Below are 224,695 nucleotides of genomic sequence, written 5' to 3'. Positions count from 1 at the left end.
CCAGGAATGCCGAAATAAGCCGTAACAGAACCAAGTCCGACAACAAGCGCGTCATAAGTCAGCTTAGAACCGTCAGAAAGGGCAACTTCTTTCTTATCAACTGAGAAAGAATTGACTTCTGCGATTTTAATGTCGACGTCTTTTCCTTTCAGAAGTTTTTCAAGCGGCATAGCAACAGCCTGTTCAGACACGTTGCCCGCTGCAAGGCGGTGCAGTTCTGTAATGATTTGGTGAGTCGGGTATTTGTTCACAACGGTTACGCGTGCTTCATCTTTACTGTAATGTTTGCGAACGGTTAAAGCAGAAAGAACTCCGCCGTAACCAGCGCCTAAAATGACAATATGTTTTGACATCGTATATCCTCCGTCCTTTATATCAATTTGAATCTGAGATTATTTTTGTTTTTCGTTCATGATTTCAAGATAGCTGTTAGCAAAACGGAACAGCTTTTGAGCTTGAGGATCTTTCAGCATGCGCAGCAGGCCGAAAAGTCCGATCGTTTCATTGCTTGCATCCGCGCGGTCTTTTGCTTCGATCGCAGTAGCCGCAACTTCTTTCGCTGTTTCTTTCACCGGCTCAAGAATTTCTGTAAGCGCACCCACTGTATCGCTCTTCAATACTTCGTCTGTCGCTACAGACTGTGCAAAATCATAAGACTTCGTTAAAATATTTACTAACTCAGTCAGTTTTGGAAGCTGATCCACTAAAACAGTCAGTGATTCTTGAACTTCAGGTTTTAGCAGCTGATCAATAAGATCGCGTTGGCCTTGGCTGACAGATGCATTTGTTTGATCGATTGTTTCTGGCATATCCGATTCTCCTTTACTATAAGCAGTATGCTGATTTTTTTTGGAAAGGGTAGCCTTTCCCCCTTCATGCAGAAAAGCATGAAAAAGCAAGATTGTGAATTCATGCACAATCATTTACAAAAATAAATGTTTACTACCCAGTTTTTCACTTTGCCATATCCAGTATTATTTTTATATCAACAAAAACAATTGAATAAGTCAAAATTTCTTTTTCCTCTCTGAAAATAGCAAACATAAAAAACCCCAATTTGATTTACTCTTATATAATAACACTTTTTGAACAAAATTTGAACGTGAATTGTTTCGTTTATGAAATTATTTATATGGCGGGGGTGTAATAACGTTTCTTTCAGGCTATTTTTTTACAGACCATCCGCTTTTCCCCTGTCATTTTTCCCACAATTTTAAAAGCGGGCCCGATTTTCCCGTAAAGGGGTCGCATTCCGGGAGCGGGACACGGCTGATTTCTTCTGAAGTTCTATCATTTTTCTCCGTTTTTGTATCGTACTGCCGGCCGCCCGGATAAGCCCCGATCACGGTAAAATCAGAACTGCCCGACAGTTTTTTATGTCCGGTGCCGGCCGGAATGACCGCTGCGTCTCCCATTCGAAGAACCGCGTCCGCTCCTTGTTCCCCGCCGAACCTCAAAACCGCGTTTCCTTTTACCGCGACAAGAACTTCGTGCGTGGTGCTGTGAAAATGGTGATACGGAAATACTCCGCCCGTCCAGCTGTTCGACCAATCGTGCCGGCGGAGGACGGACTCTGCTTTCTGTACCGTTTCTTCATTAAATACCGCTTTATAAATAACAAGCGGAAGATTCGGGTTATTCGGAATGCGGCCGTCATCTTCGAAATAAAGCACTTGAATATCCTCTTTCTGCACTGTTTTCACCTCCGTATATGTCTGTTTCCCATTCATCATTTGTTAAAACGCTATTTTTTCATATTCCATTGCGAAGCCTGCCGGTGAATAGTATAGTATAAAAAAATATGTGTCAAAATGAGGGATTTAATGAAAGCCATCGTGATCGGAATATTGGCATCTCTGTTTTTTGCAGTCACCTTTATTTTAAACAGGGCGATGGAGCTTTCCGGCGGAAGCTGGATGTGGAGCTCTTCCCTGCGTTTTCTTTTTATGGTTCCGTTTTTATTTTTGATCGTTTATGCGAAAGGAAAATGGGCGCCGCTCTGGCATGAAATCCGAAAAAAACCGTTTTTTTGGCTGAAGTGGAGTTTTACCGGGTTCGTGCTGTTTTATGCCCCGATTACGTTTGCGGCGGCATATGGGCCGGGCTGGCTGATCGCCGGCACGTGGCAGATTACAATTGTCGCGGGTGTGCTTCTGTCGCCGTTTTTCTACGAAACAAAACATTCACCGGCGGGCTCGGTTTCTGTCAGACAAAAGATCCCGCTGATTTCGCTGGTTACTTCCGTCATCATCCTGATCGGAGCCGGTCTGATTCAGCTTCAGCATGCGGGTTCTCTGTCCGGCCGCACGATACTATTCAGCGTTGTGCCGGTCGTCATCGCCGCTTTTGCCTATCCGCTCGGCAACCGCAAAATGCTGGAACAATACGGCGGAAAACTCGATACGTTTCAGCGGGTGCTCGGCATGACGCTCGCAAGCCTTCCGTTTTGGCTTTTGATCGCCGCTTTCGGCTGGCATAGAGACGGGCTTCCCTCAATGGGACAGACATTCCAATCATTTATCGTCGCACTCAGTTCTGGCGTTATCGCAACAGTATTATTTTTCCGCGCCACCGATATGGTGAGGAATGAGCCGCAGAAGCTCGCTGCTGTTGAGGCGACGCAGTCCGGAGAGGTTCTTTTTGCACTGATCGGCGAAATCGTCTTTTTATCCGCGGTGTTTCCGTCACTTCTTTCATTTGCCGGACTGTTCATTATTATTGCGGGAATGGTCATGCATACATTCGCTTCCCGGCAGACAGACCAGAAAACGACTGAGCAAACGTCAGCCAATCTCACCGGTTCCTGATTTTTTTACGAAAGGTGTCATCCTGTATGAAAGAAGAAACTCCGGCAATATCTTTTCTGTCAGCCGGCAAACGCTTTGAACAAAACCATACGTCCTTTGATGTCCTAAGCCGTGTAACCGGACATATTCAAAAAGGTTCTATCACGGCGTTGATAGGGCCTTCCGGCGCGGGAAAAAGCACATTGCTGTCGCTGTGCAATCTGATGAATACACCTGATGAAGGAGAAGTGCTTGTATTCGGAAAAGAAATAAGACACTGGGACATCAGAGAGCTCAGAAAAACCGCGGGCCTTGCATTTCAATCAGCTCCCGTCATGGACGGCATGGTGCGGGACAACCTTCTGCTCGCAGAAAAACTCCACGGGGCACAGCACTATACGCCTGAAGAGCTCGCAGATTTTACAGATCTTCCGCGCGGGCTTCTGGATCGAAATGCAAAAGAATTATCCGGAGGTCAGCGGCAGAAGCTCTCATTAGCGCGAACTCTCGCCGGACTGCCGTCCATCCTGCTGCTTGATGAAATCACATCGGCGCTGGACCCGTCATCCGTTCTCACCATTGAGAAACTGATTACGAAACTCCATCGGCAAAAACAGCTGACGATCCTGTGGATCACCCATAACCTTGAACAAGCGGAACGATTATCCGATACAGTATGGTTTATGGCTGAGGGACGGCTTTTAGAGACCGCGGAAACGAAAACGTTCTTTAAAGAACCGAAACACGAAAAGGCCCGGGCGCTTTTACAAGGGAGCGGGTGCTGATATGAATGATCTTTCTCTGTTACTAACAAGTATATTTGTCATTATCGCTTTATTCCTGTCTAAATCTTTTAAAGCCGGCGTCGAAAAGGATATGATCGTCGCAACCGTCAGGGCCGTCATTCAGCTTCTCATCATCGGCTATGTGCTGTCGCTGATTTTTCGCGGTGATCACCCGGTGTTTATCATATTAATGGTGCTTCTCATGCTCACGGCCGCTTCGCACAATGTCGCCAAACGGAAAAAAATGCGGATCGGCTCATTTTGGCGCGTTTTTCTGACACTGGCGATCGTGGAAGTTGTGACGCAGGGACTTTTACTGACCCTGCATATCATTCCGTTCACTTCAAGATATGTCATTCCGATAAGCGGTATGGTCATCGGAAACTCCATGGTGCTCTCAAGCCTGTTTTTAAGCCGGCTCAGTTCGGAAGCAGACCTGCGGAAAGAAGAAATCCAGCTGATTCTCTCTCTCGGAGGAACGCCTAAGCAGGCCGTCCGGCAGATATTGACGTCCAGTATGAAGCTCAGTATGATCCCGACGCTTGAAAGCCAGAAAACATTGGGTCTCGTTCAGCTTCCCGGCATGATGACGGGGCAGATTTTAGCGGGGGCTGATCCGATACAGGCGGTGCGCTTTCAGCTGCTGATCGTTTTTACAACGATGGCCTCCGCTCTTCTTACATGTATCATACTCAGCGCCTTGACATATCCTTCCCTTTTCACGGAACACTGGCAATTAAAAAAATTCAGCAGGGAAGCGTAGGCTTTTTTCCCTGCTGAATGATGGTTTATGACAAGGTCAGAGATTCATAGTAACGGGATAATTCAATAATCATCGCTCCCATCCGCTCAATGTCCGGAGCAAGGACCCTCTTTACCCCTTCATCCCGGATCGCTTCAGCCGTCACTTTGCCGACTGCGGCGGCAAGCACATGTTTTTCGAATGCCTGCTGCAATTCTTTTGTGAACCCTTTTTCTTTTGCATAATCAAAGAGAGAGCGCACTTGAATGGCTGTCGTAAAACATACGGCATCGACCTCTCCGTTTAACAGCTCTCCCAGCAGTTTATCGACCGTCTCCCTTTCAGGCGGAATATGCTTATACGGCAGAACAGGGAAAACCTCCGCTCCGTTTTTCTCAAGGAACTCCGTTAAGACCGGCGCTTTTTCGCCATGAAGCTGTATCATGACTTTTTTATCTTTAAAGTCAAATCGTTCCAAGGAGCGGATCAGCCCTCTTGTTGTACCGTCTTCATCTGAGGCATGCGGCGTGATGCCGAGCTTTTTTAAGGCCGCATATGTTTTATAGCCTCTGCAGCCGATTTTCGCTTCATGAACGGCCGCTAAAAATTCTTCTTTCAGACCGATTTTTTCCGATACCGACAATAACGTTTCCGTACCGATGCCTGTGGTGAATATCACCCAGTCGGCTTTTTGCCCGGCAAATGTTCTTACGTCGGGTTCAATTTGATCCTCCGCCAGGTATACGGTTCCTTGGAGGGAACGGACGACTGCCGTTCCGCCCTGCTTTTCTATTAATTTTGTGATCTCTTCTGTTTTCCGCGAACCGCCGATGGCAATCCGTTTCCCGTTCAATCCTTTTCCCATCGCTGTTTTCTTCTTCCCTTCAGATGCCGGGCGCCCTATGGCAGGCCGTCATTTATTTCTATTATTGTTACGCAATCAGCCGGGAAAATCAAGCTATGCTCCCGTTGAATCCCCCGTGCAGTTGCTGTATCATTAACCGGGCAGAACGATTTGATTCGCGGAGGGACTTTCAATCATGGAAACAAAAAAAGAGTTCGAGACAAAAGGATACGATACTTCGGTCATTTATGAGTTCAATGAATATCCTGATGTTCACAGCGGCCGATGTGACAATTGCGACTACACGCTGTTTAAAAGTTCAGTGAAGGGCGGAAAATTTTTGAGGGAATGCCGGAGATGCGGCATGAAGAAAAACATATAACAAAACAGGCAGCCGTCTTCCGGTGCGCTGCCTGTTTCTCAATCAATTTTCGACGGCCGCCGTTTTCAAAAATTCTTCAATGGCGCAAACAGCCTGTTTGGGGCCGCCGGTTTCTTCTATTTTCTGCTGCATGCTTTTCACGCGGCTGAGGATGTTCTTATCGCCGTATACGTTCTGAACGTCTTTTTGCAAACGGGCCGCAGTGACTTCTTTCGGCGGCAGATGCACGCCAAGCCCCAATTCATCCACACGCTTTGCGGTGACCTCTTGTTCGTGCATTTGCGGAACGACAACGAGCGGGACACCCGCATTCATCGCCTCCATTGTACTGTTCATCCCGCCGTGAGATACGAACAGCTTTGCTTTCTCCAGCACATCAAGCTGAGGAACGTGCTGGCGGATGATAAAGTGATCGGGGACATCCGAAAAACTTTCCGGATCAATTGTTGTGCCGACTGACATAATAACCCGCCAGTCCGAGTCCCGAAACGCGTCAATACACATCCGGTAAAATTCAGGCCAGGCGTTAAACGCCGTTCCCAGTGAGATGAGCATAAGCGGACGGTCATCGGCTGCATCAATTTCCAGACTTCCCGTATTTGTGCGTTCTCCAAGAGACGGACCCACAAAACAGAATCGTTCATCAAAGGTTTCCTGTTTCGGCTGAAAGGCCCTTGGCATAAAGACAATATTCAGTTTTTCAGGCATAAAAAATTCTTCCATTGTCATCCGTTTCAATTGTTCATTTTCAATCTGCTCCTGATATTCTTCTATCGCCTGTTTGGCCGCTTCCAGTGTTTCTTCGTCTCTTCCTAATTGAAAATACTCATTCATTGCATAGCTCGGGCAGAACTTTACGGCCGGGATGCCGCCATTATCCGCAAACAATTTTCCGGCAAGAGCTAAAAAATCAAACAGGACGATGTCAGGAAGGTCGTCTTTGTACAGCTCTTCCAACTGCGGAAGCACTTCAACCGCTTCTTCCAGAAACATCACAAACGCGTCATTTTTATTTACCCGTTCTTTTATCGTCTCCGGGTCCGCCTTTATGCTTGTGCGGTATAAAACGGGAATGGCGCCCGTTTTGGCAACGGAAGCTTCAAATTCCTCAGTCACAGCGAATGTCACTTTATACCCGCGATTGACAAGTTCCTCGGCTACAGGCAGCGTGGGATTGACATGACCGTGAGCGGCTACATTAATAATGGCGATGTGTGTTTTTCTCATCTTTTTTCTTCTCCCTCACTTTCGTTTATCTCCGCTTCTAAAGACTCCAGCCCGTACATGACACTGTTTCGGATCGGCTCAATCCCGACGGGCTCAAGGTGTGAAAAGGTTTTTACAATTCCTTTCAGCGCGGCTTCCGCTTCAAGTCTGGCAAGCGGTGCGCCTAAGCAGAAGTGTACGCCGAATCCGAAGGAAAGGTGCGGATTCGATTGGCGATGAATATCAAATACGCCCGCCTTCTCAAATTTGTTTTCATCACGGTTGGCAGATGCAACGTAGCAGAGAACGATCTCCCCGCTTTTCAAGCGGCGTCCGCGCAGTTCAGTGTCGTGCCGGACCGTCCTTCTGACAAACGGAGCGGGAGCGCGAAAACGCAGCGTTTCTTCCACCGTTTGCGCGATGAGAGAAGGGTCCTGTCTCAGCTCTTCATAAAGGCCGGGCGTTTCTAATATGCTGTAAACCGCATTTGAAATGAGATTAGTCGTTGTTTCATTTCCCGCCACTAAAAGCAGGTTGCAAAACGGGATCAGATCTTCTGCCGTGAGCTTCTCTCCCTCTTCTTCCTCTTTTATCAAAATAGAAATAATGTCTTGGCCGGGCTTTTTTCGTTTGCTTTCTATTATTTCCGCAAAAAACGCCGCCAGCTCCGCCTCACATTGGTCACGTTCCTGCTGATTTTTCTCCGCCGCTTCAGGACTCGCATCTTTCGGCATGCTGACGAGAATGTCCGACCATTTTTTAAACTGATCCATATGTTCGGACGGAACGCCTAATAATTCTGAAATCACCATGACCGGCAAAGGGTAAGAGAGATCTTTAACGATATCAATCCGCCCTTTGTTCTTTGCCTGTTTCAGGAGATGATCGGTAATGTCTTTAATTCGCGGCTCCCATTCCTTCAAGACGCGGGGAGTGAAAGCACGATTGACGGCAGATCTGATTTGGGTATGCTTCGGCGGGTCCATATTCAGCATGGACTTTGCAATCGAGCTTTTCACATCAGTCATGAGGCTTGAGAACGTCTCTTTATCACTGATGACTTTTTTGACATCATCGTATAAAAACACACTCCAAACCTTCGTTTCTTCATCAAAGTGTATAGGGCTTTCCCGTCTCATTTTTTCGTACCAAGGAAAAGGGTTGTATACGTCCAGGCCGTTTTTTCCTTTCATCAGGGTTCTTTGGATGGCTTGTCTCGTGCTCCTCAGCTTACTCATGTTTCATCACTCCTGATTGTTTCATATTTGAATAGTTGACGTACCTTGAATTTTATCCTAGCACATATTTTCAATTTTTTTCTATTCATAACCTGAACTATTAACATAACACAACAAAAGTCATAAATCCGGAGGTGAAATTTCTCCCAAGAAAACAGCAGAAGCGCACAAAAAACCCGAGCCTTCGGCCAGGCTCGGGAGATATGTTCACTCATTCGTCTGCGGTTTCTGGTGCTGCTTTTGGTCTTCAGGAGGCTGCGTATTTCTTTCCATATCGTCCGTATCAGCGCCCATGCCTTTCAGGAAAGAAAACAGCAGAGTGACGGCCTTGTTGATTTCCGGGTCTTTTAAAGCGCGGACGATATCAAAATACCCCGTCTTCCTGCCGCTGTCTTTTTCCTCGACGGCCTTTGTGACGCCCGCATTGATTTTAACGATAAACGGCTCAAGCTGTTTTACATCGAGCATGCCGAGAACGCCGCTTAACAGCAGGAGATTTTTCAGCATATTGGCCGTTTCCGGAGTATTCGCCTTCTTCACCAGGATATCCATCACTTTGTCTCCCTGGCCGAAGAGCCCGCGCAGAAGCGCCAAAACGCCGCGCTCGTTCATGTGCTGAAGAATGTGCAGAGATTCCAAAATCGCGTCTTTATTTCGTAAAAGAGCCGTCTCGATCTCTTCTAAGTCCTTTTTTCGTTTGTCTTCTTCTGTGACGGTCTGTTTTCGGATGCCGCTGATTGCTTTAGCCATTTTGCTGTTTCCCCCTTTTTACGGCGTCTCCCGGAAATACATAATCTTTACGCGCCCATTTCCGCTCAACCCGGACACCGATCTGCGGCTGCGGGTTTCCATAACGGAAATTGATTTTCGGAAGCGGATTAACGCCTTCTTTTTTCAAAATCTCCATCTTCGCTGATGTTTCTTTATAAGCCGGTGTATCGGTATCCTTATCCGCATAGCTGCTTGTCAAAAGGTTAATGGCGGCGTCTTTTGAATCGTTCATCGGAAGATAGACTTGTTTGCCTTTTACCCTGTCTGTGATGACGCATTTGACTTTCACATTTCCGTACGGTGATGTCAGACGGACAAGCGTTCCGTCTTCCAGCCCTCTTTCTTCGGCGAGTTCGGGCGAGACCTCAAGGAACACACTCGGTGTTTTTTCGGATATTCCTTTTGATCGGTAAGTCAGATTTCCTTCGTGAAAATGCTCGAGCAGCCGCCCGTTATTCACATGGATATCATATTCTTCACCAAATTCTTTCGGCTCGGTCCACTGAACGGGATATAAAATCGCTTTGCCGTCTGAAAACGGGAACTTATCCGTAAATAAAAGCGGTGAATCGGTTCCGTCCGCTGCAACCGGCCATTGCAGTGAATTGTAGCCTTCGAGACGTTCGTAAGTGACGCCTGCATAGAGCGGCGAAAGCATTGCCGCTTCTTCCATAATGTCTGCCGGATGTTCATAGTGCCAATCAGCGCCCAGACGGTTGGCGATGTCCGTAATGATCTGCCAATCAGGCTTTGAATCGCCCAGCGGTTCAAACACTTCGTAAAGGCGCTGCACCCTCCGTTCCGTATTCGTAAACGTCCCTTCTTTTTCAAGGCTCGGGCTTGCCGGAAGCACGACATCGGCGAACTCGGCCGTACGCGAAAGAAAGATATCCTGCACAACGAAGAAATCAAGCTTTTCAAATGCGGCATGAACATGGTTAATATTGGAGTCGACAAGCCCCATTTCTTCTCCTTTTAAGTACATGGACTTCAGTTTTCCTGAGTGGATGCCTTCGATCATTTCATGATTTGTCATTCCGATTTCTTTCGGCAGGTCTGTTCCCCAGCCCTGTTCATACTTTTTGCGGGCTTTTTCATCCGTTACTTTTTCATAGCCGGGGAAGCTGTCAGGCATACTGCCGAAATCACTGGCTCCCTGCACGTTATTATGGCCACGAAGCGGATATGAGCCTGCGCCGGGCTTGCCGTAATTTCCGGTCACGAGAAGCATGTTGGAAATGGCCGTGCTCGTATCGCTTCCTCCGATATGCTGGGTGACCCCCATCGCCCACAGTGCGCACACGCTGCCGGCTTCATGAATCATCCGGGCCACTTTGATTAGGGTATCCTTGTCCACACCGGTATGTTTTTCCGCATATTCCATTGTATAAGGTTCAAGACTTTTCACGAATTCATCTAATCCGTTCACTCTCTCATTCAGAAATGCAGTATCCGCCAAATCGTGATCAAGCAGATATTTCGATACGGCATTCAGCCAGACAATATCTGATCCGGCACGCGGCTGGAAAAACACATCGGAGCGCTCGGCCATTTCATGTTTTCGCAAGTCAGCGACGACGAGCTTCTGTCCGTGCAGCTTATGAGAACGTTTAATGCGTGTGGACAGGACGGGGTGAGACTCAGACGTATTTGAACCGATAATCAGCACGAGCTCAGCTTTTTCTATATCTGTAATCGATCCTGAATCACCGCCGTATCCGACCGTTCTGAACAATCCGGCCGTGGCGGGAGACTGGCAGTAGCGTGAGCAGTTGTCGACATTATTTGTGCCAATGACAGCTCTTGCAAGCTTCTGCATCACGTATGATTCTTCATTCGTGCATTTGGAAGATGTGATAAAGGCAAGTGCATCCGGGCCGAAATGTTCTTTTATATCGGTAAATTTATCAGCGATCAGCTGCAGCGCTTCATCCCATTCCGCCTCCCGAAACGAGTCTCCTTCCCGGATAAGCGGTTTGGTAAGGCGCTTTTCACTATTGACGAAATCCCAGCCGAATTTCCCTTTCACACACGTCGAAATGCCATTTGCGGGCGCCTCGGCCTGAGGCTCAACCTTTAAAATGTCTCTTCCTTTCGTCCATATATCAAAACTGCAGCCGACACCGCAGTAAGTGCATACGGTTTTCGTTTTTTTGATTCTTTCATCCCGCATGGCCGATTCCATGTCCGATATGGCCAAAATCGATCCGTACCCGGTTTCGACCCCTTTTGTGATGTCAATCATCGGCCGAAGCGTCTCTTGGTTAATGCCTGTTAAATACCCCGCTTCGCCTTCCATGCCTTTTTCCATCATGGCATTGCACGGACATACCGTCGAGCAATGTCCGCAGGAAACACATGATGATTCATTGATCGGCACATCCTGATCCCAAATGACCCGCGGGCGTTTCCGCTCCCAATCAATGCTTAACGTTTCGGTTACCTGTACGTCCTGACAGGCTTCGACGCAGCGTCCGCACAAAATGCACTGGTCGGGATCATATCGGTAAAACGGATTTGATTCATCTTTAGGATACGGTTTTTGATCGAACGGAATGCTTTGATGATTGATTTTCATTTCCTTTACGGTATTATGTACTTCGCAGCTCCCATTGTTGTAATCACAGACCGTGCAGTACAATTCATGGTTGTGCAAAATGTTGTCCATGCCGATAATCTGCGCTTTTTTCACATCGGACGAAAGCGTATCGATGACATCTCCGTCCTTTATTTGCGCGGAACACGAACGCACCAGTTCCCCGTTAACATTGACGATACAGGTATCGCACGTTTCAATCGGCCCGAGACTCGGGTGATAACACACGTGCGGCACGTCAATTGAACTATTGTTCAAAAGCTGCAAAACGGTTTGGCCGTCCGGCGCTTCCATTTCAACCCCATTGATTGTAACTTTCTTTGTATCAGCCATTTTCTTTTCCCCTTTCTGTCCCCCTCTATACATCCTCTATGATTCCCAGCAGGCCTTTTACTAAAACATCTCGTTTATCTCAGGAAACATACGGGTATGAGCGGTAAAAAGGAGGCGTTCACATATGTTGAAGAAAAAAACACTCGCCACGGGATTATCGGCAGTGATGCTCACGGGATGCGCATTCGGCGCAGAAGCATTTTCAGATACACAGCCCGTCCATGCCGCAGCCGCTTCAAAAACGGAAAACCAACGTGCACAAGAACTGGTGAATAGCCTTTACCAATCGGCGTTTAAAGGGGAAATGCCGCAAAATGTGAAAGGCCTGAAAATCAACCAAAGCACAAGACAGGACGTTTACAATAAAATCGGCGAGCCGGAACAAAAAGCAGACAGCCGCAACCCATTTGATTTATACAGCTGGAACATGGGAAACCCCGGTTATGGATTTTCCTATCATAAAAACGGAAAAATCTCGGAAATACGCTATTTCGGAACAGGGGTCGAGCGGCGCTTAAACCTCGGCAGCGTCACACCTGACGTCTTAAGCAAACAAATCGGCAGCGCTGACAAAATCCTGACAGTGCCAAAAACGGGCGAAACAGATTACGTCTACCATACGGGGCAGTATGAGCTCCGCTTCGTCATCGGCAGTGATCAAAAAGCAGACCACGTCAACCTAAAAGCCAGATAACGCAAAAAAAGCGGCCTCCCGGGCCGTTTTTTTCATAGACAGCTTCTCCGTCGTTCCTTACAATACATGGGAGTACAAAAAAAGGGGAACAGTGTGAAGTGATTAGACATCCATTGACATACGGAATATGTACCGTTTTTATCATCGCCCTCGGTTTGCTGTCCAGAACCGCATACATCACCGCCCTATTGCCCGGCATCATAAACGCTTATTTAGGAGATGCCTTGTGGGCGGCAATGATTTTTACAGGATTCGGGCTTTTCTTTCGGCACATCCGGACGGAAACAGCCGCATTTTTGAGCCTCTCGTTTTGCTGTCTGATTGAATGCAGCCAGCTGTATCACGCGCCTTGGATTGACGCAATCAGAAGCAGCACGCTCGGCGGGCTGATCCTCGGCTGGCAATTTGTCTGGAGTGACATTTTCGCCTATACTCTCGGGGTATGCGCTGCCGCACTTTTAGAATGGGCCGTAAAAAGAAACCGCCAGTCCCCTTCATAATCGGAGCACGCCGCCGATATGAAGGGATAAGGAGGTGGAAGCTATGGATATCCCTGCGTTATCAATCGCTATGCACCAGGCATCTCTGGCGCAGAATGTAAATATCGCTTTAACAAAAACGGCCATGCAGCATGCACAGGCTGCGGCGGAAGAAACTGTGAAAATGCTGCCGTCCCAGCACCCGACTGCCGGACATTCAATTGATGTGAAAGTGTAAAAAAAGATGCCGGATGAGAACCGGCGTCTTTTTTTTTGCCCGTTGTACGTACACCATACCGGGCATACAGGAATAAGGTAAACGGAACCAACATTTGAAAAGGAGGTTTTCCTCTTGTACGATCCTTTCTATCATGAATACACAGCCGAGAGCCACGAACGGGTGCCATATCATTATCCGCGGCCGCCTTATTATTTCCCCAGACCATATCCATACTATCCGCGGCCGCCTTATTATTTCCCCAGACCGTATCCATACTATCCGCGGCCGTATATCCCGTTCTATCCTTGGTATTAATGTTTGAAAAGAAATGACTGCAGACAGGAGGCTTCTCCTGTCTGCTATTCAACTTTGACCGACAGAATATACGGGAGAGCTTGAACTTTTTCCATTACCGCCGCTTTCCCGCTTTTGCTTTTCACCCTTCCTTTCACTTCAAGCACCGCCTTATTCAATTCATAGGACGTAATAAGAATTCCTTTTTCCTCAAGAGAAGTTAAAATATCATGCATGACGGCTTTCTCCTCAATCCTGAAACTGACAGACAAAGAATGCGCCGCCGGTTTAAACAGAAAATTTAACAGTTCAAGCCCGATTAACGCCAAAATCGTGCCGCTGATGCCGATGACATACATACCCGCCCCGATCGTCAGCCCGATCCCCGACGTAGCCCAAATCCCCGCGGCCGTCGTAAGCCCCCGCACGACATGCCGCTGCAAAATAATCGTGCCGGCTCCTAAAAATCCGACGCCGCTGACGACCTGCGCCGCCACCCGGCTCGGATCAAAGGACGTATGGCTGTTGGATAACAAATCAAAAAAGCCGTATTTGGAAACGATCATCATCAAGGCGCTGCCGACGGCCACTAAAAAATGCGTCCTCAAACCGGCTTCCTTCGCCCTGAATTCTCTCTCCAATCCAATAAGAGCCCCAAGCAGACCCGCAACCGCCAGACGAATCACAAAATCAAGTTCCATCCGTCTCTCTCCTTTCCTTATCTTCTTACCCGCTTTTTATCCCCCGTATCTTTTTCAATCAGCACAGGACTGCCCAGCTGAAAAAAAACTGCATTTGAATATATACTTTGGTTCTTTATCATATTGTCAGTGCTCTTATTTATATGCGGAAGGTATCAAGCTGAAGTTTCCGAAATAAGGGAAATAACTTATTGAGAGTATATTCAACAAGTTTATTCGTTGAAGCTGCGGCCGCTTGTCTCTTCCAATCTTCTAAAAACAGAACGAATGCCGCTCCCTCATGCTCAAAAATTGCTTTCAATCCGCAAAAATATATCGTATTATAAGATATAATCTTAATAAACGATGTAAGGTGGATGATGATGTCAAACGAAATCATGCGATTAAATGACCTCTGGACAGATATTTACTACCGGCTCCGTTATCAGCACCATGAAAAAATCACTCACCAAGGTGTACGGATTCTGCAAGTCATTCAAAAAGAGAAGGCAGTCGGAATAAAAGACATTGCCGAAGCGATTCAAGTATCACATAATACCGCTTCGGAACATATAAAGCGGTTACTGCAGAAAAAGTACGTTTATAAAACCAGAAGTGTTGAGGATGAGCGGAAAGTCATTTTAAAACTTACCAGTTTGGGGGCGGATGTCCTTTACCGGCATTCCGGTCTTGATGAAGAAAAGCTTAAACAGCTTCTTTTTGACAGCATGAATCATGAAGAACGAACACTTGTCTTAAAAGCATTCAGTTTGATGAAGGAGCGTGCTGAAGATGTTTACGATCGTTAAAATCATTGTCTCCGCTGCTATTATTGGGATTATCACTGAAATATCAAGAAGAAGCCCGAGTTATGGAGGTATTATAGCGGCATTACCAATTGTCAGTATGCTGAGCATGGTTTGGCTGTACATCCAAGGCGAAACGAAGGAGACATTAAGTCATTTTGCATTCAGCGTGGCTTCCGGCATCCCCTCCACAGTCATTATGCTGGTCATTATCGGCATCGCCCTTCGCCATTCACTGTCTTTCATTGCCGCATCAGGGCTTGGACTTACAGGATGGCTGGTTTTCTTGTATGCTCAGGATTTTATCGTAAAACATATAAACAGTCAGCAATAAGCATCTTAGCGCTTGTTTGTAAATACGAGGAATTTAAAAAAACAGGGATACCCCTGTCTTAAAAGTGACTCCGATTAAAAAGCGAACCCCCTTTCTTCACGAGAAGCAGACACCGCCGAACACAAAAACATCCCGTGTTGCGAACGGAGTCCGCAGCCTGTACAGCCATATCGGCATAAAAAACCGGCTGATCTCTCAAACAGAATGTCCGGCAATCACCTCAAAAAACGAGGTGAAATCTGTCAGTATCCCGTCATCCGCCAGCTGCTTTCCTTCAAATAGCGCGCGGTTTTTTCCGAGCGGGTCAATGGCCATAATCTTGCCTGCACCTGCTTTTTTCGCCGCTGTGAGCCCCGAAAAGGCATCTTCAATGACTAAGCATTCTTCAGGTCTGAGGCCTAACTTTTCCGATGCGATGAGAAAAATATCCGGCGCCGGTTTTCCGGGGAAGCTCCCGTCATCAAACGTGACTTTGTCAAAATCAAACCACCGATCCAACTGAAAGACGTCAAAATAAAACTCGACATTTTCCTTTACCGTAGCCGTGGCAATGGTCATTGGCGTTTCTGATTTTTTCAGATGGTTCAATACGCCGGTCAGTCCCTTCGTCAGCTTTAACTCATCTTTGTTTTCAAGGCATAATTCTCTGTAGTAGGCTTCTTTTTCAAAAGACAGCTTCTCGATTTCTTCATTTGTTAAATCGCCGGAAATAAAATACGTCAGGATTTCACTGTTTGTTCTCCCGTGAATGTTAACGAAAATGTCTTCATCAGAAATGGTTTTCGGCGCGTATTTTTTCACCATGAAAAACCATGCTTTTTCGTGCAGATGCGAATCTTGAAACATCGTGCCGTTGAAATCAAAAATAACCCCTTTCATCGAACCGCCCGCCTTTTTTATTTTTTTGCGATTTTGACATCTACATATTGCTCGTAATGAATTTGAACATCTTTCATCACTTTATCATCGGTAATCAGATAATCCATATCATGCAAGTTATAGAACACGTAAAAATCTTCCCGGTTGAATTTTTTATTATCCGCCAGTAAAAATTTCGTCCGCGAATTATTCAGCGCGATTTGATGGGCTTCCCCTTCTTCAATGCTGTAAGAAGAAATCTCATCATTATGTATGCCGTTGGCGCTGATGAAAGCTTTCGTAAAATTGAATTTCTGCAGATTGCCGTTCACGATGGGTCCGACGAAGGCACCGGTATTTTTTCGGAAATCGCCGCCAATCAGGATGGTATCCGCAGTGTCACCATGTTTTAAAATATCAAATACGGGATAGTTGTTTGTGATAATCCTGATTCGCTTATGCAGCAGGTGTTTGGCTAAAAGTTCAATCGTCGTGCCGGGCCCTAAAAAAACGGTATCGCCGTCATTTACATATGAAGCTGCGAGTTCCGCGATTTTCTCCTTCTCATCCATTTGAACACCCAGTTTTTCATTATGCGATAATTCGTGATCAATGGAATAAGATATGCTCTGTGCGCCTCCGTGAATACGTACGATTTTTCCGGCCTTATCCAGCTCGTCCAGATCTCTTCTCACTGTCATATCAGAAACATCCAGTTCATCGATAATATCACTCACCGTAATAAACCCCCGCGAGTTTACGATATCGACGATTTTTAAAAGACGCTCTTTTTTTAACATGTTCAATCATCCCCTCAACTTTACACACAATCTAACACACTGCGGCAATCCGGTCAACAAAAACAAACACTAACAAACAATATAATCAACATATAAAACAACGAAAAACTTATAAAACCCCTATTAAAACAGATGTTATTTCTTTACGAAGCTATTGACAACAAAAATGTATGCGTTTACTATTAAACAAAAGATAACAATTACGAACATTAACAAACTCCAATTCACACATTGGCGAAGGAGGATTCAGTAATGCTCAAATTACCTCATGACTTTATTTTCGGCGGGGCGACTGCGGCATATCAAGCGGAAGGCGCCACAAAAGAAGGCGGCAAAGGACCTGTGGCCTGGGATGAATTTCTTGAAAAACAGGGAAGATTCAGCCCTGATCCGGCAAGTGATTTTTACCGCCAGTTTCCGGAAGATATTAAACTATGTGAAAAATTCGGAATAAACGGCATCCGCCTTTCTATAGCCTGGACGAGAATTTTCCCTGACGGCACGGGCAAAATCAATCAGGAAGGTGTTGATTACTATCATCGTATTTTCTCAGAGTGCCATAAACGCAACGTCATCCCTTTTGTCACGCTGCATCATTTCGATACACCGAAAGGATTATTTGATCAGGGAGATTTCCTCAACCGCGCTGCAATAGAAGCGTTTGTCAGCTATGCGGAATTTTGCTTTAAAGAATTCAGCGAAATCAGATATTGGAGCACGTTTAACGAAATTTATCCCACAGCCACCAACCAGTATTTACTCGGGGTTTTCCCGCCATCTGTTAAAAGTGATATCACAAAAGTCATTCAATGCCTCCATCACATGATGGTAGCGCATGCGATGACCGTCAATCTTTTTAAAGACGGCGGCTATCCGGGAGAAATCGGTGTCGTTCACTCATTAGAAACAAAATATCCCGCCAGCGACTCAGAAGATGACCGCCACGCCTGTTTTCTGGATGACGCGTTATCAGTGAGATTCCTCCTCGACGCCACCTACCTCGGCTATTATTCTGAGGAAACCATGCGGGCTCTGGATGAAATCTGTGAGGCAAACGGCGCTTCATACGAGTTTTCAGACAGTGACTTTGACGTGATGAAAAAAGCTTCAACGCGCAATGATTATCTCGGCATCAATCATTATCAATGCCATTTCGTCAAAGCGTACGACGGAGAAACCGTTATTCACCATAACGGAACGGGCGATAAGGGCACTTCGGTCTATAAAGTAAAAGGAATCGGCGAAAGAATTTACAAAGAAGGCCTGAAGCGGACCGATTGGGACTGGCTCATTTATCCTGAAGGCATGTATGACATGCTGATGCGCATCAAACGGGACTATCCGCAATATAACAAAATTTACATTACCGAAAACGGCATGGGCTATAAAGATGAGTTTGAAGACGGCATCATTATGGATAAGGCAAGAATCGACTATTTAAAAGTCTATTTAGAAGCCGTCAGTAAAGCGATTACCGACGGGGTCAATGTAAAGGGGTACTTCTTATGGTCCTTAATGGATTTATTTTCATGGACCAACGGCTACAACAAACGTTACGGTCTTTTTTACGTCGACTTCGACACCCAAAAACGGTATCCGAAAGAATCGGCCTACTGGTACAAACTTGTAAGTGAAACAAAAACAATCATTTAACGATCATACATGGTGAAAAGAGTCTCTTTTCATCATGTGTGCCGTCTTTAGGAGGTTTTTTCATGACAAAGGAAGAATTGCAGATGCTCGGTTTTGAAATCGTCGCCTATGCCGGCGACGCCAGAAGCACTTTATTGAAAGTCCTGAAAGAAGTCCGTGCCGGAAACTTCGAAAATACGGAAGCAGCATTGAAAAGCGCCGATGAAAATTTAACCCTCGCCCACAATGCGCAAACGAAAATGTTAGCTGAAGAAGCTGACGGCAAGGACATGGAATTAGGATTTATTTTCGTTCACGGTCAGGACCACTTGATGACAACCCTTTTGCTCCGTGATCTTATTCAGGATTTTATAGAACTCTACCGAAGCCGCCGATAAGGAGTGGAAAAATGAACGGTATCATCAAGCAAATCGAAAAGGGAAAACCGTTTTTTGAAAAAATCTCAAGAAACATTTATTTAGGCGCGATCCGCGACGGCTTCTTAACTGCCATGCCTGTTATTTTATTCGCCAGCATTTTTATCCTCACCGCCGCTGTGCCGGAAGTGTTGGGTTTCACTTGGCCTAAAAGTGTTTCTGAATGGCTTTGGAAAGTTTATAACTATTCAATGGGCGCCCTCGGTCTGATCGTTGCGGCAACAAGTGCGAAATGCCTGAGTGAATCAATGAACCGAAAAATGCCTAAAAACAAAGGGATCAACCCCGTTTCAGCGATGCTTGCTTCAGTCGTCGGGTTTCTCATTTTAAGCGTCACTCAAATCGATGGCGGATTCTCGACGGAATACCTCGGCACAAAAGGTCTTTTAGCCGCTTTTGTATCCGCTTTCATAACAGTGAACGTTTACAGATTCTGCGTGCTGAAAAATATTACGATTAAAATGCCTAAAGAAGTACCGGGTACCATTTCACAAACATTTAAAGATGTTTTTCCGTTCGCTTTTTCCGTTTTGGCCATGGTGATCGTTGATTTATTGATCAGGAATACGCTGAATGTATCGTTTGCAGAGGCTCTCTCCTCTCTCTTATCGCCGTTTTTTACCGCCGCAGACGGTTATCTTGGGATTTGTATCATTTGGGGAATGATGGCGCTGTTCTGGTTTGTCGGCGTTCACGGGCCTTCTATTGTGGAACCTGCCATCGCAGCTATTATTTACGCAAATGTGGAGGCGAATCTTCAGCTTCATAATGCCGGCGAGCAAGCGTCCAACGTGCTGACCGTCGGACTCGGGAACTTCGTCGGCACAATGGGAGGGACCGGCGCAACCCTTGTTGTTCCGTTTATCTTTCTTCTTTTCGCGAAATCCAAGCAATTGAAAGCAGTCGGAAAAGCATCCGCGGTTCCGGTGTCTTTCGCAGTAAACGAACCTCTTCTCTTTGCTGCGCCGATCATTTTAAATCCTTATTTTTTCATTCCGTTTGTTGTAACGCCGATGGTGAATGTCTGTCTGTTTAAATTTTTCGTGGATGTCATCGGAATGAACAGTTTTATGTATGTTCTTCCGTGGGCCACTCCGGCGCCCGCCGGCTTGATTCTCGGAACCGGCATGGGGCTCTCGGCTTTTGTGCTGACGGCTGTATTAATCATTGTCGATTTCCTGATATACCTGCCATTCTGCAAAGCTTATGACAAAGTATTAGCGGCGAAAGAAGCCCAACACACCGAGCCTGAAAGCGCGCCGCAAACATTACAGCCCGCCATGGCCGGCGCCTCCGAAGACGTGTCCTCCGTCATCAGCACAAATCTTCAGGAATCCTCATCCGCCTTGGAACACAGCACCAATGTGTTAGTGCTGTGCGCCGGAGCGGGAACGAGCGCCATGCTTGCGAACGCACTGACAGAAGGAGCCGAAGAATATAACGTGCCGATTACCGCCTCAGCAGGCGCCTACGGTTCCCATTACGACATCATGAAAGACTTCGATATGATCATTTTGGCTCCGCAGGTCGGCTCTTATTATGATGACATTAAAGAAGATGCGGACCGCCTGCATGTGAAACTCATCGCAACGAAAGGAGCGGAATATATCAGCCTCACCAGAAATTCACAAAAAGCCATTCAGTTCATACTGGAGCATACCTCAAAATAGAATCGGGGGTTTATCATGGATGCCAAACTTTTGAAATTAAGATTCGAAGACGTTTTCAAGAGAAGTAACGGAGAACTGTTTTTCGCACCCGGCCGGATCAACCTGATCGGGGAACATACGGATTATATAGGCGGCCACGTTCTTCCATGCGCGATCACGATCGGAACTTATGCCGTATGCACAAAACGCGAAGATCATCAGATCCGGTTATACTCAGAAAACTTTCCGGACAGCGGCATTGTCTGCCTCGATCTTTCCGCCACAGCATACAAAAAAGAAGACGGCTGGGCCAATTATCCGAAGGGGATGATCCATTACCTTCTTAAAGCCGGCGGCCAAATAGACAGCGGAATGGATATTCTTTTTCTCGGTACGATTCCAAACGGAGCCGGTTTAAGCTCCTCTGCTTCTATCGAAATGTTAACCGGCTCCATTTTAAGAAAGTTATTCAGCCTGGATGTTTCCGATACTGAACTGGCGCTTATCGGAAAAAGAGTCGAAAATGAATTTATCGGCGTGAATTCAGGCATTATGGATCAATTCGCAGTGCAAAAAGGCAAAAAGAACATGGCTATTCTGTTAAACTGCGATAAGCTTGAGCACGAAATGATTCCGGCTGCTTTTAACGGATATAAAATCGTCATTATGAATACGAACAAGCGCCGGGAGCTGGCGGCTTCAAAATATAATGAACGCCGCAGCGAATGCGACGAGGCTCTCTCGGAACTGCGGCAATATCGGAATATCGCATCACTTGCGGAATTGACGACAGAAGAATTCAACGAACTCGAATCCCTTCTCTCCTGTGAAACGTTGCGTAAAAGAGCCCGGCACGCGGTCAATGAAAACGAGCGGACCCTCTCAGCCGCGGAAGCTCTCAAATCGAATGATTTGAAAACGTTCGGCGAGCTGATGAATGCGTCCCACCGTTCGTTACGCGATGATTATGAAGTGACCGGTGACGAATTAGACGCGCTCGCTGAAGCAGCCTGGAAAGAAGGAGCACTCGGAGCGCGGATGACGGGCGCGGGGTTCGGCGGCTGCGCCATAGCCATTGTGGAAAGTGAAGAAACCGCCGGCTTTATCCGGGCCGTTTCATCTCACTACCGCAGCAGGACAGGTCTTGAGGCTTCTTTCTACATCGCGGATATAAGCGATGGCGCGGCTGAATGGAGGGAAAACTAAATCATGGCGATTCTCGTTCTCGGCGGAGCCGGCTATATCGGTTCTCATGCGGTTGATCAATTATTAAACAAAGGATTTAAAACGATAGCTGTGGATCATCTGCAGACAGGCCACCGGAAAGCTGTTCATGAAAAAGCAGTTTTTTACTATGGAGATATCCGTGACAAACCGTTTCTTCGCTCTGTGTTCGCGAAGGAGAACGTAACAGGCGTTCTCCATTTTGCCGCTCAATCCCTTGTCGGCGAATCAATGAACGACCCTCTTTCATATTTCAATAATAATGTGTACGGTACACAAATTACGCTGGAGGTCATGCAGGAATTCGGGGTGAAACACATTGTGTTTTCTTCATCCGCCGCTGTATACGGCGAACCTGAAAAAGTGCCCATCACAGAAGACATGCCGGAAAAGCCGGAAAGCGCATACGGCGAATCAAAACTCATGGCAGAAAAAATGCTGAAGTGGTGCGAAACCGCCTGCGGCATAAAATATGTCTCGCTTCGATATTTTAACGTTGCCGGCGCGAAAACGGACGGTTCCATCGGAGAAGATCATCATCCGGAAACCCACCTTATCCCTATCCTTTTACAAACCGCGCTCGGTCAGCGCGAGGAGGTTTTGATATTCGGCACTGACTATGATACAAAAGACGGCACGTGCATCCGCGATTATGTCCATGTTTCCGATTTAATCGATGCCCATATTCTCGCTCTGGAATATTTGCAAAACGGCGGAGACAGCGGCATTTTCAATTTAGGATCAAGCAGCGGGTTTTCCGTATCAGAAATAGCGAAAGCAGCCCGGCTAGTGACCGAAAGAGACATAAAAGTAAGAGCGGCCGCAAGAAGACCCGGTGATCCAAGCACCCTCATCGCTTCCAGCGATAAAGCGCGGAACATTCTGGGCTGGAATCCGAAACAAACGGACATATCGGAAATCATTGCGTCAGCATGGAATTGGCATCGGCATCATCCAAACGGATACAAGGACAAATGAAATGGAGGCGGCGGTCATTGACGTTTTTGAATCAGTGGCAGGGTTTCTGAAAGAAAGCACTGTCTTAGGCGACATTAATGAAACAGATGTGATTTACACAAGAAACAGACTTCTCGATCTGCTCGGACTGACGGATTATGCAGAACCGAAACATATCAAGAAACAAAACAGGCTTCACTATTTGGACGAAATGGTGAAAGACGCGGTAAAACGGTCAATCATAAACGATACGCCGGCTGAAAGAGACATGCTGGGAAGCAGAATCATGGACGTGATCACACCGGCCCCTTCTCTGATCAATGCCGCATTCAGCGAATTATTATCAGATTGCCCGAAAAAAGCAACAGATTATTTTTATAGATTGAGTCAAAACAACGACTATATTAAGACGCGGGCCATCCGAAAAAATATCGTGTACCGCTCACCAACACCTTTTGGAGAATTGGACATCACCATTAATTTATCAAAGCCCGAAAAAGACCCTAAAGACATCGCCGCGGTAAAAAACAGTCCGGAAAACCGGTATCCGACATGCCTGCTCTGTATGGAAAACGAGGGGTATGCCGGAACACCGCATCACCCCGCCCGTTCAAACCACCGCATCATCAGGCTTGACTTAGCGGGAGAACAGTGGGGTTTTCAATACTCTCCTTATGCGTATTACAGCGAGCATGCCATCTTTCTTTCAAGCGTGCACAAGCCGATGAACATCAGCCGTGACAGCTTCAGAAGGCTTCTGGCCATTACGGAAATTTTCCCGCATTATTTCGCGGGATCAAACGCAGACTTGCCGATCGTAGGGGGTTCCATTCTTTCACACGATCATTATCAAGGCGGCGCCCATGAGTTTCCGATGGCAAAAGCGGGTTCCCTCTACCCTTTTCATATGCGTCATTTTCCAGACGTTCAGGCCGAAGCCGTGAAGTGGCCGGTATCAGTGATCCGCCTTCGCGCAAAAGATCCGGATTTGCTGACAGATGCCGCTGCGTATGTTTTTGAAAAGTGGCGGGAATATTCAGACGAAACCGTCAGCATCATCGCAAAGACAAATGAACCCCATAATACCGTCACCCCAATTGCCAGACGCAGGGGAACGGATTTTGAAATCGATCTCGCTCTCAGAAACAACCGCACCTCCGAAGATTATCCGGATGGCATTTTTCACCCGCATCAAGATGTCCATCACATCAAAAAAGAAAATATCGGTCTGATTGAAGTGATGGGGCTCGCCGTTTTACCTCCCCGCCTGAAAGATGAGCTGGCAGAAGTGAAAAAGTATTTACTGAATGAACCTCATGACATCAAAGACATTCATCTTCCGTGGGCTGAAAACATCAAAGCGGATAGAGACGTGATACCGGAAAATGCAGCCGCTGTTTTACAAAAAGAAACAGCGAATGTATTTTTACGCGCGCTGACCGATGCAGGCGTTTTTAAAATGACATCCGAAGGAATTCAGGCGTTTCAGCGTTTCACGACGTTATTGGAGAATGGCAGCTGAAACATTCAGAGTGAAATCAATCAACAATCTTTTTTATCAGGAGGTATTGTGATGTTCAAAAACCGATTGAAACGTGTATTTGTAAACGCAATCTGTCTTTCTCTCATTTTCACTGCTTTTACATTCTTTGAGAAGTCTCCTAAAGCAAAAGCGGATGCCCCGTTTGCCTATGGCGCTGATATAGGATGGCTGAAACAAATGGAGGACGAAGGTGTGCGCTGGCTGGATGACGGCGGAAAACAGAAAGATGCCTTGCAGATTCTTAAAGATCACGGAATAAATGCCGTGAGACTGAGAGTGTTTGTGAATCCGCCAAGCAGCTATTATTGGCTGAAAGACGGCACAACATGGACCATGCTCGGCTATAGTGACAAAGCGGGCGTACTTGCGGCGGCCAAAAGGGCAAAAGCGTTAGGAATGAAGGTAATGGTTGACTTCCATTACAGTGATGTGTTCGCTGATCCCGGCCACCAGATCAAGCCGAACCAATGGGCCGGCTATTCAAGCAGCCAGCTGCAGGCAGCCGTGTATAACCATACGTACGATGTCATGAAAGAACTTAAAAATCACGGCATCTCCCCTGATTGGGTGCAAGTAGGGAATGAAATGAATTCAGGAATTTTACTGCCCGACGGCAGCACGAACGATTTCAGCAAATTGACCGCCTTACTGAACAAAGGCTATGACGCCGTGAAATCCGTCAGCCCGGCCACCAAGGTCATCAGCCATTTGGCACACGGCACGGACAACAGCTTATTCAGATGGTGGTTTGATCAATTCTTTAAAAATGGCGGGAAAACCGACATCATCGGCGTTTCGTTCTATCCCTATTGGGAAGGTAAGCCGTACTGGGAGCTCACCGGCCAATTATCCTCTAATTTAAATGACATCGCCTCACGCTACAACAAGGAAGTCATGGTGGTTGAACTGGGCGGAGATGAAAATAATCCGAAAGATTCCTACTGGACCATAAAAGACACCATAAAACTGGTGAAAGCGGTTCCGAACGGTAAAGGAACCGGCGTATTTTACTGGGAGCCCGAGGCTCACTCCAGCGTTCTGTCAGACGCGTATCCATTAGGCGCAACCGCCAAAGTGTCTAAAAACGTCTTGAAATACACAACCGCAATTGACGCTTTTTATGACGCCGCAACAGGAAAATGATTGATGCGAATCTCAAGCAGGCTCATTGCGCAGCCTGCTTTTTTATAAGGCTGTAGAGTTGGCCTGTTATGAAAAAGAGCAAGTAACGAATACGGAAAGAAAAATACCCGAAAACCCACGTTTCGGTTAAAAAGCCGCTTTTTAAATAGAATACTTCTTCTGTTCCCCCTCCTTCTTATTTCTGCGCACTATCTCTCAGTTCCTAAATAATAACTTTACGATTGTTGAAAAAGAAACAAAAATTTTATAATATTGTGTAAGCACCACCGAGCAGGAGGACGGGACATGGACAAAAAAGAACAGCTCCTCACGGATTTCAGGGACTTTTTTAACAAGATGGTGTGGCTGAATAGGCTGAAGATGGAAGAAAGCCTTAAGGGGCATAAACCTTCTGAAGTGCATTGCATCGAATTCATCGAAAAAATTGAAGACGCCAATGTGACAAAACTTGCGGAGTCTCTCTATATGACAAGAGGCGCCATAAGTAAATTAACGAAGAAGCTTATCAATAAAGGCCTTATCGAAAGCTATCAGAAGCCGCTTAACAAGAAAGAAATCTATTTCAGGCTTACCAAGCAAGGAAAAGTCATTTATAAAATTCACGAGGAATTGCACAAAGAGTTTCAAGAACGCGACAAAATCGTGTTTGAACAAGTAACCGATGAACAATTTGACACAATGCTGAACTTCGTGGAAACATACAGCAGGCATTTGGATTCAGAAATAAAGAAACTTGGTGCAGACATGAAATCGGAATAAATATGAATAAAACCATAGGCAGCCCTGCTCCATGAAAACGGGCTGCCTTTTTATACCCCTCTTATTGTTGACAAAGAAACAAAATCACTCTATTATTTTGTTGACAAGGAAACAAAGACAGCGATTTTGAGAGGAGAATAATATGTCAACACATAAAAGAAAGGAACTTCGGCTGCCAAAAGAAGTTCTCACAGCCGCCTGGGCTATTGCACTGGGAGCAATCGCTCCAATGCTTGACTCTACGATGGTAAACATCGCCATCGACAAACTGACCAAAGACTTCAACACGACATTGGATACCATTCAGTGGTCCGTTACAGGCTATGTCTTAGCACTTGCGATTGCAGTACCCGTATCCGGCTGGCTTATGAACAAATATAACGGTAAGAAAATCTTCATCGGCTCAGTCATCGCCTTTGGTGTCATTTCTGTTTTTGCGGGGATGAGCCGTGACGTTTCCAGCTTCATCTTCTTTCGTTTGCTTCAAGGATTCAGCGCCGGCATTATGACTCCGCTTATGTCAACACTCTTGGTTAAAACGGCAGGTCCGGAAAACCTGGGAAAAGTGATGGCAATCGTCAGCACCCCTATGATCTTCGGCCCGATCTTAGGACCTGTCATCGGAGGCTTCATCGTCCAAGGCGCTTCATGGCATTGGATTTTTTACATCAACGTGTTCATCGTTTTGATTGCTGCACCGCTTATGATGAAAACCATTCCAGACTTTGAACCATTCAACAAAGATCGTAAACTCGATATTTTCGGGATTATCAATTTGTCATTAATGAGCGCGGCATTGATTTACGCTATTACAAAAGCGGCGGATCATGCATCATTTAACAATAGCGACACCATTTTATGGGCAGGCATCGGTCTTGTTTCAGCAGCCATTTATCTTGTATATAATCTGATCAAGAAAAACCAAACCGTGCTGCCTATGAATTTGTTTGCAAACAAGAGCTTCCTAGTATCTTCGATCGGATTGTTCTTAGCGAATGTTGCCATCATGGGGCCGATGTTAATACTTCCGCTGTTTTTTCAAAACATTCGTCATTTCACGGCAGTCGGAGCAGCACTCGCTTTAATCCCTCAAGGAGTCGGAATGCTTGTGACTCGTCCGCTGATCGGAAAAATGATTGATAAGATCGGTGCGAAATACGTGGTTACGGTCAGTCTTGTTCTTTCGCTGATCGGATCTATCCCGCTTATTTTTATCACCGATAACACAAGTATGATTTGGATTTCCGTCGTATTATTTATCCGCGGCACCAGTTTTGGAGGAATGATGCTCCCATTAATGAGTGACGCTTATACAGGCCTTGACAGCAAACAGCTTCCGGAAGCGGGTGTCGGTATTCATATGATTGAAAACCTCGGTTCCAGCTTTGGGTCAGCTGTGATCGCAACCGTTACCGCAACTGTCATACAAGGATTGCAGCCGACGATTCCGAACAGTTTAAAAGGCTACCATGCCGGGTTCTTAGTATCCGTCATCATCCTTGCGGCCATCTTCATTCCAAGTCTGTTCCTTACCCATAAAAAGACTGCGATATAAAGAACTTTTTAAAGTAAAAAACCCTTGCGCAGCAAGGGTTTTAGTGAACGAAACTGATGATTGTTGTTGACAGAGTCGGCCAACAATAGACAAAGCCTTTTACTCATTCACATTGCTTTTCATTAACCATTCTACTTCCGTTAATTCTTGTTTTTGAACGTCTTTTGTATGTTTTTTCGTGAAATGGACTTTAACAGCTTCTTCGTTTTCCCAAATCTCCCAAAGCATGATTTTGCGTTCTGATGGTTCGAGCGGATGAGCATGGAACTGAATACAGCCTTCTTCTTTGTTCGTTTCTTCCTCAAGTTTTTTGAATTCCTTCATTATTTCATTAAGGTCTTTATCACTGATAATATTTAAGCATGCCGTTATGTAATGCATCGAAACTCCCCCTCTTCCCATCTTTTTATGGCTTTACATTATAACATCGAAACCGGCATACCGCATTCTCAACAAATAAAAAGCCGTCCATAAAAAATGAACGGCAATGTTTATTTAAGAGCATTAAGAGCGACTTTTGCAGCCTCAGCGATAAGAGCATTATTATAATTGGCATCTTCCGTAAACCGGTTTGACAGGATTGCCAAAACAATTGGGGCTCTGTCAGGCGGCCAAACGATCGCAATGTCGTTTCGTGTGCCGTAGCTTCCGGCTCCGGATTTATCGCCGACTTCCCATCCTGCAGGAGCGCCTGCCCGAATCAGTTCGTCGCCGGTAGCGTTGCCCCGCATCCAATCCGTTAAGATCGTGCGCTTGTCAGTCGTTAGAGTGTTACCCAAAGCGAAAGTCTTAAGATCAGTTGCCAGTGCTTTTGCGGTGCTTGTGTCACGACGATCCCCGGGAATCGCCGAGTTTAGATCCGTCTCGAATCGATCAGCTTTCGTTACATGATCCCCGATCTGTTTCAATGACTTTTCAAAACCTTTAGGGCCGCCAAGCTGCTGCAGTAATAGGTTCCCGGCGGTATTATCGCTGTAACGGACAGCGGCTTCTGAGATTTCTTTCAGGCTCATGCCTGTATCCAGATGTTTTTCTGTGATTGGAGAATATGTAACTAAATCGTCTTTGCTGTAGCGGATGATGGCATTAAGTTTTTCATTTGAGCTTTTCTTCAGAACAGCAGCTGCGGCCAGAACTTTATAGGTTGATGCGTAAGCAAACCGTTCATTCGGCCGATAGGCGATTGTCTTGTTTGAACCTGTATCAATCGCATAAACCCCAAGCCTGGCATCAAATTTTTTCTCAAACTGAACAAATTTTTGATTCGTTATACAGCTTGTCATTTTTGTGTTTTCTATAGACTTCGCTTCAGCATGCGCTGAGCCGAATAAAGGATTGAAACCGGTAAAGCTTAAACATAAAAGTCCAATGCATAGTCCAACTTGTATTCCCGCTTTATTTTTCACATCCAGACCTCCTCATTATAATGATTTTGTATACATCTTCTAATTAACATTACAAACAGGATGAAAGTCAATATATTTCCTGTGAGATGTTGTCCATGACAGTTAGGAAATCAGCTGAAAATTTAATTGAAAACACCCCTGAATCTCTTCAATGGATAGTGTTTCTTCCGGCAGATATTTCGAGAAAAACCCGTGTGATACAGCGTTTGGTTTCTTGCCGGAGCCCCCTCCGCTGTTTCCTAATGCGTTTTTGCTGCCGGGTTGCCCGCCTATTTTTGTGTGCATCTTTTCCTTTCCCAACCATGCCGCTGTTTTTACGATTTAATGGTGTTCACTGACACCCCATATTTCTCGGCAAGATCCTTGTATTTCATACCTTTGACGTAATCCTTATACGCCTGAATATGCTTTTCAGCCATCTACATTCACCGCCGCCCCCTTTTGAATTGAGTTGTTTTGGAAAAAGATATTCCCTCTAAACCGCCACCGTGCTCAAGCCGTTAACCGCCAATTGTCTATCCTGAGACTAACCAGAAGCAGTTTACAGAGAATATAAAAAGCATCATACGTATTAATTTTGTATGATGCATGAATTAATTATTTTGATTCTAAATGACAGAATTTATATTTAAGTCCACTCCCACATGGACAAAGCTCGTTTCTACCTATTTTCTTTGTTTTAATAGGTTCATTATTGAAATCATCACTTTCGTAAATATGGTTTATCACTTGATTAATTTCAATTTTTGGTGGTGAAGGTTTTTCTTTTTCAAACCATGGCATAACCAATGATGTAATTGCTGCTAATGTTTGAATCCACACATGAAAATCAGCTGATTTTTCTTTTTTGATTTTTGGCATTGATTCTAAAACTGGAACGAATTGCGGTGTTTCTTGGTATACTCGATCTTCTACCTGCTCAAAAGAAACACTTTTATTTTTTGCAGATTGAAGTATCTCGTTGAATCTTTGCAATTCACTGATAGTACGTTCAGGAGCACTAAGAATTTCAATTGTATTTCCGACGAAATTAAATACTCCCTCCGAAACAGACCCTATACCACTACATTTTGGGCAGCGAACTCTATTTTTGTTTAGTGTAGCAGTTGAACCATCTATAACAATGCCAGATCTAAAAATTGCATTACAATTATCACAGACAGCTGGTAATTCAGGCATATGTACATCCCCCCTAAATTTAAAACCAAATTTTAATTGCCTTACTCTATTATCTATGAAAATTAATAACAATAGAACCATCCGCAAAATTTGTCGAACAAAAGTGCCTTTCATAAATAGGTTGCAGTCATAAGACAAAAAAAGCGCCCACTCAGGGCGCCTTAGCATAGCGTTATTATTTATTTGATTGTTTGTTCCTGTAAGGCTTTAAATGCTTCAGATAACAGTTCAGCATGATTACGAATTTCTTTAGATTTATTCTTTGTTGTTGGGAATGTTATTATTGACATAGATATTCTCCCCTTTAAACTTCATTTCCAATCGTATTAACCTTTTTGAGGTTAAGATCAGCTAATTTTTCACTTAATTCCTTTGTTTCCTTTAGGAGCTCATTAGAATGTAACTTTCCTGCCAACACTTTATAGTTCAACAGTATTGCTAAAATTATGTTCTCTATCTTGTCTAGAAAAACAATAAAAATCATGATGACGATCTACAAAGTTACAAAAAACCTGAGAAAGTGGATTAAATGCCAATTCTTCATCTGCCAAACCACTCATCATAGCTGCGCTAAAGAATTCTAATTGATTAGCAAGATCCAAGACTCCTGCATCAAGTTTATTACTAATACTCTCAGCATGTGTTTTAAATGAGAGTTCTGAAGCTACGAATTCTTTTTTGTGATCTCTCATAGACAAGATCACATGCTTGTCTCCCAGTTTTTTTATGTATTCAGCTTGCAAAGGAATAAATGAAGTTGCAAACCAGTTTAGATACTCTATACTTTTTTCAACCGATGCGCGTTTATTTTTAGTTTTAATATCTTTTTTCATTAAATTTAATTGTTTAATCGCAATAAAAACACCAGCTGCTAATCCAATACTTACAATATAATAAAGCATTGTAATTACTTCTTTTACGACTGGATATATATTCATACTATGCTACTTTCCGAAAAATTCAAGTAATTGAATCATTATTTTTTAGTATATTACACTAAATATAGACAGTAAATAACAAATCTTAATAGTCCTTCACAATATAACTTTAAATTAAAAACATCCTTATGACAGGGAGCTCATTTACGCCTATGTTTTTGAAAATCCAAAATATCCTCTTTCAGAAAAAGCCTGTCCCGAAGCATTTCTTTCATCGGCTCGAATTCCCCGTTTTTAACTAACTGGTTTAGGTATTGACGAGTGAAGCACAATATTTCAGCTTCGCTTGTATTAACGACTTCCTCATTTAAGAACCGTTTGATTGCATCACGTTCTTTAAGATTGTACGTTAACATCATCCTCTTTGAATTCCCTAAATTGTAATGGTAAACAACACCATTATACCTATAACAATAGTATTCTTTAAAGATTTTTTGAAAACCTTTCTTATGTTTCAATAAATAAACAACCTATTCATGCTAAACAGAATAGGCTGTGATCTGCTCTATTTTTCATTTTCAGGCGGGAACGTTCAATGTTCTTCTGCACAGTTCCTTTTTTAATCCCCAATAACTGCGATATCTCTTCGAATGACATGTTTTGCACAGCATGCATCATGAATATGTCTTTTTCTCTTTCTGTGAGCACGGAAAGGGCGTCAGCGATTCTTTCTTTATCCCAATCACTTACTTCTCCCTCAGCCTCTTGAACAATTGCGTATTCTTCCGGGAGCGCATCAATTAAGCGCGGTTCAGCAAGAATCGTCCTTTGATATGCGTCTCTTCTGTCAGCACCTCGGCGGGCGCCGGGCTGTCTTCCGTTCTGCAGCCATTCAAGAGTGAATTCAATGTCACTTATCATGCTACTGATAATCTTTTTGTCGTTGATCTGTTCAGCCGTCAGATTGACTTCAGCCGTATCTTTGTAGAGCCGGTACATTTTTCTTGTTTCTCTTAAAGCTCGTTTGTATTCAATGATTAAATCCTGCATTCTGATTCCTCCCCTTATTTGCGTTTAAATGCGCCGCCCTTGCCTCGTTTAAGTGTTTGCATGTTCGTGTTCATCATTTGTGCCAGAAACGATCTGAGCGCTCCTGCGTGTTTTTATTGGGCTTTTTCTTTTTCTGCTTCATGTCATCCCTCCGCTCAAATAAAAAACGGACACCAATCAGAGCACAGTAATTCTGTGCAATGATCAGTGCCCGCAGGCTTTCCGTCTTGGACTTATTTAATTTGGAACTTTTTTTGATGGCGAATGATTTTTCTCTGATATATTTGAAATATTTAATTTCCCAGGATCAATTCCCATCAAATTAAAGGCTAATTGAGCCTGTACTAATGAACGCAATTTTTCATCTTGAATTTTACCAGCTAAGGCTATGGATTTATTACGATTAGAGTTTTCCATTAGATTATCGTGGTATTCTTTAACCCGTATACGTAACTTTTGTGACTCCTTTAAGAACATAAGTGAAATCCCCTCAAAAATTAAACTTCCTATGACGCTAATTGCACTATTGATAGTGTTATCAGAGCCAATAGAAAAAATGATAATACCTATTAAAAGGATAAAACCCACTATTGACATTGTTAGACCAGCATAGAACTGCAAATTCGAATGAGTAGTTGCTTGTTGTTCATATATATCCAGTGTCTTTTCATCAGATTTTACTTCATGTTCTTCTTTCACTACATTTTTTTGTTTTTCCGGCTCTGGATAGCCTAGTTTAGAATCTTTAACGACTGTTGAATTGCTTAGTAAATCTTTTTTGTCGTTCTTAGCTTTTTGAATTTCCTTCAAATACATCAATTGCTGTATATATCTTTCTTCACGTCTGTTCTTTATTGATGTCACATATGTAAGTAAAACTGCAGTAATTGTGATAAATAAAGTCATAACAGAAAGAAGTATTACTGATGAATTTTCACCGAATACAGACAAAACATCCTTCAAACCATTTTCCTCCCGAAACCGATTATTTACAGTAAATCCTATTTTATCATATCGGCTATATTAGGATTTAAATCAAGTGAAGAATGAAGAATTTATATCAGCTTTAATTATGATCGCCTATCTCTTTTTCTCTCTATACTTATCAATATCTTGAAAAAACGCCGCGGCCGTGAATGCGATGATTGCTCCTATTAACGTGATGTTCGCTTTCATGTCCGGTCTGTATTCGTACTGGAAATAAAACCAGAATCCTACCCCCTCAGCCCCAAAACTATTCTCAGCGCCATCGAATCCCCCTTATTTGATTTGACAATTGACTGATTCAAATGTTCCGATATAGTTCCCCTTGCCGGAGTCCAGCCGAATGGCATAGGTCCCCTTTCCGGTCTTATTCCAGATTGTTTTCACGTTGAATAATTTCAGAGGCGTTGCCGTTTTATAACTGCCCCGCTGTGCTTCTAGTATATGTCGGAGAATCCGTGAACACCCGGCCGCTCTACACGGATTCATTTTGCCAGCCGGACCAAGCCGCGGAAGCAGACAGCTCAACGGCCGCCGCTCCCGTTAGTAATACCGCTGATAGAATTTTCCTTGTCATTGCTTCCCCTGTTTTTTGTATTCTGCGATTTCCTTAGGGGTAGCCTTTCGGACTCCGTCTGTGTCTGTCCTGTTTGCCACTTGAACGCCTTCCATGTTTTTTATCTCGCTGACTACTCCCAAATGCTCTAAATACACATGATCACCAATCTTGAAACGATTCAGTTTAGCCCGCTCCTCGGTCATGCTCCTGTATTCAGCCGCGGCTTTCATTTTTAATTCAGCCAGACACATTTGACAAAGGGTTACTGTTACAGAATTGCCGTTAAAATCAGTAAACGAAACCGATCTGACAGATTCCTTTTCCGGGTGCATCGTGCATGTTTTCTTCATAGGCGATGGCCGTGTAAATTCAATCATTCCGCTTCCTCCTCAAAAAAAGTCTTTTCGTCCCTCTCACATAACTCCGGATGAACGGGAAGTTCCATACACAATACATGGAGACTGCGTTTGTCATTTTTCCGCATTGGATACACGGGACTGCTTCGCCCTTTCATCAAAACTGTTGGCGTAATCCACACTTTCAATGAACGATCTCCTTCGCTGTCTGACGGATATTCATACATCCTTCATAGCTGTAAGCCTATATTCCTTTATATTCCCAATGCTTGCCGCACTTCCCTGTTAAGATGAAGTTTCTAAAGCTGTTGACCAGTTGCCCATGTTGGTTCCATGCGGAAAGCCGTTTGGGCATCCATACCCAATTCATATGGGTAAATTTCAGCCCTCTCATATGTGTGTATGCTTTTTAAAGGAGGTGCATCACATAATGTTCTAACAACCGATTCAACATGAACAAAGTGATTTAGTCGACAAAAAGATCGCCGATAGCAAAAAGAACGGTGAATCTAAAAACAATTGATCTTTCTGAATATGAATTGCTGGTCAACGCATATTTCAAATTAATAAGATAAATAGAATAGACCCCCTCAAAGTTAATGGTGAGGGGGGTCTTAAGTATGCGGCCGATATTTCTTTATTGAACTCCAAACGAAGAGATGCAAAAATGGATTGAAGAGGTGATGATTTTGCCGCCATGTTAATGTACAAATATTTAATTAATACTGTATCAGTTTATTCAATATGTTAATTTTACTTTGATCTTTATTACTCTTCTTTGTTCTTCTATATCCATCTAATAAAGACATATTATAAACCTTGAGGTAATCATCAATAGTCAGCAAATGATATTTCGCTCCGTCATCTTCAAAAACCCCTAGGTTATGATAGTCTACATCTGCAAATGGTTTTAAATCCTCAATGTAAGCAATGCCTATTTTAGTATTAGTTTTCCTAAATTCATGCTCATGTAAATCAACCAATTTATATCCTTGCAGTTCCATAATTTTTTTAAGTTTTTCCCACTTTTCCTCTAAAAATATTAAAGGAATAAGGATGTCAATATCTTCTGGTGAAAAGTTCAACCCAGTTACCTTTTCAAGACCTAAAGAGCCATATAATAATGGGGTAATGTCTAACTCTTTATTAAGAGTTTTAGCTATATTTATAAATTCATTATACAATTTCATTTTATATCCTCAATTTTTGGCTATTTACTGCTCCTTGGAGTTTCTTTGGAATTTATTTTCACTTTAAAAGGATTCTTTTATCTCAATGGATCTCCTGAAGCTATATGCCAATGCAGATGCTTTGAATCCTGATAATCTCCTAAGTTTGTAAGCACCCTGCAAGAACCACTTTCTTTTGTCACCTTCGCTGCAACCTTTTTAATCACACCCAGCAACTCGAGTAAAAGTTCATTGTCGTCTTCTTCCAAAGTGATTAAAGAAGAGATATGTTTTTTAGGAATAGCAACAATATGCACCGGCCAAAAAGGTCTTGTATGATGATACGCCAATACATTCTCGGTTTCTAAAACTTTATTTACTTTTGTTTTTCCGCTTAATACTTCATCGCAATAAAAATCTTCTGTCATCATTAATCCCCCCCTTACTTTTTAGCGTTGATCTTCATAGTCAATATACAAATTTAACCCAATGCTCTACTTTATTTTTCACCTTTATCATTAAAATAAGAGAACCACAATAAACTTATGAACCCATCAGCTCCTATAATTGTAGATATAATGTAAGTCCAATTAAGTAAATTCATAAGCTTTCTCCTCTAAGAAATAATGTCTAAATAAAATGTTTACTCTTTATCGTATTGCTTTATAGAATTTTCCATTCCGTGCAATCCAGCCGCTTTTGATACGGTGTTTAAGGATTGCTACCTATTCTAACCAATACAAGACTGCCCTCATCTACTGCTTTTAACTAAACTTATTTTTGTATCTCTTTCAATGTATCTTTAATAATGTCAACAATAATCTGGGGTTGATCAACATGTAGACCGTGTGATGCATTCTTCACAACAATATGTTTGCTATTTGTTGATAAACGCAGAAAGTCTCTTTGAAATAGATTCCACGCAGCGAAGGATTCAGTTGTATGATAAGACTGTAAACCAGCGCTGACAACTATAAGTGGGATATCTCCTAATGATGTGCATTTGTCTATTTGTTCAAAACTATCTTGAATTTCACTTAAAGAACCTTCTACCGAAAATTGATTAAAGTAAAGAGATCTTGTTTCTTCACTGAATAGTGGCGGCATAATTTTGTTTTGATCTTCATGGCAGGAATCTAAGAGAATAACCGCTGCTACTTCTTCTGGATATGTACAAGCATATAACCTTACATTTGCTCCTCCAAATGAATGCCCTACAAGCATAAATGGTGGATTAATATTCGCATTTTGTAAAAGGGTACGAAGATTTTCAACAGACTGCTTGCTGTCTTTTGGTCTATCGTCTTTTTCACTTTTTCCTAAACCTGCTCTATCGTAGATGAAAAATTGCGCAAATTTTGAAATTTCACCTTTTATAGGGTCCCAAGAAGCAGAAGGGCATCCGTACCCTGATTCAAATATGACTGTAATGTTTTCATTTTGCCTTTCAAAAAATTCGTAATAGAGCTTAATACCACCAATATCTTGCATCTTGCCAGTATTGGTAATTTCATTCATACAAAAACCTCCAGTGTTTAATCATTAGATTCATAGGTTAAAACGGGGCATTCTGTCTCTGATTTTTTTAGTTAAATGCCATCCATCTCATTCCAATAAACTCTTCTTCTCTAAAAAATACTTCCTTTAAACCCTTATCATCACTTAGAATACTATATGCTACCCCAGAAATCGGGACTCTCTATGTAATAATGGGTATTCATCTAATCTGTCATTTTTTAAGATATTAGTTAAGATATTTATCATTGTTCACATCTCTCTTTGTCTAGAGTAAAGACGTGTTTAAACTTAAACCATCTGAAACACGGCATACAATGCAACTTCAGCTACAAGCAAATAAATCATATATCTAGCATAATTTAATACATCTTCATCAGTATTTTTCTCTTTTTTAAAAGTCCATGCAAATAAACCTAATACAGTTGCCACTAATGCGATTTCAATTATTGTTAATATTTACATACCTTCCTCCTAAAAAAGAACAGGGTAAATAGACTTATGTTAACTTTCATTCAATTAAGTCTCTTCAGTCAGGATTTATCTTATAAAAACTTTCCACTTCTTCATGTTCATCACCTTCAATGAGTTCAAAGCTGCCCGGTACATTATACATTATTTTCCGTTAATATATCAATTCCGGTTAATAAATCACCTGCATCTTGAATTACGCCATTTTCATCTTTTACACCCTACAATTCATTATCTAAAAATATGTTCCAACCTTTTAACTGGCTTAATATTTCCAATTCATTCAAACGATGCCGAGTAATTCCTGCACTCCGGTTTCCCATCCATAAGCTCTCTTCTCAAATGGTTAATCACATAATTACAAGAACAAAGAAGCGGGTCAAATGATTCATTTTACCATTTTAGATAGTACATTGACCTTATTCCTCATTCCTCCATGGTAAAATCTTGTTGAAGTATTTCGAATGAAAGGATTATGGTCATGAAAGTTTTCGAAGCAACCACCCTCCTCGCCGCCGCCAAACAGCGCGCGGGTGAATACAAAAAACTGCGCGGCCAGATGGTCAATCTGAAAAAAGCGTTTCAAGGTATGGCTGACCTTGGTGACAATGATTTCTCAGGCCGGGGCGCTGACAATATCAAAGCTTTTTTCAAGGACCACGCCGGCGTCACAGACAGCTGGCTTGATCTGATCGACATGAAAATCGCATTTCTCACAAGCCTTCCCGGTAAGGTCGAAGACGCCGGACTTTCCAATTCGCATGTGGAGGAATCATTTCTGGAGCACGAGCTCACCCACGCCCTCAGTAAATCAAAGGCGATTATGGAAGAGCAGAAAAAGGACATGCGCTCCATCCTCGGAGAGATCGAAGACATCATCTCGCTCGAATTGTTTTCAACCGAAAGCACGGATCAGAAGCTTTCTTCAGCTGACAAAAAAAGAAGCGAAACGATACATAAGCTCCGCAAGCTTGATCACGATCTAACGAAAGAATACGCAGAAACCGAAGCAAACGAACAGTTCATCCAAGCCGACTTTCAACAGCTCCAAAACGCAACAGGCAAAGGAAAAGGCGCCACGCCGCTTCACTACAACGCCAAGGCGTACCGTGAAAGCGACATCCATAAGAAGAAAGGCGAGATTGCAAGACATTCGGATGCTTATTTGACGATTAAAAAGGAAGAAGCGAAAAAGCGGGAAATCAAGGATCTGAAGAAAAAGCTGGCTGATGGCGTAACCGACCCGGATGAATACTTAGAAATCGCCAAAAAGGTTGGCTATGAGAATCTCACCCCTGAACAGCTTGAATTTGTTTCATTTCTGGAACAGCGTAAAGCTTTCATGGATAACGGAAAAGAAGCATTGCAAATCATAGGTGATGGCGCCAAAGGTCTGCTTGTTGGTGTATACGATCTTGCCAAGGATACCGGTGAAGGAGCACTTCAACTCGGACGGAATATCGGTTGGACAATTGACAACTTAAACAAAGATCCTCAAAAAGTTCTGGATACTGTTCTGGAATATGACTATCTAGGTGTCTTTCAAAGTATGGTTGACACATTGAAGGATGATTGGGATAAAAAGATGATTCACGGGGATGCATATACACGGATGCACTATGTTACTTACCTGGGCGGAAGTCTTCTGTTATTGAAAGGCGGAAAGTCCTCTGTCTCAACAGGCTCAAAAGATCTTGCTAAAGTTGGCGGCACAATTAAGAAAGGCGGAAAGTCTGTAAAACAGTTTTACAAATCTCCTGTCAATCGGTATACTCCTGCATTAGAAGGAATCCTTCAAGATGCTGAGCATACTATTAACGTAAAAAATACACCACTCCTAAAAGGAATAGCCGATTCCACTAAAGATAGGGTACTCTTTAAATCAATCAATGGTAAGTCATCAAAAAACAAGGCAGTTAAAAAAGGCCTTTCCAAAAAATCAAGAGAAGTTGCGCTTCCAAAGGTAGACACATATGAACAAGCTAGAAATGAGGCGCTAAATCTAATTGGTGATTTAGGAATAGATTCAAAGCCTTTTATAGGTACTTTATCTAAAAGCGCAGGCTTTGGTAAAGTTACTGGCCGAATGTCTGAAGATAATAAAGTCCTTTGGAGATTAGATTATGATCCCGAAAAGGGACCTCATATAAATGTTGAGGATTATAGAAATGGAAAAGGAGATAAGGCAAAGAAATATTATATACCTTTTAACGGAAACGAAGATACTTATAAATCCCTTTTAAAACATTTAAATAAATAGGAAGTGTTAATATGACCTTATACGAAGAATGTCTAGAAGCTCTTGGAGATAACAAAGAAGTCCTCACTATTTCTGAGACACGTAAATATCATGAGCATCTTGGCGAAAGTTTCCCCTTCACATCATGGGGAAGAATTAAATGGGATGAAGTAACTTATCACAGATCTATTGATTACGCTGAAGATATTGATGAATGGTTAGTTGAGAATAAAATAGATAATAAAACTGTTATTCTCCTTTGGGCTTACGGTGATTATCCAGCTGTAAAAACCAGCTTAGACAACGCCTTAAACGTAATTGATGATGTAACTGCTGTAGGTTCAGATACCTTCATGTTCAGCGAATCTGGTTATGTTATTGAATTTTTCCATGATGGAGATGTAACAATAGGAAAAGCAATATGAAAATATTAGCCCTTCTTAGTTAAGAGAATCAATATGAATTTAGAGAAAAAAATGAAAGATATATTAATTAAAAGAAAAAAACTTAATCTAGTCGGGATGAAATAATTGAAGTACTCTCAGAAAACGAAGAAAATACAATCAGCTATCTAGAAAATTGTAATAAAGCAGATTTATATTGGGTCAGTGAGGTATTTGAAGATTTAGCTGAAAGTTTGCAAAGTAAAGAACTTATTGATTGTTTAAGAAAATTAGATGAAAAATACTCTGGCCTAGAAATGACAAATGATATTGATATAGCAGAAAGTTATATAGAATAATATACGTACCATCTCTTATATTTGAAGATAACGATTCTTGGTGGTGGTAAGCAATGATTGAAATTAAAGTTTCTGATCCTGTATTTAGATTTCTCGGTGGACATTTCCACCAAGATATAGAGTCTCCGGAAAATGCACTTGATGAATATTTAAATGAAGCATCACAAAAACTAAAAGAAAGAGATTTAATAGCACTAACTGAGTTTGTAAATAGTGATCATTCAGAAGAAGACAAGAATGAATTTATAGAGGAAGCAGCGGATGGTATATACTTTCCTGAAGACGATATAACTCCATTAGAATGGCTTAAGCAAGTCACTGAACAAATTAAAAAACATCTTAAAACAACATAGTTAGAAAAAGAGCCCTCTTATAGGGACTGACCCCATAAGATGAGACAAACAAAAAACACCTTCAAGTTTGAAAACGGATCGTTGTTATCCGAAATTAGACTTGGAGGTGTTTTTTCTATGAGGGCAAGAGTGAGTTATCCGGTTGAAGTCAAACAGAAGGCTGTAGAAATGAGATTGGCAGGCGTGCCTATGAAAGAGATCATGCAGGAATTGAATATTAAGAATAAGACACAGGTTCAGACATGGGTTAGATGGCATAAGACTGGGGATACACATCGATTCGAACAGCCTGTCGGAAAGCAATACACTTACGGAAAAGGCCCGGAGTATTCTTCCGAATTAGAGAAACTGCAGGCAGAAAATCGTTATCTGAGACAACAGAATGAAGTTTTAAAAAAGTACAACGAATTGGAAAGGAAGCTGATAGCGAAACGCCAGTCGAGCTTGTAGAAGCATTGCGCGGCACAATGACCATACAGGATATCTGTATTCATTTAGGTATCTCACGAGCATCTTATTATCGTTGGAAGAAGAATCTGATGAAAGATAACCCTAAATACCATTTAGAAAAACAAATCGGCACGTTGTGCCGAGAACACAAGTTTCGATATGGCTATCGGAAAATCACAGCCATATTAAAAAAGGGAATGCGTGTGAATCATAAAACGGTTCAGCGCATTATGCAGAAGAATCAGTGGCAATGCCGGGTTAAGGTGAAAAAGCGCAAGAAAGATGGGCAGCCATATGCCGTGGCCGAGAATATATTGGATCGAAACTTTCAGTCTGATCGCCCTCTGGAAAAGCTAGTAACGGATATCACATATTTGCCTTATGGGCAGAAACAATTGTATCTTTCCAGTATATTGGATTTATACAATGGAGAAGTGATTGCTTTTACAATTGGCGATAGACAGGACACAGACTTTGTCTTACACACACTTGATCAGCTGCCCGCACTGCCAGAGAACTGCGTGTTACATAGTGACCAAGGTTCTGTTTATACATCTTATGAGTATCAGAAAGCTGTTAAAACAAAAGGCATTACCATGAGCATGTCCCGCAAAGGGACGCCCGCTGATAATGCCTCCATCGAATCGTTTCATTCCTCACTAAAGTCTGAAACGTTCTATCTTAACAGCATTGATCGAACTACGACGACCATCGTAGAACGCACTGCCATAGAATACATTCATTATTATAACAATATTCGTATTCAAACGAAACTAAACAGCCAATCGCCGATACAATATCGGCAATTGGCTGTATGAAGGTGTTTTGATCCCTGTCTCAAAAACGGGGGTCAGTCCCCAGTTCCTGCCAGATACACGTTAAACCACCCGACAATTGTGCGTGGCGTGGCGTGCGTAACGAACTTGCATTTACGCCGCCTCCTTTCGATATTTACCGGCTAAGAACAGCATAAGCTCGACCGCTGACATGGATGCGATCTCTTCTAAACTCGGAATGCGGCCGTTTTTCGGTATTGAATACATTACATTTTCGCTTATTTCGGAATGCCAGCCGATTTCCGGACCGTAAGAACCTTCATATATCGTATGAATCATGACATAATGATCCGGTTCAGTTGCATCGGTCATTGTAAGCGCATAGCCATTCCCAAGGTCAATTGCCTCGACTGTCTCCTCAATTCGTTTTCCTTCCTCCATAAAATAAAAGTGATTGATATTGATCTTTTCCATTATTCTGCACCCTCTTTCGCTTGAGCTATTTTAATCATGAATTCAAGTACAGTCATATTTGCGATCTCTTCGGATGTAAGTTCAATTTCAATGCCGGTTTCAAATTCAGCAAGCTCCTCGGCTTTTCGCCAAGCTCCGGTTTACCTTCTTCGCTGTTATGCAATCGTGATAAAGATATATAACCTGAGCTAACATCTAGCGTGATGTCGTTTCCGATATGCAAAACCTCGATCGGCTCTCGATAGCCTTCCGAATCCCAGGCGTTCGGATAGTTTACATAGTCGACAGTTATTCGCTGCCATTTGTCTGCAGAAAGAATTTCCTTTTTGATATCAATCGTTTTCATTTAAATGTTCCTCCCTTTAAATTGTTACGCTTTTAAGTACCACCTTACTTCCGGTTGTATGGTACGTTATTGCGTATAGTCAAGAAAAAATACATTTGGAGGTAAATTAATGAAAAAAGTTAAAGTTAATATAGGGGATCTTTTGGAAAAGCAGAATCTTTCGCTCCGAGCTCTCGCTGATAAATGTGGAATTAGACATGCAGCGTTAAGTGAGTTAATAAACGGTAAGAGGCAAAATATTAATTTCGGACATATTGAACGTATAGCAAATGCCTTAGATATCGATGATATAAACGAGATTGTAAGCTTAATCGAGGTAGAAGGAGATAATCATGATATTTGAAGGAGAAAAACAAGAATGGCTGTTATTTAAGAAGAGGAATTAAAATGAGATTATTAAAAAAAACAAGAATGGCTGTTATTTAAGGAGAGGAATTAAAATGAGATTATTAAAAAAACAAGAAGATATATTTATGAATCTCTTAATAGATAAACTCATAAAGGAGTTAAAGGCGTACAATACCAAAAATAAATCTGTGTTCAATCCATGGACGGACTTTGATTCAAATTGTGATTTTAGTTCTTCTGCCCCTAAAATAAGAGAAAACAACCTAAAAGAATATCTCAATTTTCTTAAAAGCCGAAGAAAAGTAAAGCTAATAATTGTAGCTGAAGCAATGGGCTATAAAGGAGGAAAATTCACTGGTATCCCTCTAACCTCAGAAAGACTTTTATTAAATAAACACCGGTATGTAAAAGTTGGAGGTTTTACCAAGAGTAACTTCCACCAAACCAGCATAAAATCAAATGGTTTTTCAGAACCTACATCCACAATACTTTGGGATTTAATTAATTCTAACAATATTAATATCGATGAATTTTTACTATGGAATATTTTCCCCTTCCATCCTTATAAGAGATATAACAAATGTTCCAACCGTACTCCACTATCTTCAGAAATAGAAGAAGGAGGTTATTATCTGAAATTAATACTTAAAATTTGGCCACAGGTTAGCATAGTAGGGATAGGAAAAAAATCACAGAATTACCTTACTAGGCATAGAATTGAACACCATCAAGTAACACATCCAGCTAACGGTAGGAAAGCACAATTCGTCTTAGATTTTCAAAATGCTTTACTTAAAATAGATTAATAAGTACGTTGGATGCTGGATGTTATCTACGAAAGGGTTAAAGGAAAGAAGACATCCACGATATAGACATGAAAAGTTGAAGCTTAGCTTGCACTAAACAACCCTTGAAACTATCGATGGAATAAGACGGTTCGTTCCGTTCACTTTAAAAGTTGTACTGATTTCGTTTTGAGGAGGATTAATTTGAACAATAAGACCAATTTTCACATTGAAGAATATGTAGAGTATATGAACCGAATCCTTGAATCTATACAATCACTCCAAGGAGATGATAAAAATTTATTATCAACCCATAAAAAGACACTTTACATGAGTTTAATTGATTCATTATCAAAAGGGGTCTTACAAAACCAAAAAGATGAGTATATTACTAACAACGGTTTAAGGTTTAGAATATTTATAGAACAGTTTTGCGAATGGAATGAAGCAAAAAAAGTCAGCGTTCCTCAACTGCATTCACTTATAAAAAAGACCGGAACATCTGAATGTCGGGACCTATTCGAATATTTGGAAAATCACATTAATTCTTACGCAACATCTGAACCTATTAAAATTTCTTCTGATTTAAACATTAATTTTATTAAAAGGTTGCTACCTAAGCAAGCTACAATCAGTAATTATTTAAACCGGCTTACACATATAAGTCTTATTTGGTTTAATAGAAATAACCTAGTCCATGAAGCTCACTCTGCGGAATTTGTTATTAATATTCATGATCATTGCAAAACACCCTATTACAGTTATGTTTTAAATTTTGATGCTAACGCATTTGAACAGATTGACTCTCTTAGAATTTACTATCCTGTAGAATTCTTTGAAAGACTAATTAAAAATGCCTTAAAAAATATTAAGCCCTATCTGATAAAGAAAAAAATCGATCCAATAAATAACTATATTTCAGACGACGTATGGGCAATAAAACAAGAAATCGAAAATGAAGCACAAAAGAGGTTAAAAAATAAAGGAAATCGCCCGTAATACGAAAAAGGACGCCTTATACGGGCGTCTTTATTTTTGCGTTTATAGCCACGAATCAAACGAAGGTATCCGCAGCCATCCTTCGCGCATTGGAAAACTCATTTTGATGTTACGTCAAAAAACAATTCCTTTAAAATATGATCTAGTAAAGCTTCAGGAGACGTTTTGTCTAATGGGACCTCCTGTGGGCTAGGATATCCGGGAGAGTGAGAACTTAGTGAGTTTTCATCCTCAACTACGTAGGTAATAGCGGCCTCAACAGATGGTTCTAGCCTCTCACAAGAAATCACATTAGAGGCATCCTTTAATGATATTCTTGCTCTTTTATCGTCTAGGGTTATAAGTAAATTTCTAGGTCCGTCTTCGCTCAATTGGATATAGCTATGAGACACTTTGGAAATCTCGTCAATGTCCTCCCTTAAAGTGCTAAGATGTTCCTCAATGCCCTCAAAAATCTTAACAGCAGCTAATTGTTTTCTGTACTTTTTTCTAAGAACTTCGATTTTGTCCACTATGCCCACTTTAGTAATCCTCCTTAAATGTTCTTTTTCATCCCACACCGCCGACACTCCCGAAGAAACTTCCCGCTCTTCACCGAGCTTTTGAAAAGCGTGTAGTCGCAGTTATCGCATCGTCCTGCAGCTTGTCCGGAAATTCCTTGTATTCGTAAGTGATCGACGTATCAATGCCGTTAGTCTCGTATTTCCCCTCCCATTTTCGCTGTACCTCCGTGTCCTACATCGTTGTATAGAACGATTATACCACGAAATTACAACGAGAGAGCCGCCTCAGACGCGTTCAGGTACGACAGGTATCCGAAAGCTCGAAACGGCTCATTTCGTTCATTATTTAACGTTGAATTTCGCTGACTCAAACGTACCGACGTATTTGCGCTTGCCAGAATCCGGATAGCAGTCGATCTGGATAACGTATGCGCCTTTGCCAGCCTTGCTGCGGATCGGCTATTAATACGTTATCTGTCTCAGATTACGAGGGTCCTTTGCGTTCTAATTGATTTAGATATTGAAAGTAAGCAGACTCGCGGAAATTTATTCGATATCGTATAATGGTCGCAGAGGTGGTCGAAATGAAACTAAACGCAACGCCGCGTCTAAACGCCGTTATGAAGGCGAAAGGGTGGACGCAGGTAAGACTATCGGAAGCATCGGGCGTGCCGCAAGGTTCGATATCGCGATTTGATAAGAATAGCCGCCACGAAGATTGGCATGTTTTTTCAATAGCGAAGGCGCTCGGCGTAGAAGTCGATGAGCTATTCGAAATTGAAGAATCCACGGAAGAGGGCGCTGAATAAATCGGCGTCTTTTTTTCGTATGAAGCAACCCGCCGAGTTTAAAAATTTATGCGCTAATTAAAAACAGCAGTTGTGGGGGCCATGTTTGGGGGCTTTGGGGGGCGGGTGATTGAAAATATTCTTTTCGGATGATTCTGCATATTTCATTCACATAATTGAATAACAAATTTAACAGAATGAACTTGAGTTACATTCACAATCATCGACAACCATTGATACAACAACGTTTACAGACGTTTCGAACGCGCATTGTTCCTTACGTATTTTATGCAATGCTTAAACCGCGCCATATCATTGTCATGCCGGATGCTCTATGCCGCATACAATGTATAAGATACTGCATACTGGTTATGCGTTAGTGTTACATGCAGTCATACACATGGACGCAATATGTCCCGAATATACTGCGGCCTATTGTCCGTCTAATCGTTGATCTGACGCGGTTTGCTGCGTCTTCATTCCTGCGCTACCTGCCACATGCCTGCGCCCCTGTGCCGTATTGCTAGCGTAACATGCCGCCACCCCATGAGTTCGGGGCGGCCGTCCTCGGTAGGCACGGCTGGTTACTGCGGGCCCTACACTTCGATAGCCTCGTAAGCTGCTTCGATCTCTTCCGCAGTAATGCCGATATATCTCAACGTCTGCCCCTCCGAACTATGTCCGAATATCTTCATAATCCGTGTGATATCGATCCCTTTAGCGTGCAGTTGATAGCCGAATGTTTTACGCAACGTATGCGTACCGATCGCAATGTCTAAGCCGGCCCGATCAGCTGCAGCTTTTAAAATGTTATACGCCTGCACACGGCTAATCGGCTTATTTACACCTTTGCGCGAACGAAAGATATACGCATCATCAGGGCCGACCAACTTAGCAGCAACAAGCTGGACCGTTTTCGATAGCTTGATTGGACGTAGCTTCCCCGTTTTCCCTTCCCGTAGCTTTAAATGCGTATGTCCGCGTAGATCGCCGTTCTTCAGCGTTAATAAGTCGGAGATACGTAGCCCCAACGACACACCGAAAACAAACATGTCCTTGTCACGTCCGTTCAGTGCGTTCTTCATACGGTTAATGTCTCGCTTCGTTTTAATTGCGTCCACAGCGTTTGCCATTATGTAACACCTCGTTTTCTTATTGTTTATCGATCATCTCGTCAAACCGCGCATCAAATAGCCGGTCAAGCATCCGATCCAGCACGCCATTATAATAGCCGGCAAGATTGCGTATAGCTTTCCGTTTAGTCGCGATAAATGTTTGTCGTACGGCTTCCAGTCCGATTCTTTGAAGAATATCGGCAGCATACACGCCTTTTAAATACGACGTATGCGCGAGATATATACCGTACAGCTTGCTTGTTAATTTGCGATCGCTGACAAACGTATTGATCGCAGACTTAAACGCAGCATACGTATTCTGCAAGAACTTTAATTTGCTTTGAGAAATAACAGATTCGTTCTCCCGGTTCGGTGCTTCCGGCTTTGCCTCCGTTGGCTCTTCAGCTTCTTGGCAGGGTAACACGGACGGAGTAACATCGGTCGCCGGCAGGATAACGTACATATTGGCGCCGTTGCCGCCGGATATCGGCCGGTATTTAATTTCTTTGCGGATAATACCGAGATCGACTAAACGCTTAACGGCCCGAATCACGGTAACGCGGTGCCGGCCGATTAATTCCGCGATAGATGCGAGCTTCAGGTACGCCACGCCCGGCGTTTTTACGGCATGACGAGACAACACCTTCAGAACCTCGATTGCGGCAGGCGTTAGATCGGACTTATTGTGGTATATGTGCGTACGGATGGCGCCATTTAGCTCGTCCACTGAACGGAACGACGCCATTTTAGAGGCTTCTTTCGTGTACATACGGCTCTCTCCTCGTTAAGAGACACCGTTCCGTCGGAAAATCAGGCGCGCTTAAATAAACGTAGACAAGTACGCTTTTTTTCGATAAGATAGACGTAGGTTAGGGCGTCCTACCTATCGGAATTTATTTCCGTTGGATGGCGTTCTTTTTTTTGTGTGTGTTTTTAGGATCTTTTTATTTTTCGGGGCATAGCTTGAGCTTTGATAATATAGTTCATCACTGTATGTTTGGCATGCGCCTTCGCTACGGATTTATCAGCCACGTGTGTATATCTCTGAATCATTCGTAAATCTAAATGACCGAGTAGCTTCTGAAGCATTCGGCTATCTCCTCCATTCTCCAAAAACATAGTAGCGGCTGTATGCCTAAATAAATGAGGGTGCACCTTCTTTTTCACGTTAGCTTTTGCCGCGAAATCAACTAATCTCTTTCTAAAATGATTTCTGTCAAGACGAGCTCCGTAGTTTGTCAGAAAAACATAATCACTTTTAAAATCCAATTCATTTTCTGCGATTAACTCTTGAACTAACCGACATGTAGTAGGTAGTAAAGGTATATATCTTGTCTTTCGATTTTTCGCAATAGATGATCGAATCGTTAGAATATAGGATTTAAAATCAAAATCTCGCTTTTCAATATGTGTTATTTCACCGATCCGCATCATTCCGTCTAACAATACGTTCATCAATACATAATCACGAAAATCTGCAAAGTTTTTCTTATCAGGCGTTTTTAAAAGTCGTTGTAGCTCATCTGGTTGCAAAATAATAATAGGCTCTTCTATTTCTTGTACGTTCTTAACTCTGTGCATTATATTATTATCAATAAGTCCTTCGCTTTCTAAGGTGTTATACATTACTCGCAGTGTTTTTAAGCGCGTATTTATCGTGCTATCTGATAGACCTCGCTTCTTTTCCTCATTCGATATATAAACGTTCCCCTTAAATTGCACCCAATCATTGCGCATATAGTTTATGTAGTCCCGTATTGTATCTCGATCAATAGCCGTAGGAGAACGAGGTATATCGAATTCCTCAAGAAACGTAGTAAAAGATTTATAATTATCGCGATACTGTTGTAACGTTCCTTTCGCTTTCCCTTCGGCCGTCTTTATCGTGATGAACGTCTGAAATAATCCGTCTAAGTCACCGAGATCACGGAGTTTACGCCTGCGTGTTCGCTTAATCGGTTTCCCTTTTCGAATATCATCCATAAAAAAAGAACGCCTCCTATTCCGGTTTAATAGAATAAGAAACGTTCAAACACGGTAACGGCCCGCCGCTACCCTGCGCCTTAATACGCCTAAGTCATCGACTAAGTCAATGCAATAAAAAACGGCTAGAAACGTTGATATAACGCCTCTAACCGCCGTGGATGATTCCGACTGGGCTCGAACCAGCGACCTCTACCCTGTCAAGGTAGCGCTCTCCCAGCTGAGCTACGGAATCATGATATGTATGTGTTGCTGGGTATGTTGTTTTCTCTCTGACATTTATAATTATATATCCTGATTTCTCATTCGTCAACACTTTTTTTATCTAAAATAAAAAAGGGCGCGTCACAAAATTGACGGCGCCCTTTTCGTTTATGATCTCACTCCGGCAGGGGCTATTTTTTTCAGTGCCTGTTCAAAGTCTCGTTGTAAATCTTCGGCATTTTCGACTCCCACACCAAGACGGAGCAGACCATCCGTGATGCCGCGTTTTTCACGCTCTTCCTTAGACATTGCCGCGTGAGACATCGTTGCCGGATAGGACAAAATCGATTCCACGGCGCCAAGACTCACAGCAAAGACTGGAAGTGATACATTCTCTACTAATTTCTTAACGGCCTTTTTGCTTTCAAGCTCAAAAGAAAGTACAGCACCTGCTCCCGTTGACTGGCCTTTATGGATTTCAGCCCCCGGATGATCAGACAGCCCCGGATAATACACGCGTTTCACCGCCGGATGCTTCTGGAAAAATTCCGCAAGCCGCTGCGCTGTTTGGCTCGCTTTTTCTAAACGGACCTGCAATGTTTTTAAGCCGCGCAGCACGAGCCAGCAATCTTGCACGCCAAGGACAGCGCCAAACGAGTTTTGCAGCTTATACAGCTGATTGCCGAGCTCTTCATCTTTTACGGCGGCAAGGCCTGACAGCACATCACTGTGTCCGCTCAGGAATTTTGTTGCGCTGTGAAGCACAATATCAACACCGAGATCAAGCGGACGCTGCAGTGCAGGTGTCATGAATGTATTATCCAGAAAGGTCAGACAGCCGTTTTCTTTTGCAAGCTGGACAACCGCTTTAATATCAGTAATTCCAAGCGTCGGATTTGACGGTGTCTCCATATAAATGACCTTTGTGTTCGGCTGGATATTCCGCGCCACTTCGTTGATATCCGTCATATCGACAAAGGTGTGTTCGATTCCGAAACGGGACAGAACCTCAGTCACCATGCGGAATGTTCCGCCGTACACATCCTCCGTGACGAGGACATGGTCGCCTTGGGATAAGAGCAGAAATGCCGTCGAAATCGCCGCCATACCGGAGCTGAAAGCAAAACCTCTCGTTCCGCCTTCAAGACCTGCGATCGTTTCTTCAAGCGCTGTTCTTGTCGGTGTGCCTGAGCGGCTGTAGTCATATGTCCCGAATTCTTCAAATGAAGACTGATGGAATGTGGAAGCATGCTGGATCGGCACGCTGACGGCTCCGGTGGCTCCGTCTGTTTTAAATGGATTGTGCACAAGCTGGGTTTCCAGCGTCCAATTGTGATTACTCATATGATACGGCCCCCTCTTTTACTTGCTGTAATGCCTGCTTGACATCCCGCTTCAAATCTTCTGCATGTTCAATGCCCACTGAAAAACGCAGCAGACGGTTGCAGACGCCGTTTGCGATACGGATGTCTTCCGGAATGTCCATGTGCGTCTGCGTCGCGGGGTATGTAATAAAGCTTTCCACCCCGCCGAGACTTTCTGCGAAACAGATCGTTTTCAGCGCCTTTAAAAACGGATTGACCCATTCCTCTTTTTGCAGCCGGAAAGACAGCATCCCGCCTTTTCCGGGATATAACACGTCGGCGATTTCTTCTTCCTGTTCTAAAAATTCTGCAAGTTCACGGGCGTTTTCTTCATGACGGCGCATTCTGAGTGCGAGTGTTTTCATCCCTCTCATTAAAAGCCACGAATCAAACGGCGAAAGAACGGCACCGATCGCATTTTGGTGATTAAACATGATCTCGCCGAGCTCTTCATCCTTAACGACAGCCAGACCGGCAAGAAGATCATTGTGCCCGGCTAAATATTTTGTGGCGCTGTGAATGACGATGTCCGCTCCCAGTTCAAGCGGGCGCTGGAGCACCGGGGTATAAAACGTATTATCCACAATTAAAAGCAGGCCGGCTTCTTTCGTAATTCGGGCAATTTTTTCAATGTCCGCCTCCTGCATTAACGGGTTTGTCGGCGTTTCAACAAATACCGCTTTCGTGTTTTCCGTTATTTTGGAGCGTAAACAGTCTTCATCGCTGAAATCATCGTAAATAAAGCTTAAGCCGTATTTTCTCCATTCGTTTTCAAACAAACGATACGTGCCTCCGTATAAATCGGAGGATACAATCAATTCATCCCCGCTTTTAAATAATGCCATAATGGTTTGAATGGCTGCCATTCCCGAGCTGAAGGCAAATCCTCTCGCACCATTTTCCAACACGGCGATGGCGTCTTCGACGAGCTGGCGTGTCGGGTTTTTCGTGCGCACGTAGTCAAAGCCTGTAGATTCTCCTATTCCTCTATGGCGGTAAGCGGTGGACAGATAAATCGGCGGACTGACCGTTCCCGTTGCTTCTTCGCTTCTATTTCCGATTTGGGCTAATTTTGTATCAACATGCTGCGTCATCAGTAAGCACCATCCTTTTTCAAAAATAAAAAAGCCCCCTCTTCATAAGAAGAAGGAGCTTTTCTCTTCCTCTTATCTTCCAAGCATGTGAATCGCTTGCTGGATTTAGCACCTTGGCACTTTGCCTTCCCGCGGCAAAGCAAACCGGTTGCTGAGGTTTCAAAGGGCCAGTCCCTCCACCTCTCGTGATAAGAATATTGTTTTGTATTTTCCGATTGTTCTATATTAACGCACAATAAAATGGATTTCAACAACTTTTTATTTATCTGAACTCTCGCAAGAAGTGCATCTGAAGAAAGAAATTTCTAATAATTCATGGTACAATAGGAAAAAACCATCAAGACAAGAAGCGGCCTGGAGGAATGCGAAGTGGCATCAAAAAACGGAATCATTCATGAGAAAAAACTTTTCTCCCATGAGCTTGAAGAGGAAATGACCGTTTTGGTCTACCTGCCCGCCACCTTCTCCCCCCTGTATAAATATCATACGGTCATCGCTCAGGACGGCCATGATTATTTCAGATTAGGGAGAATCGGGCGGCAGGCGGAAGAGCTTATGTCAAAAGGGGAAATTGACCGCTGCATCATTATCGGCGTCCCTTATAAAAATGTGCGGGAGCGAAGAAACACATACCATCCAGAAGGCTCTAAGTTCGCCTCATATAAGCGGTTTATCGCAAATGAGCTCGTTCCTTTTATCGACAAAGAATACCCGACTTATCAAGTCGGATACGGCCGCACCATGATCGGGGATTCCCTCGGCGGAACCGTTTCGCTCATGACGGCGATTGACTATCCGAACATGTTTGGAAACGTCATCATGCAGTCTCCGTATGTTGACGGGCACGTTCTGGATGCCGTCCGGCAGTCGGAGGATCTCAAACAGATTTCCGTTTACCATCAAATCGGAGAAAAAGAAACCGGCGTTCACACGACGGACGGCCAGGTTCTTGATTTCACCGCGCCGAACGAAGAGCTCAAACAGCTGCTGGAAAGCAAACAGTCCGAATACACGTATGAAACCTTCGACGGGGATCATAAATGGACCTACTGGCAGCCGCTCATCACGCCGGCGCTGAAAAAAATGCTGTAACCATTCATTTAAGGAGGGAACTTTCATGAAATACGGTATTGTTTTATTTCCATCAAAAAAATTACAGGATCTCGCAAATTCGTACCGGAAACGCTACGACCCGAGCTACGCGCTCATTCCGCCGCATCTGACGGTAAGAGATCCGTTTGAAGCGACAGAACAGGAAATCGAGCAGGTCGTATCACAGCTGAGACAGACGGCGAAAGAGTCGCATCCGCTCGTTCTGAAAATCACAAAATACAGCTCGTTTTCTCCTGTGAATAATGTGATATATATGAAAGCAGAACCGACGGAGGAATTAAAATCTCTGAGTGAGAAATGCTACTCAGGAGCATTATCCGGCGAGCCGGAATACAGCTTCGTTCCGCATGTCACGGTCGGCCAGAAGCTGTCGTCAGATGAACATTCCGACGTACTCGGACAGCTGAAAATGCAGGACATTTCCCACGAAGAAGTCATCGACCGTTTTCACCTGCTCTATCAGCTGGATAACGGCTCATGGACTGTGTACGAAACATTTTTATTAGGCGGAGGAGAATAACTGCTTGGAATCCATCATCGCAAAAACTGAAAAACAGCTGAACGACGCTTTTTTCGTCAGAAAAGAGGTCTTTGTTAAAGAACAGCACGTTCCGGAAGAAGAAGAGATTGATCAATTCGAGGACACGTCAGAACATATAGTCATATATGACGGCGGCCAGCCGGTCGGAGCCGGCAGATGGCGCATGAAAGACGGACATGGAAAATTAGAACGCATCTGCGTGATGAAAAGCCATCGTTCTTTAGGCGTCGGAGCCGTCATTATGCAGGCGCTTGAAAAAGCGGCGGCAGCCAAGGGCGCCGACAGCTTTCTCTTACATGCGCAGACGCAGGCGGTTCCGTTTTACGAAAAACAAGGATACCGCGTCACATCCGGCGAAGAATTTCTCGATGCGGGCATCCCCCATCTGGAAATGATAAAGGAACACAAACGATAAAATCAAAAGCACCCCTGTTTATAGCAGGAGTGCTTTTTTTATGAAAATAATACTATTTCATGAATTTTATTGCATTTTATGGAAGGTTAATGTATGTTTAGTATACGAAGTATTACAATTCATACAAAAAATACAATTCATATTTCGGAGGGATAAACATGACGGCACCAAAAGGAAAACACATATTCGGGACTGTTAAAGTGGGTACAAAAGGACAGATTGTCATTCCTAAAGAAGCAAGAGATGTTTTCGATATAAATCCGGGGGACTCACTGCTTATGCTCGGGGATGACCAGCAAGGTATCGCACTTGTAAAACAAGAACTCTTTTTCGAATTTGCAAAAGATATTTTAAACGCTAAGCAAATCGATGAAGATAGCGAGGATGAGTAAATGCACGCGATTGAGCTGAAGCAATTAACGAAACATTATAAAGAAACCGCCGCCGTTGACCGTCTTGAGTTCTCAGTTGAGAAAGGGGAATTTTTCGCTTTACTCGGTGAGAACGGAGCCGGAAAAACGACATTAATCAGTATGCTTTGCGGACTTCTTTCTCCGGATGAGGGTGATGCATCAGTGCTTGGACACAGTATTTTGACTGATTTGGATAAAATAAAACCGAAATTGAATATGTCCCCGCAGGAAACAGCCATCGCTCCTCATCTAACCGTACGGGAAAACTTAGAGTTTATAGCCGGAGTCTACGGAATTCCGAAAAAAGAAGCAAAAAAAAGAACGGATGAGATGCTCGAATTGTTTCAATTAAAAGAGAAAGAAAGAGCAAAAACAAAAACATTATCAGGAGGAATGCAGCGCCGCCTCAGCATCGCAATGGGAATGATCACCAAGCCGGATATTTATTTCTTAGATGAACCGACATTAGGGCTGGACGTCCGTTCACGCCGCGAGTTGTGGAAAAATCTTGAGGCATTAAAGGGAGACATGACGATTATATTAACGACACACTATTTAGAAGAGGCTGAAGCCCTGGCAGATCGTATTTGCATTTTAGAAAATGGGACTTTAAAAGCACTGGGCACGGCGGAGGCTCTGAAAAAGCAAACTCATTCAGCCACATTTGAAGATGCCTTTTTAGCGATTTGTGACGGGGAGGCGGGTCTTTATGCTTGATTTCGCCATTCGCAACCGCAAAGAAATTTTTCGTGACCCCCTGTCTATTATCCTTGGAATCGCACTGCCTGTTATTCTATTGTTTCTGTTTACGGCGATTGAAAAAAATGCGCCGCTTGATACCTTTAAAATTCAGCACTTAGCACCCGGACTCATTGTTTTCGGTTTCGCTTTCCTTACAATGTTCTCTGCATTGCTGATCGCAAAAGACAAACAGACCGCCCTTTTGACCCGTTTGTTTGCTTCCCCTTTAAAAACAGCCGATTATGTCATCGGTTATGCAATGCCGATGCTGCCGTTAGCCATTTTACAAATCGTCATTTGTTTTATCGCAGCAGCGGCTGCCGGTTTATCCGCCGAGTGGATGAATCTTCTCGCAGGTATCGCTGTCTTGCTGCCGATTGCGATGATGTCCGTTTTCTTCGGTTTATGTTTAGGGGCTGTGTTTACGGACAAACAAATTTCAGGTATCGGAACGATTTATATTACACTCGTGCAATTTCTGGGCGGGGCTTGGATGGAGGTGAGCCTGCTCGGTGACACATTCAAACATATCGCTTATGCCTTACCGTTTATTCACTCGATCGAGCTGGCCCAGGAAGTCATATCCGGAGATTATTCTTCCTTTCATCAGCATATTTGGCCGATAGCGGGATATACCGTTTTGGCGCTTGCACTTGCTTTCCTCAGTTTTATGAAAATCAGGAAGAAATAAAAAAAGCCGGCACTCTGTAATGGGAGCGCCGGTCTTCTTTATTACGTTTCTTTCAGAAGGCTTATCGTATGCGGCAGCAGACGGTCATCCCCCGGACTGCCATGGCCCGGAACGACAATGCTGATGTCCTGATATCTTTTCATGACTTTGCGGACGGCGCGCGGCCACTGATCCGGATAAAAGCCCGGAGTAGGCACGATTTCCTTTGTTTCTAAAGCCTTGATTAAGCATCCGCCGAATAAGAGCTTATCCTCAGGCAGCCAGACGGTCATATTGTCTTCCGTATGCCCTTTTCCCGGATAAAACGTTTCAATTTTCATATCGCCAAACTGCAGCTTTGTCACGTTTTTCAAATCTCCGAGCGGCCGGTCATATCCCTGCTGTCGGGCGAAGTCGGCGGTCAGCTTCGTGCTGTGCACCTTTACACCGTATTTGTACAGGGTGTTCAGCCCGCCGATACGATCGTCATGAGCGTGTGTCACAATGGCATCGGTCATCCTTTTTCCTGGAAACCGCTTTTTTATTTGTGTCATTAATTGCTCTGTGAGACTGTCATTCCACGGAGTATCAATCAGTACGATTCCTTTGGAAGTCTCAAGAAGCAATCCGTTCGCAGGGACGGGACTTCCGTCTGCCGTACCGGTGCTTGTATGCATCCAAACATGCGGCGCCAGCTGTGTGAGAGTGACATCTTTTGCTGCGGAGCCATCCGCCGCGTGTGCCGGTTTCATTCCGGCAGTAAAGAGGCCGAATAGAAATAACCCCGCAATTAATAATGAAAGCTTTCTCAAATTGAATCATTCCTTTCCGCATCTTTCATATATACGACTCAAAAAAACCCGGATATATCCGGGCTTTTTCACACGTATTGATTTATTAACCGGCCTTTTCCCATGATTTGCGGCAGACGGGAAAGAGAGCGCTTACGTTTTTCCTCAAGTACTTTCTTTTCTGCGGCTGCGGTGTTTTCCTGGCGGCGTTCCACCTCTCTGTACACCCTGTCATTGGCGAGGGCGGCTGCTTTCGTAATGCCGGCGTAATCAGGCTTATAACCCGCTGCCCGGTTTGCGTATTGAGAATACTGCTGGTTTTGAATCCGTCCCGCATAAATCATATGTACCCCTCCCCTTCGCTTTTCATTTCCCTTAATCTTACTTTTTGAAACGCGGTTCTTTTGTTATGATATTCTTTGTCTATCAAATGGATGAACACCTTTTAATGGGAGGACCCCTTTTTGAAATGCGCCCGACTGAATAACCGAACGATACATTTACATAAATATTCTAGAGAACATTACCAATTCCTTTTTGAAGAAGCTCAGAAAGGAAATATTTTTTGCGCACATTGTGAGCAGCCCGTCTTGATGCGGCTTTCGATTTTAGAGCAGCCGGCATTTTATCACCGGCAAAAGGGAGACTTCACCGCCTGTGAAAAAGCATGCGCGGCCGAGGAACCGCAAGCGGAGAAAGAAAAAGAAGAGTATAAGGAAGCCGGCATGTTCCGCCTGCCGAAAGGAAAAGCGATTTCAGAGAATCAGAAACCGATCGTCTCAGAATGGAAAAGCCCGAAAAAAGTGCCTGCGGCCGAACCGTTTTCACCAACATCCGAGGCGGCTGATACATCTTTGTTCCCCGGCATCGGCCTGAACCGTGAACAGATGAAGGCAGTTACTGAAACGGACGGGCCTTTGTTAGTGCTTGCCGGAGCGGGAAGCGGAAAAACAAGGGTGCTGACAGCACGCGCCGCCCATATGATTGAACACCTCGGCATTTCACCTGAGAATATGCTGCTTGTGACCTTTACGACAAAAGCCGTCGCCGAAATGAAAGAGCGAATGGCAAATGAGTACGGTCTGGCAGCCGGAAAAGTCTCCCGTCTCGTGACCGGAACATTCCACAGCTTTTTCTATAAAATACTCTATCATTATGATTCTTCAAAATGGAACGGCAGCCAGCTTTTAAAAATGGAGTGGCAAAAAGAGCAATATGTGAAAAAGGCGCTCTATGAAGAAAATTTGGATGAAAAAGAGTTTCCCGTCGACCAGGCGCTTCAGCTTATCGGCTGCTGGAAAAACACGTATCTCCCCCATGAGACCATTCCGCTTGCGGACGACTGGGAGAAAAAAGTGTACAGGCTCTACGAACATTACGAACGGCAAAAGCGGGAAAAACGGCAATTTGATTTTGATGACATGGCCCAAGGCTGTTATGAACTGTTCCAAAGCCGGCCTGATATTCTCGCACAGTACCAAAACAGATTTTCTCATATTTTGATTGATGAGTTTCAAGATATCAATCCTGTCCAGTACAACATTATGCAAATGATCGCAAGCCCTGAGAATAACCTGTGCTGCGTGGGTGATGACGACCAATCCATTTATGCGTTCCGCGGCAGCAGCCCGTCTTTCATTTTAGATTTTCAAAAGGATTATCCGGCAGCAAAGACCATTTATTTAACGGCAAATTACCGATCGCCGCATCCGATCGTCTCAAGCGCTCATGCCGTCGTAAAGAAAAATAAAAAACGGTATGAAAAAACACTTTCTGCCGTCAAAGACGGCGTTCACAATCCCGTGATGTTTTATCCTTACGATGAAGAAGAAGAAGCGACCATGATCGTTTCGGATATGAAAGAGAAAATTCAAAACGGGGCGAGTCCTGACGATTTTGCCGTGCTTTACCGGACAAACAGCGCCGGACGGGCCATTTATGAAAGACTGCATCAATCATCGATTCCTTATCATGCCGACCGGGGCGTGCAGACGTTCTACAGCCGCAGAATCGTACGCCAGATCCTCGCCTACTTATATGCGAGTCAGAATGAAGATGATCCGGATGCGGTGAAAGACCTGCTGCCCGCCTTATTTTTAAAGCAATCCGCCCTGCAAACGTTAAAGGCGCTGTCAATCACGGAAGATTGCACGATGGTTAAGGCACTGACGAAACTGCCTGACCTGAAGCCTTTTCAAATAGGGAAGATCAAGCAGATCGTTCCGTTTTTCGCAAGCATCCGGACAATGAAGCCGGTTGAAGCCATCACCTTTGCAGAAAGCAAAATGGGTTTTTCCGAGTATTTAAAAAAACGGGGCAATGAGGGGAACAAACTGGAAAAAGGCTCTGATGATCTCAGGGATGTCAAAGTGGCCGCCAAAAAATTCAAAACGATTCCCGATTTTCTTGCGCATGTCGATCATATGCGCGCCGCTGAGAATCTGAAAACCGATGAAAACGGCGTCGAACTGCTGACCATTCACCGCTCTAAAGGTCTTGAATTCAATACGGTCTATATTTTAGGCGCGGCTGACGGCTCGATCCCCCATGACTTCGCGCTTGAGACGGCGAGACAGGGCGATCCCGCTCCGCTCGAAGAAGAAAGACGGCTTCTGTATGTCGCAATGACAAGGGCCATGCAGCATTTATATGTATCTTGTCCCGCGTACAGGCGGGGAAAAACAGCGCGCAGCTCAAGATTTCTCGAGCCCCTTCTTCGGACGGACAGACGGAGCGCACTCAGGATATAAAGAACCCGGCAGATCGCTGCCGGGTTCTTCTCACATAAAAAGGCCTTTTTAGCAAGGCCGGCTGATGCCTATTTATTGTTCAGCATTTTAGAAATGGTGCCAAAATCAAGTTTCTCTTTACCGCTTGTAATAGATTGAACGATTTTGTCTTCCAATTCTTTCGGAACACGCTTGTTAGCCAGCTGGGACACCTTCTGAATGACGCCTCTCACCGTGTTTTCATCTTTGAAATTGGCATTTTGCAATGATCCTGCAAGGTTCATGACATCCTTCATGCTGACGCCTGTTTTCTTCTCAATATTTTTGAAAAATTGATTATCCATGGTGTGCCTCCTTTTGTGGAGTAATACGATATTGTATGAATAAAGAGCGGAACATGTGCCCGTAAGACAAGGAAAAAATTCCGAGTGCCCCGTCTCTATACTCCTTCATACATCAGGGAAGCACGGGACTGAACGGTCCCGCGCTTATCCAAGGTCTTGCTAAGGTTTAGCCAAAAAAGGATGCACCGACAATGATCAGAAGGATGAACAATACGACAACAAGAACAAATGTTGAGCCGTATCCGCCTCCGACATAGCCGCCTCCGTATCCGCCGCAGCCGCCATAACCGCCGTAGCCGCCGCCGAATCCGCCATATCCGAATCCCATATCTAAGCACCTCCTTTACTCTCTATACTCTATGTGAGCCGACTTGTTTGGCTTGGATAAATGCATAGGGCCGGTGCGGATTTCATTCATTTTAGTGAGAATGCTCATTTTTCTTCAGTTTTGCTTCTGTTTCGGCGGCAAACACATCTATCCATTCCTCAAAGCGCGATCCCGCTTCATCAAACTCAGACAGCTGCTTTTCAATAGATAAGATATATTTGTCATGCTCCCGCTGGTTTTGATTGTGCCGGCGGTATTTACCGTTTATGAATGATTCAAATATATTCATAACATCCCCTCCTTCTATGATCTATGCCGAACAGAGGCCGGCGTTCGGCAAAAAACAAAAAAACCGGAAGTTCCGGTTTTTTAGAAAACGGCTATTTCGGTTTTTTCTTTTGGCCGCAGCCGCAGCCTTTTTTCTTAATTTTTTTTTCGTAAGGCTGATGCACAGTTGACTTGTATGGAGAATGTTGGGAAGGTTTGCTTGATTGATTCATGGTGATCCTTCCTTTCCTTATGTCATATATGCCAGTTTATGCCGAAAGTGACGGTAAGTTGCTGGTGGAACCGCCTTATTCCTGCAGAAGACGAGAAACCGCAGCTTCAATGATCCCGGCCGCGCCGGCGATGGCTAACAGCAAAATCAGCCATTGCGCAGCCTCGGGTACCACAATCTGGGCCGCAATTAAAAAGGCGGCGCACCACACGCCCGTACACCAGTAGCAGCTGAGAAGTTCACCGATAAATGCCCTGATGCCTTTTCCTTTTATGACAATGTAGGTTTCTGTCGTGCCGTCTGGTGCGGTTTCTGTTTTTTCCTCGTGAAAAAGGCTCCGAAGCGGCGCCATAATGGTGTCAAATACGAAAAGCCTGGCCAGCCGGAAAACGGCAAACGATAACAGAATAAATGAAAGCCAATTGATAACCACCTGTTCACTCCTTTTCAAAACTTGACCTCTTTATACATATGCGAAAACCCTGATCTTCATGAATCGCACCTTGTCCGGTAAAAAAATAGGTGCGGTTTAGTTGTTTTTCTTATTCCGCTCGGCGTTTCATTTGCATTATATAAAGTATGAATGAGAAAGGAGTGAAGGTTATGTCGTTTGAAGAAAAAGTCGAAACACTGCAACCGCAAATATACGAACAATTATCCAACGAATTCGAGCAGACGATCGAAGTGATTGATTGCGAAAATGTCACAATAGATACAACACATATAACGGCCGCTCTTTCTATACAAGCCTCAGTTACTACGGCGATTATCCTCGCGACACAGCTCGCGATCGCAGATGAAGACACAGCCGACCAAATCGCAACCGAACTGCTGATCCTGGATGATTGCCAAATAAAAAAGAGGACCGTCATTCAAGTCCTGAACAGCCGCAATATTAAAATCACACTGACAGCAGACGATATCATGGCCTTTGTACAAATTTTGTTTCAATTATTAAATATACTTTTTGCTGAACTAGACATCCTTTAACCTTTCTTTTCAAATATTTAATCAGAGGTGAGAACAAATGGCAGATAACGAAAAATTAAAAAAAGAACTCGAAAATCTACCAGAAGTGGATCCGCTTTTAAAAGTGCTTGTCAGCAATGTCTTCAAAAAACACGGCGTGACAAAGGATAAAATGCGGGATATCCCTGATGAAGAAAAAGAAATGCTGATCGCATTAGTCAAAGACATGCAGGCAAAAACAGAAGCTTTTCTTGAAAGCCAGAAACAGAAAAAAGAGCAGGAAAAAGCGCAAGAACAGCAGTCAACCCCGAAAACCCGCAGAGAACAATTAATCGAACAGCTCCGGCAAAGACGCCAAAATCCCGGTCAATAACTAAAAAATAGTGATTTTTATCAGGATAAATGCCTGAGTCAAAGTAAGGGGCCGGTTCATTTAATAATAGTAAAAGAAAAGGAGGAATAGATATGGAAAGCAGACCATACTCTTGGGTTGCACTTGATCCTGAATGCGAACATCCGCGAGAAGAAAAAGAAGAAAAAGAAGGCAGAAGATGCAGTGTTTGCTGTAACGGAAACGGATTCGGCGAAGATAATGCCTTCCTTGACCAAGACCTGGCTCAGGCGAATATCAACAAACAAGTTTCTGAAGAAGCGATTATTATCAGAGACTCTTGTGATATTAACGTGACGTCAACAGACGTTCAAGCAGTCGCTTCAGTCATGACAGCGATTAATGCAGCAGTCGTAACGGCCACTCTCACTTCAATCGCTGACGGAGTCATCGCTGAATTGGTCGCACAAGACTTATTGCAGCTAACAGCTAACAAACAAATCAACCGTCAAAAACTGCTCATCGAAAACTCCCGCGGTGTAAACGTGACAACAGTAGATGCCGATATCGCAGTGTTGATCTCAACAGCAACAAATTTACTGATTGCTGTCTTAGTCATCACCCTTGTCCTCTAAAAAGAAAAAGCAGAGCTAAAAATGCTCTGCTTTTTCTTATTTTCTCCGCATATGATGAATATATAGACGTTCACCCACACCAAGTGAGGCTCGCGTACATATGTTGTTAAAGACAAAAGTCAAATACCCTAAAAGAAGGAGCTGAAATCCATGAGCTGCGGAAAACACCATGGCCGAGATGAAAGTTGTGTATGCGATGCAGTCGAGAAGATTTTAGCAGAACAAGAGGCTGTTGAAGAACAATGCCCGACTGGATGCTATACCAATCTGTTAAGCCCGACGGTTACCGGTAAAGATACCATCCCGTTTCTCTTGTTTGATAAAAAGGGCGGTTTGTTCTCCACATTCGGGAACGTCGGAGGATTTGCGGATGACAGCCAGTGCTTCGAGTCTATTTTCTTCCGGGCAGAAAGAGTTTGTGATTGCTGCGCAACGCTTTCAGTATTGCGCCCCGTAGATGTGCACGGCGACACCCTCAGCGTCTGCCATCCTTGTGACCCGGATTTCTTCGGTTTAGAAAAAACAGATTTTTGCATTGAAGTTGATCTGAGCTGCTTCAGCGCCATTCAATGCCTTTCACCGGAGCTTGTTGACCGGCCTGCGCCGCACAAAGAGAAAAAGCATCACGGATAGTCATTGATTCGCATCTTTCCTAAAGAAGAATCCCCTTCCAACCTTCTATTACAGATGCAATCATCAGCCCGCCCGGACTTCCGGGCGGCTGACTCTCCGATATCGTTTGATCCGGTATATAAAACGTGAAGTCAGGAGGGATATTATGAGCAAGCATACAACATACTGTGTGCGTGAAGCGGTAGAAAATATTGAAGACCTGCAAAATGCGGTTGAGGAAGATTGCCCGGCCGGATGCTATTCCAACCTTTTATCGCCGGGTTTTTCATTAGGCGATACAGTGCCGTTTGTGCTTTTCACTTCTAAATCATCACCGTTTACCGCATTCGGAAATGTCGGCGAGCTGGATAACGGTCCGTGTTTTAACACCGTTTTTTTCAGAGTTGAAAGGGTCTGTGACGGCTGTGCCACATTAAGCCTGCTTATTGCTTTTGACGAGCATAAGCACATTCTTGATTTTACAGATAAAGACTCTCTCTGCGATGTATTCCGTTTAGAAAAAACGAACTATTGCGTTGAAGTCGATCTCCATAGCTTCTGCGCCATCAATTGCCTGAACCCGAGACTGATCAACCGCACACATTCTTAAATCAAAAAGCATAAAAATAAGCTGCCGGATTAAAGAATTCAGGCAGCTTTTTGTATGGTTAAAATCCAAGCGGATGCAGCGAGGTAATATCGTCTATCGCGAGTTCTGCCGGCGCTCCGTTGCTTGTCGTCCGCAGGAAGATCGCATTATTTTTTCTGCCGACGATTACGCCTCTGTAGGTTTTCCCGTTGGCTTCTATCAGACAAAGGGTCCGCGGCATATTATGCGGCAGCTTCGTTAAGAAATCAATTTTTTCAAGAATGGACATTCTGCTCATCGGCTTTTTCACGCGCTTTGGCGGAACCTTTTCCTCTGGGGCGGCATTGTGAACCGCTTCAGGCTCTTTTTCAGCGGTATCAGGCTCTTTTTTAGCGGCGTCAGGCTTGGCAGTGTCCTGCTCCGCTTGCGCCGGAACTTCTTGAACGGCTTCTTCTTCTGCGCGGCTGTGCTGTTCAGGCACTTGCTTTTCTGGTTCGACAGCCACTGCTCCTTCAGGCAGAGTTTTACATTCTTCCTCCCGCTTTTCATGCATCGGCTCTTCTTCCGGCGGCTGAGGCGCTTTCCTTTTTTTGATTAATATGTCCTGCATTGATGATTGCGTGTCTGAATAATCCGCCTGAACAATATACATGAGCGGTTTTTTTTCCGCGTTTCTGTTTTGTTTTGACATCTTCATCCCTCCGATTCTGTCATGTTTTATTTATATGACGGAATGATTAAAATCAGAAGAAAGAAAAAAGCAATCCCTGAAAGGGACTGCTTGTTATTTAACGAGCGGTAATATGGAATCCTGAATCAACGTGAAGATTTTCGCCCGTGATGCCTCTTGACAGGTCACTGAACAAGAATGCAGCCGTGTCGCCCACTTCTTCAGGTGTTGTCGTGCGGCGCAGCGGCGCGCGCTCTTCAATTTCTTTCAGGATAGAGTTGAAATCACTGATTCCTTTTGCAGACAGCGTACGGATCGGTCCTGCTGAAATGCTGTTGACGCGGATGTTTTCTTTTCCTAAGTCAGCGGCTAAATATCTGACGCTCGCATCAAGAGACGCTTTTGCCACACCCATTACGTTATAGTTTGAAACGACGCGCTCTCCGCCGAGGTAAGTGAGTGTAACGATGCTTCCGCCTTCAGTCATAATCGGACGCGCCGCTTTTGCGACCGCTGTCAGAGAGTAAGAACTGATGTTATGCGCAAGCAGGAATCCTTCGCGGTTCGTATTTAAATATTCGCCGACAAGCTCTTCTTTGTTTGCGAACGCGATGCAGTGCGCGATGCCGTGAATCACGCCGACCTGCTCTTTAATGCTCGCAAAGCAAGTTTCGATCTCAGCGTCATTTGTCACATCACACGGAAGGATGATGGAATCATTTCTTTCTAATGTAGCCGCAAGGTCATGAACTGATTTTTCCAAGCGCTCTCCCGCGTAAGTGAAAATGAGGCGCGCTCCGGCTTCATGCAGCGAACGGGCGATTCCCCATGCGATACTGCGTTTATTGGCAACGCCCATCACAACGATGTTGCGGCCTTCAAGTGAGAAATTCATATGTATAAAGCCTCCTGTAATCGTCTTAAAGACATAGTTTTAGTACCTGATCTTAATTTTTATCATATCATAACCTTGTCCAGATTGAAAGCATGGGAAAAAGACCGCGGATGTTGAAGCGGTCTCTTTTTTATCTCGTCTGCAGACTGTTCCTTTTAAAGGCAAAATGATTGGTCGGGCCGTGTCCCTCTCCGATGCCGAGCGTATGTTCCACGGCTTCCCGCACAAAATTGACGGCTGTCTCAAACGCGGTCTGAATGCTTTTCCCCTTTGCCGTTTCCGCCGTCAGCGCGGCTGCGAACGTGCAGCCTGTTCCGTGGGTGTGTTTGGTGTCAATATAAGCGTGGCTGATTTGGGTAAAAGACGAACCGTCAAATAATAAATCAACGATTCTCCCCTGTTCAGGCTGGTGTCCGCCTTTTATGATGACATGCTTTGCACCAAGCTTGCAAAGGCATTCGGCCGCTTTTTTCCGGTCCTCAAACGTTCGGATTTCCATTCCCGTCAATACCTCAGCTTCCGGAACATTCGGCGTCACCGCATAGCTGCGCGGAATTAACAGCTCTTTTAACGCGGCCTGAGATTCCTCACGCAGCAGGGAAGCGCCTCCTTTGGCAATCATGACGGGGTCGGTGATGACATGATCAAGCCCGTACTGATCCGTTTTTTCCGCAATTTCCGCAATCATTTCCGCGCTCCACAGCATTCCCGTTTTTACAGCGTCAGGCCGCAAATCTTCCGCCACCGCGTCAATCTGGCTGCCCAGCGCTTCCCGGGTGAGCGGATAAATGCCGTGAACGCCCAAAGTGTTCTGGGCGGTTACCGCTGTAATGGCTGACATCCCGAAAACGCCGAGCTCCTGAAAGGTTTTGAGATCCGCCTGTATACCGGCGCCGCCTCCTGAATCTGATCCGGCAATCGTCAATGCTTTGCATATGCTCATGATGTTTTTCTCTCCTTTCGCATTATCCGATCCATTTATGATAAAAAGATTTCGCTCTGCTGATATCACTTGTGCCGTGTATTAATGCTCTGCCGTCACGAAACAGAACCATCTTGAACTTGTCTGTGCAAAACGAAATTAAATACGGGTTGGCTGAAACATCAAGCCCTGTCCGTCTGAGCTGTCCCGCAAGTTTTTGCAGATCAAACTGTTCGGAGATCCCCGTTCTGATCTGCACCGTGTTCCGCCCGCACAGAACCGCCGCTTTTGTCTGATTTTCATAGGATAAAAACGGAAAATCGTTTGTGCCGCAGCTTGGGCAATCAGCCGACTTAAGACGGGCGACGTTTATTTCTGACCGTTCATTTTTCCATAAATCAAAGGAACGGAGAACATGCTCGATAGATCCGCCCGTTAACAGCTTCAGCGCATCTGCTGCCTGAAAAACGGCCGTCTGCAATACAGCCGGGCTGATGATTCCCGCCGTATCGCATGTCATACCGCCTAAAGGCAATGTCTCAAGCAGACAGTGAAGGCACGGCGTGACACCGGGAATGACGGTAAAAGAGAGCCCGTAGCTGCCGACACAGGCGCCGTACAGAAAGGGAATCCCTTTCTGCACAGCCGCATCATTCACAATCAGCCTCGTTTCAAAGTTGTCGGCGGCATCCACGATGAGAGAGGCGTCACGAATCAATCCGGGTGCGTTTTCCGCAGTGACATCCATGACAAATCCCTCGACCTCTACATCACTATTTATAGATCGAAGCCGTTTTTCAGCCGCCGCGGCTTTCGGCATTTCCTGTCTGACATCGTCTTCGGTATAAAGCTGCTGGCGCTGGAGATTACTCCACTCCACATAATCTCTGTCAGCGATCGTTACCTTCCCGACCCCTGCTCTGACAAGCATCTCCGCACTTGCCGTCCCAAGCGCACCCGCGCCGATAATCACGGCATGAGACGACCGGAGCTTCTCTTGGCCGGAGGGACCGATCGGCTGAAACAGCTCCTGTCTGGAATATCTGTCCGTCATACCGGAAGACCGTCTCGCGGACTGCTTGCAGTTCCGTAATCTTTCACCGGAATTCTCCCGGCTTCATAAGAAAGGCGGCCCGCTTCTACGGCAAGCTTCATCGCCCGGGCCATCTTGACCGGATCATCAGCGCCTGACACAGCGGTATTTAACAGCACGCCGTCAGCCCCGAGCTCCATCGCGTAGGCGGCGTCTTTTGAAGATCCGACGCCGGCATCGACAATGACCGGCACCTTCGCCTGTTCAATGATAAAGGAAAGATTCAGCGGATTTAAAATTCCCTGACCGGAACCGATCGGAGAAGCGCCCGGCATAATGGCATGCACTCCGAGCTCCTCAAGACGTCTTGCGAGCACGACATCGTCTGACGTATACGGAAGCACGATAAATCCCTCTTCGAGCAGCTGTTCTGATGCTTTCAGCGTTTCAACCGGATCAGGCAAAAGTGACCGGCTGCATCCGATGACTTCTACTTTTATCATGTCACAAAGCCCTGAAGCTTTGGCAAGCCTTGCGATTCGGACCGCCTCTTCAGCCGTTGCGGCACCGGCCGTATTCGGCAGAAGCGTGTATTTAGACAAATCAAGCTGTTCGAGAAAGTTAGGCTGAGACTCTTCAAAGATGTTCATCCGCCGCACCGCAAAGGTTAAAATATCTGATTCCGAGATAGCCACCGCCTCTTTCTGAATCTCAAAACTCGGATATTTTCCCGTTCCTAACAGCAATCTTGACTGAAACTGTTTTCCGCCTATTGTTAACATCCTCATCCGCCTCCTACAAAATGGACAATTTCTATGACATCGCGGTCACACAAACTTGTATTTTCATAATTCTTTTTTTCAATGATTTCTTTATTTCTCTCCACAACTACGATTCTTTGATCAAGCTGGTACGATTCAAGCAAATCCTGAACCGTCCCCTCATTTCGATTCCAATCAATTTGTTTTCCGTTCAGCTGAAGGATCATATATGAACAGCCTCCTTGCGATCAATTCGAAACGCTTCTTCCCATTCCTGTTTAATCTGTCTTTCCAGGATCATATCCCGCACCATTTCAGCCGTTGCCGGCGCCAACAGGATGCCGTTCCGAAAATGGCCGGCGGCGAAGATGATGCCGCTGTCTTCAGGATGCCGCCCGATAAACGGCTTTCCGTCTCTTGTTCCCGGCCTGAGACCCGCCCAAAACCGGTCTATTTTCATATGTTCGATGGCGGGAAGCATTGTTTTCGCTTTTGCAATGACGGCCTCAATTCCTCCGATGTCAGGCGTATCGCTCCAGTCGCCCTGTTTCATCGTGGCGCCGATGACAAGCCGGCCGCTTTTTCTCGGGACGACATAACAATGATCATGGTAAAGGGTTTTGGTCAGCGGGGTATCGTCATTCCACACGGAAAGGCATTCTCCCTTCACAGGAAAAAAAGGCTGTCCCAAGCCGAGCTGGCTGAAAAACCGGCCGCTCCATACACCGCTTGCAACTGCGACTTTGTCAGCATAGACATCCCCGCCGGATGTTGTGATGCAATATTCTCCGTTCACCCGTTTTACGGAGGTGACTTGTGTATGCTCATATATGTGAGCGCCATAGCGCCGCGCTCCTTTTGCATACGCTTTGCAGACATAGTACGGTTCGACATGGACATCGTCTTTTATAAAACTTGCGCCGAGAATGTCTTTTGAAGCGTAAGGCTCTTTTTCAAGGGCATCTTTCGCTGAAAGCCAGGTGACGGAAGGCAGATCATCCATCTTCCGTAGACGGGCGATATCTTCTTCGGTATACGCCAGTTTAAGCATTCCGCCGTTATGGCGCCTGATGTCAATGCCGCAAGCTTCCTCAAGCTCTTGCCCCGCCGCTTCATACAGCCTTTGACTGTGCATGGCAAAATCAAAAAACGCATCCCGGTTTTCACATTCCGCATGAGCGCCCAGCATTCCCGCGGCAGCGCTTGTCGTTTTTCGGCCGACTTCTCCGGCTTCAAACAAGACAACGTTCTGCTGCGTCTTCGCCAGCTCATAAGAAATGGCGCACCCGATAATTCCGCCGCCGATCACCGCTGTATCATAGTGCTTCTTCATAATCGGCCTCCCTTACCGCGCGTGCATACCGTTTTGCCGCCTCCTTAGGATTTTCAGCTGAGAATATACCTGACATGACGGCAATTCCGTCCGGTTTCGCCTGCTTTGTGTGTCCGATCGTCTGCATTGTCATTCCGCCGATTGCGATGACGGGGATGGAAAGCGTGCGTTTGATCTCTGAAAGCAGGCTGATGCCTCTTGCTTCAAGTCCTTGTTTACATTCGGTTTCAAATACATGGCCGAACAACACATAATCCGCATCTTCCTTTTCAGCTTGGATGGCTTCTTTCAGCGAATGAACCGAACGTCCGATATGAAGATGGGGAAATCTGCTTCGCACCTGCTTTACGGAAAAGCTGCGGGACGGAAGCTGAACACGGTGTATGTTGGCAAAAAGCGCGATATCCGCCCTGTCATTGATAATCAATTTGTCCTTATCCGCACCGCCCTTTTTCAAAAGGGACAAAAGCTGCATGATCTCTCCCGCTGTTTTATCCCGCTCACGGATATGGATAAAGCTTACTTCGCGCTGAATCGAAAGAATATCCTCGGCCAGCTCGGCAACGGGTTTGCGATTATCAGTTACCGCGTGCAGCTCCAAAGGATTCCACCTCTTTTCCGCCCTTCTCGGACCAGCCTTCTTTTTGATAGGCCATTCCCCAAAATTGATATTCATAATAGCTTGAAATCACAAAATTCTCTTTCATTTTCGCGCGGATGTCCTCTGTGCTGTTTTCAGCAATCTCGTCGAAACGGCTGATTTGTTCTTCGACTTGCTGTCTGAACCAGTCTCCGCCGTATGTACCGATCCATTTTTCATAAATCGGATGCTCCGGTTTGCACTCTTTTAAGTGTTCGCCGACTTCATAATAAAGCCAATAACAGGGCAGAAGCGCAGCTAATATTTCTCCAAAATTGCCGCTCATCACCGATCTGTACATATGAGACGTATAAGAATAGGCGGTCGGTGCCGGTTTAAATGCCGCACGCTCTTCTTCCGTAATCCCTAAAAGCTCCGTAAACTCGCGGTGCAGCGCCATTTCCGCTTCATATGTCCCTTGAGCGTGGCCCGCCATCCTGCCCGTCGTAAACAAGTCTTCGGCATATGCGGCGCCGAACGCCTGAACTTTTGCAAAATGCGTCAAATAGTAGGAATCTTGCAGCACGTAATAGCTGAAACGGTCTATCGGCAGGCTTCCGTCACCGATTCCCGTTACAAACGGATGAACAAAACTTCCGTCCCACCATTCGGCAGCCGCCTGTCTGCATTCTTCAGAAAATGTCATCATGTCTTCCCCCCTGATAAAATAAAAAAACCACTTTCCCGCATCGGAAAAGTGGTTTGGAATTTAAATGGATAAAAGGAACCCCAAAAAAATACCGCTCCACTTCCCTACGCAGGTCTGAACCTGTTCAAGTTATGAGGGTCTAAAAGTCTCACTTTTATCTCAGCCCTTATGAAGGACACCCCTAGTGGTCATACGATTAATGATTTAATTGTTATGCCTTCTATATTATCACGAATTGCAATTTGGTCAAGCTTCAAGGATTTTTCTCAGTTCCGACACGTAGTTGCGCGAGCCCGTGACGATGAGACGGTCTCCTGTTTTCAGCCGCGTGTCTCCGTGCGGAACGATGCTGTCCACACCTCTGAAAATCCGGACGAAAATCACATCGCCCATCAGCGGAAATTCCCGCAGAATGATGCCGTTATACGCCGGGTTTTCCAGATTGATCTGATATAACGAAGACTCCTCATTCGTCAGGAGGCTCATCACGCCCGGTGCCTCAATTAATGCGCGCAAGAGCGTCTTTGTAGACAGAAGGATAGAAAAAATACTGATGCCCTCTTCCTTCAGTTTTGTTTCATGCTCAACCGAGCCGACGCTTGCGATGATACGCTCAGTCCCTTTCTCTTTCGCTATTAAGGAAATTTCGGCGTTCACATCTTCATTTCCCGTCGCCACGACAAGAATATCCGTTTTGAAAATACCGTGCGACTCAAGCGTGCCGGGCTCGTAATCAGAAATCGTGTCAACCGAAAAAACCGATTCCGCAAGCGTTTCCCCGGCATTTTCCTGATACACATGGACGACCCGTACTTCATATTCCTCCACAGGCAATTCCAGCGTAACCGGAAGCGTCATTTGGTTGGCGCCGATAAATGTAATGCGCTTTTTTTCCTGCGGCGCGCTTTGCCGCTTGAATAATTTCTTAAAGCCGATCGGCGAGATGATGCTGGCAATAACCGCAACTAAAGTCAGCGCGCCGGACATATTGGCGCTGATAATGTGGAGCCTTTCTCCGATCGTAGCCGCCGCGATAACAAGCGACAGCGTGGACGTCAGCAAAAAGCCCGAAGCAAACACGGTTCTTTTGTCATACCATTTCTTTAAATAAAACACCGGGAACATTTTGCTGATAAACAGCGCAAGCAGAAGCAGCGGAATCATCGTTAATGTTTTCGGATCTTGGAAAAGCGTCCAAATGTCCAATTTCACCCCGACCATGACGAAAAAGATCGGAATTAAAAACCCGTATCCGAATGAATCCAGCTGTTCCACCATTTCTTTATTCGGAGACAGAAGCGATACCAGAACGCCTGCCAAAAACGCGCCGAGAATATTTTCCGCCCCGAGAGATTCCGATAAAGCGACAAGCACGATAATCAGTGTGAAAATGGCTCTCGTGCCGATCTGCACGGTGCCTTTAGACATCGACTGCACAAATGAACGGTGTTTAAAGATCCTGCCGAAGAAATACAGCACGACCCCCGCGGCAAAAAGGATCAACAGAAGCCACATATTTCCGCTGTCTTCTCCGTAAAGAGAAGAGAAGAAAGCGAGCAGAATCATCGTAGCCAAGTCCGCGATAACGGCGACAAGCAGGATAATCTGGCCGATATTGGAGTTCATGATCCGTTCTTCCTTTAAAGTCGGGACCACCACGCCGAGTGATATCGTCGAAATAATAAGCGTCATTAAAAATGCGTTTTGTATAAAACCGGCTAATACAAAAGCATAGGACAGCAGCAATGATAAAATAAAGATGCCGAAAAAGATAATCAGTGCGGCAGAAAACGTGTTGGGCGCTTCCTTGCCATTCGGAAGGAATTGTTTTTTCTTCCCTTTCTCAAATGAAGAAAAATCAATTTCCAAGCCGCTTAAAAACATTAAAAAGATAAAGCCGAGAACAGACAGCGTCTCCAGCCACGTGTCTCCCTGAACGACAAGATTCAGGCCGCTTTTTCCGATAATAAGCCCCATGATGATCTCCGCGACGACGACGGGGATGCTGAGCTTAAACCGATGTAAAAGGAGCGGCGTCAAAAAAGCGACGATCAGAACGACGACTAAAGATGCGACTGATGTGTGTTCCATTCGTAAATACCTCCTTAAAACAAGGGCTATAAAAGCCCGCTTAAAGCGGGCGAAACCTTACTTTTTTTTAAAAACATAACGCATATTCTAACAAGGCTGAACGCGAAAAAAAAGTGATAAGGCTTTATTTCTTTAATTCTTTTTTAATTTGTACCAAAACAGCGTAATTAGGTATAGGAATTAGCCCCATAATAAATAAAAAACCGTTAATAAGGAGGCTGACACGAATGGCTTATGACATCATCAGCGATATACACGGATGTTATGACGAAATGATCGCGTTAATGCAAAAGCTCGGATATGAAGTGAAAGACGGAACGCCCGTTCATTCTGAAGGCAGGACGCTTGTCTTTGCGGGGGATTTAACGGACAGAGGCCCAAAATCCGTAGAAGTGATGCGTTTTGTGGCAAAAGCATATGAAAAAGGAGCCGTCCGTTATGTCCCGGGAAATCATTGCAACAAACTGTATCGTTACTTAAAAGGAAACCCCGTAAAAGTGATGCACGGACTGGAAACGACGGCAGCCGAACTGAAAGAGCTGTCTCCCGCCGACAGAACGGAAGTCTCCAGACAATTCATCCGATTATATGAGTCAGCGCCGCTTTATGACATTTTACATAATGGCGATCTCGTTGTCGCCCACGCCGGCATAAAAGCTGACGATATCGGTAAATACTCGCGTAAGGTAAAAGAATTTGTTCTGTACGGCGATATCACGGGTGAAACGTATCCCGACGGCAGACCCGTCAGAAGAGACTGGGCCGCCGCTTACGAAGGCAAGGCATGGATTGTTTACGGCCATACCCCGGTAAAACGCCCCCGGATCGTCAACCGTACAATCAACATTGACACAGGCTGCGTCTTCGGCAATCAACTGACAGGCTTTCGTTTTCCCGAGCACGAAACCGTCTCTGTGGAAAGCTCAATGCCGTATGATGCTTCACGATTTCGCGAGGATCACGGCAGGCAGGCATGAAAAAAGCCCGAAACCGGCACACGGTTCGGGCTTTACATGTGTTCAATTAATGTTTTCATATCGTCAGGCACCGGGGCGTGAAAAACGAGCGTTTCTCCGGTCATGGGGTGTACGAATGAAAGCCGCTCACTGTGAAGAGCCTGCCGCGCAATTCCCTCATTTTTTCCGCCGTACAGTGTATCACCGACTAACGGATGGCCGAGGTAGCTCATGTGCACCCGGATTTGATGCGTCCGCCCCGTTTCCAGCCGCAGGGCTGCAAGCGTAAACGCATGTCCCGCTTTTTCCGTTTGAAAATGCGTCACCGCTCGTTGTCCCTCCGGCGTTACCATCCGCTCAATAATACTGTCGTGTTTTCTTCCGATGGGCGCGTCCACCGTTCCTTCCTTCTGCGGCATGATGCCGTGTACGACAGCGAGATACCGCCTGCTGACAAGCCCCTTCTTCTGCGCTGCTGACAAAAGAGAATGGGAAAGCCGATGTTTGGCGATCAGCATCGCCCCCGATGTATCCCTGTCAAGGCGGGTGACAAGATGAACCGTTGATGGCACGCCGCTTTTTCGGTAGTGGCTGATCACTCCGTTAGCGATGCTTCCCGACGGGTGTTCTCTTGATGGAATTGAGGAGACATACGGCTGTTTATTGACCACAAGCACATGGTCATCTTCATAAAGAATATCAAGCGGAACCGGCTCAGGCAAAAGCGTTTCACTCACATGCTCCTTCGGAAATTCAATCTTAAGCACGTCTCCGTCCGCTAACACGGTGCGGACGGTTACATGCTCTCCGTTCACAAGCAGGTCTCCCCCGCCGAATTTAATGTCAGCGAGTAGCCGCTTTGAAATGCCGAGCTGCGCCGTATATTCTTTTACCGTCATGCCGGCTTCCCGGGCAGTCATGTTCTTTTGGATAAAAAAGTTGTCCAATCCGTTTCCTCTTTCTATTCGCCTTTTCCGATAAAGGAGTCCTGCACCCTTTTCCAAAACGGAAAAGGGCGGAATCTTGCAAATCTGACTTTTTCATTTGCCACACGGCATAGAATGGACTTGACATCCTTATGCAGCAAGGTTAAATGATCAATTGTGACTTGAAAGTCGACGTCGTTTCTCGGTTTGATGACACAGTTATGATGATCGGGAAGCAAAAGCGGCGAGCCGACAGTCCTGAACACTCTGTTGTTAATGGATGCCATTTCCGCAAGCTGAATCGCTCTGATGGAAGGGTGGATGATTGCGCCGCCTAACGCCTTATTATAAGCCGTGCTTCCGGAAGGCGTGGACAGACATAAACCGTCTCCCCTGAACGTTTCAAACAGCTGGCCTTTAATTTCCACGTCAGCGACGAGACTGCCTTCTATGCTTTTGATCGTACATTCGTTCAAAGCCAGATACCGCTCCTCACGCTCTTCATCATGATAAGTGACAATCACCTCAAGAAGGGGATACTCCACGGTATGATACGGCGTTTTGGCGATGGCCAGAACGAGCTTTTCTATCTCCTGCGGAACCCAATCGGCATAAAAACCCAAATGCCCCGTGTGAACTCCGACAAACGCCGTTTTATCGAGACGGTCGCTGTACCTGTGAAATGCGTAAAGAAGCGTTCCGTCACCGCCGACGGAAATAACGATTTCCGGCTCTTTTTCATCCAAGGTCATATCAAAATCGAGTAAATACGCCTGTATTTTGCTTTTCAGTGTATCTGAAACCTCGTCTCCTTTTGAAGAAACGGCAAATTTCATGCCATTCCCCTCCTTTCCTACTGGCGGTCTCCCGCTTTTTTCTTTCGCGAGAACGCGGCTTGGGCTTCCTGGATTTCTCCGCGGATTTCTGACATTTCTTCATCGAGCCGGGATGCGGCTTCTGAGGCCCGCTGCAGCCTCAGCTTTACTTTTTCGGGAATGTTCCCGCTGTATTTGTAATTCAGTGAATGCTCAATGGTTGCCCAAAAGTTCATGGCAAGCGTCCGAATCTGTATTTCCACAAGAACGTGCTTTTCACCGGACGTTGTTTGTAAAGGATATAAAACGACAAGGTGGTAAGACCGATATCCGCTTTCCTTATGCTCTGCTATGTAATCCCGCTTATCGACAACGGTAAAATCTTTTCTGGCAAACAGCATATTTTTGACGATCTGGATATCATCGACAAATTGGCACATAATACGCAGCCCCGCGATATCCTGCATCGTTTCAATCTGATGAAGCGGTATGCTTTTTCGTCTCGCTTTTTCAAGTATGCTCGCCACCGGCTTCACGCGGCCTGTCACAAACTCAATCGGTGAGTGGTCATCTTCATACTCATAAAGGGTTCTGACGCCTTTCAGCTTCACCTTTAATTCTTCAACAGCCTGGCGGTATGGCGCTAGAAATTGCTCCCATTGTTTGTCATCCATCGTACATCCCCCAATTCCGAACCTGTTCTAAAGAAATACGTTTTTCACTTTTTCTTCCATATCTCCGTAGTTTGCATTATCTTTAATATTTTCAAGAAGATAATCGAGTTCTTCATGCAGCCCTGAAAGTTCAACCGTTTTTCCGCCGGCCTCAAGGACCGCCGGCTTTCTTTGGTCTAAGGCTTCTTTCAGATCCGGCCAGATATGTTCTTTTATAATGACATATTCAAAAGAGTCAGCTGATTCAAGTATGTATACAAAAGCAAAGTGATCGGAATCAACAAGCATTTGACCTGAGGCTTTGCGTTCCGCTCCGCTTAAGTCCTCTCCGCACTTCAAGCGGAGCGCGTCTTCTGTTAATGATGCATTTTGGATTTCAATTCTCTTTTGCATAATGTTCTCCTTTTTTAACAAAGTACAGCATTTATTTTATCATATCAAGGTCGATATTGATAAACGTAACCTCTAAAGAGATAATGGGAATTATACAAATTTTCGTCCTGAAAGGAAGACTGTCATGACCCAAGAAATAGAAATTGAATTCAAAAACCTGCTGACAAAATCAGAATTTCTGAAGCTGAGTGAAGCACTCTGCATGAAAGAACATGATTTTAAACAGCAGGTCAATCATTATTTCGACACGAAAGATTTTTCCCTGAAACAAAAAAAATCAGCACTCCGCATCCGAGAAAAAGACGGCGCGTTCGTTCTGACGTTAAAAGAGCCTGCCGCGGTCGGTCTGCTGGAAACCCATCAAGAGCTTGCGGCACCTGATCTTGACGTCTTCAAGATTCCGGAAGGCCCCGTCAAACGTCAGCTGGAAGGTCTCGGAATCAACTCAGAACACATTTGCTATTTCGGAACGCTGTCGACCGCACGCGCGGAAAAAGAATCAGAAAAAGGCTTAATCATTTTAGATCACAGCCGATATTTAGAGAAAGAAGACTTTGAATTGGAATTCGAAGCTGCTGACTGGGATGAAGGAAAACGGGGGTTTGAACAATTGCTCAAGCAATTCGGCATCCCAGAGCGGATCACGAAAAATAAAATCCAGCGTTTTTATGAACAGAAACAAAAAAAGGTGGAATGACACAGTGAATATAACGAATTGGGCGGCCCTTCTCCAGCTGCAATCAATGGCGCTGCAATCAATCTCTCATACAAGCACGGCTTCAGGCGGGCAATCTTCAGAAAGCCCGCTTGCCAATTTCAGCGCGCTGCTCAGCCAGTATACGGACACAGCCGTCCGGCAGCAGCCGGAATCAGGAATTTTAAACGGCGTGCGGACCGCTCACGCTTCTTATTCACCGAGAATTCCCGTTTCATCCGGTTCCGCGGCAGCTTCACAGACCGCTTCCCCAAGCATAAAGTCTGCGAATGCGGCTTCTGACATCAGCACCGGAAACTTTTCAATAGACAGCGCCATTCAGAAAGCGGCCGAAAAATACGGAGTGGACGAAAAGCTGATCCGCGCGGTTATTAAACAGGAATCAGGCTTTAATCCGAAAGCGGTCAGCGGTGCGGGGGCAATGGGACTGATGCAGCTCATGCCTTCCACGGCAGAATCACTCGGGGTGTCAAACCCGCTTGATCCCGTCCAGAACGCTGAGGGCGGCACGAAGTACTTAAAGCAGATGCTCACGAAATACGACGGAAATGTATCTCTCGCGTTAGCCGCCTACAACGCAGGCCCCGGCAACGTAGATCGGTACGGAGGCATTCCGCCGTTTAAGGAAACACAGCAATATGTCAAAAACATAACCAAACAGTATTACGCGTAAACCAGAGAGGCTTCCTTCGCCCTCTGGTTTTTTTGCGGAGTGAAATCTTACACATGAATGAAGGCGATGTGATATGATATGAAATACAAGCGCCTGACAGAAAGGCACTTTGTTTGTAGAAATAAAATGTTATTGCTAAAATATACAGTAACTGAAGATAGTAAAACTGAAAGATAAATTCGCAATGGGAATTATGATTCCTATTAGCCATATAAAGGAGTAGTCAACATGGGACAATCGTTTAACGCACCATATGAAGCGATTGGAGAGGAACTTCTATCGCAACTTGTTGATACTTTTTATGAGCGTGTCTCGTCTCATCCCTTGCTGAAGCCGATATTTCCAAGTGATTTGACTGAAACGGCCAGAAAACAAAAGCAATTTTTAACCCAGTATTTGGGCGGACCTCCTCTTTATACTGAAGAGCACGGACATCCCATGCTCAGGGCAAGGCATCTCCCCTTTCCGATTACGGACGAGAGGGCTGATGCGTGGCTAAGCTGTATGAGCAAAGCGATGGATCAGGTCGGGCTGGAGGGCGATATTCGTGAATTTCTGTACGGGCGTCTGGAACTGACGGCCAGGCATATGGTAAACCAGTCAGAAGCGGAGGATCGATCATATTGACGAATTATCAGCATGAGCAATACTTCGCCCATTGCCACGGACATCCAAAAAAACCGCTCGAAATTTACATGTTTGTCGACCCTTTATGTCCTGAATGCTGGTCGCTGGAGCCCGCCATAAAAAAATTAAAAATCAAATACGGACGTTTTTTTACGCTGCGGATCATTGTTTCCGCGAGCATTACATCGTTGAATAAGCAAAAACGGAAAAAACACCTTCTTGCCGAAGCTTGGGAAAAAATTGCGAACCGTTCCGGTATGCCCTGTGACGGAAGCCTTTGGCTTGAGCAGGATCAGCCTCTTTCATCGCCCTACCTTGCCGCACTCGCTTTAAAAGCGGCTGAACTGCAGGGAAGAAAAGCGGGCATTCTGTTTCTCCGCAGCATGCAGGAAAGCCTGTTTGTTTCCAAGCAGAATATTACAGATGAAGACGTTCTTTTAGAAATTGCCGAAAAGACGAAATTGGATGTTGAAGAATTCAAGCGCGATCTCCATTCGCAAAGCGCGGTAAAAGCGCTTCAGTGCGATATGAAAATCGCGGCGGAAATGGACGTCACCGTCAACCCGACATTGACGTTCTTTAACAGCCTGCATGATGATGAAGGGCTGAAGGTTCCCGGCAACTATTCTTATGACGTATACGAAGAGATCTTATTCGAAATGCTCGGGGATGAACCGAAGCCTTCTGAAACGCCGCCTTTGGAATGTTTCATTGAATATTTCCAGTTTGTCGCATCGAAAGAAATCGCACTCGTTTATGATTTGAGTCTAGAAGAAGTTGAAAAAGAAATGAAAAAACTGGCATTCGCCAAAAAGGTCGCCAGAGTGGAAGCAAAGCACGGTCTGTTTTGGAAGTCTCTTTCCGGCACCCAGGAGGATGTCACCTGTTGTGATCATTAAAAAAAGCTGATTCCTTACGGAGCCGGCTTTTTTTGTGCAAATAAAGAAACCGCGCCGGGATAAGCGCGGTTTCATATGTCTTAACGACAACAAAGGGGATGGGAGAAATTTTTCACGGTCAAACAAAGGGGTAATGTTTGTTTGTGATCAATTTCACATCCTTATCATATCAAATCTTGTCGAGTTTTGACAAGCCATAAGATTAATGTTCATATTTTTGTCACAAAACATAACTGACTGCTTGTTTTCATAGAATATATCAATGAAAAACAAGGAGGGAAATCAATGCTCCGCACCGTATTGATCATCGGAATGATTGTGTTTTTCTTCTTTTTAAATCTGCTGGCCATGATGCACATGCTGCCGATTTACATTACATCTCCCCTGCTGTTTCTGTCCATATTGTTTGCCTTGTACCGGCTGAATCACAGAAAAACGTTTAAAGGGTTTTAGAAAAAGCCTGCGCAACTTATGCACAGGCTTTTTTGAATTACGAAGGGTTCACTTTCGAAAGAAGCTCTTCCATTTCGTTCAGCTTCTCTTCAAACATTTTGCAGGCCGCCTCGATCGGTTCAGGCGATGTCATATCGACTCCCGCTTTTTTCAGTATGTCGATCGGATATTCCGAGCTTCCCGCTTTTAAGAATTCGGTATAGCGCTCCACCGCAGGCTTGCCTTCTTTTAAGATCTGGCTGCTCAGCGCTTGGGCCGCACTGTAGCCTGTTGCATATTGATACACATAATAATTGTAATAGAAATGCGGAATTCTTGACCATTCCAGACTGATTTCTTTATCAATCACCATGTTGTCACCGAAATACTTTTTATTCAGATCATAATAAAGTTCGTTCAGCAGTTCAGGCGTCAGCGGCTCGCCTTCCTGCGCTTTCGTATGAATCAGATGCTCAAATTCAGCGAACATCGTCTGTCTGAACACTGTGCCTCTGAATCCTTCAAGCATGTGGTTGAGCAGGTACAGACGCTGTTTTTCATCCTTTAAGCTGTTCAGCATATATTCACCGAGCAGCGCTTCATTGGTCGTTGAAGCGACTTCAGCGACAAAAATGCTGTAGTTACCGTATGGATACGGCTGATATTTTCTCGTATAGTAGCTGTGCACGGAATGGCCGAACTCGTGAACGAGCGTAAACAGATTATTGACATTATCATGCCAGTTCATCAAGATGTACGGATTCGTGCCGTATGTACCGGACGAATAAGCACCGCTGCGTTTTCCTTTGTTTTCGTATACATCGACCCAGCGGTTTTCAAGTCCTTCTTTTAAAATAGACGCGTATTCCTCGCCCAGCGGAGCAAGTCCTTTGAGCATATAATCTTTCGCTTCCTCATATGTGACCTTCATTCCCGAATCTTTTACGAGCGGTGTGTACAGGTCATAAATATGGACTTCATCAAGGCCGAGCACCTTTTTCCGCAGGTCAATGTAACGGTGTAATAACGGAAGATGTTTATTTATCGTTTTAATCAGGTTATCGTAAACTTCTTCAGGGATGCTGTTATTGGATAAAGCCGCTTCCCGTGCTGATTTATATTTTTTCACACGGGCGTAAAAATTATCTTTTTTCACAGTGCCGCTGAGTGTAGTCGCCATCGTGTTTTTATACTGTCCGTATGTTTTATATACGGCTTCAAATGCGTTTTTGCGGACTTCACGATTGCTGCTTTCCAGGAAATTAATAAAGTTGCCGTGTGTGATTTGAGTTTCCTTGCCGTTTTCATCTTTAATCGACGGAAATGTAATATCGGCGTTATTTAAAACGCTGAATGTATTGGAAGGCGACGACAGCGCTTCTGAGGCTTCCGCAAGCAGGGCCTCTTCTTGTTCGCTCAGCACGTGCGGACGCTGTTTTGTAATTTCTTCAATTGCATGGGAGTAAAGCTTAAGCTCTTCTTTTTCGAGAATAAACTGGTGCAGCTTGTCCTCCTGAATCGCCAGAATTTCCGGTTCAATGTAAGCAGTCGCGCTTGCAGCCTGAGAATACAGGCTTGCGGCTTTGTCGTTCAGCCCTTGGTAGAAAGAATTTCCCGTATCCTGGTCTGAGCGCATATGCGCGTATGCATAAAGTTTCCCAAGGCGGTTCGTCACTTCATCCTGTGCCGTAAGCGCCGCGTATAAATTATCAGCCGAATGAGCAAGTGTGCCTTTAAAAGAAGATAAATTCGGGATTAATTCTTTAACTGCTTGAAATTCTTTATTCCAGGCCTCATCACTAGGAAAAATATCCTCTAGTCTCCATGTATGCTCTGCCTTTACTTCACTTCTGTCAGGCAGCTGTGCTGCTTTATTTTCCTTAGTCATGGTGATCCCCCTCGTTTTCTTTACTTCAAGCCAATTGAAAAAACGATTGTTTCTCCAAAAACTTGTGTTGTGATTATCTTCCGGCTTTTCACTGCCTTTTGTCAAATCATATGCGGCATATAAGACCGAGCATACCAATAATACAGTGAAAAAACGAAAACAAAATGCTTGTACGCCCCTCACATTCGCCACCACCTTGACGTTAGGGTGAACGAAATGAAGCATTCTCATTCCCCAAAAAAGAGCAGATCCCGCCGGCGCAGCTCTTCTGCCGTTTGAGGGCGCTTCCATTGAGATGAGGGCATATATACTTCATTCTCAATTTCCCTTAAAAAATCCTGCAAGCATAAGAAATCAGCATATTGTTTTACCGCCATTCCGATAAGGCTGTCTTGTGAACCATACCTCATCCGGATCTCCTTACCCCTGATTTTTTGCCGTAAATCATGAACCATGCCGGATAATCGGATCGGCGCGCCTTTTTTAGAAAGTTCCGCAAGCCGCAAGTATAAATGGCCCTGCCACACAAAAACGGGACTTGCAAACACAAAGCCCGCTGAAACGGGAATAAACACTTCAGAGGGGAGAAATGGAAATGCAACCTGATGTCTTTCGTAAAAAAGACACCGGATAAGACCGGCATCTTCAGATAAAAACCGCCCGCTTTTGTTGCGGAAGCCGGCTACGGCACGTCCCCACGAGGGAAGTCTGACGCTGTGCCGCCCTTCCGGATGACAAATGTCTTTCAGGTTTGCTTTGTGAAGAGGGATTGCGGTTAAGCCGGCATAAGAATAGCCGGTGTAAAACGGAGTGATGGAATGCAGCCTGTAAAAGGAGCGGGCGTCGGGGCAGTAAAACAGTAAGGAGGAAAATGAATGGACTTCAAAGAACTGCCAGTGAAAAGCAGAAAGCCGGAAAAATTGCGCGGCCAGCCGTTTTAACCGTTTTGCCCCGATGATCCAGACCGGCCGGTAACCGGCATTTTTCAGGCCTGCCGTCCGGCTCTTTAAAGAGTCCGCCGAAAGGTTCGCACATTGAAATTCAAAAGCCAGCCTCTCTTCTCCGCTTACTGCCGTCAAGTCAGGCCGCTGTCCAGCGGAAGTCAGATACGGTTCCAGGCTGACACTGCACCCTTGTGTCTTTAGCCAGAGAAAAAGCTGCCTTTTTCCTTCCAGATGGTATTCGCTTTCGGGTTCGGATTCCCCCGGACACAGCCTGCTTTTTTTATGAGCGAAGTGCGGCAGTTTCTCCCGTCCCAGTTTGATATCAAGCTCACTTTTGCAAACAGGGCAGAACCAGCTTTTCTTTCTCAGCTCCGCCGCTTTTTCCTTTGAATAGCTTCCGGCCAGCTGAATGAGCCGTCCGTCGGCAGTCACAGCACTGAACATGTTGCATCTTCTCCTTTCCTGAATCTTGTTGTATTCAGCAGGAAGAAGGCATAATCCTGTTTGCGGATGAGAGCCCGTTATACGGTTTTCAGCCGTTCATCGTGTCATTCAGAACAAAAAAAACCGATTTCTGCTGAGAGAAATCGGTTTGTTATGATGCAAAGTGTTTTTTTATTGTATATAACGCATGATCAGCGATCACCAATTTGCCGTATTCTTCAAGACGGTGAATGCTGACTGATGATTCGTGCGCGTACTCCAACAGGATGCTTAGCTGATTTTCAACCTCTTCATCAGTTTGCTCATAAAAATCTGCATATAAATAATATCGGTCTTCAAACGAATACAGGGTCGTTTTGATTCCGTTAAGATTCAATTTTGATAGCGAGATGAGATCCTCAAAATCATCGAACCGCAAAGTGAACTGAAGCTTTTGCTCCTTATCTTCCCGGCTCTCGGCCTGCTCTTCTTTCTGGAAATCATCAAGTAAAGCATCGAGATTTTCATCTGCCGGCTCTTGTTTTTTATCTTCCGGGATCGGCAGTTCGAGTTTTTGTCCGTCCTTGGAAAGCTGGGCTTTTGTTACGATTATTTCCAGTCCTTTGTCCAATGCCTGAACCTGAATCCAAAGAGGACCCTCGACAGCGAATTCTTCTTCATCATGCACTTCATCCATGACTTCCCAGAACAGTTCTTCACTGCGCTCGCGATTGTACCAGATTTCTTCTCTGTCAAAACCGCGATCTTCAATATCACCATAAGACATATAAAATTTTACAGTATGCTCATTAATTCTTTCTATTTCCATTTTGCCAACCTTCCCTTCTTTATAAGATGTTGAAGGGACATCTAAGCTCCCGATGAATAGTACTTTACTACACTTTACCCATTCCGTCCACATCTTAACCTTATAGAGGACAGCGCAAATTCTTTATATTTCTATTTTATGATAAAACAGTTATAAAAGAAATAAAAAAGCATTTTCACACCGAAAAACAGGCTTTCTCCCGGTTCCCATCATAAATAGCACACTGCTTCATATATTAGCTGTACAAGCAATCGATCTATAAGCGAGGTGTTATCATGCCGCACGATTACCTGCTGTCCCTTCTGCTTATTATCGGGATTGACCTTATTCTCGGCGGTGACAATGCCGTCGTCATCGCGATGGCCAGCCGGAATCTGGCTCATAAACAAAGACAGCAAGCGATCATCTTCGGAACGTTTATCGCGGTCGTCTTGAGAATCGTTCTGACGAGCGCTGCGGTCTATTTATTGAATGTTCCTTTTTTACAATGCGCAGGCGGGGTATTTTTATTGTATCTCGGCTATCAGCTTCTGATTGAGAAGAAAGATGCGCAGCATGTGAAAAGCAGTTCTTCTCTTTGGAAAGCCATCCGCACAATCGTTCTGGCTGATATCTTTATGTCGCTTGACAATGTCATCGCAGTAGCCGGCGCTTCTCACGGTGAGCTGACACTTGTAGTGATCGGCCTCTTCATCTCGGTGCCGATTATCATTTGGGGCAGCAAGCTCGTTCATGCCGCCATGGACAAAATGCCTTTATTGATGTACGCCGGGAGCGGTCTTCTCGCATTTACCGGCGGTGAAATGATTGCCGGAGACAGCAAGCTGTCATTTTTCATGGCAGAACACGGCATTATACAAATGATGCTGCCGATTTTGACCGTCGTTTTTGTTATCCTCGCCAGTATGATTTACCAGCAGACTGAAAAATAACAAAAAGCCCAAACCGCGATGGTTTTGGGCTTTTTCCATGCTTATCGTAAGCTTATATCAGTTGGCAAGACGCTGTGCTTCTCTTAATTGGAAAGAACGCACTTTTCTTGGCAGGAATCGTCTGATTTCATCTTCGTTATAGCCGACTTGCAGACGTTTTTCATCAATGATGATCGGACGGCGGAGCAGTCCCGGATGCTCATTGATCAAAGTATATAAGTCTTGAAGCGGCATAGATTCAACATTTACGTTCAGTTTCTGGAATACTTTAGAACGGGTAGAGATAATTTCATCCGTACCGTCTTCAGTCATACGCAGAATCTGCTTGATCTCATCAATTGATAACGGCTCGGAGAAAATGTTTCTCTCTACAAACGGAATCTCGTGCTCTTCAAGCCAAGCTCTTGCTTTTCTGCATGACGTACAGCTAGGTGATGTGTATAATGTAACCATTAATCTTCACTCCTCTAATTAGTAGGATGAACATGTTTGTATTCTCAAATTGAAATGACTTTAAAAAAGGAATCTTTATAGGTATTATACTATAAAAAAGTAAGTGTGAACAGTCTCCTGAGAAAAAAATGTGTCAATCCGGCAAATTTACGGCTGGCGGATTTTTCCCCATTCTCAATTAGCTCAGCTGATCGAAAATGTTTTTTCGTTTTTTCTCATCAATGACTTTGAGAACTTCATCCGTTTTTTCGTATGATTCTCCGTACCATTTTTCATCTTTATAAGTGTGAATGTTTTCATATGTCTGTTTCATCGCTTCAAACATTTCTTCTTCTGATTCCGTCTTAGGTGACCAGTACAGAATCTCCATTTTGTTCACTTCATTCGTAGCCAATGACCGGCGCCGATACCCGATTGACTGCGCGTGCTTGAAATGCTCTCTTTGATAAAAACGCAAGCGTTTCTGTGTATCCGTGTCATCCTCGTCAACAGGCTCCACCTCAAGCAGAATCGGCTTGTTTTTCTTTTTCAGCCTGCCGATCAGCTTGCTTCCGAGGCCTTGTCCTCTGGATTTCTTTGACACAAACAGGTAATCAATAAAGATGAAAGAGTCAAATTCCGCATACATCAGCACGTGGTACTGCCCCTCTTCTTTATGATAAACATCGCTTTGCTCCTTTAACAGAGCTTCCATATGCGCTTTTGATTTCATTTCTTCAATCGGAAAATATTCACTCAGCTTTTCGTACCAGTTCATTCATTTGCTCCTTATGGGTTCGTTGTCTTCACACTTTTAGATATACCCCATTTCCGATTGTTTAAACAATCTTACATCTATTAAGACGTGTGATCCTTTAACATGGTTTCAATTTTTTTAAAATGGTGTGTAATCGACGTTTTTGGTATAGCGGTTTGCCGCGTCCCACAATAAAAATTCGTCAATTCCTTCATCATGCAGCGCTTTAACCTGGTCTTCCACCTGGCGTTTTCCGTACTTTTGATAATTTCCGCTGCCGAGATATGATGCCGTGAAGTCCTGAAGCCACGGACGCGATACAGGCGGGTGTTTCAGCTTAGACAGTTTTTTATTTTCCACCTTCGCGTATTCTTTGACGACATTGTAAGGCTCAAGATCCGGTTTATCAATGCCGAAATAGCTTGTCCAATGGCTCGGATAAATCATGGATGAAATGACATCGACCTGTTCTGAAATCTTGCTGAAATTCTGGCCGATCCCCGGCGCTTCCGGCAGCGTGGCAGAATAGCCGAAAATATCAACCGACACATCCGCGCCGTACGGCTTGAGTTTTTTCTTCGCATAACCGACAAAATCGGTGACGGCGTGAACGCGTTTTTGCACATTGCTGTCTGCTGTTTTCCCGTAATCGCCGTGTCCGTATGTCAGTTCGTCATCACGTTTTTCAAATCCTTCAGGAAAACGGACATAATCAAACTGAATTTCTTGAAACCCCATCTTTACGGCTTGTTTTGCAATCTTTACATTGTAATCCCATACTTCTTTCATAAACGGATTGACGAACGATTCGCCGCGGCCGTTTTTCCAGACACTTCCGTTTTTTTCTTTAAAGGACCACTCCGGCTTTTTATTCGCGAGTTCGCTGTCTTTAAATACGACAATACGCGCGATCGGATAGATCTTTTTTTCCTCCAGCTTTTTCATCATCTTTTTTGGGTCTTTGATGTATGGCTTAGCGATTTTGGCATACTCAGAATGGCCGTCCGGCTTAAAGGTGAGGTTTCCGTTGTCGTCCTTGACATCAATCACCATTGTATTGAGCTCCGTTTTGTCCACAAAGTCTGTCAGCTCCCCGAATTTGCTTCCTCCCGCTGAATGCCCTGTGACGTAAATGCCCCGCACCTTATCAGGATGTGTAAAATGCAGCCCTGACGGATAAGCGAACCGTGCATTTGATTTCGGCAGTTCTTTTTCAGCCAGCGCTATTTTTACAAGCGGCTGCTCCTCTTTCACAGCGGCGTGGGCCGGATAAGCGGCTGCACTGATAAACAGTCCCGCACAAATGGCGCACAAAATGGTTTTCATACTGATCTCCCCCTTTTTTTCCATTATAGAAAAACGGGAGCAGGCTTAATAAACTTGAATGTGCGCAAAAAAATCCTCCAAGACTGAGTCTTGGAGGATGATACTTTTATAGATAGGTTTTAAATTCAGCTTCTGTGCACATGACAAAATGTCCCGGTTTCACTTCTCTGAATTCCATTTTTTCTCCTTCTTGGAGCTGATGAACTGCCGGATCGTATTTCTTTCGCATGCGATTTCTTTCATAGTCCGGATCAGGGAGCGGGATAGCGGACAGCAATGATTTCGTATATGGATGAAGCGGGTTTTCGTAAAGCTCATCCGCCGGCGCAAGCTCCACCAATTTTCCGAAATACATGACGCCGATGCGGTCGCTGATGTATTTGACCATTGATAAATCATGGGCGATAAACAGGTAAGTGAGCCCTTTTTCTTTCTGCAATTCTTTCATTAAATTGACGACTTGCGCCTGAATGGAGACATCAAGCGCCGAAATCGGTTCGTCCGCGATAATAAACTCCGGATCAACCGCCAGCGCTCTGGCGATTCCGATACGCTGGCGCTGTCCGCCCGAAAATTCATGCGGGTAGCGGTTGGCGTGCTCTTTATTTAAACCGACCGTTTCCAGCAGTTCGTGAACCCGCTGCATCCGCTCTTTTTTCGTTTTTGCCAGGCGGTGAATATCTATTCCCTCGGCAATAATGTCGGCGACTGTCATTCTCGGATTTAAAGATGCGTACGGATCCTGGAAAATCATCTGCATTTTCCGGTTAAACTCCAGCAGCTTCTTGCGGGATTTTTTCCCGTGGACATTTTCCCCGTTAAAGAGAACTTCCCCGCCGGTTGCCTCATACAGCCGGATAATGCTGCGGCCCGTCGTTGATTTACCGCAGCCCGATTCTCCGACAAGGCCGAGCGTTTCGCCTTTATAAATATCAAATGACAAATCATCTACGGCTTTTACCGTTCCTTTCTGCGTGAAAAAATGCTGTTTTAAATGTTTGATTTCGAGAAGTTTCTCAGTCATTTTTTTCACCTTCCTTCATTAAAACAGGATGCTGATACGTATTCGGAAGCTGACGGATTTTAGCCTTCACCGCTTCAGGGGGCTCGACCTTAGGCGCATCAGGATGCAGAAGCCACGATTTCACAAAATGCGTATCAGACACTTTATACATCGGCGGTTCCTGTTCAAAGTCAATTTTCATCGCATATGAGCTGCGGAGCGCAAATGCATCCCCTTTCGGAGGATTCGTCAGATCAGGCGGCGTGCCCGGGATGGCCGTCAGTTTTTCCTGATCGGTGCTGTCCAGGCTGGGCATTGAGGCAAGCAGTCCCCACGTATACGGATGGCGCGGATCATAAAAGATTTCATCCACCGTGCCCGATTCGACGACCTGACCCGCGTACATGACGGCGACCCGGTCGGCGACATTGGCGACAACGCCGAGATCATGCGTGATAAAAATGATAGACGTATCAATTTTCTTTTGCAGATCTTTCATCAGCTCAAGGATCTGTGCCTGAATCGTCACATCAAGCGCTGTTGTCGGTTCATCGGCAATTAACAGTTTCGGATTTGCCGCAAGCGCCATCGCGATGACGACACGCTGTCTCATCCCGCCTGAAAATTCATGAGGGAATTGGCCGATCCGTTTTTCGGGCATCGGAATCCCGACGAGATCAAGCAGCTCTATGGCGCGCTTTTTCGCCGCTTCACTTGAGATTTTTTCATGTTTGAAAAGCACTTCCGTAATTTGTTTGCCGACTCTCATCGTCGGGTTCAGGGAGGTCATCGGGTCTTGGAAAATCATTCCGATGTCCTTTCCTCTGATGGCCTGCATTTCTTTTTCAGACATCGGCACGATATCGCGTCCGTCAAAAAGAATCTGTCCTCTTTTAAAGTAGCCCGGCGGCATCGGGATCAGCTTCATAATCGCTTGGGAGGTCACACTTTTTCCGGAACCCGACTCCCCCACGATCGCAAGCGTCTCTCCTTTATTCAAATGGAAATTCACGCCGCGGATTGCCTGTACCTCTCCGCCGTATGTTTTAAATGAAATGGCTAAGTCTTTTACTTCTAGCAAACGTGTCACTCATATCACTCCTTATTTGCGTAACTTAGGATCCAGCGCGTCTCTTAACCCGTCGCCGACAACGTTAAAGCCGAACATCGCCAGGCAGATAAAGCCGGCAGGGAAGAACAGACGCCAAGGGTAATAGGTTAATGCAGGCAATCCGTCTGAGGCCATCGTTCCCCAGCTCGCAAGCGGCGCAGGTACGCCGAGGCCCAAATAACTTAAAAACGCTTCTGTAAAAATCGCCGTCGGAACCGTCAGTGTCATCGTTACGAGGATAGAGCCCATCGCGTTCGGGACGATATGTTTAAACAAAAGCCGGCCGGTTTTGGCACCGAGTGTCTGTGAAGCAAGCACATACTCCTGATTCTTTAATTGCAGCACCTGTCCGCGGACGATTCTCGCCATATTGATCCAGCCCGTGATTGTCATGGCGACGATAATGGTGAGCAATCCTTTCGGCAGGACAACCATCAGCAAAATAACCATTAATAATGAAGGAACAGCCCACAGAATGTCGGCGATGCGCATCATCACTTCATCTGTGCGTCCGCCGCGGAATCCGGAAATGCTGCCCCAGATTACGCCGATTAATAAATCAAGCACGGCAGCTGCGACACCGATAAAGATGGAAATCCGCGCGCCCACCCATGTCCGGACGAATATATCCCTTCCAAGGTCATCCGTGCCGAACCAATGATCTTTCGACGGCGCTTTATCCGCATTTAATAGATTGGTAGTCGCATAATCATACCTTGAAAAGACAGGCGCAAAAATCGCCATCAGAATAATAAGAACGATCAGTACGAACCCGACCATCGCAAGCTTATTGCTGCGGAAGCGGAGCATGGCGTCTTTCCAGAGGGAAAGGCTTTTTTTATTTATTTTTTCGGCATCGCCGGCATTAGCTGAAGCTGGTTCAAACATATTTTTAGGAATGTTCTGCATGGTCTAGGCTCCTTTCTTTGCTTTGGAAAGCTTGATTCTCGGATCGATTAATCCGTACAGCACGTCTACAATTAATACGCATAAAAGCAGGAGCACGCTGAAGAACACGGTAACTCCCATAATGACCGTATAATCACGGTTTGTAATGCTGTTTACAAAATGCGCGCCTAAACCGGGAATTCCGAAAATGGATTCAATGATGAAACTTCCCGTTAAAATGGATGCCGCCATCGGCCCCATATATGTCACGACCGGCAAAAGCGCGTTTCGAAGCGCATGGCGCACGGTGACTGACGGACGGGAAAGTCCTTTAGCTTTTGCAGTCCGTATGTAATCGCTGTTTAACACTTCAATCATGCTTGAACGGGAGAGTCTGGCAATGAACGCCATCGGCATGGAAGCGAGCGCAATAGAGGGCAGAAAGGTGTATGCCCAGGATTCCCACCCTGCGACCGGGAACAGTTCTAATTTAATTGAGAAAATATATTGCAAAATCGTCGCCAATATAAAGCTCGGAACTGAGATCCCAAAGATCGTTAAAATCGCAATGGTATAATCCTGCCATTTATTATGGTACAGGGCAGCAAGCACCCCGAAAAGCACACCGAACGCTAAAGCGAGGAGAATAGCTTCTGCACCGAGAGTGAATGAGACGGGGAAGCCTGAATTGATTAAATCATTAACACTTTGGCCTTTATATTTAAAAGAAGGTCCGAAGTCCCACATCGCCACAGATTTTAAGTAGCTGGCATATTGAACGAAAAGAGGCTTGTCCAGGCCATAGTGTTCGTTTAAGTTTGCCTCAATTTCAGGCGGCAGCTTTCTTTCGCCGGAAAATGGTCCGCCCGGCGCTGCCTGCATTAAGAAGAATGTGGCGGTCACAATCACAAACAATGTGATGATCATGTAAATGAATCGTTTACCGATATATTTCAGCAAGGTGAACACCTCCATGTTTTTTACAATTTTATACGTAATCAGTAAGAAAGGTATATGGGGACATCCTCCCCATATACCTTGGGTCTTTTGTTTTCAGAACCGTCTTTTATTCAAAAGAAGCGTTTCTGAAGTAAACTTCGCCTGTTCCGGTCAAGATTACATTTTTGAGGTTTTTATCCTGCACCCAAGGATCCGTATAGAAATAAACTGGCGCGACCGGCATTGCGTCAATAAAGATCTTTTCTGCTTTTTTCAGCTCTTCGATACGTTTATCCGGATCCGTTTCAAGCTGAGATTGGTTCAGCAGCTTTTTAAACTCAGGATCTTCCCATCCGGTATCATTGTTTCCGCCTTCTTTATCACGGAACAATTCAAGGAAGTTGATCGGATCGTTGAAATCGCCGAGCCAGCCCATACGCCCGATTTGGTAGTTCTGGCTGTGCAGCTTGTCGATGTAAACATTCCATTCGGAGTTATCAAGCTCAACTTTGACGCCTAAGTTCTTTTTCCACATTTCCTGTACGGCCTGCGCGATTTTCGCATGCGCGTCATCCGTATTGTAGGACAGTTTGATCGCCGGAAGGTCAGAGGCATTCTTGACGCCTAATTCCTTCAGTCCTTTATTTAAGAATTCTTTAGCTGATTTGACGTCATTGTCTTTGAAATAACCTTTTGTGTTATCCTTGAATCCCTTCATTGACGGCGGCACCGCAGCCATGGCCGGGATTTGTTCGCCCTGCGTTACATTTTTCACGATGGACGAGCGGTCGATCGCATAAGCAAGGGCTTTACGGATGTTGACATTGTTCAGCGGTTTCGCTTCTGTGTTGAATTTGTACCAATACACGCCTGCGATCGGTTCAACGTGAAGAGATCCGTCTTTTTTCAATGTCGGCAATGATTCAGTCGGAAGCTGGCCGAGCGGCATCCCTGCCCAGTCAAGCTCACCGGCCTGGAATTTTTTCAGTTCGGTGTTGTTATTGTTAATCATCACCATGTTGATTTTCTTCAATTTCACAGCGTCTTTATCCCAATATTGATCGTTCTTTTCGAGCGTGATGGAACCGCTGTGTTTCCAGGCCGTCATTTTGAACGGGCCGTTTGACACATAATTTTCGCCCGCGTTTGTGTTCCAGTTTTTATGTTTTTCAGCAATTTTCTTGTTGACCGGCATATACGTATAGAATGAAGTTAATTGCGTGAAATAAGGTGTCGGGTTATTCAGTTCAACCTTTAATGTTTTGTCATTTACGGCTTTTACGCCTACATCATCAATCTTGCCTTTTCCTGTATTGGCAGCTTCAGCGCCTTTGATGTAGTAGAGCTGATAAGCGTATTGTGATTCGTTGTTCGGGTCAAGCGCCCATTTCCACGCATATTCAAAATCCTGCGCCGTCACAGGGTCGCCGTTAGACCATTTCGCACCGTCACGAATCGTAAATGTATAGGTCTTTCCGTCTTTGCTTGTTTCAATTTTAGATGCCATTCCTTCTTCAGGCTCACCTTTGGAGTTTACGCGTGTCAATCCTTCAAAAGTCTGTCGGATTACGCCTCCTGACACGGAATCATTCGCTAAACCCGGATGCAGTGAGAACGGCTCGGTTTTAATATTGATATTAAGTGAAGTCTGTCCTTTGGTGTCTTTTTTACCGCCGCCTGATCCGCCGCTGAATCCGCCGCACGCACTTAATACAAGCGAGAAGATAAGCATCAAACCTACAATAGACCAACGCTTTTTCATGCACTAACCCCCTAATCAAATTTTTCAGCCTTTACTACTAAATACTCAGAAATATCAGACAAAATAACTTAATATTTTTCTAAACTTTAATTGTGTTCCGTCTTTTCTGATTATTTTATGTAAAGAAGCTGTAACAATAGAGTGAACAAGTTCATTATAATGAAATGAATAATTTATTACAATACTATTTTCTCAATTTAAAATATTTAAATTTGGTCAGTTTTTCTGTCAAAAAGGTGATACACTTCTATAGTTTAAAGCATGACCTAACTAAATTTTTTTATTGCAATTTCCAGTTCATATTGCTTTTTACATATAATATTCGTTATACGAAATGTTGATATACGTTATCATTTAAGCATTTTCAGTTCTTTTTGAGGATTTCCAGCCCTTTAGCAAACTGGAAATAATCTTGTATTCCTCTGATGACATTTGGCTATAATTGATTTATAATAGATCAATCAAATACATTTGTTGTGATTGCGATGATGAAGAGTAGTACACATTTTCATCCGTTTGAAGAGAGTCTGCGGTGCTGGGAGCAGATAACGGGCGATGTGGAATGGACTTCTGAGCAGCTGACCGAACGTTAGTAGGCCCAGCCGGAGCAGCCTCCGTTACCAACGTCTCGAGCGATTCCATTGTAATGGAATAATCAGGGTGGCACCACGGTTCATTCGTCCCTTTTTTCTACGGGAAGAATGGGCTTTTTTTATTATGTTTTAAGAAATGAGGTAAGAAATATGAAGAAAACGATTTTTTCAGGCATTCAGCCGAGCGGTTCCGTTACCCTCGGCAACTATATCGGCGCAATGAAGCAATTTGTCGATTTGCAGCATGACTACAACGGCTACTTCTGCATTGTCGATCAGCATGCGATTACGGTTCCGCAGGATCGGCTTGAACTGCGGAAGAACATTCGCAATCTCGCGGCCCTTTACGTGGCCGTCGGACTTGATCCTGAGAAAGCGACCCTCTTTATCCAGTCGGAGGTTCCCGCTCATGCCCAGGCGGGGTGGATGCTCCAATGCGTCGCATATATCGGCGAGCTTGAGCGGATGACGCAATTCAAAGATAAGTCAAAGGGCAAAGAAGCCGTCGTGTCAGGACTGTTAACCTATCCGCCGCTGATGGCCGGCGATATTTTACTGTACGGAACGGATCTTGTTCCGGTCGGAGAAGACCAAAAACAGCACCTTGAACTGACCCGCAACCTGGCGGAACGCTTCAATAAAAAATATAATGACATCTTCACGATTCCTGAGGTGAAAATTCCTGAATCAGGCGCGCGCATCATGTCACTGGCTGATCCGCTCAAAAAAATGAGCAAATCAGATCCGAACCAAAAGGCATACATCACGCTGCTTGATGAGCCGAAGCAGCTCGAAAAGAAAATCAAGAGCGCCGTGACTGATTCTGAAGGCATTGTAAAGTATGATAAAGAAAACAAACCGGGCGTTTCTAATCTTTTGACGATCTATTCTATTTTAGGAAACACATCAATTGAAGATTTAGAGGCTAAATATGAAGGCAAAGGGTACGGTGAATTCAAAAGCGATTTAGCCGAAGTCGTTATCGGCGCATTGACACCGATCCAAGAACGCTACCGTGAATTAATTGAGAGCGACGAGCTTGACCGCATTCTCGACGAAGGAGCGGCGCGCGCAAACAAAACGGCCGGCAAAATGGTGAAAAAAATGGAAAATGCCATGGGTCTCGGACGGAAAAGAAGATAAAGAAAAGAGGCGGGAGAATCCCCGCCTCTTTTTTAGTTCACTTTTGATTCCTGCTCCATTTCCCAAAGCTTTTCGAAAAACGGCTGCCCTTTAATCAAATTTTCACAGAACGCAAGATGTTTATCTGACCAGCCTTCAATTGTTTCATTGTAAAGCATGTCCCAGATCTCTTCAAAGCTCATCCGTTTGATCTGCTCATACATATGCGGATTCCATTCCGTGTACCAATACACAATTTCCGCACGGTTTTTCAGCCCTTTCAGCTGGTCGAGCGCCATAAACATCAGCTGCTTGATCTGCCGCTCTTTTCTCGTCAGCCCTCTGACATGCTCCGGCGCCAATGACAAAATGTGATATTCCTTTGAAGACTCCAATTGCGCCGGCTCAAATTGAAACGATTCCGGTTCTACATCCTTTACCATTTCATAAACAAGCTGCTCCTGTCTCGGAATCAGGCGGCTCTTTCTGACCGGAATGGTATACCCGATCGTATCCACGGCAATGATGCCGATCCCGTCTGTCACGACAAAACAGTACTCCAGCTTTGTCCGCTCATGATTTTTTCGCACGTATGACTTTTGGTGGACTTGGTCAAGCAGTTCTTTCGGAAGCTCTGATAAGTCGTTTTCTATGTAATGAAATAATACCGACGGCACTCTGAGCAGCGGTGTCTGATCCAAAAGCTCAACCGTGTCTTCCTTCCGCCATTCGTGAAAATGGCATACATTGTAGCCGTTTTCTTCCCCTTCAAACCAATTGACCCATACATCATGAAGAAATAACATATTCGACCCCTCACTTTATAAAAACTGTTGTCCACAGTATAGGCAAGGGATAGATAAATTATTCCATTTCAATATGAGATTTCCGCAATACGGAGCTGGATTTCCGACTGCATTGCAACAAAAAAATCTCCCGTTCCGTCCGGGAGATCATTTCACATTTTTCGGATCAAGCGCATCACGCAGCCCGTCTCCGACAAAGTTGAAGCACAATACGGTAAGAAGAATGAACAGTCCCGGAAATAACGGGTACCACCAAGCCTGAATCATAATCGTAAAGTTCTGTGCATCCTGAAGCATATTGCCCCAGCTTGCGATCGGCGGCTGAATCCCGAAACCGAGATAACTTAGCGCCGATTCGGCCAGAATAACCGATCCAACTTTTAAAGTGGCTGACACAATAATCGGTCCCAGCGCATTGGGCAGGATATGTGAAAAAATAATTTTATGTGTTTTTGTTCCGATTGTTTTAGCGGCTAACACATATTCTCTTGATCGCAAGGATAAAAATTCCCCCCTGACCAAACGCGCGGTTGTCGTCCAGCCTGTCAGGCAGAAAATTAAAATTAATTTGTCCACGCCTGGCTTAAAGATTGTAACAAGCGTAATCAATAAGAAAATATCAGGAATGGAAAGAACAATATCCACTAACCGCATAATAACAGCATCTGCGAAACCTTTAAAATAGCCCGCTACCGCTCCTAAAATCGTCCCGATAAAAATAGAGCCGACAACAGAGGCAAATCCGACTAGTAAAGAGATTCGCGCGCCGTACAGAATCCGGCTGAAGATGTCACGCCCGAATTTATCCGTCCCCATCAAATGTTCAAGACCCGGCGCTTTAAATTTATCAAGCAGGCTTTGCTGCTCTTGAGAATAAGGAGCAATCACCGGCGCAAAAATCGCTGACATAATAATCACGAACAGAATAACAGCACCTGCAACCGCCAGTTTATTTTTCGAAAACTTTTCCCAAAAGATTTTTGTCATGGTTTCCGGTTTTTCAGCAATATTTTCTTTCAGCCCGATCTCCGGTGACGGAGATGTGTTCAGCTCAGCCATCGATGTCCCCCCTTTTAATATTCAATTCTCGGATCAACCACTGCGTATAAAATATCAGCGACAAGGTTGCCAATGACCACAAGAACAGCTGAAATGACGGTCATCGCCATAATGACGGGATAATCACGCTGAAACGCTGAATCAACAAACAGCTTTCCTAACCCCGGCCATGTGAAAATTTGTTCGACAACGACAGATCCTCCGATAAACGAAGGAATCATCAAACCGAAAATTGTAATGACGGGTAATAATGCATTTCTCAATCCATGTTTAAATAATACACGGTTCTCCTTGAACCCTTTCGCTCTCGCTGTACGGATATAATCCTGATTTAATACATCAAGCATATTGGATCTCGTATATCTCGTCAGTCCGGCCATGTCAGCTGTAGCTAATACGAATGCAGGCAGAATTAAATGATGAATCCGGTCAAATATATTGAAATCGGCATTCAGCGTCTCGACACCGCCGGTCGGAAACCAGCCGAGATTTACTGATAAAATCATAATCAAAATTAATCCAAACCAAAAGTTTGGAATGGCCAGACCTATAAATGAGGTAAACGTAATGCCATAGTCGAGCTTTGAATAAGGCCGCTTTGCCGACAGGACACCGAACGGAATAGAAATCATAAGAGCCAAAATCGTTGAAACGAGCATCAGCAGCAGCGTATTGGGCATTCGGGCCATAATCAATTCTGAAACAGGCGTTCCTTTTCTGACAATTGACGTTCCGAAATCGCCCTGTACCATGTTGCCGAGCCACTTTAAATATTGAACGTACTGAGGATCATTCAAACCGTATTTTTCAATAAACTGCTCTCTGTCAGCCTGGCTGATTTTCGGGTCCATCATTAATGTCATCGGATCGCCGGGCGCGGCTTTCATAATAACAAATGATAAAATTGTAATTCCCAATAAAATCGGGATAGACATTAAGGTTCTTCTGATAATATATGCAGCCATATACTTGTCCCCCTTTACTTTCCTTATTAAAAACAGAAGAGGGAGAAAACGCTCTCCCTCCCCTTTAAGGGAAAATTATTTTGCAAGCCACCATTTTTGGATATTATATAAATCACGTTTCGGATGGTATTTGTATCCTTCAAGATTTTGCGGCATTGCCATATGGTTGTTAGGGTAATACAAGAACGTATACGGCTGATCTTCCGCAATTTTTTGATAAATCTGCTCATATTCTTTGGAATATTGCTTTCTGTCACTGATTGATTTTGCATCTTTCATGAGCTTATCCGCTTCGGCATTTTTATACCAAACGTAGTTTAAGCCCTTTTTAATCTGGCTTGAGTGGAAGATGTCATATTGATCCGGGAATGTGGATAAACTCCATCCCATGACCATTGCATCAAAATCCCAATTCGGAGGGTTCATTTGTTCAACGAGCGCGCTCCATTCAACGATTTGGGTCTTCACTTCAATGCCGATTTTTTTCAGCTGTTCCTGAACGACGACAGCGATGTCTTCACGGACTTTGTTTCCTTGGTTCGTTTTAAGCGTAAACGAGAATTTCTTTCCGTCTTTATCTAAAATGCCGTCACCGTTCGTATCTTTCCAGCCGGCTTCTGCAAGCATCTGTTTCGCTTTTTTCTCGTTGTACGCAAATTTCGGAACATCTATATCTTTAGGATAGTTCCAAGATAAAGGGCTTTCCGGAATGTAAGCTACCTTTCCGTCTCCATCCAATACTTGGCTGACGATTGACTCCCGGTCAAGAGCGGTTGTCAGCGCCTGACGGACCTTTTTATCCTTGAATAATTCATTTTTTTCATTCCACCCGATGTACACATACTGTAAGGCCAAATCAGTAACGACTTTCAGATTATTAAATTTTTCAGCCGTTTTGTAGTCAGTGGCGGGCACATTAAAGAAATTAATATCGCCTGCCTGCAGCTGGGCAACGGCAGCATTTGCGTCGGGAATGACTTTATACGTTACAGTATCTAAATACGGTCTTCCTTCAAAATAATCATTATTCGCTTCGAGTTTAATATATTGGCCCTGCTTCCATTCTTTAAACTTAAATGGTCCTGAACCGATCGGTTTCTTTCTGTTAAACTCATTTTCTTCTAAATCAGCAATCGGAACATTACCGAGAATATGCTTCGGCAGAATGGCTGTGCTGTCTAACGCATTATTGTAAAAATTACCGTCTTTATATTTCAGCTTGAACAATACTTCGTAATCGCCTTTTTTCTCTACGGATTTCAGCATTTCATATGTTGAGCCGCGTTCTCCCTTGTAATCTTTGCTTAAAGGGACACTGTACGTAAATACGACGTCATCTGCAGTCAGTTCTTTTCCGTCATGAAACTTAACGCCTTTTTTGATTTTCACATCATATGCAAGGCCGCCGTCTAATTCTTTAATGCTTTCAGCGAGTGATAATTTCACATTCAGTTTTTCATCCGTTTTCGTTAAAAAGCTGTACAGCATATTTTCAATATCCGTACTTGCGTCATCCGTAGAATACAGAGAGTTAAAAAGTGTGGGTTCCCCGATTGACCCGACAACCAAATCTCCGCCTTTTTGCGGTTTTCCTGCCGGTTTGGATTCGGTGCTTGTGGATTTTGAGCCGGAGCAGGCTGACAGGAAGATGGCGAGCGCCATAAAAACACTTAGCATCATCAGTGCGCTTTTACGTAATTTCATATCAATTCCCCCTTTGTGATATATATGCAGCAAACTGGTTATGTAATCCGGCATACCCCCTCTCGATGCTTGTCATTTCAGGCATATAAATGGCAGGCGACGTAATGGCCGGGAGCGGCTTCTTCAAATGCCGGGATTTGTTCCTTGCAGATCGGTTTGGCCATCGGGCACCGCGTGTGGAACACGCAGCCTTTCGGCGGGTTTGCCGGGCTTGGCAGTTCTCCTTTCAGGATGATTCGTTCCCGCTTGACGGCGTCTTTTTTTCTCGTGACGGGCACTGAAGACAAAAGCGCCTGCGTATAAGGGTGAAGCGGATTGCCGTACAGCTCGTGTTTATCGGTCAGCTCCATCATTTTTCCCAGATACATGACGCCGACTCTGTCGCTGATATGGCGGACAACACTCAAATCATGAGAAATAAACAAATAGGTCAGGTTGAATTCTTCCTGCAGTTCTTCCATCAGATTGATGACTTGGGCCTGAATGGAGACATCGAGTGCGGAAACGGGTTCATCCGCAATAATCAGCTCGGGATTCAATGTCAGAGCCCGCGCAATCCCGATCCGCTGGCGCTGCCCCCCGGAAAATTCGTGCGGATAGCGGTTTGCAAAGCTCGGATGAAGGCCGACTTTCGCCAGCAGCTCCTCCACTCGCTCGTTCCGCTCGCTCATGCTGTACATATGGTGAGTCTGGAACGGCTCTTTAATAATGGAACGCAGCGTTTTCCTCGGGTTAAGGGATGCGAAGGGATCTTGGAAGACCATCTGGATGTTTTTGCGGACGCTTTTTCTCAGCTTTTCTTCAGATAAGCCGGAAATATCCTGCCCCTTAAAAAGAATCCGGCCGTCTGTCGGCTTGTATAAACGGATCATCGTCCTTCCCGCCGTTGATTTGCCGCATCCTGATTCACCGACGATGCCGAGCGTCTCCCCGCGCTTCAGTGAAAAAGAAACGCCGTCAACAGCCTTTATATCACCGACTTTCCTTTGAAAAAAGCCGGAGCGGATCGGGAAATATTTTTTTACGTCTTTCAGCTCTAAAATCGTTTCTTGGCCTGCAGCTGTCATTTTGATTGGGCACCCTCTTCCTCATATAAAAAACATCTTACAGAACGGCCGCTTTCATGCGTTATCAGCTCCGGCTGCCCTGTTTTGCATTTGTCCATCGCTTTTGAACACCTCGGGGCGAATCGGCAGCCTTCCGGAAGATTATCCGGTGTCGGGACACTGCCTTTGATCGCTTTTAATGTATCAATCTCTCCATCTATCACCGGTATGGAGTTTAACAGCCCTTCGGTATACGGATGAAGAGGGTTTAAAAATAAGTCCTCCACACTCGCGCTCTCTACGACTTGTCCGCAGTACATCACGATCACCCTGTCGGCGGCTTCGGAAACCACACCTAAATCGTGAGTGATCAGCAGAATGGAAGTATCGAATTTTTTGCAGAGGTCTTTCATCAGCTCCAATACTTGGGCTTGTATCGTCACATCAAGCGCCGTCGTCGGCTCATCAGCGATCAGAAGCTTCGGATTGCAGCTGAGCGCGATGGCGATCATCACCCTCTGTCTCATCCCTCCGGAAAGGCGGTGCGGATATTCTTTCATCACTTGTTCCGCTCTGGAGAATCCGACGAGTTCCAGAAGCTCAACGGCTTTTTTGGACGCTTCTCTTTTATTCATTTTTTTATGGTATTCAAGCACTTCGGTAATTTGTTCGCCGATGGTCAGCACCGGATTCAGGGAAGTCATGGGCTCCTGAAAGATCATAGAGACGTCATTTCCGCGGATTTTGCAATATTCGTTTTCGGTGAAGGAGGCCAGGTCCCTGCCTTCAAGCTTAATCGAGCCGTCCATAATTTTTCCGCCCGAGCCTTGGACAAGTCCCATAATAGAAAGCGAGGTGATGCTTTTGCCCGAGCCGGATTCTCCTACAAGAGCGACGGTTTCGCCTTTGTTAATGTGAAAATCAACCCCGTCGACTGCGGGGATCGGCTGTTTCTTTCTGAAAAAATAGGTCTTTAAATTATTCACTTCTAATAGTGTGCTCATGATACGCCCCTTTCTCATTCCGCTGAAGCAGAGGGAAACATACGTTTCGCTATCACAAAATATAGAATAGTCGAAAAATTTTATAGTTGTATATTATTACATCATTATTACAAAAGCAAGAATTTTTTAGGATAAATGTAATATCCTTAAATAATTTCCATTCTTTTAATCTATTAAAGCGTTGCCTCCAGAAAGGTTTTTGAAGGAATGGCCAATGCTTCTTTTACTGTTTGTTGGTGGTCGGTTAAATATTTTTTTACTATATTGAATCCGACGGCATAGCCGAGCATTGAGGGGAAGTATCCTTTTCCGTATAACAGCTGGGAAAACATTCTGCTGTCTCTCGTTAAGCGGAGGTTCGGCTTGACTCTTTTTTCAAACAGAAAATCAAGCTGCTCAGGCGTATAGTAGGACGTCCATTCCGCCGTAAGACTTGAGCCGAACCGCTCATATACAGCATATTCTGCCAGCCCCTCCATCATGATTGTATCAAGAAATGTCTCATCTTTTTCGTCCTTTGTCACATGTTCTAACCGGCAGACGTGATTATATTCATGTGTCATAAGGGCGGATACAGCTGAATTGGAACTATCCGACGATAGAAAGAGGAACATTTTGTCCCGAAAGGCCAGACCGGATTTTGATCCGAATTCCTGACGGATTTTCCGGTTTCGTTCATCGACGGGCAAAACTACGATCGGCACGTCCGGCCCGTTCCACTTCTCCTTTAAATAGGCTTCCTCCTTTTGAATATGGCTGTAGCATCCTTTTTCTTTCAGCCGTTTACTGGTCCTAACGCCGTCCTTCAGATGGCGGAACATGCCGTGGTTTTGCAGCATCCCGAGTATCGGCTTCCACTCTTTCTTATCGGCCCCTGAAAAAAGCGGCAAAAGATGCGGGGCCAGATCATTTACGGATGCCGCCTTTTCCATCCATTGATATGTCTGCTTGACGCTCATACCGGTTCGCCTCCTCTTGTTGTTATCATATGCACGCACAAAAAAACCGGCCACCTTTTTCAGGCAGCCGGTCAAAAACTGTATTATTGATATTTTTTAAAGATCAAAGTGGCATTATGTCCGCCGAAGCCGAGCGAGTTGCTGAGAACGACGTTGACATCCTGCTCGCGCGCTTTGTCCGGTACATAATCTAAATCACACTCTTCATCAGGTGTTTCGATGTTAATCGTCGGCGGGATAATGCCGTCTTTAATGGCCATGACGGAGAAGATTGCTTCAATTCCTCCGGCAGCGCCTAACAAATGACCCGTCATTGATTTTGTCGAACTGACGGCAAGCTTGTACGCATGATCACCGAAAACGGTCTTAATGGCTTTTGTCTCGTATTTATCATTGTAGTATGTGCTTGTGCCGTGAGCGTTGATGTAATCAATTTCTTCAGGCTTGATGCCCGCATCTTTGATTGCTTCCTGCATCGCTCTCGCACCGCCTTCCCCATCTTGGGCAGGCGCGGTAATGTGGTAGGCATCACCCGTTGAGCCGTAGCCGACAATTTCCCCGTAGATTTTCGCACCGCGGGCAAGCGCATGCTCAAGCTCTTCAAGCACGACGATCCCCGCGCCTTCTCCCATGACAAAGCCGTCACGGTTTTTATCAAACGGGCGGCTTGCCGTTTTCGGATCAGGATTTGTAGAAAGGGCTTTGTTTGCACTGAAGCCCGCAAATGACATTCTTGTCAGCGGCGCTTCCGTTCCGCCCGTAATCATCGCATCGGCATCGCCGCGCTGAATGACTTTAAACGCGTCACCGATAGAGTTCGTTCCCGTCGCACATGCCGTCACCGTACAAGAGTTGACTCCTTTTGCTCCGAGAGCGATTGAGATTTGGCCTGTCGCCATATCCGGAATCATCATCGGAACAAAGAACGGGCTGACCCTTCTCGGCCCTTTAGTCAGGAAGATTTCGAATTGGGATTCAAGCGTTTCAAGACCGCCGATTCCGGACCCGACCCAAACGCCGACTCTCGGCGCGATCTCGTCTGTGATGTTCAGACCGGCATCTTGAACGGCCATTTTCGCGGCTACGACAGCGTATTGCGTGAAGCGGTCCATTTTTCGCGCTTCTTTTTTATCCATGTAATTTTCAATATTGAAATCTTTCAGTTCAGCAGCTACTTTCGCCGGATACTCGTCCGATTCCACACGTGTGATCGGTCCGATTCCGGATACGCCGCCGATTGCATTTTTCCAGCTTGTTTCGGCGTCGTTGCCAAGCGGAGACAGGGCTCCAAGCCCTGTAACGACTACTCTTTTTTTACTCATCTTGTGTGCACCTCACTTTTTTTTATCGTCCCCAGCGTATTGCTATGGCGCCCCATGTCAATCCTCCGCCGAAACCGACCATGACGATGACGTCGCCGTCTTTAATTTTGCCTGCTTCCAGTTCCTCTACTAATGAAATCGGAATGGATGCTGCGGATGTGTTTCCATATTTATGGACTGTTTTAGACATCTTTTCAACCGGAAGCTCCAAACGTTCCCGTGCCGCTTCCATGATGCGGATGTTTGCCTGATGCGGAATCAAAAAGTCTACGTCCTCTTTGGAGAGGCCGGCTTTTTCAATGACATTTACACTCGATTCACCCATTTGCCGGACGGCGAATTTGAATACTTCTCTTCCATGCATGATTGTATGCCCTTTTTCATCTAAGTACAAGTGCTGACCGCCTGTACCGTCTGCTCCGAGCTCAAATGACAGTATGCCTCTGTCGTCGCTGACCGGTCCGATGACCGCCGCTCCGGCTCCGTCTCCGAACAGCACAGCCGTATTGCGGTCGTCCCAGTCGGTAATGCTTGAGAGCTTTTCCACGCCGACCACGAGGACATGTTTGTATGTTTGCGATTCAATGAATTGTTTGGCGGTTACGATACCGTACATAAAACCCGCACATGCGGCGCTGATATCCATCGCGCACGCTTTTTTGGCCCCGAGCTTCTCTTGTATCATACAGGAAACGGTAGGGAAGGACTGGTCAGGAGTAACCGTCGCCACGAGGATCATATCAAGCTCCTCAGCAGAAATACCGGCCTGATCAAGCGCTTTTTGCGCAGCCTCAGCGGCCATGCCGGATGAATACATATCTTCCGCGGCGATTCTTCTTTCTTCTATACCTGTTCTCGTACGAATCCACTCGTCCGATGTATCTACCATTTGTTCAAGATCATGATTTGTCAGCACTTTTTCCGGGATGTAACGGCCGACGCCAAGAATTCCAGCTTTCATTGGAAAGACTCCTTTTTTATAATGAATTTAAAACTAATTAGTTATGATCAATTATTAGTATCAGGTACTAATTCTACCCTATTTTTTTTCTGTTGGCAATATATTCGTCTAAACTATCGGACGCTTCTCCTCATAGAATAAAAGGAAGACGAAAGGAGGCTTCACTATGGATATTTTCTCCAAAATGATGTTCGGCGATTCCAGAGATCGGGATAAAGAACCGGAAGAAAACCCGGAGCAGCCTCAGGCTGAAAACGAAGAAGAGATCGATTACAACCACGTGATGAATCAGCTGGGGTCCATCATGAACTCTCTGGATCAATTAAAGCCCGTATTTAAAGACTTCGCGCCGATGGTGTCCGCTATAAAGAAAAAAATCATGTGAAAAGCCACTTCATGAAAAGTGGCTCTCTTTATTTATTCAGCTCCCCGGCATCAGATCTGCCAAGCTCATACGCTTCCGCCATGACCGATGTAAACAGGTCCATAAACGGCTGAATCATTTCCATAGACAGATCTATGCCGGATTTCTCAAGCTCCGCCTTTGCTTCCGGCAGGTATTTCATCGCGATCTGCATAAATTCAAGAGACTTTTCATGCTGCATGTGTATCCACCTCTATTCATTTGACGGCAGTTCATTTGTTCGGTTATACGTTTTGACAAGGTCTGAGATTTTGTCTTGAAATGCTTTGTCCACCAGAGGGCTGAACGTCCCCATTTCAACGACTCCTTCCCTGAAATCAAAGTTGTGATCTCCGCTCTTGAGCGTACCTTTATTATATTGCTCGGCAATTAATGTATAGGCTTTATCTACGTTTTGCACCGTGCTTGTCAGCACCGTGTTTTTGCCGAGATTCGATTGCTCGGCGACATAGCCGATGGCGTAAAGCCCGTCTTTTTTGATTTGCTGAATGACAGGAACATTATACCCGTCTCCGGCCGGATATACAACATCCGTGCCTTCCGCTTTTAACTTCTCGTAAAGATGCAGCGCTTCATTGCCGTTATCCCAGTGGTCCGTAAATTCAGTATTGACGGTGATATCGGGCTTTTCATATTTCGCCCCTTTGATAAAGCCGTCTACTTCAGGCTGCCACAAAAAAGAGGCGATGACGCCGACCTCATTGTTTTTTGACATATGGGCGGCCGTCATTCCCCCGAAAAAGCCCATTGCTTCTCCCATAAGATGAACGCTTGTGACATTATCGCTTTTCGCCGTTCCGTTTGCGACGACGAATTCCATGTCGGGATAATCCTTGCTGATCATATTGAAAATTTCCTCGTATTCATTTCCGTGCCCGTATAAAAGATTGACTCCTTTTTTATGAAAATCATCTATCGCTTTTAAAATATCTTCATCGGATCTGATATTTTCTTTATAATAAACGTCAACGTTAAATTCAGATTGTATCGCTAATAAACCTTTGTAACCTTTTGTCCCCCATACCAAGTCACTGATGGTATCGGGAAAAAGCATTCCGACCTTCTCAATTTTTCCTTTAAACGGAGTTTGTGCGCATCCGCTCAATAAAAGGAGGACAGAAAAGGTCATGACAAGCCTGGTGATCAAGCCATGTTCAACCCCTTTTCAAACTCATAACATGTATAAATTGATATACGTTTATTGTAGCGGTAATGCACATAACATGGAAGGTATTTCTTAAAAAATGTCGAATATTGATGAAAATTGTCTTTTCCACTCTTTAATTTTTTCTTCCGCTTCCGTTTTTTGTGTTTTTTCTTTTATTTCCAGGGTAATAATCTGATTTTCGTCTTCTGTACCGTCAGCCTCAAGCTGATTCATCAGCCCGCAGACTGCGTCTTCTAAAAAGACCCTGCTTTCGCCATCTTCTTTTGCTTCCGTCCACGGACCGTAGAGGGGAGGAAGGATAATCGCTTTTGCCGTATCCCGCTGACCGTTTTTTTCCCAGTCTCCGTGATCCTCACTGTAAACAATCCAATATAAAGGCTCAGCCCTTTCTTCAGGCAGACACCCGCTCCCGTATTGAACGCAGATACGATCGTATTCCTTTTCACCGATTTCATCTATTATTTGAAAAAGCCCGTTTCTCGCGAGCCACATTAAACGTTCTTCTAAATACAGCTGCCTCGTTTTGTCCTCCGGTTCTGCCAAAATGACATCAACATGCACACCCTCATCCATCAACCGTTCGCACAATGAAAGGCCGAGAAATTCATCTGCTCCAATGATCAGCGCTGTCTTCATCACATCTGCCGCCTTTCCGGTTTTTCATTCACACACAAGCCAAACAGCCCTCTGAAAAGAGATGGCTGTTGTATTCTATTCATTACAGGTCTTTTTCATGACTGCGGAAAAACCGGCAGATGGCTCTGTACATGCGCGCAGGGTTCTCAAGCAGGTGATACGTGATATCAGTCTTGCTTCCGGTTTTTTCCCGGGCTTCTTTATACGCGTTCGCATGCAGGGTGTACGGGTACGGCGCTCCGGTCGTTCTTTGCCATATATGTACCGGCGCGCGGGTGCGGCAGCCGGTAATGGTCTGATAGCTCAGTGAGCTTGCCTCTTTTTCAGAAACACCGAAGCTTTGTGCCGTTTCCCTCAGAAACTGCTTATAAAAAAACTTATTTTCTTTCTCTGATTCAAAATGTGCTTGAAGATCAAGACAAGGATCTAACATTGCGGCTGAACGGATATGCTCCGGTGAAGACTGCAGCAATTGATCGGCGATGAGGGCGCCCATGCCTTCTGCGAGCAAGTGTATTTTCGGATTGAGGGTTTCTTGTTTCAGCACATAATGAATCAGCTGTCTGGCGTAAAGGACGGCTTTTTCCGAACCCCAATGCCGTCCGTATAAATTGCTGTTGAAAATGGTGTACCCTCTGTCAAGCATCGTATTTAACAGCTGGTTTCTCCCTTCATGTTCGAGCCAAAAGCTTGAGTCCCGGCTGACAAAGTGGGTTCTGTCCCCCAGAATAAAGATACAGAAGCCGTTCGGCCGATACGGCAGATGGATGACGTTCAGCTCAGATCCGAATTGGAAGAATCTTTCCGTTATCCCCATGCCTGCCCGCCTCCTTTTACTCCTAATCTCTCTATTGGCTATCATATGTAAGAAGAATGAAAACGGATCGGATAAACTCCTATTTGCTGCTATGTTTTGGCTATTATCCCGAACACGGGAACCGAATTTTCCTTCAGACGGCCTGACAGGCGGGCAAATGTCAGGTTCAGGCGCGCTTTTTGATGAGAAAATGACCTTCCGCCCGCGCTTTATGTATGGTATGATACAACGTAGAATAAAATGAAGGACGAGGTGGAAACGTGCGGTTTATTATCGGTTTTATTTGGACGTTCCTTTTAACACATATGGCCTGTTATTTGGTCGCCTCCATGAACAGCGCGGCGTACAATTTCAAGCAATCATCCGTTATTGCCGTAGTTATTGCAGTGCTTGTCTTTGTTCTTGCGGAGATCATGCCTGTCAAACAGGATGCAAGCCAGCATTAAATAAAAAAACCTGCTATTCAGCAGGTTTTTTTGTGTTCACGGTTTTCGTTGATACGTCCACAATCTGTTGTGGTTTGAAGTTTCAGGGAACATTTCTCCCACTGTGAGCTTGATTTTTTGCGGATTTTTGACCATGCTTCCCGTTTCGCCGATTTCAACGTACACACCGTTATTCGGCGCTTTTTGTCCCGGGCGGAATTGATGCTGCTGTCCCACGTCATTTCCTCCTTTTTCTTTTTTATGTAGTATGCGCTTGTATGCGGAGAAATATCAAAAACCGCTGAATGAGATTCAGCGGTTTTTTTGTTCATCCTGTTTGTAAAGAAGAGCTTTCAGGAGCGCTTTTTGCGCGTGAAGCCGGTTTTCCGCCTGCTGGAATACCGCAGAGTTCGGGCCGTCGATAATCTCGGACGTGACCTCTTCCTCCCGATGCGCGGGCAGGCAATGCAAAAATGTATAGTCAGGTTTGGCGAGACTGACGAGTGAGGCGTTGACTTGATACGGAGCAAACACGTTCAGCCGCTGCTGCGTCTCTTCCTCCTGCCCCATGCTCGTGAAGACGTCGGAGTAAATCACGTCTGCATCCTGCACCGCTTCCTGCGGATTTTCGGTAAGGGTGATTTTCGCTCCGGAAACAGCCGCCGCTTCTCTCGCGGCATTCACCGCCTCTTCCTCTACTTCATAGCCTTTCGGCGAAGCAATCGCAATGTCACAGCCCATTTTTGCGCAGCCGATCATAAGTGAATGCGCCACATTATTTCCGTCACCGATATAGGCGGCTTTTACTCCTTTTAATTTTCCTTTTATTTCTTGTATCGTTAACAGATCCGCGAGTGCCTGACACGGGTGATACCGGTCGGTCAGCCCGTTTATGACGGGAATGTCTGCATGCTCGGCAAGCTCTTCGACTTTTTCATGTTCAAAGGTGCGGATCATAATGGCATCAACGAAGCCGGACAGCACCTTCGCCGTATCCGCGACCGTCTCCCCCCGCCCAAGCTGCAGGTCGCTGCTTGAAAGAAATAGTCCCGTTCCCCCGAGCTGGGCCATTCCCGCTTCAAAAGACACACGCGTGCGGGTTGAAGATTTTTCAAAAATCATCGCCAATGTTTTCCCTTGGAAAATCGGCTGTATCGGATGTTGTTTTAATAATGAAGCTTCTGTCAGAAGCGCATTGATGTCTGACGGGCTGACATCTTTTAAGGAAAGAAAATCTTTTCCGTACAAATGGGTTAATGTGTGTTCCGCTTTTATTGTGTGCATGATGCCACTTCCTTTTGATAAAGATCTTTGAGCGATACAGGCTGAGGTTTGCCAGAGCCGCTTTCTAAAAATGCCTTTACGGTTTCCGGTTCAGTAAAGACCGTCACACCGTGCGTCATGGCTTCGATCCGTTGTTTACGCGCTTCTTCAGAGTGATTGAAATTGATATGGACCGCTTTATCCTTTCGCTCTGCCCATGCCGGGAACGCATCTTTGCATACCGTAAATCCCGCCTCTTGAGCCTGACGTTCCAATTCCGCATCACAGCCTTCCAGATAGATGCTGCCTTTTTTCTCCCAGACGTGCGCGTAGATTTTTTTCAGGGCGCTTTCTGCGTCAAACGCGACACACATGCCTTCTCCGGTCGACTTCATTTCCGGCCCGGGCTTTACGTCCACATCCTGAATGGCGTGAGAAGAAAAAACCGGGAATTTCACTGCCGTTCCGTGCTGATTTTGAACCTCGGGCTTGATGTCTTTAAGGGAAGCGCCGGCCAGCAATCTGGCGGCAAGCGGGATCATCGGCACCCCCATCACCTTAGACACGACAGGAACCGTGCGGCTTGCCCGCGGATTCACTTCAAGAACGAGAATATCTCCTTTGTCATCAATGACAAACTGAATGTTCATGATGCCTTTAAAAGCCAGTTTTACCGCGATTTTTTCGGCGGCCTCTTTTATATTACGCTGCATATCAGGTGTGACAGACGGACCCGGAAGAATCGCAAAACTGTCGCCCGAATGGACGCCGGCGCGTTCAATGTGCTCTGTATAAGTCGGCACGAATACTTCATGTCCGTCGGAAATCAGATCGATCTCCAATTCTTTTCCTGTAATGTACTGATCGATCAAAATCGGATACGGCATGCCCGCTTCATTTTCCAGCAGTTCTGACATTTGCGCTTCTGAATCAACGATGATCATGCCCATCCCACCGATGACATAAGACGGACGGATCAGCACGGGGTAGCCGATTCGGCTTGCTTTTTCCGTTGCTTCTTCTTTTGAATAAGCGGTTTCGCCTTTGGCATGTTTCAGGTCAAGATCATCAAGCAGCTGATAAAACAGATCCCGATCCTCCAGCGCATCAAGGGTTTCAAAGGATGTTCCGAGCAGCGGAATGCCCGCTTTTTCCAGCGGTTCAGCGGCATTGATCGCGGTCTGTCCCCCAAATTGGACGATGGCAAAATCAATGTTTTCATGTTCCGCCACGTTCAAAATATGTTCTGTCGTCAGCGGTTCAAAATAAAGCCGGTCGGCGATTTCATAATCCGTGCTTACTGTTTCCGGATTGTTATTGATCATAATCGTTTCATACCCCAGCTTTTGCAGGGTCAGAACGCCGTGGACGGCGCTGTAATCAAATTCCACTCCCTGACCGATGCGGATCGGGCCGGAGCCGATGATGAGGGCGCGTTTTTTCTCTTTTCGGCTGATATCTCCGTCGCTTTCCCCGAGGTAGGTGGAGTAGAAATAATTCGTCTTGGCATCAAATTCAGCGGCGCATGTATCTACGATTTTAAACGACGGGACGATGCCTGTTTTCTTTCTGAGAGCACGGATGTCTTCTTCCGTTTTTCCCGTGAGAGATGCGATCATGACATCCGTGAAGCCCTTTACCTTCGCCTGCTTTAAAAGCGGGACAGACAGATGATCCCCTTCTTCCATCAGCTTGTTTTCCAATGTGATGATATTTCGGAATACATGGAGAAAAAACGGGTCAATTTTCGTTTTGGCATGGATGTCTTCTATCGTTTCACCGCGGCTTAACAGTTCCTTGACGACGAAAAATCTCCGGTCATCCGGCGTTACCGCTAATTCCCACAGCTGATTGATCGTACAGCCGCCGAGTTCAGGCAGGCGGGTGCCGATCGTTTTCAGCTCAAGGGAGGCCGCCGCTTTTTGAATGGCCGCTTCCATATTTCTTTCGATCGCCATGACCTCTCCCGTCGCTTTCATCTTCGTTCCGAGCGTGCGGTCGGCATGTTTAAATTTATCAAACGGCCAGCGCGGGAATTTGACGATGACATAATCAAGCGCCGGTTCAAAGCTTGCATAAGTAGAGCCCGTCAGCGGATTTTTCAGTTCGTCGAGCGTATAGCCGACGGCAAGTTTCGCCGCCATTTTGGCAATCGGGTAGCCGGTCGCTTTTGACGCGAGGGCCGATGAACGGCTGACACGCGGGTTCACTTCAATGACATAGTACTGTTTGCTGAACGGATCCAGCGCAAATTGAATGTTGCAGCCGCCGACCACATCCAGCGCCGAAATAATCGCCAGGCTTGCTGAACGCAGCATCTGATATTCTTCATCCGTTAACGTCTGGGACGGTGCGACGACGATGGAGTCTCCTGTATGCACGCCGACGGGATCGATGTTTTCCATATTGCAGACGGTGATGCATGTATGATTGCTGTCGCGCATGACCTCATATTCGATTTCTTTAAAACCGGCGATGCTTTTTTCGACGAGGCATTGGCTGATCGGGCTTGCTAACAGCGCCTGTTTAATAAGCGTCTGAAACGCTTCTTTCGTTTTCGCGATTCCGCCTCCCTTTCCGCCTAACGTGTACGCCGGTCTCAGAATGACCGGAAATCCGATAGACTCAGCGAAACGGAGGGCGTCTTCTTCGTTGTCGACGATTTCGCTTTCCGGAACGGGCTGATCGAGCTCTTTCATCAGGGCGCGGAACTGCTCCCGGTCTTCGCCTTTTTGAATGGTTTCCACCGATGTTCCCAAGAGCTTGACGTGATGCTTCTTCAGCACGCCTGCTTCTTCAAGCTTAACGGCTAAATTCAATGCCGTCTGGCCGCCCAAATTGGCAAGCAGACCGTCCGGTTTTTCTTTTTCAATAATGGCCTCGATGCTGTCGGTTGTGAGCGGTTCAAAATATATTTCATCGGCAAACGCCTCATCCGTCATAATCGTTGCCGGGTTGTTGTTGACTAGAATAACGCGGTATCCTTCTTCTTTCAGAGCCATGCAGCCCTGCGTTCCTGAATAATCAAATTCTGCCGCCTGGCCGATGATGATGGGGCCGGAGCCGATGACTAATATGCTGGAAATGGTTGTATCTTTAGGCATGAGCGATTTCTCTCCTTGCTGGTATCACTTTCTCTAGAAATTCATCAAAAATCCACTCGCTCTCAGCCGGTCCGGGGTGAGCTTCAGGGTGGAACTGGACGCTTAATACGGGAAGGCGCTTGTGAATGAGCCCTTCCACTGATGTATCATTGACATGATGAAATCTGATGGACAGCTTGTTTTCGTCAATTGATGCTTCATCAACGACATAGCTGTGGTTCTGGCTTGTCATAAACACCCGTTTCGTTTTCCGGTCAATGACGGGATGGTTGGCACCCCTGTGGCCGAACGGCAGCTTATACGTATTTCCTCCGAAAGCCAGGGCAATCAGCTGATGCCCGAGGCAAATGCCGAGTGCGGGGAAATCACTGAGTAATGATGTAATCCGGTTCATGTACGGCGCAATCGCTTTCGGGTCGCCCGGGCCGTTTGAAAGCACGATTCCGTCAGGCTGAATGTCATAAACGGCGTTCATCTGCTGATACGGAATGACCGTTACTTTACAGCCGCGCTTTACAAGTGACGAGGCGATTGATTTTTTATAACCGAAATCAATCAGCGCGATATGCCGGTCTCCGTTCCCCATTGACGTGATGTCTTCAGACTGCGCCAGCTCCGCCGGGTTTTCTGTTCCGGATGCTGTGGGAATTTCTCCTGTTGTTGACACGGCAGCGTTCATCGTGCCGCCGGAGCGGATGGTTTTGACGACGGCCCGTGTGTCCACTTCGGTTAAGAGCGGGATGTTCCATTTATTTAAATACTCTCGCAAACTTGAAACTGCTTCATGGTGAGAAAAATGTTCACACGCTTCATAGACGGCAACAGCCTTGACTTGAGGAATCTTACTTTCAAGGTCTTTTTCATTAATTCCGTAGTTTCCGATCAGCGGATACGTAAAGACGACGATCTGACCCTTATATGACGGGTCTGTAAGCACTTCCTGATAGCCCGTCATGCCGGTGAAAAAAACAGCTTCGCCAACACAGCGGGCTTCTTTTTCAAGTTCACCGCCGAATGATGTTCCGTCTTCCAATACTAAATAGCCTTTCATCTAAAGCCCACCTCTTGATGAATAATTAATTAAAAATATGAATTTTTATACTCTTATATCGAAAAAAAATTACCGTTTCACTGCCGAATGCGCTTCGATCGCTGCTTTCAGCATACTGACGGCCGACAGCATTTCTTCTTCAGAAACTGTAAGCGGCGGCAGCAGCCTGATGACATTCAGTCCGGCCGGAAGCACGAGAAGCCCGCGTTCCTGCAGATCTCCGATGATGCCGGACACGTGACCTGCGCATTCAATGCCGATTAATAACCCTTTTCCGCGGATTTCTTTTACAAAAGGCCCTGTCAGTTCACGGTTCAGCTGCGCTTTTAAAAATGATCCTTTGTCTGCCGCCGCCTGGAGAAAGTCCGGCTGAAACACAATGTCCAAGGTTGCTTTCACAGCTGCCATGGCAAGCTTATTGCCGCCGAAAGTCGTACCATGCGTACCCGGCGTAAAGGCGTCTCCAAGCTTCTTTTTGCCGATCACGGCTCCGACGGGAAAACCGTTTCCAAGCCCTTTCGCAGCAGTGATGATGTCCGGAGAGATGCCGAAATGCTCATAGCCGAATGCCTTGCCCGTCCGGCCGATTCCGGTTTGAATCTCGTCTGCGATAAGCAGCGCCTGTTTGTCTTTGCAAAATGTCTGTAAGGCTTCGATGAATTCCGGATCGGCGGGATTGACTCCCCCTTCTCCCTGCACCGTCTCAAGCATGACGGCGGCGATATCATCCTCTTTTGAAAGCGTGCTGAATGCCGACGGATCATTAAACGGAAGATAGTGAAAGCCTTGAAGCATCGGTCCGAAACCGATCTTGATTTTGTCTTGTCCGGTGGCGGCCATCCCCGCATAGGTCCGTCCGTGAAAGGATTGATGAAATGTTACGATTTTTGTCTTTCCCGTTGCTTTACGGGCAAGCTTAATGGCGCCTTCATTCGCTTCGGCCCCGCTGTTGCAGAAGAAAACGAGATCCCCCGCGCTATGTTCGGCAAGCTTTGCCGCGGCTTTTTCCTGAAGATCATTTTCAAACAGATTGGAAACGTGCCATACGCTGTCAAGCTGTTCTTTCACCGCTTCTGTCACCGCATCATGACAATGGCCGAGATTGGAAACGGCGATGCCCTGAATAAAATCAAGATACGTTTTTCCGTTTTCATCCTCTGCGATTGTCCCTTTCGCTTTTTTGATATCGATGGGCCAGCGGCTGTAGGTTTGAAATAGACTGCTCATGACACGCTCTCCTTTTCTTTGACGATTTTTGTTCCTTGGAAGGCTTGATCGGTGAAAAACGCTCCTTTTCCGTTTACGATCATCACTTCCTCGACATCTTCACTCAGTGCCGATAATGCCGAGTTTACCTTCGGAATCATCCCTCCTGAAATCACGCCGCCATCAATGAGGGCCTGAATCTCTTGCGGCGTCAAAGTATCCAGCCTGTTCTCTCCGTCCATAATTCCTTCGACATCCGTGACAAATAAAAGTTTGTCGGCGTGTAAGGCTGAAGCGACGGCCGATGCCGCGGCGTCTGCGTTGACGTTCAGCGTTTCGAAATCACTTGTCATGGAAAGCGGAGCGATAACGGGAATGATGCCTGCTTTCATTAATGCGTGTATGATTGACGGATCGGTTTTTTGTATTTCGCCGACTTCTCCGTATTTGTCTTGATTAAGATAGGATGCTTGAAGGAGACCGCCGTCCTTTCCTGATATTCCCGCGGCTTTCAGCCCGTTTTTCGCGAGTTCGGTTACGAAAAATTTATTGATCGTCCCTGACAAGACCATTTCCGCTGTTTCCAGCACCGGTTTGGTCGTTTTCCGCTGTCCATCGACAAATTCCGTTTCAATCTGCAATGTTTTCAGCATTCTTGAAATGTCCGGGCCGCCTCCATGCACGACGGCAATGTTCCAGCCCGATTGCATAAGCTCTTTTACATTTTGAAAAAAATCGGCGGATAACTCGCGGATTACGCTTCCGCCGCACTTAAAAACGATGGTTTTCTTCATGCCGCTCCCCTTTGTTATGTGCGATAGCTCGCATTGATTTTGATATAATCATAGGTTAAGTCACATCCCCATGCCCGGCCGCTGCCGGAGCCTTCCTGCAGGCGGACTGCAATCGTAATTTCATCACCTGATAAGTACTCCTTGGCATCAGTTTCCGAAAACGGCTGAGGTTCGTTGTGTTTAAACAGACACTGGCCGCCGAGGAAAACTTCCACTTGTTCGGCCGTTACGCTTGCCGCACTGTGCCCGATTGCGCCGATGATGCGCCCCCAATTGGCGTCTGTGCCGTAAACGGCGGTCTTCACAAGGCTTGAGCCGACGATTTTTTTGGCGATAATATTCGCCTCAAGGTTATTTTTCGCGCCTTCGACTCTGGCTTCAATTAATTTCGTCGCTCCTTCACCGTCTCTGGCAATATCTTTGGCAAGGTCTTCGCATACAAGCTTTAATCCCTTTTTAAAAGCCGGCCAGTCAGGGTGCTGCTCCGTCAGGCAATCATTCCCCGCGCAGCCGTTCGCCATCACAAGCACCATGTCATTCGTCGATGTTTCTCCGTCAACGGTGATTTGGTTAAATGAAACATCCGTAATCTCTCTGAGCACGTTTTTGAGCGCCTGTTCTTCCACGGCCGCGTCCGTTGTGACAAAGCCGAGCATTGTCGCCATGTTGGGGTGGATCATGCCGGAGCCTTTCGCCGCTCCGCCGATCGTGATGATGTCTCCGCCGATCACCAGTTCATAACACGTCTGTTTCGTCACTGTATCCGTCGTCAAAATGGCTTCTTCAAATGCTCCGGACACGGACGGCGCTTGACCGAGCTGTTCAATGCCCGCTTGAATTTTTTTCATATCTAAAAGCTCGCCGATCACCCCGGTTGACGAAACCGCAACAAGCTCCGGCTCAATGCCGAGCTGGCTCGCGAATCCGTCCCGCATTTCATAGGCGTCCTTTAATCCTTGGTCTCCCGTACAGGCGTTGGCAATCGCGCTGTTGACGATAACCGCCTGAAGCACACCCTCTTTTTTCAAGCTGGCTTGTGTCACTTTCAGCGGCGCTGCCTGAAAATGGCTCTGCGTATATACCGCTGCACTGACTGCAGGCGCTTCACTGATAATCGCTCCGAGATCTTTTTTTGAATAGCGCAGACCGCAGTGCACGCCCTTTGCCTCAAACCCTTTCGGCGAGGATACGCCGCCTTTTATTTTCGTGATTTCCTCACTCAGCTGAATCATATTTTTGAATCCCTCTTTCGTTCTATGGATAGACTGGCGTCATCGTAAGTCCCGTTTCTTCCTGCCAGCCATTCATGATATTTAAATTTTGAACCGCCTGCCCTGCGGCGCCTTTCATCAGATTATCTATGACAGAAACGATGGTGGCACGGTTTGTTCTTTCATCCACGGTGACACTGATATCACAAAAATTGCTGCCGTATACCTCTTTCGTCGCCGGAAATTCACCTTCCGGCCTGATTCTGACAAAATATGAATCTTTGTAGAATTCGGAATACAATTCTCTTACCTGTGCAGCAGACATACCCGGGGGAGCCTCCGTATACATCGTCGCCATAATGCCCCTTGTCATCGGCGCCAAATGAGCGGAAAACGTGATCGGGCCTGTGCCGGGCTGCCAAGCCGCTAATTGCTGTTCAATTTCCGGAGTATGCTGATGCTCATTAACCTTATAAATTTTGAAATTATCATTCAGCTCAGAATAATGAGTGCCCATGGATGCTTTTCGGCCGGCGCCGGATACGCCTGTTTTCGCATCAACAATCAGAAATGAATCTTGTAAAAGCTTATTCTTCGCCAGCGGGGCGAGCCCGAGCAGCACAGCCGTCGGAAAACATCCCGGATTGGCAATCAGCTTTGCAGTCTGAATCTCTTCTTTTTGCAGTTCAGCTAAACCGTAAACCGCGCTTTGAATCGTTCCTTTCGGAGCGGCCTTCCGCTTATACCACTTTTCATACACGGCCGGGTTTTGAATCCGCAGATCGCCGGATAGATCAATGACCGGGATGCCCGCCTCCGCCAGCTTGGGCGACCACTCTCCGGAGACGCCGGGCGGCGCGGCTATGAACATGACATCAATTTCGTTTCGGATCGTTTCTATATGAAGCGGCTGAAGTGATTGTGACGCTATATTCCTCAAATGCGGATATGAAGCGGCATATTCTTTTCCTTCGTCACTCGATGAATATAATATACAATCCTCTGCATAAGGGTGATGGTTAAGAATCCTGACAAGCTCAGCGCCTCCATAACCAGTAGCGCCTATAATACCTATTTTCAACGGGTTCACCTTCTTGGTTTTTGTGAAATTATTTAACATTATAACATGAATAAAAATTAATTCAATTGTATATTTAATATTTTTTCATTCATTTTCCATCTGTTTTCGCTGACAAAAAAACCCCCTCTCGTTCGAGGGAGTTCCATAAGAAAAACAGGCTGATCGGATCAGCCTGTTTTCTTCAGCATCATCAGCCCGCTTATAAAAAACAGCACGGAGCTGGCGTAAAAAATAATATAAACCGTAAAGAAATCAGCGAGAAACCCGCCGAGAATAATGGCGGCAGCTGAAAATACGGCCGTCCAGAAATGATAGCTGCCGACTTTTTTTCCCCGCTCCCCGCCGTCGGTGTAATCGGCGATCATGATTTTCTCGCCGTGTTTTTGCATCGCGCCGAACAGGCCCAAAAGCACCTGCACAACATAAACCTGGTGCACGCCGGTAATGTGCGGGAGCGTCAGAAGAAGCACCGCCATCCCCCACGAATTTGCCATAAGGAACCAGCGGGGGTCCAGTCTTGCCGACAGCCGGCCGAGCAGCGGATGAATCAATGCGCCGCTCAGGCCGAACAAGCCGTATGAGAGACCGAATTGCGTGTAGCTGGAACCGATGTTTTTAATAAATAAAATATAAAACGGAAAGATCAGGCTGCCGGCAAAAAAGACACTGCTCTGAGACAGGATCAGCCATTTTAAATGGTTGTGTTTCATGATTTGTACCTCTGATAAAAATAATTCATAAACAAGTCATCCGGATCATATTTGTGTTTTTTCTGAAAGAACATATCGCTTTTCGGATATGCCTCGCGCATCTGCTCTTTCGTTTGGTACAGCATATACGGGAGATAATAACTGCCGCGGTGGCGCAATGCCGTATCCGTCATTTTTCTGACAATCCGCGCCGCACTCGCCTGGCCGTCTTTTGAAAACCCTTCATTGATTAAAAGGACGAGTGAAAACATGTCTTCCTTTGCGTATGACAGATCGGCTTTTTCATTTTTTTGCACGTAGCGGATCGTAATATTTACGAGATTGAGATCTTCATGTGACAGCGTCTTGCGTAAATCATGAATGTACGGCGCAAATTCGCCGACGGGCACGAAGTATTCTTGTAGCACGTCGGTGTTGTCCGTGTTTTCATATTCCAAAAATTTCGATTCTGACCGCATGACATTGTTCCTGGAGACTTTCACGCCGTTTTGGCTGAGAAAATAAGACTGCTGGGTTGACCAGAACCAATTTCTCCCCCAGTCATACCGGCGGGAGAGGCCGAGCGCGAATTTCGTCAGCGCCGGATGCTCATCTTCTTTCAGTTCATTGTGCTGCTTTAATTCTTTCTGATTGTCTGAGAGCGTGTAATCAGTCACATACATGTCATGCAAAAAGCCTTTATCCCCTGTTGCGATCCGTGCGAGATGCATGCGCACGGCGGGGTTGCGCTGAACATGCTGCGTAAAATATTCACTGTATGTATCAGCGTTCATGCGTTTCGTTTTCATTTCATAAAGTTCATCATCCGTCAGCTCAATATCCGCGTCAAGGATGACGCCGAACAGGCCGTAGCCGCCGATGACGGCTGAAAACAGGTCATCTTTCGGAGTAACGGTGATGACTTTGCCGTCCGCCTTTAAAAGATGAAACGATTTGACCGTATCAATCAGCGAACCGTACCGGATATCCCGGCCGTGGGCGTTGGCGCTCAGTGAGCCGCCGATCGTAAAAATGTTTTGCGATTGCATGACTTTTACCGCGAGCCCGTACGGATTGACATAGCGCTGAATATCATTCCACGTCGCTCCCGCCTGCACTCTGATGATTTTTTTCTTTCGGTCGAGACCGAGTATTTTGTTGTAGCCCGTCATGTCGAGAACGATACCGTCTTCATAATACGTCTGGCCGCCCATTGAGTGCTGGGCGCCTGCGATTGAGATCTTCAGATGCTTTCTCTTTGCTTCCTTAATGGTTTCGATCAATGTTTCTTTCTCTTTTCCTTTGACCGTCTGCTTAATTTTCACGGGCATGAGACGGCTGACATCCGTCATTGTCCCTGCCTGCTGCTCCGGCTCTTTGTGAAAAGCGGAAACAGCGAACAGCGCCGTATAAACAAGAATGCTAAGGATAATGAGAAGTAATTTTTTCTTCATGGGTTCCTCCCTCGCATGCAGCCGGTCTATTATATCATGCCTTACGTCCGTTTTTTTCCTTTTTAACCCGATACCGGAAAACACACGGCATAAAAAATCCACAGAAATCCTTAAAATGATTTTTTAGTCAGTATATAATCGATATATATGCAGATGTATTACCAAAGGGATTGTTTAAAACAAACATGTTAAATGAGGTGGGGAAAATAAACATAAAAGGAATCAATCATCTTCTTTTTTCTGTTTCAAATTTGGAAAAATCTATAGAATTTTATGAAAAAGTATTTCATGCACAACTCCTGGTTAAAGGGCAAAAGACAGCATATTTTGATCTGAACGGGCTTTGGCTTGCACTTAACTTAGAGGCGGATATACCAAGAAATGAAATACATAAATCTTATACGCATATGGCCTTTACAATTGATCCAAAAGATTTTGATGCAATACATCAAAGATTAAAAAATCTAAATGTAAATATATTAAATGGGCGTCCAAGAGATAAACAAGATCAAAAGTCAATTTATTTTACTGATCCCGATGGGCATAAATTTGAATTCCACACAGGCACACTCCAAGACAGACTGTCCTATTACAAAAAAGATAAACCTCATATGAAATTTTATATATAAAGGTTTGTTTGCGATCCAAAACAAACCCTCACTGTCGCTTATATGCAGACAAAAGAAAAGCACCTCCAAACTTTAGGATGTACCTAAAATCCGAGGTGCATTTTCTTATTACTGAATCCCTAATGCGATTTTTGCGTAGCGTGACATTTTGTCTCTTGTCCACGGCGGATTCCAGACGATGTGGACCTCCGTCTCTTTTACATCCGGAATGTCGGCGAGCGCTTTTTTCACCTCGTCGACGATGATCGGAGCGAGCGGGCACCCCATTGATGTCAGTGTCATCGTAACGTGCGTCAGGCCGTCGTCATCCATATCAACGTCGTATACAAGGCCGAGATTGACGATATCGACGCCGAGCTCAGGGTCAACAACCTGCTCCAAGGCGCCCATGATGTTTTCTTTTAATGCTTCTTCCACGTTCCATCACTCCTTTTTCCTCAGTATAACGTAAAAGCGGGTTTTGTTAACACCTTTGTGCTTTATAAGTGCTTATCGAACCAGGCGACGGTTTCTAAAACGGCGTATCTCGGGACTTTATGGTCAGCCCGTTCGTCTTTCAGAAACTGAAGATGGTCAGGCCGGCTGCTGTAATGAGGTTTAATCGTTTCATAAAAGCCGCGGGTCGGTGCGTACGGAACGACTTTGTCTTGAACGCCGTGCCAGAACAGCAGCGGGCGGCTCCGGAGTTTTTCCGGTTCCAGACTGAGATCAAACGGTTTGAGCCGCGCAAACAGTTCATCGACCTGTTCTTTTGTGACGTCAATGTCGATGTCCTGCTTTTGAATGTGGTCAATCTGCTGCTGAAAAAACGCCGTATAGTTCGGGCTTCCCATCAGACTGACGCCGGCTTTGACCCAATCATACGCGGCCATCGCGCCGAATGTCGTAATTCCGCCCATTGACGTGCCCGCAAGACCGATCCGCCCGTCTTCAATCAGACCGCGCGCTTCAAAATCCTTTTTCAGCACGTCAAGCTCCTCGATTTCATTTAATACAATGTCCCAAAAATGGACGGCGAGCTCTTCCGCTGACAACTGTTCAGCGCGTTCACCGTGGTAAAGAGCTTCCGGCAGCACCGCCCTGAAGCCCTTTTCAGCAAGCAGGTAAGCGAAATGAAGATTATGCTCCTTCGCGCTTGTAAAACCGTGAATAAAGAAAACAAGGGGAGCGGGACGGTCCCGATTTTCTTCTTTTACAATATGTAAAAACGGAATGCCTGATACGGTTTGATGATCAATAAGAATCACGTTGACTCCCTCCTTAGGATAACCATAATCATAAGTGTAACATGTAGACAATAAAGATGGTAAAAAGCTACACTGTACATAAGAGAAAAACAGCAAATTACATGACAAAAGGAGTTATTTATGGAGACAAAACCTTACCTCATCGCTTTAGATCTGGATGGAACCTTATTAAAAGATGATAAAACCATTTCCCCTGAAACGGCGCGGACGATTCAGACGCTGAAAGAAGCGGGTCATCATGTCTGCATCTCAACCGGCCGCCCTTTCCGTTCCAGTTCGATGTATTATGACGAGCTCGGGCTGACAACGCCGATTGTCAATTTTAACGGGGCATTTGTCCACCACCCGAAAGACGAGTCATGGGGACGATACCACACGTCCTTATCTGTCGATGTGGTCAGACAGCTTGCCGAACTTACAGAGACCTATCAAATACATAATGTGCTCGCTGAGATCATTGATGATGTGTACTTCCATTATCATGATGAGCATTTAATTGAGGCGTTTCATATGAATACGGCGAATGTCACATTCGGCGATCTGCGCGAAACAGTCCAAGAAGATGTGACGTCCGTATTGATACATGCAAAGGAAGAGGACGTCGCGGACATACGCGCGCATTTATCCGATGTGCACGCCGAGGTCATTGACCACAGAAGATGGGCGGCTCCTTGGCATGTGATTGAAATTATTAAACACGGCATGAATAAAGCGGTCGGCCTGAAGAAAATCAGCGACTATTACCAAGTGCCGAGAGAACGGATCATCGCGTTCGGCGACGAAGACAACGATCTTGAAATGCTCCGATTTGCCGGGTGCGGCGTAGCGATGGGAAACGGCACGGATGAAGTCAAACAGGCCGCCAACCGCGTCACGGGATCAAATGAAGCGGACGGAATCGCCGAATTTTTAAAATCCTATTTCTCCCTGTGAGGTTTTGCCGCTCATAACACAAAGCCTTCCGCCCATACTAAAACAGACGACTCATCTCGTCTAAATATGGAAGGGGGACATTGCAATGGGTAAACGGAACAAATCAAAACGGTTTATTCAGCAAGGCAAGGACTCTGTCAGTCTTCATGATGCAAGATTTCCATATCGGTCTACATTAGAGGAAGCACAGCATGATGCAGCAAAAGATTCGGCTGAAAGGCAGGTTGACTTTTAATGAGAAACGAACTGTTTTCTCAAGCCAAGTCATTTGTCCAGCAGGCCGTCATGATTGCTAACGGTTTCGAGGACGGCGATCAGGAAAAAGCCGTCTCACGCGCCAAAAACGCCGTGTCTTCCGCGTACGCCAATTCGACGGATGCAGAACGTCAGCAGCTGCACCAATTTCAGGATCAGCTGGAGAAATTGCAATAAAAAAAGGCGCCCCGTTTAGACGAGGGCGCCGCTTTTTTATTTCACTTCAAATGTTTTTACCGTTTTCAGTCTTTTTCCGATCTGATCGGACTTCCCTAAAAACGTCACCGTCACCGTGTATGTTCCCGGACCGGGCACGTTTTTCCACACATCTGAAAAGTCATACGTTTCATTCGGCATTAAGGTCACGGTCTGAAACGCCTGAGTAAACATTCTGTCTTTTGAATAGCGGTACAGTTCTTTGTTATGTTGGTCATGTACGGTCAATTCGAATTTCTGCCCTGAGCTGAATGTGAAATCGATCGGGCTGCCGCTCTTGTTTTTTAAAGACATTTGAAATTCGATCTGCTGATCCGTCTGCACAGGGTTTACGGCTAATTCCGCTTGCTGTTCATTCATCTCTCCGGATACCTCCTCAGCGGGCTCCTTCTGCCCGGATTGACTGCTGCACCCGATCAATAAAATGACCGGTAATAACAGGCCAAACAGCCACTTCATTCTATCCGCTCCTATCAGTCTTTTCTGAAGAAACCAAAGATCCCCGTCGTTTGCACGATATTTGTGAAGGCTTTCGGGTCGACTTCTTTCACGATTTTCTCAAGGTCATACAATTCGTACCGCGTGATGACGATGATCATCATTTCTTTCTGTTCGTTTGTGTAAGCGCCTTTTGCCGGCACCGTCGTAATGCCGCGGACCATTTTCCCGTAAATCGCTTCTTTGATTTCATCGGCTTTTTTCGTAACGATCATGGCGGTCAGTTTCATGTGGCGGGTGTGAATGGCGTCAATCACCCTTGTTGTGACATACAGAGCGACAAGGGTATATAATGCTTTCTCCCATCCTTGCAATAATCCTGCCGTCAAAATGATAATCCCGTTCAAAATGAAGAAATATGTGCCGACCGGTTTATCCTTCCATTTGGCCAACACCATCGACACGATATCAAGACCGCCTGTCGAAGCGCCGAATTTCAGCGTTAAACCGATGCCGATAGCTGAGATGACTCCTCCGAATACGGTATTCAGAAGAATATCGTGCGACAGTCTCATTTCCGGGAGAATTCCCATAAAGACGGACGTCATCGCTACGCTTAATATACTGTATACGGTGAATGATCTGCCGACTTTCAGCCACCCTAACACACCGATGGGAATGTTTAAGAGGAACATGAGAACTCCTGTCGAAATATAAAAGGGGGCGTATTGATCAACGACGCTTGACAGCAGCTGGGCGACACCGGTAAAACCGCTGGCATATACATTCGCCGGTATCAGGAATAAATTCAGTCCCGCCGCATACAGAAACGCGCCGATGACGACGATTGCTAATTTTTTTGCTTGTTCTAGTACCATGGCTTGCTCCTCCGCTCATTTTCATTATTAGCTTTTCCCTTAAAACAAAGTTTTGAACACTATTTTGCCACATTTATATGATATAGTTGGCATCACTCTCACCAATCGGAAAGAAGGGAATTATGATGACAGTTCACCTTATTGCTGACAGCGCCTCTGACCTGCCGAAATCTTATATTGAAGAAAACCGGATCGGGTTCATTCCGCTGCACGTAACACTTGACGGAAACGAATATGAGGACGCGGTCACCATTCAGGCGGATCATATATTTCAAGCGATGCGGGACGGGAAAGTTCCGAAAACATCCCAGGCATCACCGGATACGATAAAAAAAGTATTTTTACAATATGCGGAACTGGGAGAACCGGCGATATACGTCGCCTTTTCCTCAGGTCTTTCCGGCACCTATCAGACGGCCGTAATGATGGCCAATGAAGTAAAAGAGGAATTTCCCGATTTTGATTTACGGATTGTAGATTCCAAATGCGCTTCATTGGGCTGCGGCCTCGCGGTGATGCACGCGCAAACACTCTGTGTTAACGGGAATACAATACAAGAAATCGAAACGTCTGTAAAGAGCTTTTGCGCACGGATGAAACATATATTTACGGTCGATGATGTCGCTTATCTCGCGCGGGGCGGCAGAATTTCAAAAACGTCCGCTTTTGTCGGGGGGCTTTTGAACATCAAACCGATTCTGCATGTGGATGACGGCAGGCTCGTGCCGCTCGAAAAATTGCGCGGACAAAAGAAACTGTTTAAACGGATTATAGAAATGATGAAGGAAGAAGGCGGCGATTGGGCGGATCAAACCGTGGGAATCAGCTATGCAGATAATGAAGAGACGGCGCTTCGGATGAAGGAAATGATTGAAGAAGCGTTCCATCCGAAAGAGATCATTCTTCATTCAATCGGCTCTGCGATCGGCGCCCACTCCGGGCCGGGCACGCTCGCGATTTTTTTCCTGAAGCCATAATTTCAATGCGGGCGGGCATCCTAACGGACAGAAGGGAGGCTTTGCCGCATGAAAGATGATGACAAAAAACCGTTGGACAATAACGCCGTAAATCAGAAAAAGAACCGGCTTGCCGAAAAAAACCGGCAGGCGGGAAAAAACCAGAATTCCAAAAAACCGGACCATCTGTAAAAGCAAAACAGCCCTCTTGTCTTAGAAGAAAGAGGGCTGTTTTTTGTTCTATATGCGTCTAACATCACTTATCGCGAATCCGCTTTCAGGCAATGCCGGCATTCTGGACAGGCTGAAGCTTAAATCTTGGGACGGAACATCGTACTCTATTTCATTGGCAAGAAACGCAAGGGAAGTTTTCATGACTTCCACGGTCATTCCCTCACCCGGACAGCGGTGGCCGTTAGCCGGATCACCTCCGCCCTGGGGAATGAAATCAAATTTATTTTCCTCCCGCCCCTGAAAACGTTCCGGGCGAAATTCATTCGGATTCTCCCAAAGCCGGGAATCATGGTTTGTCCCATATAGGTCAAGCATGACGGAAGCACCCTTTTTAAACTCACAGTTCTTCCATACGAAATCTTTTTTCACAACGGCTCCTAAAAACGGGGCAAACGGGTAATACCGCCGAACTTCATGTGCAAATCTTTCGGCCTCCTGATCATCTCTCGATCTCAGTTTGCCCCGATATTCAGGGTAATCATGCAATGCAAGAGCTGAAAACGTAATGAAGTAAGAAATGGCGGCAATCGGGCGCAGAACATTAATAAGCTCAACAGCAGCCATGTGAGAATCAAGTCTGTTCCCGTCAAGTTCTGTATGAAAAGCCATTTCATACAAGGCTGAGCCCTCCGGCGTTTGCAGCTTGCCGGACCGCACATCCTCAATGACCTCCTCTATCCATTTCTCCGTTTTCAGCCTCGCCCTTCTGCCTTTCCAATGACGCGGTCCGACAGCGCCGAATGCGTCTACCATATCGGTGAAATCCTCTGCCCGCTCTTTCACTTCTGAGTCTTTCAGCGGGACGCCGGCCCACTCACAGGCAGCCCGGCACAGCACTTTCTTCGCTTCATCAAAAAGAACAATTCGGTTTGAACCCTTCCACATTTCCGCAGATGCTTTCCACTGTTTTTCCACCGCTTCCGCAAGCCGTTTTTGCCGGGGCGGCGTCATCAGCGACATAAATAGAAGCTTCCTGTGCTTATGCCGTTCACCGTCCATTGCCTGGATTGCCCCTGTTCCGAATAACGTTTTCTGCACCCGTTTGGGGAGGGCCTGCTGCCGCTGAAATCGTTCTGTGTCATAAAAAAGCTTTGCGGCTTCCGCTCCGCTCATACAAATGAATGTCTTCCCTAATAAACGGGCGCGAAACACATCTGAGCGATAAGTCTCCGCTCGGTTTTTCACAAACACATAACCATCGCGTAATAAAGCCAGACTATTATCAAGACCCTTTTCATGCGGAATTTGTTCATCCATCCCGATTCCTCCCTTCTTTTTTCACCTTTCACGAAAAAGAATAAATATAAACACATGTATATTCAGTATTTGTGTTTCATTCAGAAGTTACTCATGTCAGGCTGCAAAAATCAGGGGCGGGGCAAAAGCCCGTTACAAAGTAAACCGGCGGACCTGATCGTTTAACCGCTCTGTCAGGCTCACCAGATTATTGACGCTTTCCGCCATTTTATGAAAAGAAGACAGCTGCTCAAGTGCGGAGGCAGAAATCTCTTCGCTTCCTGCAGCCGTTTCCTGAACGACGGCGCTGATGCTTTCGGCATGATGCAGCACTTGCTCACCAAGCTGTTTCGATTCGATAATCCGTCCGTCCAATTGAGTAAGCTCCGCTTTAATATGGGCGGCTTTTTGTTCAATATGGGCGAATGATTCTGACGTTTTCTCCATCAGCTCCTGCTGTCTGTCCGCTAAAGCGACGCCGGTCGTGACAGCTCCGGTAATAGACGTGATGCCGTCTTCAATTTGCTTTACCATATCGAAAATCTGCGCTGTCGCTTTGGCTGATCCGTCTGCGAGCTTCCGTATCTCCTCGGCAACGACGGCAAATCCTTTTCCGGACTCGCCTGCTCTGGCCGCCTCGATTGCGGCGTTTAATGACAGCAGATTGGTCTGGCCCGCAATGTCAGAAACGGTCTGCGCCATCATACTGATGCCTGCCGCATGTTCTATGAAGAGATCGGCGGCTTCGGAAATCTCTTTTGATGTCTCATTGCTTTTATCAATGGCTTGCTTGGTCTCGGCTAAAGCACCGCGCCCCGCAGCCACCGCCGCAATCGTCTCTTCGCTGCTTCTCGTCGTTTGTTTTGAACGTTCGGCGTTCGCCTTTGAATGTTCATCCATTTGTTCAATGAATTGCACCGCATGCTGCAGATCTTCTGAAATGGTTTGGGAGCCTTGCGCCATTTCTTCCGTCGACACGGACACCTGCTCGGTCATGTCCTTCAGCGTCTGGTTTTCCTTCGTCAAACCTTCCGCAAACGTCTCGACTTCACGGCCGACCTCTCCGATCGCCTGAATTAAGGTGCGGAGCTGTTCAGCCATCATTCCGAATGAGTCATTCAGCTCTTTCAGTTCGTCTTTCCCTTTATAATCAAGCATTTCAACAGCAAGGTTCCCTCCCGCAATACGACGGGCATTTTCAGCCATGCGGCGTATCGGCCCTGCAATTCTCCTCGTCAGCCTGATGGAAGATATGACGGTGACGGCAAGTATCACGATGGTCAGCACGGCTGCGCTGTAAACGATAAACTGAATCTGGTCAGCCGTCTGCTTCTGCATGTCTTCATAGTGATCCCGGCTTTTCAGATTCAGCATATAAATATCATTCAGAAGACCGTTGATGCGGGCCGCCGTCCTTGTCGCTTCAGCCGGACTTTTCGAATCAAGAGCAGCGTACGCCTCCGCCTGCCACGATTCGTATTTTTTGGCGAGTTTGTCATAAGCGGCTTTGTCCGCATCGTCCGTCATCGTTTTTTTGAGCGCCGCCAGTTTGTCTGAGCTGCTTTTCATATAGCTTCGCACATCTTCTTTCTGAGCGTCTGCGAGCGTATAGGAATAGCCGGTGATGCTTTCTTTTAACGTATTAAGGTCAGCTTTTGCTTCCTGGACGTTTAACAGAGTGTCCACTTCATCTTCATTTGAAGCCTGAATCTTCATCATGTTTACGATGGTAAAGCCGATGACGGCGGCGAAGCAAATCATCGTAACGGCTGCGTTAACGAGCAGCCTTGTCCGTAATGTCACTTCAGATCGCCTCCTTTTTCAATCAGGCTGTTTTTCATATCCGTGATCTTTTTCGTCAGCCCGCCTGCGTTTTTGACAACTCTGATCTTAGCTAAGTCCATGCCGTTTTCCTTCAGTCCGTAAACGATCTCACCGCTTTTGATCTCCTTGTTGTCTTTTAAATCTTTCGCCAATTCATAGATGACATGGTCGACATTTTTCACTAAAGATGAGATAACGGCGTGCTCGGCGGTGTAATATTGATCGCTGTCAACACCGATGGCGTATACTTTTTGCGCCTCCGCTTCTTTCAGTGCGCCGACTCCCGTGAAGCCGGCCGCCGTAAACAGGACATCGGCTTTTTTTCGGATCATGTTTTGGGCGATGCGCTTCCCGAGCTTATCATCATCAAACGTACCGCTGATGTCCGACAGCACGCGGATTTTCGGTTTGACTGATTCCGCGCCTTTCAGATAGCCTTTTTTAAACCGTTTAATGACGTCGGCATCGGAACCGCCGATAAATCCAATCGTGCCGGTTTTGCTCGTCATAGCCGCCAGCGCTCCGGCTAAGAAGCTTCCTTCATCCTCTTTAAACGTGACGGAGGTGACATTATCCAGATCTGATACGGAATCAATCAGCACAAACCGCTGCTTCGGATATTTTTTGGCGACCTTTTCTAAATCCGCCTGCATGCTGTAACCGAGCCCCACCACAAGATCATTGCCTTCCCGGACAAGCTGGGTCAGTCCTTTTTCGTATGTACCGGTATCTTTTATTTCCCGGTAATCAAATGTGATGCCGAGCTCGTCTCTCGCTTTCATCAAACCTTGAAAGCCTGAATCATTAAATGATTGGTCGCCGAGGCCGTTGTCTGTCAGCATGATGCCGATTGTTTTCGTTTTTTCGGCCTCCGTTTCCTCAGATTTGCCGGCACATCCCGCCGTGCTGAGCGCAAGCAGCAGTACAGCCGCAAATATCGCCATTTTTCTCATTGAAACTCTCCTTTTGTTTTTTCTATAGTTATATATCGGTTCGGATGTCAGAATATTTTATTTCAATAAAATATGTATGTTCGGCAGGGTGTTAAACAAATGAGGAATATAGCAGCTTTTGAGAAAATAAAAAACATCGGTTTTGGTTCACCGATGTTTTTGCAGAACATTTATTGTTTTTCGTATGTCCAGCCGTCTTCCTGATAGACCTTGCCGTTTTTCATCAGATGCCCGAGCGCCCGCTTAAAGGCGGCTTTGCTTAAATGAAACCGTTCGCGGATATCGTCAGGATGGCTTTTGTCTCCGTAAGGCATCGCGCCGTTTCTTGATCTCAGATAGGTCAGAATTTCTTCCGCGTCAACCGAAAGCGCATCCTGCTTTCTCGGCAGCAGGGACATGTTGACGGAGCCGTCTTCCTTTACCTCGATGACACGCCCTGTCACGCGGCTGCCGAGTCTCGGCTCTTCTTTTCTTTCTGAAGGGTGAATAAACGCGCGGATGCCTTCATCGGTAATCAGAAAAGAGCCTGATGCGATCAGTCTGTACACCGTGCCTGTCAGGTCTTTATTCATGACGTCTTCCTCTGCATCCGTAAATAATTCACTGATGATATCCTCAGGCGCCGGTTTGGCAAACATGCGCCCGCGGCTTGTCACCTTCAGCATGCAATACAGTCTGTCTCCTTTTTGCGGCCAGACGGATTTGTACGGAGGCAGGTGCTCCGTTGCGACGAGCGCGTCTTTTGACAGACCGACGTCGACGAATACGCCCATATCTTCCACAGCGTCCGTCACTTCCACCCATCCGTAGTCATAAAAGCTGATGAGCGGCTTTTTCATCGTCGCCGCGAGTCTTTCCTGATGATCGACGTAAATAAATACGTCCACTTCATCTCTGTCTTCGATATCCTCTGTGATTTCACTGTTATGTAAAAGAACCGTATCCTCGCCGTCAGTTAAAAAATAACCGAAATCGGTTTGGTGATCTATACTAAGCGTGAGCTGCTGCCCTGGTCTCATGTTATCGTCCTTCCTGATTCGCCCGTATGAGGCTGATGTTTTTCTCATTTTTTCCAATATGCATAAATTCATGCTTTATGCTGTTGGACATTTCTCTTTATTCTACTATAATCAACTCATAAGTGAAATGTTATAGGAGGTTTTCTCATGGCAAAAGAAAGTTCTTTTGATATTGTATCCAAAGTTGAATTTCCCGAAGTGCAGAATGCGATTCAGATGACGCTGAAAGAAATCGGCACGCGCTATGACTTTAAAGGATCGAAAAGCGATGTGAAGTTAGAAAAGGAAGAACTTGTCCTGATTTCTGATGACGAGTTTAAACTGAATCAGCTCAAAGATGTGCTGAGCGGCAAGCTGATCAAACGGGACGTGCCGACGAAAAACATTGAATACGGCAAAATCGAAAATGCAACTGGAGGCACGGTGCGCCAGCGCGCGAAGCTTGTACAGGGCATTGATAAAGACAATGCCAAAAAAATCAACGCGGTGATTAAAAACTCCGGCTTGAAGGTCAAGTCGCAGATTCAGGACGACCAAGTGCGCGTCACCGGAAAAAATAAAGATGATCTGCAGCAGATTATTGCAGCCGTCCGCGGAGCAGACCTGCCGATTGACGTTCAATTTATTAATTTTAGATAAATTATGTGATTCCTATTGATTATTGTCTCTATTTTCGGTAAATTTGGAGAAAGGGATTTTCACAGTTAAGTTTTGGAAACCCATGACAATTACATGAACGTTCTTATCAAGAGAAGCCGAGGGACTGGCCCGACGACGCTTCAGCAACCGGTGTAGTGGTTTACCCAAACCATGACCAAGGTGCTAAATCCAGCAAGCTAAAAACAGCTTGGAAGATAAGAAGAGAGACAAATGATTACAAAGTCTTCTTCTTAAGAAGACTTTTTTTATTTCTCTTTTTTCCTTGCTGAATGTGATGAAGGAGGCAAACAATGGGACTATTACAAGACTTAGAAGAACGGATTTTAATCGGGGACGGCGCGATGGGCACTCTCCTCTATTCCTACGGCATTGACAGATGTTTTGAGGAACTGAACGTATCAAAGCCCGAAGAAATCAAGCGGATACATAAGGCTTACGTGGAAGCCGGGGCAGACATCATCCAGACAAATACGTACGGCGCGAATTTTATTAAGCTCTCAAGATACGGACTTGAGGATGAAACGAAAAAAATCAATCAGGAGGCGGTCAGAATCGCGCGCGCTTCCTCAGACGGCGCTTATGTATTGGGAACGATGGGCGGCATCCGCACCTTTAACAAAAACGCCTACAGCCTGGAGGAGATTAAACGCAGCTTTCGGGAGCAGCTTTATTTATTGCTGCACGAAGAGCCGGACGGTCTGCTTCTGGAAACATACTATGATTTAGAAGAGGCGCGTGAAGTGCTGAAGATCGCGAGAAAAGAAACGGAACTTCCGATTATGCTGAACGTATCCATGCACGAACAGGGCGTTCTGCAGGACGGAACGCCGCTTCGGGAAGCCCTCAGGTCCATTGCCGATCTCGGCGCTGACATAACGGGAATCAATTGCCGGCTCGGCCCGTACCACATGATTGAAGCGCTCACCGAAGTGCCGATTTTCCGTGACGCTTATTTATCGGTCTATCCGAACAGCAGCCTTCCGTCTTTAGAAGAAGGCCGGCTTGTTTATGATACGGACGATGCCTATTTCCGGGAGAGCGCCGTACAGTTCCGCACTCAGGGCGCGCGCATTATCGGCGGCTGCTGCGGTACGACGCCAAACCATATCAGAGCCATGGCTGAAGCGGTCCGCGGACTTTCTCCCGTCACTGATAAAGAAGTGAAAATCAGACGGGAAGAGGAAGTCATCTCAGTCCGTAATGAACGGACCGAGCCTGGTTTAAACGAAATCGCCGCTCAAAAACGGTCAATTATCGTAGAGCTTGATCCGCCGAAGAAATTGAATTTTGACAAATTTCTGCAAGCGGCGGCTGAATTAAAAGAAACCGGCATAGAAGCGCTGACGCTCGCCGACAATTCATTGGCGACACCGCGGATCAGTAATGCCGCGTGCGGTTCATTGCTGAAAGAGCGCCTTGATATCCGTTCTCTCGTTCACATTACATGCAGAGACCGCAACATCATCGGCCTTCAGTCACATTTAATGGGGCTGGATACGCTCGGGCTCACCGACATTTTAGCCATCACGGGTGATCCTTCAAAAATCGGTGACTTTCCGGGGGCTACCTCCGTCTATGATTTAACGTCCTTTGATTTGATCAGGCTGATTAAACAATTCAACGAGGGCATTTCTTTATCAGGGAAACCGCTCGGCAAGAAAACGAACTTTTCCGTAGCCGGAGCATTTAATCCGAATGTCCGCCATCTTGATAAAGCAGTCAAACGGCTGGAGAAAAAAATCGAGTGCGGAGCTGACTACTTTGTGTCCCAGCCTGTCTACTCGGAGCAGCAGCTCATTGACATTCATCATGAAACGAAGCATCTCAAAACACCGGTGTATATCGGAATCATGCCGTTAACGAGCAGCCGCAACGCAGAGTTCATTCATCATGAAATCCCGGGCATTAAGCTGTCAGACAGCATCCGCGAAAAAATGGCGCTCGCCGGCGAAGACAAGCGAAAGCAGAAAGCCGAAGGCCTCGCCATCGCCAAGTCGCTTCTCGACACGGCGTGCGAACTGTTTAACGGAATTTATTTAATCACCCCGTTTCTCCGTTCTGATTTGACGTCAGAGCTTGCAGCTTATATTAAGCAAAAGGATGAAAAGCGGGCTGATGTATATTTGCATTGACGCGGAAGAGGCCGCCTGATATGACAGGCGGCTTTTTCATGGTACGATACAGAAAAAGAATCAAGCAAAGGAGGATTTTTTCATGGTTGAAGTAAAACCCATCACCGCAGAAGACACATACGCGATCAGACACAGCGTGCTGCGCCCCCATCAGACGATTGAGGATTGTAAATATGATCAGGACAGCGTCAAAGGAGCCTTTCATCTCGGAGGTTTTTACGACGGAACATTGATCAGCATCGCTTCTTTCTACCCGCAGAACCAGCAGGCTTTACAGGCAGCGCCCGCCTACCAGCTGCGCGGCATGGCGACGCTTGAGGAATACCGGACGCAAAAAGCGGGAAGCACGTTAATCGCCTATGCGGAACGGAAACTGGCAGATATGGGGGCGGCGCTTGTCTGGTGCAACGCCAGATGTCACGTAAAGGGATATTACGAAAAGCTCGGCTGGAAAAGCACGGGCAGCCCCTTTGACATACCCGGCATCGGCCCGCATGTGATCATGTATAAAGAACTCGCCTGAAACAGACAAAAGCCCTCTTATCAGGGCTTTGTTTTTATCTTTCAGTGGGCGGATGACGTTCAAACGGAATGAAGCTTTTATAAGCGCCGCTATTGACGCGATCCCGCTTTGATATTACCCTTTGTTCAGTAAGCAACACGCCATTCGGCAAGGGTGGCAGGGTCGAAAGCGATATCTGCCAATTGCCGGTTTCAGCTATTATGTTTAGAAAAGGGAGTACGAGATGAATACGATCCAAAAACCGAAAATCCCGAAAGAATTGCCGGTGCTTTCTTTTACTGAAGCGCTTCAGGACGACCTCATAAAAGAAGTCGTCATAGAAAACGCCGTGATAAACGGCAAACTGGACGGCCTGCGCGCCGAAAAAGTCATTTTCAGAAACACCGTTTTTACGGATGTCTCTTTCAGACATATGGAATGTACGGATGTCCTGTTTGACAAATGTGATGTCTCAAACGCTGATTTCAGCGGAAGCATCATCCATAGAACGGCGTTTCAGCATTCAAAACTTCTCGGCTTGAATCTGGCGGATTCCGCCATGCGTCATGTACGGTTTGAAGACTGCCTCGCACATTACAGCTCCTTCAGCTATTCCAATATGAAGCATGTACGGTTTGACACGTGCGGCCTATCAGAAAGTGAGTGGAATGATACCGTTCTTGAATACACAGATCTTGACGTCTGTGATTTGAACGGCGCAAACTTCATCGGCACGTCTCTTTTTAATATGGATATCAGCACGTGCACATTTGATCATCTGCACGTCTCGCTTGATAAGCTGAAAGGATGCCGCATCTCTCCGTCTCATGCCGTGACATTCGCAGAAGCGCTCGGAGCCATTGTGACGTGATCTTTTATTAAACGAAACGGCGGGCGGCATCCTGAATAAATGCTCGGCATTGGTGATGTGGGGTGCTGCTTTTTATTTTGCGGCGCTTTTGTTTCGATAAAAGGAATTCGGCCAGGTCATGTTGAATGTACGGAAGGAAGAGGGGGAATTGGAATGTCAGACATTTTAAAGCTGTATCACTACCACAGATGGGCAAATGAGCAGGTTATTCAGCATCTGAAGACCCTGCCCGCGGCAAGCTTACAGCAGAAACTGGATAGTGTTTTTCCGACTGTGAACGCCGTGCTTGTGCATATATACCGGGCTGATTACATTTGGCTTCACGTGCTTTACGGAGAAACTTACGAACAAATCGTCTCGCAGTTTGATCAATTTGAAAAGCTTGACGGAGATTTTGAGGCGATTGAACATAGAATGACTGAACTGGACAAAGAATACAGCGAATTTTTAAGAGAATTGGAGAACACGGAAGGCCCGATCTCCATTTCTCATCCACGCATGGGAACGCTCCGGACGACATATGCCGATGTGATCCGGCATGTTGTGAATCACGGCACATACCATCGCGGCAATATAAGCACGATGCTTCACCAAATGGGCTATAAAAGCGTGCCGACTGACTACATTTTTTTCTCATACGAATCATAAAAAAGCAAAGGCCTCCCGGGCCTTTGCTTTTTTACTTCGAATCTATCATAGTCCGGCATAGCCGAAGGCGCCCGGGGTAAGCTTTACAGGCCTTCCGGTTTTAAACGATTCCGTCGCGGCGATCCCGATTTCTAAGTTAATCGTGGCATCGACGTCTGTCACAATCGGCGTTTCCCCTTTTTTCACACATTCGGCAAAGTGCTCAAGCTCCAGACGGTAAGCGTCTTTAAAGCGGGCTTGAAAATCCGGAATAATTTCGTAGCTGCTGCCTGACTCCGTTAAAATGGTGACATGGCTTTTCCGCAGCGTTCCGACCAAGATGCTTCCCGCCGTCCCGATAATTTCGGCGCGGATATCATGCCCGTACGGAGAATTTCGGCTTGCCTCCACATCGCCGGCCGCGCCCGAATCAAATTCAAGATACGTTAATGCCTGATCAACGTCGCCGCACTCCTCCATGAACGGGTGCTTTAAAATTCTCCCGTGCCCGCAGACGGACGTAACTTCGGCATTCATGAGATATCTCGCGATGTCGTAATCATGAATCGAACAGTCAATGAAAAGCCCTCCGCTATGTTTGATAAATTCCGCGGGCGGTGCGCCTTGATCTCTTGTAAATCCTTTATAATAAATGGGCCTGCCGATTTCCCCGGCGTCGATTCTTCTTTTCGCGTCGGCGTATGCCGGATCAAACCGCCTCATAAAACCGACCTGGCAGATGACGCCCGTTTCTTCGATTTTTTTCATGACTTCTTTAGATTCCTCAAGACTCAGGGTGAGCGGCTTTTCAACAAAGATGTGCTTGCCGTTTTCAGCAGCCTTCATGATCATTTCCGCATGTGTGCTTGTCGGTGTGACAATGATGACGGCGTCAATCGTGTGATCTTCCAACAGGTCATACGGATTCTCCGTCCATTTGGCGATTCCTAATTCTTTCGCACACGCTTCCGCCTTTCCCTTCATCGGGTCACAGACGGCCGCAAGCTCGGCTCCCCGCACTTCGCTGACTAAATGCTTCGCATGAAAATACCCTAATCGTCCTAATCCCAGCACCGCACATCTGACTTGATCTGTCATCTATCACCGCTCCTTTTTTCTTGAGGCCGCATGCCGCAATGGCGCAAGCGGTTTCCCTTATTAAACAGAAATCATTATTTTGAAAGCGCTTTATTTATAACCCAAGCTGTTTGCTTTCTTTTCTTGCAATCCGCAGTTTGCGCAAGCGCTTTCTCAAAGCTGTTTTAATTTTACAATGCTTTTCGCTCGTTTGACAATGTTTTTCATAGAAAAAAACGCGCCTTATCGCTGAGGGCGCGTTTTTGCCGGTGCCGTAGAATGCCTGATGACGAGTTCCGGAGATAAGATGATTTTGCTTTTTGTTTTTTTCTTCCCTTGAATCTCATCAATGAGAAGTTCAACGACACGCCGCCCCATTTCGCGTATGGGCTGAGAAATCGTCGTGAGCGGCGGTGCCGTCATTTCAGCGAGAATGGTATTGTCAAAGCCGATGACCGACAAGTCTTCCGGCACCCGAATGCCCCGGGAGCGCGCCGCCTGTATCGCCGCGCATGACAAGACGTCATTAAAGGCGAAAACGGCGGTCGGAAGGTCTCTGTCAAACAGCTCGCCCGCTGCCTGTTTTCCGCTTTCCAGCGAATATTCCGTCGGTATGATCAGCGATTCATCTAGTGTCATCCCCGCTTCCCGCATCGCTTTTCGAAAGCCTTTGATTCTGTCTCTTTCACCCGTCGTCGAACCGTTGCCGACGATACAGGCAATTCTTTTATGGCCTAAAGATATGAGATGCTCAGCCGCCGTATAGCCGCCCAGAAAGTCATCGATAATGACGACGTCCATCGGCGCGAGCGGTTTATCCTGCGTAATCATTGCAAGCGGGATGCCCGATTTCACCATATCATCAAGCGCTGTGACGCTGTCATTATGATCAAGTCCCGTCGCGAATATAATGCCGTCCGCCTGCTTCTGCCGCAGCATCGAAAAATACTTCGTTTCTTTTTCAGGCTGATAATCGGTGCTGCAGATAATGATATGAAACCCAAGTACACCGGCGCTGTCTTCAATGCTTTTCGCCAGTTCCCCAAAAAACGGGTTTGAAATATCCGGGGTGATCAGGCCGATCATATTCGTCTTTTTGCCCGTCAAAGCGGATGCGTGAACATTCGGATGATAGTCCATCTCCTCCATGACACGGAGCACCATCCGGCGGGTTTTGTCACTGATCCTCCCCGTATTGTTGATGACCCGCGAGACCGTCGAGATAGAGACGCCCGCTTTTTCGGCCACGTCGTAAATTGTCATTTTCATGCTTACCGATCCCTCTTTTTGTTCTCTGGTATTAGGTCAGTCCGTTTTCCGGCTTACGAATTTGCGGTATTCAAGCGGCGAAATGCCTTCAATCTGTTTAAACAGTTTGGAAAAATAGGTTGGGTCCTCCATGCCGATGGCGTCCGCGATCGCCCCCATTTTGTCATTGGTTGCGGACAAAAGACGTTTCGCCTCCGTCATTCTGACTTTGTTCGTATACTGGCCGGGCGTGACGCCGAGCACCTGCTGCATGCAGCGGGTCACGTAGTCTTGGTTGTAATGAAGAGCCGAAGAGAGCGCTTTGATGGTTGTTTTCTCCTGATAGTGCTCCTGCAGGTACCGGGCGGCCTCCCATGCGACTCTTTCCTTTGCGGACGGGATTTGGAACGCTTCTTTCTGAAGATGGAGCAGCAGCTCTTCAAACAGAATCTGCTTTCTGAGCGGCAGATCGGAGTTCTCTGCGCTGTCATCGGTCAGCACACTGAATTGCCCGGCCATAAACTGCGGGCGTCTCACCTTCCCTTTTTGCGGCAGGGACAGGCGGTAGCGGGACGGCTCTTCAAAGCTCCCTTTTTTTCGCCTCAGCTCCGACCAGTTGTTCCCGGTTGTTTCCGTAACCTCATAATCCGCTCCTTCAAAATGAAGCCACGAATAGGATGTCGTTTCTTCACTGCCTTTTGTCCCGTAATGTTCAAGCCCGGGAGAAAGCAGAATATATTCTCCCGCTTCAACGGAAAAGGCGTTTTCGTCTTCTGTAATGTAGAGGACGCCTTCTTTCACATACAGCAGATCAAACACCGGGAAGACCCGTCTCACATGGGTTTCGCCTTTTTTGAACACTCCTTCTCCCGCAGCGATAAAGACCGGGAACGGAGGAACTGTGAACTCGAGAAAGGACATATTTTCGGCCCTCCTTTTTAAGTCGGATTTTTGCAAGAAGTTTCGTTTCTCTCCCTTTTTATTATAAGAAAATGGAGGTACACTTTTAAACGTTGATTTTGTCAGGAAAGGGGTTAAAAGAAATGAAACAAGCGATTTTAAAACGGGCTGCGTTCAAACAATCCTCTGATCACAAACTCTCATTATACGCGCTGACTTGGCCGATATTTATTGAGGTTTCATTATATATGTTTATGGGAAACGCCGACACTCTTATGCTTAGCCAATACTCTGACAACAGTGTGGCGGCCGTGGGTGTCAGCAATCAGATTTTAAATTTAATTATCGTGATGTTCAGCTTTATCGCTACGGGTACGACAATTGTGATTTCACAGTTTTTAGGATCTAAACAGAAAAAAGAGGCGCAGGAAGTGGCTTATGTATCAATAGGAGCGAACTTTGTCATCAGTCTCGCCATCAGCGCCGCCATATTTTTTGCGGCCGTTCCGCTGCTTCATGTGATGGGTCTTTCCAATGAATTGATGCCGGATGCTAAAGTCTTTTTGCAGGTGGTCGGCGGGCTGTCCTTCATTCAGGCTTTGATTATGACATTCAGCGCCATTTTAAAAAGCTACGGTCATACGAAGGATACGATGTTCGTTACGATCGGGATGAATATTTTAAATATTGCCGGAAACTTTCTTGTCATTTTCGGGCCGCTCGGCCTTCCGGTGTTAGGCGTCGCCGGTGTTGCGATGTCAACATCCATCGCGCGGATCATCGGGCTGATCGCGATGATTGTGATCGTCAAAAAACGCATCGGACTCGGTCTGACATGGCAAAAGATTTTTCACGTCCATAAAGAGCACTTGCGGAAACTCCTGAAAATCGGGATTCCGTCTGCCGGCGAACAGCTGTCTTACAACATTTCACAAATGGTTGTTACTTATTTTATCGCAATTATGGGCGCTCAGGCGCTTACAACAAAGGTTTATACGCAAAACATCACCATGTTTATCCTGCTGTTCGGAACGGCGATCAGCCAGGGCACACAGATTTTGATCGGCAGATATATCGGCGCCAAACGGTTTGACGACGCTTATGACCGCTGCATGAAAAGTCTGTACTGGGCGCTTGGCATTGCCGCTTTGACATCCGTGATCATGACCTTGTTTTCAAAGCAGCTGATCGGAATTTTCACAAGCAGCCCTGACATTATTGCGACGGCGAGCATGCTGATCGCCATGACGATCATTCTTGAGCCCGGCCGCTCATTTAATGTCATTATCATCAACTCACTGCGGGCTGCCGGAGATGCAAAATTCCCCGTTTACATGGCGATGATTTCCATGTGGGGTATCGGACTGCCTCTCGCTTATCTGTTCGGCATCCATTTCGGATTAGGGCTTATGGGCATCTGGATTTCATTTATCGCGGATGAATGGGTCAGAGGCATTCTTATGTACAGAAGATGGCGGTCGCGGATTTGGATTCAAAAAGGGATTGCATAAACGCCCGAAGCTTCGTTATGAAGCCGGGCGTTTTTTTATGCTTGCGAAAGCCGTTGTCTCATGTCACCGAGCTCTGACCGGTAATGTGCCAGCAAACCGGTAACGGCGGGCCTTGAGTATAACGGAAACAGCTCCAGCTCTTCAGACGCCTCCTCGAAATACGCCTCGGCCTCGAATGCGATGTACTCCCATACATTCATAAAAGCTTTGTTGACGGTATGGCTCTCCAGCTCTTCTTCCGTATAGCCGAATTGCTTCATCACCTGGCGCGGGAGACGCTTTTTCGCCCGCTCATCCGTATGGACCCCCAGAAGCACCCGGGTCAGCTGAATGGCTGCTCCTAATGAAACGGCTGCATGGCGGAGTTTCTCTTGGTTCCGGCGCGCGCAAACCGGCAGCAGAAGCAGGCCGAGGGCTCCGCCTGTTTGGCCCGCGTACATCAGCAGGTCATCAAACTCTTGATACGTTACTTTTTCTCTGTCAGAGATTTGGCCGGCGATAAACTCACGTAACGGCTCTTCTTCAAGCGCAAATTGCTGCCGCACATCGGCGAGCGCTTCCCACAAAAAGCCGTCGGCGCGTGCCCCGTTCAGAAAGTCTTGTGCCGCCTGTTCAAATCCCCCAAGTTCCTGCACATCAAGCCGGTCAGCTTCGTGAAACAAAGCAAGCACCGCCCATGCGGCCCGCCTGTTTTTTGGCGGCAGGGATGAGAAAGTCCGTTTATATAAAGGAAAGTGCGCCTCGGCAAGCTGGGCGCATGTTTCGTATTCGGTCATGGTATCACTCCTCTGTTTTTAGTGTACCATATGTTTCACAATAAAAAGACCGATATCCTTCAGCGGAAACCGGTCGCGGCACTGTTATTCTTCTATATCGATACGGTACGCCTCAAACCATGTATGGATCTGGGCAAGATGGGCGATCAGCTGCGGGCCTTTCATCAGCTGGCCGAACCACGGAACCTGAAAAGATGAACCTTCTGTCTCCAGCAGCATTTCCAGCTTCTTTCTGTCAAGCAGGGTGTGAAGCACGGAATCTTTCTGTTGTAAAATCGTTTTCAGCCATTCTGTGACCCCCTGCGTGTATTTCGGGTGATGCGTTTTCGGATAAGGGCTTTTTTTGCGGTACAAAATATCTTCAGGAAGCAGTCCTTCAAGCGCTTTCCGCAAGATGCCTTTTTCCCGGCTGCCATGCATTTTCATTTCCCAAGGAATATTCCAAACGTATTCCACAAGTCTGTGGTCGGCGAACGGCACCCGTACTTCAAGACTTGCGCCCATGCTCATGCGGTCTTTGCGGTCGAGCAGATTTGTCATAAACCAAAGCATATTTAAGTAGAACAGCTGCCGTCTCGCTTTATCTGTTCCCGTCTCACCGTCTAACAGCGGCGTTTCCGCAATGGTTTCTTCATATCTCGCATTCACGTATTCTCTAAGATTCAGCCGTTTTTGCCACTTTTCATCCAAGAGCGTGATTCTCTCCTCAGTCGACCTCATCCAAGGAAATCCGTCTTCTTCTGCTGCGGTGTGAAACCACGGATATCCGCCGAAAATTTCGTCCGCACATTCTCCGGAAAGGCTCACGACAAAATCTTTTTTAATTTCCCTGCAGAACCATAGTAGCGAGGAATCCACATCAGCCATGCCCGGCAGGTCTCTGACGAGAACGGATTCCTCCAGATGTTCAACCAGCTGATCCTGCGTAATCACGCACTTATGATGCTGTGTGCCGTATGCATTTGTCATTTTATCGATCCACGGGCCGTCATCATTCGGCTGAAAGGCGCTCGCTTTAAAAAATTTGCTGTTCTCCTCATAATCAATTGAATAAGTATGAAGGGGATCTCTGCCTTGTTTCTCAAAATGAGCGGCGGCTATCGCGGTTATCGCGCTCGAATCAAGCCCCCCTGATAAAAACGTGCAAACCGGCACGTCAGATACGAGCTGGCGTGTCACTGCATCCTGAAATAAGTACCGAATGTGAGCCGCGGTTTCATCGAAGCTGTCTGTATGCTTTTCGCTCTTTACATTCCAATAACGCCATATGGACAAACCGTCCTTTGAGAAAGTGAACGCATGAGCGGGACGCACCTCGTGAATTCCTTTAAACACCCCGCAGCCCGGAGTTCTGGACGGCCCGAGTCCGAATACTTCCGCAAGTCCGCCGCTGTCTGTGCGGGCTTTCACATCAGGATGAGCAAGGATGGCTTTCAATTCCGACCCAAACAGAAAGGAAGAGCCGTGTTCTTTATAAAAAAACGGTTTGACGCCGAGCCGGTCTCTTGCCCCGAACAGCCGCTCGCGCTTTTCATCCCAGATGGCAAAAGCGAAAATACCGTTCAAGCGGTTCACGCACTCCTCCCGCCACTCAATATAGCTGTGCAGCAGCACTTCTGTATCAGAGGTCCTCTCAAAACGGTGGCCCCTCGCCTGAAGCTCCTTCCGCAGTTCCTCCGTGTTATACAGCTCGCCATTATAAATGATGGTGTACGTCTCCTCTTGATGCGTGCAGGCCATCGGCTGGCGGCCGCCTTCAATGTCAACGACCGAAAGTCTTTTATGTCCGAATAAAACATGGGGCTCTCCCCAGACGTTTGAATCATCAGGCCCTCGTTTTGAAAGAGTGTCTATCATATTGTTCATAATATGTTTCTCTTGGACGAGCTGCTTTTGAAAATCGACCCAACCCGCAATTCCACACATGTGATATCAGCTCCAATCCCGTTTCTGTCGGTATCAAATTCGTTTCTATCAGCACTTTACCCAGTTTATGCAAAGAAACGCAGATAGTTGATTTGTCCCACTAAGAGTTGTATGAGACAAGCCCGATTTGGAAAGAACGGAAGAGAAGAAACAAACAAAGGAGACCGGCACGGTTATGAAACGAAAACAGCTTTTCTCAGAAAAAAACAAATGGGGGCGCGGCACCCTGATGATAGAGGACGGCATCTGCCTCGTCGAAAACGATGAAGGCGATATCCTGCTTGCAGACAGTCTAGGAAACGCAGACGTATTGATGAAACGCGGCGGCAGATGGCAGCCGGCACGGATTTGCGGCGGTGCGGCCGAAATCGGCGCTGACACCATCCCCCTGCTCGGCGGGGAAGAAATCCGTTATGAAAAGGCGGTCAAACGGCCGCTGTTAACCTTGCTCGATTCGCTGGACGATGAAACGTTTCTGCTGTTTCTCAGCCATCTTCACGGGTTCGGCCTGTCTGTATATGATTGCGTATTTTCCTACAATCAGGCGCTGTTTTCCGGTGAAGGCGTTTCGTTTTATCACTTCTCGGCGGATGACGCACAATGCGCCCTGCAGCATCACCGCGGCAGCTCGGGTAAACACGACAGATTTGAATGGACGGCATCTGACGGGCGGCGCTCCATTATGTATTCAGCGGCAAAACAAGACGGCACCGCGTAACAAACAGGCGGCACCTTTTAAATAGGTGCCGCCTGATGGATTTAGCTTTGTTTTCACGCTGATTGACGCCCGGCGTTTGCTTTTACCCTTTACAGCCGTAGCTTTTTCGGTAACAAGAGTGATTGACGCTGGCACAGTTGCGCAAAATGTATGCGCAACTAAAAAAACCCGGATGCATCCGGGTTTTTAAAGCGACTGATTAAAATACGTGAAAGCCGATCGGCAAGTGAAGGCCGAGCAGCACTGTCAGGACGAGCACGATAATAAATCCGATCCACAGTCCGCCGGTTGATTTGCCTTTTTTCTTACGGATGACGAGCATTTCCATCAGTCCGATGGTAATGATGCCGAGCAGCATTTTTCCGGCATACTCTCCGTTCCAATTCGCAAAACGGACGAAAAGCTCAGCTCCGGTCAGAATAATAATAATGTAGAATAAGCGCAGAATCATATGCGTAATTTTTGCGCCCTTCGCTTTTCCGGCACCGTACAGCCCGTAGCTGACAAACACCAGGATAAGCGCAACGACCCATGAAGTAATATGCCAATGTGTCATTATGTTCAATTCCCCCTATCAGATCAATCTGCCTCACTTATGGTACCACAACAAGCCGCTCGGAGCATTATCAATCGTGCGAAAGACACACAATTATCCGATTTGGTTCGACAGCGTGCCGATCGGTTCAATTGTAATGTCAATGCGGTCCCCCGGCTTTAAAAATTTCGGCGGCTTAAACCCTTTTCCGACACCGGACGGCGTCCCCGTCGCTATAATGTCACCGGCTTCAAGCGTCATCCCTTTTGACAGCGTCTCGATTAATTCAGCTATCGGAAAAATCATGTCACCCGTTGATCCTGATTGGCGCAGTTCTCCGTTCACCCGCGTTTCAACTTTCAGGCTTTGCGGATCACTGACGGCCGACTTATGTACAATGACCGGGCCCATCGGGCATGTCGTATCCAGGCTTTTGCCGATAAAAAACTGTTTATGTTTTTTCTGCAGATCGCGCGCTGTTATATCATTTACAATTGTATAGCCGAATATATGATCAAGCGCATGTTCTTTGGAGATGTGCGATCCGCTTTTTGATATGATTACCGCAAGCTCCCCTTCATAATCAAGCTGCTCCGTTACGTCCAAGTGGCTGTTCACTGTTTCTCCGTGTCCTGTAACGGCAGCGGGGGCTTTCGTAAAAACCATGGGATGCTCCGGTATATCAGCCTCACTCCCCATTTCAACGGCATGATCACGATAATTTTTCCCGATGCAGATCACGTTCTTTGAAGGTCTCGGAATAGGCGCGCAAAGCTTTACGTCAGACAGCGCATACATAAATGAACCCGACTCGTCATTCGGTTTTTTCGCCCATTCCGCAAGCTGTCCGGCATGCGCGACAAACTTATCTCCTTTTTGAATGCACTCGATCAGCGAACCCGGAATCGTCTCAAGTTCAAACAATTTTTTTTCAGCCTTTTGCAGATCTAAGATTTTGTCATCATCAATGATCAGACCGACAAATGTTCGGCTGTTCAGTTCCCCTGTCGCAAATTTCATGTTAATCCCCCATCATTTTTAAATCTGGCATTCCTTTATGTATTCTTCCTCCAGGCGGGAAATTCCTCTTTTAAACAGGCTGAAAATAAGTGTAAAAGAGTATCAAAAATTGTCACTTTTTTAGTCATATTGACGAAATAAAACCTTCTTGGACAAAATGGGTTATACTATTATCATCCTATGTTTTCCAAAATAATCGAGAATTGGAGATCACACGATGAACAAAATTGAAGAAAAAAGATTAACTTTATTCGAGACAGCGCAAAAATTCGGAATCAATGCGACGGAGACCATCAGGTGCAGCCAGGAGCTGGACAGCCTTTTAAACGGGTGCCGGGGCGGGCTCATCCAACAAACGAAAGACAGCGGGCTGAACCCGTCCGTACAGATTGAGCACGGCCGCACCGCAGGAAAAAAAGAGGCTTTCTCATAAACGTGATGTGTATATAAATCTGTATCATTTATGTATAAGGCCCGGCATGCGTATAGCGCCGGTGTTTTTACGTCTAAAGTTTTTTCCGCTCACAAAAATGTGCATTTGTCATAAGCTATTTTAGGCAGGCAGCCCAGATAAGCTCCTGGAGTGCAGTCATGAAAATCTTCACGAAAAGGATGTGCTCGTATGCCCGCAATTGTCGGAGCGTTTAAAATTAATGCCGTCGGTACGAGCGGAGTCGTTCATATAGGCGACTGCATCACCATTTCTCCAAAAGCAGAGGTTAAGACATTTGCCGGAGCGGGCAGCTTCAATACCGGAGACAATCTCACACTGACGAATTACAGAAATTCAACGAATGTGTACGATAATGATGTAATCGATCAGCCGATGGCAGGAAACGCATAAAGGAGGCGCCGTATGAATTTTTACGTCAATCAGTCGATCCATATCAATTACATGCGTGTAGAATCTGTCAGCAATTCCTCCATACTGCAAATCGGAAGCGCCGGTTCAATTAAATCTCTTTCCAATCTGTACAATACAGGGAGTTATGTTGAGCCGGCGCCGCCTGTCACCGCGGGGCAGCAGACTGTAACAACAGGGGGAGGTCCCGGCACCTCATCATTTGTACCGCTCCAGCCGCCAAGCCGGTAGTTTTAATGAAGGAAACGAGACGCGAGGTGAATGTCATGTATGATCAATCCGTTTCATCCTATCTGCAGAATTTAAATTCTTTCGTCCAGCAGCAGGCGCAGCAGATTCAGGAGCTCGAACGGCAGCTGAAAGAATTCCAAAATGAAATTTCAACGCTGAAGCAGCAGCCTTCTACAAGAATCGATCGGCTCGAGTATAAATTTGATCAGCTGAAAATTGAACGGCTGGAAGGAACGCTGAATATCGGATTGAATCCGACTGATCCGAATGCCGTGCAAAACTTCGAAGTCGGCCAGACATCTCCGCAGGTCGGAATGATGCAGCAGGAACAGGCGGGCCAGCAAATGCAGCAAATCCGTCAAAACGTCGATATGTACCTGAATGAAGAAATCCCCGCGCTTTTAGAGAAGCTCGAAACTCAGTATGAGAGCAGGCTGGACGAAGCGAACAAATATCATATTATTGAAGATATCAGAAAGCAGATGGACAGCCGGATTCAGTATTATCTGTCCCATGTCCCGAAAGAAGAAAATACGGCGCCCGCGCAATATGCCGAGCAGATTGCCGAACATGTGAAGCGTGATATTGTCAGGGCCGTCGAGCACTTTATTAAGCACATACCTGGTGAAATGAAAGGTGATGATCCGTCATGATTTTTACAGTGATTAACCGGAATATTGAAGTCGGCGACATCCGGTCTACCGGTGTATCCAGTTCTTCCTTATTATTAATCGGCGACACCGATTCCGTCTATCTGTCTTCCATCTTTGACACGCCTCCGGAATCTCTTATTATCGGGCCTTATGTGCCGCTGGCGCCGGAATAATGTTAAAGCGCATTTCACGCCTCCGGAACGCCAAAATCAATTCAGTCGGGATTGCGAGTGTCTTTCAAGCAGGCGATACGAATGAAATCAATATGCGGGTCAAAGTATTGGCCGATCAGCGTACTATTGCCTTATACAGAGACGATGAAGGCTCATTTAACAAAAAAGAATACCAGATCTTTCGGCAGCCGGCCGTCATGCCGTTACCGGAAACGGGAGTCCAAAGCGCATTCTGCCATGAAAACCCTTCAATTCGGGTAAGGAATGTGAAAGTTCAAGGGGTATCGTCAGCGTCCGTGGTTCAAATCGGATCGACGTCGATCGTTCTGGGAGATTCGCGGCTGAAACATATTAGGCAGATCTTCACATCAAGCTCACAATCACAGCAGCCCTGACATATAATGACGGTGAGACTTCTATAAAGGGTGTCGTTTATGCCAGCAATTACCGGACCTATAGCTATCAATTCCATATCGGGCGGAGTCGTAAACTTTGGTGATTCCTTTTACCTTTCTCCAAAAAGCTCTTCTAAATCTGCGCTCGGTTCGGGAGCAGGCAATACCGGAGATTTCCTGTTATTAAACAACGTTGTCAATGCGACAAACTATATAGACCCCGATGTCAGCGATCAAAATGTGGTCGGAAACGCCTAAAAAGCAGCCGCTCTTTCAGAAGAGGGCTGCTTTTGGTTCAGCGTTATGTTCGTTCATTTGCTTTTTTTGTTTTTACAAGCTTTTTTGGCGGCTGTTTTCTGATCCATTTCACAAACCGCGCGAGTTTCGGGTCACGCCGCAGCTCTTCTATTCCCGCGAGCCTTGCCGCAAGCTCCTGATTCGTATAGAGCGCGTGAACCTGTTTATGACAAGGGATGCAGAGCATTGCGGTCGGAAGGAATGTCCCGCCTTCTTCCTTAGGCGTTAAGTGGTGCTCCGTCAGCCGCACATGATGACGGCCGCATAATTCACATGTGCCCTCGGCAGAATCGGCCATAATTCCTTCTCCTTTCTACATGATCTCCAATGTGACCCGGGTGCCTTTCCCGCCCGGTTCGGACGGATGAACGATTAATTTTTTCGGCAGACGCGCTCTCAGCTCCTGCACATGGCTGATCACTCCGACGGATAAGTTGTCCGATTGCAGCTTTTCGAGCGCTGTGACAACGGTGTCTAGGAGCCCTTGGTCAAGAGTCCCGAATCCTTCATCTAAGAAAAAGAATTGCAGCGGGTATTGCCCCCGCAGCTGAATCTGGGCGGACAAGGCAAGCGCAAGCGACAGCGATGTCAGAAACGTCTCCCCGCCGGAAAGGCTTGATACGGGCCGTTTGACGCCTCCGTTCGCGTCATCACGCATGACGAAACCGCCTTCTGAATCGACTAATATGGCGTACCGCTGCCTTGTCAGCGCTCCGAGACGGGCAGAGGCGTCCCGAGCCACGCTTTCCAGCTGTTCTTCCGCTAAAAATTCGACGAATGTATTGCCTTTACATACAGACTGGAGCTTATCAAGCCTGTCAATCTGTGTCTGCCAGCTTTTCAGTTCGGCTTCAATCTCTTTAAAGCGCTTATGCTGTTTTTGCATAACCGCGAAGGCTTTTGCCTGTGCTCCTTTTTCCTCCATGGCGGCGCCTGACTCAGCCTCTGCCTGCTTCAGCAGAGAAACGGATGCTGTCCATTCTTCCTCTGATATCCGGCGCTCGGCTAATTTATCAGTAACACGGCTGATATTTGCCGATAGCTGTTTTGAGGTGTCCAGGAACTCATCAATTTCTTTTTTCATTTCCTCTGCACGCCCTTGCGGAAGCAGACTTTTTTTGACTTGGTCCGGCTCGGTAAATCCGGTGTCTTTTGACCTCAAGCGCCAGTCGTTTTGCGCTTTCTCAAGGGAGGTCTCAGCATCCCTGAGTGACATGAGACTCCCGGATTCCCGGCCTTTTGCGTCATTCAGTGATTGCTGCGCCTGCTTCAGCGCGTCGAATAGGGACTGCTCTTTCGATTTTAACAGCTGTAATTCCTGCCGCACCGCTTCAAGCTTTGCGGAAATTGATGTTTCTTCAGCTGCTGTTCCGAGCTCTTGTTCATATCCGTCAATCACCTGCTGCAGGCGCTCCGACGCATAGTGAAGCTCGAGCCGTTCCCGTTCAAGCCGATGCTTCATCTCCTGCAGGCGTTCTTTCTCCTCTTCATGTTCCTTGAGGAATGCGATGCTTGTTTCAATGCGCTTCTCACATTCTTCTGCCTGCCTGTCCTTCTCATCTATCGAAGCCTGCCAGGAGTCAATCCGGTTTGGCGGAATATCACCGCAGACTTCGTTGTACTGATTCAATCGGCTTTCTGACAGCGATTCAAGCTCTTCTAATGAATGTCTGAGACGGTCGGCTTCTTTTTCCTCGTAGCGGATTCGTTCGGCAAGCTGCTCAGCTTGTTTCACCGTCTGCTGATGCGCGCTGATCAGTCTTGTGACCTTCTCTTTTACCGACAGCATATCCTGTTTCATTTGTTTCCATTCCAAGCGGACGGCGCTGAACGCTTCATCAAGCGGGCGTCCGCTGATGGAAGAAGCGGCTTCCAGCTCCGGAACCCGGGCGCTTTGCAGAAACGGACATTCTTCGGTAAAACGCCCCGACTGTTCTTCTAATGCAACCTTGGCTGTCAGCACTTCCTGAGAAAGAGCCGCCGCCTCAGAAAGCAGCGCTTCAACCTGCTGCAACTGTTCCTGCACAGCCGTATCAGGCGAGAATGTTTCATGAGCGGAACGCGGGCGGTCATGCTGCGTCGAGCCGCATACAGGACAAGGCTTTCCTTCGATTAGTTTTTCCGATAATTCTTTTGTTAATGCAGCCGTTCTCGCTTCCTCTGAGCGCCTGCGGAGATCAGCTTGCGTTTTGTCAGCCCGTTCGGCTGCGGCTTTCAGTGAACGTTCCGTTTCACAGACCATATGGTAAACGGTTTGAAGCGTTTGATAAGCGCGCGTAATGTCTTCCTCTTCCGTTTTCGCTTTCGCTGTGAGCGACTCGCTTTCTCCGTTCAGCTTCTCCACGTTTTTCAGCTGCATTGTCAGATTGGCCCGTTCTTTCGTGATTTGTTCCTGTGTCTGCTGAAAGCCCGCCGCCAGCTGTGCTGCGGTCTGGCATTTTTTCCGTTCATCGGCGGTCACTTGAACTGCTTTCAGCTCTTCTTTCAGCTCATTCTGCCTGTTTTGGCCGCGGGTCAGGCGGTCTTTCACTGCGGCCAGCTGTTTCGAGGCGGCTTCGTATTCTTTCTCTTTTTTGCTGTGTTCCGCATTTGTTTTTTCCGCTTCTTTTTTCGCTTCAAGCAGTTTTTGTTCTATGGCTGAAAGTCTTTGATACAGCTCTTCTTCCTTGACAAGCTTCGGCTCCTGTTCGGCCTTATGGGCCCGCCATGCTTCATAGGCTTCATTTTGCCGGGTAAATGAAACGGTTTCCGCCTCTGATTTCCGTTTGGCCAGTTCGTGCTCCTGTTCGGCGCGCTGCTTCCGGCGGACGGCTTCTGTGTAGCGGTCTGCGTACGGCTCAAGGGCGAGAGCTGTTTCAGCCTCTTTAAGACGCTCAGTCAAATCCGTGATGTACGGGCGTCTTTCCTCAAGCTTTTTCTCCCGGCGCTCATATTCATCTCTTTCTGTCTGCAGGTTCCAAATTTCCTGGTGATTCTCAAAACGCTCTTTTGCCCGGACCCGTTTCTTCTCAGCTGCTTCAAGCCGTTCGTTCGCTTCGTGAAACTGCTGTTCAGCCTGCTTCAGCGCATCTTCTCCTGCGTCTCCGAGGCCGGATTGTTCGGCCAGCATTTCATTTTTTTTCGCTGCCGCTTCCTGCGCCCGCCGCCGCAATTTTTTGACAAGCCTGTCCCCGTACTGTTCCAGATTAAACAGGCGCTGGAGCATATGTCTTCTTTCCGCGCCTTTAAGCGACAGAAACTCGGCAAACTTTCCTTGCGGCAGCACGACGGCTCTTGTAAAGTCGTCAATGGTCAGGCCAAGAAGCTCCTCTACCTTTTTGTTCACTTCATTCGCTTTATCGGCCAGCACCGTTTGTTCGTCTTTGATTTCAATCAGGCGGCAGAGGGCGGTTTTTACTTTCGTTTCATCCGTTCTCTTAAAAACGCGCTCGACCTTGTAGGAAACCCGGTGGCCGGATTGAAGCGCGAATGTAAATGAGACGGCGAGCTGATCTTCGGCATGATTCAGGATTCCGTGTGTATTATTTGCGGCGCGCTCCACTTTTCCGTATAAAGCGAGTGTCATGGCATCAAGGATCGACGATTTTCCGCTTCCCGTCGGCCCGAAAATCCCGAACACCCCGGCTCCTGACAGTCCGGCAAAATCAATGGTCTGTTCCTCCCTGAAGCTGTGGAGCCCTTTTATCGTTAACAGAATCGGCTTCATGTCGCATCCTCCTCATCATCTGCTGACGCAAGCTCTAAAAACAGCTTGACCATCTCCTCATCCGGCACGCCGCCGCCCGTTTGTTTTTCATAAAACTTCTTAAATCGATCCTCAATTGATGTGTGTTTCACTTCAATCCGGTCATTTTCGGTCTCTTTTTCTTCAAAAACCGGCCTGATATGGATAAAGCCGGGATGCGCCTTTCTCAGCCGATGAATTTCCTCGAGAGAAAGCTGATCCGTCAAATGGATATCAAGATCAATCCAGGCATTCCGGTCACGCCCTTCATCAAGCCAGCCGTGAACCTCGCTCAGCCCCTGCGCTTTCCATTTGACGAGCGGTTTACCGGAAGACAGAAAAATCTCTTCCCACTTTGCTTCTCCGCCGGGCTTCGCTTCTACCACCGTCACCGATTTGGCATAACCGGCTTCCGAAAAGCTGTATGCCAGCGGAGAGCCTGAATAACGGGCAGCCGTCTTGGCGCGCTTGATCGTTTGCGGACGGTGGAGATGGCCGAGAGCCACGTAAGCCGCATCAGCCGGCAGGCTGTCAGCGGCAACTGTGTAAGCGCCCCCGACTTCAATCGGACGCTCTGAATCGGTCTGATTTCCCCCCGCGACATAAATGTGGCTCGCCGCAATTTTCACGGCATCGTCCCGGCACAGTCCGCACATGTGAGCAAACGCCTCTCTGATTTTGACATCGTAATGATCGCGAAGAAGCTTTTCCTCAAACGTATCAGAAAGCACTTCGTTTAATCTCGCCTCTGACGGATATGCCAGCGCGGCTACGGCTAACAGCTCGTCCGCCGACGGCACCTCAATATGCACGGGTTCTGTCCGCGGATAGCCGATTAAATGAATGCCGCGCTCATTTGTTAACGGAGAAGCCGCCGCCAGCCTGTCGGGATTGTCATGGTTTCCGGCAATGACGACGACCGGTCGTTTTCCGCCGTCAGAAAGCGCGGAAAGACTTTCATAATACAATTGTTCAGCGAGCGCAGGCGGGTTGACCGTATCAAATACATCCCCCGCCATAATGACCGCATCAATGTTTTCTTCCTTGACAATGGTATTCAGCTCTTCCAATACCTCGGCCTGCTCGCTCAGCCGGCTTCTGCCTTCCAGCGTTTTGCCGAGGTGCCAGTCAGCTGTATGTAAAATGCGCATACCGCATTCACCTCACTTTTTGATAGAAAAAAAGATCCGCTCCAAAAAGGAGCTTCGGATCTTGTTACAGTGTAAGAACGTGACCTCCATCGAAGAAATAGAGCGCACGCCCTTTCACTTTCGTTTTTGTAATTTGTTCAACCGCTTTTGTATACAATTCGATTTGTGTTTCATACCTTTTTTGCAGAATCGGAGCCGCGCCTTCAAATCCGTTCCGGAATTTCCCCTCTATCCGATCTGTTTTATAGTCCAGCAAATAGAGGCCGTCCGCCGTTTCGTAGAGGCAGTCAATAATCCCCTGCACGAGCAGCGGTTCACCGGCCGTTTCGGCATCCTTGTACACCTCGCCGGCCGGAAGCGCCATACTGAACGGCACTTCCCGGTCAATCCGCAGCGCCCCGAGAAGATCTTTCCCGATTTCAGTTCCGAAAAACTGAACAATTTCTTCTATATCAATAGCTTCCTGCTGCTCTTCTGTCAGCAGCTCTTTTTCGTAAAGCATCCGGACCGTCCGCTCCGCTTCTTCGGCAGTCGGCACGTGCGTCAGCGGTATGTGCTGCATCACCGTATGCATCGCCGTTCCTTTTTCGGCGGCTGTCAGCCCTTTTTTCATCATAAAACCGGGACGCCTGTATAAAAGCGTGTCTCCTGACGGTTTGATGAGAGAGCGGCCGCTGTATTCATCCTCGTATTCTTGCTTTCTCTTCAGCTCAGAAACTGACTGCTTCGTTCTGATAGCCGTCAGCTCTCGGTACGGATATTCCCATTCAAGCAGACGGCGCGCCTGATCATCAAATGAAAACGAACCAGGAATCGGCTCGCCCTGCTGTATTGCTTTGAGACGTTTGCTCTTTTCTTCAGCACGTTCTTTTGGATTCTCTTCCAGCAATTCACTTTGCTGCAGCATCCGGATGTGAAAACGCGATGGGTCGCGCGCGATATCCTCAGACGATGAAAGTCCCGGCGTCCTGTGCGCCTCCATGTCACGGTGGCGGATGAGCGCCGGCCCGATAAAGTCCAAATAAGATGACGCCTGATAGCGGTCGAATTCAGAAAGAAGCCAATCAGCCCGGTCTGCTTGCGCCTGCCATTTGGCCAGCTGTTTTTCCCGGTTTTTGCAGGAACCGATGAGAAACAGCTTTTCCTTCGCTCTGGTCAGCGCCACATACAATACGCGCAATTCTTCCGATAAGAGCTCTCTGCGCATCTTTTTCTTCATCGCCACAAGCGGCAGAGTCGGATAGCTGATTCTGAGTTCCGGATGAATATACTTCGTGCCGAAACCGAGCTCTTTATCAAGCAGGTATGATTTGTTGAGATCCATCATATTAAAACTTCTGCCGAGTCCGGCGGTGAAAACGACGGGGAATTCAAGTCCTTTGCTGCTGTGGATCGTCATCAGCCGAATGACATCCTCCTGCTCGCTGAGCGCCCGGGCCGTCCCCAGATCATCACCGCGCTCCTGCATCCGTTCAATGAACCGCAAAAAGCGGAATAACCCGCGGAACGCCGTCGCTTCGTACGAGCGCGCCCGGTCATACAAGACGCGCAGATTGGCCTGACGCTGCTTTCCGCCGGGCATGCCGCCTGCATAGTCAAAATATCCGGTATCGCGGTATACTTCCCAAATCAGCTCAGACACCGAATGATTCGTCGAAAATGACCGCCACTTTTGCAGACTGTCATAAAAGGTTCTCAGTTTTTGATACAGGTCATCATGCCTGTCACCGTTCGCTATATATGCTTTCAGCGCTTCATAAAACGGCGCTTTTTTCTTTTCAAGGCGTATCAGCGCAAGTTCATTTTCGTCACATCCAACGATGGGCGAGCGCAGCACGGAAGCAAGCGGAATATCCTGATACGGATTATCAATCACCTTCAAGACTGAAAGCGCCGCAGCCACCTCCACGGCTTCAAAGTAACCCGACGTCAAATTGGCGTACACCGGAATGCCCTGGTTTTTCAGCTCTTCCATTAATTGCGGCGCCCACGGCATGGAGCGCAGCAAAATCACGATATCCCGGTACTGGATATTCCGGTGTGTTTTTGTTTTGCCGTCATATACCTTAAACGGAGATGAGACAAGCTTTCGGATCTCCCCGGCTATCGCTTTCGCTTCCCAGTGCACGGTTTCAAAGTCTTCGGCATCCTCGGCGCTGTCTGCGTCATCAGCGCTGTCAATCAGCAGCAGTTCCGTTTTTGCCGCGTCATTCGGCGGATACGATGCGCCGAGCTTCAATGCCGCCTGTTCATCGTAGTCCACTTCGCCGATTTTTCCGCCCATCAGCTGCTTAAACAAGAAATTCGTACTGTCCAAAATATCGGAGCGGCTGCGGAAATTTTGGTTCAGATCAATTTTCTGCCCCGCGCCTTCCCCGCTTTCTGTAAACCTTTTATATTTCCCGAGAAACAGCAGCGGCTCAGCAAGTCTGAAACGGTAGATCGATTGTTTGACGTCGCCTACCATAAACAGATTTCCCGCCTCTTCATTCCCGCTTTTAACAAGCTGCAGGATAGACTCCTGCACAAGATTGGTATCTTGATATTCATCAACCAGAACTTCATGAAACTGGTCTTGATAATAAACGGCCGCTTCGCTCGGCACCCGCCGGCCTTCTTCATCAACCGCAGTTAAAATCGCCAGGCAGTAATGTTCCAAATCTGAGAAATCAATAATTGATTTTTCTTGTTTCGCCGCTTCAAATCGTTTTCCGTACGATATCACGAGCTGAACGAGCGTTTCGATGACAGGCTTCATATCTGTTAAACTCTTTAAGTGATCTTGCGGACTTCTTGTAAAGTAATCTGTCTTTACCTTTTCGATCAGTTTCTTCGCGCCGTTTCGCAAATCGGTCGCTTCGTCCAAAAGCGCTTTGTCAAATTCATCACCCTTTACCGCCTTCGCCCGCTTAAATGAGACTGCGGGAACCCGTTCATACAGCGCATCGAAGTCATGCCGGCAGCTGATCAGCTCTTCTATCTGCTGAAGGTCATCCAGAAAATTATCAGCACGCGGCGCCGGCCCGCCGGGCGCTTTTGTCAGTTCAAGCGCCTTCTCAAGCTTTTGTTTTGCCCCGAAGAGCGCCATTTCAACATCTTCTCTCACATACTGGTAAAACGGAAGCTCTTCTATTTTGCTTTCTTCCGTCACGTCATACAGGCGGACAAAGCTTTGCAGCCACGCTTCCGGGTCAGGATGCGACCGGGAATACTCGTACACCCGTTTGACAAGGTCTTGAAGATCCAGATCATGCCTGTCTGTCGTATATCTGTCCGCAAGCTCAAAAAACGCCTGATTCCCTTTTGCGTATTCATCTTCAAACAGCTCATCAAGCACTTCGTCTCCGAGCAATTCGCCTTCCGTCTGGTCAGCCATCCGAAAACCGGGGTCAAGATCAATCATATAATAATATTTTTTAAGCACTTGCAGACAGAAAGAGTGAAGCGTCGAAATGCTCGCCCGATTTAATAGAGAGAGCTGCCGTCTGATATGCAGAGATCCCGGATTTTTGGCGAGCTCTTTTTCTAATGCTTCCGCGATCCGATGCTTCATCTCCGCTGCTGAGGCGTTTGTAAAGGTCACCACAAGGAGCCTGTCAACATCAACCGGATCTTCCTCCGCGGTTATCTTTCTGATCATCCGTTCCACGAGCACGGCCGTTTTACCTGATCCGGCTGCGGCAGCGACCAGAATATCGCGCCCGGAAGAAACGATGGCGCTCCATTGGTCATCCGTCCATATGCTGTCTTTCGGTTTAGGAATTTGCATCATCATCCGCCTCCTTCTTCAGCCAATCCAGTATGGTGCCGTCTTTTTCCGCTTTCAGGCTGCGGTATTCATTTTCCTTAAGCGACTCATCAAACTGGCATACCGATTGAAACGCACAGTACGTACAAGGCGTCTTATCTTTCAGCTTATACGGGGTAATGGACACAAGCCCGTCCGTTATCGCTTCGCCCGCCTGTTCAAATGTCCGCCGCACATGGTCTGTCAGCAGATGAAAGTCCTGTTCGCTGACCGCGGCTGAGTCGGATCTTAAAGAACCGTCCTTTTTCAAACCGGCATTGACGATATTTGAACGCCCTTCCTCCAACGTCGTGTCCATCAGGCTGATCGCCTCCCGGTCACCGAGGAGAAGGCCTTTCATTTTAAATTTCTTGAAAATTTCCTGCTCGATTTCATCAAGCCCCATCGGCAGACTGGCCTGAATCATCGGATCATGAATATGGAAATACAAAACGCCTGCCGGTGTCGCTTTCATGCCGAGCCAATCCGCGGAATGTGTAATCGATAAGTCAAGATATGTGAGCATTTGCAGAGCGAGCCCGTAATACACCTCAGCCAGATCAAGCCCTCTGTCGCTTGATTTATAATCAACGATTCTCAGCAGCAGGCCTTTTGAGCTTTCCGCTTTATCCACGCGGTCGATCCGTCCGACGAGTTCCATCGTACAGCCGTTTTTCAGCGTGAAAGTGAGCGGAGGCAGCGGCCCGCTTCCGCCGAAACCGAGTTCAAGACCGACCGGGACGAAACCGCTCGCCTTCGCATGCTCGCTTAATATGCCTGAAACACGAGTGACGATCTTCTGCAGTTTTTCCTTCACATAAAAGTGTCTGTTTGAGCTGAGCAGAATCTCTTTTTGCAGCTTTGGCGCAAGCCGTTCCACCGCTTCATAGGAGAAATTCCGGCACTGATCTTTCGTCAGATCGCGCCATTCCAGCTTCTGCTCACGAAGCCGGTCTGAAATCAGCTTCAGGCTGGAGTGAAACAGCTGGCCGATATCCGGCGCTTCCAGCTTGAAAAACTGCCGCTCTTTTAATTGAAGCCCGTGAGATGCAAAATGAGAGAACTGGCAGGCATTAAACGCCTCCATCCGGGAGACGCTTCCTTTAATATGCTCGCCGTAAAGCTGGCGCGAAACAGGCCGTTCAAGACGCTTCGCCTCATTGCGGAAAAACAGGCTTGAAAACAGCTTTTTCGCACGCCGGTGATCAGACTCTTTCATCAGCACATTGTATGCGCTCCACCATACGTCACTGATCTCGTACTCTCTTGTCCACAGCCTGAGCTGACTTGCCGTATATGTCTGAGCCACCTGTTTATTGACGAGATACTGAAGCTGCTCTTCTTCGCTTACCTGCTCGGGATCAGCCGCTGACAGCTTTTCCTGATGATCGGGAAACAGCTCGCCAAGCCTGTTTACAACGATTGACGGCAGGAGCGTTTTTCCTTCCGCATCGGCAATCGGGTATGACACATAAAGACGGTCAGACGGACTCGACAGCGCCATATAGATGAGAAAATGCTCATCAAGCAGCCGCTCACGCCCCGCGGAAGACAGCTCCACTCCGACCGCTTTCAGCCACTCCCGGTCATCATCAGACAGCACGCCGTTTTCATCCGGGCGCGCCGGAAGAACGCCGTCATTGGCCCCGACGACGAATGTGCAGGACGTGCCGTACATTCTTGAGAGATCCATATTCCCTACAAATACTTGGTCAAGCGCAGGAGGAATTAAAGAAAAATGAAGCGATTCCGTTCCCGTTTCAAGCATTTGCTGGAACAGCGCCAAAGATATTTCATCTTCACCCATCATGCCGGCAAACTCCTCGAGAAGCTGGATAACGGCATCCCACGCCTGGCCGTGCTGCTGCGCTTCGATCATGTTTCCGGCCTCTTCGGCCCGCTGCCTTTTTCGGTCCAGCTTCAGGGGAACATCGGTATCTTCCAAAAAGAGATAAAGAGCCTCCGCCATGCTTTGAACCGTTTTCGCCTTTTTCATCCGGTTTTGAAGCCGGACAAGGGGCGCGGCCATCCACTCTTTCGTCTCATTCAGCATTTGCTCCATCTCTATTTCCTGATCTGTCTGCGCGAAATCCTCATCGAGCGATACGAAGCGCCTGTATACAAACCGCTCGCCGCTCGTCCAGCGCTCCCCTTTAATGCCGTAGGCGATACAGTAGTTTTCAAGCTGATCAACCTGCTCTCTTATTTTCTGCTCCGGCTGATCAAGCGGGAATAACAGTTCGGTTTTCGCACAGCGGAACACCGCTTCATATCTCCAGTTCCCCTTCACGACATCCAGGCTTGAACGGATGAATTCAATAAGCGGGTGATGCTGCATAGAAGCTTTTCCGTCAATAAAATAAGGAAGCCCGTAATCGGCAAACACTTCCTTCAGCAAATCTTTATAATCTTCCGGCTGACGGATGAGAATCGCCATATCTTTGTACCGGTATCCTCCGTCCCGGACAAGTGATTGAATTTCCCGGGCAATACCTTCAAGCTCAGCTCTTCTGTTTTGCGCCTGCATGACGGTAAAAGCTTCCTGTCCGCCGGTGTACGCCGCGGCGGGACGCACATCGTACTGCGACTCTATACAGGCAAGCTCCGGCACATGCCGATGCCGCTTCGTGCCATGCAGTTCCTTGCAGGAAATATCGGCATTCAATTCCTTTGCCGTCTGATAAAGCTTATAGTATGTGCTTCCCGTCATTCTGAACAGATCGAGCTCATCCGGTGCCTGTTCCGCCGAAGGACTGTCCGCCGTCAGCGAGAATGTGACATGTTCAGCATGCATGATCAGCTGCTCCAGCACCCTTAATTCCTGCGGCGTAAATTGATAGAATCCGTCGACGTAAACACGGGCGCCTTTTACAACGTCCGCCAAAGGAATCTGCTGAGCGAGCAGCGTCAAATAATCCTCTGAATGCAAATAGTGTCCGGCGAGGCTTCTTTCCATCTGCTGATATAAAATGCCTAAATCATGAAGTTTTTCAGACAGCATCCGCTCTCCGCGATATTCTGACGCCGTTCCGCTTTCCGCCATGCGGCGGACGTCTTCAGGCTCAATACAGTACCGCTTAAACTCTGTCAGCATCCGTTCCACCTGCTCAGTGAACCCGGTTTTGTCACTCGCTTTTTGATACACTTTAAACTCGTGCTTATGTTCTTCAATCAGTTTCCTTAAAAGCATCTGCACACCCGTCGTCGTCACAAACGGGCGGTTCATGCCCCCGGTATGCTGAAGCACGCGCCACGCCAAACGCGAAAAACTGAACACTTGAGCGCGTATCATGCCGCCGATATCCGGCGTTTTAGCAAGCTCATATTCCATTAAAAACGTCATTTGATCCGGGACTAGAAAAATGATCGGTTTCCCGAACGGCTCCCGGCGCAGTTCATCTTGAATGCTGTCGATAATCAGCCTCGTTTTCCCACTCCCCGATCTGCCTACTAAAAACTCAACACCCAAATTAGAAGACCCCTCTCTTTTTATCTTTCTACATTTTATCGAAAGTTGACGAAAATGACCAATCTCATCTGCTGGTAAAAACGGGATGACTGTTTTAAAAAGTATCGCTTCTGACCAAAATAAAGAAAAAAGGACTAATGATGATGTCAGAATATCCCGAAGTGATTGTACGGACGGCTCTGTCGTTCAGCATTCTGTTTATCGGCGCCCGGATACTCGGTAAACAAACCATTTCACAGATGACGCTTTTTGATTTCATTGCGGCCATCTCGCTCGGCGCCATCACGGCAAATCTGTCGTTTAATACAAAGCTGCCGATTCATTATAATGTCATTGCCTACATTATTTTCGTGGCAATCATTTACCTTGTCGCATATCTTTCTATGAAAAACAGGGCCCTTAGGGGTTTCTTTGCAGGCAAACCGACCATTATCATTCAAAACGGTAAAATACTTGAGCATAATATGAAAACGATGCGTTATACCATCGACTACTTGAACCAGCAGCTGCGTGTAAATGACGTATTTGACATTTCTCAGGTTCAGACTGCCATCATTGAAACAAACGGCAGCATGTCAGTGGAGGTCAAACCGGAATTTGCGCCCGTTACAAGACAGGATCTCGGCATCTTTGCCGGACATGAAAAGAACTTTGCCGTTGAGCTGATTATGGACGGCCGGCTGGTGATGAAGAATCTGGAAGAAAACCACGTATCGGAAAAATGGCTGAGAGAAGAATTGGACAAGAGAAACCTCAAACCGGAAGACGTCGTATACGCTGTGCGCGGAAGCAACGGCCGGCTTTTTGTCGACACATACGACGACCATATTACATCGCCGCTAGATCAAGAATAAAAATGACATCCGCACATGTCACGGGCTGCCGCCGTATAATACCCTATAAACATCCGGGGGTGAGTCCAATGCACGAGAATTTTTTTCATTATACAGCCATCTGCAGTGACGATTCTGTGCTTATCAAGGATCTGGTAAAATCCATAAACGGTGAATACAGCGCTGTGATTTGCTACTCAATATTAGCCGAAAAAGCGCCGACCGCAGAAATCAGAAGACGAATCGAACATATCAGAGAAGAAGAAGTGCGCCACCTGCACGCTTTCTCTTCACTATATACGTCAATTACCGGAAAACAGTTGACGCCGAAACAGACGGAGCATTGTCCGCACACATACAGAGAAGGACTGAGGGCGGCGTTTTATGATGAGCAGAAAACGAATGATTTTTATTTGCAGGCATCCGATAGAGCGGTGCATCCGGAAGCGAAGCGGTTATTTGCCCGCACGGCATTTGACGAGCAGCGTCATGCCGTCTGGTTTTTATACGATATGGCCCACTCTCCTTTCCACCATACAGGGGGAACGGTATCAAACGCGCCGAACACAAGCTACACCGAGGTAAATACCGGAAAATAACGGTTCAGGCAGACCGCAGACAACCCCCGTTCTTTCAACATGAGAGAATGGGGTTTACTTTTCGAGCCGTTTTTATACTCCCTCTAAACAATGGATAACTTCTTCATTGTATAATCAGCAAAAACCCTTTATAATAAAATAAACCAACTGGTCGGTTTCAAACGAACCGGGCCCCGCTTTGCCGGGACAACGATATGAATGAGGCGGAAAGGATCTGTGTGAAGTGACAAATACAAAAGGCGGTGCCGGAAAGAGCGAAAAGACGAAGAACAGGCTCGTATCCGCTTCGCGTGACTTATTTGCAAAAAAAGGATATTCAGAAACATCGATTCGGGATATTTTAGAGGCGGCCGAAATCAGTAAAGGCAATCTATATCACCATTTTAAAGGAAAAGAGTTTCTGTTTCTTCATATCATGGAAGAGGATCACCGCGTGATGATCGAGACGTGGAGGGAAATGGAAGCTAATCTGAAAGATGCTGCCGAAAAGCTGACGGGCTTTGCGGAGCTGCTCAGCCGGATGAGCATCAATTACCCGCTTATGAGAGCAAGTGAAGAGTTTTATGCGAGTGCGTTTACGTCAGAGGAGGTCGTAAAGCGGCTCAACAAAATTGATATTGAATATGACGATGTGATGAGGGAGATCTTAGAAGAGGGAAATCAAGACGGCAGCTGGTCCATTCATCATGTCGAATCAAAAGTGAAAATCCTGCTATCCGTCTTCTACGGTTTAGATGTGTTATATAAAAACGATACCATTCAGCAAAGAATCGAATTGCAAAAAGAAGCCATCTCCGCGTTTATTCACGGGTCGATCAGCGCTGATAAACAGAATGACAGCTGACAAAGGAGAAACAACATGCAAAAACCGATCAGAGAACAAAAGGCTGTACTCATCATCTTATTAAGCAACATATTTATTGCTTTTTTAGGCATCGGATTGATCATTCCCGTTATGCCGCTGTTTATGAATGTGATGCACTTGACGGGCAGCACAATGGGATACCTTGTCGCTGCCTTCGCCGTCGCGCAATTAATTGCATCCCCCATTGCGGGGAGATGGGTTGACCGCTTCGGCAGAAAAATCATGATTCTCGCCGGACTGTTTTTGTTCGCATTATCCGAACTGACCTTCGGATTGGGCACACATGTCTCCATTTTATATTTCGCAAGGGTGCTGGGGGGCATCAGTGCCGCTTTTATCATGCCCGCTGTTACAGCGTATGTCGCAGATATTACGACGGTGCAGGAAAGATCGAAGGCGATGGGCTATGTATCTGCCGCCATCAGCACAGGGTTTATCATCGGGCCCGGCATAGGAGGATTTATTGCCGATCACGGCGTTCGAATGCCGTTTTTCTTTGCGGCGGGAATTGCATTTATCGCAGTGATTTCCTCTGTCTTTATGCTGAAAGAGCCGTTAACTAAAGAAGAACGCGCAAAGCAGATGGAAAGCGTCAAAGAATCAACCTTCTTAAAAGATTTGAAAAAGTCGATTCATCCAAGCTACTTGATCGCCTTTATCATCGTCTTTGTTTTGGCATTCGGACTGTCGGCGTACGAAACGGTATTCAGCTTATTTACAAACCATAAATTCGGCTTCACGCCAAAGGATATCGCCATTATTATTACGTTCAGCTCCATTGTGGCGGTCCTCATTCAAGTGCTCGCATTCGGCAGACTTGTCAACTTCCTCGGGGAGAAAAAAGTCATTCAGCTTTGTCTGATCATCGGCGCTGTGCTGGCTTTCGTTTCTACGGTGATGTCAGGATTTTTGCCCGTGCTCGCTGTCACCTGCATCATTTTCCTTGCGTTTGATTTACTGCGCCCGGCACTGACTACTTATTTATCGAAAATCGCAGGAAATCAGCAGGGGTTTGTTGCCGGTATGAACTCAACATACACGAGTTTGGGCACCATTTTCGGCCCGGCTCTGGGCGGTATTTTATTTGATATGAATATTCACTTCCCGTTTCTGTTCGCAGGTGTGGTTTTATTTCTCGGTCTGGGATTGACCTTTGTGTGGAAAGGAAAAGCGGGCGAGGTTTCGGAGTAGGGTGCACTCACCCATCTCCGGAGCTTTTTTTATGTTTGTGATAAGAAAAATGAATGGATTATGAGAAATAATTCATTATTTATTTATCTCAAAATCTATACTATAGTAATAGTAAGGTTAACGAGCTTAACAATTTAATATGAATGTTTCAGGAAGAAGGGTTTTCATTGAAGAAAGACAAACATCTCCTTACGGATATCTGGTTTATTCTCATCAGTGCGGCAGGGGGGTTTCTTCTTTCGCTTACAGGGATGTCGATCGCCTGGATGCTCGGAACGCTGGCCGCCGGCTGCATCCTCTCCATGACGAGGCCCCGCTGGCTGTTCATGGCGCCTGACAGAAGAGGGATTCACCGCAGATGGCTTGCGGCGGGACAAATGATCCTCGGCATCGAACTCGGCCAGAAACTGAACCTGTCCGTTCTGTCGGTTTTACGGGAGCATTGGCTTCCGGTAGGCTTCATGCTGATTTTCTCTATCGTGATGGCGCTTGTTTCCGGATATGTGCTCTTTCGGTTCAGCCGGACGGACATGATGACAAGCTTTGTAGGCACGGCGCCGGGCGGTTTATCCGCCATGCCCGGTATCGCCCAGGAAGTCGGCGCAAACACCGCGATTGTAAGCCTTATTCAGCTGACGCGCGTCCTTTTGGTCGTCATGACAATACCGTTTCTCGTCATTTTCTTATTTACCAAACAAAACGGTACGGCTCAGACATCAGCCGGAGCCGTTTCGGCAGGAGCTTCACATCCGGGCCTTATTCCCGTCTTGTTAACGGCCGGATTTATTTTGGCTGCCTGGCTTGCAAGCAAAGGCGCAAAACGGCTGAAATTTCCCGCCCCTTGGCTGCTCGGCAGCATGATCGGCGTTGCTGCTGCGGAAATCGGCGTGTCCGCCTTGGCGGGCAAAGACATGCTGGCCTGGTGGCCGCCGGAAGCGAACCAGCTGTCACAAATTTTTCTCGGCGCCACAATCGGATCAAAAATGTACAAAAGCATGTTCACCGGCGTGACGAGAGTGCTGACCGTCGGATTTATTTCTTCCGTCGGATTAATCGCCGCCATGATTCTGAGCGCGGTTGCGGTTTCTAAATTAACGGGCATCTCCATGATTACATCTGTTCTCGCCTTTTCTCCCGGCGGGATCGCCGAGATGGCGGCGACTTCGATCACCCTGCACGAAGACTCGACTTTCGTCGTCGCGGTTCAGGTCATCCGGATCGTTCTCGTCATCGCCATGCTTCCGCCCTTCTATCGGCTGCTGCACCACCTTTCTCAGCTGAAACGGGCACACGGCGAAAGAGGCCGGGCAGAAAGAGGAACATGATCCGAATAAAAAAACACGCATCCATATGCGTGTTTTTTATTTGAACAGCTCTCCGCCGCCATTTACAGACCGCCAGTTTGCTGAAAGATCACGGAACAGCCGTTCAGCAAATAACAGTTCTTCATCTGTATAGCGGTCTAAAAACGCCAAGAGCCGCTTTTTTATCAATTCATGATATTCATGATGAAGGGAATGCAGCTCTTTCCCGGCAGGAGTCAGCCGGAAATAGACTTCTTTTTTATTGTCGCTCAGCCGGGTTCTGCGCAGAAAGCCGGCTTCCAAAAACTTCGCGCAGCTTCTCGACACGGTCGGCTTTGTCGTCTTCATTTTTTCCGCTATTGACGTGACATTGATCGGTTCATGATCTCCGATACACGACAAAATGTGAATTTCCGTCAAGGTCAGCTGTAATTTTTTCCCGTTTTCTTCACGGAGTTCGTCCATCCGTCCGGCCAACGACGCCCTGATGTCCTCCTGACACCTCTCCTGCTCGTGAAAAATATCTGTCAGCCCTTCAAGAATCATGTGTTTTGCATGGTCTGGCTGTCTTCTGTCCAACTGCTGAGTCACCCTTCCGTATTGATTGTTTCTTTTACTATAACGTTTTGTTACACAAGAAACAATCACATAGGCGCATAAAAGGGTATCAGATGAACCCCCATCTCTCCAAACCGGCCAGAACGGCTTCTTCCGCTTCACGTCCCGAGCCGCCGGCTGCCCATGCCGCGTGGCCGTCCGGCCGGATTAAAACGGTGTGGACGTCATCCCAATCGGCACGTGTTTCAGCAAGATCCGCCCTGACAGCTGCCACGCTGTCCGTATCAATACCGGCGGGAATGCTCCCTCTTAATGACAGAAGCACAAAGGCGCCCTTATGAAGAAAATCATACAGCCGGGCCGGCCGCCCGTCATGAAGGGTCAATTCGATATCCGGCAGGCGTTTTCCGTTCAGGGTATGCGGCGGCAGCTCCGCATCCGGTTCATAATGCAGATCAAGCGCGGATACTTTTCCCGCCAATAAACGGTTGGACTCCTGAAAATCCAGCAAAGCGGTCATCGTTTCTCTTAATGCCATCCCCGACTCGGTAAAATCCATGAGCTTTATCTGGGTTTTTATATTGTGCAACACTTCTTTTCCTGTGCTGTGCCTTTCCTGATGATAGCTGTCCAGAAGATGAGGCGCCGCTTTCCCCTTCATTTGCGCCGCCAGCTTCCAGCCGAGGTTGAAGGCATCCTGAAGCCCCGTGTTCAGGCCTTGGCCGCCTGCGGGAAAATGAATGTGCGCCGCATCACCGGCCACAAAAACCCGGCCGGAGCGGTATTGTTCGGCCTGACGCTCGGCATTGCCGAACCGCGACATCCATACCGGATCACTCAATCCGAAATCAGTGCCGCATATCCGCCGCAGGTCTTCTTTCAGCTCATTTTCAGTGACCGGCTCTTCCTTCCGCTTTTGCGGAGCGTGCGGAGAAACGATGAGGACGCGGAAAAGTCCGTCCGTAAGAGGGACAATCACAACCGATCCCTCCAGGCGGCACGTTGACAAAAAGGAAGATTCGGGCGGATGTTTCAAAGCGGCATCACAAAGGGTTCCTGTTAAGTCGGCATCAGTGCCCGAAAAAGCGATGCCCGCCTGTTTCCTGACAATGCTCCCCGCTCCGTCTGTACCCGCGGCATAAAAGCTGTGAAGAGTGCGGATACCGCTTTTGTCCCGGAACACCGTCTCCACTCCGTCATCCGTCTGAGTGACAGCCACCGCTTCCGCCCCGCGGATGATGTCTGCGCCGAGACTTGATGCATACTCCTCCAAAATCCGCTCCGTTTCTGCCTGAGGCAGCATTAACGAATAATTCTGCTTCGTATCCAGCCGAGAAAAATCCAGCCGTGTATCCAGCATGGAAAAATGGCCGGAAGACACCTTCGTCCCTTTTTCCAAAAAGCGTTCCAATATGCCTCTCATGGCAAAAAGCTCAAGTGTGCGCGGATGCATGATAAGCGCTTTGGAATATGGCACCGTCTTCTTCAATCGTTCAATGACAGTCGTTTTCACTCCGGCCAGCGCCAGTTCTGATGCAAGCATAAGCCCGACCGGACCTCCCCCGATAATGGCAGTCTGTGTTTTCATCTCATCAGTCCTCTTTCATATTTTTTGTTACACACGTAACAATATCACCAAAAATAAAACGCCTCTTTTTTGTTTCGCGCGTAACAATTTTCATTATAGTCTTTCCTCTGCTTTTTGACAATAATTTCCGAAAAAAAAGACGCCGTTCACTTGGCGTCTGATTCACTGATGACTCCGACAATGTCTTTATCCTTAATCGGACCGAAATGACGGCTGTCGAGGCTGTATATGCGGTTGTCGCCAATAACAAAGTATTGTCCCTTCGGTATGCTTTTGCGCCCGGTCGTTTCCTTCAGCGTATAATCACCGGTCACATGGCTCCCGGCGGACAATGATGACTTTAACGGTTTTAAAAACGGTTCCGCCACCCGTTTTCCATTCACATACAGCTGATCCTCCCTGTATGCGATTGACTCGCCGGGGAGCCCGATGACTCGTTTGATCAGCACTTTGCGGTGCGGGCCTTTAAACAGGACAATATCGAAACGGCGGATCGTTTTGTAACGATGGGAAAACTTGTTGACCATCAGCTCATTTCCTTGTTTAAAGGTCGGATTCATGCTGATTCCTTCGACTTTATAATCAATAAAAATGGCATTCTTTAATTGTATGGCCAAAACAACGATAAGCACGCCGGCTATAAACCAAAATCGTTTTTTCAAGATTCCTGTCTCCCTCCGTCTTTCTCATGCTGACTGATTCTCGTCTGTAAACGCCGTTCGATATGCTTTCCGGCATACCACAGCACCGCGATCACCGTTATGGCGCCCGCCATCCTGAAAGGCTGTGTCATGAGTGCGTGAAGATCATACCCGATAAAGCTGATCATAAAGATCATGACCATTTTCCCCATAGCGGCTGCTGATATAAACTGCAGCGCCCCCACCCGTGACAGACCGGCAACGATATGAACCGCAGCGGACGGCGTAAAGGGGAAGCAAAGTAAAATAAACAGCGGACCGAAACCGTGCCGCTCAACCCAGAGCATCATCCGCCTTATGGTCCGATGCCTGCGGATGAAACCGAAAGCTCTTTTCTGTCCGAAACGGCGGACGGCATAAAACATCAGCATCGATCCTGCCGCAGATCCAAGCCACGACAGAAAAAAACCTTCCCACAAACCAAATGCATTCGTATTCGCCACCACAAATACAACGAGCGGCAAAAACGGAAGAAACGCTTCAATAAAAGGCAGTGCAGCCGCAGCCGCCGGGCCGAAAGCTCTATAGCTTTGGAACCATTCCGTCAGCTGTTCCTCAGTCAAATATGATAAAAAATGCTCCAACGTTTATACTCCTTAACGAGTTTGTCTATCCTTATTCTACACATTATCTCCAAAAAACGAAAATGTTTACGAGATTTTCCGACTTGAAATATCGTGTAAGCGAGTATAAAATAAGAACAAACGTTCTCTTTTTTAAGAAAGAAGGAGTATTTATGCCTGACATCCGGAGCGGCACCCGCGATCTCATCGAAAAAGGGCTGTTTCTGCCCATGGCGGCTGCCATCCTGAACCGGGACCTCGAAGCGCTTGATTCGTGCCCGTTCAAATTAAAACAACCCTATAAACAGCTTATCGGCTGCTCTTTAAAATTAGCACAAAAGGATTTGAGTGATGTTCGAAAAGAGTTAAGAAAGCGTAAAATTAAACTATACGAAGCGGAAAGAGACGAAGCATTTACGCTTTATATATGCACCATTAACGGCTATGAAGAAAAACACCGTTATTTCAACCCGAGAATACGGGAACAGGTAACCGCCTTATTGGAATATTACCTGTCTATTGCGACCATTTAAAAAGCAGCCGGGACTGCTTTTCCTTTTCAGCTGATAAATTTCAGACTATTCACACTATACATTCGACATGATTTTCTTTATAATCGGGACACGCTGTTTTCAATGAAAAGGAGGAATGTTATGAAACTGATTCATGTTCTCGCCGCCCTGCCCTTTTTCGGAATTCTCGCCGGCATTCCATTTGCCAACCGGGTGACGCCTTATGTTTTCGGAATGCCTTTCATTCTCGCGTATGTCGTCATCTGGGCGGTGCTGACTTCCGTTCTGATGGCCGCCGTTTACAAATTGGACAAAGAAAACAAGGCGGGTGAGGCGGAATGAACGCAGCATTTCCCGTAATGGCCGCCGTGCTCCTGTTTTGTGTATATCTCGGAATCCGGGCCCGAAAAGGAAAAAATATGGACCTTGAACAATGGACAGTGGGCGGACGCGGCTTCGGCACGATGTTTGTCTTTTTATTAATGGCGGGAGAAATATACACGACCTTTACATTCCTCGGCGGAAGCGGATGGGCTTACGGAAAAGGAGGCCCCGCCTTTTATATTATCGCGTACGGCTGCCTTGCCTACATTTTGTCATATTGGCTTCTGCCAGCCGTGTGGACTTACGCCAAACAACACAAACTGATGTCGCAATCAGATTTTTTTATTTCAAAATACAACAGCCCGCTCCTCGGCATTCTCGTATCGCTCGTCGGCATCGCATCCCTCATCCCCTATCTCGTCCTGCAGCTGAAAGGGCTCGGATTAATTGTTTCAACAACGTCATACGGACAGATTCCGCCCTCAGCCGCTGTCTGGATCGGCGCTGTCTCCATCACGATTTATGTGATGATATCAGGAATCCACGGTTCAGCGTGGATATCCGTCGTTAAAGATATCATGATTTTAGGCATCGTCCTGTATTTAGGCATTTATTTGCCCATTCATTACTATGGCGGGTTTACGGAGATGTTCAAACAAATTGACGCCGCAAAACCCGGTTTTCTCACGCTGCCGGAAACCGGACAGAGCGTTTCCTGGTTCAGCTCAACAGTTTTGCTGACCGCTCTCGGCTTTTATATGTGGCCCCATACATTTGCCGCTTCCTATTCGGCGGAGCATCCGCGGGTGTTTCGGAAAAACGCAATCATCATGCCTCTTTATCAGCTCGTCCTGCTGTTTGTCATCTTTACCGGATTTGCGGCGATTCTGCAGGTGCCCGGTTTAAAAGGGGCGGACACGGATCTCGCCTTATTAAAGCTGTCTGTGAAAACCTTTGATCCCTGGTTTGTCGGACTGATCGGATCGGCGGGCATTCTGACGGCGCTTGTACCCGGTTCAATGATATTAATGGCCTCAAGCACGCTGTTCGCCAAAAATGTGTACAAAGCCATTCTGCCCGGCACGACTGACGAAAAAGTCTCACGGCTCGCAAAATACGCCGTACCCGTCATCGCGCTGATATCCGTATATTTTACGCTGAAAGGCGGAAATACCATCGTCACCTTGCTTTTAATGGGCTACAGCCTTGTCACCCAGCTTTTCCCCGCCCTCTTATTCAGCCTGCCGAAGCGGCGTTTCATCACAAGCCACGGCGCTTTTGCCGGCATAACGGCCGGGGTCGGAACGGTGGCCTTCATTACGCTGACCGAATCAACCATCGGAACCCTCTTTCCGTTTCTTCCGCAGATCGTTAAGGATATGAATACAGGCATCATCGCGCTGGTTCTGAACATTGCCGTCATGTTTGCAGTCAGCGCCGCAGTCAGAAAAAAACAAATCAGCGCAGCCGAAAAGGCGGCTTAAATGGTAAGATAGCGGTAAGATACACGAAAGGGGAAAAACGCATGATCATGACAACGACCGAAACTGTCGCCGGAAAACAGATTACGGAAGTGAAAGGCTTGGTGACAAGCAGTATTGTCCAGTCCAGACACATCGGCAAAGACTTGCTTGCAGGCTTAAAATCTGTCGTCGGCGGCGAATTGAAAAGCTATACTGAAATGCTGGAAGACTCCAAAAAAGCGGTGAAAGAGCGCCTGATCAGAGAGGCGGAGCAGCTCGGAGCGAACGCCATCGTCGGCCTGCGGTTCGAACTGACCGCAGGACAGAACACATCCGAATTAATCGGATACGGAACCGCCGTCACCGCCGAATCCATTTAAAAAAACAAGCCTCTTTAAAGAGGCTTGTTTTTTATTTCTCACATGCGATATAGTCTTTATCTCGGTCAAGTCTTTTATTTGCATTGTAAAGCGCTTTTGATACATACGGCTTGTACTTTGTTCTGCCGCCCTTGTTTTTCACTTTCGACGATTTGGCCACGCCGCCCTTATACACCTTATTCAGCGCCTTGCAGTTTTGATACGTTTTTACCTTTGTTTTCGCTTCTGCCGTCTGCCCCGCTCCGTATGAACAACCGAACACCAGACCGAAAGACAAAAGCACAGCTGCCGTCTTTTTCATTTCTATCCTATCCCCTTTCCTGAATCATGCTGTATTGCTGAACATATCATAGTTCAAATAATCTCCATTTACAAGATAAATAGGAAAATAGTTTTGATTTACGTCCGCCCGTATATCTTTTATGGAATTTTTCCCAAAACCTTTTATAATATGAATTGATAGCGCTATCTGACTATGATGATAGGAGGAGAAATGATGATGAAAAAAGGGCTTCTTGCGGGTGTTCTCACTACAGCCGTTCTATTCGGCGCATGTACGGCGGATATTCCGGGGGTGATCAGTCCCAATACGGCGGAAGCGGCGTCCCAGCTCAGCAAAGGAATCGGCGGAAGGGCCTACCTGAACAGCACGGGCTCAGTTCTCGTCACGAAAATTCAGCTTCCAAGCTCGATTCAGGTGTCAAATGGGACAGCCTATATTTACTCAGGATTTACCGGAGGCACAGAGGCTGATATCGGGCTTCAGTACAGTGACACCTATCATGTATGGAAACCGATCATGAAAGTCGGTTCAAAGGGGCAAGGCCAGGTCCGGTATCTGGAAGGAGAAAGCCAATTCACCTATACGAAAGGCTTCCGGCCCGGCAGCACCGTACAGCTGACCATTTACAAAAATCTGAACGGCAATACCCGCGCCACATATTGGGGCACGAATAATGACGGATACACCGGCCGCATCATCTCAGAACTCGCCCAAACAAATGTAGGCTCTGTCTCAAAATGGAAAGCGCTCGCCACCGTCGCGGTCACATCAGAGGATCAGCGCCCTTACATCAAATCAAACTTCTCAACAGCCTTTACGAACATCTCGATCGACAATAAAGCAGTCACCCCTGTGATTGATACACAGGATTTTGCCAAATTGACAGTGTCAGGCAGCAGCGTCAGCATGTCTGTCGTCAAATAAAGAATGTTGAACGCACGATTTCTGACATCGTGCGTTTCGTGAGGGTCTGCCGGATACGCAAATCCCTTATTTTTTGGATTACGTTTAATAAACAAACTCTGTTACATTCAAAATGTCGATTTCTATATAACAATTAGAGGAACCTCATTTGTTGAGGTTCCCCGTTATTCTCCAACTCACGCACCGGTTAACTTCACATACTGTCAGCCGGCTCAGGGCTGTGCAATTTTAGTTAGAATATAGCTTTAACAGGTCTTGTGCTGGAAAACGATCTGCATCGTTCGCCTCAACAAAATATGCCAACTGCCATTTTTGTGTTTTGATAGCTTGTTTGCTAGTGGGATTTTCCCATTTAGGGTAAACTCTAATTGCCATTTTTCCTTTTGCAGCGGCTGTTTTAAGGATATTTTGCTTTACAAGAACTTCTTTTGGAAAAACAAATTGTCCAAAATGATTATTACCGGCAAAAGTATTGATAACCAATAAATCAGCAGCTTTTTCATATGAAAAGGCTTGGTTTTTACCATCTCCATCTTTTTCCCAAAAAGCAACAAACTGTCCTATCTTGTTAGGCGTTATTTTTGCGACTCTGAATCGAACTGATTTTGAATGCAGTTGAAACATACCGGCCCCATACTCTGAATTTTGAGCTTCTTCTTGAATATCATGTATCGTTAAGTGATTTGGTTCATAAAAAATTTTATTTACATGTGTTAACGCCTTATAAAATTCATTCACTGCTTCGTACTCCTTATTTTTTATAGTACGTCATCCATTGCTTCTTGATTAAAATGGGCTGATCATGTGTTTCCAATAAAAAAACAGCCCTCCTCAGGGTTGTTTTTTTAACATTTCTTTCATTATTTCCGCCAAAATGCTGAGCAGTCCGCCTTATCCTGAATATTGAATTGAATCATGCGTTCAAGCAGATCATAATGCACTGGTTCAGTCCATTGAATTCTGAACAAACGGGAAGTAGCGCTGTAGCCGGCACGGGCAATGTCGTCGGCAAAATGCGCAATTCCCGCTTCTTCGGGGGAAACACTTACATGATGCTTTGCTGCCGCAAAGCCGATAATAAAGGTGCCGTGATCCGTAAACATCGGCGTGTTCCACTTGATCTGCGCTTCTAAGTTCGGAAATCGGTCAGCCGTCCACGACAGGATTTCCTCCATTCGCAGACGATGATCAGGGCTGTCGATACTTGATAAATAGTCTTTGAAAACGTCCATGTCTTCCTCCTTCAACATCACGTCCGCTAGCGCCAAAACCCCGGATTTTCAGCTTTTTCCTTGATGTTAAATTCGATGATCTTCTTAAGCAGATCATAGTGCACCGGATCAGTCCATCGAATTCTGAACAGGCGCGAAGAAGCGCTGTACCCGGCCTGGGCGATGTCATCGGCAAAATGCTCCATCGTCTCTTTTTCAGGTAAAATGCTCAAATGATTTTTTGCCGCGGCAAACATAATGATATAGGTGCCGTGATCGGTAAATGTCGGTTTGTTCCACTTGATCTGCGCTTCTAAGTTCGGAAATTGGCCAGCCGTCCACGACAAAATTTCCTCTGCTTTGAGACGGTGATCCGGGTTATCGATTCCTGATACATATTTTGCAAACACATCCATGCCCATCTCTCCTAAAATGAAAAATCATTACTCTTTACATCATCATAGCCAACAGACGGACACGATACAACTCTATACCGGCATGTAAATCGAAAAAAGCCCTCCCCAAAAGGAGAGGACCCGTCCCTTCACATCACAGCTCTCTCTAATATCTCTCCCCCAGCTCCCGCAAAATAAAGTCGTAGATCATTCTTGTCCGCTCTTCTTTCGGATACAGCATGAATTCCTGCCGCTTCGGGATATGACTGCCCATCCTGTCCTGAAAAGTGGTTCTGAGATAGGCGGTTCTGTAAACCTGATTTTCAAAAGAATGATAGGATACTTCCAGTTCCATCGTTTTGCCGTTTGAGAACGTGACCGCTGTGTCATCAAATGCCGTCGGTTGAAAATCTTTAACGTGCACATGCGATATCCAGCCGCATTGAGGCCTTGCAGAAGAAAGTGTAGGGAATAAAAAGATGTGATTTGAAGGGTCCACCATAATCGGCGGCTTGTGAGAAATTTTAATCGCTTCATATGTTCCCGCTTTTCTCCCGGCATAGCTGGAGCCAAAGTAGCGGCAGCTTCTGTCGATGATGTGAATCGGCTTCATGCTGACATACAGAATGCAGTCTTTTTCAATGACCTTCGACCCCATTTTACCGTCTATTTCCTCAGGCAAAACAGCGATGGTTGAACGATTTACTTCGTAGCTTTCTAAGGGTGCGTGTGTTTTCTGGCACATGATGTGCATCCTCCAATCCTTTTCTTGAAAATTTATACTAATAATCTATCATCTGTCATTGGAAAACGACAGGTTTTTTTCGAATATAGCTAAAAATCACCTTTTAAAGATGTAATTTAGTCTTAAATTACTATTTAAATATTATTTTTCTTTTTCGTTTCACCTCATTTATACAATGATCATTTACGTTTTTTCGTCAATTTGCAGGATATGTCGATATATTTCCAAGTATTAGTTGTCTAAAGATTATAAAAATTAATTGATTTTTCCGGCCGTTATCCATATACTATAAAAAAGGCATTGGGGGGATTCTTTATGAAAGAGAAAAAGTCGTACACTGAGCTCATGAAGTCCCGCAACACGCAAAAAGCAAACGAATTCGATGTGACAATGGCCGATATTTACATTCAAATGGTGCTTGATGAATCCTTGTATAAACGCCGGATCGCCATGCTGACAATGCAGATTAATAAGGCGCTTGATGATAAAAATAAAGAAGCGTTCCTCACGCTTTCAAAAGAATATGCCGCACTCAAACAGAGTGAATAAGCCAATCCATATGGATTGGCTTTTTTCACATTATCCGTTTACGATGGTGCCGCCGTTCACATGAATCGTCTGGCCCGTGACATATGAAGAATCATCGCTTGCTAAGTACAAATAGCTCGGCGCCACTTCAACAGGCTCTCCCGGGCGCTGCATCGGCACATCTGAGCCGAAGACTTCCACTTCCTTCGCCGAGAAGCTCGCCGGGATCAGCGGCGTCCAGATCGGCCCCGGCGCCACTGCGTTTACCCTGATGCCCTGAGTGACAAGAGATTGGGAAAGAGATCTTGTAAACGTGACGATCGCCCCTTTTGTCGCTGAATAGTCAATCAATGTTTTGTGGCCTTTATAGGCGGTAATGGAGGCCGTATTAATGATTGAACTTCCTTTTTTCAGGTGAGGGAGCGCGGCTTTCGTTAAGTAAAACATTGAAAAAATATTCGTCTGAAACGTTCTGATGAGCTGGTGGCTCGTGATTTTCTCAATCCCCGGCTGCACGTGCTGCTCACCCGCGTTGTTGACCAGGATGTCAATGGAAGGAAAGGCTTGGCCCGCCTGGCGGATGACATCGTTGCAGAAGGCTTCGTCGCCGACATCCCCTGCGATCAGCAGACACTTCGCCCCCTCTTTTTCTACATATTGCTTCGTCTCTTCGGCATCCTGATGCTCATCAAAGTAAACGATGACCACATTAGCGCCTTCCTTCGCGAATAAAACGGATACGGCGCGGCCGATCCCGCTGTCTCCGCCCGTGATGATCGCCGTTTTCCCTTCAAGTTTTTTCGCCGCTTTCGGTTTGTCAAAAACGGGGCGCGGGTCCATTACATATTCAAAGCCCGGCTGCCGGTTTTGATGCTGCGGCGGCAAGGTTTTCTTCTTCTGATTAGCCATTTTGATCACTCCTTTACATTAATTACTATATTATGAGTAATTTGAGCAACTTATACGAATTTCATGTATGAACAGAGTCTTATTGGAAAAATTAAGAATATACAACAGAGGAGGTAAATCTGAATTGACTACTTTTTCAAACGAGGAACCGGCTTCCTATTGGAAAGCAACAGCTGACATTCCTTCCTTTCCCGCCCTCACTGAAGATACGGAATGTGACGTTGCGGTTATCGGCGGAGGAATTACGGGCCTGACAACGGCATACGAACTGACGAAAAGAGGTTTCCGTGTCGCTGTCATTGAAGCAGACCGGATTTTAAACGGGACGACCGCGGGCACGACCGCAAAAATCACCGCCCAGCATGATTTCATCTATGCCGATCTTATTCAGCAAATCGGACAGACCAGCGCAAGGCTGTATTTCGAAGCCCATCTCCGCGCCATGGAAGACATGAAGCAGATCATCAAGGACCTTTCGATTGACTGCAGACTGATTGAACAAGACGCATATCTTTACACCAATACAGAATCAGGCGCCAAAAAAATCCGCAGTGAGCAGGAAGCTTATACCAAGCTCGGTATTGAACACGAGCTTGTGAAAGAACTTCCCGTCCCCGTTGATTGCAGGCTCGGCCTCGCCATGAAGAATCAGGCGCAATTCCATCCGCTTTTATATGGCGCGGCGCTCGTCAAAGAGATCGTTAAAAACGGGGCGCGGATTTTTGAACAGACGGCTGCGATCGACATAAAAAAAGAACCGCAGCCGGAAGTGGTCACGAAAAACAGACACGGCATCAAGTGCAGCTACATTGTCTGCTCTTCCCACTTTCCTTTTTATGACGGAGGCGGGCTTTACGCCGCCAGAATGTATGCCAGCAGATCCTACGTACTCGCGGTAAAACCGAAACAAGCGTATCCGGACGGGATGTATCTCAGCATAGACAAGCCGTCCAGATCACTGCGATACACCGATTTGAACGGTGAAAAACTGGTTCTTGTCGGCGGCGAAAGCCACAAAACAGGCCAAGGAAAAGAAATGTCCGAGCATTACGAAGCACTGAAACAATTTGCGGAAGACACAATCGGAGTTGAAAGCATCCCATATCATTGGTCTGCACAAGACCTTGTCACCATTGACAAAATTCCGTTCATCGGTCCCATCTCGGGCGATGAAGAACATATTTTGGCGGCGACCGGTTTTAAAAAATGGGGTATGACAAGCTCAGCGCTCGCCGCGAAGCTTTTGGCTGATCATATTCAAAACAAAAAGAACCCGTTTTCCGGCCTGTTTATTCCGTCACGCTTCCACGCAGATCCGGGACTGAAAAAACTGATTTCTTATAATGCCGACGTGGCCAAACACCTTATCTCGGGCAAACTTGAGAGGCCGGACGCTTCACCTGAGACTCTTCGGCCCGGGGAGGGAAAAATCGTAACGGTAAACGGCAAACGGGCCGGCGCCTATAAAGATGAAAAAGGCTGTCTGCATCTTGTCGATACGACATGCACCCATTTGGGCTGTGAGGTCGAATGGAATGACGGCGAACGGACGTGGGACTGTCCTTGTCACGGGTCCCGGTTCACACCTGACGGCGGGGTTGCCGAAGGTCCCGCCATCAAGCCGCTGAAGCGCCTCAGCCAAGATTGACTAAACCATTCTGTACGAATGGTTTTATTTTTTTCCGCATTAAAATATTTTTATCAGATTCCTTCATTCAAGTTCCTTCCATACCGATAAAAAGAAAAAGAGAATATCTGGGGGAACTTATATTGTTATTTAAAAAAGACCGCAAAAAAGAAACAGCTTATTTTTCAGAAGCCGATGAAAAAAAACGCATCGCGCTTTCAAATCAATATGCAGATGTCCAAAAACAGCTGAAAATGGTTAGGCTCGGAAACGAAGAACTTCATGTGCTTGAAGAGCTGCAGCCATTAATTAAAGAACATATCTCAACAATCGTCGATTCCTTTTACCGAAACCTGGATCACGAAAAGTCATTAATGACGATCATTAACGACCACAGCACGGTGGAGCGCCTGAAAAAAACATTACGGCGTCATATCCATGAGATGTTCGCCGGCACGATTGATGATGAATTCATCGAAAAAAGACAGCGCATCGCTTCCATCCACTTGCGGATCGGCCTTGAACCGAAATGGTATATGGGAGCGTTTCAGGATCTGCTTCTGTCGATGATGAACATATATGAAGCAGCAATTCCGGATTTGCATGAGCTTTTAAAAGCGATCAAAGCGACGACGAAAATATTGAATCTTGAACAGCAGCTCGTCCTTGAAGCATTCCAGACTGAATATAACTGCCAGCGTGACGAACAAGAGGAAAAGAAAGCCCGTCTTCATCAAAAAATCCAGGAAACATCAGGATCACTCGCTGATTTGTTTTCAGAAACGAGCAGAGCCGTGCAGGAGCTGGTCGATAAATCCGAGGGCATTTCCGAGGCGTCAAAAGCCGGCACCGTCACTTCCGTACATGTCGAAGAAAAATCAATCGGCGGGAAAAAAGAGCTTGAAAGCCAGCAGAAGCAGATGAATAAAATCGACGCCAGCCTTCTGCAGATTGAAGAAGAAATGGACAAGCTGAATGACATCGCCCAGCAGATCGAAAAAATCTTCGGCATCGTGACGGGGATCGCCGAGCAAACGAATCTCCTGTCACTCAACGCTTCAATAGAATCCGCGAGAGCCGGGGAGCACGGCAAAGGGTTCGCCGTTGTGGCGACGGAGGTAAGAAAGCTTTCAGAGGATACGAAAAAAACCGTTTCCACCGTATCAGAGCTCGTGAACAATACCAATACACAAATCAACATCGTGTCCAAACATATTAAAGATGTCAACGGACTTGTAAGTGAAACGAAAGAAAAAATGACGCAGATCAACCGTCTGTTTGATGACATCGTCCAAAGCATGAAAACGAGCAAAGACCAGACAGGCAAAATCGACGTTGATTTGCAGGCCTTTCTCGGCGGTCTTCAAGAAGTCAGCCGCGCCGTTTCCCACGTTGCATCATCCGTTGATTCACTTGTTATCCTTACAGAAGAATAAAGATAAACCGACCGGCCTTTTTCATAAAGGGCCGGTCTTTTTAATGTTAACTTAAAATATAATAGAGTTGACATATATAAAGACTCGCTTTATTGTATAAACATATTTTGATAAGCTGGAGGAATACATAATGAAATTGACAGAAATGATGCATATTGCCGTGTTTACCGCCATTATGGGACTTTTGGGGCTGCTCCCGCCGCTTTTCTTATCCTTTACGCCGGTTCCGATTACGCTCCAGACGATCGGTGTGCTCTTATCGGGAAGCATCCTAAAACCGAAAGCGGCGTTTTTAAGCCAATTGCTTTTTTTGCTGATTGTGGCATGCGGAGCGCCTCTCCTTTCAGGCGGCAGAGGCGGGTTCGGGGTTTTTTTCGGGCCGAGCGCCGGATATCTCATCGCATATCCGCTGGCGGCATTACTTCTGAGCCTCAGCATCCAAGGCCTTCGCTCAGCTGCTGTCCCCCATTTGTTTATCAGACAGTTCTTGTTCGGCGTGCTGTTTTTGTATGTCATCGGCATTCCCGTTCAGGCTTTTATAATGCACATTGATATCTTGACTGCCGTAAAGCTCAGCCTCATCTATGTGCCCGGAGATCTGCTTAAAGCGGCCGCAGCCTCATTCGCAGCCGTAAGAATCAGAAAAACTCTTCAAGCAAGCCGGCTTTTGCCGACGAAAGGAAGCTGATTTTAGTCATCATGATTACATCATCATATTCAGATACAGCCGGACAAGCGCCGGAACAGATCGCAATTCAGACAGAAACAGAACAGATCAACTATCAAACTTGGAACAGGCTGGTAAACCAAACCGCAAACTGGCTTGGCAGCCTTATAGATAAGCCCGAAAACATTGCAATATTACTGCCGAACGGCATCCCATTTTTACAACTTTTCGCAGGCGCGGCGCATGCCGGCTGCACGGCGGTTCCGTTAGATCCCCGCTCGGCAGCGGCGGAACTCGCGGACCAGCTGCACATCAGCAAAACCGACCTCGTCATCTGTGACCGCCGGCTGAGCGGCAGACTGGACGGCGTCAAAACGCCTGTCATCCTGTGGGATGAATGCAGGCCTTTGATCGAGGCGGAAAAAACGGAAGGCGCTTTTATCGAAAACGCCGGCCTGCCCTTTTATACCGGATTCACCTCGGGATCGACCGGTAAGCCGAAAGCCTTCACCCGCTCTCACCGTTCGTGGCTGGAGAGCTTTTCTTGTACGAAACGTGAATTCGGCATTTCCCCTGATGACAAAGTGCTGGTACCGGGCACGCTTCGCTCGTCACACTTTTTATACGGCGCCGTCAGCACTTTGTTTATCGGCGGAACCGTCATCCTTCAAAGAAAATTCAATCCGGCCGGAATGAAAGACCGGCTCAGACAAGCTGACGTTCTATATACCGTGCCGACAATGACGGATGCCCTGCTCTCACTAGAGGCGTTTCCGGATACACCGCTCAAGGTGGTTTCTTCCGGTGCAGACTGGCCCGCTTCGTCAAAACAAGCGCTGTCAGAGCGCTATCCCCATTTGCGGTTGTACGATTTTTACGGAACGTCTGAGCTGAGTTTCGTGGCGTTCTTATCGCCTGAAGACAGCGCCCGAAAGCCTGACGCGGCGGGCCGCCCGTTTGAAAATGTTACAATCGAAATCCGCCGCCCCGGAGGAGAACGCTGCATGCCGGGCGAAACGGGGAAGATTTTTGTGAACAGCCCGATGAAATTTTCCGGATACATCAACGGCGCAAAAACTGATGATTCCGGCTGGATGACGGTTGATGACATGGGATATATCGATCGTGAAGGCTATCTTTATATCGAAGGACGTGAAAACGGGATGATCGTATCAGGCGGCCTGAATGTATTCCCTGAAGAGATAGAACGTGTGCTCAACCGCTGTCCGGGCGTCAGAAAAGCGGCAGTCATCGGCATTCCTGATGATTATTGGGGCAGCATCGCCGTTGCGGTGATCGACGGACATGCAAATGTAAAGGAACTGAAGAAACAGTGCCGCGAGCAGCTGGCGGCATATAAAATCCCGAAAAAGTGGCTGTTTTCAGAAATACCGGAAACAGCCGGCGGAAAGATCGCCCGTGCCGCCGTACAAAAGCAGGCAAAGGACATGATGGAATGGAAGCTGTAATTACGGATGCGAAACGGACGATTTTCGCCCAGGAAAACGGCCTGTTAAAAGACTGTCTCCCAGAAGATTTGGCAGCTCCGCTGATTCGCCATTTGAGCCGAAACATGCCCGAAGACATTGATGAAGTCCTGATCGGAAACGCGACGGGCCGCGGCGGGAATCTCGCCCGGCTGTCAGCCTTGGCCGCCGGACTTCCTTTGAGCGTGTCCGGTACGACCATCGACAGACAGTGCGGCTCCGGACTGGACGCCGTGAGGGTCGCGTGCCACTTTGTTAAAGCCGGCGCGGGGAGCATGTACATCGCGGGAGGAGCGGAGAGCAGCAGCCGTTCCCCTTTCTCTTCCCGGGCGCGCTTTTCTCCTGAACACATCGGCGATCCTGATATGGGCATAGCAGCCGAGTATACGGCACAGGCTTACGGCGTAACGAGAAAGATGCAGGACGAATATGCCCTTCTCAGCTATGAACGGAGCGTCAAAGCGAACGAAGACGGCTTATACCGCCGGGAAATTCTTCCCTGTCACGGATTCGCCGCTGACGAAAACATGCTGAAAAAGCGGAACATGGAGCCTCTCATCTCCCGTGCCAAACCCGTCTTTCAGTCCGGAGGCTCTGTCACCGCCGCCAACAGCTGCGGAATTTCTGACGGTGCGGCGGCAGTTTGTGTGATGGAAGAACAAAAAGCGCGGTCTCTCGGTTTAAAGCCAAGATTGCGTTTTATCGGAAGCGCGGTAAGCGGCGTCCATCCGCATTATCCGTCAGCAGCCCCGGTTTATGCCGTCAAAAAGCTTTTGAAGGAACGGAACCTGTCACCGGATGATATTGATATATACGAAATCAACGAGGCGTTTGCCGTCAAAATATGCGTTTTTTCACAGCAGCTTCAAGTGCCGTATTCTAAAATAAATGTCCGGGGCGGCGCTCTGGCCGTCGGGCATCCGTACGGGGCTTCCGGGGCGGCGCTTGTCACCCGTCTTTTTTATGAAGCAAAAAGACGCCCGGCCCGCTACGCAGCAGCAGCGATCGGCAGCGGAGGCGGAGTCGGACTGGCGCTTCTCTTTGAAGTGTTAACGTAACGGCAGTATAATAGATGATATCGATAAAAAATGATCGGAGTGGAGACTTTATGACTGCCGTTTGTTTAGTAAGACATGGAGAGACTGATTGGAATGCCCAAAAGAAGCTTCAAGGCAAATCGGATATTCCGTTAAATGCGACGGGGGAGCGTCAGGCGAAAGAAACAGGAGAGTACTTACAGGGGTCCGAATGGGATGTCATCGTCTCAAGCCCGATGAAACGGGCCAGAAAAACAGCTGACATTATTAACGGGTTTTTGAATCTTCCCATTGTTGTCATGGAAGATTTCAGAGAACGGAGCTACGGTGATGCGGAAGGAATGTCTTTACCGGAACGGTCGAAGCGCTACCCGGATAAAAACTACCCGAATATGGAGACAGCAGAAGAGCTGACAGACAGAATGCTTGCCGGTTTAGTGAAAGTTCAGGAGCGGTTTCCTGAGCAAAAAGTACTGATCGTCGCTCATGGCGCAGCCATTCACGCCCTCTTGTCCGCCATTTCTGACGGTGATACCGACATACAAAACGCAAAGCTTGTCAATGCGTGCCTGAGCAATATCGAACGAATTGAAAATAAGTGGCGCGTCAAAGATTACAATATAAGCAGCCACCTATCAGAATCATAACAAAAAGGCCCGAATTCAGTTTTGGGCCTTTTTGGCGAGCATTTTTTTCTGAAGATCATGTAATATGGCGTCCGCACCGTCAATGCTCCGGCGCTCCGTCCATACCGCCCTGTCCGCGCGGTAAACGTGTCCGTTTTTTACGGCTGTCAGCTGTTTCCAGAGGTGATTTTTTTCGAGTTCTTTCTCACCGTCCAACAGTACGATGTAATCAGGATCGATATGCAAAAGCTGCCCGGGCGTCATTTTGATAGAGTCTGATTTCCCGCCGGAATCCGTCTGGACCGCATATGTAAACCCTGCGAGCGTCAAAAGCCGGGACGTGAAAAACCGGTCATCCTTTACGGAAATGCTGTCATTTGCAGCGTCAATTAATAAAATCGTGCCGCCTTCTGCATCCAGCTTTCTTTTGATGTCATTCAGCTTTTCCTCCTGGGCCGACAATTGTTTCTCTATGATGCCATCTTTACCGACCGCCTTTTCAATAGTAAGGGCAGCGTCAACCGCATCCTGATAATCCGCAGCTTCATTTTGTAAAGCGATTGTCGGAGCGATCTTTGTCAGCTCATGGTATATCCCCCTGTGAAGGCTTGAGTCAGCAATGATGAGATCGGGTTTTAACGAAGTGATCTTTTTCAAATCGGGATGTGACGGGGGTCCGACAGACGGCCTGCCGTCGTTTCGCTCTGCCCGGTCATCCGCCGCAGCCGCCGGCTTTATGCCGAGATCATGGAGGGTATCAATAAAGCCCTCATTCAATACGGCGATGCGATGCGGGTGCGCAGCCACATGCGCCGTCCCTAGATCATGCCTGACGGCGGTTTCATGTTCCTGTTCTGAGCATCCCGTTATGAAGAGAACGGATAAGATCATCAGCATACTGAAAATTGGTTTCATCTGTTCCCCCTCTTTCATTTTTCCGCAATTATATCATTGACAATATAAGTATCAATGATATTCATTATCATTATTTTTATAAAATGGTTTCACAGCTTTTCTCCGTCAAGAAAGCCGAAGACTGATTCATGCCGGCCGCTTTATTTCATTCCGCTTTCGTTTCCATCAGACTTCTGCATTCAACAAAAGGTGACATTTATCCTGTTTTTGCCGCAGCTTCCAAAAATGGAATCAAACCGTTCGACCCAGCAAACAAGAGAGCGATCGCGGCTGTGTACAAATACTCATGTCCTTCCATCGGTTTTTTCCATTAAAATTTAAATATTTCGGGTTCCTATTAAACGAAAGAGAGATGATATACCTAAATAGAAATAAAACAAACTGAAAAAAATTGGGTCTACTAAAATATTATTCCATGCTATACAATTAATCCACAGAATAATCTGTCTATTGGTTGTTCTGCAAATGAAAAAAAGGAGAGGATAAAGAGTGAGAGGCAAAAAGGTATGGATCAGTTTGCTGTTTGCTTTAGCGTTAATCTTTACGATGGCGTTCGGCAGCACGTCTCCTGCCCAGGCGGCAGGGAAATCAAACGGGGAAAAGAAATACATTGTCGGATTTAAACAGACAATGAGCACGATGAGCGCCGCTAAGAAAAAAGATGTCATTTCTGAAAAAGGCGGGAAAGTGCAAAAGCAATTCAAATATGTAGACGCAGCTTCAGCTACATTAAATGAAAAAGCCGTAAAAGAGCTGAAAAAAGACCCTAGCGTCGCTTACGTTGAAGAAGATCACGTTGCACAGGCGTACGCGCAGTCCGTGCCTTACGGCGTATCACAGATTAAAGCCCCTGCTCTGCACTCTCAAGGCTTCACCGGATCAAATGTTAAAGTAGCGGTTATCGACAGCGGTATCGATTCTTCTCATCCTGATTTAAAGGTAGCAGGCGGGGCCAGCATGGTTCCTTCTGAAACAAATCCTTTCCAAGACAACAACTCTCACGGAACTCACGTTGCCGGTACAGTTGCGGCTCTTAATAACTCAGTCGGTGTATTAGGCGTTGCGCCAAGCGCATCTCTTTACGCTGTAAAAGTTCTCGGCGCTGACGGTTCCGGCCAGTACAGCTGGATCATTAACGGAATTGAGTGGGCGATCGCAAACAATATGGACGTTATTAACATGAGCCTCGGCGGACCTTCTGGTTCTGCAGCGTTAAAAGCGGCAGTTGACAAAGCCGTTGCTTCCGGCATCGTAGTCGTAGCGGCAGCCGGTAACGAAGGCACTTCCGGCGGCTCAAGCACAGTGGGCTACCCTGGTAAATACCCTTCTGTCATTGCGGTAGGGGCAGTTAACAGCAGCAACCAAAGAGCATCTTTCTCAAGCGTAGGTTCTGAGCTTGATGTCATGGCACCAGGCGTCTCTATCCAAAGCACGCTTCCTGGAAACAAATACGGCGCGTACAATGGTACGTCAATGGCATCTCCGCACGTTGCCGGAGCGGCTGCTTTGATTCTTTCTAAGCACCCGAACTGGACAAACACTCAAGTCCGCAGCAGTTTAGAAAACACCACTACAAAACTTGGTGATGCTTTCTACTACGGAAAAGGGCTGATCAACGTACAGGCGGCAGCTCAGTAAAACATAAAAAACCGGCGTCGGCCATGGCCCCGCCGGTTTTTTTATTATTTTTCTTCCTCCGCATGTTCAATCCGCTCCATGATCGACGGGTGGCTCCCTCTGAAGATTTTGACGAGAAACGGCGGGTTGACCCGGCTCAGTCCCGTATCGGCCAAGTCCTGAAACGTCTCAATCGCCGCTTCCCGGTTTCCGGTCAGCTCGATGCCGTAACGGTCGGCGGCGTTTTCCTGATACCTGGAGACGGCATTCGTAATCGGATCAGAAGCAAAACTGAGAACGGATATGAGGAGCAATAACAGCGGGAGGGCGGCCAGATCTTCAGGCCCCTTTATATGAAGCATTCGGCCGAAGAATTTGGACAGCCGCTTATAAAGCTTGTCAATGATATAGAACCCGGCTAATGACAGCAGGAGATACCCGGCCAGTCCGATGTACACGTGCTTCATCACATAGTGCCCCATCTCATGCCCCATAATGAACAAAATTTCCCGATCCTTCAGTTTGTTAAGCGTCGTATCCCACAAAACGATTCGCTTATTCGAACCGATTCCCGTCACATACGCATTCAGCGCATTCGTTTTCTCCGACATATTTACTTCATAAACATGGCTGGCCGGAATGTCGGCCTTGTCGGCAAGCGACAAAATTTTGCTTTCCAGCTCCTTGTCTTTCAGCGGATAGAAATCATTGTATAAAGGATCAATCACGACCGGCTGCAGGAAAAACAAAAACAGGGTAAACGGCACAGTAAGACACCAAGCGTAAAACCACCATTTTTTTGTATGCTTTGTGATCAGCCAGTAAAACACAAGCACACACACGGCAAACAGCGGAAAGCTGATCCAGAAATCAATGACATGGTCTCTTATCCAGCTTGCTGCTGTCTGCGTCGAAATATGATACGCAAGCGAAACCCGATATCCGATCCACTCAAGCGGAAGCGAAGCCGCCGTAACGATGAGTGAAATCACAAATACGAAGCTTACGATTTGCAGCACCCGAAAGCGCACCGCTGCTTCCAGCCAATGCTTTATTTTTTTGGCAAGCCCCGTAATGAGCAGCAGAAAAAATAAAAACCAATCTAACGGCGCTCCGATGAAAAATAAAAAATCCTTTACATTTGAAAAGTTTTCAGCGGCTGCCAGGCGGCCCGGGTCCATAAACGAGGACGGATCGGCTTTTGTTCCCTTTACGGCCTCCGGGACGGCGGAGTCTCCTGTCATAAAGAAATACCAATAGAAAAAAAGGCCGTACAGCACATAGGCAAGTCCCGCTGCCGCTATCCATTTGCGCATGGAAGTCTCCCTCCTTAGCCTTATGACTTACTCCTATTGTAAGCATAAATGCAAATAAATAGAACCAAGCCTCCGAAACGGATGTTAATCTTTTCACAACAGAAAAGAATGGAACAACAGGAAGCGGGAAAGACTAAAAGACGGAGTGATGAATATGAAAAAAATAATCGCGTTTATTGTAGTAATCGCCCTTTTGGTTATTGCTTTCTTCTATGTATACAGCCGGACCGGCGATGTGTTTCCATCAAGCAACGCAGATCTGATTATTCTGTCTGAGCACGGAAAAAAAGAAATCAAAATTAAAGACAGGCAGAATGTAAAAGATATGCTCGATATCTTGAACCAAGGAAAACAAGTCAAACTGACCAAAAGCGTGTCTCCCGATTACGACGGAACGGTCAAATACCATGAAGACCGTTTTGATTCATTCAGCATGTGGCTAGAAGGCGGCAATTATATGATGTACAAGTATAAAAACACGTATTACAAACTGACCCGGCATGATACGAAGCTTGTGCAAAGCATCATTAAGGAAGAATCACAGAGCTGACCGGATCAGCATGTAAAAGCGAAGCCCCCCGGCTTCGCTTTTCGTCCGTCATTTCGGAAGCATGTCCCGGACCGCCCGTCTCAGCAGCTTCCCGGTCGCGTTCTTCGGAATTTCATCAAGAAAAACCACTTCCGCCGGCCGTTTATATTTTGCCAAATGTGTTTCACAGTAATCAAAAACCGCCTGCTCTGTCAGCTCACCGTCCCCAGGCACTATATAAGCATGCACCGCTTCCCCCGTTTTGGCGTCAGGAACGCCGATGACCACGGCTTCTTTAATGCCCTCATGGCTGTAGAGCACTTCTTCTACTTCGCGCGGATAGACGTTGTATCCGCCGACGAGAATCATATCTTTTTTTCTGTCGACGATATAAAAATAACCGTCTTCATCGCGTTTCGCCAAATCACCCGTGTACAGCCAGCCGTCTTTCAGCGCGTGCTCCGTCTCCTCGGGCATCTTGTAATAGCCTTTCATCACATTTGGCCCTTTCACGATCAATTCTCCCACTTGATGGTCGGGCAATTCGCGTCCGAGTGTATCGACGACTTTATTTTCGACATGTAAAATATTCGTCCCGATCGAGCCGGGCTTTCTCCCCCGGTCAAACGGATTAAAACAAGTAACCGGCGACGCTTCAGAAAGTCCGTACCCCTCCAGAATGGTGACGTCAAAGGTTTGTTCAAACGTCTGCAACAGAGCGACCGGCATGGAGGCGCCGCCTGAAATGCACAGTCTGACGGACGCAAAATCCTCCGCCTTGCCGTGCTCGTATTGATACAGATAGTTATACATCGTCGGAACGCCGGCAAAAATGGTTGCCTGACGGCTTTTAATCAGTTTAAACACAGAAGCCGGGCTGAATTGCGGCTCGATTAAGACACACGCTCCGCTCATCAGAGGCGCATTCATACAAACGGTTAAACAAAAAACGTGAAACATCGGCAATGCCGCCACAATTTTGTCTTTCTCATTCATTCCTAAGTATCCGGCGACATCATTTGCATTGGAGAAAAGATTCTGATGGGTGAGCATGGCGCCTTTCGGTTTTCCGGTCGTCCCTGAGGTGTATAAAATGACGGCAGTATCATCTTTTGACAATGTCGGATAAGTTCTGCTGCGCTCCGCCGGGCGAAGCATTTTTGTAAACGTTGTCATTTTTAAGCGCAATTGAGGGTCTTCTGTCGATGGAGCGTTCTCTGCTGTCTGGCTGATAATGATATGCTCCAGCAGCGGCAGCGAGCCGTGCAGGCTTTCAAATACGGGAATTAATAGATCGATGCCGGCGATCGCTTTGACATCGCCGTTTTTCAGCATGTATGCGATTTCTGAAGGTGTATATGCCGGATTAACAGGTATGACGACAATTCCCGCTTTTAACGCGCCGAAAAACGCGATAACAAAATCAGGCGTATTTCCGAGCAGCAGCGCGAGATGATCCCCTTTTTTCAGTCCCCTGTCCTCCAAGCCGTTTGCAAATGCTTTGATTTTACCTGCCAGCTCCTCATACGTCATGTACTGATCTTGAAACAGACAAGCTGGTTTTTCCGGTTTCTGCGATGCCGTTTCTTCCAATTTGGAAACCAGATTCATTTTCCCACCCCTTTAAAAAAGTAATGAATGAATAGTCATTCATTTATCCGGAATAAATGTTCACTTTTATTATAGAAAAATATAGAAAAACACTCAAGGGCAAAAAGCCCCGAGTGCCGTAAAACCGGAAACTATAATTGTTTCAGCGCTTCACTGACCGGCGTGCCGCCCGCCGTCAGATCGAATGCTTTTTCATACGTATTCGGTTCATCAAGGGATGCGATAACGGTCTTGGCGACATCGTCTCTTGAAATGGAGCCTCTTTCTAAATCGGCCGCGGCTTTGATATTTCCCGTGCCGGGATCATTTAATAACCCGCCCGGCCGGATAATCGTATACGTCAGACCGCTCGCTTCAAGAATTTTATCCGCATAATGCTTTGCGGCGTAATACGGCTTCAGCGCTTCATTCCAATTGCCGCGGTTATGAGCCTGAAGGGCGCTTACCATAATGAACCGCTTGATGCCGGCTTTCTTTGCCGCTTCTATCGCTTTCGCCGCTCCGTCAAGATCAATCAAAAGCGTCTTATCGTATCCGGTGCTTCCTCCTGATCCGGCGGTAAACACAATCGCGTCACAGCCTTCAGCAGCTTTCGCGATGTCTTCCGGGCTTCCTTCCAAATCTGCAAGAACGGCTTCTGTTCCCGCGGCTTGAAGCGCTTCTTTCTGCTCTTGTTTCCGGACCATCGCCCGCAGCGTATGTGTGCCGTCTTTTTGAAACAGCCCGGTCAGCCGCTGTCCGATCTGTCCGTTTGCTCCGATGAGAAATACTTTCATCATGATCCCTCCCTATACATTATGGTTCTATCATTTCACAAAAACGGGCGCTGATTCAAATCATGCGTTCGGCAAATGCTCTAATAAATCAGCTCGAGGAAATCTTCCAGCTCTATTTTACCGAAATACTGTTTCAGATCGATTCCGGCCAGCGCCTCCCTGATAGCGGTTCGGTCATACTGTTTTCCGGTCAGTGCCTGTTCGACTTCACTCACATCTTTCGCACCGAAGAAATCACCGAAAATTTTGCAGTCCTGAATGATTCCTTTTTTCACTTCAAGACGCAGATCAATCGATCCGACCGGATAACGTTTCGAATGCTGAAGATTAAATGCGGGCGACCTTCCGAAATTCCAGTCCCAGTTTTGATAGCGCTCTTCGGAAATCTTCCGGATCGCTTTCCAGTCTTCATCGGTCAGTTTATATTCCGGCACTTCGGAAAGATCATTTGTATTAAAAATATGGTGAAGCAGGTGCTTTTTGAATTCGTCCGCCGTCATTTTGTCATCAAGAAACTCGCTGATGTTGGCGACACGGCTTCTGATTGACTTAATGCCTTTTGATTCGATTTTATCTTTTTTCACTTTCAAGGCTGATACAACGTGATCAATGGCGGAATCCAGCATTAATGTTCCGTGGCTGAAAATACGCCCTTTCGTCGAAAATTGAGCGTTGCCGGAAATTTTTCTGCCGTCCGCGACGATGTCGTTTCGGCCGCTTAATTCAGCTTCCACACCGAGCTGGCGCAGCGCCTGAATAACGGGTTCGGTGAATTTTTTAAAATTATGAAAGCTGTCGCCGTCATCCTTGGTGATAAAACTGAAATTCAGATTCCCGAGGTCATGGTAAACCGCACCGCCCCCTGACAGCCTGCGGACGACGATGATTCCGTTATCTTCTACGTATTTCGTATTGATTTCTTCTATTGTGTTTTGGTTCTTCCCGATGATAATCGAGGGCTGATTGACATAAAACAGCAGGTATGTCTGTTCAGGGTCGAGATGCTTCACGCAATATTCCTCGATCGCGAGGTTGATCCTCGGGTCGGTTATGTTTTGATTGTCGATAAATAACATGGTGCTCCTCCTTTATTTCTCCCACTTCAATCCGGAAGCGGCGATTGTCACTTCGCCCCCGAACACGGATTCCGCTTCTTCTTTCAGCTTCCGGTGCTCGCCGAAATGAGGCAGATGCGTGAGAATCAGCTCCCCCGCTCCGGCCTCCTTCGCGATACGTCCGGCTTCCAAACTGTTCATATGGCCGGCTGACGTGCCGTCCTGGTCTGCGTAAAAATTGCACTCACAGATCAGCAGATCGGCATTTTCCGCAAACGGGATAAACGCGTCCTGGTAGCTTGAATCAGCCGTATACACAACAGAAGCTGAACCGTCAGTAATCCGCATCGCATAACAAGTGACCGGATGCACCGTTTTCAGAAAGGTAATGGTGAACGGCCCGGCAGAAAGCGGGCGGTCCGGCTGATAGGCCACTCCTTTTGTATGCGTTTTATATGTAAGACGCTCAAACTGTTCTATATCAGCATCATGCCCGTAAATCGGCAGTGCATGCGTCCCTTTTCCGAGAAAGGAGCCGACCTGTTTGGCAAATTGAAGCGGCCCGATATCAGCGATGTGATCATGATGATAATGGGACAAAATGACGGCATCAAGCTCTTCTGCCGGAACATAGGCAAACAGCTTTGATAATACGGCGCTTCCGCAATCGACGAGCAGAGAATAGCCGCCGGACTGAAACAGATAGCCTGAAGTTGCTTCGTTTGCGGCCGGAAACCCGCCGCAGCATCCAATAACTGTAACTTTCATATAATCCTCCGAATGTTTATGATAAAAAGTTCCTTTCCTCCAATATACCTATTTTTCGTACAAATTGCATGTTTTAAACATTGTGCTAAAACAGCCGTTGATTTTCTCAAACTGTTATAATACAATGTAAAGACAAAACAATGAAAGAGGGATGGGTATGTTGGAAAAGATGTCGGATTTTTTCAGAAATTTACCCGGTAAGAAATGCGAAGAATGCGGAAATGAGATTGTTGAGCAGTATGAGTGTCACATTAATTTGTGTAATGACTGCTTGAAAATTAAGGATATGTGACAATAGGGCGCCGCACAATTCTAAGTTGTGCGGCGCCCGTTTTTTTCGGCCCTCATCATACTTTCTGAATAGGGCGTTATTCACCATTATTAGCAATTATCTGTACGTTTTAAAATATTCAGTATTTTCAATCTATATTTTTCTATAGACGGATTGTTTTCTTTTCTATTATAATTTGTTCTAATAGCTATCTTTTTAGATACTTATTGCACTTTTTTCTTCGGGAGGTAATCTATGAAAAAATTACGCTTTGGACTAGCGACGCAAATTTTCGTCGGACTCATACTAGGGGTTGTAGTCGGTGTCATCTGGTACGGCAATCCCGCCATTCCAACATATTTACAGCCTATCGGCGATTTGTTTTTACGCTTAATCAAAATGATAGTGATTCCAATTGTCGTCTCCAGCTTAATCATCGGCGTTGCCGGCGCGGGAAGCGGAAAACAAGTCGGAAAATTAGGCTTCAAAACGATTTTGTATTTTGAGATCATTACCACTTTTGCCATTATTCTCGGGCTGGCTTTGGCGAATCTGTTTCATCCGGGAACAGGCGTTAATATACATGAAGCTCAAAAGACAGATATCAGTCAATATGTTGAAACAGAAAAAGAACAAAATAACAAATCTATCGCAGACACATTCCTGCATATCGTACCGACAAACTTCTTCCAATCATTAGCCGAAGGAGATCTGCTTGCCATTATCTGCTTTACCGTGCTGTTTGCACTCGGCATCTCGGCAATCGGTGAAAAAGGAAAGCCTGTCTTGGCCTTCTTTGAAGGTGTTTCTCATGCGATGTTCCATGTTGTGAACCTGGTCATGAAAGTTGCGCCGTTTGGTGTTTTTGCGTTGATTGGTGTTACCGTTTCCAAATTTGGGCTCAGTTCCCTGCTTTCACTCGGTAAACTGGTCGGTTTAGTATATGTAGCTTTGGCTTTCTTTCTCATTGTTGTATTCGGAATCGTCGGAAAGCTTGCCGGAGTAAACATTTTCAAATTCCTCGCCTATATGAAGGATGAAATTTTATTAGCGTTCAGTACGTCAAGCTCCGAAACCGTACTCCCCCGCGTTATGGAAAAAATGGAGAAAATCGGCTGTCCGAAAGGTATTGTTTCCTTTGTTGTGCCGATCGGATATACCTTTAACTTAGACGGATCTGTGCTGTACCAATCTATCGCCGCTTTATTCCTCGCTCAGGTATACCACATTGACTTGTCCATTTGGCAGCAGATTACCCTTGTGCTTGTCTTGATGGTCACTTCCAAAGGAATGGCTGCCGTGCCCGGGACTTCTTTCGTCGTCCTGCTTGCGACATTAGGCGCATTCAACATTCCTGCAGAAGGCCTTGCATTCATCGCCGGGGTTGACCGGATTATGGACATGGCCCGTACGGTCGTCAATCTGACCGGAAACGCGCTGGCATCCGTTGTGATGTCAAAATGGGAAGGCCAGTATGATCCCGTTAAAGGCGCGAAGGTCATGAGCCTCGCCAAAACAGAACAAAACACAACCATCTCAGGTTAAAATGAAAACCCTGCACGGAATGATTTCCGCGCAGGGTTTTTTATGCCATCGGCGATAGAACGTACCGATGCAAAAGCTTCGCCGTATTAAGAAGCGATAATTCATGCGTGCGTTCAAAAGCGTGTGAAGCGTCAATTCCCGGGCCGATCAGCCCGTGGACGATGTCATGGCCCGAACGGATGGCTGCTGAGGCATCAGAACCGTAATACGGATAAATATCAAGCTGATAATCAATGCCATAGCGCTCCGCAAGCCCGGCCAGATGTTTTCTGAGCTGATAATGGTACGGGCCGCTCGCATCCTTCACGCAAATGGAGACGGTATATTCATCCGTAGACTGGCCGTCTCCGATCGCCCCCATATCAACAGCCAAGTATTCGACGGTCTCAGGAGGAATGTTGGAATTGCCGCCGTAGCCGATTTCTTCATTATTAGAAATCAGAAAATGCGTCGTATACGGAAGTTCGATTTTCTCTTCCGTGATGCGGCGGATTAAATTCAAGAGCAGTGCCACGCTCGCTTTGTCATCAAGATGACGGGACTTAATAAAGCCGCTCGGCGTAATCTGCACGCGCGGGTCAAATGAGATGAAATCGCCGACCCTGATGCCGAGATCGGACGTCTCTTCCTTCGTCCGGACAGGCTCATCAAGGCGGACTTCCATATTCTCCTGATTCCGCTCTGCCTTGCCGGCGTCCTTGTAGACGTGCACTGAAGTCTGATGCATTAAGATGGTGCCTGTATAGGTTTTGCCGGAAGAAGTTTGGATCTCGCAATATTCCCCTTCAATCGAGTTATATCGGAAGCCGCCGATCAAATCAATCTTCAGCCGGCCGTCCGCCTTTATCTCCTTTACCATCGCGCCGAGCGTATCGACATGCGCCGTCAGCAATCTGTGTTTCTTGTCATCACGGCCGGGAATTGTGACAAAAAGACCGCCTTTGCGGTTCCTGTAAGAGGAGACGCCCCATTCTTTTAAAAGACTTTCTGTATAGGCGATAACCTCGTATGTATTGCCCGTCGGACTCGGAATCGACACCAATTCTTTAATCAGTTCCATCGTATGTTTCATATTTTCCACAGGTCATTCCTCCTATCAATTTTATTCTTCTTAAAATATACTCTTTTGATCCATAACCCGTCCAATCTTTTCCTTCTCTTTTTTCATAGAATGAAGGGAGCATGAGCATAGGAGGGAAATGTATGATCAGCCGTAAACCGCACAAGCGGAAAAGATTTCATAATGATTGGTTTGAGGATTGGTTTGAGGATAATTGGTCTGGTGCAGCCTTCTGGGGCTGTAAAAAAGAAAAAGATCACTGTAAAAAGAAAAAAGAAGACCCTTGTAAAAAGAAGAAAGATAAAAAGAAGAAAGATAAAAAGAAGCATCATCATTCATGCTGCCGCTGCCGTCATTGGTAATCGTTCACACAAGCCCGTTTTACAAATAGATTCTCATGCTCCCCAAACAGCGGATGCTGCTTGGGTTTTTTTATTAAAATTAGTACCAAGTAATAATATCAGGTGTTATAATCTGATATAAAGGAGTGATTTTTTCATGTCAAAATCTAAAATTACAGCAATCGGTACATATGCTCCGGCACGCCGATTAACAAACGCGGATTTGGAGCGCATCGTCGATACATCTGATGAATGGATCGTCCAGCGCACCGGTATGAAGGAAAGACGCATTGCCGGCGAACATGAATTCACATCGGATTTGTGTGTGGAAGCGGTGAAAAACCTTGCAGAACGATACAGCGGAACTCTTGATGATGTCGATATGATCCTTGTCGCCACAACGACGGCGGACTATGCGTTTCCAAGCACCGCGGCACGCGTGCAGGCTTACTTCGGCTGGCCGCAAACGGGGGCGCTTGATATTAACGCCACATGCGCCGGACTCACTTACGGCCTTCAGCTCGCAGACGCATTAATTACCGCCGGTTCCCATCAAAAAGTGATTGTCATTGCCGGTGAAACATTATCAAAGGTAACGGATTATACTGACCGGACGACCTGTGTTCTTTTTGGAGACGCTGCTGGCGCCCTATTGGTGGAACGCGATGAATCAGCGCCGGGCTTTTTGGCAGCCGTGCAAGGAACAGCGGGAGGCAGCGCGGACGTGCTGTATCGCACGGGACTGAGCGCAGAATTAAACGGCGAGCCGCTTAAAGGCGGAGGAAACATGGTGCAAAACGGGCGCGAAGTATATAAATGGGCGGCCAGAACCGTGCCTGAGGAATGCAATGCCCTTTTAGAAAAAGCCGGCTTTTCAAAAGACGATCTGGATTGGTTCGTTCCTCACAGCGCCAACATGCGGATGATCGAATCCATCTGTGAAAAACTGCCCTTCCCGCTTGAACGGACATTGACAAGCGTTGAATATTACGGCAACACTTCATCGGTTTCTATTATTCTCGCTTTGGATGAAGCTGTGAAAGCGAAAAAACTGTCGGAAGGCCAGACGCTGGTATTATTCGGGTTCGGCGGAGGATTGACGTATACCGGACTGTTGGTGAGATGGGGATTTTAATAGTACGACGATCGAAATCTAAAAAAAAGAGGCCCTGAGCATCTGCTCAGAGCCTCTTTTTCTTATGCTGTTATTTCTTCTTCCGTTTTGTGTTCTTTTTTGCTTTGCACCGTAAAATACACGATGGTCAGCGCGATCATGACAACGGCGATGCCCAACAGAATGGATGCCTGCTGCCACATATAGCCGTAATCGCCATTTGAAATGACGGCGCGGAACCCGTTGATGCTGTAAGTCATCGGCAGTGCCCCGTGAATCACTTGATAGAATCCCGGCAGGAGTTCAAGCGGGAAGGTTCCTCCGCTTGCCCCGAGCTGGAGCACCAGAATGATGACAGCGATAAAACGTCCCGGATTCCCCATCGTTGTCGCCAATAATTGAATCATGGACAGGAACGCGATGCTGGTAATCATCGTAAAGAGATAGAATCTCCAAGTGCTCTCCACATCAAGCCCGATTCCTTTTAACAGAACCGTGGCGACAATAACGGATTGAATCAGTCCGACAAGCAGAATAACGCTGAATTTGCTGAGGAACCATTCAAAACCGTTTCTCGGACGCCCTGAAGCTTCACTCAGAGGGAATACGACCGTCAGCATCAATCCGCCGACATACAAGCCCATAGAGAGAATATAAGGCGTCAGTCCGGTACCGTAGTTAGGCACGGAATGAATCGCGTTATCGTCCGTTTTTACCGGATCGGCAAACATGCTGTACGTTTTGTCATCTGTCTTAATGTCCCCGGTTTGATCGGCCGCATCTTTCAGCTGGCTGGACAATTGTCCGGTGCCGTCTAAAAGTTTGCTTAAACCGGTGCCGAGAGATGCTTGACCCTGCTCAATTTTGGACGAGCCGTCATGGATTTTGTTTTGCGCATCCAGGAGTTTCGTTAAGCCGCCTGATACTTGGCCGCTCCCTGACACTAACGCTTCTGATCCTGATTTGAGCTGTCCGAACTTGCTGTTGTATTCGCCGATGCCGGCCGTCAGTTTATTTTGGCTTTCAAAGACGGTCTGCGCTCCGCTGTACAATTTATCAGTTCCCGCTGTCAGCTGGTTAATCGCGTCTTGTACCGCCGCTGCGCCGTTATACAGTTTCGATGTGGACTGAGGCAGTGCTTTCAGCTGATCAGCCTTCGCTTTTACATCTTTGAGCGCGCTTTTTATGACTGACATATCCGGAAGCTGAATATCTCCGCCGGACGGAAGCTGGCTGACGATATTGTCTAAATCCGGAAGGTCGGCCTTCGGAAGCTTCTCATTCAGTAGCTGAACAAGTTTCGCTTTTTGCTCATCCGTTAAGAAATCACTGTCCTTAATCACCTTTTTGACCGCGTCATCCCGGGCATCCAGGTTGTTTTTCAGATCAGAAAGCTTCTTCTTAAACTGCTGCAGGTCCTTTTCAGTCTGCTCGAGCTGCCCAACCGCGTTTTCAATGTCTGACAGGTTGACTGAATTGATCGCATCTTCAAATGCCGCCGCTTTTTGCGACACTTCCTGCGCCTTGCTGTTTAACGCGCTTAATCCATTCGTTAAATCCGGAAGCTTTTGCTGGAGCTGCTTTTGTGCGTCAAGGCTCGTTTTCAGCCCGCTGGCCACTTGGCCTCCTCCTGAAGCAATCTGTCCTGATTTATCTTGAATTTCGGCGCTTGCGCTCTGAAGTTTTGCGATAGAGCTGTCAAGCGTTTGAATTCCGCTTGTCACTTTCGCCGCTCCGTCTGCAAGCTGCTGCGTTTTATCGCTGATGGTGGCGGTGCTTTCAGTAAGCTTCGCTAAATTTTCCTTCAGCTTGGCGCTGCCGTCTTTCGCGTTTTTCGTGCCGTCGTCTATTTTCTTGGCTCCGCTGCTGGCTTTGCCGAGCCCTTTGGCAATATCTTTAAAGTTATCAAAAATGACTTTTGCGTATTGCTCTGTCACTTCTTTCGACACGGAGGCTTTCAGTTTGTCGATCGCCTTTTCCCCGATTGTCGCGCCGACATAGTTTGATCCGGCATTCGTATGATATTTCAGATCCAGCTTCTTCGGATTTTTATCCATTACCGTGCTGGCGTTTTTCGAAAAATCTTCAGGAATCTCGACCAATAAATAATATTTAGCATTTAATAAGTCCTTTAACGATTGATCAAGATCGCTTGAAAAATGCCAATCAAAATTATCATTTTTCTTTAACTCTTTCACAAGATCGTCACCGATCTGAAGATGTTTCCCTTCGTAGTCCGCCCCTTTATCCTGGTTGACAACGACAACCGGCAGCTGATCCACCGTGCCGTACGGGTCCCAGTACGCCTTCAAAAACACTCCGCTGTAGATCAGCGGAACGAATAATATGGCAATGATGGGGATTAACAGTTTCTTGTTCGTTACAATGTCTTTCCACTGGCTTTTTATTGTATTCAACCCTGTTGCCTCCTTCCGCAAACTGACTCATTTGACAAAACGGTCACGGCACCTAAAAAGTGAAGGATCATCTATTATTTAGATAATCCTTGACCAACATACATTTCCAGCAATTCGGCGATCGTCTCTTTTTCAAGAGGCGGATGGTTTTTTTCCCAGTCAAATATCAGCGCGATGTAGAGCTTGAGCATCACAAAAGCGGTCAGTTCCGGATCACACGGTTTAATGCTTCCGTTTTCAATGGCTGTTTCTATCTTTTCTTTAATGTATGACAGAATGGCCCGCTCCATTTTCGCAATGACATCCTGAACGGCTATTGTACCAATCTCGGCGTTCTCCTGAAAAATTTTAATAGTCAGCTGGTGTGTTTTTCTGAATTCCAAAATCGCGACAAGCGCCCGGTGGACATTTTCGTGAAATGAAAGCTCCGGTTTCATCGCTTCGTCTGCGTGTTCCTTCATTTCTCTTAAAATAGTGGTGAAAATATCATCAAACAGTTCTTCTTTGTTTTTGAAAAACGTGTAGATGGTTCCCTTCCCCACATTTGCAAGCTTTGCCACCAGATCCATTGTCGTTGCTTTGTAGCCGAATTGTGTAAAAGACTTCGTTGCCGCTTCCAGAATGAGCTTTTTCCGATCGACGGACATGTTTCCCACCTCGTTAAATTGACCGTTTGAACGTTTTAGTCATTTTGTACATAAGATAACTTATCACAGTCGCAAAGAAGATTCAAATGTTTTTTCTCTTTACTGGTGTTCCCTTTACAGAACGGGAACATGCAAAAAAACCTCCGTTTTACGATAACGGAGGCTGGTACGTTTCAAATAAATAAGCCAGTGAATCATATACGGCGGCTTTTCCCTGGTCGATACAGTCGGGGATGCCCACCCCTTCGAATGACGCGCCCGTCGCGTATACGCCCGGATAGGAAGCTTTCAGCGCATCTCTGAACTCTTTGATGCGCTCCTTATGGCCGACATGGTATTGCGGCATGCTTTCGTTCCAGCGGGTCACACAGGTCATTTCCGGTTCGCCATTCATTTTCATTACTTTTTTCAAATCTTCCATTACGATTTTAATGATCTCGTTATCTGAAAGATCTACGATGGATTCATCTCCGGCCTTTCCGACGTACGCCCTGAGAAGCGTTTTGCCCTCCGGCGCCGCGTGCGGCCATTTTTTATTCGTCCATGTGCAGGCCGTGATGGAGAAGTCGCTGTTTCTTGAGATTACGAATCCCGTACCTTCATGCTCCATCTTGACGGCTCCCTCAGGAAAACCTAAGGCGACGTTGGCAACGGACGTAGAATGCATGTCTTTGAGACATGAAACCGCCGGCAGATCAGAAAGCATTTTCGCCGCGGCTTTATGCGGGGCTGTTACTATGCATCCTTCCGCATAGAGCACTTTGCCGTTATCAAGCGTCACGGAATATCCTTTCTCCTCGCGGCCGATATGGGTGACTTTCGTTCCTTTCATCACCTTTGTCAGCGTAAGCTGCTTTTCCAGCTCCTCCACCAACGTTTGAAGCCCTGTCGTCAGCGTTAAAAACTGGCCCTGCTTTTTGGCCGTCAGCTGCTGTCCCGAAGGCTGCGGACGTGATTTTTTCATACCGAGAATCAGGCTTCTGTGCTTTTGCTCAGTCTGATAGAATTGCGGAAACGTAGACATGAGGCTCAGCTTATCAATATCTCCGGCATAAATCCCTGATAATAGCGGTTCTATTAAATTCTCAACAACTTCGTCACCGACGCGTCTGCGGAAAAATTCACCCAGAGACTGATCTTCCTTCGGTTTGCTCGCAGGCAGGACAAAGTCAAGCGCCGCCCGCGCTTTTCCGGGAACAGAAAATAAACCGGTGGAGATGAACGGAGCGATTTTGGTCGGAATGCCCATCACCGCGCCCTTCGGCATCGGATGAAGCGTCTCGTTGACGAGCACGTAAGACTGTCCGGTCGCATTGTTGACGAGCAGATGCTCAAGCCCCAAATCCTTGACGAGCTGCGGCGCGCTTTTTTTCCTTTCCAAAAAAGAATCCGGGCCCCGCTCAATGATGTAGCCGTCTTTATGCGCCGTCTGAATTTTGCCGCCGGCTCTCGGGCCCGCTTCGATCAGGGTGACCTCAAGCGGCAGCTGTTTTTCTTTGATTTCTTTTTCCATGTAGAAGGCGGCGGCTAATCCCGTTATGCCGCCGCCGATGATGACCAGATGTTTTTTATCGCCACTCATTTTTATCGCCTTCTTTACCGTTTAATTCTACTTGTCCAGCTCTTTCAGCACGACCGCTGCAAGCGCGTCGATAAATTCAGGCTGTGCGTTCGGCATGGCCGGACGATAGTAGCTTGCGCCGACTTCTTCAGTCACAGCTTTGCATTCATAATCATTATCGTAAAGCACCTCTAAATGATCGGCAACGAAGCCTGCGGGCACGTATACAAATGCCTTATAAGGATGCTTTTGATACAGCTCGCGCGTGAGATCCTGCACATCCGGCCCGAGCCACGGATCAGGGGTGTTCCCTTCGCTTTGCCAGCCGACTGCGTATTCGGTAATTCCGGCGCCTTCGGCAATCAGTTTTGCGGATTCCTCCAGCTGGTCAGGATACGGATCGCCGTATTCTTTAATTTTTTCAGGAAGGCTGTGCGCTGAGACGATCAGCATCGCGTCATCCCGTTCTTCTTTCGGCATTGATTCATACGTTTTCTTCACCTGGCCGACCCAATAATCAACGAATTTCGGTTCATCATACCAGCTTTCAACGGACTTGATGGTCAAGCCGCCGAGCTTCTCCGCTTCTTCTTTCGCGCGTTTGTTGTATGACTGGACGCTGAATGTTGAAAAATGAGGGGCGAGCACAAGGCTGACAGCTTCTGTAATGCCGTCTTTATGCATGTCCGCCACCGCGTCTTCAATAAACGGTTCAATATGTTTTAATCCGATGTACACTTTGAATGTTACATCATCCTGGATTTCATTTAAACGCTGTGCGAGCTTCTCCGCCTGCTCCTGCGTGATTTTCGCCAGCGGAGAAATGCCTCCGATCGCTTCATATCTGTCTTTTAAATCTTGAAGCATATGAGGCTCCGGCTTTCTTCCGCGTCTGATATGCGTATAATAACGTTCTATGTCCTCTTCTTTGTAAGGCGTTCCGTAAGCCATGACAAGAAGCCCCATTTTCTTTTTGCTGCTCATTTTGTTAAACACCTCTTTTGATGGTCTGTCTACCTTGATTTTGACAGGAAAATCTACTTATAACCAACGATCTGCTCAGGAAGATTGTTCCGTTTTTTTGGCAGCGGAATATTCATGTACAAACGCCGTCAGCTTTTTCAGCGTTTCCGGATTGACATCAGGGAATACGCCGTGCCCTAAATTGAAAATAAACCCGTCCGCTTTCATGCCTTGATCAAGTATCGCTTTCGCTTTTTTCTCGATGACTTCCCAAGGCGCAAGAAGAAGCGACGGATCAAGATTGCCCTGAACCGTTTTTGTAATGCCTTGTTTTCTGGCGTCATCTATGCCGAGTCTCCAATCAAGACCGACGACATCAAGAGGAAGGTCATGCCAATCCCCGGCCAGATGGCTTGCGCCTACGCCGAACATGATCAGCGGAACTTGCTCTGCAGAAAGCTCCCGGAAAATTCTGTCCATCACCGGTTTTATAAACTGCCGGTAATCTTCGCGGTTCAGCGCGCCGACCCATGAATCAAAAATCTGAATGGCTTTTGCGCCGGCGTTAATCTGCGCTTTTGCATAAACGATAATCATGTCCGCGAGCTTGTCCATCAGCATTTGCCACGCTTGCGGCATACTGTGCATAAACGCTTTTGTTTTGTTGTAATTTTTAGAAGGCCCGCCTTCAATCATATAACTGGCCAGCGTAAAAGGCGCTCCCGAAAAACCGATGAGCGGAACATTCAGCTGTTCGTTTACGAGTAATCGGATCGTTTCCAGCACGTAAGGAACATCCTGTTCGGGATTCAGTTCGCCGAGCTTTTCAATATCCGCAGCAGAGCGCACCGGCTGATCGATCACCGGGCCGATTCCGTTTTTTATTTCAACATCCACTCCGATATAAGGAAGCGGCGTCATAATGTCTTTATATAAAATGGCAGCGTCCACTCCGTACTGCTCGACCGGGAGCCTCGTCACATACGCGCACAGCTCGGGCTGATGCGTAATTTCGACTAAGCCGTACCTTTCCTTCAGCTTGCGGTATTCCGGCTGCGACCTCCCCGCCTGTCTCATGTACCAGACAGGGACGTGATTTGTCTTTTCTCCCCGTGCCGCTTTTAAAAACGTATCATTAAACGCTTCTCGTTTACTCATCTGAATTTCCACCTTTCCTCCTGCAACCATACGTTCGTGTTCTTCGCCCATTACACTATACCTTGTTTTTTCAAAAGCGTATAGAATTGAGGCTTAATGTTCAAAAAATCGCCGAATTCATGATTAAGAAGAAAAAAGCTTCGGCTGAACGTATTCCGTTCCCTCTCCTTCTTGATCCGTCTGTGAATTATATGGAACGACTTTGTATGAAGCCCCTGAAAACAGATTGGCGTACGGTATGTCAAAGCTGCCTTTTCCTTTCACCGAATCCAGAAGCTTGTCTTTTCCGTCTTTCTTCTCATATATTCGGTAAACAACCCGATCATCCTTTTGAATATCCCATTTTAATTGAACCGTAATCAGTCCCATCGCCTTAAATGTATAACGGGCCGACAGGGACTTTACCGCCTCCAGCTCAATCGGGCTGCCCAGTTCCTTCACATTTTCAGGCTTTTTGAATGTCCGGCCGTTTTCCCCCGCTTTTGTAACGATATCTTTAAAGAGTCTGACCGGGTATTGGCTTCCGCCTTTCAGGTAATGGGTTTTATCCGTTTTGTCATAGCCCATCCAGACGGCTCCCGTCAGTCCGGGAGTGTATCCCGCAAACCAGGCGTCCTTTGTCGCGCCGGGGACGCCGGTAAATGTGGTCGTGCCGGTTTTCCCCGCCAGGTCACCTTGATAGCTGCCTTGTGAAGCGGTTCCTTCTTTTACGACCTGCTGAAGCATTCTCGTCATATTCCATGCCGTCTGTCCGCTGAAGACGCGCGTTTTGCCGTTTTTAGGCCCGGACAACGTTTCTCCGTCTTCGTCCGAGATGTTCTCTATAAAAAATGGCTTCGTATACATTCCGCTTGCCGCAAAGGTATGATAAGCTCCGGCAAGCTGAAGCGGGGTGACGCCTTCAGACAGACCGCCCAGCGCAATCGCGAGTCCGTTGTCAGAAATGTTTATACCGTTTTTCTCAAGATACGATTTTCCCGTATCTACGCCGATCTGCTTCAATGTCCAGACAGCGGGCGCATTTATGCTGTAAGTGATCGCATCCTGCATCGTCACTTCCCCCTTGTACTGTCCGTCATAATTTTTCGGTTCATACCCGTCGTAGGACGTGAGTTTGTCTTGGAGAAGCGAATACGGTTTGAACTTGTCTTCCTGCATGGCGGGCCCGTATACGGCAATCGGCTTAAACGTTGAGCCCGGCTGCCGCTTCGCCGTAACCCTGTTGTATCCTTTTGTCACGTAGTCGCGTCCGCCGACCGCCGCGCGCACGCCTCCGGTTTTATTATCAATAAAGACGGCGCTTCCCTCTGCCGCCTGATCCGTCCCCGGAAAATAGCCGCTTTCCTTCATGAGGGTGTATGCCGTTTTCTGCAGCTTGGAATCAAGTGACGTCCGGATCGTATAGCCGCCTTGAAGCAGCTGTTCACCCGACATCGAATAACGGGATTCCGCCTCCTTGATGACAAGATCGATATAACTGTCAAACCAAGGCGTTTCTGATGTTTTCTTGACATGAAGCCCCAATGTCCGGCCCTGGGCTCTGACGGCTTCCTTGGCGCTGATATAGCCTTGGTCGTTCATCATTGCAAGAATCGTATCGCGGCGTTCTTTATTTTTATCCGGATGCTGAATCGGCGAATAAAGAGATGGCGCCTTCGGAATCGCTGCCAGAACGGCTCCTTCCGCAACGGTTAAATCTTTTACTTCTTTATTAAAGTAGTAGTGGGACGCGGCTTGAATGCCGTAAACGCCATGGCCGAAATAAAGCTGGTTCAGGTACATTTCAAGCAGCTTGTCCTTGCTGTAATCACGCTCAAGATTGATGGCGATAATGACTTCCTTCGTCTTGCGCAAAAATGTTTTATCATGAGTCAGAAAAATGTTTTTCGCCAGCTGCTGGGTGATCGTGCTTCCGCCTTCCACCTTGCCGCCTGCTAAAACATCCCGGAACACCGCCCGGCCGACAGACTTCACATCAATGCCGTGATGTTCGTAAAACCGTTTATCTTCAACGGCGATAAAGGCATCTCTCACATCTTCCGGAACCTGCTGAATGGATACCGGCTCGCGATTTTCCGTATAGAGGCTCGCGATTTCATCACCGTTTTGATCGACGATTTTTGAAGATGCGTGCAGTATTAATTTCTTTTCATCGATGACATAATGGCCGAGAAATATAATGATAATGTATCCGATTAACGCGAGAAAAGCGGTTGCCGCCGCAATTACAGCCGGAATAAAGAATCTTTTTTTCTTTTTCAGCATAAGTCACCTCGCCTTTCTTAACTTGTAGTATGGGAAATATTGTTTCGAATTATGTCAGAATGAGTCGCCAATAGAAACTTATACCACTCTTTTGATATACTAGCAAGCAGGAGGTGGCTGATATGAAGGTTTATATTACATACGGGACAGCCGATTTTTTAAAGACGATTGCAAAGAAACACCCGAGTGAGAATATGGTGCTGATGCAAGGGGAGGATAATGCGGTTTTAATTCATGAAACAAATGGAGAAACCGTTTTTCAGGCGCCCCATTCCTATGAAAGCATCGACAGCGTCGGGGAAATCAAAAATCCGGGCTACGCCGTCCTCAACAACATCGCCGTTACCCAGGAAGGCCGTCCGCTGTTTGAAAACCGGTTTAAAAACCGCGCCGGCAAAGTGGAAAATGAACCCGGTTTTCAAGCCATCCGCGTATTAAGACCGCTCGAAGGCGATACGTATGTCATTTTGACCCTGTGGGAAGAGGAAAAAGCCTTTCAGGATTGGCAGCAGTCAAACTCTTATCAGGAAGCTCATAAAAAACGCGGAACATCTGCCGGCATCGACACGACGTCTATTTTTTCCCGTCCGTCTTATGTAACCGCTTATTACGCAATAGACTAAAAAACCGCCGGAGATTCTCCGGCTTTTTTAATGTCCCGATTTTACGCTTCGTTCTTTGCACCTTCCGCCCGCCTATGAATACCCTGTAGCAATCCTATTTATAAACGGAGTGGTTCAATTGGGGATCGGCGTCTACTCGGTACATCTGCTTTATGTTGCTTTTATCGCGGCCATTATCGTTTTTATGCTTCTCAGAAAAGATACAACCTTTATTTCACTCGCCGGCATTTTTGTGATTGCGCTATGGACGACGCATTCATTCTCCGCTTCGGTCAGCAGCCTGTTTCACAGCTTCACGTATGCCGCCGGAGAATTGCTTCCGACGATTTTTATCATTTGTTTTATCGTGGCGATGAGCGGCCTCTTGACCAAAACCGGTATTAATGAAGCGATGATTTCTCCGTTTGCAAAGCTGATGAAAGGGCCGGCTGTCGCGTATTGGGTTATCGGCTGTCTGATGTTTGCCATCTCTCTTTTTTTCTGGCCGTCACCCGGTGTGGCGCTGATCGGCGCTGTGCTGCTTCCCGCAGCGATCCGGGCGGGCCTTTCTCCGATCGCCGCGGCTATGGCGATGAACCTGTTCGGCCACGGATTCGCTTTATCTGGGGATTACGTCATTCAGGCGGCCCCGAAATTAACGGCCGATGCCGCGGGCATTCCCGTGGGCGATGTCATGCAGGCAAGTATTCCGCTCGTTTTGATCATGGGGTTAACGACGACAATCACCGCTTTCTTCCTCATCATGCGGGATCGAAAAAAAACGAAGGCCCCCCTCTCCTTGGACAGCTCCGGTTCTTTGGACACAAGTATGTATCTGGCGAAAAAACTCAGGGTGATCCTGGCGGTTTTCATTCCGCTTGTTTTTCTTGCCGATATTATCTGCATGATCGTATACCGTCTGCAGGGAAACGAGGCGACGGCACTCGTCGGAGGAACCGCGATCGGCATTCTCCTGATCGTTCATTTCATTGTATATAAAGAGCGGCATTTAGAAAAGATCACCGAGTATTTTATCGGCGGTTTTCAATTCGGCTTTAAAGTATTCGGCCCCGTTATTCCGATCGCGGCCTTCTTTTATCTCGGTGACGCGGGGTTTAAAAGTATTTTGAACACCCCGCTGCCGAAAGGATCTGCGGGGATCGTCAATGACCTCGGATTGGCCCTGTCCCATTCTTTTCCGATGTCCGGAGAATTCGCCGGCATCGCCCTGGCCGCAGTCGGTGCGATTACCGGGCTCGACGGGTCAGGGTTTTCCGGTATATCTCTTGCAGGCTCGATGGCAAAGCTGTTTTCTGCCGCGCTTCATACGGACCCGGCCGTTTTAACGGCGCTGGGCCAGATTTCAGCGATCTGGGTCGGGGGCGGAACATTGGTCCCTTGGGCACTGATCCCCGCTGCGGCTATTTGTAAAGTTGATCCGTTTGAGCTTGCCAGGAAAAACTTTATCCCGGTTGCGGCCGGGCTAGTCGTCACAACGATCGCCGCCATCATCATTCTCCCGTAGCAAAAGGATTGAAATCTTCTGACATTTTCTATACAATCATGGGAAAAGCAGACGAGGGGGCATCGCTTTTGACGTTAACGACACTTCAAAAAAGCTTAAACGCTCAGCTTGACGGGCTGTATGAGGAAATGGTTGAAATCAGGCGTCACCTTCACATGAATCCCGAGCCATCGTTTAAGGAGAAAAAAACACCGGCGTTCATCGCCTCATTTTATGAAAAGCTCGGCGTTCCCATCCGGACGAATGTCGGGGGCAACGGTGTCACAGCCTATATTGAAGGCAGTGAACCGGGACCGGCCGTGGCACTCAGAGCTGATTTTGACGCTTTGCCGATACAGGATGAAAAAGATGTGCCCTATGCTTCACAAATTCCCGGCGTCATGCACGCCTGCGGGCACGACGGCCATACGGCGGCTCTGCTTGCTGTCGGAAAAGTGCTGTACCGCAACCGGGAAAAACTGAAAGGGTCATTTGTGATGATCCACCAGCACGCCGAAGAATTATCTCCCGGCGGAGCAAAAGCAATGATTGAGGATGGCTGCCTCGAGCATGTCGATGCCATTTTCGGCACTCACCTTTGGGCGACTGAACCCGTCGGGACGGTCTTATGCCGCCCGGGCGCAGTGATGGCCGCCGCTGACGGCTTTACGATTAAAGTCATCGGCAAAGGCGGCCACGGCGCGATTCCTCACGATACGAAGGACGCCGTTTTAATTGGCTCACAAATCGTCACGGCTCTTCAGCATATCGTCAGCCGACGGGTAAATCCGGTGCAGCCGGCCGTCATCTCAGCCGGCTCATTCATCGCTGAAAATCCGTTTAACGCGATTGCCGATCAGGCAGTCATATCAGGCACCGTCCGCTCGTTTGACGAAAGTGTGCGCAGCCTGCTCGAAGCAGAAATAGAAGCCGTCGTAAAAGGAATCTGTTCCATGCACTCCGCTTCCTATGAATATCGTTTCAAGCGCGGTTATCCCGCCGTCGTTAATCATCCTGAGGAAGCGGCGCACGCGGCGGCAGCCGCAGCGGAAACAGAGGGCGTCACGAAGGTCGTTGAAGGAGAGCCGCAGATGGCCGGAGAGGATTTTTCCTATTATCTGCAGCATACAAAAGGCGCATTTTTCTTTACGGGCGCCGCTTTAGAAAACGCGGAAACCATTTATCCTCATCACCACCCGAAATTTGATTTTAATGAAAAAGCGATGCTGACGGCCGCCAAGGTGCTTATCGGCGCCGCGGTAAGCTACCCCCGCTGACATAAAAACATAAAAAGCAGCCGGTACATTACGTACCGGCTGCTTTGATTCTTAAATGAAAAACGTGCCTTGCCGTCTCACCGAGCTGTGACAGCAGTTTATAATTGGCTGCTCCGCCCACGGCGGCTCCGACCACCGGCAAAAGCTGAAACAATTTCACCACGTCCAGATAATCGCGGTATTCCTGCTGAAAAACTCTCCAATCGACATCATGCTTTTTCGAATCCCATTGTTCAATCATTGAGTATATGCGTTTCCGCTGTTCACCGCTTGAGAAAGCCAGCTGAAAAATAAACAGCAAAAACAATCGCTCATCCCTGTCTTTCACATCATAGCCGTAAATGGAGGCAAGATCGAACAGACATTTCATTTTAATGGATAGCAGCAAAGGAAAATCAGCCATCCCTAAAAAAATTCCGCCGGCCCCCGTACCGATACCTTCAGCTGCCGCGACCTTTTGGTACGATACGATGGTTTGTCTGGCAAGGGCATCTTTTTCAGCAAGCGTCATACCGTGTGTATCCCGCTTGCTTTTCACCAGATTTGAACCAGCCATTGTTGCTTCGGTCATTTTTTTAATGCTTTCTGTGATGACGGCATGAATTTTATCGGGAATCCGCTCATTGATTTTCGCCTGCATTCCTTTAGAAAAACGTTCAAGCATAGAATCTTTGCGCAAAAAACGCGCTTTCCATTGCAGTGCTTCCTGTATCAGCTGCTGATCGTCGGTCATCTGTGTCTCCTTCTTTCATTGAGGTTTCAAAAACCCGATTGATTACAGCTTGCCGTACTTTTTCAATCTTCCGCCCATATACGAAGGCATGATCACAAAAATCAGAACGGCTGAAGCAACAGCCGCATACAGCGCCCCGCTGACTCCCGCGGCATAAGCTGACGCTGCACAGAACAGCAGCGCCTGCACGGTTAACGCCGATTTCATCAGCGAAAAGAAACTTTGCAGCTTCGCTTTCTGGTTGACCGGGTAAAGCTCCTGTAACGACAGATGATGAAAATGCCCGAACAGCGGCAGAAGCTGTATCCCCGTAATAAAGACGGTAAATACGGTTAACGCCGCCGTTATCCACGGATTGGCGGAAACGAGCATAATAATCAGGATAAAAATAATCGTGAGCCTGACCTGAATGCCGAGATAATCATTTGAACGCAGAAAGGCCCGCGCATACATATAGGAGAACGTTTTCCGCTGTTCAAACGGAATCATTCTGAGCAAAAAGTCGAGATACGCCCGGCGTTTTGCCTGTTTCTTCAGGTGAGGCACATCGGTAAACAGATTGGCGATTCTGTAAAACCGCTGCTTCCTTCTTAATTCATATTCAATATGGGCTTCCCATTTTAATGATTTATGTTTTGCGGCCGATGTGAAATACACATAAAGGCCGGCCATCACAATGTAGACGGCGGCAGCGTACACATAAAACGACTGTAAGACGAAGTATAAAAGCAGCATATTGCAGATAAAGCGTATGACCGCATCCATCATTTTCATGCTTCTGTCATTCATAAACGTCATCCGCCACTCCATGGCCTGATTCCACGCTTTTACCGCCAGCATCTGAATAAATACGGCGGCATACGACGCAAGCGACGCCCCCGGACTTACAGCGAAAAACAGAGGCATGCATACAAGCGACAGGGCAATAAGCGGAAACAGCTGTGACAGATAGCTGTACTTAAATGAATGCTTAAAGTATGTCCCCATTTTCGGTTCAAGCGGCAGCAGAAACACGAGGTCCGCTTCCTTTAACAGCGTCCGGACGTATGAACCGGTCAGCACAAATGAAAAGAGCACCGCCATCACCCAAAATGACGGAAAATGAACGGGAATGTCTTTGACCCACTTGCTGTACCAGCTTGCCGCGCCGGCAATAAAAAAGATCAGCACAATGACGAGATGATCATTGAGCATATATTTCATATACATTCTGGTTTCCTTTATATGCTCTTCAAGCCGGGACTGCCAAATCGTAGACATATTATTCATGGCCGGCGTCTTCCTTCGTCAGTTCGATATACAAGTCATCAAGAGCTGCGTCTTTCATGCCGAACTGCTCTCTCAGTTCTTCCAGTGTGCCGCTTGCCCGCACTTCGCCGTTATGTAAAATAATGAAAGCGTCACAGTAGCGCTCTGCCGTAGCCAGGATATGCGTTGACATCAGCACGCTTGATCCGGCTTTTTTCGCGGCGTCCATCCGCTCCAGCAATGCATTGATCGCAAGCGGGTCAAGGCCGAGAAACGGCTCGTCAATGATATAAAGCGAAGGCTCCGCGAGAAACGCGCACATGATCATGACCTTCTGCTTCATCCCTTTGGAAAAGTGAGCGGGAAACCATTTCAGCCTTTTTTCCATTCTGAATTCTTTCAGAAGCGGAGGAAGCCTTTTTTCAAGCGTTTCTTTGGAAAGGCCGTACGCCATGGCCGTCAGCTCCAAATGCTCTTTGAGCGTCAGTTCTTCATACAGCACCGGCGTTTCGGGGATGTACGTAAATTGCGAGCGGTAGCTTTCCTTATCCTCCGAAAACGTCTTGCCGTTCAGCTCGATCGAGCCTTTATGCGGGTCCATTAATCCGATAATATGCCGGATCGTCGTGCTTTTGCCCGCGCCGTTTAATCCGATGAGTCCGACAATCTGGTTCGGCTCAAGGGTGAATGAAACATTTTTTAAGACCGGGTTTCTCGTATAACCGCCGGTTAAGTCTTTTACCGATAGCAGAGACATAATTTCTCCCCTTCTGATTCGTTTTTCTTCATAGTACCAAAAATAAAGTCTGATTTGAAACGATTCCCTTTTTTTCTCACGTGAAAATCGTGCATAGTTATCGTTTTGGCGGACATCATAATGTATGTAGAAGGAAACAGCTTTAATCAACTGAAAATGAGGTGTTTATAAAAGACGTCTTAGAACAGTTGGATGAAAATCAACATGTCCTGTGCTTACAATTTCTTCACACACTGCTTTGATGATGTTCTTCATTCATGATGAAATAATCAAATGAGGTGTTTGTCCCAGGAATGATTAAGCAGACCCATAAGTCTTCATTTTAAAAACAAATGAGGTGCTTACAAAAGGCATATTCAATTTTCTGTGATAAAGCTCGTACTTCTGCATCAGGGTGAACGCGCAGCCGTTCATCCTGTTTTTTGTTTTGGCCGTTTTTGTGGTACGATGAGAATATACATATATTTCTTTTCAGGGAGGAAACCCATCTATGCACAAAGCGGACGATTGTATTTTCTGCAAAATCATTGCCGGTGACATTCCGTCTTCAAAAGTATACGAAAATGAACACGTCGCAGCGTTTCTTGATATCAGCCAGGTCACAAAAGGCCATACGCTCGTGATTCCGAAAACACATATCGAAAACGTGTACGAGTTTACGCCTGAGCTTTCTAAAGAATATTTTGAAGCGGTGCCGAAAATCGCACGCGCCATCCGCGATGAATTCGAGCCGATCGGGCTGAATATTCTCAATAACAACGGTGAAAAAGCGGGCCAATCGGTGTTCCATTTTCACATGCATATCATTCCGCGTTACGGAAAAGGCGACGGTTTCGGGGCTGTCTGGAAGCCCCACGCCGAAGACTATACGCCTGACGATCTTCAGGAGATCGCTTCAACCGTCAGAAAACGGCTTGCCTCATCTTAAAGATGAGGTTTTTTTTGCGTCCGGAAACACAAAAAACATAAAATTATATTTTTTCATATCAAAAAAATCAAAAAATTGTGATAGGATAATTGTATTATTTCTTACACTAAAGCGGAAAACAGGGAGAGATCGTAAACATGGAACGTACAACGAATTTCAATGCAGGACCCGCAGCCCTTCCACTGGATGTGCTGCAAAAAGCACAAAAAGAATTTGTCAACTTCAATGATACCGGCATGTCCGTCATGGAGCTGTCCCACCGGAGCACGGAATATGATGCGGTGCACCAAAAAGCCAAAAGCCTTCTGAAAGAACTGATGGATATTCCCGACGATTATGATATTTTATTTCTTCAAGGCGGCGCAAGCCTTCAATTCTCCATGCTGCCGATGAACTTTTTAACACCGGAAAAAACGGCGCACTTCATCGTAACAGGCGCATGGTCTGAAAAAGCACTCGCCGAGGCGAAACTGTTCGGAAACACATCCGTCACGGCAACAAGCGCAGATTCAAACCACAACCACATACCGGAAGCGGACCTCTCAGGAATCAAAGACGGCGCCTACCTGCATATTACGTCAAACAACACGATTTTCGGAACGCAGTGGAAAGAGTTCCCGAATTCACCGATCCCGCTCGTAGCCGACATGTCAAGCGACATCCTGAGCAGAAAAATTGATGTCAAAACGTTTGATGTTATCTATGGCGGAGCCCAGAAAAACCTCGGGCCGTCCGGCGTCACGGTCGTCATCATGAAAAAATCATGGCTTGAAAACGAAAACGCCAACGTCCCTAAAATTTTGAAATACTCCACTCACACAAAAGCCGACTCACTGTATAATACGCCGCCTACATTTGCGATTTATATGCTGAGCCTCGTCCTTGAATGGCTGGCTGAAAACGGCGGTGTCGAAGCGGCTGAACGGCGCAATCAGGAAAAGGCCGATGTCCTGTACGGCACAATCGACGCAAGCGGCGGGTTTTACGCGGGGCATGCCGCAAAAGACAGCCGTTCTCACATGAACGTCACGTTCACCCTCCGCGACAGCAGTCTCACGAAAAAATTCGTTGAAGAAGCGAAAGCGGCTAAAATGATCGGACTCGGAGGCCACCGCTCAGTCGGAGGCTGCAGGGCGTCTATCTACAACGCCGTCAGCCTGGCTGATTGTGAAAAACTGGCTCAGTTTATGAGAAAGTTCCAGCAGGAAAACGAATAAATTTCTTCTAACATAACGGTTCCTTTGATATACTGTTTGCATATCAATTTTTCCGGCCATCGCAATAAATGACGAGCATATTATTGGATGGCGAAAAAGCTTAGCAGAGGAGAGCTTAGTATGAAAACAAAAGAATTAGTCATTATGGCCCTGTTTGCGGCAATCGGAGCGGTGCTTCATTCCATTATGCCGCCGGTATTATTCGGAATGAAACCCGATATGATGCTTGTGATGATGTTTATGGGTATTCTGTTATTCCCCCGTGTGCAGAACGTACTGATGATCGGGATTGTAACGGGAATCATTTCCGCACTCACGACATCTTTTCCGGGCGGACAGCTTCCGAATATCATTGAAAAACCGGTAACGGCGTTTCTGTTTCTCGCGCTGGCGCTTTTGGTGAAAAAGAGCGTGAAAACAGCGGCCGCCGCCGTCATTACGATAGCCGGCACCTTCATCTCCGGTTTGCTCTTTTTGGCGCTGGCCCTTCTGATTGTCGGCCTGCCGGGCGGATTCACCGCCTTGGTGCTCGCGGTCGTCCTTCCGGCGGCTGCGCTGAACGCGATCGCCATGATCATTATGCATCCGATTGTGCAGACGATCTTAAAACGGTCCAATATGATTGAAACGGTGAAATAACCGCATACCGAAACCTCTTCCGGCCGGAAGAGGTTTTTTAATGTGTTTCAGCATGTTTTATACGAGAAGTTTTGTGAAAAAGATAAGGAACAATGCGAGGGCGGTTCCTGCTGAGCAGACAATGGCCTTTTGGCGGACGACCCGCTTCGGCGGATATGAAGCGGCCTGGCCGAGCAGTTTCAGGTAATAAACGGCGCCCGCCGCAAAGACAAGAGCCATACAAGATAAAACAATCATAAAGACAGACAACCTTCTCCCTCCTTTTCCCTTAAAAAATATGCTAAAATAAAGCAAGCTATGTATAGAAGTTTATTCTTCTGAACAAAAATGATAAAAGTTATGAGAAAAAAAACGGGGTGATTTCAAATGGCTGACGGACGTTCCCTTTTAACAGGCCTTTTCGTAGGCGGATTGATCGGAGGCGCAGCGGTGTTACTCTCGGCTCCTTCATCCGGAAAAGAGCTGCGGGGCAAAATCAAAGAGAATTGCAATTCAATTGAGGACACAATCAAACGGTTAAAAAAAGACGGAATGGCGCTTAAGGACCAGCTTGTCCAAACGGCGAAAGAAAGCGCAGAAGTCATTAAAGACGTAGGCGGAGAGCTTCAGACCAGCATTAAAAGGTGGCAGGAGGAAATCAAGCCGCACCAGCAGGATCTCCAAAAGGAAATCGCTGATATCGAAGAGAAAATCAGACAGCTGGAGAAAACCTTACAAAACTAATATCCTATACAACCAAAAAAAGTGCGGACCTATTGCGTTCCGCACTTTTTTTTGCGGTTTAAAGCCTTTCCCAGCAAAGGATTAAGAATTTATTATAAAATTCTTAAATTTTCATCTTTATTAATCTTTATTTTATTGGCATAATAGAGGAAAAGAAAATGTGAAGCAGGTGATCTGTATTGAATCGTGTTGAACCGCCTTACGATCTAAAAGAAGCTTTAATCTATACCCAAAAAATGGCGCAGCTGTCCAAAGCGCTCTGGAAATCTATCGAGAAAGACTGGCAGAATTGGCTGAAGCCGTACGACCTTAATATTAATGAGCATCATATATTATGGATTGCCTATCAGCTTAAAGGAGCTTCTATTTCAGAAATCGCCAAATTCGGCGTTATGCACGTATCAACTGCATTTAACTTTTCAAAAAAGCTTGAAGAACGGGGATATCTGAAATTTTCCAAGCGGCTGAATGATAAACGGAACACGTACATTCAGTTAACTGAAGAAGGGGAAAATGTATTCGAAAGCCTGCTTGAGGAGTTTGATCCGTCGAGGAACGCGGTGTTCAAAGGCTCACAGCCGATCTACCACTTATTCGGGAAGTTTCCTGAGGTTGAAGAATTAACCTGTGTCATCCGCCACATTTACGGCGAAGATTTTATGGAGATATTCGAGAAATCATTGACAAACATAAACAATGATTTTGAAAGTGAAGACGGAAGGCTGAAGAAAAAAACGGACGAATCGGCTGTCCATGAAACGGCTGAAGAGCTGGAACCGATCAACAGTTAATCAAAGTGCTTCATAATCTCAATAAACTCTTCCATCAGCGCTGTATAAAGCCCCTGCTCATACAGAGCAAAAATCGTTTCATGAACATCTAATTTTTCGTTCAGCTGTCCCGCAAAAAGCGCAAGGAGCTTGTCAAACGTCACAAAGCCTTGCGCTTTTTGCGACTCCAGCTCGTCCTCCAATTCGCGGCAGATCCGCCCGACCTCTTCTCCTTCTTCTTCGGTCAGCCCTTTTTCAATCATCATCGCATAAAAAGGGTACTTATCCATATCCACCGTTTTCACCAGCAATTGTATGTAATATTCTAAACGCCCGATACGCTGATCCATTGAATCCATCCGTTTCACTTCTTTCTATCTTTAATCTTATTTTAGCTGATAATGAATGGAGAAGAAAGGTTAAACCGTACATTTCCATGTTTCACCGAGCTCTTCTGTTCTTCTCTTTCCAGGTTTATTTTTTTCTTTAAAAAAGGATTGATTTTTTCTCCTGAAGAGAGTAAATTATTTTGAGATTGTATTCCATCTTTGTACGGAAGGATGACTCTGATGAATTGCTGGAAAACCATTAATCTGATCAAAGATTATGGTGCGGTTCGTTTATTATTGACTGCTGTAGGTTTTATGATCCTGTTTTTTATATGCAACTTCTTGGCATTCGGGCTGCTGCGTCCGAATATCAGTTTAAGTGACGGGCACGTGTTTGCTTTTTGTGTTCTGCTCGTTGTTACTTTATTTGTACATAAAGTCATACATGTCCTGCCGATGATCTGTAAAAAAAGAAAAAAGGAAATGAAAATGTACTTCTTGCGGATGCCGACATGGAAAGGCATACCGAAAACGACGATGCTGATTTCAACGATCAGCCCGTTTTTATTCATTACACCGTTATTGTTTTATGCCGGACTGGCATTTCCGAGACACGCTCATTACTTTTATATGATTTCGAGCATTCATGCGGGGTATTGCCTGCCTGATCTTCTGTTTGCGCTCCATCTGGTCAAAGCGCCCAAATCATGTCTGATTGACCAGGAATCCGACGGTTTTGATATTTTAGTAAAAAAAGTGCCGGAGTCTTGATGTCCCGCTGATTTTTCAGGTTACATTCTATCTTTTTTAATAAATATTTGGTAATGTAATATGGGAGCAGTTCAGAGAGAGGGGGAATCTCCCATCATTTTATTCTATTTTATCGTGGCTGCCCTGTTTATTCTTTATTTCATAAACAGGCTCACAAATACATTATGCCTTGTCAGAGAGATTCCTGAAGACCGGCAGGATAAGGTATTCCGTTTTATTAATGTATCTATTTTAATTTTACTGATCTCTTCATTCGTCGAGATCTCCTTTACTGTGTAAACAGGCAAAAAAATATGGCTGACGGAGGTCTGACCCCCGACAGCCATATTTTTTTCTTAATAAAGCCAAGAAGCGCCGATGATGATCAATAAGATGAACAGAACAACCAATAATGCAAAACCGCCTGCAAATACTTCACCCATCTCCAAAAGCACCTCCTACAAAACGTTTTATTTTTCCAATTACATCATATGCAATTTACTTCTGAAACGATTAGGCGCCCGGGTAAGAAAACGGACCGCTTTTGGAAAAAGCGATCCGTTTCGCTTAACAAATGTAAGCTGCACCTACGATGATAAGCAATATGAACAGTACTACGAGCAGCGCGAAACCGTTTGAATATCCTCCGCCCATGGTTCATTACCTCCTTTTCATGATCAATATATTTGTATGTATCAGGAAAAAGTTTGACTAGACGAATGCCCTTTATTTAAAATCTTTTTACAGAAAGCCACAATATGTTATGATACGCATATGCAATTTAATTTGGATGATTAGGAGTGTTTAAAGGAATGAAGAAAATCGCGATAGCAGCTATTACGGCAACGAGCGTCCTGGCTCTCAGCGCTTGCAGCAGCGGCGACAACGACGTAATCGCCAAGACAGATGCCGGAAATGTAACAAAAGGCGAGCTCTACACGAACATGAAAAAAACTGCGGGTGCAAGTGTGCTGACACAGCTCGTACAAGAAAAAGTATTAGCAAAAAAATACAAAGTAACGGATAAAGAAATCGATAACAAGCTGAAAGAGTACAAAACGCAGCTCGGCGATCAGTACAGCGCCCTTAAACAGCAGTACGGCGAAGATTACCTGAAAGATCAGGTGAAGTACGAACTGCTTGCACAAAAAGCGGCGAAAGACAACATCAAAGTGACTGACGCTGATACGAAAGAATATTACGACGGCTTAAAAGGTAAAATCCGTGCGAGCCACATCCTTGTCGCTGACAAAAAGACAGCTGACGAAGTGGAGAAAAAGCTGAAAAAAGGCGAGAAGTTTGAAACGCTTGCGAAAGAATACTCAACTGACACATCAAAAGACAGCGGCGGCGACCTTGGCTGGTTCGATAAAAAGTCAATGGATGAAACATTCAGCAAAGCTGCATTCGGCCTGAAAGTCGGACAAGTCAGCGATCCGGTCAAAACAAAATTCGGTTATCATATCATCAAAAAGACGGAAGAACGCGGCAAATATGATGACATGAAAAAAGAACTGAAAGAAGAAGTTCTTAAACAGAAATTAAACGACAACTCAGCTGTACAGGCGGCAATTCAAAAAGTCATGAAAAAAGCTGACGTAAAAGTGGAAGACAAAGACTTAAAAGACACGTTTAACACTTCAACATCTTCTGAATCTAAATAAAAAAACTGTGCGGGCTCTCGGCGAGCCGCACAGTTTTTTTATGCGATGGAATGATTGGAGTTTTCTTCCGCATCCCCGTTTTCACTTGCGGGCGCAGCCATACGGCGCTCGCGTTCCTGTTCCATCCGTTCAATATACACCCTTCCTTCTTTTTCAATAAACGACTGGTCAAGCTTTTCCTCTTCTTTAGCTGTTGTGAAAAGCTTATATGCGCTGAAAATAATTCCGATAATGCAAAGGTATACCCACCAAGGAAAAAATAGCACGTCGGTTTCCTCCCTTTTTCACCCAGAGTCTTTATTCTAAGCTATGCTTGATAAAGACAAGTTATGAGAGCTGAACGTAAAAAAGACCGATCATAGAGAATCGGCCTTTTTATCTTATTGATGGAAAGTCGGTTTGTAGAAAGAACGGTTTTCAAGCGCAAATACACGCTCTGTGTATTCGCCCGGCTTCACCCGTTCCAGCGCTCTGTCCATCATGATCATTTTTGCATCCAGATTATCAATGTAGTGCAGAATTTCCGCTTCTTTCACCATCGGCGGTTTCGGGCTTCCCCATTCCGCTTTTCCGTGATGGCTTAAAATCAAATGTTTCAGAATCAGCACTTCTTCAGCGTCAATCTGAAGCTCTTCGGCTGCTTTTGAAAGCTCTGTCACCATGATCGAAATGTGCCCGAGCAGATTCCCTTCCACGGTGTACGTTGTGGAGACGGGGCCTGAAAGCTCTTTTACTTTGCCGAGATCATGCAGAATGACTCCGGCATACAGTAAATCCCGGTCAAGAGACGGATACAGATCGGCAATCGCTTTTGCCAGGTTCAGCATGGACACTACATGATACGCGAGCCCGGAGACGAACTCATGGTGGTTTTTAGCCGCCGCCGGGTAATCCATGAACTCAGCCGCATATTTTTTGACCAGATGTCTTGTGATCCGCTGGATGTTTGGATTTTTCATTTCAAAAATGTATTGAGTGACGGTTTCCATCATTTCGTTTTTCGGAATCGGCGCCGTTTCCAGAAAATCATCAATGCTGACATTTTCGTTCTCACCGGCCGGCCGGATGTTTCTCAGCTTAAGCTGGTTTCGTCCGCGATAGTGATGGACATCTCCGATCACCTTCACGATCGTCTGCGCCGCGTACGTTACTTCATCAGTCGGCTTGGCATCCCACAGCTTCGCTTCGATATCTCCCGATTGGTCCTGCAGCATTAACGTCAGGAATGGTTTTCCGTTGCTTGCGATTCCTTTAGTCGAAGATTTAATCAGAAAGTATTGATCGACCTGCTCGCCGACCTCGTGCAGCATAATACCTTTTGCCATTCTATTAAAAGCTCCCTCCATATCTTACATAATACCAGTATAGCACATACCTCTTTTTTGAAAATAAACTCTTTTATGACAGGAGCCGCATGACTTGTCCGCTGTGAAAAGACCGGCTGACATGCTCATGGCAGGTGAAATAAAGTATCTGCCGCCCGCCTTCTGAAAGCTGATTCAGCACATCAAACAACCGCTGCAGCCGCTGCCTGTCAAAATGGACAAAACTGTCATCAAGTAAAAACGGCAGTGATACCGCAGACTCCCTCTCTGACGCAAGGGCAAAACGAATCGCCGCATAAAGCTGCTCGCATGCCGCCTGTGACAGTTCGCCTGCAGAAAACACCGTTCCGTCTTTCCGCATGACCATAATGGAATCATCAGCCTCGGAAAAATACAATTTGTGATAGCGTCCGTCCGTAAGCGGTCCGTATAATGCACCGGCGGTTTCTAACAGACGGGGAAGCGTCACTTTTTTATGCCGCTCCATTTTTTCCCTGATAATGTGTCTGACCGTCTGTAATGCGGCCCACTCTTTAGCGGTTTTTTTCACGCGCTCCTTCTGCATTTCTGTCTGCTGTTTTAAATCGGATACAAGCCCCGAGGACTCCAGCTGCTCTTGCTTCACCGTTAATAAAGCGGTTTGCTCACGGAGCTGCGCGCTTTTTTCCTCAAGCGTTTTTTTCTCTGTTTCCTTCTGAACGACTGTATGTTCAAGTTCGGACACTGTGCGGCTCATATACGGCTCCAGCTGTTTTCCGCCTATGCCGGACAAGTGCGTTTTGATTTCGCGCAGCTTCCGCTCTGTTTCCCGGCGGCTTTCATTCAGCCTGGCGAGTTCACAAAAGTGTTCGCGTTTTTTTGCGCCTGCCGCCATGAAAAGCTGTTTGACCTGCTGTTCGTAGTAATGAACTTCTTCGTTTAATTCACGCATTTGCTCTTGTGCATGCAGCAGATCCGTTTCGAGCGCCTGCTTTCGTTTTGCTTCCTCACGGGCCCGTTCCGCCTGCGCCAGCAAAACGTGCAGTCTTTCTTTTACGGACAGCTCCCTTCCGTCTGAAGGACTCAGCTTTTTGACCCGGTCCTCAAATGCTCTTTGCAGCTTTTGCAGCCGGCCCGCTTCAATGGTCAGCTCATGCTTGTTAAGGATTTCTTTTTTGACATCTCTCATCACATGATATGCGTCAAGAAGATGGGAAGGACTTCCTGAAAACCCCAGTTCCTTCATAAAAAGTTCCGCCTGTTTTTCAAACGGCGCCATTTCCGCCTCCCATTCTTCATATTGGCGGATGACTCTTTCATATGCCGCTTCTTTCTGTTCAAGCACGGCTTGATCCGCAATCAGCTGCTGCCGGTGCCGGCCGTCACGCCAAAGCTCTTCTTGCAGAAGATCAGCCGCTTCTTTAGAGATCGCCGGCTTCTTTTTCTTGTGTCCGGGCCCTCCTCTTTCTGACGGCAGCGGCTTTTGCATGCCGGACAGCATATACAGCAGCAGAGTGCCGGTAAAAAGGGCGGCGGGCAGCCATTCTTTTAACACAGCGAAAATCGCAATGAACAGAATGCCCGCACCGAGAAAGAGCTTTTTTTGTCTGGCGCGCTGTTTTTCCAGCTGCTGTACATGTGCCTGCCATTCGTTTCCTTCTGTATCAGCCGTTTGCTTATATGATTGTAAAGCGGCTTCTTTTTCTTTCCTGACAGCGGGGTCCAAAATGTTTTCCGCCGTCACGGCATGTTTTCGTTCGGCTTCTTCCAGCTCCAGCCGCGCTTGTTCGAACATCGCATCAAGCTGTGCCTTTCTTTCTCTTGCCTGTCCGGCGCTCTGCACGGCTTCCTGCAGCCGCCATTCATATTCATAATCGGTGTTCAGTGAAAGAATGCCGTCTTCCTCATGTCTTCCGAGCTGCTGCAATCCTGATGAAACGCGGGCAGATGTCTGCCGGATCTGTGATTGGATGGCGGCAAGCTGTTCGCCGCGCGATTCGTACATATGCTGCTCGCCGGAAAGCTCCTGCAGCTGCCGCTCTTTTTGCAGCAAGTCCTCATTTGGAGCGAGCAGCTCAGCCTGCCGCCGGAGTTCATCCGCTTTTGCCCGAAGCCCCTCAAGACGGGCCGCTTTCGGATGGAGATGCGATTCGTATTTTTCAAGCTGATGCATTCCGTCCTTCGGGAATTGCTTCAATGCTTCCGGATAAGAAGAAAGTTCGCTTTCCAAGGCTGTTTTTTTGTCTGCGAGCGGCTTTGCTTCTATCGCTGATTTTACTGTTTTGATTTCTTCAGTTATGTCTTTCAATCGTGCTTCGGCATCCTGCAAACGGCCGCCGGCGCTTTTTTTCTCTTCCAGAAGGCTGTGATAGCCCGCTTCCGCAGCTTCCGCCTGTTTCAGCTGGGCGCTGAGCCGCTTTAATGTATCCAACTCCTGATTTAAGCGGGGGTTCCGCCCGTTCGGCTTATACATCCTGTCAAGTTCTTTTGCCAGCCGCCCGTCAAGCTTTGCCGCCGCTTCCAACCCGAATAAGCTCGAATACAGGAGAAACTCGCCGATTTTGTCCCGGTTAAAAGCTTGAATCTCCTGCAGTCCGAATACATCGAACGAATAGATCGCTTCGTACAGCGCCCGGTCTGTATCGGAGAGAAGCTGTTTGAGCCATTCTCCGTCCTTGATTTCGCCTGAAGCCGTATACACTCTGACTTTTTCGGCAGCGCCTTTTGTCCGTTCGATTTTGACAGCGCCGTGATCGACATGCTTCAATTCCACAGCGCCGCCGTAAACCCCTCCGTTTTTCGGTTCGTATTTTTTTGATTTCGGAAAACCGAACAGCACGCTTTTGATAAAGGAAATCAATGTCGTTTTCCCCGCTTCATTTAACCCGTAGATCACTTGCACGGGAGAATCTGACAGCTGAAAACTTCGGTCGGAAAATTTTCCGTATTGGTAAATATGCATCGCCGTTATTTTCATCGCTGAAGCTCCTTCATCTGGCGTCTTAAAACGGCTTGAGCCTGCCGCTTAATATCCAGTATCTCTTCATCTGTAAATGAAGCCATCTGACGCCGGTATACGGGATGACGCTCAAGGGCTTCAAATACACCGCTCATGTCTGCGCATTGTTCTATGTCCTGAAGGAGCCCTTTAAAAAACGGATCGGGCGGCACGGTGTCTGTTTCTTCCGTCCGATCCTCAAGCGCAAGCGGCCAGACGAAACATTCCTCTTCGGCCTCTTCCTCCTGTAAAGCGGAAAGAAGCTCCTCCGCGATGCCTGCGGGCGCCTCCGTCCAAAAGCGGGGCGCCGCGCCGCGAAGCACCAGCCTGACACATGCCGGGCGGCCCGCCGCGCGCAAGCCGGAGAAAGTATCCGATGCGGCTTTCAGAAGTGAAGTCATATGTTCAGCTGCGGAGATATCAAGATCAATTTCCTCCCATAACACATCATGCGCTTCTTTGAATTCCCAAGACATCTCACCGTTTGCCGCCCGGACGAGATAATATCCCTTAGGCCCGGTTTCTTTTAAATGCCGGGCTTGAATATTCCCGGGGTAAATGGCGGCGGGATGCTGGGCGGACAGAACCTGCCGTTTATGAATGTGTCCGAGCGCCCAGTAATCCATGCCGCTTTTTTCAAGGTCTTCTTTCGTAAACGGGCAGTACGGGTCATGCCCTTCCGCTCCTGATAACATGCCGTGGAGCATGCCGATATGATAAGGCGCGCCGGTCATTTTCCGGTAACGGGCCGCCTGATTGACCGTTACGCTTCTTTCTTGATAGCTGCATCCGTATATGCTTGCCGCAAGCTCTCCGTTTTTAAAGAAGGATTTTTCCTCCGGTGTATCCGAGGTGAAGATATGTACATTTTCCGGCCATTCAATCGGCGTCCACTTACCGCCCAAATGATCATGGTTGCCGAATATGACGAACACTTGGATATCCGCTTCCTGTAATCTCGTAAACTGTTTTCTCAAAAACAGCTGGGCTTTTAAACTTCTGTTGGCTTCGTCAAACAGATCCCCCGAAAGCAGCACGAAATCTGCCTGCTCCCGGAGTGCCCCGTCCGTCAGACGGCGGACGCTGTGAAATGTGCTTTCTTTAATACGCGCATATACCGGTTCAGGCAGATTCGAAATGCCGTAAAACGGGCTGTCCAGATGCAGGTCAGCGGCATGAATAAACGTCAGATCAGTCATCTCGCCCTCCCCTTTCTGCAAATTGAATTACCCTTATTTTAGCACCGTTTTTATACGAATGCACGTTCTGCAAAATAAAAAAACAGCCCGGCTGTTCCGGGCTGTTTTCTCTTATTTTTTGGAGATGCGCAGCGCTTGTTTAATCGCTTTGAATCCGCTGGCGTTTCCGTAAATCAATACGCCGCCTTTGTAAATTTTCGCGCCGACCGCCGCAAAGATCACGATAGTGACCAGTGTCAGGGCGATTCCGGCCGCAGCCTGCCAAAACGGGATATCGAGCATCCCGACGCGTAAAAACATAATCATCGGCGTGAAAAACGGAATGTAAGATGTAACGGTAATAAAACCGGCGTCAGGATTGCCGATGCCGAACATGGCGATCATAAAACCTGCCACGACTAAAAAAATCATCGGCTGAATCGTCTGCTGTACGTCCTCTATCCGGCTGACAACACTGCCGAGAAACGCGGCAAGCGTCGCGTAAAGAAAATAGCCGAGCAAATAGAAAATGACGGCATAGACTATCGTCGAGACTGGAACATCCGTAAAATTGAGAAATGCACTGATCGGCGACGACGCCTCATTTTGAGGGTTCAGCTTCAGTGAGAGATAACCCGCTGCAATCAGCACCGCAAACTGTGTGATCCCCACGAGCGCGATACCGAACAGCTTGGCAAACATCTGCTGAATCGGCGGCATGCTTGAAATTAAAATTTCCATGACGCGGGACGATTTTTCCGTCGCCACTTCCATCGCAATCATGCTTGCGTACATGATAACTGAGAAGTAGATGACAAACAGCATGATGTATACAAGCCCCATTACCTGACCGAGCTCTTCCTCAGACTTCGCCCCTTTTTCCAGCGCGTCTTTGCTGACTTCCGGCGGAGTGTAGAGGCTGCTGACTTTTTCTGCCGAAATGCCAAGCTTGGCGGTTTCGACAGCGGTTTTTGTCTGGGTTAAAGCCTGCTTGAGCAGTTTATACGCTGATTCATCGGAAATGGTCAGCGCCTTGTATGCTCCTGTTATCGTTCCTTTTTGATCTTGTCTGATGATAAACAGTCCGTCCCATTCACCGTCTTTGACACGCTTTACGGCATCTTTTTCGGACTCCTTCGTCTCCATTGCCTGGAGATCATTGTCTGTATCCGCCGCTTTAAGCTGTTTTGCAAACGCCGGGTACAGCCCGCCCGTTTCATCAATCACCGCGATTTGCTGCTTGCCGTCATCCGATTGAAACACGGATATAATCGATTGCAGGTTGGTCACCGCTAATACTAATAAAACGGTAATGGCGGTCGAAATAATGAATGACTTTGCCGCGATTTTGTTTTTATATGTATGAAACAGCATAATCCAAAATTTATTCATAAACGGCCCCCACCTTTTCTATAAAAATATCATGCAGTGACGGCTCTTCCAATTCGAACTTCCGTATAAAACCTTTCCCTTGCAGGGCCCGGAAAATATCCTGAGAAACCGGTTCATTCGCGACCTGCAGTCTGA

Annotated in this window: 242 protein-coding genes, 1 tRNA gene, 7 pseudogenes, 3 riboswitches and 1 other annotated feature (2 of these 254 only partly in view); of the genes and pseudogenes, 105 read left to right on the top strand and 145 right to left on the bottom strand. The window is 46.5% G+C overall.

Going from position 1 to position 224,695, the window contains the following annotated elements; all coding sequences use genetic code 11:
- The 3 genes from K3G25_RS01865 to K3G25_RS01855 form a co-directional block, all read right to left on the bottom strand.
- Positions 1-353 carry the start of an NAD(P)/FAD-dependent oxidoreductase gene (locus K3G25_RS01865; RefSeq protein WP_014417508.1) on the bottom strand. The gene continues 826 nt to the left of window position 1, outside the view, so only the first 353 of its 1,179 coding nucleotides appear in the window; it begins with the start codon at positions 351-353; its stop codon lies beyond the left edge, outside the window.
- A 39-nt stretch (positions 354-392) separates the two neighbouring features.
- Entirely contained in the window at positions 393-809 is a 417-nt protein-coding gene (locus K3G25_RS01860; protein WP_003154908.1) for a DUF1641 domain-containing protein, read from the bottom strand.
- 387 nt (positions 810-1,196) lie between these two features.
- Positions 1,197-1,694: a cupin domain-containing protein gene (locus tag K3G25_RS01855; RefSeq protein ID WP_095061415.1), complete on the bottom strand. Its 498-nt coding sequence runs from the start codon at positions 1,692-1,694 to the stop codon at positions 1,197-1,199.
- A 129-nt stretch (positions 1,695-1,823) separates the two neighbouring features.
- On the opposite strand from K3G25_RS01855, the gene K3G25_RS01850 reads away from it, so the two are divergent.
- From K3G25_RS01850 to K3G25_RS01840, 3 genes are read left to right on the top strand one after another with little or no spacing between them, the layout of a single operon-like run.
- The gene (locus tag K3G25_RS01850) at positions 1,824-2,807 is read left to right on the top strand and encodes a DMT family transporter (protein ID WP_159354041.1); all 984 of its coding nucleotides are present in this window, start codon (positions 1,824-1,826) and stop codon (positions 2,805-2,807) included.
- Positions 2,808-2,833: 26 nt separating this feature from the next.
- Entirely contained in the window at positions 2,834-3,571 is a 738-nt protein-coding gene (locus K3G25_RS01845; protein ID WP_014417505.1) for an ABC transporter ATP-binding protein, read from the top strand.
- Position 3,572: 1 nt separating this feature from the next.
- Positions 3,573-4,334 (top strand): ABC transporter permease, encoded by a 762-nt coding sequence (locus tag K3G25_RS01840; RefSeq protein ID WP_032863790.1) that lies wholly within the window; start codon positions 3,573-3,575, stop codon positions 4,332-4,334.
- A 25-nt stretch (positions 4,335-4,359) separates the two neighbouring features.
- Here the strand turns inward: K3G25_RS01840 and K3G25_RS01835 are convergent, their stop codons facing one another.
- Positions 4,360-5,178, bottom strand: coding sequence for a uroporphyrinogen-III synthase (locus K3G25_RS01835; protein ID WP_014417502.1), 819 nt, complete (start codon positions 5,176-5,178; stop codon positions 4,360-4,362).
- A gap of 175 nt (positions 5,179-5,353) precedes the next feature.
- Here K3G25_RS01835 and K3G25_RS01830 point away from each other — a divergent pair, with 175 nt between their 5' ends.
- Positions 5,354-5,539, top strand: a complete 186-nt coding sequence (locus K3G25_RS01830; RefSeq protein ID WP_003154919.1) for a DUF8096 family protein — start codon at positions 5,354-5,356, stop codon at positions 5,537-5,539.
- Between the two features lie 42 nt (positions 5,540-5,581).
- Here the strand turns inward: K3G25_RS01830 and K3G25_RS01825 are convergent, their stop codons facing one another.
- From K3G25_RS01825 to fdhF, 4 genes are all read right to left on the bottom strand, one after another.
- A complete protein-coding gene (locus K3G25_RS01825) occupies positions 5,582-6,766 on the bottom strand; it encodes a macrolide family glycosyltransferase (protein ID WP_232489555.1) in 1,185 nt (394 codons plus the stop codon).
- Positions 6,763-7,983 carry a cytochrome P450 gene (locus K3G25_RS01820; RefSeq protein WP_014417500.1) on the bottom strand — a complete coding sequence of 407 codons (1,221 nt, stop codon included), beginning with the start codon at positions 7,981-7,983 and terminating at the stop codon, positions 6,763-6,765. Before K3G25_RS01820 ends, K3G25_RS01825 begins: the two co-directional genes overlap by 4 nt.
- Positions 7,984-8,190: 207 nt before the next feature.
- Positions 8,191-8,733 carry a helical membrane plugin domain-containing protein gene (locus K3G25_RS01815; protein ID WP_012117344.1) on the bottom strand — a complete coding sequence of 181 codons (543 nt, stop codon included), beginning with the start codon at positions 8,731-8,733 and terminating at the stop codon, positions 8,191-8,193.
- Entirely contained in the window at positions 8,726-11,683 is a 2,958-nt protein-coding gene (fdhF, locus tag K3G25_RS01810) for a formate dehydrogenase subunit alpha (RefSeq protein WP_021494049.1), read from the bottom strand. The genes K3G25_RS01815 and fdhF overlap by 8 nt, the downstream gene beginning before the upstream one ends.
- Positions 11,684-11,807: 124 nt before the next feature.
- On the opposite strand from fdhF, the gene K3G25_RS01805 reads away from it, so the two are divergent.
- From K3G25_RS01805 to K3G25_RS01790, 4 genes are all read left to right on the top strand, one after another.
- Positions 11,808-12,377, top strand: coding sequence for a YjgB family protein (locus K3G25_RS01805; protein ID WP_025649621.1), 570 nt, complete (start codon positions 11,808-11,810; stop codon positions 12,375-12,377).
- 98 nt (positions 12,378-12,475) lie between these two features.
- Positions 12,476-12,877 carry a ribosomal maturation YjgA family protein gene (locus tag K3G25_RS01800; RefSeq protein ID WP_014417497.1) on the top strand — a complete coding sequence of 134 codons (402 nt, stop codon included), beginning with the start codon at positions 12,476-12,478 and terminating at the stop codon, positions 12,875-12,877.
- A gap of 43 nt (positions 12,878-12,920) precedes the next feature.
- Positions 12,921-13,094 carry a YjfB family protein gene (locus K3G25_RS01795; RefSeq protein WP_021494051.1) on the top strand — a complete coding sequence of 58 codons (174 nt, stop codon included), beginning with the start codon at positions 12,921-12,923 and terminating at the stop codon, positions 13,092-13,094.
- Positions 13,095-13,208: 114 nt separating this feature from the next.
- Positions 13,209-13,391, top strand: coding sequence for a hypothetical protein (locus K3G25_RS01790; RefSeq protein ID WP_072177299.1), 183 nt, complete (start codon positions 13,209-13,211; stop codon positions 13,389-13,391).
- Between the two features lie 283 nt (positions 13,392-13,674).
- Here the strand turns inward: K3G25_RS01790 and K3G25_RS20835 are convergent.
- Positions 13,675-14,071, bottom strand: a pseudogene (locus K3G25_RS20835) (MgtC/SapB family protein); the annotation flags it as partial.
- A 362-nt stretch (positions 14,072-14,433) separates the two neighbouring features.
- Between K3G25_RS20835 and K3G25_RS01780 the strand changes: the two are divergent.
- Complete coding sequence (locus tag K3G25_RS01780; RefSeq protein ID WP_025649618.1) at positions 14,434-14,859, top strand: MarR family winged helix-turn-helix transcriptional regulator; 426 nt, start codon at positions 14,434-14,436, stop codon at positions 14,857-14,859.
- Positions 14,843-15,190, top strand: coding sequence for a DUF3147 family protein (locus K3G25_RS01775; RefSeq protein WP_007407319.1), 348 nt, complete (start codon positions 14,843-14,845; stop codon positions 15,188-15,190). The genes K3G25_RS01780 and K3G25_RS01775 overlap by 17 nt, the downstream gene beginning before the upstream one ends.
- Positions 15,191-15,385: 195 nt before the next feature.
- Here K3G25_RS01775 and K3G25_RS01770 read toward each other — a convergent pair whose 3' ends face one another.
- Positions 15,386-16,069 (bottom strand): HAD family hydrolase, encoded by a 684-nt coding sequence (locus tag K3G25_RS01770; RefSeq protein WP_104678933.1) that lies wholly within the window; start codon positions 16,067-16,069, stop codon positions 15,386-15,388.
- A gap of 17 nt (positions 16,070-16,086) precedes the next feature.
- The gene (locus K3G25_RS01765) at positions 16,087-16,848 is read right to left on the bottom strand and encodes a DeoR/GlpR family DNA-binding transcription regulator (RefSeq protein ID WP_053285045.1); all 762 of its coding nucleotides are present in this window, start codon (positions 16,846-16,848) and stop codon (positions 16,087-16,089) included.
- A gap of 252 nt (positions 16,849-17,100) precedes the next feature.
- Here K3G25_RS01765 and lacG point away from each other — a divergent pair, with 252 nt between their 5' ends.
- The 9 genes from lacG to K3G25_RS01720 all read left to right on the top strand — a co-directional run bounded on the left by lacG (position 17,101) and on the right by K3G25_RS01720 (position 27,747).
- Positions 17,101-18,501, top strand: a complete 1,401-nt coding sequence (gene lacG / locus K3G25_RS01760) for a 6-phospho-beta-galactosidase (RefSeq protein ID WP_232489554.1) — start codon at positions 17,101-17,103, stop codon at positions 18,499-18,501.
- Positions 18,502-18,563: 62 nt separating this feature from the next.
- A complete protein-coding gene (locus tag K3G25_RS01755; protein WP_007407323.1) occupies positions 18,564-18,878 on the top strand; it encodes a PTS sugar transporter subunit IIA in 315 nt (104 codons plus the stop codon).
- Between the two features lie 11 nt (positions 18,879-18,889).
- Complete coding sequence (locus K3G25_RS01750; RefSeq protein ID WP_232489553.1) at positions 18,890-20,587, top strand: PTS lactose transporter subunit IIBC; 1,698 nt, start codon at positions 18,890-18,892, stop codon at positions 20,585-20,587.
- 15 nt (positions 20,588-20,602) lie between these two features.
- Entirely contained in the window at positions 20,603-21,772 is a 1,170-nt protein-coding gene (locus tag K3G25_RS01745; protein WP_232489552.1) for a galactokinase, read from the top strand.
- A gap of 3 nt (positions 21,773-21,775) precedes the next feature.
- Positions 21,776-22,768 (top strand): UDP-glucose 4-epimerase GalE, encoded by a 993-nt coding sequence (gene galE, locus K3G25_RS01740; RefSeq protein ID WP_029973102.1) that lies wholly within the window; start codon positions 21,776-21,778, stop codon positions 22,766-22,768.
- Between the two features lies 1 nt (position 22,769).
- Positions 22,770-24,269, top strand: coding sequence for a UDP-glucose--hexose-1-phosphate uridylyltransferase (galT, locus tag K3G25_RS01735; protein WP_232489730.1), 1,500 nt, complete (start codon positions 22,770-22,772; stop codon positions 24,267-24,269).
- A 51-nt stretch (positions 24,270-24,320) separates the two neighbouring features.
- Complete coding sequence (locus K3G25_RS01730; RefSeq protein WP_029973105.1) at positions 24,321-25,433, top strand: glycoside hydrolase family 53 protein; 1,113 nt, start codon at positions 24,321-24,323, stop codon at positions 25,431-25,433.
- Positions 25,434-25,718: 285 nt separating this feature from the next.
- Complete coding sequence (locus tag K3G25_RS01725) at positions 25,719-26,192, top strand: MarR family transcriptional regulator (RefSeq protein WP_154817883.1); 474 nt, start codon at positions 25,719-25,721, stop codon at positions 26,190-26,192.
- 142 nt (positions 26,193-26,334) lie between these two features.
- The gene (locus tag K3G25_RS01720) at positions 26,335-27,747 is read left to right on the top strand and encodes an MDR family MFS transporter (RefSeq protein WP_163093900.1); all 1,413 of its coding nucleotides are present in this window, start codon (positions 26,335-26,337) and stop codon (positions 27,745-27,747) included.
- 99 nt (positions 27,748-27,846) lie between these two features.
- On the opposite strand, the gene K3G25_RS01715 is transcribed toward K3G25_RS01720, so the two are convergent.
- The 14 genes and pseudogenes from K3G25_RS01715 to K3G25_RS01650 form a co-directional block, all read right to left on the bottom strand.
- Positions 27,847-28,128 (bottom strand): putative quinol monooxygenase, encoded by a 282-nt coding sequence (locus K3G25_RS01715; protein WP_022553524.1) that lies wholly within the window; start codon positions 28,126-28,128, stop codon positions 27,847-27,849.
- A 110-nt stretch (positions 28,129-28,238) separates the two neighbouring features.
- The gene (bla, locus tag K3G25_RS01710; protein WP_163094039.1) at positions 28,239-29,159 is read right to left on the bottom strand and encodes a class A beta-lactamase; all 921 of its coding nucleotides are present in this window, start codon (positions 29,157-29,159) and stop codon (positions 28,239-28,241) included.
- Positions 29,160-29,297: 138 nt separating this feature from the next.
- Positions 29,298-29,572, bottom strand: a pseudogene (locus tag K3G25_RS01705) (hypothetical protein); the annotation flags it as partial.
- A 178-nt stretch (positions 29,573-29,750) separates the two neighbouring features.
- A complete protein-coding gene (locus K3G25_RS01700; RefSeq protein WP_038461356.1) occupies positions 29,751-30,332 on the bottom strand; it encodes an SEC-C metal-binding domain-containing protein in 582 nt (193 codons plus the stop codon).
- 419 nt (positions 30,333-30,751) lie between these two features.
- Complete coding sequence (locus tag K3G25_RS01695) at positions 30,752-31,234, bottom strand: DUF4760 domain-containing protein (protein ID WP_128496580.1); 483 nt, start codon at positions 31,232-31,234, stop codon at positions 30,752-30,754.
- Positions 31,235-31,410: 176 nt separating this feature from the next.
- A complete protein-coding gene (locus tag K3G25_RS01690) occupies positions 31,411-31,626 on the bottom strand; it encodes a DNA-binding protein (RefSeq protein WP_230379022.1) in 216 nt (71 codons plus the stop codon).
- Positions 31,627-31,744: 118 nt separating this feature from the next.
- On the bottom strand, positions 31,745-32,260 hold the full coding sequence (locus K3G25_RS01685; RefSeq protein WP_128496579.1) for a sigma-70 family RNA polymerase sigma factor: 516 nt from the start codon (positions 32,258-32,260) through the stop codon (positions 31,745-31,747).
- Positions 32,261-32,274: 14 nt separating this feature from the next.
- Positions 32,275-32,402: pseudogene (locus tag K3G25_RS01680) on the bottom strand (hypothetical protein).
- 95 nt (positions 32,403-32,497) lie between these two features.
- The gene (locus tag K3G25_RS01675) at positions 32,498-33,223 is read right to left on the bottom strand and encodes a TRADD-N-associated membrane domain-containing protein (RefSeq protein ID WP_022553531.1); all 726 of its coding nucleotides are present in this window, start codon (positions 33,221-33,223) and stop codon (positions 32,498-32,500) included.
- A 297-nt stretch (positions 33,224-33,520) separates the two neighbouring features.
- Positions 33,521-33,821: pseudogene (locus tag K3G25_RS01670) on the bottom strand (hypothetical protein).
- The gene (locus K3G25_RS01665) at positions 33,818-34,180 is read right to left on the bottom strand and encodes a hypothetical protein (RefSeq protein WP_022553534.1); all 363 of its coding nucleotides are present in this window, start codon (positions 34,178-34,180) and stop codon (positions 33,818-33,820) included. Before K3G25_RS01665 ends, K3G25_RS01670 begins: the two are co-directional and overlap by 4 nt.
- 698 nt (positions 34,181-34,878) lie before the next feature.
- Complete coding sequence (locus K3G25_RS01660) at positions 34,879-35,349, bottom strand: hypothetical protein (RefSeq protein ID WP_014417483.1); 471 nt, start codon at positions 35,347-35,349, stop codon at positions 34,879-34,881.
- 77 nt (positions 35,350-35,426) lie between these two features.
- Positions 35,427-35,759 (bottom strand): HIT domain-containing protein, encoded by a 333-nt coding sequence (locus K3G25_RS01655; protein WP_014417482.1) that lies wholly within the window; start codon positions 35,757-35,759, stop codon positions 35,427-35,429.
- Positions 35,760-36,102: 343 nt separating this feature from the next.
- Positions 36,103-36,846, bottom strand: coding sequence for an alpha/beta fold hydrolase (locus K3G25_RS01650; RefSeq protein WP_100261708.1), 744 nt, complete (start codon positions 36,844-36,846; stop codon positions 36,103-36,105).
- 949 nt (positions 36,847-37,795) lie between these two features.
- Between K3G25_RS01650 and K3G25_RS01645 the strand changes: the two genes are divergently transcribed.
- The 5 genes and pseudogenes from K3G25_RS01645 to K3G25_RS01625 all read left to right on the top strand — a co-directional run bounded on the left by K3G25_RS01645 (position 37,796) and on the right by K3G25_RS01625 (position 41,916).
- Entirely contained in the window at positions 37,796-39,574 is a 1,779-nt protein-coding gene (locus tag K3G25_RS01645; RefSeq protein ID WP_100261707.1) for a T7SS effector LXG polymorphic toxin, read from the top strand.
- Between the two features lie 11 nt (positions 39,575-39,585).
- Positions 39,586-39,978, top strand: a complete 393-nt coding sequence (locus K3G25_RS01640) for a CDI toxin immunity protein (protein ID WP_014417478.1) — start codon at positions 39,586-39,588, stop codon at positions 39,976-39,978.
- Between the two features lie 33 nt (positions 39,979-40,011).
- Positions 40,012-40,295 (top strand): annotated as a pseudogene (locus K3G25_RS01635) (hypothetical protein).
- A 53-nt stretch (positions 40,296-40,348) separates the two neighbouring features.
- Positions 40,349-40,648, top strand: a complete 300-nt coding sequence (locus K3G25_RS01630; RefSeq protein WP_043020770.1) for a contact-dependent growth inhibition system immunity protein — start codon at positions 40,349-40,351, stop codon at positions 40,646-40,648.
- Positions 40,649-40,765: 117 nt separating this feature from the next.
- A protein-coding gene (locus K3G25_RS01625; protein ID WP_232489551.1) for an IS3 family transposase occupies positions 40,766-41,916 on the top strand; the annotation gives its coding sequence in 2 pieces (ribosomal slippage) (positions 40,766-41,039 and positions 41,039-41,916; 1,152 coding nt in all).
- Positions 41,917-42,027: 111 nt separating this feature from the next.
- On the opposite strand, the gene K3G25_RS01620 is transcribed toward K3G25_RS01625, so the two are convergent.
- Both K3G25_RS01620 and K3G25_RS01615 read right to left on the bottom strand, forming a co-directional pair.
- A complete protein-coding gene (locus tag K3G25_RS01620; RefSeq protein ID WP_232489550.1) occupies positions 42,028-42,348 on the bottom strand; it encodes a hypothetical protein in 321 nt (106 codons plus the stop codon).
- Positions 42,349-42,400: 52 nt separating this feature from the next.
- Positions 42,401-42,694 (bottom strand): hypothetical protein, encoded by a 294-nt coding sequence (locus K3G25_RS01615; protein WP_232489549.1) that lies wholly within the window; start codon positions 42,692-42,694, stop codon positions 42,401-42,403.
- Between the two features lie 109 nt (positions 42,695-42,803).
- Here K3G25_RS01615 and K3G25_RS01610 point away from each other — a divergent pair, with 109 nt between their 5' ends.
- From K3G25_RS01610 to K3G25_RS01600, 3 genes are all read left to right on the top strand, one after another.
- Positions 42,804-43,037 (top strand): helix-turn-helix domain-containing protein, encoded by a 234-nt coding sequence (locus tag K3G25_RS01610; RefSeq protein WP_232489548.1) that lies wholly within the window; start codon positions 42,804-42,806, stop codon positions 43,035-43,037.
- Positions 43,038-43,134: 97 nt separating this feature from the next.
- Complete coding sequence (locus K3G25_RS01605) at positions 43,135-43,848, top strand: uracil-DNA glycosylase (protein WP_232489547.1); 714 nt, start codon at positions 43,135-43,137, stop codon at positions 43,846-43,848.
- A gap of 183 nt (positions 43,849-44,031) precedes the next feature.
- Positions 44,032-44,826: a hypothetical protein gene (locus tag K3G25_RS01600; protein ID WP_232489546.1), complete on the top strand. Its 795-nt coding sequence runs from the start codon at positions 44,032-44,034 to the stop codon at positions 44,824-44,826.
- A gap of 98 nt (positions 44,827-44,924) precedes the next feature.
- On the opposite strand, the gene K3G25_RS01595 is transcribed toward K3G25_RS01600, so the two are convergent.
- Positions 44,925-45,386, bottom strand: coding sequence for a hypothetical protein (locus K3G25_RS01595; protein ID WP_232489545.1), 462 nt, complete (start codon positions 45,384-45,386; stop codon positions 44,925-44,927).
- Positions 45,362-45,513: pseudogene (locus K3G25_RS01590) on the bottom strand (hypothetical protein). Before K3G25_RS01590 ends, K3G25_RS01595 begins: the two are co-directional and overlap by 25 nt.
- 400 nt (positions 45,514-45,913) lie before the next feature.
- On the opposite strand from K3G25_RS01590, the gene K3G25_RS01585 reads away from it, so the two are divergent.
- A complete protein-coding gene (locus K3G25_RS01585; protein WP_232489544.1) occupies positions 45,914-46,138 on the top strand; it encodes a helix-turn-helix domain-containing protein in 225 nt (74 codons plus the stop codon).
- A 575-nt stretch (positions 46,139-46,713) separates the two neighbouring features.
- Here K3G25_RS01585 and K3G25_RS01580 read toward each other — a convergent pair.
- From K3G25_RS01580 to K3G25_RS01555, 6 genes are all read right to left on the bottom strand, one after another.
- Positions 46,714-47,250: a tyrosine-type recombinase/integrase gene (locus K3G25_RS01580; protein WP_232489543.1), complete on the bottom strand. Its 537-nt coding sequence runs from the start codon at positions 47,248-47,250 to the stop codon at positions 46,714-46,716.
- 19 nt (positions 47,251-47,269) lie between these two features.
- Entirely contained in the window at positions 47,270-48,001 is a 732-nt protein-coding gene (locus K3G25_RS01575) for a helix-turn-helix domain-containing protein (protein ID WP_232489542.1), read from the bottom strand.
- A 164-nt stretch (positions 48,002-48,165) separates the two neighbouring features.
- A complete protein-coding gene (locus K3G25_RS01570; protein WP_232489541.1) occupies positions 48,166-49,215 on the bottom strand; it encodes a tyrosine-type recombinase/integrase in 1,050 nt (349 codons plus the stop codon).
- Between the two features lie 162 nt (positions 49,216-49,377).
- Positions 49,378-49,450: transfer RNA gene (locus K3G25_RS01565), tRNA-Val, on the bottom strand.
- A 137-nt stretch (positions 49,451-49,587) separates the two neighbouring features.
- Entirely contained in the window at positions 49,588-50,763 is a 1,176-nt protein-coding gene (gene metC, locus K3G25_RS01560; RefSeq protein WP_232489540.1) for a cystathionine beta-lyase, read from the bottom strand.
- On the bottom strand, positions 50,756-51,877 hold the full coding sequence (locus K3G25_RS01555; RefSeq protein ID WP_021495000.1) for a methionine biosynthesis PLP-dependent protein: 1,122 nt from the start codon (positions 51,875-51,877) through the stop codon (positions 50,756-50,758). The genes metC and K3G25_RS01555 overlap by 8 nt, the downstream gene beginning before the upstream one ends.
- Before the next feature lie 69 nt (positions 51,878-51,946).
- Positions 51,947-52,072: riboswitch (SAM riboswitch) on the bottom strand.
- A 174-nt stretch (positions 52,073-52,246) separates the two neighbouring features.
- Here K3G25_RS01555 and K3G25_RS01550 point away from each other — a divergent pair.
- The 6 genes from K3G25_RS01550 to K3G25_RS01525 all read left to right on the top strand — a co-directional run bounded on the left by K3G25_RS01550 (position 52,247) and on the right by K3G25_RS01525 (position 55,791).
- Complete coding sequence (locus K3G25_RS01550) at positions 52,247-52,969, top strand: esterase family protein (RefSeq protein WP_007409075.1); 723 nt, start codon at positions 52,247-52,249, stop codon at positions 52,967-52,969.
- A 25-nt stretch (positions 52,970-52,994) separates the two neighbouring features.
- Positions 52,995-53,510, top strand: a complete 516-nt coding sequence (locus K3G25_RS01545; RefSeq protein ID WP_003154969.1) for a YjcG family protein — start codon at positions 52,995-52,997, stop codon at positions 53,508-53,510.
- A 4-nt stretch (positions 53,511-53,514) separates the two neighbouring features.
- Positions 53,515-53,946: a GNAT family N-acetyltransferase gene (locus K3G25_RS01540; protein ID WP_167408983.1), complete on the top strand. Its 432-nt coding sequence runs from the start codon at positions 53,515-53,517 to the stop codon at positions 53,944-53,946.
- 158 nt (positions 53,947-54,104) lie between these two features.
- Positions 54,105-54,338, top strand: coding sequence for an AbrB/MazE/SpoVT family DNA-binding domain-containing protein (locus tag K3G25_RS01535; protein ID WP_007409078.1), 234 nt, complete (start codon positions 54,105-54,107; stop codon positions 54,336-54,338).
- A complete protein-coding gene (locus K3G25_RS01530) occupies positions 54,339-55,076 on the top strand; it encodes an ABC transporter ATP-binding protein (protein WP_061862077.1) in 738 nt (245 codons plus the stop codon).
- The gene (locus K3G25_RS01525; RefSeq protein ID WP_022553543.1) at positions 55,069-55,791 is read left to right on the top strand and encodes an ABC transporter permease; all 723 of its coding nucleotides are present in this window, start codon (positions 55,069-55,071) and stop codon (positions 55,789-55,791) included. Before K3G25_RS01530 ends, K3G25_RS01525 begins: the two co-directional genes overlap by 8 nt.
- A gap of 41 nt (positions 55,792-55,832) precedes the next feature.
- Here K3G25_RS01525 and bla (K3G25_RS01520) read toward each other — a convergent pair whose 3' ends face one another.
- Complete coding sequence (gene bla, locus K3G25_RS01520; protein ID WP_017417467.1) at positions 55,833-56,582, bottom strand: subclass B1 metallo-beta-lactamase; 750 nt, start codon at positions 56,580-56,582, stop codon at positions 55,833-55,835.
- A gap of 68 nt (positions 56,583-56,650) precedes the next feature.
- Positions 56,651-56,905 (bottom strand): hypothetical protein, encoded by a 255-nt coding sequence (locus K3G25_RS01515; protein WP_014417440.1) that lies wholly within the window; start codon positions 56,903-56,905, stop codon positions 56,651-56,653.
- Between the two features lie 120 nt (positions 56,906-57,025).
- Here K3G25_RS01515 and K3G25_RS01510 point away from each other — a divergent pair, with 120 nt between their 5' ends.
- Positions 57,026-59,311 carry an ATP-dependent helicase gene (locus tag K3G25_RS01510; protein WP_232489539.1) on the top strand — a complete coding sequence of 762 codons (2,286 nt, stop codon included), beginning with the start codon at positions 57,026-57,028 and terminating at the stop codon, positions 59,309-59,311.
- A 68-nt stretch (positions 59,312-59,379) separates the two neighbouring features.
- Here K3G25_RS01510 and K3G25_RS01505 read toward each other — a convergent pair whose 3' ends face one another.
- The 4 genes from K3G25_RS01505 to K3G25_RS01490 form a co-directional block, all read right to left on the bottom strand.
- Positions 59,380-59,634, bottom strand: a complete 255-nt coding sequence (locus tag K3G25_RS01505; RefSeq protein WP_003154986.1) for a sporulation-specific transcription regulator SpoVIF — start codon at positions 59,632-59,634, stop codon at positions 59,380-59,382.
- Positions 59,635-59,800: 166 nt separating this feature from the next.
- Positions 59,801-59,962, bottom strand: coding sequence for a YjcZ family sporulation protein (locus K3G25_RS01500; protein ID WP_007610678.1), 162 nt, complete (start codon positions 59,960-59,962; stop codon positions 59,801-59,803).
- Between the two features lie 91 nt (positions 59,963-60,053).
- Positions 60,054-60,251 (bottom strand): hypothetical protein, encoded by a 198-nt coding sequence (locus K3G25_RS01495; RefSeq protein WP_012117306.1) that lies wholly within the window; start codon positions 60,249-60,251, stop codon positions 60,054-60,056.
- A 286-nt stretch (positions 60,252-60,537) separates the two neighbouring features.
- Entirely contained in the window at positions 60,538-60,894 is a 357-nt protein-coding gene (locus K3G25_RS01490; protein ID WP_014417437.1) for a DUF1360 domain-containing protein, read from the bottom strand.
- Positions 60,895-61,064: 170 nt separating this feature from the next.
- Here K3G25_RS01490 and K3G25_RS01485 point away from each other — a divergent pair, with 170 nt between their 5' ends.
- The 5 genes from K3G25_RS01485 to cotZ all read left to right on the top strand — a co-directional run bounded on the left by K3G25_RS01485 (position 61,065) and on the right by cotZ (position 63,618).
- Positions 61,065-61,451, top strand: a complete 387-nt coding sequence (locus tag K3G25_RS01485) for a spore coat protein (protein ID WP_003154992.1) — start codon at positions 61,065-61,067, stop codon at positions 61,449-61,451.
- A 37-nt stretch (positions 61,452-61,488) separates the two neighbouring features.
- A complete protein-coding gene (locus K3G25_RS01480) occupies positions 61,489-61,803 on the top strand; it encodes a spore coat protein (protein ID WP_110124647.1) in 315 nt (104 codons plus the stop codon).
- Between the two features lie 92 nt (positions 61,804-61,895).
- The gene (locus K3G25_RS01475) at positions 61,896-62,396 is read left to right on the top strand and encodes a spore coat protein (RefSeq protein WP_017417463.1); all 501 of its coding nucleotides are present in this window, start codon (positions 61,896-61,898) and stop codon (positions 62,394-62,396) included.
- A 150-nt stretch (positions 62,397-62,546) separates the two neighbouring features.
- The gene (locus K3G25_RS01470) at positions 62,547-63,029 is read left to right on the top strand and encodes a CotY/CotZ family spore coat protein (protein WP_029973132.1); all 483 of its coding nucleotides are present in this window, start codon (positions 62,547-62,549) and stop codon (positions 63,027-63,029) included.
- Between the two features lie 145 nt (positions 63,030-63,174).
- Positions 63,175-63,618 (top strand): spore coat protein CotZ, encoded by a 444-nt coding sequence (gene cotZ, locus K3G25_RS01465; protein ID WP_003154997.1) that lies wholly within the window; start codon positions 63,175-63,177, stop codon positions 63,616-63,618.
- A gap of 58 nt (positions 63,619-63,676) precedes the next feature.
- On the opposite strand, the gene K3G25_RS01460 is transcribed toward cotZ, so the two are convergent.
- The 10 genes from K3G25_RS01460 to K3G25_RS01415 all read right to left on the bottom strand — a co-directional run bounded on the left by K3G25_RS01460 (position 63,677) and on the right by K3G25_RS01415 (position 72,591).
- Positions 63,677-64,288, bottom strand: coding sequence for a CotO family spore coat protein (locus tag K3G25_RS01460; RefSeq protein WP_099721943.1), 612 nt, complete (start codon positions 64,286-64,288; stop codon positions 63,677-63,679).
- A 97-nt stretch (positions 64,289-64,385) separates the two neighbouring features.
- Positions 64,386-65,162 carry an enoyl-ACP reductase FabI gene (gene fabI / locus K3G25_RS01455; RefSeq protein ID WP_003155001.1) on the bottom strand — a complete coding sequence of 259 codons (777 nt, stop codon included), beginning with the start codon at positions 65,160-65,162 and terminating at the stop codon, positions 64,386-64,388.
- 130 nt (positions 65,163-65,292) lie between these two features.
- The gene (gene thiD / locus K3G25_RS01450) at positions 65,293-66,105 is read right to left on the bottom strand and encodes a bifunctional hydroxymethylpyrimidine kinase/phosphomethylpyrimidine kinase (protein WP_029973134.1); all 813 of its coding nucleotides are present in this window, start codon (positions 66,103-66,105) and stop codon (positions 65,293-65,295) included.
- A gap of 22 nt (positions 66,106-66,127) precedes the next feature.
- Positions 66,128-67,138, bottom strand: coding sequence for a thiazole biosynthesis adenylyltransferase ThiF (gene thiF / locus K3G25_RS01445; RefSeq protein ID WP_021494992.1), 1,011 nt, complete (start codon positions 67,136-67,138; stop codon positions 66,128-66,130).
- Entirely contained in the window at positions 67,135-67,905 is a 771-nt protein-coding gene (gene thiG / locus K3G25_RS01440; protein ID WP_099721942.1) for a thiazole synthase, read from the bottom strand. Before thiG ends, thiF begins: the two co-directional genes overlap by 4 nt.
- On the bottom strand, positions 67,902-68,105 hold the full coding sequence (gene thiS, locus K3G25_RS01435; RefSeq protein WP_007409096.1) for a sulfur carrier protein ThiS: 204 nt from the start codon (positions 68,103-68,105) through the stop codon (positions 67,902-67,904). Before thiS ends, thiG begins: the two co-directional genes overlap by 4 nt.
- Entirely contained in the window at positions 68,102-69,211 is a 1,110-nt protein-coding gene (thiO, locus tag K3G25_RS01430) for a glycine oxidase ThiO (protein WP_014417430.1), read from the bottom strand. Before thiO ends, thiS begins: the two co-directional genes overlap by 4 nt.
- Positions 69,195-69,812, bottom strand: coding sequence for a thiazole tautomerase TenI (gene tenI / locus K3G25_RS01425; RefSeq protein ID WP_232489538.1), 618 nt, complete (start codon positions 69,810-69,812; stop codon positions 69,195-69,197). The genes thiO and tenI overlap by 17 nt, the downstream gene beginning before the upstream one ends.
- The gene (tenA, locus tag K3G25_RS01420) at positions 69,790-70,497 is read right to left on the bottom strand and encodes a thiaminase II (RefSeq protein ID WP_015417218.1); all 708 of its coding nucleotides are present in this window, start codon (positions 70,495-70,497) and stop codon (positions 69,790-69,792) included. The genes tenI and tenA overlap by 23 nt, the downstream gene beginning before the upstream one ends.
- Positions 70,498-70,584: 87 nt before the next feature.
- Positions 70,585-70,693, bottom strand: a riboswitch (TPP riboswitch).
- Between the two features lie 53 nt (positions 70,694-70,746).
- A complete protein-coding gene (locus K3G25_RS01415; RefSeq protein WP_014417428.1) occupies positions 70,747-72,591 on the bottom strand; it encodes a monovalent cation:proton antiporter family protein in 1,845 nt (614 codons plus the stop codon).
- Between the two features lie 227 nt (positions 72,592-72,818).
- Here K3G25_RS01415 and prpE point away from each other — a divergent pair, with 227 nt between their 5' ends.
- Complete coding sequence (gene prpE / locus K3G25_RS01410) at positions 72,819-73,568, top strand: bis(5'-nucleosyl)-tetraphosphatase PrpE (protein WP_007409101.1); 750 nt, start codon at positions 72,819-72,821, stop codon at positions 73,566-73,568.
- Positions 73,569-73,600: 32 nt separating this feature from the next.
- Here the strand turns inward: prpE and K3G25_RS01405 are convergent, their stop codons facing one another.
- From K3G25_RS01405 to K3G25_RS01390, 4 genes are read right to left on the bottom strand one after another with little or no spacing between them, the layout of a single operon-like run.
- A complete protein-coding gene (locus K3G25_RS01405; protein ID WP_160216808.1) occupies positions 73,601-74,494 on the bottom strand; it encodes an RluA family pseudouridine synthase in 894 nt (297 codons plus the stop codon).
- 14 nt (positions 74,495-74,508) lie between these two features.
- The gene (locus tag K3G25_RS01400) at positions 74,509-75,309 is read right to left on the bottom strand and encodes an NAD kinase (protein ID WP_003155018.1); all 801 of its coding nucleotides are present in this window, start codon (positions 75,307-75,309) and stop codon (positions 74,509-74,511) included.
- Between the two features lie 17 nt (positions 75,310-75,326).
- Positions 75,327-75,962, bottom strand: coding sequence for a GTP diphosphokinase (gene yjbM / locus K3G25_RS01395; RefSeq protein WP_003155019.1), 636 nt, complete (start codon positions 75,960-75,962; stop codon positions 75,327-75,329).
- 27 nt (positions 75,963-75,989) lie between these two features.
- Entirely contained in the window at positions 75,990-76,355 is a 366-nt protein-coding gene (locus K3G25_RS01390; protein ID WP_012117290.1) for a UPF0738 family protein, read from the bottom strand.
- Positions 76,356-76,479: 124 nt separating this feature from the next.
- On the opposite strand from K3G25_RS01390, the gene K3G25_RS01385 reads away from it, so the two are divergent.
- The 5 genes from K3G25_RS01385 to K3G25_RS01365 all read left to right on the top strand — a co-directional run bounded on the left by K3G25_RS01385 (position 76,480) and on the right by K3G25_RS01365 (position 79,722).
- Positions 76,480-77,052, top strand: a complete 573-nt coding sequence (locus K3G25_RS01385) for a CYTH domain-containing protein (protein ID WP_029973141.1) — start codon at positions 76,480-76,482, stop codon at positions 77,050-77,052.
- Between the two features lie 4 nt (positions 77,053-77,056).
- A complete protein-coding gene (locus K3G25_RS01380) occupies positions 77,057-77,743 on the top strand; it encodes a lytic transglycosylase domain-containing protein (RefSeq protein WP_022553553.1) in 687 nt (228 codons plus the stop codon).
- 228 nt (positions 77,744-77,971) lie between these two features.
- Positions 77,972-78,370, top strand: a complete 399-nt coding sequence (locus K3G25_RS01375) for a globin domain-containing protein (RefSeq protein WP_003155023.1) — start codon at positions 77,972-77,974, stop codon at positions 78,368-78,370.
- Entirely contained in the window at positions 78,367-79,269 is a 903-nt protein-coding gene (spxH, locus tag K3G25_RS01370) for a protease adaptor protein SpxH (RefSeq protein WP_021494985.1), read from the top strand. The genes K3G25_RS01375 and spxH overlap by 4 nt, the downstream gene beginning before the upstream one ends.
- A 285-nt stretch (positions 79,270-79,554) precedes the next feature.
- Complete coding sequence (locus K3G25_RS01365; protein WP_003155026.1) at positions 79,555-79,722, top strand: hypothetical protein; 168 nt, start codon at positions 79,555-79,557, stop codon at positions 79,720-79,722.
- Between the two features lie 37 nt (positions 79,723-79,759).
- On the opposite strand, the gene pepF is transcribed toward K3G25_RS01365, so the two are convergent.
- The 3 genes from pepF to mecA form a co-directional block, all read right to left on the bottom strand.
- On the bottom strand, positions 79,760-81,589 hold the full coding sequence (gene pepF, locus K3G25_RS01360; RefSeq protein WP_094296111.1) for an oligoendopeptidase F: 1,830 nt from the start codon (positions 81,587-81,589) through the stop codon (positions 79,760-79,762).
- A 227-nt stretch (positions 81,590-81,816) separates the two neighbouring features.
- Entirely contained in the window at positions 81,817-82,977 is a 1,161-nt protein-coding gene (locus tag K3G25_RS01355) for a competence protein CoiA family protein (RefSeq protein ID WP_232489537.1), read from the bottom strand.
- 151 nt (positions 82,978-83,128) lie between these two features.
- On the bottom strand, positions 83,129-83,785 hold the full coding sequence (mecA, locus tag K3G25_RS01350) for an adaptor protein MecA (protein ID WP_003155032.1): 657 nt from the start codon (positions 83,783-83,785) through the stop codon (positions 83,129-83,131).
- 275 nt (positions 83,786-84,060) lie between these two features.
- Between mecA and K3G25_RS01345 the strand changes: the two genes are divergently transcribed.
- A complete protein-coding gene (locus K3G25_RS01345; RefSeq protein ID WP_014417421.1) occupies positions 84,061-84,717 on the top strand; it encodes a TerC family protein in 657 nt (218 codons plus the stop codon).
- 57 nt (positions 84,718-84,774) lie between these two features.
- Here the strand turns inward: K3G25_RS01345 and spx are convergent, their stop codons facing one another.
- The 8 genes from spx to K3G25_RS01305 form a co-directional block, all read right to left on the bottom strand.
- Complete coding sequence (gene spx, locus K3G25_RS01340) at positions 84,775-85,170, bottom strand: transcriptional regulator Spx (protein ID WP_003155034.1); 396 nt, start codon at positions 85,168-85,170, stop codon at positions 84,775-84,777.
- A 178-nt stretch (positions 85,171-85,348) separates the two neighbouring features.
- A complete protein-coding gene (locus K3G25_RS01335; RefSeq protein ID WP_007409110.1) occupies positions 85,349-85,927 on the bottom strand; it encodes a GNAT family N-acetyltransferase in 579 nt (192 codons plus the stop codon).
- A gap of 117 nt (positions 85,928-86,044) precedes the next feature.
- Positions 86,045-87,232 carry a putative glycoside hydrolase gene (locus tag K3G25_RS01330; protein WP_095060844.1) on the bottom strand — a complete coding sequence of 396 codons (1,188 nt, stop codon included), beginning with the start codon at positions 87,230-87,232 and terminating at the stop codon, positions 86,045-86,047.
- A gap of 106 nt (positions 87,233-87,338) precedes the next feature.
- Positions 87,339-88,256 carry an oligopeptide ABC transporter ATP-binding protein OppF gene (oppF, locus tag K3G25_RS01325; protein WP_017417453.1) on the bottom strand — a complete coding sequence of 306 codons (918 nt, stop codon included), beginning with the start codon at positions 88,254-88,256 and terminating at the stop codon, positions 87,339-87,341.
- Positions 88,249-89,325, bottom strand: a complete 1,077-nt coding sequence (locus tag K3G25_RS01320) for an ABC transporter ATP-binding protein (RefSeq protein ID WP_003155039.1) — start codon at positions 89,323-89,325, stop codon at positions 88,249-88,251. Before K3G25_RS01320 ends, oppF begins: the two co-directional genes overlap by 8 nt.
- A 12-nt stretch (positions 89,326-89,337) precedes the next feature.
- Complete coding sequence (gene oppC, locus K3G25_RS01315) at positions 89,338-90,255, bottom strand: oligopeptide ABC transporter permease OppC (RefSeq protein WP_007409113.1); 918 nt, start codon at positions 90,253-90,255, stop codon at positions 89,338-89,340.
- A 3-nt stretch (positions 90,256-90,258) separates the two neighbouring features.
- A complete protein-coding gene (locus K3G25_RS01310; RefSeq protein WP_014417417.1) occupies positions 90,259-91,194 on the bottom strand; it encodes an ABC transporter permease in 936 nt (311 codons plus the stop codon).
- Between the two features lie 106 nt (positions 91,195-91,300).
- Positions 91,301-92,935, bottom strand: coding sequence for a peptide ABC transporter substrate-binding protein (locus tag K3G25_RS01305; protein ID WP_014417416.1), 1,635 nt, complete (start codon positions 92,933-92,935; stop codon positions 91,301-91,303).
- Between the two features lie 476 nt (positions 92,936-93,411).
- Positions 93,412-93,623, top strand: a binding site (T-box leader).
- Between the two features lie 55 nt (positions 93,624-93,678).
- Here K3G25_RS01305 and trpS point away from each other — a divergent pair.
- Entirely contained in the window at positions 93,679-94,671 is a 993-nt protein-coding gene (gene trpS / locus K3G25_RS01300) for a tryptophan--tRNA ligase (RefSeq protein WP_014417415.1), read from the top strand.
- Between the two features lie 32 nt (positions 94,672-94,703).
- Here the strand turns inward: trpS and K3G25_RS01295 are convergent, their stop codons facing one another.
- The 9 genes from K3G25_RS01295 to K3G25_RS01255 all read right to left on the bottom strand — a co-directional run bounded on the left by K3G25_RS01295 (position 94,704) and on the right by K3G25_RS01255 (position 104,476).
- Positions 94,704-95,456 carry a YjbA family protein gene (locus K3G25_RS01295; protein ID WP_007409116.1) on the bottom strand — a complete coding sequence of 251 codons (753 nt, stop codon included), beginning with the start codon at positions 95,454-95,456 and terminating at the stop codon, positions 94,704-94,706.
- Between the two features lie 147 nt (positions 95,457-95,603).
- On the bottom strand, positions 95,604-96,515 hold the full coding sequence (gene opp4C, locus K3G25_RS01290; protein ID WP_072177127.1) for an oligopeptide ABC transporter permease: 912 nt from the start codon (positions 96,513-96,515) through the stop codon (positions 95,604-95,606).
- Between the two features lie 14 nt (positions 96,516-96,529).
- Entirely contained in the window at positions 96,530-97,480 is a 951-nt protein-coding gene (appB, locus tag K3G25_RS01285) for an oligopeptide ABC transporter permease AppB (RefSeq protein ID WP_007610596.1), read from the bottom strand.
- A gap of 75 nt (positions 97,481-97,555) precedes the next feature.
- Positions 97,556-99,184: a peptide-binding protein gene (locus K3G25_RS01280; RefSeq protein WP_095060848.1), complete on the bottom strand. Its 1,629-nt coding sequence runs from the start codon at positions 99,182-99,184 to the stop codon at positions 97,556-97,558.
- Between the two features lie 77 nt (positions 99,185-99,261).
- On the bottom strand, positions 99,262-100,251 hold the full coding sequence (locus K3G25_RS01275) for an ABC transporter ATP-binding protein (protein WP_007610590.1): 990 nt from the start codon (positions 100,249-100,251) through the stop codon (positions 99,262-99,264).
- Positions 100,248-101,234, bottom strand: a complete 987-nt coding sequence (locus K3G25_RS01270) for an ABC transporter ATP-binding protein (RefSeq protein ID WP_025284553.1) — start codon at positions 101,232-101,234, stop codon at positions 100,248-100,250. Before K3G25_RS01270 ends, K3G25_RS01275 begins: the two co-directional genes overlap by 4 nt.
- A 173-nt stretch (positions 101,235-101,407) precedes the next feature.
- Positions 101,408-102,193, bottom strand: coding sequence for a DUF2268 domain-containing putative Zn-dependent protease (locus K3G25_RS01265; protein WP_017417447.1), 786 nt, complete (start codon positions 102,191-102,193; stop codon positions 101,408-101,410).
- An 83-nt stretch (positions 102,194-102,276) separates the two neighbouring features.
- Complete coding sequence (gene fabF / locus K3G25_RS01260; protein ID WP_025649581.1) at positions 102,277-103,515, bottom strand: beta-ketoacyl-ACP synthase II; 1,239 nt, start codon at positions 103,513-103,515, stop codon at positions 102,277-102,279.
- A gap of 22 nt (positions 103,516-103,537) precedes the next feature.
- Positions 103,538-104,476: a beta-ketoacyl-ACP synthase III gene (locus tag K3G25_RS01255; RefSeq protein WP_007409122.1), complete on the bottom strand. Its 939-nt coding sequence runs from the start codon at positions 104,474-104,476 to the stop codon at positions 103,538-103,540.
- A 166-nt stretch (positions 104,477-104,642) separates the two neighbouring features.
- Here K3G25_RS01255 and K3G25_RS01250 point away from each other — a divergent pair, with 166 nt between their 5' ends.
- The gene (locus K3G25_RS01250; protein WP_007409123.1) at positions 104,643-104,861 is read left to right on the top strand and encodes a hypothetical protein; all 219 of its coding nucleotides are present in this window, start codon (positions 104,643-104,645) and stop codon (positions 104,859-104,861) included.
- 28 nt (positions 104,862-104,889) lie between these two features.
- On the opposite strand, the gene K3G25_RS01245 is transcribed toward K3G25_RS01250, so the two are convergent.
- The 4 genes from K3G25_RS01245 to K3G25_RS01230 form a co-directional block, all read right to left on the bottom strand.
- A complete protein-coding gene (locus K3G25_RS01245) occupies positions 104,890-105,081 on the bottom strand; it encodes a ComZ family protein (protein ID WP_003155061.1) in 192 nt (63 codons plus the stop codon).
- A gap of 12 nt (positions 105,082-105,093) precedes the next feature.
- Complete coding sequence (locus K3G25_RS01240; protein WP_014417407.1) at positions 105,094-106,047, bottom strand: BMP family ABC transporter substrate-binding protein; 954 nt, start codon at positions 106,045-106,047, stop codon at positions 105,094-105,096.
- A 90-nt stretch (positions 106,048-106,137) separates the two neighbouring features.
- Positions 106,138-106,704, bottom strand: coding sequence for a Rossmann-fold NAD(P)-binding domain-containing protein (locus K3G25_RS01235; protein ID WP_025649580.1), 567 nt, complete (start codon positions 106,702-106,704; stop codon positions 106,138-106,140).
- Between the two features lie 82 nt (positions 106,705-106,786).
- Entirely contained in the window at positions 106,787-107,521 is a 735-nt protein-coding gene (locus tag K3G25_RS01230; protein ID WP_014417405.1) for a lipase family protein, read from the bottom strand.
- Between the two features lie 260 nt (positions 107,522-107,781).
- Between K3G25_RS01230 and K3G25_RS01225 the strand changes: the two genes are divergently transcribed.
- Positions 107,782-107,967, top strand: coding sequence for a YjzD family protein (locus K3G25_RS01225; RefSeq protein WP_007409129.1), 186 nt, complete (start codon positions 107,782-107,784; stop codon positions 107,965-107,967).
- Positions 107,968-108,003: 36 nt separating this feature from the next.
- On the opposite strand, the gene K3G25_RS01220 is transcribed toward K3G25_RS01225, so the two are convergent.
- The 10 genes from K3G25_RS01220 to K3G25_RS01175 all read right to left on the bottom strand — a co-directional run bounded on the left by K3G25_RS01220 (position 108,004) and on the right by K3G25_RS01175 (position 119,799).
- Positions 108,004-108,183, bottom strand: a complete 180-nt coding sequence (locus K3G25_RS01220; protein WP_003155070.1) for a YjzC family protein — start codon at positions 108,181-108,183, stop codon at positions 108,004-108,006.
- Between the two features lie 75 nt (positions 108,184-108,258).
- Complete coding sequence (gene argF / locus K3G25_RS01215; RefSeq protein ID WP_021494974.1) at positions 108,259-109,230, bottom strand: ornithine carbamoyltransferase; 972 nt, start codon at positions 109,228-109,230, stop codon at positions 108,259-108,261.
- Complete coding sequence (locus K3G25_RS01210) at positions 109,218-112,313, bottom strand: carbamoyl-phosphate synthase (glutamine-hydrolyzing) large subunit (protein WP_232489536.1); 3,096 nt, start codon at positions 112,311-112,313, stop codon at positions 109,218-109,220. The genes argF and K3G25_RS01210 overlap by 13 nt, the downstream gene beginning before the upstream one ends.
- Complete coding sequence (locus K3G25_RS01205) at positions 112,306-113,364, bottom strand: carbamoyl phosphate synthase small subunit (RefSeq protein WP_232489535.1); 1,059 nt, start codon at positions 113,362-113,364, stop codon at positions 112,306-112,308. The genes K3G25_RS01210 and K3G25_RS01205 overlap by 8 nt, the downstream gene beginning before the upstream one ends.
- A 69-nt stretch (positions 113,365-113,433) precedes the next feature.
- Positions 113,434-114,591, bottom strand: coding sequence for an acetylornithine transaminase (locus tag K3G25_RS01200; RefSeq protein WP_232489534.1), 1,158 nt, complete (start codon positions 114,589-114,591; stop codon positions 113,434-113,436).
- Positions 114,588-115,364: an acetylglutamate kinase gene (argB, locus tag K3G25_RS01195; RefSeq protein ID WP_232489533.1), complete on the bottom strand. Its 777-nt coding sequence runs from the start codon at positions 115,362-115,364 to the stop codon at positions 114,588-114,590. Before argB ends, K3G25_RS01200 begins: the two co-directional genes overlap by 4 nt.
- A gap of 14 nt (positions 115,365-115,378) precedes the next feature.
- Positions 115,379-116,596 carry a bifunctional ornithine acetyltransferase/N-acetylglutamate synthase gene (gene argJ / locus K3G25_RS01190; protein WP_167408976.1) on the bottom strand — a complete coding sequence of 406 codons (1,218 nt, stop codon included), beginning with the start codon at positions 116,594-116,596 and terminating at the stop codon, positions 115,379-115,381.
- Between the two features lie 22 nt (positions 116,597-116,618).
- On the bottom strand, positions 116,619-117,656 hold the full coding sequence (gene argC / locus K3G25_RS01185) for an N-acetyl-gamma-glutamyl-phosphate reductase (protein ID WP_014417398.1): 1,038 nt from the start codon (positions 117,654-117,656) through the stop codon (positions 116,619-116,621).
- A gap of 167 nt (positions 117,657-117,823) precedes the next feature.
- Complete coding sequence (locus K3G25_RS01180) at positions 117,824-118,366, bottom strand: MFS transporter (protein WP_003155082.1); 543 nt, start codon at positions 118,364-118,366, stop codon at positions 117,824-117,826.
- Positions 118,363-119,799 carry an FAD-binding oxidoreductase gene (locus K3G25_RS01175; protein ID WP_110124637.1) on the bottom strand — a complete coding sequence of 479 codons (1,437 nt, stop codon included), beginning with the start codon at positions 119,797-119,799 and terminating at the stop codon, positions 118,363-118,365. Before K3G25_RS01175 ends, K3G25_RS01180 begins: the two co-directional genes overlap by 4 nt.
- A gap of 185 nt (positions 119,800-119,984) precedes the next feature.
- On the opposite strand from K3G25_RS01175, the gene fosM reads away from it, so the two are divergent.
- A complete protein-coding gene (gene fosM / locus K3G25_RS01170; protein ID WP_007409139.1) occupies positions 119,985-120,428 on the top strand; it encodes a FosM family fosfomycin resistance protein in 444 nt (147 codons plus the stop codon).
- A gap of 108 nt (positions 120,429-120,536) precedes the next feature.
- On the opposite strand, the gene K3G25_RS01165 is transcribed toward fosM, so the two are convergent.
- Positions 120,537-120,845, bottom strand: coding sequence for a metal-sulfur cluster assembly factor (locus K3G25_RS01165; RefSeq protein WP_003155088.1), 309 nt, complete (start codon positions 120,843-120,845; stop codon positions 120,537-120,539).
- A gap of 62 nt (positions 120,846-120,907) precedes the next feature.
- Positions 120,908-121,675 (bottom strand): prolyl oligopeptidase family serine peptidase, encoded by a 768-nt coding sequence (locus K3G25_RS01160; protein WP_007409140.1) that lies wholly within the window; start codon positions 121,673-121,675, stop codon positions 120,908-120,910.
- Positions 121,676-121,795: 120 nt separating this feature from the next.
- On the opposite strand from K3G25_RS01160, the gene K3G25_RS01155 reads away from it, so the two are divergent.
- From K3G25_RS01155 to K3G25_RS01145, 3 genes are all read left to right on the top strand, one after another.
- The gene (locus K3G25_RS01155; protein WP_021494966.1) at positions 121,796-122,608 is read left to right on the top strand and encodes a Cof-type HAD-IIB family hydrolase; all 813 of its coding nucleotides are present in this window, start codon (positions 121,796-121,798) and stop codon (positions 122,606-122,608) included.
- 85 nt (positions 122,609-122,693) lie between these two features.
- Positions 122,694-122,843, top strand: coding sequence for a hypothetical protein (locus tag K3G25_RS01150; protein WP_003155094.1), 150 nt, complete (start codon positions 122,694-122,696; stop codon positions 122,841-122,843).
- Positions 122,843-123,040, top strand: coding sequence for a DUF3813 domain-containing protein (locus tag K3G25_RS01145; RefSeq protein WP_003155097.1), 198 nt, complete (start codon positions 122,843-122,845; stop codon positions 123,038-123,040). The genes K3G25_RS01150 and K3G25_RS01145 overlap by 1 nt, the downstream gene beginning before the upstream one ends.
- 36 nt (positions 123,041-123,076) lie before the next feature.
- Here the strand turns inward: K3G25_RS01145 and K3G25_RS01140 are convergent, their stop codons facing one another.
- Positions 123,077-123,538 (bottom strand): BsuPI-related putative proteinase inhibitor, encoded by a 462-nt coding sequence (locus K3G25_RS01140; RefSeq protein WP_022553571.1) that lies wholly within the window; start codon positions 123,536-123,538, stop codon positions 123,077-123,079.
- A gap of 14 nt (positions 123,539-123,552) precedes the next feature.
- Positions 123,553-124,395: a YitT family protein gene (locus tag K3G25_RS01135; RefSeq protein WP_007610547.1), complete on the bottom strand. Its 843-nt coding sequence runs from the start codon at positions 124,393-124,395 to the stop codon at positions 123,553-123,555.
- Between the two features lie 125 nt (positions 124,396-124,520).
- On the opposite strand from K3G25_RS01135, the gene K3G25_RS01130 reads away from it, so the two are divergent.
- Entirely contained in the window at positions 124,521-125,372 is an 852-nt protein-coding gene (locus K3G25_RS01130; protein ID WP_014417393.1) for a DegV family protein, read from the top strand.
- A gap of 48 nt (positions 125,373-125,420) precedes the next feature.
- Positions 125,421-125,543 (top strand): DUF3941 domain-containing protein, encoded by a 123-nt coding sequence (locus tag K3G25_RS01125; RefSeq protein WP_003155105.1) that lies wholly within the window; start codon positions 125,421-125,423, stop codon positions 125,541-125,543.
- Positions 125,544-125,591: 48 nt separating this feature from the next.
- On the opposite strand, the gene K3G25_RS01120 is transcribed toward K3G25_RS01125, so the two are convergent.
- From K3G25_RS01120 to K3G25_RS01105, 4 genes are all read right to left on the bottom strand, one after another.
- Positions 125,592-126,842: a CYP152 family fatty-acid peroxygenase CypC gene (locus K3G25_RS01120; RefSeq protein ID WP_232489532.1), complete on the bottom strand. Its 1,251-nt coding sequence runs from the start codon at positions 126,840-126,842 to the stop codon at positions 125,592-125,594.
- 132 nt (positions 126,843-126,974) lie between these two features.
- Positions 126,975-128,624 (bottom strand): methyl-accepting chemotaxis protein, encoded by a 1,650-nt coding sequence (locus K3G25_RS01115; protein WP_029973159.1) that lies wholly within the window; start codon positions 128,622-128,624, stop codon positions 126,975-126,977.
- Positions 128,621-129,598: a BMP family lipoprotein gene (locus K3G25_RS01110; protein WP_232489531.1), complete on the bottom strand. Its 978-nt coding sequence runs from the start codon at positions 129,596-129,598 to the stop codon at positions 128,621-128,623. Before K3G25_RS01110 ends, K3G25_RS01115 begins: the two co-directional genes overlap by 4 nt.
- 170 nt (positions 129,599-129,768) lie before the next feature.
- Positions 129,769-130,665 carry a CvfB family protein gene (locus K3G25_RS01105; protein ID WP_170936341.1) on the bottom strand — a complete coding sequence of 299 codons (897 nt, stop codon included), beginning with the start codon at positions 130,663-130,665 and terminating at the stop codon, positions 129,769-129,771.
- 99 nt (positions 130,666-130,764) lie between these two features.
- Here K3G25_RS01105 and K3G25_RS01100 point away from each other — a divergent pair, with 99 nt between their 5' ends.
- The 5 genes from K3G25_RS01100 to K3G25_RS01080 all read left to right on the top strand — a co-directional run bounded on the left by K3G25_RS01100 (position 130,765) and on the right by K3G25_RS01080 (position 135,430).
- The gene (locus tag K3G25_RS01100) at positions 130,765-131,256 is read left to right on the top strand and encodes a YajQ family cyclic di-GMP-binding protein (protein ID WP_014417389.1); all 492 of its coding nucleotides are present in this window, start codon (positions 130,765-130,767) and stop codon (positions 131,254-131,256) included.
- A gap of 100 nt (positions 131,257-131,356) precedes the next feature.
- Positions 131,357-131,478: riboswitch (SAM riboswitch) on the top strand.
- 89 nt (positions 131,479-131,567) lie between these two features.
- On the top strand, positions 131,568-133,409 hold the full coding sequence (locus K3G25_RS01095) for a bifunctional homocysteine S-methyltransferase/methylenetetrahydrofolate reductase (protein ID WP_014417388.1): 1,842 nt from the start codon (positions 131,568-131,570) through the stop codon (positions 133,407-133,409).
- Positions 133,410-133,491: 82 nt separating this feature from the next.
- Positions 133,492-133,932 (top strand): GNAT family N-acetyltransferase, encoded by a 441-nt coding sequence (locus tag K3G25_RS01090; RefSeq protein ID WP_007409151.1) that lies wholly within the window; start codon positions 133,492-133,494, stop codon positions 133,930-133,932.
- A gap of 223 nt (positions 133,933-134,155) precedes the next feature.
- Entirely contained in the window at positions 134,156-134,782 is a 627-nt protein-coding gene (locus K3G25_RS01085) for a pentapeptide repeat-containing protein (protein ID WP_022553574.1), read from the top strand.
- Positions 134,783-134,935: 153 nt separating this feature from the next.
- Positions 134,936-135,430, top strand: a complete 495-nt coding sequence (locus tag K3G25_RS01080) for a DinB family protein (protein WP_232489530.1) — start codon at positions 134,936-134,938, stop codon at positions 135,428-135,430.
- 45 nt (positions 135,431-135,475) lie between these two features.
- On the opposite strand, the gene iolG is transcribed toward K3G25_RS01080, so the two are convergent.
- The 3 genes from iolG to K3G25_RS01065 all read right to left on the bottom strand — a co-directional run bounded on the left by iolG (position 135,476) and on the right by K3G25_RS01065 (position 138,655).
- Positions 135,476-136,507 (bottom strand): scyllo-inositol 2-dehydrogenase, encoded by a 1,032-nt coding sequence (iolG, locus tag K3G25_RS01075; RefSeq protein ID WP_017417427.1) that lies wholly within the window; start codon positions 136,505-136,507, stop codon positions 135,476-135,478.
- 222 nt (positions 136,508-136,729) lie between these two features.
- Positions 136,730-137,755, bottom strand: a complete 1,026-nt coding sequence (locus tag K3G25_RS01070; protein ID WP_072177109.1) for a LacI family DNA-binding transcriptional regulator — start codon at positions 137,753-137,755, stop codon at positions 136,730-136,732.
- A 36-nt stretch (positions 137,756-137,791) separates the two neighbouring features.
- Positions 137,792-138,655 (bottom strand): AraC family transcriptional regulator, encoded by an 864-nt coding sequence (locus K3G25_RS01065; RefSeq protein ID WP_044053084.1) that lies wholly within the window; start codon positions 138,653-138,655, stop codon positions 137,792-137,794.
- A gap of 122 nt (positions 138,656-138,777) precedes the next feature.
- On the opposite strand from K3G25_RS01065, the gene K3G25_RS01060 reads away from it, so the two are divergent.
- Positions 138,778-140,145, top strand: coding sequence for an MATE family efflux transporter (locus K3G25_RS01060; RefSeq protein ID WP_014417380.1), 1,368 nt, complete (start codon positions 138,778-138,780; stop codon positions 140,143-140,145).
- Between the two features lie 35 nt (positions 140,146-140,180).
- On the opposite strand, the gene K3G25_RS01055 is transcribed toward K3G25_RS01060, so the two are convergent.
- Entirely contained in the window at positions 140,181-140,921 is a 741-nt protein-coding gene (locus K3G25_RS01055; protein WP_014417379.1) for a squalene/phytoene synthase family protein, read from the bottom strand.
- Between the two features lie 84 nt (positions 140,922-141,005).
- Entirely contained in the window at positions 141,006-142,847 is a 1,842-nt protein-coding gene (gene asnB, locus K3G25_RS01050) for an asparagine synthase (glutamine-hydrolyzing) (RefSeq protein WP_014417378.1), read from the bottom strand.
- Between the two features lie 175 nt (positions 142,848-143,022).
- Between asnB and K3G25_RS01045 the strand changes: the two genes are divergently transcribed.
- Positions 143,023-143,565 carry a DUF2777 family protein gene (locus K3G25_RS01045; RefSeq protein ID WP_014417377.1) on the top strand — a complete coding sequence of 181 codons (543 nt, stop codon included), beginning with the start codon at positions 143,023-143,025 and terminating at the stop codon, positions 143,563-143,565.
- A gap of 199 nt (positions 143,566-143,764) precedes the next feature.
- Here the strand turns inward: K3G25_RS01045 and K3G25_RS01040 are convergent, their stop codons facing one another.
- Both K3G25_RS01040 and K3G25_RS01035 read right to left on the bottom strand, forming a co-directional pair.
- Positions 143,765-144,121 (bottom strand): YisL family protein, encoded by a 357-nt coding sequence (locus tag K3G25_RS01040; protein ID WP_003155128.1) that lies wholly within the window; start codon positions 144,119-144,121, stop codon positions 143,765-143,767.
- A 93-nt stretch (positions 144,122-144,214) separates the two neighbouring features.
- Positions 144,215-145,120, bottom strand: coding sequence for a fumarylacetoacetate hydrolase family protein (locus K3G25_RS01035; RefSeq protein WP_007409162.1), 906 nt, complete (start codon positions 145,118-145,120; stop codon positions 144,215-144,217).
- A 217-nt stretch (positions 145,121-145,337) separates the two neighbouring features.
- Here K3G25_RS01035 and K3G25_RS01030 point away from each other — a divergent pair, with 217 nt between their 5' ends.
- The 7 genes from K3G25_RS01030 (at position 145,338) to K3G25_RS01000 (ending at position 147,692) form a co-directional block, all read left to right on the top strand.
- Positions 145,338-145,553, top strand: coding sequence for an aspartyl-phosphate phosphatase Spo0E family protein (locus K3G25_RS01030; protein ID WP_014417374.1), 216 nt, complete (start codon positions 145,338-145,340; stop codon positions 145,551-145,553).
- A gap of 189 nt (positions 145,554-145,742) precedes the next feature.
- Positions 145,743-145,964 carry a spore germination protein gene (locus K3G25_RS01025; RefSeq protein WP_003155135.1) on the top strand — a complete coding sequence of 74 codons (222 nt, stop codon included), beginning with the start codon at positions 145,743-145,745 and terminating at the stop codon, positions 145,962-145,964.
- 12 nt (positions 145,965-145,976) lie between these two features.
- On the top strand, positions 145,977-146,213 hold the full coding sequence (locus K3G25_RS01020; protein ID WP_007409164.1) for a spore germination protein GerPB: 237 nt from the start codon (positions 145,977-145,979) through the stop codon (positions 146,211-146,213).
- Positions 146,214-146,248: 35 nt separating this feature from the next.
- Positions 146,249-146,866 (top strand): spore germination protein GerPC, encoded by a 618-nt coding sequence (locus tag K3G25_RS01015; protein WP_014417373.1) that lies wholly within the window; start codon positions 146,249-146,251, stop codon positions 146,864-146,866.
- A complete protein-coding gene (locus tag K3G25_RS01010) occupies positions 146,863-147,039 on the top strand; it encodes a hypothetical protein (RefSeq protein WP_003155141.1) in 177 nt (58 codons plus the stop codon). Before K3G25_RS01015 ends, K3G25_RS01010 begins: the two co-directional genes overlap by 4 nt.
- Complete coding sequence (locus K3G25_RS01005; RefSeq protein WP_029973169.1) at positions 147,039-147,434, top strand: spore germination protein GerPE; 396 nt, start codon at positions 147,039-147,041, stop codon at positions 147,432-147,434. Before K3G25_RS01010 ends, K3G25_RS01005 begins: the two co-directional genes overlap by 1 nt.
- A 39-nt stretch (positions 147,435-147,473) precedes the next feature.
- Positions 147,474-147,692, top strand: coding sequence for a spore germination protein (locus tag K3G25_RS01000; protein ID WP_003155143.1), 219 nt, complete (start codon positions 147,474-147,476; stop codon positions 147,690-147,692).
- Between the two features lie 43 nt (positions 147,693-147,735).
- On the opposite strand, the gene K3G25_RS00995 is transcribed toward K3G25_RS01000, so the two are convergent.
- From K3G25_RS00995 to addB, 5 genes are all read right to left on the bottom strand, one after another.
- Positions 147,736-148,029 carry an HNH nuclease-like protein HlpB gene (locus K3G25_RS00995; RefSeq protein ID WP_017417418.1) on the bottom strand — a complete coding sequence of 98 codons (294 nt, stop codon included), beginning with the start codon at positions 148,027-148,029 and terminating at the stop codon, positions 147,736-147,738.
- A 15-nt stretch (positions 148,030-148,044) separates the two neighbouring features.
- Positions 148,045-151,437, bottom strand: a complete 3,393-nt coding sequence (sbcC, locus tag K3G25_RS00990; protein ID WP_029973170.1) for an exonuclease subunit SbcC — start codon at positions 151,435-151,437, stop codon at positions 148,045-148,047.
- Positions 151,434-152,606: an exonuclease subunit SbcD gene (gene sbcD / locus K3G25_RS00985; protein WP_007409169.1), complete on the bottom strand. Its 1,173-nt coding sequence runs from the start codon at positions 152,604-152,606 to the stop codon at positions 151,434-151,436. Before sbcD ends, sbcC begins: the two co-directional genes overlap by 4 nt.
- 64 nt (positions 152,607-152,670) lie before the next feature.
- Positions 152,671-156,375 (bottom strand): helicase-exonuclease AddAB subunit AddA, encoded by a 3,705-nt coding sequence (gene addA / locus K3G25_RS00980; protein WP_232489729.1) that lies wholly within the window; start codon positions 156,373-156,375, stop codon positions 152,671-152,673.
- Positions 156,362-159,862: a helicase-exonuclease AddAB subunit AddB gene (addB, locus tag K3G25_RS00975; RefSeq protein WP_202729491.1), complete on the bottom strand. Its 3,501-nt coding sequence runs from the start codon at positions 159,860-159,862 to the stop codon at positions 156,362-156,364. The genes addA and addB overlap by 14 nt, the downstream gene beginning before the upstream one ends.
- 140 nt (positions 159,863-160,002) lie before the next feature.
- Here addB and K3G25_RS00970 point away from each other — a divergent pair, with 140 nt between their 5' ends.
- The 5 genes from K3G25_RS00970 (at position 160,003) to K3G25_RS00950 (ending at position 164,675) form a co-directional block, all read left to right on the top strand.
- Positions 160,003-160,716, top strand: coding sequence for a DUF421 domain-containing protein (locus tag K3G25_RS00970; protein WP_017417413.1), 714 nt, complete (start codon positions 160,003-160,005; stop codon positions 160,714-160,716).
- A 68-nt stretch (positions 160,717-160,784) separates the two neighbouring features.
- Complete coding sequence (locus K3G25_RS00965; protein ID WP_007610501.1) at positions 160,785-161,294, top strand: ferritin-like domain-containing protein; 510 nt, start codon at positions 160,785-160,787, stop codon at positions 161,292-161,294.
- Positions 161,295-161,517: 223 nt separating this feature from the next.
- Complete coding sequence (locus K3G25_RS00960; protein WP_174747698.1) at positions 161,518-162,138, top strand: TetR/AcrR family transcriptional regulator; 621 nt, start codon at positions 161,518-161,520, stop codon at positions 162,136-162,138.
- Positions 162,139-162,153: 15 nt separating this feature from the next.
- Positions 162,154-163,350, top strand: a complete 1,197-nt coding sequence (locus K3G25_RS00955; protein WP_014417364.1) for an MFS transporter — start codon at positions 162,154-162,156, stop codon at positions 163,348-163,350.
- Positions 163,351-163,517: 167 nt separating this feature from the next.
- Positions 163,518-164,675 (top strand): AbrB family transcriptional regulator, encoded by a 1,158-nt coding sequence (locus tag K3G25_RS00950; protein ID WP_022553582.1) that lies wholly within the window; start codon positions 163,518-163,520, stop codon positions 164,673-164,675.
- A 36-nt stretch (positions 164,676-164,711) separates the two neighbouring features.
- Here K3G25_RS00950 and K3G25_RS00945 read toward each other — a convergent pair whose 3' ends face one another.
- From K3G25_RS00945 to K3G25_RS00930, 4 genes are all read right to left on the bottom strand, one after another.
- Complete coding sequence (locus tag K3G25_RS00945) at positions 164,712-165,233, bottom strand: MarR family transcriptional regulator (RefSeq protein WP_012117244.1); 522 nt, start codon at positions 165,231-165,233, stop codon at positions 164,712-164,714.
- Positions 165,234-165,321: 88 nt separating this feature from the next.
- On the bottom strand, positions 165,322-166,800 hold the full coding sequence (locus K3G25_RS00940; RefSeq protein WP_014417362.1) for a monooxygenase: 1,479 nt from the start codon (positions 166,798-166,800) through the stop codon (positions 165,322-165,324).
- Positions 166,801-166,946: 146 nt separating this feature from the next.
- Positions 166,947-167,462, bottom strand: a complete 516-nt coding sequence (gene lepB / locus K3G25_RS00935) for a signal peptidase I (RefSeq protein WP_003155158.1) — start codon at positions 167,460-167,462, stop codon at positions 166,947-166,949.
- On the bottom strand, positions 167,459-168,085 hold the full coding sequence (locus K3G25_RS00930) for a TVP38/TMEM64 family protein (RefSeq protein ID WP_063636863.1): 627 nt from the start codon (positions 168,083-168,085) through the stop codon (positions 167,459-167,461). The genes lepB and K3G25_RS00930 overlap by 4 nt, the downstream gene beginning before the upstream one ends.
- Before the next feature lie 152 nt (positions 168,086-168,237).
- Between K3G25_RS00930 and K3G25_RS00925 the strand changes: the two genes are divergently transcribed.
- From K3G25_RS00925 to K3G25_RS00910, 4 genes are all read left to right on the top strand, one after another.
- Complete coding sequence (locus K3G25_RS00925) at positions 168,238-168,597, top strand: YhjD family protein (RefSeq protein ID WP_014417360.1); 360 nt, start codon at positions 168,238-168,240, stop codon at positions 168,595-168,597.
- A gap of 120 nt (positions 168,598-168,717) precedes the next feature.
- A complete protein-coding gene (locus K3G25_RS00920; protein ID WP_007409181.1) occupies positions 168,718-168,918 on the top strand; it encodes a DUF3311 domain-containing protein in 201 nt (66 codons plus the stop codon).
- Positions 168,915-170,384, top strand: a complete 1,470-nt coding sequence (locus tag K3G25_RS00915; RefSeq protein ID WP_232489529.1) for a sodium:solute symporter family protein — start codon at positions 168,915-168,917, stop codon at positions 170,382-170,384. Before K3G25_RS00920 ends, K3G25_RS00915 begins: the two co-directional genes overlap by 4 nt.
- 41 nt (positions 170,385-170,425) lie before the next feature.
- A complete protein-coding gene (locus K3G25_RS00910) occupies positions 170,426-170,743 on the top strand; it encodes a YbjQ family protein (RefSeq protein WP_003155166.1) in 318 nt (105 codons plus the stop codon).
- A gap of 31 nt (positions 170,744-170,774) precedes the next feature.
- On the opposite strand, the gene K3G25_RS00905 is transcribed toward K3G25_RS00910, so the two are convergent.
- The gene (locus K3G25_RS00905; RefSeq protein WP_003155168.1) at positions 170,775-171,044 is read right to left on the bottom strand and encodes an excalibur calcium-binding domain-containing protein; all 270 of its coding nucleotides are present in this window, start codon (positions 171,042-171,044) and stop codon (positions 170,775-170,777) included.
- A 195-nt stretch (positions 171,045-171,239) separates the two neighbouring features.
- Here K3G25_RS00905 and K3G25_RS00900 point away from each other — a divergent pair, with 195 nt between their 5' ends.
- Positions 171,240-171,950 carry a YrpD family protein gene (locus K3G25_RS00900; RefSeq protein WP_021494945.1) on the top strand — a complete coding sequence of 237 codons (711 nt, stop codon included), beginning with the start codon at positions 171,240-171,242 and terminating at the stop codon, positions 171,948-171,950.
- 228 nt (positions 171,951-172,178) lie between these two features.
- On the opposite strand, the gene K3G25_RS00895 is transcribed toward K3G25_RS00900, so the two are convergent.
- The 4 genes from K3G25_RS00895 to K3G25_RS00880 all read right to left on the bottom strand — a co-directional run bounded on the left by K3G25_RS00895 (position 172,179) and on the right by K3G25_RS00880 (position 174,301).
- The gene (locus K3G25_RS00895) at positions 172,179-172,688 is read right to left on the bottom strand and encodes a MepB family protein (protein ID WP_014417357.1); all 510 of its coding nucleotides are present in this window, start codon (positions 172,686-172,688) and stop codon (positions 172,179-172,181) included.
- Between the two features lie 122 nt (positions 172,689-172,810).
- Positions 172,811-173,182 carry an iron chaperone gene (locus K3G25_RS00890; RefSeq protein ID WP_017417402.1) on the bottom strand — a complete coding sequence of 124 codons (372 nt, stop codon included), beginning with the start codon at positions 173,180-173,182 and terminating at the stop codon, positions 172,811-172,813.
- Between the two features lie 26 nt (positions 173,183-173,208).
- On the bottom strand, positions 173,209-173,577 hold the full coding sequence (locus K3G25_RS00885; RefSeq protein ID WP_012117235.1) for an iron chaperone: 369 nt from the start codon (positions 173,575-173,577) through the stop codon (positions 173,209-173,211).
- Positions 173,578-173,722: 145 nt separating this feature from the next.
- Positions 173,723-174,301, bottom strand: coding sequence for a competence transcription factor ComK (locus K3G25_RS00880; protein WP_003155179.1), 579 nt, complete (start codon positions 174,299-174,301; stop codon positions 173,723-173,725).
- 315 nt (positions 174,302-174,616) lie between these two features.
- On the opposite strand from K3G25_RS00880, the gene K3G25_RS00875 reads away from it, so the two are divergent.
- Entirely contained in the window at positions 174,617-174,850 is a 234-nt protein-coding gene (locus K3G25_RS00875; protein WP_007610478.1) for an IDEAL domain-containing protein, read from the top strand.
- A 30-nt stretch (positions 174,851-174,880) separates the two neighbouring features.
- On the opposite strand, the gene K3G25_RS00870 is transcribed toward K3G25_RS00875, so the two are convergent.
- Positions 174,881-175,738 carry an SDR family oxidoreductase gene (locus K3G25_RS00870; protein WP_007610477.1) on the bottom strand — a complete coding sequence of 286 codons (858 nt, stop codon included), beginning with the start codon at positions 175,736-175,738 and terminating at the stop codon, positions 174,881-174,883.
- Between the two features lie 124 nt (positions 175,739-175,862).
- Here K3G25_RS00870 and K3G25_RS00865 point away from each other — a divergent pair, with 124 nt between their 5' ends.
- The 7 genes and pseudogenes from K3G25_RS00865 to K3G25_RS00840 all read left to right on the top strand — a co-directional run bounded on the left by K3G25_RS00865 (position 175,863) and on the right by K3G25_RS00840 (position 182,639).
- Positions 175,863-177,386 carry an FAD-dependent oxidoreductase gene (locus K3G25_RS00865; protein WP_014417355.1) on the top strand — a complete coding sequence of 508 codons (1,524 nt, stop codon included), beginning with the start codon at positions 175,863-175,865 and terminating at the stop codon, positions 177,384-177,386.
- Positions 177,383-178,042: pseudogene (locus K3G25_RS20830) on the top strand (protoglobin domain-containing protein); the annotation flags it as partial. The gene K3G25_RS00865 and the pseudogene K3G25_RS20830, both read left to right, overlap by 4 nt.
- A 243-nt stretch (positions 178,043-178,285) precedes the next feature.
- Positions 178,286-178,801, top strand: coding sequence for a methyl-accepting chemotaxis protein (locus tag K3G25_RS20825; protein WP_369719112.1), 516 nt, complete (start codon positions 178,286-178,288; stop codon positions 178,799-178,801).
- A 130-nt stretch (positions 178,802-178,931) separates the two neighbouring features.
- Positions 178,932-179,489, top strand: coding sequence for a biotin transporter BioY (locus K3G25_RS00855; protein ID WP_014304743.1), 558 nt, complete (start codon positions 178,932-178,934; stop codon positions 179,487-179,489).
- Between the two features lie 11 nt (positions 179,490-179,500).
- On the top strand, positions 179,501-180,937 hold the full coding sequence (locus K3G25_RS00850; RefSeq protein WP_232489528.1) for an acyl-CoA synthetase: 1,437 nt from the start codon (positions 179,501-179,503) through the stop codon (positions 180,935-180,937).
- A complete protein-coding gene (locus K3G25_RS00845) occupies positions 180,925-182,013 on the top strand; it encodes an acetyl-CoA C-acyltransferase (RefSeq protein ID WP_232489527.1) in 1,089 nt (362 codons plus the stop codon). The genes K3G25_RS00850 and K3G25_RS00845 overlap by 13 nt, the downstream gene beginning before the upstream one ends.
- A 50-nt stretch (positions 182,014-182,063) precedes the next feature.
- Positions 182,064-182,639, top strand: a complete 576-nt coding sequence (locus tag K3G25_RS00840) for a histidine phosphatase family protein (protein WP_129091242.1) — start codon at positions 182,064-182,066, stop codon at positions 182,637-182,639.
- A 15-nt stretch (positions 182,640-182,654) separates the two neighbouring features.
- Here K3G25_RS00840 and K3G25_RS00835 read toward each other — a convergent pair whose 3' ends face one another.
- A complete protein-coding gene (locus tag K3G25_RS00835) occupies positions 182,655-183,533 on the bottom strand; it encodes an ABC transporter substrate-binding protein (protein ID WP_154817814.1) in 879 nt (292 codons plus the stop codon).
- 489 nt (positions 183,534-184,022) lie between these two features.
- On the opposite strand from K3G25_RS00835, the gene K3G25_RS00830 reads away from it, so the two are divergent.
- Entirely contained in the window at positions 184,023-185,171 is a 1,149-nt protein-coding gene (locus tag K3G25_RS00830) for a S8 family peptidase (RefSeq protein WP_061862038.1), read from the top strand.
- A 44-nt stretch (positions 185,172-185,215) separates the two neighbouring features.
- Here the strand turns inward: K3G25_RS00830 and K3G25_RS00825 are convergent, their stop codons facing one another.
- Positions 185,216-186,466: a M48 family metallopeptidase gene (locus K3G25_RS00825; RefSeq protein ID WP_003155197.1), complete on the bottom strand. Its 1,251-nt coding sequence runs from the start codon at positions 186,464-186,466 to the stop codon at positions 185,216-185,218.
- 154 nt (positions 186,467-186,620) lie between these two features.
- Here K3G25_RS00825 and K3G25_RS00820 point away from each other — a divergent pair, with 154 nt between their 5' ends.
- Positions 186,621-187,016, top strand: a complete 396-nt coding sequence (locus K3G25_RS00820; protein WP_007409201.1) for a YhfM domain-containing protein — start codon at positions 186,621-186,623, stop codon at positions 187,014-187,016.
- Positions 187,017-187,064: 48 nt separating this feature from the next.
- Here K3G25_RS00820 and K3G25_RS00815 read toward each other — a convergent pair whose 3' ends face one another.
- The 4 genes from K3G25_RS00815 to K3G25_RS00800 form a co-directional block, all read right to left on the bottom strand.
- Positions 187,065-188,606 (bottom strand): fatty acid--CoA ligase family protein, encoded by a 1,542-nt coding sequence (locus K3G25_RS00815; RefSeq protein ID WP_007409202.1) that lies wholly within the window; start codon positions 188,604-188,606, stop codon positions 187,065-187,067.
- Positions 188,607-188,737: 131 nt separating this feature from the next.
- Positions 188,738-189,382: an SDR family oxidoreductase gene (locus K3G25_RS00810; protein WP_017417391.1), complete on the bottom strand. Its 645-nt coding sequence runs from the start codon at positions 189,380-189,382 to the stop codon at positions 188,738-188,740.
- Between the two features lie 80 nt (positions 189,383-189,462).
- A complete protein-coding gene (lplJ, locus tag K3G25_RS00805; RefSeq protein ID WP_003155205.1) occupies positions 189,463-190,458 on the bottom strand; it encodes a lipoate--protein ligase in 996 nt (331 codons plus the stop codon).
- Positions 190,459-190,470: 12 nt separating this feature from the next.
- Positions 190,471-191,205, bottom strand: a complete 735-nt coding sequence (locus K3G25_RS00800; RefSeq protein WP_017417389.1) for an MBL fold metallo-hydrolase — start codon at positions 191,203-191,205, stop codon at positions 190,471-190,473.
- 151 nt (positions 191,206-191,356) lie between these two features.
- Here K3G25_RS00800 and yhfH point away from each other — a divergent pair, with 151 nt between their 5' ends.
- Together yhfH and K3G25_RS00790 are read left to right on the top strand one after the other, a co-directional pair.
- Positions 191,357-191,497, top strand: a complete 141-nt coding sequence (yhfH, locus tag K3G25_RS00795; RefSeq protein WP_012117221.1) for a protein YhfH — start codon at positions 191,357-191,359, stop codon at positions 191,495-191,497.
- A gap of 234 nt (positions 191,498-191,731) precedes the next feature.
- Positions 191,732-193,021, top strand: coding sequence for a glutamate/proton symporter GltT (locus tag K3G25_RS00790; protein ID WP_003155211.1), 1,290 nt, complete (start codon positions 191,732-191,734; stop codon positions 193,019-193,021).
- Between the two features lie 40 nt (positions 193,022-193,061).
- Here K3G25_RS00790 and K3G25_RS00785 read toward each other — a convergent pair whose 3' ends face one another.
- Entirely contained in the window at positions 193,062-194,093 is a 1,032-nt protein-coding gene (locus K3G25_RS00785) for a M42 family metallopeptidase (protein WP_204283013.1), read from the bottom strand.
- 131 nt (positions 194,094-194,224) lie between these two features.
- On the opposite strand from K3G25_RS00785, the gene K3G25_RS00780 reads away from it, so the two are divergent.
- Positions 194,225-194,443, top strand: coding sequence for a hypothetical protein (locus K3G25_RS00780; RefSeq protein ID WP_017417388.1), 219 nt, complete (start codon positions 194,225-194,227; stop codon positions 194,441-194,443).
- A 136-nt stretch (positions 194,444-194,579) separates the two neighbouring features.
- Positions 194,580-195,557, top strand: coding sequence for a beta-ketoacyl-ACP synthase III FabHB (fabHB, locus tag K3G25_RS00775; RefSeq protein ID WP_014417343.1), 978 nt, complete (start codon positions 194,580-194,582; stop codon positions 195,555-195,557).
- A 62-nt stretch (positions 195,558-195,619) separates the two neighbouring features.
- On the opposite strand, the gene K3G25_RS00770 is transcribed toward fabHB, so the two are convergent.
- The 6 genes from K3G25_RS00770 to K3G25_RS00745 all read right to left on the bottom strand — a co-directional run bounded on the left by K3G25_RS00770 (position 195,620) and on the right by K3G25_RS00745 (position 204,547).
- Positions 195,620-197,953, bottom strand: coding sequence for a YhgE/Pip domain-containing protein (locus tag K3G25_RS00770; RefSeq protein WP_021494936.1), 2,334 nt, complete (start codon positions 197,951-197,953; stop codon positions 195,620-195,622).
- A gap of 74 nt (positions 197,954-198,027) precedes the next feature.
- Positions 198,028-198,600 carry a TetR/AcrR family transcriptional regulator gene (locus K3G25_RS00765; RefSeq protein ID WP_003155219.1) on the bottom strand — a complete coding sequence of 191 codons (573 nt, stop codon included), beginning with the start codon at positions 198,598-198,600 and terminating at the stop codon, positions 198,028-198,030.
- A gap of 148 nt (positions 198,601-198,748) precedes the next feature.
- A complete protein-coding gene (hemY, locus tag K3G25_RS00760) occupies positions 198,749-200,182 on the bottom strand; it encodes a protoporphyrinogen oxidase (protein WP_014417341.1) in 1,434 nt (477 codons plus the stop codon).
- Positions 200,183-200,209: 27 nt separating this feature from the next.
- A complete protein-coding gene (hemH, locus tag K3G25_RS00755; protein WP_017417385.1) occupies positions 200,210-201,145 on the bottom strand; it encodes a ferrochelatase in 936 nt (311 codons plus the stop codon).
- Positions 201,146-201,220: 75 nt separating this feature from the next.
- Positions 201,221-202,282, bottom strand: a complete 1,062-nt coding sequence (gene hemE, locus K3G25_RS00750; protein ID WP_179155970.1) for a uroporphyrinogen decarboxylase — start codon at positions 202,280-202,282, stop codon at positions 201,221-201,223.
- Between the two features lie 123 nt (positions 202,283-202,405).
- Complete coding sequence (locus K3G25_RS00745; RefSeq protein ID WP_232489526.1) at positions 202,406-204,547, bottom strand: transglycosylase domain-containing protein; 2,142 nt, start codon at positions 204,545-204,547, stop codon at positions 202,406-202,408.
- Positions 204,548-204,669: 122 nt separating this feature from the next.
- On the opposite strand from K3G25_RS00745, the gene hmoB reads away from it, so the two are divergent.
- The 3 genes from hmoB (at position 204,670) to K3G25_RS00730 (ending at position 207,930) form a co-directional block, all read left to right on the top strand.
- Positions 204,670-205,170, top strand: coding sequence for a heme-degrading oxygenase HmoB (gene hmoB, locus K3G25_RS00740; RefSeq protein WP_017417382.1), 501 nt, complete (start codon positions 204,670-204,672; stop codon positions 205,168-205,170).
- 118 nt (positions 205,171-205,288) lie between these two features.
- Positions 205,289-206,674 carry a hypothetical protein gene (locus K3G25_RS00735; protein WP_232489525.1) on the top strand — a complete coding sequence of 462 codons (1,386 nt, stop codon included), beginning with the start codon at positions 205,289-205,291 and terminating at the stop codon, positions 206,672-206,674.
- Positions 206,675-206,742: 68 nt separating this feature from the next.
- On the top strand, positions 206,743-207,930 hold the full coding sequence (locus K3G25_RS00730; protein WP_137987994.1) for a M20 family metallopeptidase: 1,188 nt from the start codon (positions 206,743-206,745) through the stop codon (positions 207,928-207,930).
- Between the two features lie 28 nt (positions 207,931-207,958).
- Here K3G25_RS00730 and K3G25_RS00725 read toward each other — a convergent pair whose 3' ends face one another.
- From K3G25_RS00725 to ecsA, 3 genes are read right to left on the bottom strand one after another with little or no spacing between them, the layout of a single operon-like run.
- On the bottom strand, positions 207,959-208,663 hold the full coding sequence (locus K3G25_RS00725) for an EcsC family protein (protein ID WP_095060912.1): 705 nt from the start codon (positions 208,661-208,663) through the stop codon (positions 207,959-207,961).
- Positions 208,664-208,705: 42 nt separating this feature from the next.
- On the bottom strand, positions 208,706-209,932 hold the full coding sequence (locus K3G25_RS00720) for an ABC transporter permease (protein ID WP_007409219.1): 1,227 nt from the start codon (positions 209,930-209,932) through the stop codon (positions 208,706-208,708).
- Complete coding sequence (gene ecsA / locus K3G25_RS00715; RefSeq protein WP_003155231.1) at positions 209,925-210,668, bottom strand: ABC transporter ATP-binding protein EcsA; 744 nt, start codon at positions 210,666-210,668, stop codon at positions 209,925-209,927. The genes K3G25_RS00720 and ecsA overlap by 8 nt, the downstream gene beginning before the upstream one ends.
- Before the next feature lie 490 nt (positions 210,669-211,158).
- Here ecsA and K3G25_RS00710 point away from each other — a divergent pair, with 490 nt between their 5' ends.
- The 3 genes from K3G25_RS00710 (at position 211,159) to K3G25_RS00700 (ending at position 213,452) form a co-directional block, all read left to right on the top strand.
- Positions 211,159-211,596: an HIT family protein gene (locus tag K3G25_RS00710; protein WP_021494930.1), complete on the top strand. Its 438-nt coding sequence runs from the start codon at positions 211,159-211,161 to the stop codon at positions 211,594-211,596.
- Positions 211,597-211,733: 137 nt separating this feature from the next.
- Complete coding sequence (gene serC, locus K3G25_RS00705; RefSeq protein WP_014417332.1) at positions 211,734-212,813, top strand: 3-phosphoserine/phosphohydroxythreonine transaminase; 1,080 nt, start codon at positions 211,734-211,736, stop codon at positions 212,811-212,813.
- A gap of 120 nt (positions 212,814-212,933) precedes the next feature.
- The gene (locus tag K3G25_RS00700; RefSeq protein WP_014417331.1) at positions 212,934-213,452 is read left to right on the top strand and encodes a tryptophan transporter; all 519 of its coding nucleotides are present in this window, start codon (positions 212,934-212,936) and stop codon (positions 213,450-213,452) included.
- A gap of 57 nt (positions 213,453-213,509) precedes the next feature.
- Here the strand turns inward: K3G25_RS00700 and K3G25_RS00695 are convergent, their stop codons facing one another.
- Positions 213,510-213,701 (bottom strand): membrane protein YhzF, encoded by a 192-nt coding sequence (locus tag K3G25_RS00695; protein WP_007409223.1) that lies wholly within the window; start codon positions 213,699-213,701, stop codon positions 213,510-213,512.
- 117 nt (positions 213,702-213,818) lie between these two features.
- Here K3G25_RS00695 and K3G25_RS00690 point away from each other — a divergent pair, with 117 nt between their 5' ends.
- Positions 213,819-214,175, top strand: a complete 357-nt coding sequence (locus K3G25_RS00690) for a YtxH domain-containing protein (protein ID WP_014417330.1) — start codon at positions 213,819-213,821, stop codon at positions 214,173-214,175.
- Between the two features lie 179 nt (positions 214,176-214,354).
- Positions 214,355-214,966 (top strand): HTH-type transcriptional regulator Hpr, encoded by a 612-nt coding sequence (locus K3G25_RS00685; RefSeq protein WP_014417329.1) that lies wholly within the window; start codon positions 214,355-214,357, stop codon positions 214,964-214,966.
- Here K3G25_RS00685 and K3G25_RS00680 read toward each other — a convergent pair.
- Entirely contained in the window at positions 214,963-215,304 is a 342-nt protein-coding gene (locus tag K3G25_RS00680; protein WP_003155243.1) for a YhaI family protein, read from the bottom strand. The two genes, K3G25_RS00685 and K3G25_RS00680, sit on opposite strands and share 4 nt — an antisense overlap.
- A 210-nt stretch (positions 215,305-215,514) precedes the next feature.
- On the opposite strand from K3G25_RS00680, the gene K3G25_RS00675 reads away from it, so the two are divergent.
- Positions 215,515-216,045 carry a DUF3267 domain-containing protein gene (locus K3G25_RS00675; protein WP_007409225.1) on the top strand — a complete coding sequence of 177 codons (531 nt, stop codon included), beginning with the start codon at positions 215,515-215,517 and terminating at the stop codon, positions 216,043-216,045.
- 60 nt (positions 216,046-216,105) lie between these two features.
- The gene (locus K3G25_RS00670; protein WP_003155245.1) at positions 216,106-216,324 is read left to right on the top strand and encodes a hypothetical protein; all 219 of its coding nucleotides are present in this window, start codon (positions 216,106-216,108) and stop codon (positions 216,322-216,324) included.
- A 56-nt stretch (positions 216,325-216,380) separates the two neighbouring features.
- Here K3G25_RS00670 and yhzE2 read toward each other — a convergent pair whose 3' ends face one another.
- Together yhzE2 and yhzE1 are read right to left on the bottom strand one after the other, a co-directional pair.
- Complete coding sequence (gene yhzE2, locus K3G25_RS00665) at positions 216,381-216,467, bottom strand: sporulation protein YhzE2 (protein ID WP_003155248.1); 87 nt, start codon at positions 216,465-216,467, stop codon at positions 216,381-216,383.
- 124 nt (positions 216,468-216,591) lie between these two features.
- Positions 216,592-216,678 (bottom strand): sporulation protein YhzE1, encoded by an 87-nt coding sequence (gene yhzE1 / locus K3G25_RS00660; protein WP_017417375.1) that lies wholly within the window; start codon positions 216,676-216,678, stop codon positions 216,592-216,594.
- Positions 216,679-216,836: 158 nt separating this feature from the next.
- Here yhzE1 and K3G25_RS00655 point away from each other — a divergent pair, with 158 nt between their 5' ends.
- Complete coding sequence (locus tag K3G25_RS00655; protein ID WP_021494927.1) at positions 216,837-217,688, top strand: peptidylprolyl isomerase PrsA; 852 nt, start codon at positions 216,837-216,839, stop codon at positions 217,686-217,688.
- Positions 217,689-217,726: 38 nt separating this feature from the next.
- Here K3G25_RS00655 and K3G25_RS00650 read toward each other — a convergent pair whose 3' ends face one another.
- From K3G25_RS00650 to K3G25_RS00625, 6 genes are all read right to left on the bottom strand, one after another.
- Positions 217,727-217,954 (bottom strand): sporulation YhaL family protein, encoded by a 228-nt coding sequence (locus tag K3G25_RS00650; RefSeq protein WP_012117207.1) that lies wholly within the window; start codon positions 217,952-217,954, stop codon positions 217,727-217,729.
- A 114-nt stretch (positions 217,955-218,068) separates the two neighbouring features.
- Positions 218,069-219,013, bottom strand: coding sequence for a 3'-5' exoribonuclease YhaM (gene yhaM / locus K3G25_RS00645; protein ID WP_003155251.1), 945 nt, complete (start codon positions 219,011-219,013; stop codon positions 218,069-218,071).
- Positions 219,014-219,086: 73 nt separating this feature from the next.
- Positions 219,087-221,969 carry an ATP-binding protein gene (locus tag K3G25_RS00640; protein ID WP_232489524.1) on the bottom strand — a complete coding sequence of 961 codons (2,883 nt, stop codon included), beginning with the start codon at positions 221,967-221,969 and terminating at the stop codon, positions 219,087-219,089.
- The gene (locus K3G25_RS00635; protein WP_232489523.1) at positions 221,966-223,189 is read right to left on the bottom strand and encodes a metallophosphoesterase family protein; all 1,224 of its coding nucleotides are present in this window, start codon (positions 223,187-223,189) and stop codon (positions 221,966-221,968) included. The genes K3G25_RS00640 and K3G25_RS00635 overlap by 4 nt, the downstream gene beginning before the upstream one ends.
- A 111-nt stretch (positions 223,190-223,300) precedes the next feature.
- Positions 223,301-224,560 carry an ABC transporter permease gene (locus K3G25_RS00630; RefSeq protein WP_232489522.1) on the bottom strand — a complete coding sequence of 420 codons (1,260 nt, stop codon included), beginning with the start codon at positions 224,558-224,560 and terminating at the stop codon, positions 223,301-223,303.
- A protein-coding gene (locus K3G25_RS00625; RefSeq protein WP_007409231.1) for an ABC transporter ATP-binding protein crosses the window boundary here: on the bottom strand, positions 224,553-224,695 show its 3' end. 754 nt of this gene lie beyond the right edge of the window; the window shows 143 of its 897 coding nt (coding positions 755-897); its start codon lies beyond the right edge, outside the window — the gene reads right to left on this strand; it ends in the stop codon at positions 224,553-224,555. Before K3G25_RS00625 ends, K3G25_RS00630 begins: the two co-directional genes overlap by 8 nt.

Source organism: Bacillus sp. FCW2, assembly GCF_021228595.1.
Taxonomy (GTDB): Bacteria; Bacillota; Bacilli; order Bacillales; family Bacillaceae; genus Bacillus; species Bacillus velezensis.
This window is presented reverse-complemented; position numbering and strand designations above follow the sequence as displayed.

What these genes read in the sequence shown, in the direction of transcription:
- K3G25_RS01110 (WP_232489531.1), bottom strand. Translation starts at nt 129,598, where the DNA reads ATGAGAAAAATGGCGATATTTGCGGCTGTACTGCTGCTTGCGCTCAGC.
- K3G25_RS00630 (WP_232489522.1), bottom strand. Translation starts at nt 224,560, where the DNA reads ATGAATAAATTTTGGATTATGCTGTTTCATACATATAAAAACAAAATC.
- K3G25_RS01365 (WP_003155026.1), top strand. Translation starts at nt 79,555, where the DNA reads ATGCTCCGCACCGTATTGATCATCGGAATGATTGTGTTTTTCTTCTTT.
- ecsA (WP_003155231.1), bottom strand. Translation starts at nt 210,668, where the DNA reads ATGTCTCTGCTATCGGTAAAAGACTTAACCGGCGGTTATACGAGAAAC.
- prpE (WP_007409101.1), top strand. Translation starts at nt 72,819, where the DNA reads ATGGCTTATGACATCATCAGCGATATACACGGATGTTATGACGAAATG.
- K3G25_RS01825 (WP_232489555.1), bottom strand. Translation starts at nt 6,766, where the DNA reads ATGAGAAAAACACACATCGCCATTATTAATGTAGCCGCTCACGGTCAT.
- yhzE1 (WP_017417375.1), bottom strand. Translation starts at nt 216,678, where the DNA reads ATGGGCGGAGGATATTCAAACGGTTTCGCGCTGCTCGTAGTACTGTTC.
- K3G25_RS00875 (WP_007610478.1), top strand. Translation starts at nt 174,617, where the DNA reads ATGAAAGAGAAAAAGTCGTACACTGAGCTCATGAAGTCCCGCAACACG.
- serC (WP_014417332.1), top strand. Translation starts at nt 211,734, where the DNA reads ATGGAACGTACAACGAATTTCAATGCAGGACCCGCAGCCCTTCCACTG.
- yhzE2 (WP_003155248.1), bottom strand. Translation starts at nt 216,467, where the DNA reads ATGGGTGAAGTATTTGCAGGCGGTTTTGCATTATTGGTTGTTCTGTTC.
- opp4C (WP_072177127.1), bottom strand. Translation starts at nt 96,515, where the DNA reads ATGGCTGAGCTGAACACATCTCCGTCACCGGAGATCGGGCTGAAAGAA.
- K3G25_RS01270 (WP_025284553.1), bottom strand. Translation starts at nt 101,234, where the DNA reads ATGAGCACACTATTAGAAGTGAATAATTTAAAGACCTATTTTTTCAGA.
- K3G25_RS01850 (WP_159354041.1), top strand. Translation starts at nt 1,824, where the DNA reads ATGAAAGCCATCGTGATCGGAATATTGGCATCTCTGTTTTTTGCAGTC.
- K3G25_RS00850 (WP_232489528.1), top strand. Translation starts at nt 179,501, where the DNA reads ATGATTACATCATCATATTCAGATACAGCCGGACAAGCGCCGGAACAG.
- K3G25_RS01250 (WP_007409123.1), top strand. Translation starts at nt 104,643, where the DNA reads ATGGATATTTTCTCCAAAATGATGTTCGGCGATTCCAGAGATCGGGAT.
- K3G25_RS01155 (WP_021494966.1), top strand. Translation starts at nt 121,796, where the DNA reads ATGGAGACAAAACCTTACCTCATCGCTTTAGATCTGGATGGAACCTTA.
- K3G25_RS00880 (WP_003155179.1), bottom strand. Translation starts at nt 174,301, where the DNA reads ATGTGCCAGAAAACACACGCACCCTTAGAAAGCTACGAAGTAAATCGT.
- K3G25_RS01120 (WP_232489532.1), bottom strand. Translation starts at nt 126,842, where the DNA reads ATGGATGAACAAATTCCGCATGAAAAGGGTCTTGATAATAGTCTGGCT.
- appB (WP_007610596.1), bottom strand. Translation starts at nt 97,480, where the DNA reads ATGGCTGCATATATTATCAGAAGAACCTTAATGTCTATCCCGATTTTA.
- trpS (WP_014417415.1), top strand. Translation starts at nt 93,679, where the DNA reads ATGAAGAAAACGATTTTTTCAGGCATTCAGCCGAGCGGTTCCGTTACC.
- K3G25_RS01230 (WP_014417405.1), bottom strand. Translation starts at nt 107,521, where the DNA reads ATGGGGATAACGGAAAGATTCTTCCAATTCGGATCTGAGCTGAACGTC.
- K3G25_RS00725 (WP_095060912.1), bottom strand. Translation starts at nt 208,663, where the DNA reads ATGACCGACGATCAGCAGCTGATACAGGAAGCACTGCAATGGAAAGCG.
- K3G25_RS01020 (WP_007409164.1), top strand. Translation starts at nt 145,977, where the DNA reads ATGAATTTTTACGTCAATCAGTCGATCCATATCAATTACATGCGTGTA.
- K3G25_RS01630 (WP_043020770.1), top strand. Translation starts at nt 40,349, where the DNA reads ATGATTGAAATTAAAGTTTCTGATCCTGTATTTAGATTTCTCGGTGGA.
- thiS (WP_007409096.1), bottom strand. Translation starts at nt 68,105, where the DNA reads ATGATCCTTCAGCTGAACGGAAAACAAATTGATTGGAATCGAAATGAG.
- K3G25_RS01515 (WP_014417440.1), bottom strand. Translation starts at nt 56,905, where the DNA reads ATGATTTATGCGGGACGGATTCAAAACCAGCAGTATTCTCAATACGCA.
- K3G25_RS00655 (WP_021494927.1), top strand. Translation starts at nt 216,837, where the DNA reads ATGAAGAAAATCGCGATAGCAGCTATTACGGCAACGAGCGTCCTGGCT.
- K3G25_RS01040 (WP_003155128.1), bottom strand. Translation starts at nt 144,121, where the DNA reads ATGACACATTGGCATATTACTTCATGGGTCGTTGCGCTTATCCTGGTG.
- pepF (WP_094296111.1), bottom strand. Translation starts at nt 81,589, where the DNA reads ATGACTAAGGAAAATAAAGCAGCACAGCTGCCTGACAGAAGTGAAGTA.
- K3G25_RS00890 (WP_017417402.1), bottom strand. Translation starts at nt 173,182, where the DNA reads ATGGACGTTTTCAAAGACTATTTATCAAGTATCGACAGCCCTGATCAT.
- iolG (WP_017417427.1), bottom strand. Translation starts at nt 136,507, where the DNA reads ATGACAGATCAAGTCAGATGTGCGGTGCTGGGATTAGGACGATTAGGG.
- K3G25_RS01385 (WP_029973141.1), top strand. Translation starts at nt 76,480, where the DNA reads ATGACCCAAGAAATAGAAATTGAATTCAAAAACCTGCTGACAAAATCA.
- K3G25_RS01295 (WP_007409116.1), bottom strand. Translation starts at nt 95,456, where the DNA reads ATGTTATTTCTTCATGATGTATGGGTCAATTGGTTTGAAGGGGAAGAA.
- sbcD (WP_007409169.1), bottom strand. Translation starts at nt 152,606, where the DNA reads ATGCGCATTTTACATACAGCTGACTGGCACCTCGGCAAAACGCTGGAA.
- K3G25_RS01660 (WP_014417483.1), bottom strand. Translation starts at nt 35,349, where the DNA reads ATGAAATTGTATAATGAATTTATAAATATAGCTAAAACTCTTAATAAA.
- thiD (WP_029973134.1), bottom strand. Translation starts at nt 66,105, where the DNA reads ATGAGCATATGCAAAGCATTGACGATTGCCGGATCAGATTCAGGAGGC.
- K3G25_RS01845 (WP_014417505.1), top strand. Translation starts at nt 2,834, where the DNA reads ATGAAAGAAGAAACTCCGGCAATATCTTTTCTGTCAGCCGGCAAACGC.
- K3G25_RS01210 (WP_232489536.1), bottom strand. Translation starts at nt 112,313, where the DNA reads ATGCCTAAAGATACAACCATTTCCAGCATATTAGTCATCGGCTCCGGC.
- K3G25_RS00640 (WP_232489524.1), bottom strand. Translation starts at nt 221,969, where the DNA reads ATGAAAATAACGGCGATGCATATTTACCAATACGGAAAATTTTCCGAC.
- K3G25_RS01505 (WP_003154986.1), bottom strand. Translation starts at nt 59,634, where the DNA reads ATGGATAATCAATTTTTCAAAAATATTGAGAAGAAAACAGGCGTCAGC.
- metC (WP_232489540.1), bottom strand. Translation starts at nt 50,763, where the DNA reads ATGAGTAATCACAATTGGACGCTGGAAACCCAGCTTGTGCACAATCCA.
- K3G25_RS01335 (WP_007409110.1), bottom strand. Translation starts at nt 85,927, where the DNA reads ATGAACTGGTACGAAAAGCTGAGTGAATATTTTCCGATTGAAGAAATG.
- K3G25_RS01375 (WP_003155023.1), top strand. Translation starts at nt 77,972, where the DNA reads ATGGGACAATCGTTTAACGCACCATATGAAGCGATTGGAGAGGAACTT.
- thiG (WP_099721942.1), bottom strand. Translation starts at nt 67,905, where the DNA reads ATGAGGATGTTAACAATAGGCGGAAAACAGTTTCAGTCAAGATTGCTG.
- K3G25_RS01615 (WP_232489549.1), bottom strand. Translation starts at nt 42,694, where the DNA reads ATGAAAACGATTGATATCAAAAAGGAAATTCTTTCTGCAGACAAATGG.
- K3G25_RS01485 (WP_003154992.1), top strand. Translation starts at nt 61,065, where the DNA reads ATGTCGTTTGAAGAAAAAGTCGAAACACTGCAACCGCAAATATACGAA.
- tenA (WP_015417218.1), bottom strand. Translation starts at nt 70,497, where the DNA reads ATGACATTTTCTGAAGAATGCAGACAGGCGGCTGCCGAATGGTGGGAC.
- K3G25_RS01830 (WP_003154919.1), top strand. Translation starts at nt 5,354, where the DNA reads ATGGAAACAAAAAAAGAGTTCGAGACAAAAGGATACGATACTTCGGTC.
- K3G25_RS01775 (WP_007407319.1), top strand. Translation starts at nt 14,843, where the DNA reads ATGTTTACGATCGTTAAAATCATTGTCTCCGCTGCTATTATTGGGATT.
- addA (WP_232489729.1), bottom strand. Translation starts at nt 156,375, where the DNA reads ATGCAAATTCCTAAACCGAAAGACAGCATATGGACGGATGACCAATGG.
- K3G25_RS01645 (WP_100261707.1), top strand. Translation starts at nt 37,796, where the DNA reads ATGAAAGTTTTCGAAGCAACCACCCTCCTCGCCGCCGCCAAACAGCGC.
- K3G25_RS00780 (WP_017417388.1), top strand. Translation starts at nt 194,225, where the DNA reads ATGATCAGCCGTAAACCGCACAAGCGGAAAAGATTTCATAATGATTGG.
- K3G25_RS01140 (WP_022553571.1), bottom strand. Translation starts at nt 123,538, where the DNA reads ATGAAGTGGCTGTTTGGCCTGTTATTACCGGTCATTTTATTGATCGGG.
- K3G25_RS00970 (WP_017417413.1), top strand. Translation starts at nt 160,003, where the DNA reads ATGATGTCAGAATATCCCGAAGTGATTGTACGGACGGCTCTGTCGTTC.
- K3G25_RS00680 (WP_003155243.1), bottom strand. Translation starts at nt 215,304, where the DNA reads ATGGATTCAATGGATCAGCGTATCGGGCGTTTAGAATATTACATACAA.
- K3G25_RS01695 (WP_128496580.1), bottom strand. Translation starts at nt 31,234, where the DNA reads ATGCTTTATTATATTGTAAGTATTGGATTAGCAGCTGGTGTTTTTATT.
- argF (WP_021494974.1), bottom strand. Translation starts at nt 109,230, where the DNA reads ATGCACACAATAAAAGCGGAACACACATTAACCCATTTGTACGGAAAA.
- fabI (WP_003155001.1), bottom strand. Translation starts at nt 65,162, where the DNA reads ATGAATTTCTCACTTGAAGGCCGCAACATCGTTGTGATGGGCGTTGCC.
- K3G25_RS01095 (WP_014417388.1), top strand. Translation starts at nt 131,568, where the DNA reads ATGGGACTATTACAAGACTTAGAAGAACGGATTTTAATCGGGGACGGC.
- K3G25_RS01555 (WP_021495000.1), bottom strand. Translation starts at nt 51,877, where the DNA reads ATGACGCAGCATGTTGATACAAAATTAGCCCAAATCGGAAATAGAAGC.
- K3G25_RS01080 (WP_232489530.1), top strand. Translation starts at nt 134,936, where the DNA reads ATGTCAGACATTTTAAAGCTGTATCACTACCACAGATGGGCAAATGAG.
- K3G25_RS00825 (WP_003155197.1), bottom strand. Translation starts at nt 186,466, where the DNA reads ATGCGCAAATGGATAGCGGCAGCGGGACTTGCCTATGTGCTGTACGGC.
- K3G25_RS01060 (WP_014417380.1), top strand. Translation starts at nt 138,778, where the DNA reads ATGAAACAAGCGATTTTAAAACGGGCTGCGTTCAAACAATCCTCTGAT.
- K3G25_RS00845 (WP_232489527.1), top strand. Translation starts at nt 180,925, where the DNA reads ATGGAAGCTGTAATTACGGATGCGAAACGGACGATTTTCGCCCAGGAA.
- K3G25_RS00700 (WP_014417331.1), top strand. Translation starts at nt 212,934, where the DNA reads ATGAAAACAAAAGAATTAGTCATTATGGCCCTGTTTGCGGCAATCGGA.
- K3G25_RS01840 (WP_032863790.1), top strand. Translation starts at nt 3,573, where the DNA reads ATGAATGATCTTTCTCTGTTACTAACAAGTATATTTGTCATTATCGCT.
- K3G25_RS01035 (WP_007409162.1), bottom strand. Translation starts at nt 145,120, where the DNA reads ATGAAATTTGCGACAGGGGAACTGAACAGCCGAACATTTGTCGGTCTG.
- K3G25_RS01530 (WP_061862077.1), top strand. Translation starts at nt 54,339, where the DNA reads ATGCACGCGATTGAGCTGAAGCAATTAACGAAACATTATAAAGAAACC.
- K3G25_RS00955 (WP_014417364.1), top strand. Translation starts at nt 162,154, where the DNA reads ATGCAAAAACCGATCAGAGAACAAAAGGCTGTACTCATCATCTTATTA.
- K3G25_RS01575 (WP_232489542.1), bottom strand. Translation starts at nt 48,001, where the DNA reads ATGTACACGAAAGAAGCCTCTAAAATGGCGTCGTTCCGTTCAGTGGAC.
- K3G25_RS01065 (WP_044053084.1), bottom strand. Translation starts at nt 138,655, where the DNA reads ATGTCCTTTCTCGAGTTCACAGTTCCTCCGTTCCCGGTCTTTATCGCT.
- lplJ (WP_003155205.1), bottom strand. Translation starts at nt 190,458, where the DNA reads ATGTTATTTATCGACAATCAAAACATAACCGACCCGAGGATCAACCTC.
- K3G25_RS00690 (WP_014417330.1), top strand. Translation starts at nt 213,819, where the DNA reads ATGGCTGACGGACGTTCCCTTTTAACAGGCCTTTTCGTAGGCGGATTG.
- K3G25_RS01765 (WP_053285045.1), bottom strand. Translation starts at nt 16,848, where the DNA reads ATGTTAAAAAAAGAGCGTCTTTTAAAAATCGTCGATATCGTAAACTCG.
- fabF (WP_025649581.1), bottom strand. Translation starts at nt 103,515, where the DNA reads ATGAGTAAAAAAAGAGTAGTCGTTACAGGGCTTGGAGCCCTGTCTCCG.
- K3G25_RS01860 (WP_003154908.1), bottom strand. Translation starts at nt 809, where the DNA reads ATGCCAGAAACAATCGATCAAACAAATGCATCTGTCAGCCAAGGCCAA.
- K3G25_RS01090 (WP_007409151.1), top strand. Translation starts at nt 133,492, where the DNA reads ATGGTTGAAGTAAAACCCATCACCGCAGAAGACACATACGCGATCAGA.
- K3G25_RS01655 (WP_014417482.1), bottom strand. Translation starts at nt 35,759, where the DNA reads ATGATGACAGAAGATTTTTATTGCGATGAAGTATTAAGCGGAAAAACA.
- K3G25_RS01345 (WP_014417421.1), top strand. Translation starts at nt 84,061, where the DNA reads ATGCCGCACGATTACCTGCTGTCCCTTCTGCTTATTATCGGGATTGAC.
- K3G25_RS01280 (WP_095060848.1), bottom strand. Translation starts at nt 99,184, where the DNA reads ATGAAATTACGTAAAAGCGCACTGATGATGCTAAGTGTTTTTATGGCG.
- K3G25_RS01725 (WP_154817883.1), top strand. Translation starts at nt 25,719, where the DNA reads ATGGACAAAAAAGAACAGCTCCTCACGGATTTCAGGGACTTTTTTAAC.
- K3G25_RS00635 (WP_232489523.1), bottom strand. Translation starts at nt 223,189, where the DNA reads ATGACTGATCTGACGTTTATTCATGCCGCTGACCTGCATCTGGACAGC.
- K3G25_RS00670 (WP_003155245.1), top strand. Translation starts at nt 216,106, where the DNA reads ATGGGAGCAGTTCAGAGAGAGGGGGAATCTCCCATCATTTTATTCTAT.
- K3G25_RS01470 (WP_029973132.1), top strand. Translation starts at nt 62,547, where the DNA reads ATGAGCTGCGGAAAACACCATGGCCGAGATGAAAGTTGTGTATGCGAT.
- K3G25_RS00965 (WP_007610501.1), top strand. Translation starts at nt 160,785, where the DNA reads ATGCACGAGAATTTTTTTCATTATACAGCCATCTGCAGTGACGATTCT.
- yhaM (WP_003155251.1), bottom strand. Translation starts at nt 219,013, where the DNA reads ATGGCAAAAGGTATTATGCTGCACGAGGTCGGCGAGCAGGTCGATCAA.
- K3G25_RS01070 (WP_072177109.1), bottom strand. Translation starts at nt 137,755, where the DNA reads ATGAAAATGACAATTTACGACGTGGCCGAAAAAGCGGGCGTCTCTATC.
- K3G25_RS01025 (WP_003155135.1), top strand. Translation starts at nt 145,743, where the DNA reads ATGCCCGCAATTGTCGGAGCGTTTAAAATTAATGCCGTCGGTACGAGC.
- K3G25_RS01010 (WP_003155141.1), top strand. Translation starts at nt 146,863, where the DNA reads ATGATTTTTACAGTGATTAACCGGAATATTGAAGTCGGCGACATCCGG.
- K3G25_RS01535 (WP_007409078.1), top strand. Translation starts at nt 54,105, where the DNA reads ATGACGGCACCAAAAGGAAAACACATATTCGGGACTGTTAAAGTGGGT.
- K3G25_RS00920 (WP_007409181.1), top strand. Translation starts at nt 168,718, where the DNA reads ATGAAACTGATTCATGTTCTCGCCGCCCTGCCCTTTTTCGGAATTCTC.
- K3G25_RS01005 (WP_029973169.1), top strand. Translation starts at nt 147,039, where the DNA reads ATGTTAAAGCGCATTTCACGCCTCCGGAACGCCAAAATCAATTCAGTC.
- K3G25_RS00925 (WP_014417360.1), top strand. Translation starts at nt 168,238, where the DNA reads ATGCCTGACATCCGGAGCGGCACCCGCGATCTCATCGAAAAAGGGCTG.
- K3G25_RS01390 (WP_012117290.1), bottom strand. Translation starts at nt 76,355, where the DNA reads ATGCAAAAGAGAATTGAAATCCAAAATGCATCATTAACAGAAGACGCG.
- K3G25_RS01750 (WP_232489553.1), top strand. Translation starts at nt 18,890, where the DNA reads ATGAACGGTATCATCAAGCAAATCGAAAAGGGAAAACCGTTTTTTGAA.
- K3G25_RS01640 (WP_014417478.1), top strand. Translation starts at nt 39,586, where the DNA reads ATGACCTTATACGAAGAATGTCTAGAAGCTCTTGGAGATAACAAAGAA.
- K3G25_RS01770 (WP_104678933.1), bottom strand. Translation starts at nt 16,069, where the DNA reads ATGAAAGGGGTTATTTTTGATTTCAACGGCACGATGTTTCAAGATTCG.
- mecA (WP_003155032.1), bottom strand. Translation starts at nt 83,785, where the DNA reads ATGGAAATAGAAAGAATTAATGAGCATACTGTAAAATTTTATATGTCT.
- K3G25_RS00790 (WP_003155211.1), top strand. Translation starts at nt 191,732, where the DNA reads ATGAAAAAATTACGCTTTGGACTAGCGACGCAAATTTTCGTCGGACTC.
- K3G25_RS01180 (WP_003155082.1), bottom strand. Translation starts at nt 118,366, where the DNA reads ATGAAACACAACCATTTAAAATGGCTGATCCTGTCTCAGAGCAGTGTC.
- fosM (WP_007409139.1), top strand. Translation starts at nt 119,985, where the DNA reads ATGTTAAATGAGGTGGGGAAAATAAACATAAAAGGAATCAATCATCTT.
- K3G25_RS01715 (WP_022553524.1), bottom strand. Translation starts at nt 28,128, where the DNA reads ATGCATTACATAACGGCATGCTTAAATATTATCAGTGATAAAGACCTT.
- K3G25_RS01690 (WP_230379022.1), bottom strand. Translation starts at nt 31,626, where the DNA reads ATGTTAACGTACAATCTTAAAGAACGTGATGCAATCAAACGGTTCTTA.
- K3G25_RS01545 (WP_003154969.1), top strand. Translation starts at nt 52,995, where the DNA reads ATGAAATACGGTATTGTTTTATTTCCATCAAAAAAATTACAGGATCTC.
- oppC (WP_007409113.1), bottom strand. Translation starts at nt 90,255, where the DNA reads ATGCAGAACATTCCTAAAAATATGTTTGAACCAGCTTCAGCTAATGCC.
- K3G25_RS01235 (WP_025649580.1), bottom strand. Translation starts at nt 106,704, where the DNA reads ATGAAGACAGCGCTGATCATTGGAGCAGATGAATTTCTCGGCCTTTCA.
- K3G25_RS01330 (WP_095060844.1), bottom strand. Translation starts at nt 87,232, where the DNA reads ATGAAAACCATTTTGTGCGCCATTTGTGCGGGACTGTTTATCAGTGCA.
- K3G25_RS01015 (WP_014417373.1), top strand. Translation starts at nt 146,249, where the DNA reads ATGTATGATCAATCCGTTTCATCCTATCTGCAGAATTTAAATTCTTTC.
- K3G25_RS01755 (WP_007407323.1), top strand. Translation starts at nt 18,564, where the DNA reads ATGACAAAGGAAGAATTGCAGATGCTCGGTTTTGAAATCGTCGCCTAT.
- K3G25_RS01730 (WP_029973105.1), top strand. Translation starts at nt 24,321, where the DNA reads ATGTTCAAAAACCGATTGAAACGTGTATTTGTAAACGCAATCTGTCTT.
- K3G25_RS01610 (WP_232489548.1), top strand. Translation starts at nt 42,804, where the DNA reads ATGAAAAAAGTTAAAGTTAATATAGGGGATCTTTTGGAAAAGCAGAAT.
- hemH (WP_017417385.1), bottom strand. Translation starts at nt 201,145, where the DNA reads ATGAGCAGCAAAAAGAAAATGGGGCTTCTTGTCATGGCTTACGGAACG.
- K3G25_RS01100 (WP_014417389.1), top strand. Translation starts at nt 130,765, where the DNA reads ATGGCAAAAGAAAGTTCTTTTGATATTGTATCCAAAGTTGAATTTCCC.
- K3G25_RS00940 (WP_014417362.1), bottom strand. Translation starts at nt 166,800, where the DNA reads ATGAAAACACAGACTGCCATTATCGGGGGAGGTCCGGTCGGGCTTATG.
- K3G25_RS01130 (WP_014417393.1), top strand. Translation starts at nt 124,521, where the DNA reads ATGACAGTTCACCTTATTGCTGACAGCGCCTCTGACCTGCCGAAATCT.
- K3G25_RS01200 (WP_232489534.1), bottom strand. Translation starts at nt 114,591, where the DNA reads ATGAGCAGTCTATTTCAAACCTACAGCCGCTGGCCCATCGATATCAAA.
- K3G25_RS01355 (WP_232489537.1), bottom strand. Translation starts at nt 82,977, where the DNA reads ATGTTCAGTGCTGTGACTGCCGACGGACGGCTCATTCAGCTGGCCGGA.
- oppF (WP_017417453.1), bottom strand. Translation starts at nt 88,256, where the DNA reads ATGACTGAGAAACTTCTCGAAATCAAACATTTAAAACAGCATTTTTTC.
- galT (WP_232489730.1), top strand. Translation starts at nt 22,770, where the DNA reads ATGGAGGCGGCGGTCATTGACGTTTTTGAATCAGTGGCAGGGTTTCTG.
- spx (WP_003155034.1), bottom strand. Translation starts at nt 85,170, where the DNA reads ATGGTTACATTATACACATCACCTAGCTGTACGTCATGCAGAAAAGCA.
- yhfH (WP_012117221.1), top strand. Translation starts at nt 191,357, where the DNA reads ATGGGTATGTTGGAAAAGATGTCGGATTTTTTCAGAAATTTACCCGGT.
- sbcC (WP_029973170.1), bottom strand. Translation starts at nt 151,437, where the DNA reads ATGAAGCCGATTCTGTTAACGATAAAAGGGCTCCACAGCTTCAGGGAG.
- argJ (WP_167408976.1), bottom strand. Translation starts at nt 116,596, where the DNA reads ATGATTCAGCTGAGTGAGGAAATCACGAAAATAAAAGGCGGCGTATCC.
- K3G25_RS00995 (WP_017417418.1), bottom strand. Translation starts at nt 148,029, where the DNA reads ATGGCCGATTCTGCCGAGGGCACATGTGAATTATGCGGCCGTCATCAT.
- K3G25_RS01205 (WP_232489535.1), bottom strand. Translation starts at nt 113,364, where the DNA reads ATGAAAGGCTATTTAGTATTGGAAGACGGAACATCATTCGGCGGTGAA.
- K3G25_RS01570 (WP_232489541.1), bottom strand. Translation starts at nt 49,215, where the DNA reads ATGGATGATATTCGAAAAGGGAAACCGATTAAGCGAACACGCAGGCGT.
- K3G25_RS01105 (WP_170936341.1), bottom strand. Translation starts at nt 130,665, where the DNA reads ATGAGAAAAACATCAGCCTCATACGGGCGAATCAGGAAGGACGATAAC.
- K3G25_RS01500 (WP_007610678.1), bottom strand. Translation starts at nt 59,962, where the DNA reads ATGGGATTCGGATATGGCGGATTCGGCGGCGGCTACGGCGGTTATGGC.
- K3G25_RS00765 (WP_003155219.1), bottom strand. Translation starts at nt 198,600, where the DNA reads ATGTCCGTCGATCGGAAAAAGCTCATTCTGGAAGCGGCAACGAAGTCT.
- K3G25_RS01495 (WP_012117306.1), bottom strand. Translation starts at nt 60,251, where the DNA reads ATGAATATATTTGAATCATTCATAAACGGTAAATACCGCCGGCACAAT.
- K3G25_RS01135 (WP_007610547.1), bottom strand. Translation starts at nt 124,395, where the DNA reads ATGGTACTAGAACAAGCAAAAAAATTAGCAATCGTCGTCATCGGCGCG.
- fabHB (WP_014417343.1), top strand. Translation starts at nt 194,580, where the DNA reads ATGTCAAAATCTAAAATTACAGCAATCGGTACATATGCTCCGGCACGC.
- K3G25_RS01780 (WP_025649618.1), top strand. Translation starts at nt 14,434, where the DNA reads ATGTCAAACGAAATCATGCGATTAAATGACCTCTGGACAGATATTTAC.
- K3G25_RS00745 (WP_232489526.1), bottom strand. Translation starts at nt 204,547, where the DNA reads ATGCTGAAAAAGAAAAAAAGATTCTTTATTCCGGCTGTAATTGCGGCG.
- K3G25_RS00710 (WP_021494930.1), top strand. Translation starts at nt 211,159, where the DNA reads ATGCACAAAGCGGACGATTGTATTTTCTGCAAAATCATTGCCGGTGAC.
- K3G25_RS00910 (WP_003155166.1), top strand. Translation starts at nt 170,426, where the DNA reads ATGATCATGACAACGACCGAAACTGTCGCCGGAAAACAGATTACGGAA.
- K3G25_RS00675 (WP_007409225.1), top strand. Translation starts at nt 215,515, where the DNA reads ATGAATTGCTGGAAAACCATTAATCTGATCAAAGATTATGGTGCGGTT.
- K3G25_RS01585 (WP_232489544.1), top strand. Translation starts at nt 45,914, where the DNA reads ATGAAACTAAACGCAACGCCGCGTCTAAACGCCGTTATGAAGGCGAAA.
- K3G25_RS01255 (WP_007409122.1), bottom strand. Translation starts at nt 104,476, where the DNA reads ATGAAAGCTGGAATTCTTGGCGTCGGCCGTTACATCCCGGAAAAAGTG.
- K3G25_RS01305 (WP_014417416.1), bottom strand. Translation starts at nt 92,935, where the DNA reads ATGAAAAAGCGTTGGTCTATTGTAGGTTTGATGCTTATCTTCTCGCTT.
- K3G25_RS01400 (WP_003155018.1), bottom strand. Translation starts at nt 75,309, where the DNA reads ATGAAATTTGCCGTTTCTTCAAAAGGAGACGAGGTTTCAGATACACTG.
- K3G25_RS01475 (WP_017417463.1), top strand. Translation starts at nt 61,896, where the DNA reads ATGGAAAGCAGACCATACTCTTGGGTTGCACTTGATCCTGAATGCGAA.
- K3G25_RS01125 (WP_003155105.1), top strand. Translation starts at nt 125,421, where the DNA reads ATGAAAGATGATGACAAAAAACCGTTGGACAATAACGCCGTAAATCAG.
- K3G25_RS00820 (WP_007409201.1), top strand. Translation starts at nt 186,621, where the DNA reads ATGAAAAAAATAATCGCGTTTATTGTAGTAATCGCCCTTTTGGTTATT.
- K3G25_RS01820 (WP_014417500.1), bottom strand. Translation starts at nt 7,983, where the DNA reads ATGAGTAAGCTGAGGAGCACGAGACAAGCCATCCAAAGAACCCTGATG.
- K3G25_RS01145 (WP_003155097.1), top strand. Translation starts at nt 122,843, where the DNA reads ATGAGAAACGAACTGTTTTCTCAAGCCAAGTCATTTGTCCAGCAGGCC.
- cotZ (WP_003154997.1), top strand. Translation starts at nt 63,175, where the DNA reads ATGAGCAAGCATACAACATACTGTGTGCGTGAAGCGGTAGAAAATATT.
- argB (WP_232489533.1), bottom strand. Translation starts at nt 115,364, where the DNA reads ATGAAGAAAACCATCGTTTTTAAGTGCGGCGGAAGCGTAATCCGCGAG.
- galE (WP_029973102.1), top strand. Translation starts at nt 21,776, where the DNA reads ATGGCGATTCTCGTTCTCGGCGGAGCCGGCTATATCGGTTCTCATGCG.
- K3G25_RS20825 (WP_369719112.1), top strand. Translation starts at nt 178,286, where the DNA reads ATGAATAAAATCGACGCCAGCCTTCTGCAGATTGAAGAAGAAATGGAC.
- K3G25_RS01265 (WP_017417447.1), bottom strand. Translation starts at nt 102,193, where the DNA reads ATGAGCGTCAAGCAGACATATCAATGGATGGAAAAGGCGGCATCCGTA.
- K3G25_RS01605 (WP_232489547.1), top strand. Translation starts at nt 43,135, where the DNA reads ATGAGATTATTAAAAAAACAAGAAGATATATTTATGAATCTCTTAATA.
- K3G25_RS01245 (WP_003155061.1), bottom strand. Translation starts at nt 105,081, where the DNA reads ATGCAGCATGAAAAGTCTCTTGAATTTATGCAGATCGCGATGAAATAC.
- hmoB (WP_017417382.1), top strand. Translation starts at nt 204,670, where the DNA reads ATGAAGGTTTATATTACATACGGGACAGCCGATTTTTTAAAGACGATT.
- K3G25_RS01700 (WP_038461356.1), bottom strand. Translation starts at nt 30,332, where the DNA reads ATGCCTGAATTACCAGCTGTCTGTGATAATTGTAATGCAATTTTTAGA.
- K3G25_RS00900 (WP_021494945.1), top strand. Translation starts at nt 171,240, where the DNA reads ATGATGAAAAAAGGGCTTCTTGCGGGTGTTCTCACTACAGCCGTTCTA.
- K3G25_RS01045 (WP_014417377.1), top strand. Translation starts at nt 143,023, where the DNA reads ATGAAACGAAAACAGCTTTTCTCAGAAAAAAACAAATGGGGGCGCGGC.
- K3G25_RS00840 (WP_129091242.1), top strand. Translation starts at nt 182,064, where the DNA reads ATGACTGCCGTTTGTTTAGTAAGACATGGAGAGACTGATTGGAATGCC.
- K3G25_RS01000 (WP_003155143.1), top strand. Translation starts at nt 147,474, where the DNA reads ATGCCAGCAATTACCGGACCTATAGCTATCAATTCCATATCGGGCGGA.
- K3G25_RS01805 (WP_025649621.1), top strand. Translation starts at nt 11,808, where the DNA reads ATGTTGAAGAAAAAAACACTCGCCACGGGATTATCGGCAGTGATGCTC.
- thiO (WP_014417430.1), bottom strand. Translation starts at nt 69,211, where the DNA reads ATGAAGAAGCACTATGATACAGCGGTGATCGGCGGCGGAATTATCGGG.
- K3G25_RS01685 (WP_128496579.1), bottom strand. Translation starts at nt 32,260, where the DNA reads ATGCAGGATTTAATCATTGAATACAAACGAGCTTTAAGAGAAACAAGA.
- K3G25_RS01525 (WP_022553543.1), top strand. Translation starts at nt 55,069, where the DNA reads ATGCTTGATTTCGCCATTCGCAACCGCAAAGAAATTTTTCGTGACCCC.
- K3G25_RS00810 (WP_017417391.1), bottom strand. Translation starts at nt 189,382, where the DNA reads ATGAAAGTATTTCTCATCGGAGCAAACGGACAGATCGGACAGCGGCTG.
- hemY (WP_014417341.1), bottom strand. Translation starts at nt 200,182, where the DNA reads ATGAGTGGCGATAAAAAACATCTGGTCATCATCGGCGGCGGCATAACG.
- K3G25_RS01795 (WP_021494051.1), top strand. Translation starts at nt 12,921, where the DNA reads ATGGATATCCCTGCGTTATCAATCGCTATGCACCAGGCATCTCTGGCG.
- lacG (WP_232489554.1), top strand. Translation starts at nt 17,101, where the DNA reads ATGCTCAAATTACCTCATGACTTTATTTTCGGCGGGGCGACTGCGGCA.
- K3G25_RS01745 (WP_232489552.1), top strand. Translation starts at nt 20,603, where the DNA reads ATGGATGCCAAACTTTTGAAATTAAGATTCGAAGACGTTTTCAAGAGA.
- K3G25_RS01415 (WP_014417428.1), bottom strand. Translation starts at nt 72,591, where the DNA reads ATGGAACACACATCAGTCGCATCTTTAGTCGTCGTTCTGATCGTCGCT.
- hemE (WP_179155970.1), bottom strand. Translation starts at nt 202,282, where the DNA reads ATGAGTAAACGAGAAGCGTTTAATGATACGTTTTTAAAAGCGGCACGG.
- K3G25_RS01815 (WP_012117344.1), bottom strand. Translation starts at nt 8,733, where the DNA reads ATGGCTAAAGCAATCAGCGGCATCCGAAAACAGACCGTCACAGAAGAA.
- K3G25_RS01720 (WP_163093900.1), top strand. Translation starts at nt 26,335, where the DNA reads ATGTCAACACATAAAAGAAAGGAACTTCGGCTGCCAAAAGAAGTTCTC.
- K3G25_RS00870 (WP_007610477.1), bottom strand. Translation starts at nt 175,738, where the DNA reads ATGGCTAATCAGAAGAAGAAAACCTTGCCGCCGCAGCATCAAAACCGG.
- K3G25_RS00815 (WP_007409202.1), bottom strand. Translation starts at nt 188,606, where the DNA reads ATGAATCTGGTTTCCAAATTGGAAGAAACGGCATCGCAGAAACCGGAA.
- K3G25_RS01055 (WP_014417379.1), bottom strand. Translation starts at nt 140,921, where the DNA reads ATGACCGAATACGAAACATGCGCCCAGCTTGCCGAGGCGCACTTTCCT.
- K3G25_RS01620 (WP_232489550.1), bottom strand. Translation starts at nt 42,348, where the DNA reads ATGGAAAAGATCAATATCAATCACTTTTATTTTATGGAGGAAGGAAAA.
- yjbM (WP_003155019.1), bottom strand. Translation starts at nt 75,962, where the DNA reads ATGGATGACAAACAATGGGAGCAATTTCTAGCGCCATACCGCCAGGCT.
- K3G25_RS00785 (WP_204283013.1), bottom strand. Translation starts at nt 194,093, where the DNA reads ATGAAACATACGATGGAACTGATTAAAGAATTGGTGTCGATTCCGAGT.
- K3G25_RS01835 (WP_014417502.1), bottom strand. Translation starts at nt 5,178, where the DNA reads ATGGGAAAAGGATTGAACGGGAAACGGATTGCCATCGGCGGTTCGCGG.
- K3G25_RS00720 (WP_007409219.1), bottom strand. Translation starts at nt 209,932, where the DNA reads ATGAATAATATGTCTACGATTTGGCAGTCCCGGCTTGAAGAGCATATA.
- K3G25_RS00855 (WP_014304743.1), top strand. Translation starts at nt 178,932, where the DNA reads ATGAAATTGACAGAAATGATGCATATTGCCGTGTTTACCGCCATTATG.
- K3G25_RS01580 (WP_232489543.1), bottom strand. Translation starts at nt 47,250, where the DNA reads ATGGCAAACGCTGTGGACGCAATTAAAACGAAGCGAGACATTAACCGT.
- K3G25_RS00800 (WP_017417389.1), bottom strand. Translation starts at nt 191,205, where the DNA reads ATGAAAGTTACAGTTATTGGATGCTGCGGCGGGTTTCCGGCCGCAAAC.
- thiF (WP_021494992.1), bottom strand. Translation starts at nt 67,138, where the DNA reads ATGACGGACAGATATTCCAGACAGGAGCTGTTTCAGCCGATCGGTCCC.
- K3G25_RS01275 (WP_007610590.1), bottom strand. Translation starts at nt 100,251, where the DNA reads ATGACAGCTGCAGGCCAAGAAACGATTTTAGAGCTGAAAGACGTAAAA.
- K3G25_RS00905 (WP_003155168.1), bottom strand. Translation starts at nt 171,044, where the DNA reads ATGAAAAAGACGGCAGCTGTGCTTTTGTCTTTCGGTCTGGTGTTCGGT.
- K3G25_RS01460 (WP_099721943.1), bottom strand. Translation starts at nt 64,288, where the DNA reads ATGTCAAAACAAAACAGAAACGCGGAAAAAAAACCGCTCATGTATATT.
- fdhF (WP_021494049.1), bottom strand. Translation starts at nt 11,683, where the DNA reads ATGGCTGATACAAAGAAAGTTACAATCAATGGGGTTGAAATGGAAGCG.
- K3G25_RS00885 (WP_012117235.1), bottom strand. Translation starts at nt 173,577, where the DNA reads ATGGATGTGTTTGCAAAATATGTATCAGGAATCGATAACCCGGATCAC.
- K3G25_RS01150 (WP_003155094.1), top strand. Translation starts at nt 122,694, where the DNA reads ATGGGTAAACGGAACAAATCAAAACGGTTTATTCAGCAAGGCAAGGAC.
- K3G25_RS00915 (WP_232489529.1), top strand. Translation starts at nt 168,915, where the DNA reads ATGAACGCAGCATTTCCCGTAATGGCCGCCGTGCTCCTGTTTTGTGTA.
- K3G25_RS01085 (WP_022553574.1), top strand. Translation starts at nt 134,156, where the DNA reads ATGAATACGATCCAAAAACCGAAAATCCCGAAAGAATTGCCGGTGCTT.
- K3G25_RS01175 (WP_110124637.1), bottom strand. Translation starts at nt 119,799, where the DNA reads ATGAAGAAAAAATTACTTCTCATTATCCTTAGCATTCTTGTTTATACG.
- K3G25_RS01030 (WP_014417374.1), top strand. Translation starts at nt 145,338, where the DNA reads ATGAACAAAATTGAAGAAAAAAGATTAACTTTATTCGAGACAGCGCAA.
- K3G25_RS01665 (WP_022553534.1), bottom strand. Translation starts at nt 34,180, where the DNA reads ATGATTGAATTTACACGGCCATCGCCTATGAAGAAAACATGCACGATG.
- K3G25_RS00835 (WP_154817814.1), bottom strand. Translation starts at nt 183,533, where the DNA reads ATGAAACCAATTTTCAGTATGCTGATGATCTTATCCGTTCTCTTCATA.
- K3G25_RS01650 (WP_100261708.1), bottom strand. Translation starts at nt 36,846, where the DNA reads ATGAATGAAATTACCAATACTGGCAAGATGCAAGATATTGGTGGTATT.
- K3G25_RS01480 (WP_110124647.1), top strand. Translation starts at nt 61,489, where the DNA reads ATGGCAGATAACGAAAAATTAAAAAAAGAACTCGAAAATCTACCAGAA.
- asnB (WP_014417378.1), bottom strand. Translation starts at nt 142,847, where the DNA reads ATGTGTGGAATTGCGGGTTGGGTCGATTTTCAAAAGCAGCTCGTCCAA.